The organism is Aliiroseovarius sp. CAU 1755, assembly GCF_054482655.1.
Genome location: NZ_JBTLRH010000002.1, coordinates 569,021 through 795,476 on the forward strand (window position 1 = coordinate 569,021; position 226,456 = coordinate 795,476).

General features: G+C 58.2%; 212 protein-coding genes, 3 tRNA genes, 1 pseudogene and 3 riboswitches (2 of these 219 cut by a window edge). Of the genes and pseudogenes, 96 read left to right on the top strand and 120 right to left on the bottom strand.

The genetic code is table 11. The annotated features are described in order from the left end of the window. From ACXYMP_RS09865 to ACXYMP_RS09910, 10 genes are all read right to left on the bottom strand, one after another. Window positions 1-742, bottom strand: partial view of a carbohydrate kinase family protein gene (locus ACXYMP_RS09865; protein WP_458905986.1) — the 5' portion only. 185 nt of this gene lie to the left of the window's left edge; 742 of the gene's 927 nt are visible here — the first part of the coding sequence; its start codon is at window positions 740-742; its stop codon lies beyond the left edge, outside the window. A gap of 68 nt (window positions 743-810) precedes the next feature. Then, a complete protein-coding gene (locus ACXYMP_RS09870; RefSeq protein ID WP_458905988.1) occupies window positions 811-2,307 on the bottom strand; it encodes a mannitol dehydrogenase family protein in 1,497 nt (498 codons plus the stop codon). Continuing rightward, entirely contained in the window at window positions 2,307-3,080 is a 774-nt protein-coding gene (locus tag ACXYMP_RS09875; RefSeq protein ID WP_458905990.1) for an L-iditol 2-dehydrogenase, read from the bottom strand. Before ACXYMP_RS09875 ends, ACXYMP_RS09870 begins: the two co-directional genes overlap by 1 nt. Further along, window positions 3,077-4,081, bottom strand: coding sequence for an ABC transporter ATP-binding protein (locus ACXYMP_RS09880; protein WP_458905992.1), 1,005 nt, complete (start codon window positions 4,079-4,081; stop codon window positions 3,077-3,079). Before ACXYMP_RS09880 ends, ACXYMP_RS09875 begins: the two co-directional genes overlap by 4 nt. A 9-nt stretch (window positions 4,082-4,090) precedes the next feature. Beyond that, window positions 4,091-4,924, bottom strand: coding sequence for a carbohydrate ABC transporter permease (locus ACXYMP_RS09885; RefSeq protein WP_298565113.1), 834 nt, complete (start codon window positions 4,922-4,924; stop codon window positions 4,091-4,093). 12 nt (window positions 4,925-4,936) lie between these two features. Next, window positions 4,937-5,812 carry a carbohydrate ABC transporter permease gene (locus ACXYMP_RS09890; RefSeq protein ID WP_458905994.1) on the bottom strand — a complete coding sequence of 292 codons (876 nt, stop codon included), beginning with the start codon at window positions 5,810-5,812 and terminating at the stop codon, window positions 4,937-4,939. Window positions 5,813-6,028: 216 nt separating this feature from the next. Beyond that, the gene (locus ACXYMP_RS09895; protein WP_458905996.1) at window positions 6,029-7,315 is read right to left on the bottom strand and encodes an ABC transporter substrate-binding protein; all 1,287 of its coding nucleotides are present in this window, start codon (window positions 7,313-7,315) and stop codon (window positions 6,029-6,031) included. 118 nt (window positions 7,316-7,433) lie between these two features. Beyond that, window positions 7,434-8,465 (bottom strand): LacI family DNA-binding transcriptional regulator, encoded by a 1,032-nt coding sequence (locus ACXYMP_RS09900; RefSeq protein WP_458905998.1) that lies wholly within the window; start codon window positions 8,463-8,465, stop codon window positions 7,434-7,436. Between the two features lie 739 nt (window positions 8,466-9,204). Next, window positions 9,205-9,333 carry a hypothetical protein gene (locus tag ACXYMP_RS09905; RefSeq protein ID WP_458906000.1) on the bottom strand — a complete coding sequence of 43 codons (129 nt, stop codon included), beginning with the start codon at window positions 9,331-9,333 and terminating at the stop codon, window positions 9,205-9,207. Between the two features lie 17 nt (window positions 9,334-9,350). Continuing rightward, the gene (locus ACXYMP_RS09910) at window positions 9,351-9,605 is read right to left on the bottom strand and encodes a type 1 glutamine amidotransferase family protein (RefSeq protein ID WP_458906002.1); all 255 of its coding nucleotides are present in this window, start codon (window positions 9,603-9,605) and stop codon (window positions 9,351-9,353) included. Window positions 9,606-9,818: 213 nt separating this feature from the next. On the opposite strand from ACXYMP_RS09910, the gene ACXYMP_RS09915 reads away from it, so the two are divergent. Genes ACXYMP_RS09915 through ACXYMP_RS09925 form a run of 3 tightly spaced genes read left to right on the top strand, consistent with a single transcriptional unit; the run spans window position 9,819 to window position 13,802 of the window. Continuing rightward, on the top strand, window positions 9,819-10,979 hold the full coding sequence (locus tag ACXYMP_RS09915; RefSeq protein WP_298565100.1) for an acyl-CoA dehydrogenase family protein: 1,161 nt from the start codon (window positions 9,819-9,821) through the stop codon (window positions 10,977-10,979). 25 nt (window positions 10,980-11,004) lie between these two features. Next, window positions 11,005-13,020, top strand: a complete 2,016-nt coding sequence (locus ACXYMP_RS09920; protein WP_458906004.1) for an acetate--CoA ligase family protein — start codon at window positions 11,005-11,007, stop codon at window positions 13,018-13,020. Window positions 13,021-13,022: 2 nt separating this feature from the next. Next, complete coding sequence (locus ACXYMP_RS09925; RefSeq protein WP_298565095.1) at window positions 13,023-13,802, top strand: carnitinyl-CoA dehydratase; 780 nt, start codon at window positions 13,023-13,025, stop codon at window positions 13,800-13,802. Between the two features lie 103 nt (window positions 13,803-13,905). Here the strand turns inward: ACXYMP_RS09925 and ACXYMP_RS09930 are convergent. After that, window positions 13,906-14,130 (bottom strand): annotated as a pseudogene (locus tag ACXYMP_RS09930) (integrase core domain-containing protein); the annotation flags it as partial. Here ACXYMP_RS09930 and ACXYMP_RS09935 point away from each other — a divergent pair. Next, window positions 14,102-14,800 (top strand): RHS repeat-associated core domain-containing protein, encoded by a 699-nt coding sequence (locus tag ACXYMP_RS09935; RefSeq protein ID WP_298565092.1) that lies wholly within the window; start codon window positions 14,102-14,104, stop codon window positions 14,798-14,800. The pseudogene ACXYMP_RS09930 and the gene ACXYMP_RS09935 sit on opposite strands and share 29 nt — an antisense overlap. Window positions 14,801-15,080: 280 nt before the next feature. Here ACXYMP_RS09935 and ACXYMP_RS09940 read toward each other — a convergent pair whose 3' ends face one another. Continuing rightward, complete coding sequence (locus ACXYMP_RS09940) at window positions 15,081-15,209, bottom strand: hypothetical protein (protein ID WP_458906007.1); 129 nt, start codon at window positions 15,207-15,209, stop codon at window positions 15,081-15,083. Between the two features lie 277 nt (window positions 15,210-15,486). Here ACXYMP_RS09940 and ACXYMP_RS09945 point away from each other — a divergent pair, with 277 nt between their 5' ends. After that, on the top strand, window positions 15,487-16,050 hold the full coding sequence (locus ACXYMP_RS09945) for a methyltransferase family protein (protein ID WP_458906009.1): 564 nt from the start codon (window positions 15,487-15,489) through the stop codon (window positions 16,048-16,050). Window positions 16,051-16,254: 204 nt separating this feature from the next. On the opposite strand, the gene ACXYMP_RS09950 is transcribed toward ACXYMP_RS09945, so the two are convergent. Further along, on the bottom strand, window positions 16,255-17,097 hold the full coding sequence (locus ACXYMP_RS09950) for a Rossmann-fold NAD(P)-binding domain-containing protein (protein WP_458906506.1): 843 nt from the start codon (window positions 17,095-17,097) through the stop codon (window positions 16,255-16,257). 104 nt (window positions 17,098-17,201) lie between these two features. Between ACXYMP_RS09950 and ACXYMP_RS09955 the strand changes: the two genes are divergently transcribed. Next, window positions 17,202-18,092: a LysR family transcriptional regulator gene (locus tag ACXYMP_RS09955; protein ID WP_458906011.1), complete on the top strand. Its 891-nt coding sequence runs from the start codon at window positions 17,202-17,204 to the stop codon at window positions 18,090-18,092. A 41-nt stretch (window positions 18,093-18,133) separates the two neighbouring features. On the opposite strand, the gene ACXYMP_RS09960 is transcribed toward ACXYMP_RS09955, so the two are convergent. Beyond that, window positions 18,134-18,385 (bottom strand): DUF6552 family protein, encoded by a 252-nt coding sequence (locus tag ACXYMP_RS09960; protein WP_458906013.1) that lies wholly within the window; start codon window positions 18,383-18,385, stop codon window positions 18,134-18,136. Next, a complete protein-coding gene (locus ACXYMP_RS09965) occupies window positions 18,375-19,079 on the bottom strand; it encodes an SDR family oxidoreductase (protein ID WP_298565073.1) in 705 nt (234 codons plus the stop codon). The genes ACXYMP_RS09960 and ACXYMP_RS09965 overlap by 11 nt, the downstream gene beginning before the upstream one ends. A 99-nt stretch (window positions 19,080-19,178) precedes the next feature. On the opposite strand from ACXYMP_RS09965, the gene ACXYMP_RS09970 reads away from it, so the two are divergent. The 14 genes from ACXYMP_RS09970 (at window position 19,179) to ACXYMP_RS10035 (ending at window position 34,508) form a co-directional block, all read left to right on the top strand. Beyond that, window positions 19,179-20,054: a LysR substrate-binding domain-containing protein gene (locus ACXYMP_RS09970; RefSeq protein WP_458906015.1), complete on the top strand. Its 876-nt coding sequence runs from the start codon at window positions 19,179-19,181 to the stop codon at window positions 20,052-20,054. A 172-nt stretch (window positions 20,055-20,226) separates the two neighbouring features. After that, window positions 20,227-20,517 carry a DUF3489 domain-containing protein gene (locus ACXYMP_RS09975; protein WP_458906017.1) on the top strand — a complete coding sequence of 97 codons (291 nt, stop codon included), beginning with the start codon at window positions 20,227-20,229 and terminating at the stop codon, window positions 20,515-20,517. 75 nt (window positions 20,518-20,592) lie between these two features. Further along, a complete protein-coding gene (locus tag ACXYMP_RS09980; protein ID WP_298566139.1) occupies window positions 20,593-21,006 on the top strand; it encodes a recombinase family protein in 414 nt (137 codons plus the stop codon). A 196-nt stretch (window positions 21,007-21,202) separates the two neighbouring features. Next, window positions 21,203-21,583 (top strand): hypothetical protein, encoded by a 381-nt coding sequence (locus ACXYMP_RS09985; protein WP_458906019.1) that lies wholly within the window; start codon window positions 21,203-21,205, stop codon window positions 21,581-21,583. Window positions 21,584-22,174: 591 nt separating this feature from the next. Continuing rightward, window positions 22,175-23,257 (top strand): DNA (cytosine-5-)-methyltransferase, encoded by a 1,083-nt coding sequence (gene dcm / locus ACXYMP_RS09990; protein WP_458906021.1) that lies wholly within the window; start codon window positions 22,175-22,177, stop codon window positions 23,255-23,257. Between the two features lie 7 nt (window positions 23,258-23,264). Continuing rightward, window positions 23,265-23,699, top strand: coding sequence for a very short patch repair endonuclease (locus ACXYMP_RS09995; protein WP_458906023.1), 435 nt, complete (start codon window positions 23,265-23,267; stop codon window positions 23,697-23,699). Between the two features lie 44 nt (window positions 23,700-23,743). Beyond that, complete coding sequence (locus tag ACXYMP_RS10000) at window positions 23,744-25,372, top strand: ATP-binding protein (RefSeq protein WP_458906025.1); 1,629 nt, start codon at window positions 23,744-23,746, stop codon at window positions 25,370-25,372. Between the two features lie 9 nt (window positions 25,373-25,381). Further along, window positions 25,382-26,206 (top strand): HNH endonuclease, encoded by an 825-nt coding sequence (locus tag ACXYMP_RS10005; protein ID WP_458906027.1) that lies wholly within the window; start codon window positions 25,382-25,384, stop codon window positions 26,204-26,206. Continuing rightward, complete coding sequence (locus tag ACXYMP_RS10010; RefSeq protein WP_458906029.1) at window positions 26,199-28,022, top strand: DEAD/DEAH box helicase; 1,824 nt, start codon at window positions 26,199-26,201, stop codon at window positions 28,020-28,022. Before ACXYMP_RS10005 ends, ACXYMP_RS10010 begins: the two co-directional genes overlap by 8 nt. Continuing rightward, window positions 28,010-28,435 (top strand): EcoRII N-terminal effector-binding domain-containing protein, encoded by a 426-nt coding sequence (locus ACXYMP_RS10015; protein WP_458906031.1) that lies wholly within the window; start codon window positions 28,010-28,012, stop codon window positions 28,433-28,435. The genes ACXYMP_RS10010 and ACXYMP_RS10015 overlap by 13 nt, the downstream gene beginning before the upstream one ends. A 59-nt stretch (window positions 28,436-28,494) precedes the next feature. Continuing rightward, window positions 28,495-30,669 carry a helix-hairpin-helix domain-containing protein gene (locus tag ACXYMP_RS10020; protein ID WP_458906033.1) on the top strand — a complete coding sequence of 725 codons (2,175 nt, stop codon included), beginning with the start codon at window positions 28,495-28,497 and terminating at the stop codon, window positions 30,667-30,669. Between the two features lie 116 nt (window positions 30,670-30,785). After that, window positions 30,786-31,013 carry a helix-turn-helix domain-containing protein gene (locus tag ACXYMP_RS10025; RefSeq protein WP_458906035.1) on the top strand — a complete coding sequence of 76 codons (228 nt, stop codon included), beginning with the start codon at window positions 30,786-30,788 and terminating at the stop codon, window positions 31,011-31,013. A gap of 35 nt (window positions 31,014-31,048) precedes the next feature. After that, a complete protein-coding gene (locus ACXYMP_RS10030) occupies window positions 31,049-33,160 on the top strand; it encodes a site-specific integrase (RefSeq protein WP_458906037.1) in 2,112 nt (703 codons plus the stop codon). Further along, complete coding sequence (locus ACXYMP_RS10035; protein ID WP_458906039.1) at window positions 33,117-34,508, top strand: hypothetical protein; 1,392 nt, start codon at window positions 33,117-33,119, stop codon at window positions 34,506-34,508. Before ACXYMP_RS10030 ends, ACXYMP_RS10035 begins: the two co-directional genes overlap by 44 nt. Before the next feature lie 228 nt (window positions 34,509-34,736). Here ACXYMP_RS10035 and ACXYMP_RS10040 read toward each other — a convergent pair whose 3' ends face one another. Together ACXYMP_RS10040 and ACXYMP_RS10045 are read right to left on the bottom strand one after the other, a co-directional pair. Next, window positions 34,737-35,924: an ATP-binding protein gene (locus ACXYMP_RS10040; protein ID WP_458906041.1), complete on the bottom strand. Its 1,188-nt coding sequence runs from the start codon at window positions 35,922-35,924 to the stop codon at window positions 34,737-34,739. A gap of 35 nt (window positions 35,925-35,959) precedes the next feature. Then, complete coding sequence (locus ACXYMP_RS10045) at window positions 35,960-39,970, bottom strand: NACHT domain-containing protein (protein WP_458906043.1); 4,011 nt, start codon at window positions 39,968-39,970, stop codon at window positions 35,960-35,962. A 534-nt stretch (window positions 39,971-40,504) separates the two neighbouring features. Here ACXYMP_RS10045 and ACXYMP_RS10050 point away from each other — a divergent pair. Then, complete coding sequence (locus ACXYMP_RS10050) at window positions 40,505-40,924, top strand: hypothetical protein (protein WP_458906045.1); 420 nt, start codon at window positions 40,505-40,507, stop codon at window positions 40,922-40,924. A 60-nt stretch (window positions 40,925-40,984) separates the two neighbouring features. Here ACXYMP_RS10050 and ACXYMP_RS10055 read toward each other — a convergent pair whose 3' ends face one another. From ACXYMP_RS10055 to ACXYMP_RS10095, 9 genes are all read right to left on the bottom strand, one after another. Beyond that, window positions 40,985-43,021, bottom strand: coding sequence for a site-specific integrase (locus ACXYMP_RS10055; RefSeq protein WP_458906047.1), 2,037 nt, complete (start codon window positions 43,019-43,021; stop codon window positions 40,985-40,987). A 200-nt stretch (window positions 43,022-43,221) separates the two neighbouring features. Next, window positions 43,222-43,296 (bottom strand) — tRNA-Gln (locus ACXYMP_RS10060). A 118-nt stretch (window positions 43,297-43,414) separates the two neighbouring features. Further along, window positions 43,415-44,857, bottom strand: a complete 1,443-nt coding sequence (locus ACXYMP_RS10065; protein ID WP_458906049.1) for a phosphomannomutase/phosphoglucomutase — start codon at window positions 44,855-44,857, stop codon at window positions 43,415-43,417. A 2-nt stretch (window positions 44,858-44,859) separates the two neighbouring features. Next, a complete protein-coding gene (gene kdsA / locus ACXYMP_RS10070; protein WP_298566137.1) occupies window positions 44,860-45,693 on the bottom strand; it encodes a 3-deoxy-8-phosphooctulonate synthase in 834 nt (277 codons plus the stop codon). Between the two features lies 1 nt (window position 45,694). Continuing rightward, window positions 45,695-47,446: a capsule biosynthesis protein gene (locus tag ACXYMP_RS10075; RefSeq protein WP_458906051.1), complete on the bottom strand. Its 1,752-nt coding sequence runs from the start codon at window positions 47,444-47,446 to the stop codon at window positions 45,695-45,697. Next, entirely contained in the window at window positions 47,424-48,083 is a 660-nt protein-coding gene (locus ACXYMP_RS10080) for an ABC transporter ATP-binding protein (RefSeq protein ID WP_298565055.1), read from the bottom strand. The genes ACXYMP_RS10075 and ACXYMP_RS10080 overlap by 23 nt, the downstream gene beginning before the upstream one ends. Before the next feature lie 209 nt (window positions 48,084-48,292). Next, window positions 48,293-49,591: a Na+/H+ antiporter NhaA gene (locus tag ACXYMP_RS10085; RefSeq protein ID WP_458906054.1), complete on the bottom strand. Its 1,299-nt coding sequence runs from the start codon at window positions 49,589-49,591 to the stop codon at window positions 48,293-48,295. Window positions 49,592-49,742: 151 nt separating this feature from the next. Further along, window positions 49,743-50,792, bottom strand: coding sequence for a permease (locus tag ACXYMP_RS10090; RefSeq protein ID WP_458906056.1), 1,050 nt, complete (start codon window positions 50,790-50,792; stop codon window positions 49,743-49,745). Next, window positions 50,785-51,126 carry an ArsR/SmtB family transcription factor gene (locus ACXYMP_RS10095; RefSeq protein WP_298565046.1) on the bottom strand — a complete coding sequence of 114 codons (342 nt, stop codon included), beginning with the start codon at window positions 51,124-51,126 and terminating at the stop codon, window positions 50,785-50,787. Before ACXYMP_RS10095 ends, ACXYMP_RS10090 begins: the two co-directional genes overlap by 8 nt. Window positions 51,127-51,222: 96 nt before the next feature. Between ACXYMP_RS10095 and ACXYMP_RS10100 the strand changes: the two genes are divergently transcribed. Further along, entirely contained in the window at window positions 51,223-51,855 is a 633-nt protein-coding gene (locus ACXYMP_RS10100) for a uracil-DNA glycosylase family protein (RefSeq protein ID WP_298565043.1), read from the top strand. After that, window positions 51,855-52,643, top strand: a complete 789-nt coding sequence (locus tag ACXYMP_RS10105) for an SseB family protein (protein ID WP_298565040.1) — start codon at window positions 51,855-51,857, stop codon at window positions 52,641-52,643. Before ACXYMP_RS10100 ends, ACXYMP_RS10105 begins: the two co-directional genes overlap by 1 nt. Before the next feature lie 102 nt (window positions 52,644-52,745). Here the strand turns inward: ACXYMP_RS10105 and ACXYMP_RS10110 are convergent, their stop codons facing one another. Then, window positions 52,746-52,994: an accessory factor UbiK family protein gene (locus ACXYMP_RS10110; RefSeq protein ID WP_298565037.1), complete on the bottom strand. Its 249-nt coding sequence runs from the start codon at window positions 52,992-52,994 to the stop codon at window positions 52,746-52,748. A gap of 92 nt (window positions 52,995-53,086) precedes the next feature. Between ACXYMP_RS10110 and lgt the strand changes: the two genes are divergently transcribed. Genes lgt through pgeF form a run of 3 tightly spaced genes read left to right on the top strand, consistent with a single transcriptional unit; the run spans window position 53,087 to window position 55,835 of the window. Next, window positions 53,087-53,995 carry a prolipoprotein diacylglyceryl transferase gene (gene lgt / locus ACXYMP_RS10115; RefSeq protein WP_458906059.1) on the top strand — a complete coding sequence of 303 codons (909 nt, stop codon included), beginning with the start codon at window positions 53,087-53,089 and terminating at the stop codon, window positions 53,993-53,995. After that, entirely contained in the window at window positions 53,992-55,080 is a 1,089-nt protein-coding gene (locus ACXYMP_RS10120; protein WP_458906061.1) for a class I SAM-dependent methyltransferase, read from the top strand. The genes lgt and ACXYMP_RS10120 overlap by 4 nt, the downstream gene beginning before the upstream one ends. Continuing rightward, window positions 55,077-55,835 carry a peptidoglycan editing factor PgeF gene (pgeF, locus tag ACXYMP_RS10125; protein WP_458906063.1) on the top strand — a complete coding sequence of 253 codons (759 nt, stop codon included), beginning with the start codon at window positions 55,077-55,079 and terminating at the stop codon, window positions 55,833-55,835. Before ACXYMP_RS10120 ends, pgeF begins: the two co-directional genes overlap by 4 nt. 475 nt (window positions 55,836-56,310) lie before the next feature. On the opposite strand, the gene ACXYMP_RS10130 is transcribed toward pgeF, so the two are convergent. Then, complete coding sequence (locus ACXYMP_RS10130) at window positions 56,311-56,811, bottom strand: Lrp/AsnC family transcriptional regulator (RefSeq protein ID WP_298565026.1); 501 nt, start codon at window positions 56,809-56,811, stop codon at window positions 56,311-56,313. Between the two features lie 266 nt (window positions 56,812-57,077). On the opposite strand from ACXYMP_RS10130, the gene trxB reads away from it, so the two are divergent. The 3 genes from trxB (at window position 57,078) to ACXYMP_RS10145 (ending at window position 60,656) form a co-directional block, all read left to right on the top strand. Continuing rightward, entirely contained in the window at window positions 57,078-58,019 is a 942-nt protein-coding gene (gene trxB, locus ACXYMP_RS10135) for a thioredoxin-disulfide reductase (RefSeq protein ID WP_298565024.1), read from the top strand. Continuing rightward, a complete protein-coding gene (locus ACXYMP_RS10140; RefSeq protein ID WP_298565021.1) occupies window positions 58,016-58,456 on the top strand; it encodes an RES family NAD+ phosphorylase in 441 nt (146 codons plus the stop codon). The genes trxB and ACXYMP_RS10140 overlap by 4 nt, the downstream gene beginning before the upstream one ends. Before the next feature lie 124 nt (window positions 58,457-58,580). Beyond that, window positions 58,581-60,656 carry a bifunctional sulfate adenylyltransferase/adenylylsulfate kinase gene (locus ACXYMP_RS10145; RefSeq protein WP_298565018.1) on the top strand — a complete coding sequence of 692 codons (2,076 nt, stop codon included), beginning with the start codon at window positions 58,581-58,583 and terminating at the stop codon, window positions 60,654-60,656. Window positions 60,657-60,832: 176 nt separating this feature from the next. On the opposite strand, the gene ACXYMP_RS10150 is transcribed toward ACXYMP_RS10145, so the two are convergent. Next, on the bottom strand, window positions 60,833-61,072 hold the full coding sequence (locus ACXYMP_RS10150) for a DUF1150 family protein (RefSeq protein WP_298565015.1): 240 nt from the start codon (window positions 61,070-61,072) through the stop codon (window positions 60,833-60,835). A gap of 4 nt (window positions 61,073-61,076) precedes the next feature. After that, window positions 61,077-61,490, bottom strand: coding sequence for an Hsp20 family protein (locus tag ACXYMP_RS10155; RefSeq protein WP_298565012.1), 414 nt, complete (start codon window positions 61,488-61,490; stop codon window positions 61,077-61,079). A 163-nt stretch (window positions 61,491-61,653) separates the two neighbouring features. Here ACXYMP_RS10155 and ACXYMP_RS10160 point away from each other — a divergent pair, with 163 nt between their 5' ends. From ACXYMP_RS10160 to ACXYMP_RS10170, 3 genes are all read left to right on the top strand, one after another. Beyond that, window positions 61,654-61,872, top strand: a complete 219-nt coding sequence (locus tag ACXYMP_RS10160) for a YdcH family protein (protein ID WP_298565008.1) — start codon at window positions 61,654-61,656, stop codon at window positions 61,870-61,872. Between the two features lie 63 nt (window positions 61,873-61,935). Then, window positions 61,936-62,424 carry a 5-(carboxyamino)imidazole ribonucleotide mutase gene (gene purE, locus ACXYMP_RS10165; protein WP_298565005.1) on the top strand — a complete coding sequence of 163 codons (489 nt, stop codon included), beginning with the start codon at window positions 61,936-61,938 and terminating at the stop codon, window positions 62,422-62,424. After that, window positions 62,417-63,493, top strand: a complete 1,077-nt coding sequence (locus tag ACXYMP_RS10170; RefSeq protein ID WP_458906068.1) for a 5-(carboxyamino)imidazole ribonucleotide synthase — start codon at window positions 62,417-62,419, stop codon at window positions 63,491-63,493. The genes purE and ACXYMP_RS10170 overlap by 8 nt, the downstream gene beginning before the upstream one ends. Window positions 63,494-63,498: 5 nt before the next feature. Here the strand turns inward: ACXYMP_RS10170 and ACXYMP_RS10175 are convergent, their stop codons facing one another. The 3 genes from ACXYMP_RS10175 to ACXYMP_RS10185 form a co-directional block, all read right to left on the bottom strand. Continuing rightward, window positions 63,499-64,104, bottom strand: coding sequence for a DUF2937 family protein (locus ACXYMP_RS10175; RefSeq protein WP_458906070.1), 606 nt, complete (start codon window positions 64,102-64,104; stop codon window positions 63,499-63,501). 19 nt (window positions 64,105-64,123) lie between these two features. Then, the gene (gene proS, locus ACXYMP_RS10180) at window positions 64,124-65,476 is read right to left on the bottom strand and encodes a proline--tRNA ligase (protein WP_458906072.1); all 1,353 of its coding nucleotides are present in this window, start codon (window positions 65,474-65,476) and stop codon (window positions 64,124-64,126) included. Between the two features lie 257 nt (window positions 65,477-65,733). Further along, a complete protein-coding gene (locus ACXYMP_RS10185; RefSeq protein ID WP_298564999.1) occupies window positions 65,734-65,922 on the bottom strand; it encodes a hypothetical protein in 189 nt (62 codons plus the stop codon). Between the two features lie 174 nt (window positions 65,923-66,096). On the opposite strand from ACXYMP_RS10185, the gene ACXYMP_RS10190 reads away from it, so the two are divergent. The 4 genes from ACXYMP_RS10190 to ACXYMP_RS10205 are packed head-to-tail and all read left to right on the top strand — an operon-like array spanning window position 66,097 to window position 71,724. Beyond that, window positions 66,097-67,182, top strand: a complete 1,086-nt coding sequence (locus tag ACXYMP_RS10190; RefSeq protein WP_298564997.1) for an AI-2E family transporter — start codon at window positions 66,097-66,099, stop codon at window positions 67,180-67,182. Next, on the top strand, window positions 67,182-67,874 hold the full coding sequence (locus ACXYMP_RS10195; protein ID WP_458906074.1) for an HdaA/DnaA family protein: 693 nt from the start codon (window positions 67,182-67,184) through the stop codon (window positions 67,872-67,874). The genes ACXYMP_RS10190 and ACXYMP_RS10195 overlap by 1 nt, the downstream gene beginning before the upstream one ends. Before the next feature lie 41 nt (window positions 67,875-67,915). Then, on the top strand, window positions 67,916-70,114 hold the full coding sequence (locus ACXYMP_RS10200; RefSeq protein WP_458906076.1) for an RNA degradosome polyphosphate kinase: 2,199 nt from the start codon (window positions 67,916-67,918) through the stop codon (window positions 70,112-70,114). A 50-nt stretch (window positions 70,115-70,164) separates the two neighbouring features. Continuing rightward, on the top strand, window positions 70,165-71,724 hold the full coding sequence (locus ACXYMP_RS10205; RefSeq protein ID WP_298564991.1) for a Ppx/GppA family phosphatase: 1,560 nt from the start codon (window positions 70,165-70,167) through the stop codon (window positions 71,722-71,724). An 18-nt stretch (window positions 71,725-71,742) separates the two neighbouring features. Here ACXYMP_RS10205 and ACXYMP_RS10210 read toward each other — a convergent pair whose 3' ends face one another. The 12 genes from ACXYMP_RS10210 to ACXYMP_RS10265 form a co-directional block, all read right to left on the bottom strand. Continuing rightward, the gene (locus tag ACXYMP_RS10210; RefSeq protein ID WP_458906079.1) at window positions 71,743-72,087 is read right to left on the bottom strand and encodes a hypothetical protein; all 345 of its coding nucleotides are present in this window, start codon (window positions 72,085-72,087) and stop codon (window positions 71,743-71,745) included. Between the two features lie 37 nt (window positions 72,088-72,124). Then, window positions 72,125-73,141: an endonuclease/exonuclease/phosphatase family protein gene (locus ACXYMP_RS10215; protein ID WP_298566135.1), complete on the bottom strand. Its 1,017-nt coding sequence runs from the start codon at window positions 73,139-73,141 to the stop codon at window positions 72,125-72,127. Beyond that, window positions 73,141-73,821 (bottom strand): TerB family tellurite resistance protein, encoded by a 681-nt coding sequence (locus ACXYMP_RS10220; protein WP_458906080.1) that lies wholly within the window; start codon window positions 73,819-73,821, stop codon window positions 73,141-73,143. Before ACXYMP_RS10220 ends, ACXYMP_RS10215 begins: the two co-directional genes overlap by 1 nt. A gap of 105 nt (window positions 73,822-73,926) precedes the next feature. Then, complete coding sequence (locus tag ACXYMP_RS10225; protein ID WP_298564982.1) at window positions 73,927-74,400, bottom strand: GNAT family N-acetyltransferase; 474 nt, start codon at window positions 74,398-74,400, stop codon at window positions 73,927-73,929. Continuing rightward, complete coding sequence (locus ACXYMP_RS10230) at window positions 74,397-75,014, bottom strand: VOC family protein (RefSeq protein WP_458906083.1); 618 nt, start codon at window positions 75,012-75,014, stop codon at window positions 74,397-74,399. Before ACXYMP_RS10230 ends, ACXYMP_RS10225 begins: the two co-directional genes overlap by 4 nt. 66 nt (window positions 75,015-75,080) lie before the next feature. After that, entirely contained in the window at window positions 75,081-77,207 is a 2,127-nt protein-coding gene (gene scpA, locus ACXYMP_RS10235) for a methylmalonyl-CoA mutase (protein WP_458906085.1), read from the bottom strand. 83 nt (window positions 77,208-77,290) lie between these two features. Then, complete coding sequence (locus tag ACXYMP_RS10240; protein ID WP_458906087.1) at window positions 77,291-78,853, bottom strand: hypothetical protein; 1,563 nt, start codon at window positions 78,851-78,853, stop codon at window positions 77,291-77,293. A 2-nt stretch (window positions 78,854-78,855) separates the two neighbouring features. Further along, entirely contained in the window at window positions 78,856-80,904 is a 2,049-nt protein-coding gene (locus tag ACXYMP_RS10245) for an acetyl-CoA carboxylase biotin carboxylase subunit (protein ID WP_298564976.1), read from the bottom strand. A gap of 132 nt (window positions 80,905-81,036) precedes the next feature. Then, entirely contained in the window at window positions 81,037-81,243 is a 207-nt protein-coding gene (locus ACXYMP_RS10250) for a hypothetical protein (RefSeq protein ID WP_298564973.1), read from the bottom strand. A gap of 325 nt (window positions 81,244-81,568) precedes the next feature. Next, window positions 81,569-81,916 carry a hypothetical protein gene (locus ACXYMP_RS10255; RefSeq protein ID WP_458906509.1) on the bottom strand — a complete coding sequence of 116 codons (348 nt, stop codon included), beginning with the start codon at window positions 81,914-81,916 and terminating at the stop codon, window positions 81,569-81,571. 14 nt (window positions 81,917-81,930) lie between these two features. Then, on the bottom strand, window positions 81,931-82,371 hold the full coding sequence (locus ACXYMP_RS10260; RefSeq protein WP_298564971.1) for a DUF6497 family protein: 441 nt from the start codon (window positions 82,369-82,371) through the stop codon (window positions 81,931-81,933). 26 nt (window positions 82,372-82,397) lie between these two features. Next, window positions 82,398-83,930 (bottom strand): acyl-CoA carboxylase subunit beta, encoded by a 1,533-nt coding sequence (locus tag ACXYMP_RS10265; RefSeq protein ID WP_298564968.1) that lies wholly within the window; start codon window positions 83,928-83,930, stop codon window positions 82,398-82,400. Window positions 83,931-84,099: 169 nt separating this feature from the next. Here ACXYMP_RS10265 and ACXYMP_RS10270 point away from each other — a divergent pair, with 169 nt between their 5' ends. From ACXYMP_RS10270 to ACXYMP_RS10280, 3 genes are all read left to right on the top strand, one after another. Continuing rightward, a complete protein-coding gene (locus tag ACXYMP_RS10270) occupies window positions 84,100-85,314 on the top strand; it encodes a multidrug effflux MFS transporter (RefSeq protein ID WP_458906090.1) in 1,215 nt (404 codons plus the stop codon). 69 nt (window positions 85,315-85,383) lie between these two features. Continuing rightward, complete coding sequence (locus ACXYMP_RS10275; RefSeq protein ID WP_298564963.1) at window positions 85,384-86,787, top strand: helix-turn-helix domain-containing protein; 1,404 nt, start codon at window positions 85,384-85,386, stop codon at window positions 86,785-86,787. Next, complete coding sequence (locus tag ACXYMP_RS10280; RefSeq protein ID WP_298564960.1) at window positions 86,784-87,599, top strand: alpha/beta hydrolase; 816 nt, start codon at window positions 86,784-86,786, stop codon at window positions 87,597-87,599. The genes ACXYMP_RS10275 and ACXYMP_RS10280 overlap by 4 nt, the downstream gene beginning before the upstream one ends. Before the next feature lie 66 nt (window positions 87,600-87,665). Here the strand turns inward: ACXYMP_RS10280 and ACXYMP_RS10285 are convergent, their stop codons facing one another. From ACXYMP_RS10285 to betI, 4 genes are all read right to left on the bottom strand, one after another. Beyond that, window positions 87,666-87,905: a YdcH family protein gene (locus ACXYMP_RS10285; protein WP_298564957.1), complete on the bottom strand. Its 240-nt coding sequence runs from the start codon at window positions 87,903-87,905 to the stop codon at window positions 87,666-87,668. 86 nt (window positions 87,906-87,991) lie between these two features. After that, the gene (betA, locus tag ACXYMP_RS10290) at window positions 87,992-89,647 is read right to left on the bottom strand and encodes a choline dehydrogenase (RefSeq protein ID WP_458906511.1); all 1,656 of its coding nucleotides are present in this window, start codon (window positions 89,645-89,647) and stop codon (window positions 87,992-87,994) included. Window positions 89,648-89,672: 25 nt separating this feature from the next. Further along, entirely contained in the window at window positions 89,673-91,181 is a 1,509-nt protein-coding gene (gene betC, locus ACXYMP_RS10295) for a choline-sulfatase (protein WP_458906093.1), read from the bottom strand. After that, window positions 91,178-91,759, bottom strand: a complete 582-nt coding sequence (gene betI / locus ACXYMP_RS10300) for a choline-binding transcriptional repressor BetI (protein ID WP_248370077.1) — start codon at window positions 91,757-91,759, stop codon at window positions 91,178-91,180. Before betI ends, betC begins: the two co-directional genes overlap by 4 nt. A gap of 194 nt (window positions 91,760-91,953) precedes the next feature. On the opposite strand from betI, the gene ACXYMP_RS10305 reads away from it, so the two are divergent. The 3 genes from ACXYMP_RS10305 to choV all read left to right on the top strand — a co-directional run bounded on the left by ACXYMP_RS10305 (window position 91,954) and on the right by choV (window position 94,856). After that, on the top strand, window positions 91,954-92,886 hold the full coding sequence (locus tag ACXYMP_RS10305) for a choline ABC transporter substrate-binding protein (protein WP_458906096.1): 933 nt from the start codon (window positions 91,954-91,956) through the stop codon (window positions 92,884-92,886). 79 nt (window positions 92,887-92,965) lie between these two features. Continuing rightward, window positions 92,966-93,796, top strand: coding sequence for a choline ABC transporter permease subunit (gene choW / locus ACXYMP_RS10310; protein ID WP_298564948.1), 831 nt, complete (start codon window positions 92,966-92,968; stop codon window positions 93,794-93,796). A 1-nt stretch (window position 93,797) separates the two neighbouring features. Next, a complete protein-coding gene (choV, locus tag ACXYMP_RS10315) occupies window positions 93,798-94,856 on the top strand; it encodes a choline ABC transporter ATP-binding protein (RefSeq protein ID WP_298564945.1) in 1,059 nt (352 codons plus the stop codon). On the opposite strand, the gene ACXYMP_RS10320 is transcribed toward choV, so the two are convergent. Next, the gene (locus ACXYMP_RS10320; RefSeq protein ID WP_298564942.1) at window positions 94,853-95,332 is read right to left on the bottom strand and encodes a hypothetical protein; all 480 of its coding nucleotides are present in this window, start codon (window positions 95,330-95,332) and stop codon (window positions 94,853-94,855) included. The two genes, choV and ACXYMP_RS10320, sit on opposite strands and share 4 nt — an antisense overlap. A gap of 169 nt (window positions 95,333-95,501) precedes the next feature. Here ACXYMP_RS10320 and ACXYMP_RS10325 point away from each other — a divergent pair, with 169 nt between their 5' ends. Further along, a complete protein-coding gene (locus ACXYMP_RS10325; protein WP_458906099.1) occupies window positions 95,502-96,254 on the top strand; it encodes a hydroxypyruvate isomerase family protein in 753 nt (250 codons plus the stop codon). A 36-nt stretch (window positions 96,255-96,290) separates the two neighbouring features. Here the strand turns inward: ACXYMP_RS10325 and polA are convergent, their stop codons facing one another. From polA to ACXYMP_RS10345, 4 genes are all read right to left on the bottom strand, one after another. Continuing rightward, a complete protein-coding gene (gene polA / locus ACXYMP_RS10330) occupies window positions 96,291-99,089 on the bottom strand; it encodes a DNA polymerase I (protein ID WP_458906101.1) in 2,799 nt (932 codons plus the stop codon). A 103-nt stretch (window positions 99,090-99,192) separates the two neighbouring features. Next, the gene (locus ACXYMP_RS10335) at window positions 99,193-99,399 is read right to left on the bottom strand and encodes a zinc-finger domain-containing protein (RefSeq protein ID WP_458906103.1); all 207 of its coding nucleotides are present in this window, start codon (window positions 99,397-99,399) and stop codon (window positions 99,193-99,195) included. Between the two features lie 69 nt (window positions 99,400-99,468). After that, window positions 99,469-99,855: a histidine triad nucleotide-binding protein gene (locus tag ACXYMP_RS10340; protein WP_298564930.1), complete on the bottom strand. Its 387-nt coding sequence runs from the start codon at window positions 99,853-99,855 to the stop codon at window positions 99,469-99,471. 53 nt (window positions 99,856-99,908) lie between these two features. Further along, window positions 99,909-101,486: a DUF5928 domain-containing protein gene (locus ACXYMP_RS10345; protein WP_458906106.1), complete on the bottom strand. Its 1,578-nt coding sequence runs from the start codon at window positions 101,484-101,486 to the stop codon at window positions 99,909-99,911. A gap of 151 nt (window positions 101,487-101,637) precedes the next feature. Between ACXYMP_RS10345 and ACXYMP_RS10350 the strand changes: the two genes are divergently transcribed. Next, window positions 101,638-102,456, top strand: coding sequence for a sulfotransferase family protein (locus ACXYMP_RS10350; RefSeq protein WP_458906108.1), 819 nt, complete (start codon window positions 101,638-101,640; stop codon window positions 102,454-102,456). Between the two features lie 17 nt (window positions 102,457-102,473). Here the strand turns inward: ACXYMP_RS10350 and ACXYMP_RS10355 are convergent, their stop codons facing one another. Continuing rightward, the gene (locus ACXYMP_RS10355) at window positions 102,474-103,466 is read right to left on the bottom strand and encodes an adenosine kinase (RefSeq protein WP_458906110.1); all 993 of its coding nucleotides are present in this window, start codon (window positions 103,464-103,466) and stop codon (window positions 102,474-102,476) included. Continuing rightward, a complete protein-coding gene (nth, locus tag ACXYMP_RS10360) occupies window positions 103,463-104,107 on the bottom strand; it encodes an endonuclease III (RefSeq protein WP_298564920.1) in 645 nt (214 codons plus the stop codon). Before nth ends, ACXYMP_RS10355 begins: the two co-directional genes overlap by 4 nt. A gap of 133 nt (window positions 104,108-104,240) precedes the next feature. Between nth and ACXYMP_RS10365 the strand changes: the two genes are divergently transcribed. From ACXYMP_RS10365 to ACXYMP_RS10375, 3 genes are all read left to right on the top strand, one after another. Next, a complete protein-coding gene (locus ACXYMP_RS10365) occupies window positions 104,241-105,089 on the top strand; it encodes a methylated-DNA--[protein]-cysteine S-methyltransferase (protein ID WP_458906113.1) in 849 nt (282 codons plus the stop codon). Between the two features lie 92 nt (window positions 105,090-105,181). Then, a complete protein-coding gene (locus ACXYMP_RS10370) occupies window positions 105,182-105,847 on the top strand; it encodes an OmpA family protein (RefSeq protein ID WP_458906115.1) in 666 nt (221 codons plus the stop codon). Window positions 105,848-105,956: 109 nt separating this feature from the next. Further along, window positions 105,957-106,712, top strand: a complete 756-nt coding sequence (locus ACXYMP_RS10375; protein WP_458906117.1) for a FadR/GntR family transcriptional regulator — start codon at window positions 105,957-105,959, stop codon at window positions 106,710-106,712. An 84-nt stretch (window positions 106,713-106,796) separates the two neighbouring features. On the opposite strand, the gene ACXYMP_RS10380 is transcribed toward ACXYMP_RS10375, so the two are convergent. The 5 genes from ACXYMP_RS10380 to ACXYMP_RS10400 form a co-directional block, all read right to left on the bottom strand. Further along, complete coding sequence (locus tag ACXYMP_RS10380; protein WP_298564914.1) at window positions 106,797-107,369, bottom strand: F0F1 ATP synthase subunit B; 573 nt, start codon at window positions 107,367-107,369, stop codon at window positions 106,797-106,799. Continuing rightward, window positions 107,366-107,908: a F0F1 ATP synthase subunit B' gene (locus ACXYMP_RS10385; RefSeq protein WP_298564912.1), complete on the bottom strand. Its 543-nt coding sequence runs from the start codon at window positions 107,906-107,908 to the stop codon at window positions 107,366-107,368. Before ACXYMP_RS10385 ends, ACXYMP_RS10380 begins: the two co-directional genes overlap by 4 nt. Window positions 107,909-107,982: 74 nt before the next feature. Then, complete coding sequence (locus tag ACXYMP_RS10390) at window positions 107,983-108,219, bottom strand: F0F1 ATP synthase subunit C (protein ID WP_055188564.1); 237 nt, start codon at window positions 108,217-108,219, stop codon at window positions 107,983-107,985. A 57-nt stretch (window positions 108,220-108,276) separates the two neighbouring features. Next, window positions 108,277-109,080: a F0F1 ATP synthase subunit A gene (locus ACXYMP_RS10395; protein WP_298566128.1), complete on the bottom strand. Its 804-nt coding sequence runs from the start codon at window positions 109,078-109,080 to the stop codon at window positions 108,277-108,279. Window positions 109,081-109,120: 40 nt separating this feature from the next. Then, window positions 109,121-109,459: an AtpZ/AtpI family protein gene (locus ACXYMP_RS10400; RefSeq protein ID WP_298564910.1), complete on the bottom strand. Its 339-nt coding sequence runs from the start codon at window positions 109,457-109,459 to the stop codon at window positions 109,121-109,123. Window positions 109,460-109,686: 227 nt separating this feature from the next. Between ACXYMP_RS10400 and ACXYMP_RS10405 the strand changes: the two genes are divergently transcribed. After that, a complete protein-coding gene (locus tag ACXYMP_RS10405) occupies window positions 109,687-110,010 on the top strand; it encodes an ArsR/SmtB family transcription factor (RefSeq protein ID WP_298564908.1) in 324 nt (107 codons plus the stop codon). A 6-nt stretch (window positions 110,011-110,016) separates the two neighbouring features. Here ACXYMP_RS10405 and ACXYMP_RS10410 read toward each other — a convergent pair whose 3' ends face one another. After that, window positions 110,017-110,907 (bottom strand): LysR family transcriptional regulator, encoded by an 891-nt coding sequence (locus tag ACXYMP_RS10410; RefSeq protein WP_298564906.1) that lies wholly within the window; start codon window positions 110,905-110,907, stop codon window positions 110,017-110,019. A 104-nt stretch (window positions 110,908-111,011) separates the two neighbouring features. Between ACXYMP_RS10410 and ACXYMP_RS10415 the strand changes: the two genes are divergently transcribed. Both ACXYMP_RS10415 and ACXYMP_RS10420 read left to right on the top strand, forming a co-directional pair. After that, the gene (locus tag ACXYMP_RS10415; protein ID WP_298564904.1) at window positions 111,012-111,578 is read left to right on the top strand and encodes an FMN-dependent NADH-azoreductase; all 567 of its coding nucleotides are present in this window, start codon (window positions 111,012-111,014) and stop codon (window positions 111,576-111,578) included. Window positions 111,579-111,691: 113 nt separating this feature from the next. Then, window positions 111,692-112,204 carry a hypothetical protein gene (locus ACXYMP_RS10420; protein ID WP_298564902.1) on the top strand — a complete coding sequence of 171 codons (513 nt, stop codon included), beginning with the start codon at window positions 111,692-111,694 and terminating at the stop codon, window positions 112,202-112,204. Here the strand turns inward: ACXYMP_RS10420 and ACXYMP_RS10425 are convergent. Then, entirely contained in the window at window positions 112,173-113,429 is a 1,257-nt protein-coding gene (locus ACXYMP_RS10425) for a glycerate kinase type-2 family protein (RefSeq protein WP_458906514.1), read from the bottom strand. The genes ACXYMP_RS10420 and ACXYMP_RS10425 overlap by 32 nt on opposite strands. 120 nt (window positions 113,430-113,549) lie before the next feature. Further along, window positions 113,550-113,636: transfer RNA gene (locus ACXYMP_RS10430), tRNA-Leu, on the bottom strand. Between the two features lie 124 nt (window positions 113,637-113,760). On the opposite strand from ACXYMP_RS10430, the gene lipB reads away from it, so the two are divergent. The 3 genes from lipB to ACXYMP_RS10445 all read left to right on the top strand — a co-directional run bounded on the left by lipB (window position 113,761) and on the right by ACXYMP_RS10445 (window position 116,928). Further along, window positions 113,761-114,441, top strand: coding sequence for a lipoyl(octanoyl) transferase LipB (gene lipB / locus ACXYMP_RS10435; RefSeq protein ID WP_298564898.1), 681 nt, complete (start codon window positions 113,761-113,763; stop codon window positions 114,439-114,441). A 127-nt stretch (window positions 114,442-114,568) separates the two neighbouring features. Further along, a complete protein-coding gene (locus ACXYMP_RS10440) occupies window positions 114,569-115,060 on the top strand; it encodes a c-type cytochrome (protein WP_298564896.1) in 492 nt (163 codons plus the stop codon). A 194-nt stretch (window positions 115,061-115,254) separates the two neighbouring features. Then, a complete protein-coding gene (locus ACXYMP_RS10445; protein ID WP_298564895.1) occupies window positions 115,255-116,928 on the top strand; it encodes a cytochrome c oxidase subunit I in 1,674 nt (557 codons plus the stop codon). Window positions 116,929-117,033: 105 nt separating this feature from the next. Here the strand turns inward: ACXYMP_RS10445 and ACXYMP_RS10450 are convergent, their stop codons facing one another. Beyond that, complete coding sequence (locus ACXYMP_RS10450; protein ID WP_298564892.1) at window positions 117,034-117,390, bottom strand: hypothetical protein; 357 nt, start codon at window positions 117,388-117,390, stop codon at window positions 117,034-117,036. A gap of 177 nt (window positions 117,391-117,567) precedes the next feature. On the opposite strand from ACXYMP_RS10450, the gene ACXYMP_RS10455 reads away from it, so the two are divergent. Then, a complete protein-coding gene (locus ACXYMP_RS10455; RefSeq protein WP_458906124.1) occupies window positions 117,568-118,071 on the top strand; it encodes a DUF2244 domain-containing protein in 504 nt (167 codons plus the stop codon). A gap of 58 nt (window positions 118,072-118,129) precedes the next feature. Here the strand turns inward: ACXYMP_RS10455 and ACXYMP_RS10460 are convergent, their stop codons facing one another. After that, on the bottom strand, window positions 118,130-118,588 hold the full coding sequence (locus tag ACXYMP_RS10460; protein WP_458906126.1) for a GatB/YqeY domain-containing protein: 459 nt from the start codon (window positions 118,586-118,588) through the stop codon (window positions 118,130-118,132). A 194-nt stretch (window positions 118,589-118,782) separates the two neighbouring features. Here ACXYMP_RS10460 and carA point away from each other — a divergent pair, with 194 nt between their 5' ends. Both carA and ACXYMP_RS10470 read left to right on the top strand, forming a co-directional pair. Further along, window positions 118,783-119,949: a glutamine-hydrolyzing carbamoyl-phosphate synthase small subunit gene (gene carA / locus ACXYMP_RS10465; protein ID WP_458906128.1), complete on the top strand. Its 1,167-nt coding sequence runs from the start codon at window positions 118,783-118,785 to the stop codon at window positions 119,947-119,949. 108 nt (window positions 119,950-120,057) lie between these two features. Beyond that, window positions 120,058-122,043, top strand: a complete 1,986-nt coding sequence (locus ACXYMP_RS10470; RefSeq protein ID WP_458906130.1) for a glycosyltransferase family 2 protein — start codon at window positions 120,058-120,060, stop codon at window positions 122,041-122,043. On the opposite strand, the gene ACXYMP_RS10475 is transcribed toward ACXYMP_RS10470, so the two are convergent. Next, window positions 122,015-122,659 (bottom strand): GntR family transcriptional regulator, encoded by a 645-nt coding sequence (locus ACXYMP_RS10475; RefSeq protein ID WP_298564879.1) that lies wholly within the window; start codon window positions 122,657-122,659, stop codon window positions 122,015-122,017. The two genes, ACXYMP_RS10470 and ACXYMP_RS10475, sit on opposite strands and share 29 nt — an antisense overlap. Window positions 122,660-122,812: 153 nt before the next feature. On the opposite strand from ACXYMP_RS10475, the gene ACXYMP_RS10480 reads away from it, so the two are divergent. The 3 genes from ACXYMP_RS10480 (at window position 122,813) to ACXYMP_RS10490 (ending at window position 124,989) form a co-directional block, all read left to right on the top strand. After that, complete coding sequence (locus ACXYMP_RS10480) at window positions 122,813-123,484, top strand: pyrimidine 5'-nucleotidase (RefSeq protein ID WP_458906132.1); 672 nt, start codon at window positions 122,813-122,815, stop codon at window positions 123,482-123,484. A 3-nt stretch (window positions 123,485-123,487) separates the two neighbouring features. After that, a complete protein-coding gene (locus ACXYMP_RS10485) occupies window positions 123,488-124,687 on the top strand; it encodes an FAD-dependent monooxygenase (RefSeq protein WP_458906134.1) in 1,200 nt (399 codons plus the stop codon). A gap of 101 nt (window positions 124,688-124,788) precedes the next feature. Further along, a complete protein-coding gene (locus ACXYMP_RS10490) occupies window positions 124,789-124,989 on the top strand; it encodes a hypothetical protein (protein ID WP_298564872.1) in 201 nt (66 codons plus the stop codon). Window positions 124,990-125,037: 48 nt separating this feature from the next. On the opposite strand, the gene ACXYMP_RS10495 is transcribed toward ACXYMP_RS10490, so the two are convergent. The 3 genes from ACXYMP_RS10495 to ACXYMP_RS10505 all read right to left on the bottom strand — a co-directional run bounded on the left by ACXYMP_RS10495 (window position 125,038) and on the right by ACXYMP_RS10505 (window position 127,140). Then, entirely contained in the window at window positions 125,038-126,165 is a 1,128-nt protein-coding gene (locus ACXYMP_RS10495; RefSeq protein WP_458906137.1) for an aminotransferase class V-fold PLP-dependent enzyme, read from the bottom strand. A gap of 67 nt (window positions 126,166-126,232) precedes the next feature. Next, window positions 126,233-126,688 carry an Lrp/AsnC family transcriptional regulator gene (locus ACXYMP_RS10500; protein ID WP_458906139.1) on the bottom strand — a complete coding sequence of 152 codons (456 nt, stop codon included), beginning with the start codon at window positions 126,686-126,688 and terminating at the stop codon, window positions 126,233-126,235. Beyond that, on the bottom strand, window positions 126,685-127,140 hold the full coding sequence (locus tag ACXYMP_RS10505) for an Lrp/AsnC family transcriptional regulator (protein WP_298564865.1): 456 nt from the start codon (window positions 127,138-127,140) through the stop codon (window positions 126,685-126,687). Before ACXYMP_RS10505 ends, ACXYMP_RS10500 begins: the two co-directional genes overlap by 4 nt. 137 nt (window positions 127,141-127,277) lie before the next feature. On the opposite strand from ACXYMP_RS10505, the gene ilvC reads away from it, so the two are divergent. Together ilvC and ACXYMP_RS10515 are read left to right on the top strand one after the other, a co-directional pair. After that, window positions 127,278-128,300: a ketol-acid reductoisomerase gene (ilvC, locus tag ACXYMP_RS10510; RefSeq protein ID WP_458906141.1), complete on the top strand. Its 1,023-nt coding sequence runs from the start codon at window positions 127,278-127,280 to the stop codon at window positions 128,298-128,300. Window positions 128,301-128,403: 103 nt separating this feature from the next. Then, window positions 128,404-129,318: a DMT family transporter gene (locus ACXYMP_RS10515; protein ID WP_458906143.1), complete on the top strand. Its 915-nt coding sequence runs from the start codon at window positions 128,404-128,406 to the stop codon at window positions 129,316-129,318. On the opposite strand, the gene glmM is transcribed toward ACXYMP_RS10515, so the two are convergent. From glmM to ACXYMP_RS10555, 8 genes are all read right to left on the bottom strand, one after another. Then, window positions 129,315-130,661: a phosphoglucosamine mutase gene (gene glmM / locus ACXYMP_RS10520; RefSeq protein WP_298564857.1), complete on the bottom strand. Its 1,347-nt coding sequence runs from the start codon at window positions 130,659-130,661 to the stop codon at window positions 129,315-129,317. The two genes, ACXYMP_RS10515 and glmM, sit on opposite strands and share 4 nt — an antisense overlap. Before the next feature lie 3 nt (window positions 130,662-130,664). Then, entirely contained in the window at window positions 130,665-131,672 is a 1,008-nt protein-coding gene (folP, locus tag ACXYMP_RS10525) for a dihydropteroate synthase (protein ID WP_458906145.1), read from the bottom strand. Continuing rightward, on the bottom strand, window positions 131,669-132,586 hold the full coding sequence (locus ACXYMP_RS10530) for a dihydroneopterin aldolase (protein WP_458906147.1): 918 nt from the start codon (window positions 132,584-132,586) through the stop codon (window positions 131,669-131,671). Before ACXYMP_RS10530 ends, folP begins: the two co-directional genes overlap by 4 nt. A gap of 93 nt (window positions 132,587-132,679) precedes the next feature. Beyond that, a complete protein-coding gene (locus ACXYMP_RS10535) occupies window positions 132,680-133,324 on the bottom strand; it encodes a cell wall hydrolase (RefSeq protein WP_298564849.1) in 645 nt (214 codons plus the stop codon). Window positions 133,325-133,478: 154 nt separating this feature from the next. Then, window positions 133,479-136,028, bottom strand: a complete 2,550-nt coding sequence (gene ppdK, locus ACXYMP_RS10540) for a pyruvate, phosphate dikinase (protein WP_458906149.1) — start codon at window positions 136,026-136,028, stop codon at window positions 133,479-133,481. 157 nt (window positions 136,029-136,185) lie between these two features. After that, the gene (glyS, locus tag ACXYMP_RS10545; RefSeq protein WP_458906516.1) at window positions 136,186-138,411 is read right to left on the bottom strand and encodes a glycine--tRNA ligase subunit beta; all 2,226 of its coding nucleotides are present in this window, start codon (window positions 138,409-138,411) and stop codon (window positions 136,186-136,188) included. A gap of 5 nt (window positions 138,412-138,416) precedes the next feature. Then, window positions 138,417-138,884, bottom strand: a complete 468-nt coding sequence (locus tag ACXYMP_RS10550; protein ID WP_458906151.1) for a DUF6446 family protein — start codon at window positions 138,882-138,884, stop codon at window positions 138,417-138,419. Further along, a complete protein-coding gene (locus ACXYMP_RS10555; RefSeq protein WP_298564844.1) occupies window positions 138,881-139,819 on the bottom strand; it encodes a glycine--tRNA ligase subunit alpha in 939 nt (312 codons plus the stop codon). The genes ACXYMP_RS10550 and ACXYMP_RS10555 overlap by 4 nt, the downstream gene beginning before the upstream one ends. A 275-nt stretch (window positions 139,820-140,094) precedes the next feature. Here ACXYMP_RS10555 and ACXYMP_RS10560 point away from each other — a divergent pair, with 275 nt between their 5' ends. Further along, entirely contained in the window at window positions 140,095-141,960 is a 1,866-nt protein-coding gene (locus ACXYMP_RS10560; protein ID WP_458906153.1) for a trypsin-like peptidase domain-containing protein, read from the top strand. A gap of 51 nt (window positions 141,961-142,011) precedes the next feature. Here the strand turns inward: ACXYMP_RS10560 and ACXYMP_RS10565 are convergent, their stop codons facing one another. The 3 genes from ACXYMP_RS10565 to metZ all read right to left on the bottom strand — a co-directional run bounded on the left by ACXYMP_RS10565 (window position 142,012) and on the right by metZ (window position 145,963). Beyond that, window positions 142,012-143,460 carry a TrkH family potassium uptake protein gene (locus ACXYMP_RS10565; RefSeq protein ID WP_298566125.1) on the bottom strand — a complete coding sequence of 483 codons (1,449 nt, stop codon included), beginning with the start codon at window positions 143,458-143,460 and terminating at the stop codon, window positions 142,012-142,014. A 121-nt stretch (window positions 143,461-143,581) separates the two neighbouring features. Further along, window positions 143,582-144,685 carry a GTP cyclohydrolase FolE2 gene (gene folE2, locus ACXYMP_RS10570; protein ID WP_458906155.1) on the bottom strand — a complete coding sequence of 368 codons (1,104 nt, stop codon included), beginning with the start codon at window positions 144,683-144,685 and terminating at the stop codon, window positions 143,582-143,584. An 84-nt stretch (window positions 144,686-144,769) separates the two neighbouring features. Beyond that, window positions 144,770-145,963: an O-succinylhomoserine sulfhydrylase gene (metZ, locus tag ACXYMP_RS10575; RefSeq protein WP_458906157.1), complete on the bottom strand. Its 1,194-nt coding sequence runs from the start codon at window positions 145,961-145,963 to the stop codon at window positions 144,770-144,772. A 72-nt stretch (window positions 145,964-146,035) separates the two neighbouring features. Further along, a riboswitch (SAM riboswitch) is annotated at window positions 146,036-146,114 on the bottom strand. Window positions 146,115-146,247: 133 nt separating this feature from the next. Here metZ and ACXYMP_RS10580 point away from each other — a divergent pair. Beyond that, entirely contained in the window at window positions 146,248-146,949 is a 702-nt protein-coding gene (locus tag ACXYMP_RS10580; RefSeq protein ID WP_458906159.1) for a glutathione S-transferase N-terminal domain-containing protein, read from the top strand. Between the two features lie 73 nt (window positions 146,950-147,022). Here ACXYMP_RS10580 and ACXYMP_RS10585 read toward each other — a convergent pair whose 3' ends face one another. From ACXYMP_RS10585 to ACXYMP_RS10605, 5 genes are all read right to left on the bottom strand, one after another. Beyond that, window positions 147,023-147,631: an inner membrane-spanning protein YciB gene (locus ACXYMP_RS10585; protein ID WP_298564832.1), complete on the bottom strand. Its 609-nt coding sequence runs from the start codon at window positions 147,629-147,631 to the stop codon at window positions 147,023-147,025. A 9-nt stretch (window positions 147,632-147,640) separates the two neighbouring features. Next, window positions 147,641-148,543, bottom strand: coding sequence for an EamA family transporter (locus ACXYMP_RS10590; protein ID WP_298564829.1), 903 nt, complete (start codon window positions 148,541-148,543; stop codon window positions 147,641-147,643). Between the two features lie 9 nt (window positions 148,544-148,552). Further along, the gene (ftsY, locus tag ACXYMP_RS10595; protein ID WP_458906162.1) at window positions 148,553-150,097 is read right to left on the bottom strand and encodes a signal recognition particle-docking protein FtsY; all 1,545 of its coding nucleotides are present in this window, start codon (window positions 150,095-150,097) and stop codon (window positions 148,553-148,555) included. Between the two features lie 72 nt (window positions 150,098-150,169). Further along, window positions 150,170-150,805, bottom strand: a complete 636-nt coding sequence (locus ACXYMP_RS10600) for a lysoplasmalogenase (RefSeq protein WP_458906164.1) — start codon at window positions 150,803-150,805, stop codon at window positions 150,170-150,172. A gap of 125 nt (window positions 150,806-150,930) precedes the next feature. Beyond that, window positions 150,931-152,616, bottom strand: coding sequence for an NAD(P)H-dependent oxidoreductase subunit E (locus ACXYMP_RS10605; protein WP_458906166.1), 1,686 nt, complete (start codon window positions 152,614-152,616; stop codon window positions 150,931-150,933). A gap of 153 nt (window positions 152,617-152,769) precedes the next feature. Between ACXYMP_RS10605 and ACXYMP_RS10610 the strand changes: the two genes are divergently transcribed. From ACXYMP_RS10610 to dtd, 8 genes are all read left to right on the top strand, one after another. After that, the gene (locus ACXYMP_RS10610; RefSeq protein ID WP_458906168.1) at window positions 152,770-153,843 is read left to right on the top strand and encodes an alkane 1-monooxygenase; all 1,074 of its coding nucleotides are present in this window, start codon (window positions 152,770-152,772) and stop codon (window positions 153,841-153,843) included. Window positions 153,844-154,109: 266 nt separating this feature from the next. After that, window positions 154,110-154,997, top strand: coding sequence for a 5-bromo-4-chloroindolyl phosphate hydrolysis family protein (locus ACXYMP_RS10615; RefSeq protein WP_298569472.1), 888 nt, complete (start codon window positions 154,110-154,112; stop codon window positions 154,995-154,997). A 17-nt stretch (window positions 154,998-155,014) separates the two neighbouring features. Further along, window positions 155,015-156,208 (top strand): toxic anion resistance protein, encoded by a 1,194-nt coding sequence (locus ACXYMP_RS10620; RefSeq protein ID WP_298569469.1) that lies wholly within the window; start codon window positions 155,015-155,017, stop codon window positions 156,206-156,208. A 24-nt stretch (window positions 156,209-156,232) separates the two neighbouring features. Then, a complete protein-coding gene (locus ACXYMP_RS10625) occupies window positions 156,233-157,186 on the top strand; it encodes a DUF2927 domain-containing protein (protein ID WP_298569428.1) in 954 nt (317 codons plus the stop codon). A gap of 27 nt (window positions 157,187-157,213) precedes the next feature. Then, window positions 157,214-158,332, top strand: a complete 1,119-nt coding sequence (locus ACXYMP_RS10630; RefSeq protein ID WP_298569426.1) for an SPFH domain-containing protein — start codon at window positions 157,214-157,216, stop codon at window positions 158,330-158,332. A gap of 70 nt (window positions 158,333-158,402) precedes the next feature. After that, entirely contained in the window at window positions 158,403-159,521 is a 1,119-nt protein-coding gene (locus ACXYMP_RS10635; protein WP_298569423.1) for a TFIIB-type zinc ribbon-containing protein, read from the top strand. A gap of 9 nt (window positions 159,522-159,530) precedes the next feature. After that, window positions 159,531-160,214 (top strand): nitroreductase, encoded by a 684-nt coding sequence (locus ACXYMP_RS10640; RefSeq protein ID WP_458906172.1) that lies wholly within the window; start codon window positions 159,531-159,533, stop codon window positions 160,212-160,214. Continuing rightward, a complete protein-coding gene (gene dtd / locus ACXYMP_RS10645) occupies window positions 160,211-160,648 on the top strand; it encodes a D-aminoacyl-tRNA deacylase (RefSeq protein ID WP_298569417.1) in 438 nt (145 codons plus the stop codon). The genes ACXYMP_RS10640 and dtd overlap by 4 nt, the downstream gene beginning before the upstream one ends. 15 nt (window positions 160,649-160,663) lie before the next feature. Here dtd and ACXYMP_RS10650 read toward each other — a convergent pair whose 3' ends face one another. The 8 genes from ACXYMP_RS10650 to ACXYMP_RS10685 all read right to left on the bottom strand — a co-directional run bounded on the left by ACXYMP_RS10650 (window position 160,664) and on the right by ACXYMP_RS10685 (window position 171,025). Next, complete coding sequence (locus ACXYMP_RS10650) at window positions 160,664-161,596, bottom strand: 2-hydroxyacid dehydrogenase (protein ID WP_458906175.1); 933 nt, start codon at window positions 161,594-161,596, stop codon at window positions 160,664-160,666. After that, window positions 161,593-162,741 (bottom strand): rod shape-determining protein RodA, encoded by a 1,149-nt coding sequence (rodA, locus tag ACXYMP_RS10655; RefSeq protein WP_458906177.1) that lies wholly within the window; start codon window positions 162,739-162,741, stop codon window positions 161,593-161,595. The genes ACXYMP_RS10650 and rodA overlap by 4 nt, the downstream gene beginning before the upstream one ends. Next, complete coding sequence (mrdA, locus tag ACXYMP_RS10660; protein WP_298569409.1) at window positions 162,738-164,693, bottom strand: penicillin-binding protein 2; 1,956 nt, start codon at window positions 164,691-164,693, stop codon at window positions 162,738-162,740. The genes rodA and mrdA overlap by 4 nt, the downstream gene beginning before the upstream one ends. Then, window positions 164,690-165,229, bottom strand: coding sequence for a rod shape-determining protein MreD (locus ACXYMP_RS10665; RefSeq protein ID WP_458906179.1), 540 nt, complete (start codon window positions 165,227-165,229; stop codon window positions 164,690-164,692). The genes mrdA and ACXYMP_RS10665 overlap by 4 nt, the downstream gene beginning before the upstream one ends. Beyond that, window positions 165,226-166,170, bottom strand: coding sequence for a rod shape-determining protein MreC (mreC, locus tag ACXYMP_RS10670; RefSeq protein WP_458906181.1), 945 nt, complete (start codon window positions 166,168-166,170; stop codon window positions 165,226-165,228). The genes ACXYMP_RS10665 and mreC overlap by 4 nt, the downstream gene beginning before the upstream one ends. Window positions 166,171-166,239: 69 nt before the next feature. Further along, window positions 166,240-167,277, bottom strand: coding sequence for a rod shape-determining protein (locus tag ACXYMP_RS10675; protein ID WP_298569403.1), 1,038 nt, complete (start codon window positions 167,275-167,277; stop codon window positions 166,240-166,242). 391 nt (window positions 167,278-167,668) lie between these two features. After that, window positions 167,669-169,207: a 2-isopropylmalate synthase gene (locus tag ACXYMP_RS10680; protein WP_298569401.1), complete on the bottom strand. Its 1,539-nt coding sequence runs from the start codon at window positions 169,205-169,207 to the stop codon at window positions 167,669-167,671. A 345-nt stretch (window positions 169,208-169,552) separates the two neighbouring features. Beyond that, window positions 169,553-171,025 (bottom strand): MORN repeat-containing protein, encoded by a 1,473-nt coding sequence (locus ACXYMP_RS10685; protein ID WP_458906184.1) that lies wholly within the window; start codon window positions 171,023-171,025, stop codon window positions 169,553-169,555. A gap of 188 nt (window positions 171,026-171,213) precedes the next feature. Between ACXYMP_RS10685 and ACXYMP_RS10690 the strand changes: the two genes are divergently transcribed. Further along, on the top strand, window positions 171,214-172,875 hold the full coding sequence (locus tag ACXYMP_RS10690) for an NAD+ synthase (RefSeq protein ID WP_458906186.1): 1,662 nt from the start codon (window positions 171,214-171,216) through the stop codon (window positions 172,873-172,875). A 19-nt stretch (window positions 172,876-172,894) separates the two neighbouring features. Here the strand turns inward: ACXYMP_RS10690 and ACXYMP_RS10695 are convergent, their stop codons facing one another. Next, entirely contained in the window at window positions 172,895-173,830 is a 936-nt protein-coding gene (locus tag ACXYMP_RS10695; protein ID WP_458906188.1) for an MBL fold metallo-hydrolase, read from the bottom strand. A 115-nt stretch (window positions 173,831-173,945) separates the two neighbouring features. Between ACXYMP_RS10695 and ACXYMP_RS10700 the strand changes: the two genes are divergently transcribed. Beyond that, the gene (locus ACXYMP_RS10700; protein ID WP_458906190.1) at window positions 173,946-174,386 is read left to right on the top strand and encodes a DUF1801 domain-containing protein; all 441 of its coding nucleotides are present in this window, start codon (window positions 173,946-173,948) and stop codon (window positions 174,384-174,386) included. Here ACXYMP_RS10700 and ACXYMP_RS10705 read toward each other — a convergent pair whose 3' ends face one another. Continuing rightward, on the bottom strand, window positions 174,387-174,785 hold the full coding sequence (locus ACXYMP_RS10705) for a metallopeptidase family protein (protein WP_248367381.1): 399 nt from the start codon (window positions 174,783-174,785) through the stop codon (window positions 174,387-174,389). 61 nt (window positions 174,786-174,846) lie between these two features. Between ACXYMP_RS10705 and gltX the strand changes: the two genes are divergently transcribed. After that, window positions 174,847-176,172: a glutamate--tRNA ligase gene (gltX, locus tag ACXYMP_RS10710; protein WP_458906193.1), complete on the top strand. Its 1,326-nt coding sequence runs from the start codon at window positions 174,847-174,849 to the stop codon at window positions 176,170-176,172. A gap of 34 nt (window positions 176,173-176,206) precedes the next feature. Here the strand turns inward: gltX and ACXYMP_RS10715 are convergent, their stop codons facing one another. Further along, window positions 176,207-176,782: a gamma-glutamylcyclotransferase family protein gene (locus ACXYMP_RS10715; RefSeq protein WP_458906195.1), complete on the bottom strand. Its 576-nt coding sequence runs from the start codon at window positions 176,780-176,782 to the stop codon at window positions 176,207-176,209. A gap of 55 nt (window positions 176,783-176,837) precedes the next feature. Beyond that, window positions 176,838-176,926, top strand: a riboswitch (glycine riboswitch). Then, window positions 176,927-177,001, top strand: a riboswitch (glycine riboswitch). 89 nt (window positions 177,002-177,090) lie between these two features. Between ACXYMP_RS10715 and gcvT the strand changes: the two genes are divergently transcribed. From gcvT to gcvP, 3 genes are all read left to right on the top strand, one after another. Continuing rightward, a complete protein-coding gene (gcvT, locus tag ACXYMP_RS10720; RefSeq protein WP_458906518.1) occupies window positions 177,091-178,203 on the top strand; it encodes a glycine cleavage system aminomethyltransferase GcvT in 1,113 nt (370 codons plus the stop codon). Window positions 178,204-178,230: 27 nt separating this feature from the next. Next, a complete protein-coding gene (gene gcvH, locus ACXYMP_RS10725; protein ID WP_298569377.1) occupies window positions 178,231-178,590 on the top strand; it encodes a glycine cleavage system protein GcvH in 360 nt (119 codons plus the stop codon). Between the two features lie 87 nt (window positions 178,591-178,677). Continuing rightward, complete coding sequence (gene gcvP / locus ACXYMP_RS10730; protein ID WP_458906197.1) at window positions 178,678-181,524, top strand: aminomethyl-transferring glycine dehydrogenase; 2,847 nt, start codon at window positions 178,678-178,680, stop codon at window positions 181,522-181,524. 132 nt (window positions 181,525-181,656) lie between these two features. Here gcvP and ACXYMP_RS10735 read toward each other — a convergent pair whose 3' ends face one another. From ACXYMP_RS10735 to ctlX, 3 genes are read right to left on the bottom strand one after another with little or no spacing between them, the layout of a single operon-like run. After that, window positions 181,657-182,706 carry an ornithine cyclodeaminase gene (locus ACXYMP_RS10735; protein ID WP_458906199.1) on the bottom strand — a complete coding sequence of 350 codons (1,050 nt, stop codon included), beginning with the start codon at window positions 182,704-182,706 and terminating at the stop codon, window positions 181,657-181,659. Window positions 182,707-182,724: 18 nt separating this feature from the next. Then, window positions 182,725-183,654 carry an arginase gene (gene rocF / locus ACXYMP_RS10740; RefSeq protein WP_298569370.1) on the bottom strand — a complete coding sequence of 310 codons (930 nt, stop codon included), beginning with the start codon at window positions 183,652-183,654 and terminating at the stop codon, window positions 182,725-182,727. Continuing rightward, window positions 183,651-184,568 (bottom strand): citrulline utilization hydrolase CtlX, encoded by a 918-nt coding sequence (gene ctlX / locus ACXYMP_RS10745; RefSeq protein ID WP_458906202.1) that lies wholly within the window; start codon window positions 184,566-184,568, stop codon window positions 183,651-183,653. Before ctlX ends, rocF begins: the two co-directional genes overlap by 4 nt. Before the next feature lie 167 nt (window positions 184,569-184,735). Here ctlX and ACXYMP_RS10750 point away from each other — a divergent pair, with 167 nt between their 5' ends. From ACXYMP_RS10750 to ACXYMP_RS10760, 3 genes are all read left to right on the top strand, one after another. Further along, window positions 184,736-185,161, top strand: coding sequence for an Lrp/AsnC family transcriptional regulator (locus ACXYMP_RS10750; RefSeq protein ID WP_458906204.1), 426 nt, complete (start codon window positions 184,736-184,738; stop codon window positions 185,159-185,161). A gap of 65 nt (window positions 185,162-185,226) precedes the next feature. Next, window positions 185,227-185,667, top strand: coding sequence for a thioredoxin TrxC (trxC, locus tag ACXYMP_RS10755; protein WP_298569364.1), 441 nt, complete (start codon window positions 185,227-185,229; stop codon window positions 185,665-185,667). Window positions 185,668-185,714: 47 nt separating this feature from the next. Continuing rightward, window positions 185,715-185,790: transfer RNA gene (locus ACXYMP_RS10760), tRNA-Ala, on the top strand. A gap of 31 nt (window positions 185,791-185,821) precedes the next feature. Here ACXYMP_RS10760 and ACXYMP_RS10765 read toward each other — a convergent pair. The 4 genes from ACXYMP_RS10765 to ACXYMP_RS10780 form a co-directional block, all read right to left on the bottom strand. Next, window positions 185,822-186,205, bottom strand: a complete 384-nt coding sequence (locus tag ACXYMP_RS10765; protein WP_458906206.1) for a GFA family protein — start codon at window positions 186,203-186,205, stop codon at window positions 185,822-185,824. Between the two features lie 122 nt (window positions 186,206-186,327). Then, entirely contained in the window at window positions 186,328-188,832 is a 2,505-nt protein-coding gene (locus ACXYMP_RS10770; RefSeq protein ID WP_458906208.1) for a GcvT family protein, read from the bottom strand. Between the two features lie 109 nt (window positions 188,833-188,941). Then, on the bottom strand, window positions 188,942-189,619 hold the full coding sequence (locus tag ACXYMP_RS10775; protein ID WP_458906210.1) for a hypothetical protein: 678 nt from the start codon (window positions 189,617-189,619) through the stop codon (window positions 188,942-188,944). Between the two features lie 6 nt (window positions 189,620-189,625). After that, on the bottom strand, window positions 189,626-190,612 hold the full coding sequence (locus ACXYMP_RS10780) for a 2-hydroxyacid dehydrogenase (protein ID WP_298569354.1): 987 nt from the start codon (window positions 190,610-190,612) through the stop codon (window positions 189,626-189,628). 139 nt (window positions 190,613-190,751) lie between these two features. On the opposite strand from ACXYMP_RS10780, the gene ACXYMP_RS10785 reads away from it, so the two are divergent. From ACXYMP_RS10785 to ACXYMP_RS10795, 3 genes are read left to right on the top strand one after another with little or no spacing between them, the layout of a single operon-like run. Next, complete coding sequence (locus tag ACXYMP_RS10785) at window positions 190,752-191,276, top strand: SH3 domain-containing protein (RefSeq protein WP_458906212.1); 525 nt, start codon at window positions 190,752-190,754, stop codon at window positions 191,274-191,276. Next, a complete protein-coding gene (locus ACXYMP_RS10790; RefSeq protein WP_458906214.1) occupies window positions 191,273-192,268 on the top strand; it encodes a capsular polysaccharide export protein, LipB/KpsS family in 996 nt (331 codons plus the stop codon). Before ACXYMP_RS10785 ends, ACXYMP_RS10790 begins: the two co-directional genes overlap by 4 nt. A gap of 32 nt (window positions 192,269-192,300) precedes the next feature. Beyond that, window positions 192,301-193,218 (top strand): cation diffusion facilitator family transporter, encoded by a 918-nt coding sequence (locus ACXYMP_RS10795; RefSeq protein WP_298569345.1) that lies wholly within the window; start codon window positions 192,301-192,303, stop codon window positions 193,216-193,218. Here the strand turns inward: ACXYMP_RS10795 and ACXYMP_RS10800 are convergent. The 6 genes from ACXYMP_RS10800 to ACXYMP_RS10825 all read right to left on the bottom strand — a co-directional run bounded on the left by ACXYMP_RS10800 (window position 193,215) and on the right by ACXYMP_RS10825 (window position 199,367). Continuing rightward, entirely contained in the window at window positions 193,215-195,239 is a 2,025-nt protein-coding gene (locus ACXYMP_RS10800) for a M3 family metallopeptidase (RefSeq protein ID WP_458906217.1), read from the bottom strand. The genes ACXYMP_RS10795 and ACXYMP_RS10800 overlap by 4 nt on opposite strands. Before the next feature lie 75 nt (window positions 195,240-195,314). Next, complete coding sequence (locus tag ACXYMP_RS10805; RefSeq protein WP_458906219.1) at window positions 195,315-195,797, bottom strand: GNAT family N-acetyltransferase; 483 nt, start codon at window positions 195,795-195,797, stop codon at window positions 195,315-195,317. Beyond that, window positions 195,790-196,821, bottom strand: a complete 1,032-nt coding sequence (locus tag ACXYMP_RS10810; RefSeq protein WP_458906221.1) for a HesA/MoeB/ThiF family protein — start codon at window positions 196,819-196,821, stop codon at window positions 195,790-195,792. The genes ACXYMP_RS10805 and ACXYMP_RS10810 overlap by 8 nt, the downstream gene beginning before the upstream one ends. A 12-nt stretch (window positions 196,822-196,833) precedes the next feature. After that, window positions 196,834-197,301 carry a dUTP diphosphatase gene (gene dut / locus ACXYMP_RS10815; RefSeq protein WP_298569510.1) on the bottom strand — a complete coding sequence of 156 codons (468 nt, stop codon included), beginning with the start codon at window positions 197,299-197,301 and terminating at the stop codon, window positions 196,834-196,836. Beyond that, window positions 197,298-198,503: a bifunctional phosphopantothenoylcysteine decarboxylase/phosphopantothenate--cysteine ligase CoaBC gene (gene coaBC, locus ACXYMP_RS10820; protein ID WP_458906223.1), complete on the bottom strand. Its 1,206-nt coding sequence runs from the start codon at window positions 198,501-198,503 to the stop codon at window positions 197,298-197,300. Before coaBC ends, dut begins: the two co-directional genes overlap by 4 nt. A 75-nt stretch (window positions 198,504-198,578) precedes the next feature. Continuing rightward, window positions 198,579-199,367, bottom strand: a complete 789-nt coding sequence (locus ACXYMP_RS10825; RefSeq protein ID WP_458906225.1) for a ChaN family lipoprotein — start codon at window positions 199,365-199,367, stop codon at window positions 198,579-198,581. Window positions 199,368-199,449: 82 nt separating this feature from the next. Here ACXYMP_RS10825 and cobU point away from each other — a divergent pair, with 82 nt between their 5' ends. The 3 genes from cobU (at window position 199,450) to ACXYMP_RS10840 (ending at window position 202,218) form a co-directional block, all read left to right on the top strand. After that, window positions 199,450-199,992: a bifunctional adenosylcobinamide kinase/adenosylcobinamide-phosphate guanylyltransferase gene (gene cobU / locus ACXYMP_RS10830; RefSeq protein ID WP_298569325.1), complete on the top strand. Its 543-nt coding sequence runs from the start codon at window positions 199,450-199,452 to the stop codon at window positions 199,990-199,992. Further along, window positions 199,989-200,573 (top strand): histidine phosphatase family protein, encoded by a 585-nt coding sequence (locus ACXYMP_RS10835; RefSeq protein ID WP_458906227.1) that lies wholly within the window; start codon window positions 199,989-199,991, stop codon window positions 200,571-200,573. The genes cobU and ACXYMP_RS10835 overlap by 4 nt, the downstream gene beginning before the upstream one ends. Before the next feature lie 124 nt (window positions 200,574-200,697). Continuing rightward, window positions 200,698-202,218, top strand: coding sequence for a YifB family Mg chelatase-like AAA ATPase (locus ACXYMP_RS10840; RefSeq protein ID WP_458906229.1), 1,521 nt, complete (start codon window positions 200,698-200,700; stop codon window positions 202,216-202,218). Here the strand turns inward: ACXYMP_RS10840 and ACXYMP_RS10845 are convergent. The 4 genes from ACXYMP_RS10845 to rsmI are packed head-to-tail and all read right to left on the bottom strand — an operon-like array spanning window position 202,178 to window position 205,327. Then, on the bottom strand, window positions 202,178-203,122 hold the full coding sequence (locus tag ACXYMP_RS10845) for an alpha/beta hydrolase (protein ID WP_458906231.1): 945 nt from the start codon (window positions 203,120-203,122) through the stop codon (window positions 202,178-202,180). The genes ACXYMP_RS10840 and ACXYMP_RS10845 overlap by 41 nt on opposite strands. Next, window positions 203,119-204,060: a glutathione synthase gene (gene gshB, locus ACXYMP_RS10850; protein WP_458906233.1), complete on the bottom strand. Its 942-nt coding sequence runs from the start codon at window positions 204,058-204,060 to the stop codon at window positions 203,119-203,121. Before gshB ends, ACXYMP_RS10845 begins: the two co-directional genes overlap by 4 nt. Before the next feature lie 59 nt (window positions 204,061-204,119). Beyond that, on the bottom strand, window positions 204,120-204,473 hold the full coding sequence (locus tag ACXYMP_RS10855; RefSeq protein WP_298569310.1) for a YraN family protein: 354 nt from the start codon (window positions 204,471-204,473) through the stop codon (window positions 204,120-204,122). Beyond that, complete coding sequence (gene rsmI / locus ACXYMP_RS10860) at window positions 204,470-205,327, bottom strand: 16S rRNA (cytidine(1402)-2'-O)-methyltransferase (protein ID WP_458906236.1); 858 nt, start codon at window positions 205,325-205,327, stop codon at window positions 204,470-204,472. Before rsmI ends, ACXYMP_RS10855 begins: the two co-directional genes overlap by 4 nt. An 81-nt stretch (window positions 205,328-205,408) precedes the next feature. Here rsmI and ACXYMP_RS10865 point away from each other — a divergent pair, with 81 nt between their 5' ends. Genes ACXYMP_RS10865 through murJ form a run of 3 tightly spaced genes read left to right on the top strand, consistent with a single transcriptional unit; the run spans window position 205,409 to window position 210,892 of the window. Next, window positions 205,409-206,581 (top strand): penicillin-binding protein activator, encoded by a 1,173-nt coding sequence (locus tag ACXYMP_RS10865; protein WP_298569303.1) that lies wholly within the window; start codon window positions 205,409-205,411, stop codon window positions 206,579-206,581. Next, entirely contained in the window at window positions 206,481-209,351 is a 2,871-nt protein-coding gene (locus tag ACXYMP_RS10870; RefSeq protein ID WP_298569300.1) for a [protein-PII] uridylyltransferase, read from the top strand. Before ACXYMP_RS10865 ends, ACXYMP_RS10870 begins: the two co-directional genes overlap by 101 nt. Then, window positions 209,351-210,892 carry a murein biosynthesis integral membrane protein MurJ gene (murJ, locus tag ACXYMP_RS10875; RefSeq protein WP_458906239.1) on the top strand — a complete coding sequence of 514 codons (1,542 nt, stop codon included), beginning with the start codon at window positions 209,351-209,353 and terminating at the stop codon, window positions 210,890-210,892. The genes ACXYMP_RS10870 and murJ overlap by 1 nt, the downstream gene beginning before the upstream one ends. A gap of 2 nt (window positions 210,893-210,894) precedes the next feature. Here murJ and ACXYMP_RS10880 read toward each other — a convergent pair whose 3' ends face one another. Beyond that, entirely contained in the window at window positions 210,895-211,581 is a 687-nt protein-coding gene (locus ACXYMP_RS10880) for a rhomboid family intramembrane serine protease (protein WP_298569293.1), read from the bottom strand. Between the two features lie 99 nt (window positions 211,582-211,680). Here ACXYMP_RS10880 and trpS point away from each other — a divergent pair, with 99 nt between their 5' ends. Together trpS and ACXYMP_RS10890 are read left to right on the top strand one after the other, a co-directional pair. Further along, on the top strand, window positions 211,681-212,706 hold the full coding sequence (trpS, locus tag ACXYMP_RS10885) for a tryptophan--tRNA ligase (protein WP_458906241.1): 1,026 nt from the start codon (window positions 211,681-211,683) through the stop codon (window positions 212,704-212,706). Window positions 212,707-212,832: 126 nt separating this feature from the next. Then, a complete protein-coding gene (locus ACXYMP_RS10890; protein ID WP_458906243.1) occupies window positions 212,833-213,474 on the top strand; it encodes a CDGSH iron-sulfur domain-containing protein in 642 nt (213 codons plus the stop codon). Window positions 213,475-213,566: 92 nt separating this feature from the next. On the opposite strand, the gene hisG is transcribed toward ACXYMP_RS10890, so the two are convergent. The 3 genes from hisG to hisS are packed head-to-tail and all read right to left on the bottom strand — an operon-like array spanning window position 213,567 to window position 216,845. Next, on the bottom strand, window positions 213,567-214,265 hold the full coding sequence (gene hisG / locus ACXYMP_RS10895; protein WP_298569283.1) for an ATP phosphoribosyltransferase: 699 nt from the start codon (window positions 214,263-214,265) through the stop codon (window positions 213,567-213,569). Continuing rightward, entirely contained in the window at window positions 214,262-215,365 is a 1,104-nt protein-coding gene (locus tag ACXYMP_RS10900) for an ATP phosphoribosyltransferase regulatory subunit (RefSeq protein ID WP_458906246.1), read from the bottom strand. The genes hisG and ACXYMP_RS10900 overlap by 4 nt, the downstream gene beginning before the upstream one ends. After that, a complete protein-coding gene (gene hisS / locus ACXYMP_RS10905; RefSeq protein WP_458906248.1) occupies window positions 215,358-216,845 on the bottom strand; it encodes a histidine--tRNA ligase in 1,488 nt (495 codons plus the stop codon). The genes ACXYMP_RS10900 and hisS overlap by 8 nt, the downstream gene beginning before the upstream one ends. A 206-nt stretch (window positions 216,846-217,051) precedes the next feature. Between hisS and ACXYMP_RS10910 the strand changes: the two genes are divergently transcribed. Further along, window positions 217,052-217,261 (top strand): SlyX family protein, encoded by a 210-nt coding sequence (locus ACXYMP_RS10910; RefSeq protein WP_458906250.1) that lies wholly within the window; start codon window positions 217,052-217,054, stop codon window positions 217,259-217,261. 6 nt (window positions 217,262-217,267) lie between these two features. Here ACXYMP_RS10910 and dnaE read toward each other — a convergent pair whose 3' ends face one another. Both dnaE and ACXYMP_RS10920 read right to left on the bottom strand, forming a co-directional pair. Then, window positions 217,268-220,789 carry a DNA polymerase III subunit alpha gene (gene dnaE / locus ACXYMP_RS10915; RefSeq protein ID WP_458906252.1) on the bottom strand — a complete coding sequence of 1,174 codons (3,522 nt, stop codon included), beginning with the start codon at window positions 220,787-220,789 and terminating at the stop codon, window positions 217,268-217,270. Window positions 220,790-220,835: 46 nt separating this feature from the next. After that, window positions 220,836-221,198: a VOC family protein gene (locus ACXYMP_RS10920; protein WP_298569268.1), complete on the bottom strand. Its 363-nt coding sequence runs from the start codon at window positions 221,196-221,198 to the stop codon at window positions 220,836-220,838. A 193-nt stretch (window positions 221,199-221,391) separates the two neighbouring features. On the opposite strand from ACXYMP_RS10920, the gene xdhA reads away from it, so the two are divergent. The 4 genes in view from xdhA to ACXYMP_RS10940 are tightly spaced (each overlapping or abutting the next) and all read left to right on the top strand, a layout consistent with a single transcriptional unit that may run on beyond the window. Then, window positions 221,392-222,762: a xanthine dehydrogenase small subunit gene (xdhA, locus tag ACXYMP_RS10925; RefSeq protein ID WP_458906254.1), complete on the top strand. Its 1,371-nt coding sequence runs from the start codon at window positions 221,392-221,394 to the stop codon at window positions 222,760-222,762. Continuing rightward, complete coding sequence (gene xdhB, locus ACXYMP_RS10930; RefSeq protein ID WP_458906256.1) at window positions 222,759-225,035, top strand: xanthine dehydrogenase molybdopterin binding subunit; 2,277 nt, start codon at window positions 222,759-222,761, stop codon at window positions 225,033-225,035. Before xdhA ends, xdhB begins: the two co-directional genes overlap by 4 nt. Continuing rightward, entirely contained in the window at window positions 225,032-226,051 is a 1,020-nt protein-coding gene (gene xdhC, locus ACXYMP_RS10935; RefSeq protein WP_298569259.1) for a xanthine dehydrogenase accessory protein XdhC, read from the top strand. Before xdhB ends, xdhC begins: the two co-directional genes overlap by 4 nt. Further along, on the top strand, window positions 226,008-226,456 hold the 5' portion of the coding sequence (locus ACXYMP_RS10940; RefSeq protein ID WP_458906259.1) for an ABC transporter ATP-binding protein. 1,081 nt of this gene lie beyond the right edge of the window; only the first 449 of its 1,530 coding nucleotides appear in the window; the start codon lies at window positions 226,008-226,010; its stop codon lies off the right edge, out of view. The genes xdhC and ACXYMP_RS10940 overlap by 44 nt, the downstream gene beginning before the upstream one ends.

The window sequence follows — 226,456 nt, forward strand, 5'->3', positions numbered from 1 at the left end:
CGACCGTGTCGACAACATCAACCTTCTGACTGGCAACAAAGATAGATCGCCCATCTGGCAACCATGCTTGCGCCCCAGAACTGCCCCGCGTCAAGATCACGATGGAGGGCCTAAATTCCTGTAGTTGCGCGACTTTCGATTCGAGCGAGTCGGCATTTTGAAAGATCCAGTTCAAGTCTTCATCCGAGACTTTTACAATATCTGCCAAGCCGAACAGCCGCTCAAGGCGGCCCCGAAATACCCGTTCATTCTTGATGAAACTGGGCCGGATGTTGGGGTCGATCATCACAACACAATTACGCTCAAGCGCTACAGCGAGTTGCGCGTAGGTTTCGGCACCCGGATCACAGGCCAGGCTGATCCCGCCGAAATACAGGGCGGAAACATCTCTGATTTTTTCAGGCAGATCATGTGGTGCAATCATCCGACCGGCAGAGTTTTCGTCGAAAAATGAATACGACGCGTGGCCATCGGACAGCTTTACAAACGCAAGGGTAGATGGACGATCCGACCGAATGACATATCGGGTGTCGACATTGCTGGCCCTCAGATCGGACATAAGTTGATGGCCAAACATATCTGTTGATATTCCGCTCAAGAGACCTGTTCGACACCCAAGTCGGCCCAAACCAATGGCCGTATTGAATATCGCACCACCTGATCGTGGCACGTAGCCATCGAAACCCTGAACCGTTTGCTCGGGGATCATGTCGATAAGAGCTTCACCACAACAAAGGATCATAGGATTTCCTCAATGAACATGGGGCGAATTCCAGTAGCACGTTCTGCATTGTGAATATGGGTCATGACTTAGGTTTCGAGATAGGTTGCGATCGCCGCTTCCAACCCCTCGTCCCAAATCAAGCAGAGCCACCGGCCGAAACCATCCGCAAAACGAGGCTCCTCAGCGAGCTCCCCGTAGAATTGGCTCATCTCAAGCCATGCTCTTGGATTTGCGCGAGCTTCCAAAGCCTTCACATTCAAGTCGTCCCAGTTTGGATCATTGGGCTCAATTCTGCTGCCATCTCCACGTGTGCCTTCGCACATACGTGCCCAGGCCGCTTCAACCAGGGTAAGCCCTTCGATCGGAGTGCCTTTCGCCAGACCTTCACGGATAGACGGGATAACAAAGCCCGGATGACGGGAGGACCCGTCGAAGGCCACCCGACGGGTTGTGTCGATGATCTTGGGGTTCGAGAACCGCTTTTGGACCAACCCGACATATTCTTTTGTGGCCATGCCCGAGACTGGATTGACCAGCGGAGCGATTTCTTCATGCGCGACTTTGGCAAAGAACCGGCTGATCAGATCGTGTCTCATGCAATCTGCAATCGTCTTGACCGAGAGCACTTCGCCCGGAACTGCGATCACCTGATGCCCACCGTTCAAAATTCTGATTTTCATCGTTTCGTAACTGTGGACATCGTCCGTAAAGGTCGCGCCGACATTTTCCCAGTTCGGGCGTCCAGCGCAAAAGTCATCCTCCATCACCCATTGCCGGAAGCTTTCATGGGTCACAGGCGCCATATCATCAATGCCTAGTTTATGCGCCAATGCCAGCTCGTTGGGACCGGTTGCCGGTACAATGCTGTCGACCATGGAATTTGGAAATGTGCAGTTTGCGTCTATCCAATTTGCCAGATTTGGGTCGGACAGGCGCGCCAACGACACAACAGTTTGGCGCAGCACATCCCCGTTGCCCTGCAGGTTGTCACAGCAAAGGCACGTAAAGGGGCCGACACCGCTTTCGCGGCGCAAACGAAGTGCTGCGACAATTGCTCCGAACGCGGTTCTTGGAGCATCAGGATTGTGAAAGTCGTGGATAATGTCTGGGTGCGTCGGATCAAACCCTTTGGTGGCTGGGTCGATGAAGTATCCACCTTCGGTCACAGTCATCGCTACGATGCGGATGTCTGGCAGAGCCATTCGTTCGATCAGTGCGCCATTGCCCTCCTCAATGGGAAGGTAATCAATCATTGAGCCGATAACTTCAGCAGTCGCGGACAATGGATCCAGTTCAATCAGCGTTGTCAGACAGTCCTGCACCAGCAGCTTTTCCCGCATGTTGGCGTCATATTGACGAACACCCGCGCCAATGATCGCCCAATCAAACGCTTCGCCTTGTTGCATCAGGCGGTGCAGATACCATGCTTGGTGGGCACGATGGAAATTTCCAACGCCTATGTGAACAATCCCGGGTGTCAGCCGCTCACGGTCATAGAGCGGGCGCAGGACGGCCTCGGGGAGTTGGTTAAGTGTAGCGTTGTTTAGGTTCATAAGATCGGTTTCCTGCGCGAGATCTTCCATCAGCTCATCCAGTTTCCGCCATCGACATTATAGGTCTGTGCAACGATGTAATCGGCGTCTTGTGAGGCGAGAAATATCGCCATCCCAGTTATGTCTTCGGCCTGTGCAATGCGCCCGAAGGGGACGGCTTCGCCAACTTCTTTTTTCTTTTGCCCCAGTGCCTTGCCCTCATACTTGGCAAATAGGGCATCAACGCCGTCCCAGTGTTCGCCGTCCACAACCCCCGGGGCGATCGCATTCACGTTGATCCCATGCGCGATGAGGTTCAGTCCGGCGGACTGGGTCAAACTGATGACAGCAGCCTTTGAGGCGCAATAGGTGGCAACAAGGGGTTCGCCCCGACGCCCTGCCTGACTGGCCATGTTGATGATTTTGCCCTTAATACCTTGCTTGATCATTTGACGTGCAACGGCCTGTAGTGTGAACAGGGTTCCGGCAACATTGACCTCAAAAACCCGCGCATATTCTTCACGCGTGATATCAACGATCGGCGCAGCAGTGAACAATGCAGCGTTGTTGATCAGAATGTCTATCTGACCGAACACCGACACCGTTTTGAGAATGGCGGCGTCGATGCTGTCTTGTCGGGTGACATCCATTTCAACGGCAAATGCAGTGTCACCGATCTCGGCTGCAGCGTCACGCGCCCGTTCAAGGTCGATGTCCGCAATGGCAACCCGCGCGCCCTCGGCCACATAGGCCTTGGCAAAGGCCAACCCGATCCCCCGGGCGGCCCCTGTTATCAGTGCAGATTTGCCTGCCAGACGGCTCATTCGACCCGCAGCCCTTGTGCGTCGAATTTGTGAATCTGGTCCGCTTGCGGGGTCAGGTATATTTCGTCCCCGTGCTTCACCGAGATATCCCCGTTGATACGAACCGTGATTATATCCGCAAGCCCGGTGTCATGAACGTGGATAAACGTGTCTGACCCAAGGTGTTCCGCAACACCCACGGTTCCTTTCCAGGCGCCCTCAGTCATGCTGACGTCAGTATGCTCTGGACGGATACCGATGGTGTGCGCCCCCAGTTTTTCAGCTTCCGGACCGGAAAAGATGTTCATCTTTGGCGAGCCGATGAAGCCTGCCACGAACACATTTTGAGGTTTGTGATACAGATCCAACGGCGAGCCGACCTGCTCGATCACACCGGCCTGAAGAACGACGATCTTGTTGGCCATTGTCATCGCTTCAACCTGATCATGCGTCACGTAGATCATGGTGGTCTGCATGCGTTCATGCATCTCGCTGATTTCAAGGCGCATACCGACCCGCAATGCAGCGTCAAGGTTCGACAGAGGTTCGTCGAACAGAAATGCCGAAGGGTCTCGTACGATAGCGCGTCCAATCGCGACCCGCTGACGCTGACCACCGGAAAGCTGCCCCGGTTTGCGGTCCAGATAGTCGTTCAGGTTCAAAGACGACGCAGCGGCTTCGACACGCTTGTCAATCTCGTCCGGCGCCATTTTTTCCATCCGGAGTGGGAATCCGATGTTCTTGCGCACCGTCATATGCGGATAAAGTGCATAGGACTGGAACACCATGGCCAAACCACGTTTCGAAGGCGGGACCTCGGTCACGACCTCACCGTCGATCTCGATGTTACCGGATGTTAGATCCTCAAGACCCGCAATCATGCGCAGAAGCGTGGATTTCCCGCAGCCGGACGGACCGACAAATACGGCAAATTCTCCGTCTTCAATGGTCAGGTCCAACGGAGGGATGACTTCGACGTCACCGAACTTCTTGGATACTTGATCGAGTACAATACGTCCCATGATCTTTCCTTATTTCACAGCGCCGAAGGTCAAGCCTTGGACAAGTTGTTTCTGGCAGAACCATCCTAGGACAACGATTGGTCCGACGGCTGCGGTTGAGACTGCTGAAAGGCGTCCAAAGAACAGACCTTCTGGCGCGCGGTTGCCTTCAATGAGCTTGGAGAGTGTGGCCGCGTCGATGGTGGTAAGGCGAACCGTCCAGTAGGCTTCGTTCCAGCAAAAGATGAAGACCAGAAGCGCGGTTGACGCGATGCCGCCCCAAGCAAGGGGTACAAGGATCTCTTTGATCTCGCCCCAAGTGTTGACGCCGTCCATCTTGCCCGCTTCGATGATATCCTTCGGGATTTCCTTGAAGTAGGTGAACAGCATCCAGATTGCGATTGGCAGGTTGATCAGACACAGCACAGTGATGACCAGGATATGCGTGTCATAAAGCCCGACGCCTTTGGCAAGAAAGATCATCGGATACAGGACCGCCGCTGCGGGAAGCATCTTGGTCGACAACATCCACATCAGAACGTCTTTGGTCGCACGACTTGGGTTGAACGCCATCGCATAGGCAGCAGGGACGCCAACTACCAACGTAAATGCTGTCGCCGATACGGCCGAGATGACAGAGTTACGGGCGAAGCGCCAATAGTCATAGTTCTCGGTCATGTTGAGATAGTTCTCAAGCGTTGGGGTGAAGAAGAATAGGAACTCAGGCTTCACCGCGTCGGCGTCTGTTTTGAAGCTTGTCAGAACCATCCAGAAGATAGGGAAGAAGAAAAGCAGTCCGACAGCCCAGGCCAAAACGGGCCGTCCATAGGTGCTGAATTTCGAGGATTGTGCAACGATTGCCATGATCTAGCCCTCCTATTCCATCAAAGTCTTGCCAACCATACGCAGCAGAAAGATCGCGACGATGTTGGCGAGGATTACGGCGAAGATGCCGGTGGCACTGGCTGCGCCGATATTGTTGTTGGCGAATTCACCGATCAGATAGGGCAAGTTCTTGTTCCCGTTGCCCCGGCTCACGATTTCAATTTCCGCATACAACGACAGGTGAAAAATCGCTTGGATCATCACCACGATGGCAATCGGGCGGCCCAGATGCGGCAATGTCAGAAACCGGAACTGCGACCAGGTGCTTGCGCCATCCAGAACTGCAGCTTCTTTTTGTTGCTGGTCCTCGGATTGGAGCGAGGTCATGAAGATGAGGACCGCAAAAGGCGTCCATTGCCAGGTCACCATCATGATCACGGCGATGGCCGATGTTTGGGTCGCGCGGAACGAAACCGGTTCGAATTCTGGCCAAAGCGAGAAGAAGCCGCCGAGAACGGGCATCTGTCGCAACCCATCCATGATTTCGTTTATTCCAGCAACTGCGATCCCCTGCAAACCCAGGACAGGATCAAGGATCATGTTGATCCAAAGCACTGCATTAACCGCAGGCATTACGAAGAACGGTGAGATCAGCAATACCCGGACAATCCCTTGTCCCGGGAAGGCCTTGTTGATCAGAACCGCAATCAGCACACCTAGAATGACGGTCAGAAACAGGATGCTGCACACGATGAAGAGGCTGTTTTGGATGGCGAGCAGGAAGTCTTTGGATTTCAGAACAAATTCATAGTTTCCGAACCCACGCCAGTTGCTCAGACTCGGTGACGTCCATTCCGGGCGGCGAAGGCTATTCAGCACATACCGGATGAACGAGAAGTAAAGCGTCATCCCAAGTGGGATAAGCATCCAAACCAAAAGCAGAAGTACCGCTGGAGTTTGAAGAAGCCTAGGAAGCTTTCTGTCAGACATTAGTCTATCCTCCTAGCAAAACGAAGCCATCGCTCTGCTTGTGACGTGTTAGTCGCGAATGTTTGGACTTAAAGTACCGCGGGGTCGTTGTTTCAACAAATGCGGTCAAGTGGTCAGAGGGCCCGGCGAGAGCAGGCCCTCCTTATTTTACGGTTACTCGTAATAACCAGCTTCTCGCATGATCGCATCAGCTGCAGCTTGCGATGCGGCCAGCGCATCCTCTACCGACTTAGCGCCGGACAATGCAGCCGCCATTTCCTGAGCGACAGCCGAACCTACTTCCGGGAATTCCGGGATCGCGGCGAACTGAACACCAACGTAAGGTTTCAGGTCAGTTGCCCCTGGTGCGGCGCTTTCAATCGCGGCCAGTTCGGCAGCTGCAAAACCCGCTGCGGCCTGAAATTCAGGGATCGCATAAGTCGAAGCACGCTGACCGGTCGGAACAGAACCCCAACCGAAGTCCGGGTGGTTGCCAACGGCTTTCACATAGTCTTTCGAGGTTGCCCACTCGATGAAGTCACCGGCAGCTTCAGCGTTCGGGGACCCGGCTGGGATCGCCATTGCCCATGCCCACAGCCAGTTGGCCCCAACAGGGTTGCCAGCGTTCGGCGACTGAGCGTAGGCGACACCGTCGACTTCAAGGAACGAAGCTGCGATCGTCGCGTCGATCCACATGCCACACTTACCTTCGTTATAGAGCGCAAGGATCTCGTTGAACGAATTGCCTTCTGAACCCGGAGGTCCGTAGTTGCCAAGCAGGTCAACGTAGAAGTTGATCGCAGCATTCCATTCGGCGCTGTCCAGAACAGGCTTCATGTCGGCATCGAACCAAGCGCCACCGAACGAGTTAACGACCGTGGTGATGAACGCCATGTTGTCGCCCCAGCCCGGCTTGCCGCGCAGGCAGGCGCCGTAAACGCCATTATCAGGATCGTGGATTGCAGCCGCGGCGGCTTTGATGTTGTCCCAACTGTCGTTGTCGGCAATGGTCACACCGGCTGCGTCGGCAAGGTCCTTGCGGTACATGACCATCGACGATTCACCATAAAACGGCGCGGCATAAAGCGTACCTTCATGCGACAGACCGTTGCGCATTGCGGGCAGGATGTCGTCCACATCGTATTCAGCGCTGAAGCTCAGTGGTTCGATCCAACCAGCTGCACCCCAGATGGGTGCCTCCTGCATGCCGATGTTGATGATGTCATACTGACCACCACCAGTTGCGGTGTCCGACGTGACCTGTTCGCGCAGGACGCCTTCTTCCAGAGAGACCCAATTGAGTTCGACCCCGGTTTCCGCTGTATAGGCCTCGGCGACCTTTTGCATGTTGATCATGTGACCGTTGTTCACGATCGCGATTGTCAGGCTGTCGGCGGTCGCGGCAGCTCCCCCCAAAAGGGCAATTGCGCTAGCTGCGCAAAGTGCATTCTTAAAAGACATCCGGGTTCCTCCCTAGATAGGATGTTGAGCGTAAACGCTACCAACGATTATTACTTCGCGTCAATCATGTTTTTTACTCGCGTAAATTTTACAATCAAAGGTTAATCTTATCAGGGATTTACGCGGAGCCGCGCATGACAAGCTTACCCTCAAATAGAATTTCCTCGCGCTTTTTGGGTCGTTCTCTAGAATCGACCAAGGACAAAACCGTCTCGACACTTTTTGCGGCGATGGCCTCATAATCCTGCGAAACTGTAGTCAAACTTGGACATGTAAAGCGCGAGAATGGGTGATCATCATGTCCTGCAATTCTAAGAAAAGAATCCGCTTCTAAGCCGACCTTCAAACCGTTCTCAAATGCAGCCGACAGCAAACCTATTGCGAGTCGGTCGTTTGAACATAAAATCGTATTTGAGGGCAGCCGCTGGTTTGTCAGGACCCGTGCCCCGTCGCGAAAACCGATTTCTTCAAAGTTCCACCCCTGCCCATTAACCTGAATCAGATGTGGCTCATGCCCCAATCGTTCCATTGCTTCCAAATAGGCTGTGCGTCGTTTGTAAGCGTTTGGGTTGATTGGTGCCTTCATTTCAAAGAATACCGGTGGCTCGCCTGATCGACACAGATAGTCAACAATCAAGCCAATACTTTGATTGTTGTCTGAACCGAAGAACGCCTCGCCAATTCCTTCGAGGTTGGCGTCAAACAACACGGTTGGGACTTCATTTGTGAACTCCGCGACCCGCTCTTCCAGCGATGCCCGACCGAGCGGTGCCAACAACACACCGGCGGGCTTAATGGACCGAAGGCTGTCGAGGTTGGCAAGTTCTTGCTCTGGCCCGCCATGAGAACTGAGCAACAACGGATTATAACCAGCCTCGACGACTAGCCCCTCAATTGTTCGAGCAAACCCGGCGAAAAAGGGATCGGTCAAATTGGGAACCACCAAACCAATGTTCTTAGTCTGACGTCGATTCTGATTGACCGCATAAATGTTCGGCCGATAGTCATATTTCTCTAACGCAGTCTCGATTTTCGCGCGGGTGGACTTCCTAACGCTATCAGGATCATTGAAATACTTCGAAATCGTCGGACGGGAGATTCCGCTAACCGCCGCAAAGTCCTCCATGTTCTTGATTTTTTGATCCGTCATTGGCGAACCCTTCCGTTGCCATCTTGATATTCCTGATTTCCAAGGATGCTCAGAAAACTTATTTCTGTAAAGTTTGAATTTGGCGCGCGTTAATTTATTTCTTACTCGTTCCCCCGATACACGGTGGAGACAGGATGGTCGCAACGTCTCGTCACAGAGTTCACTGGCCGGCTTGGCGACAACAGTTGCGTCGCAGCAAAAACTCTGCCGTAGGCGCAAAGAAAGGCTCCGCAATCAATAGCGTGCCAGAGAAAGTCCGGAAGGTTGCACGTCTCGATGGTCGAAGTAACCGCGGCGAAAGTGAGGTTTGAAATTTGCGCCTCAGACCGACTTTCAATGGCCGCTCTGGTGAAAACCGCCACACAGCCACATTCTCGACACTGTGGGCGTAAAGGTTTTCTGCGTGAGCAATAGCTACACAAGCAAAAGGCGGCTCCCTCCCACATTTGAGAGATGGACCGCTTCAACTAGCAGTGACCACTTTTCTCAATTGCTGACATTCGAAAGAGCAGAGCTGGACCGCAACTGGGCAGGACTTTTCCGACATTCGATTTTCAAACCTTCGCTGCCACAACATCCGTGCGTATGCGCCGCGCGATCGCCGCTGCGACGCCGCGAATATCTCCGAAGCGGTCATTGAAAACTGCGAATGAACCCCGTTCCGAAACCGCACTTTCGCTGCAACCGATGAAACAGATGAGTTTTCTTGCCCTCGCCCGCAGGACTTGAGTGGTGATCTTCAACCGGTCGCTTGTGCTGACGCCTCAAGGTAATGGGCCTCGCTCAAATAGCCGATGTAGTCTGTCCAGCTTTGCGGAATGATACGATCAACCGTGGCAGGCAGTTTCTGGGCCACAGGTTCGGGCATCAAAGCTTCGTGCTTATTCACAACGCCGCCCGCCCGGCAGGAAACGCCTCTTCGAACCGGGAAAGCTCATCCCAGTGGGTTGTTGCGCGATGATCTTCAAGTAACCCGACCCGCGCCAAAAGCCAGCTGCCCGTATCCAGCTTGAGGTAGCCATACGAGGGCATGACAACCAAAACATCGCCGATCTGATCGCGCAGCGCACCATGCGGAGGAATGACAAGCCCGCTGGAACTCTGGACAGGATCGCCTTCCATGAACCAAAAGACCGCCATACATAAAGCTCTTGTCGCGCCAATGTATTGGCTCCGCGAAGCGGCTTGACCAAATTCGCGGGGCAAGGGTTCGAGTCCCCATCAAAGCACAGGATGTTGTAGCGGCGGGTCAATATTTTCCCTAAACTGCATGAAAAACGACCAAATCTGCACACCGCATATCTGCCCTGTGCCGTTTTATTGGTCTATCACCCACCCAAAGGAATACGCGCCATGCAGTTTGGTCTGTCAGAAGAACAGGAGATGATCGCGTCCACTGTTCGCAGCTTCGTCGAAAACGAGATCTACCCCCACGAGGACGCCGTAGAGCGCAGCGGCACCGTCCCCTTGGACCTGGGCGAGGAAATCAAACAGAAGTGTATCGATCTCGGCTTTTATGCCTGCAATTTCCCCGAAGAGGTTGGCGGCGCGGGTCTTAGCCACCTTGATTTCACGCTTGTGGAGCGCGAGTTGGGGCGCGGCTCAATGGCGCTGACCCACTTCTTTGGCCGCCCGCAGAACATCCTGATGGCGTGCAACGATGAACAACGCGAACGCTATCTGCTGCCCGCCGTGCGGGGTGAACGCATGGATGCGCTGGCGATGACCGAACCGGATGCGGGGTCAGACGTGCGTGGTATGAAATGCCAGGCGATACGCGACGGCGGTGATTGGGTCGTAAACGGGTCCAAACATTTCATCTCGGGCGCAGAGCACGCGGATTTCTTTATCGTCTTTATCGCCACCGGTGTGGATGAAACGCCGAAGGGCCCCAAGAAACGGATCACCACATTCCTTGTGGATCGCGGCACGCCTGGTTTTGAGGTGCGCGAGGGCTACAATTCGGTCAGCCATAGGGGCTACAAGAATTACATCCTGACCTTTGACGATTGCCGTTTGCCCGACGCGCAGGTGCTGGGCGAGGTTGATGGCGGTTTCGCGGTGATGAACGAATGGCTTTATGCAACGCGGCTGACGGTTGCTGCGTTTTCGGTCGGGCGGGCGCGGCGCTGTTTTGACTATGCGCTGAACTATGCCGCAGAACGAAAGCAGTTCGGCCAGCAGATTGGCAAGTTTCAGGGCGTCGGTTTCCAGATCGCTGATATGATTACCGAGATTGACGCCGCTGACTGGCTGACCCTTGCTGCGGCGTGGCGTCTGGATCAGAACCTGCCCGCCAACCGCGAGATTGCCTCGGCCAAGCTTTATGCCTCTGAAATGTTGGCGCGGGTCACGGACACGACGCTGCAAATTTTCGGCGGGATGGGCCTGATGGACGATTTCCCGATCGAGCGTTTCTGGCGCGATGCGCGGGTTGAACGCATCTGGGACGGCACGTCCGAAATCCAGCGCCACATCATCAGCCGCGATCTGCTGCGCCCCTTGGGCGCATAAGACCAAAAACCGATCAGGACCGTCGATGACAACAAAGCTCACCAGACTGCTGCGCCCCAAGTCCATCGCCGTCATTGGCGGCGGCGCCTGGTGTCGGCAGGTCATCCTGCAATCCGAGCGCATGGGTTATGAGGGCGACATCTGGCCGGTGCATCCCAAGGCAGGTGACGTCGCGGGCCACACGGCCTTTGGCCGCCTCCAGGACTTGCCCGCTGCGCCCGATGCCGCGTTCATCGGCATCAACCGGCACGCCACCATTGATGCGGTTCAGGCACTGTCGGCAATGGGCGCAGGCGGGGCGGTATGTTTCGCCTCCGGCTTTTCCGAAGCCGTGGCCGAGGATGAAACCGGCACCGACCTACAGGAACTGCTGATCGCGGCGGCAGGCGACATGCCGCTGCTTGGGCCAAATTGCTATGGTTTTATCAACGCGCTGGACGGTGCGCTTTTGTGGCCGGACCAGCATGGCGCAACACCGGTCGACAAGGGCGTGGCGATCCTCACGCAAAGCTCGAACATTTCGATCAATCTGACCATGCAGCAACGGGCCCTGCCAATTGCGTATATGGTGGCCTGCGGGAACATGGCGCAGACCAGTCAGGCGGAAATTGCAACGGCCCTGGTCGACGATCCGCGTGTGACGGCCATCGGGCTGCATATCGAAGGGTTCAAGGACATCCGCCATTGGGAGGCATTGGCCGCAAAAGCTTATGCAAGAGGCGTGCCGTTGGTCGCGCTCAAGGTGGGGGCCTCCGAACAGGCGCAGGCCGCAACCGTGTCACACACCGCGTCGCTTGCCGGCAGCGATGCGGGCGCGCAGGCGCTTTTGAACCGGCTGGGTATTCCGCGTCTTGCAGCCTTGCCCGATTTCCTTGAGACTTTGAAACTGTTGCACTGCTATGGCCCGCTGCCGGGCGGCAACATCGCCTCGATCAGTTGTTCTGGCGGGGAGGCCAGCCTGATCGCAGATATGGCAGTTGGCACGGGACTGACCTTTCCAAACCTGACGACTGGTCAAAAAAACCAATTGCGCGCTGCACTCGGACCGATGGTCGCACTGAACAACCCGCTGGATTATCACACCTATATCTGGCGCGATACCAAGGCGATGACGCAGGCTTGGTCCGGCATGACTGGGGAGAACATCGACCTGACGTTCTCTATCGTGGACTACCCGACCACCGATGCAACGGACTGGGTCTGCACCAAGCAGGCCGCGTTGAACTTGCGCGCCGCCACCGGCGCACGCTTTGCCATCGCATCGACCCTGCCTGAACTCTTGCCGCTTGATATTGCACAGGACTTGATGGCCGGCGGCGTCGTCCCCTTAATGGGTCTGCGCGAAGCCCTCGCTGCCATCCGTGCTGCCGGTCAGATCGCGCGTCCTGCGACAGAGCCGATCTGCCTGCCGGGATCGGCAACCGCCACGCTGATGCTGACCGAAGCGCAGGCCAAGAAAGCCTTGTCCGAACATGGTTTGCATATCCCGAGGCACTGCACCGTTCAAAGCCCCGACGCCGCCCGCGCAGCCGCCCTGAAACTGACCTCCCCCTTTGCCATCAAAGGCGTCGGGCTGGCGCACAAATCAGAACACGCGGCAGTCCGTCTGGGGATCAGCGCCGAAGATGTGGCAGACGTCGCCGCTGCTATCGGCACACAAGAGATCCTGATCGAAGAGATGATCACCGGCGCAGTGGCAGAGCTACTGGTCGGAGTCCTGCGCGACCCGGCTCATGGTTTTGTGCTGACCCTTGGCGCAGGCGGCGTCCTGACCGAAGTGTTGCGAGACACCGTATCCTTGCTGGTGCCCAGCGCGCCCGAAGACATCCGCTCGGCGCTCGGCACCCTGAAAATCGCCCCGCTTCTCGCAGGCCATCGCGGTCAGCCCGCGGCCGATCTGGATGCGATCCTCGGTGCCGTCGTGGCAATACAGACCTATGTGGTGCAGAATGCCGACACGCTTTGCGAGGTCGAAATAAACCCGCTTCTCTGTACGCCCGACAGGGCGGTCGCAGCGGATGCTCTTATCAGAAAGGCCTGAAAATGGACTCGATCAAAACCCGCCGTGATGGCGCAATTCTTGAGGTGACGCTGGACCGGCCCAAGGCCAACGCCATTGATCTGGCCACCAGCCGCATCATGGGAGAGGTTTTCGCCGACTTCCGCGACGACCCGGGCCTGCGCGTCGCCATCGTGACCGGCGCAGGCGAAAAGTTTTTTTGCCCCGGCTGGGATCTCAAAGCCGCAGCCGACGGCGATGCCGTGGACGGTGACTATGGTGTCGGCGGGTTTGGCGGACTGCAGGAACTGCGCGATCTGAACAAACCTGTCATCGCTGCGGTGAACGGCATTGCCTGCGGCGGCGGACTGGAACTGGCCCTGTCAGCCGACATGATCCTTGCCGCAGACCACGCCACCTTCGCCCTCCCCGAAATCCGCTCAGGCACCGTCGCGGATGCAGCCAGCGTCAAGCTGCCCAAACGCATCCCCTACCACATCGCGATGGAGCTTTTGCTGACCGGGCGCTGGTTCGACACCGCAGAGGCAAAGGGCTGGGGGCTTGTGAACGAAATTGTCCCCGCAGATCAGTTGATGAACCGCGCATGGGATCTTGCCCGCCTTCTGGCCTCCGGTCCGCCGCTGGTCCACGCGGCCATCAAGGAAATCGTGCGCGACGCCGAAGATGCAAAGTTTCAGGATGCCATGAACCGTATCACCAAACGCCAACTGCGCAGCGTCGACACGCTTTATTCCAGTGACGATCAGCTGGAAGGCGCACGGGCTTTCGCAGAAAAACGCGACCCGGTCTGGAAGGGTCGGTAAAGCGGTAAGGTGTTCATGGGCGTAGATGAATAGATCGCAATGAGAGGCGGTCCTAGTTTTTCGACCAGTTTTCAGCCTTGTTGAGGTGGATCAGGGTTTCATTTCAGGCTGCCAGTCTCATTGGTTCTGTTTTGCTGGCATAGGCCTCGTCAGGGGTCAAGATTCCGTGGGGCGAATGTGGGCGTTCGACCTTGTAGTGGGCCAGCCACTTTCCGATGCCAGCCTTCGCCTCCGAGCCTGTCTCAAAGGCGTGCAGATAGACGCATTCGTTTTTGAGTGACCGCCAGAGCCGTTCGATCATGCGATTGTCACGCCACGCGGCTGTGCCAATCCATGATGGTCACGAGTTCGACGTGGAAAGCGGCCTCTGCCACTACCGTGCCCGCCACTATGACCCGGACACAGGCCGCTTCCTGCAATCCGACCCGCTGGGCATTGCCGCAGGCGACATGAACCTTTACGCCTACACGTGGAACGATCCAGCCAACTGGTCGGACCCAAGCGGGTTGACCTCAAGCAATGAGAACAGCCGCTTGACCAGTGGTGTTGCTGGCATGACGCGCTATGCGGGCAAGCAAGTGGGCAAAGGCGCAAAATGTGTTGCCCAAAAAATCGGCACCGCTTTAACGAGTATCGCGAAAAACCTTGCTGCTGGGCGCGACATTTCGCGAGGTGCATTCGTAAATCGTCCAGGATGTCGAACAGGCTTCCGTGCTCAAAAATGTAGGTGTGGAAGCGGAGGGTCCCGTTCTTCCTTCACCGCAGGCACCGAAGTTCTGACCCCCAACGGCAAAGTCGCCATCGAAACCCTGCGCGAGGGCGATATGGTTGTCGCCCGCAACGAAGACACGGGCGTTTCGGGCACCTTCCCTGTAACGGCTCTGATGACCCGCGTAGCGCTGGACACCTATTGGGTTGAGCTTGCACGGGCGGATGGAACGACGACGCGGCTTGGCGTCACGTCCGAGCATCCGATGTTCGTGGTCGGCAAAGGCTGACTGCCTGCAGGCGAGGTTGAGGCGGGGGACAAGATCCGGGATGCGGCTTTGGGGGAACTGCTGGTTCTGTCGGTGGAGGCCGATGATAACCCCCAACGCGTCCACAACCTCGAGATTGCCGACGCCCACACCTACTTCGCCGGAGACCTGGAGGCGTGGGGGCATAATAACAATGCTCCACCCCCCCAACCCTTCAAAGGTTACTGTCAACGGCGAATGCTATACGAGCAACTTCCCTAATGACCACGGCCCGGCTCATTTTCATGTCAGTGGTGGAGGATCACTCGAAACGTCCGCTACTGAATTCATCTTCGGGATCGAATTCTACGACACGCCAGGGTCCGAGACCTTCGCCGTCACGGGTGATGACTTCGCCGCCCGCCAGCTCTAGCGCGTATCCGCTTGCCATCCACTCATCGTGGCCCACGAAGTTTATTGGGCAAATCAAATCCATATGACGCAGAATAGTTCACGCGAAAGAGCGCAATGGTATTGCGCCGGAGCTCTTTATTCGGTCCTGAGCAGACCTTGGGCTAAGCGTCCATCTCTGCGACGCAGCTTTCCCAGACTGGTCAATCATCCATCGTGCAGCATTTCCATTGCCAGAATGACGGCAGTGCGGACCAATGGGTCATTCATTCCCATGATCCAGTTGCCAAGGCAAACTGCCTATCTAAGATGCGCTTATGATTGATCTCCTGCTTAGCGCGCTTCCCATTCTGACGTTCACATCAAGCTCCATTCTTTTGGCGCTTGTCACATATCAACTCATCAATCCGAATTTCAGATTTTGGCCGCCTCCTGAAGGCCAACCAAGGAAAAAGACAGTGTTTATGATCCTGTTTCGGATCGTGGTCTACGGATTGATCATTTTCTCGATACTCTATGTTTGGCGCATCGGGTTGCCTGTTTCTGCGCCAGCAAAGGTTCTGGCCATCCTGTTGTTTGCTTGCGGCTTCGCCATTGCATTTGGCGCAACAATAGCACTTGGTTGGGCTAACGCATTTGGGTCGAAAGAAGGACTGCGCACCGACGGGATATTTCGTTACTCACGTAATCCAATTTACATCGCTACTTGGTTCGGCCTTGCGGGGTGGGCTTTGCTCATTCCTGTCCCATTTGCAATCGCAACGTTGATCACTTGGGCACTGATCTATTTGGTTGCCATATTCATAGAGGAACGTTGGCTTGCGCAGGAATACGGGGAACAATTCCGCGAATATTGCCAAGCGGTTCGGCGATTCTTCTGACCAAAAAGCAAACACTGCTTCAACCTTTTCAGTTTCACGGCAACATCTGGTTGCTATCCTTCTGCGAATGGCCGTTGACGATGACTGTGAGAACACCCGTCAGGTGGCGTCCGTTTGTTCATCGCGCAGCATCGCCATCTAACGAACGGCGGCGAAGCTCCGAAAGCCGCATGGTCGGAAACACGCCGCTGCCCACCCAGAGGGCTATGGGAGTGAACTCAGGAGAACGTCGTCAAGAGGCGTGACCTGAAAATCGGGCAGCAACTGTTTCAGCCGCTCGTCTGAAAGGGCGTGATCGGTGTTCCAGAGATATTTCATTTCTCTCAACTCCCGGGCAAGCTCCCATACAGGAGATGTCAGCGTCATCAGCCTCCAAGGAAATGGAACAAATTTCAGGTCGCGTTTCGCAAGGCGCTCAAGCTCAGTTTTGATCTCCAGCGCTGTGAGCGTATGCCCCTCAAACGGAATATCCTCGAATGCTGCTAATTCGTGTCGCATTTCGGCCAATTCGACCGCAGCGCGCGCCCAATCCGGCACAAAGCACATCGCCTGCCTTATTTCCGCCGGTCCGGGCAAAGTGATCCTGTTGGTTCCGATCCTTCGCAGGTACATCTCTGACATAACGCAGCCCCGCCGATCAGGGTCGATTGAACTGCCCGCGCGCAGCACGATGGTTTGTATATCACTGCTGGCATAGGTGCGCTCCATCAGCAGCCGGATTTGACCCTTGCGACTGACAGGTTTGGGTAGGGTCGTTTCTGACCAGATGCCGCCCTGATCTCCGAAGTGATAGACATTTCCGGGCAGGATCACCGTCGCACCACTGACCTTCGCTGCATGGATCACGTCCCGCGTGATCCGAGGCAAGGTATTTTTCCAGTCGTGGTAGTTTTGTGGGTTCAGCGCGTTGACGATCACATCGCAACCCTTTGCAACTTCCGACATGGTGTCTGAGGCGCGTCGATATCGTTTGACGACCCAGCCCGCGTTTTCAAAGGCTGAAGCGCTGTGTCTGCCAAACCGTCCAGAGGCGCCCAGTATCAACACTGTTCCTGTCATTCCATTGCTCCATTCGAATGTTTGGCAACAGATAAGGCGAATGGATATGAATTGGGATTGCGGAAATACTAATATTGGATATTCAATATTGAATGTTACTGAATTCAGATAGATTGGACTGGACCTATATTCGCGCCTTCCTCGCTGTGGCCGAAACTGGATCCTTGACCGCAGCTGCCAAGAAAATCGGGCAGAGCCAGCCGACGCTCGGCCGGCATGTCAAAGCCGCCGAAGCTGCGTTGGGCACCCATTTGTTTGTCCGGGTCGCGAGCGGCCTACAGCTGACCGAGGCTGGCCTTCTGTTGTTGGAACCCGCCCGAGACATGGAACGGGCTTATGCGCGGATGGCAACTCTGGCCGCAGGCCATGACGAGCGCCTGTCCGGCACTGTCCGGATCACCGCCAGCGTGGTCATCTCCCACTATCTGCTCCCGCCAATCATTGCAGAGATACGCAGCAGCGAACCTGACATCGAAATCGAACTGGTCCCCTCCGATACGACCGAGAACCTCGTCTTTCGCGAGGCAGACATCGCAATCCGCATGTTCCGCCCTGAGCAGCTTGACATTGTGACCCGAAAACTCAAGGAACAGCCGCTGGCGCTCTACGCCGCCCATGATCTCCTGCTTCAAAGGGGGCAACCAAAAAATCTCAAGGATCTTGCCGCCTTTCCGTTTGTCGGTTTTGACCGATCAGAAATAATCCTGCGCCAGATGCGCAAACTGGGCTTCCAGATCGACAAACACTATTTCGGTGTTCGCTGTGACCAGCAGGCTGTCTTCTGGGAGTTGGTGCGCGCCGGATGCGGCGTTGGTGCGATGCAAACCTGCATCGCGGACGCAGACCCGAAGGTTCGAAAGCTAAGTTTCCAGCCTGATCTGCCAAGTCTGCCCATGTGGCTCGCTGCGCATGAAACTTTACACAAGTCCCCGCGGGTCAAACGAGTGTGGAAATTGCTGATAGACCATCTTGCGCCGGGTTAACTATGTCGGACGCAAATCTTCTATCAATGTCCTGCAACCACTCAAGCGCTGCTCATCCCGAAAAGCATCGCACCAAGGGCAACGAAGTGGATCAGCATGATCGCCCTGTCATTCCACAGCACACCGACTGCAAACCAGCCCAGAACGCCCACAAGAAACAAATATAGGTTCCAAGGTGTCCAGCCGAAGGCCGTCGCCGTATAGCCCATGATCTGGACAATCGACGCTGCCCACTTCACCGTAAAAGCGGTGCGCCCTGTGGCGGCCACGGCCATTGCGACATCAGACGGCACGGGTCAGCCCACCGTCGATCCGCAGGTTCTGGCCTGTCATGTAAGCACCCTGCTCGGATGCCAGCCAAGAGATCAGCGACGACACCTCGTCCGCTTTGCCATACCGCCCCATGGGAATACGCGCGCGGCGATCCTCGGTTTCAGGCAGGCTGTCGATAAACCCCGGCAGGACATTGTTCGCACGGATATTGTCGGGCGCGTACTTGTCCGCGTATAGCTTGGTGAATGCGGCAAGGCCGGCGCGGAACACGCCCGAGGTCGGGAACAGCGGATCGGGCTCGAAGGCAGCAAAGGTCGAGATGTTGATGATTGCTCCGCCACCCTGCGCCTGCATGACTGGCGTCACCAGTCGCACAGGCCGAACGACGTTCAGCAGATAGACTTCCATGCCCAGGTGCCAATCATCATCCGAGATGTCCAGCACCGGGCCTTTCGGGCCGTGCCCAGCCGAGTTGACCAAAACATCGACCCGACCCCACCGGTCAGTCGCGCCTTCTACCAGTGCGGCAATATCGTCGTTCGAGCGGTTTGACCCGGTGACCCCAAAACCACCCAACTCCTTGCCGAGCGCCTCACCCTTACCGGACGAAGACAAGATCCCGACACGAAAGCCGTCTGCGGCCAGTTTGCGTGCAGCATCAGCGCCCATGCCGCTGCCACCAGCTGTGATAAGTGCGACCTTTTCTACTGACATGCTATTCTCCAACATTGCTTCAACCAATTTTTTATAGGAAACTGATGAATATTACGCATAAGAATTGATGTTGCCTGACAGTAGGAATACTATTGTCAGATGACCCAGATTCCGCCCCTCAACGGATTGCGCGCATTCGAAGTGGCAGGCCGTCATCTGAACTTCCGTGCTGCGGCCGAAGAATTGGGCGTGACGCAAGGCGCCGTCGCGCAGCAAGTGCGGCAACTCGAAGCTCAGCTGGGAATACCCCTGTTCGAACGGCTGTCCAAAGGGTTGGCATTCACATCATCCGGCCGCAGCTACCATGGGCGTGTCGCCACAGCGTTCGAGGAATTGCGTGCGGCCACCGCGACCTTGCGCCCCGAACCGGGTAGGGTTTTGGTAAGTGTCACGCCGACCTTCGCGGCAAAATGGTTGATCCCGAACCTACCAGATTTTTCGGCGACCCATCCACAGATCGACCTGCAGATCCTTGCCACTGAAAAGATCTCGAACTTTCACGGCGACGGGATCGATGTGGCCATCCGACAAGGGAAACCGCCATTCGGCGCGGCGCTGGATGTTGTCCGCCTGTTTCGGCAGGAGATCATCGCAGTTGCAGCCCCTTCACTGGTCGCGCAGCACCGCTTGCCGCTCACCCCGGAAGCCCTGTCACAACTGCCCAAATTGCACGACGCCCACAATCTCTGGCCCGTTTTTCTTAAGAATCTGAAAATCGAGGATCATGGAGGCCACGGACTGCGCCTGAACCAGACCGCTCTCACCATAGACGCCGCGCTTTCAGGCCAGGGCGTAGCCCTTGTCAGCAGTTTTCTCGTAAAGCGTGACATTGCGGCAAATCATCTTGTGCAGGTCATTTCTGAAACGCTTACGGGCGATCAACACTTTTACATGTTGACCATGCGCGGGCCGAAACGCAGTTCATCGTCTCAAGCTGTCGTGGAATGGTTTGCCGCGAAGGCAGAATACCCATAACTGCCTTTGTTGCTCACCTGCAGCGAAGGTCTGCGTCCCGCCCTTTCTCTAACAACCCACTGGACTTCCAGGCATTTGAGAGCGGTGCTTTCGTCACGAAACATCGCCCGGGATCGCCGGGCTTCACTCAATACGGGACGAAGGACTGGCCTTCGCAAATGAGTCGAGGGCGATGATGACGGAAACCGCACAGAAAACCAAAGTCGCGAAAGCAAAAGCCGTAAAGGCGAGGCCAGTGCGACGGGAACAACTGACCAAACTGCTGAACCGCAAGACCAGCGCTTTGATTCCACGAATGGAGAAGGCATTCGGTTGGCAGCCGCATACGGCCCGGGCCACGCTTCTTTGGGGTTCAGTGATGCGACGGATCCGCTGTGCCATCTATACCCGCAAGAGGTCGGAAGACGGGCTGGAGCAGGACTTCAACTCGCTGGATGCACAGCGGGAAGCCTGTAAGGCTTAGATCGCCAGCCAGAAACACGAGGGCTGGGAACTGCTGCCCGAACACTATGACGATGGCGGCATATCGGGCGGACATCTGGAGCGCCCGGCGCTTCAACGACTGATGCAGGCTGTAGACGAGAAACGCGTCGATCAGATTGTGGTCTACAAGATCGACAGGTTGAAGCGTCCTCTGACCGACTTCGCCAAGCTGGTTGACCAGTTGGATGCGGCTGAAACCTCTTTCATATCTGTCACACAAAGCTCTAGCACCGCAACCAGCATGGGGCGCCTGACATTGAACATGCCGCTCAGCTTTGCCCAGTTCGAACGTGAGGTCACGGCGGTACGAATCCGGGACAAGAAACAGGCCTATGAGGGACAACATTCAGCCGTCATCGGCCCGGCAGTGTGGGACAAGGTTCAGGACATGCTGCAGAGCGGGGCAGCGGTTGCTCGCGGTTCCAGACAAAAAAGCGACCAGATCACCTCTGGCGGGCAAGCTCCTTGATGAAACCGGCGATCGTCTGACACCTAGTCACAGCCGCAAGAACGGTAAACGACTTCGCTACTATATCTCCCGCAGGCTGGTCAAAGATCGCAGCCGGAAGCATCCGGATGCGTGGCGGCTGCCCGCACAACAGATAGAGGGCTAGCTGGCTGAACTGGTAGGGCAGCTTCTGACCAGACCCGGCGTAGCGGTGTCAATGACCGAAGGGTTGATTGCCGCCGAACTCGCAGATGTCTCGAAAAGACTTCAGGAAAAGGGCAATGCAACGGAACAAATGAATGTTATGGAATTGACGATCGACGCTCCATTCCAGATGCGCCGGCGAGGCGTGGAATTGAAACTCCATCTCGGCGAGGCACCGGCAGAGATCGACAGAACGCTGGTGCAGAACATCATGGAGGGGCGCAGCTGGCTGGCAATGGTCATCGCAGGAAAAGCCTTCTCTGAGATCGCCGAAACTGAAGGGGTATCGAAGCGCCGCGTTCAGGAGGTGACCAACCTGCATTGCTTGTGCCCGATGTTCTTGACGGCATCGCCGCAGGTGGACAGCCCGATGACCTCACCACGGACTACCTGATCAAGACCCGGTTCTCGGCTGTCTGGACTGAACAGCGCACGCAGTTCGCATCGCTCTAAAACAAAACACCCTGAAATCTGCAAACTCATACCGCCGGAATCGCAAACAGAGATTACGGCGTGTAATCGGCCCGGTTCGTGCTCTTATTTGCGTCTCTGCTGAAATCCCGGTCTGCCAGGCGCCCGAACACACGCGACATTCGCGCGGTAACTGTTCAGCGTCTGAAAACAGGGAAGTTAGTGGCTGGGGTGGTAGGATTTTCTTCTAACATATTGAAATATATATAAACTCAAGGATATTGGGTCAATGGGGGGAATGCGGAAACCAATTTGAACGCTATCTGTGTCTCATCAGTAGAAAAGCATCAATTGTTTGGCTATCACGTTTGTCTTTTGCGTATCGACAGGCGCAAACGTTTTGTTCTGTAGCGATGTTCAGCCGCACCTACCAACCGAAAGATGACAGAGCAAACTGAAGGCTTCCTTCGAAGATTGCGCTGGACTATTGAATCCACAGCATACACATTTTATCCCACTCCTTTCTGATAGAACATTCGAAGAACTACATCGTAATGGATCCAAGGACTGCCAAATGCCCAGTTTGAGTAAAGACAAATCGAGTTTTGACTTCATCGATCTTTTCGCGGGGATCGGCGGACTTCGGATTGGCTTTGAAGCGGTGGGAGGGCGCTGTGTTTTCACCAGTGAATGGAATAAGTATTCTCAGCAGACGTATTCTGAGAACTTTGGAGCGGATCACCCTATTGAAGGCGACATCACAGAAATTGCCGCGTCAGATATTCCCTCACATGACGTCCTGTTGGCCGGTTTTCCGTGCCAACCTTTCAGTATTGCGGGCGTAAGCAAAAAGAACTCTCTCGGCCGAGCTCACGGTTTTCTTGATGAGACACAAGGCACGCTGTTTTTTGATGTCGTCCGAATTATTGAGCACCACAAGCCGCGAGCATTCCTTTTGGAAAATGTGAAGAACCTACTTTCGCATGACAAGGGCAATACGATGCGAGTGATCCTGCACGCTTTGGACGAGTTGGGCTACGAAGTTGACTACAAAGTAATCAACGCGCGCAATTGGGTGCCGCAGAATCGAGAACGTATATTCATAGTAGGTTTTCGGCGCGACCATCCCACCAATTTTACGCTCGACGACGTATGTATTCCTGAGAGTCCAAATCCAACATTGAAGGACATATTGCACCCCGAGAACGGTAGCGAAACTCCTGAGCCACCTTTTACTGAGGGAAAGAATGGCAAGGTTGCAGCCAAGTATACACTCACGCCAAAGCTCTGGGAGTATCTTCAGGCATACGCAAAGAAACACAAAGCAGCTGGAAATGGATTTGGATTTGGCCTGCGGGGGCCAGATGACGTAGCCCGAACTCTTTCAGCTCGGTATTATAAAGATGGATCCGAAATACTTATTGATCAAAACGGAGGTATTCCTCGGAGATTGACACCTCGTGAATGTGCTAGACTAATGGGATTTGATCGCGCCGGATCAAACAAGCCATGGAGAATACCGGTTTCTGACACTCAGGCGTATCGCCAGTTTGGCAACGCAGTTGCTGCTCCTGTTGCAATTGCGATTGCTGAAGCAATGGCGCCGTGGATCAAAAACACCGTCGCAATCACACCCAAACGCAACATAGCCTTATAAACCCAAGATGCCTAAGTCACGTTCGGAAATCATGGCTTCAATACGGGCAAAAGACACGAAACCTGAACTGACTGTTAGGCGTGCCCTGCACAAGCGTGGTTTTCGTTTTAGGCTTCATGGAAAGGATCTTGCCGGGAAACCAGACATAGTTCTTCCGAAGTTCAAGTCAGTGATTTTCGTCAATGGCTGCTTCTGGCACGCGCATTCTGACTGCCCCTACTTTCGCATTCCAAAAACGCAGACAGAATTCTGGCAACGAAAACTTTTGGGAAACGCCGCTCGAGATAAGAGAAATATAGCGACTCTGGCGGAGCAAGGATGGCGTTCCTTGGTGGTGTGGGAGTGTGCTACGCGCCAACTTGACGCAGAAATAATTGCAGAAAAAATCGCCTTTTGGTTGCGCAACGGTGGTCAATCAGGGAGTTTGGAGGCAGTCTCCTAAGGAGAATGCAACGAGCTCCGCATAACAAGTAAAAAAGGATTTTCATGACAATTGAATTGATCAACGAACCGGATGCGCCGCGCCTCATAAATGGCCTTCGCGACACCGGGTATAATTTTAGAACTGCGGCTGCCGATATTATCGACAATTCAATTGCTGCGAGTGCGACAACTGTAAACATCGAATTAGAATTGCGACCAGATGGACGTAAGATTGTTTACTTCGGTGATAATGGCAATGGGATGAGTGCGGACGAGTTGTATGAGGCAATGCGTTACGGCGCTCCTGAACGAGAAAATCCTGAGAGTCTGGGCAAGTTTGGACTTGGCATGAAAACGGCATCCAGCTCCGTATGTCGTTGTTTTACAATTATCTCGAAGAAATCGGGTGAAACCGAGCTAAATAAGCTGGCTTGGGATCTCGATCACGTGGAAAAAACATCACTGTGGCAGATGAACCGGGATCCTATCACCGATGAGGAAACTGAAAGCTTTGAAGATTTGTGTGGTGAGCATGGGACGCTGGTTGTTTGGTCTAAGTGCGATCGAATTCTATTCAAGGACTATGATGAACCCGGCGGAACGAAAGAGCGCCAAGCTGTAAAACGCCTTTCAAACAGCCTCAAAGAACATGTCAGCCTAATATATCATCGTTTCCTTGACTCCAATGATGCTCGCGAACGGGAGGTAACAATCTCAATCGATGGCGACCCGGTATCGTCTTGGAACCCCTTCTTCGCTGAAAGGTCTGAACAGGTTTTAACAGCCGAACAGCAAAGAATGGAGATCGTAACAGAAGATGGCGAAGTTCGAGTTGCTTCGGTTAAGGCATGGATACTCCCTCACCGAAACGACCTTGATGAAGCGGAAAGGGCCAAGGCCAAAATCACCAATCGCGGCCAAGGCTTCTACATCTTCCGTGAAGGGCGACTTATAAGCGAAGGTGGATGGTTGGGTGTCTTTGGGGCCTTCAACACCATTGAACCACACATGTCCCTTCTTAGGATCGAGTTTGATTTCGGCCATGAGTTGGACGAAGCGTTCTCCATTGACGTGAAAAAGTCTCGAATCCTTCTGGATCCTGCGTTGTCTGATTATCTTAAAGAACTACTCGGACCAGCTCGCCGAGAAGCCGAACTTCGATATCGTCGCAAGGAAAAGAAGAAGGCGGCCGCGGCGAAGGTCGACCACACTTCAGCCAACAATAGCGTCGCATCTACGAAGAACACTCGTGCGGGCACTGTTGACGACGCTAATGCGAGTGAACAGACGGCTGTTGTCACCAATAATCGTGGGGCAAGAATAAAAATTAAGTCTGTCGTTCAGAATGACGTTCAGGCGGATTCCGTCTATGTTGAAGCCGTCGACGATATTACAACTGGAGACCTTTGGGAACCCGCGCTTCGCAGCCCGAAGTCGACGGATCATGTTCCTGCGGTTCTTCTGAACAAACACCACGATTTCTACCAAAAAATTTACTTGCGAGCAGCTTCGAGTGGATTTGCCGTCGAGGGAATGGATTTGTTGCTTTGGGCTCTCGCAGTGGCGGAGCAGAACAACACAAACGCCGAACTTGACCCTATGTTCCGTGACATCCGAGAAGAAGTGTCATCCAATCTCCGAAAGCTGTTGAGAGATGTTCCGACGCCGTCGGAGAGGGACTTGGAAGAGTAGGTTTTTTCAATGCTGTCCCAAAACCGTGAGTTGATAGCCGACGAGCTTTGCGAGGGAACAGGCGCTTCTATATCTGTGGCTGCGGTTCAAATTGCGAGAAGGCAAGGACTGGAAGCTTGGTTCCATGAACATGATCGCAAGCACGGGCCTGTCGTCGAAATAGCTCCGCATGGATTAAAATCGCATGTGGTCACTCTAAAGTTCGGCCAGTTTGCGGGAGGATTAGTTCGCCAAATTTCAGCGGCGCCCGAGGAAGACCTAGTTCTTGCAAGGGCATTGGTGCGCTCGATCGCTTCGAGCGCTGATGTCCAGATAGAAGGACAACACCTTGATGATTGGGAAGTTGTAGATGGTAGTTTCAAGATCATTGCTCAGCTGAGACACAAAGGATCTGCTGATGCAGAGCAATCGATTGTCACGACATGTCGCGAAGTCGTAGTGCCGCTTATGGCGGCAATGGCGGAGTTGATCGGTTATGATCTAATTTTTCCGGATGAGGCTGAATTGTCCGCTGAAATGGAAGGTGGAGTTTCACTTCTCACAGTTAAAAGGCGCGAGCGAAACCCGAGAAACCGACTGCTTTGCCTTAGGCTGCACGGCTATAGCTGCAAAGTTTGCGGACTGGAGCCTCACGGGGTCTATGGCGATGCCGGGCGGATTCTCCATGTTCACCATCTCCACCCTTTGGCTGTGCTCGATGAGGAGCGCAGCTATGACCCTGTGAAAGATCTTATTCCGCTTTGTCCGAATTGCCATGCGGCGGTTCACACCCAAAAACCTTGGCCTATTCCACCGGATGAGCTTCAGCGAACCATGGCTTCGATCCATGGTTGACCTTACCAAATCTCCGTTGAACTTCGAAGATGCTCGACAGGAGCTCGCCCGTCAGTTTCGCGTTCGCGAAAAGGTCCTTGAGCCGTGTGTGTTCATTGAAGAAATTGACAAAAGTTGGAAAGCAGTGCTGGGAGGCACAAGGAAGGTAGGCGGTGAAGAGCGGATTTTGCTCGCGCCAACAAATTTGCATTCTTGGGTTGTGGACAACGGAGTCTTGTTTCCTTTGCCCGTTGACGCGCCAAAGCAATTTTTGGATGTTCTTAAAGGATCTCCTCCGGACGATCTTCCTTATAAGCGTGTTGTCCAACTCGCAGAACAAGATGTCCTCGATACTCGATATAAAGAGGCAATTTTGGCATCTGGCGCTGAATCCGCCCTGAATTACCCAAATGAGCTCGAAATCGACGGCTTAAAGGCAGACTTGTATCCTTATCAATCACAAGGTGTTCAATGGTTATGGGATACGTTGAATGCGAGTGGAGGGGCAATTCTCGCTGACGAAATGGGGTTGGGGAAAACCCTTCAAGTTATCGCACTGCTCTTAATAGATCCTCCGCCACACGATAAGCCCGCACTAATTGTGTGCCCAACAAGCCTAATTACGAATTGGGTAAGAGAGCTTGAAAAGTTCGCACCGTCTCTCCTGGTGGACGTTCACCGCGGGCCAGATCGCACTGGTGTATACCACGGGCTTCAAATGGCTAACGTTGTAATTTCCACCTACGACACCATGGTCAATGACATAGCAATTTTTTCGGCGTTCGAATGGTCGTGGGTCATCTGTGACGAGGCCCAAGCACTAAAAAACCCAGATTCAGCAAGAAGAAAGAGCATTGCGCGAATTCCCCGAAGAAAGTCCCTTCCGATGACGGGAACGCCAGTCGAAAACTCGTTACTTGATCTTTGGTCGTTAGTAGATTTTGCGATACCTGGGTTGTTGGGAGAGCGAGGAGGCTTTGAGGCAAGATTTCCGGATAGCACGTCATCAGCCACTCGATTGAACGCAGTTGTCGATCCTATCGTTCTTAAGCGGCGAGTTGAGGAAGTTGCTGACGATCTACCCGAACGCATTGACATCAATGCTCCCATCGACATGTCAGAGAATTTGCGGTCCCATTATTTAAAGGTGCGCCAAGAAACACTGGACAAGTATCCAGTTGCCGGCGCGCTTGTCGCAACTTTGCAATTGCAGTTGGTGTGTTCACACCCTTGGCTCGTATGCAAAAACATGGACGCTGACGACGGTGAAGACGCCATCATAGCCGACTCTCCTGATCTTCCGTTAATGAATGAGAAGATGGACGTTATCATTTCGCTGCTCAGAGAGGCTTTTCTTTCCGGCAAGAAGGTTCTTGTATTTGCCATCTTCAATCGTCTCGGAGACTTGATCCGAGTGGCGGGTTCCGATTTACCCGCGGCATATTGGGGAGCCATAAATGGCAGCACTCCACAGGCAGAGCGACAAAACATTATTGATGACTTCTCTGATCACGATGGACCTGGGTGTCTCGTTCTAAACCCAAAAGCAGCTGGGGCTGGCTTGAATATTACTGCGGCGACGATTGTCATCCACACGTCACCAGTTTGGAATCCGGCGCTTGAAGCACAAGCAAGCGCTAGGGCGCATCGACGCGGACAAGATTTGCCTGTAACTATTTACCGTTTATTTTACGAGGGCACTGTGGAACGTGTGATGCTGGACAGGTCGCTCTGGAAAGCTGAAATGGGGAACGAAATTGCGCCTGTGTCTACTCGGGATAGTGCAGATTTGAAAAGAGCGCTTGAAATTGAACCGGACATGAAATGGCAAAAATAGTTTTCCGCAAAGTGTTGAGTGCGAATGATGTTGGAGAGACCGATACACATCAAGCAGGCATTCTTATTCCAAAGGGGAACAGTGAACTGCTGCAGTTCCTTGGAAGGCTAGACGCGAGTGAACGAAACCCCCGTATGGCTCTGGCTTTTTTAGATGAGTTTGAAGTTCGGCGGGAATTCAACTTTATTTATTACAACAACAAACTCCACGCGCCGAAGGGAACAAGGAACGAATATCGTCTCACAGCAATGACGGGATATTTGCGGAGTGCTGGGGCAAGGTCTGGCGACGAGCTTGAGCTTTCTAAGGAGGACGGCAGCGAACATTTCCATGTTCGGGTTGTCAAAAGAGAACGTGAGACGACGGCTGCTCCCAATCGTATCATACTCCAAGGATGGAGGCGCATCCATTGAGCTCCCAGGCTGAAGAAAGGGTGCCATTTAACAGAGTCGCCCACGGACAAATGACACAAATGGCGATTGAACATCTACAATTGTCGGATGCGGTTACCCATAACCTCCGTTTGGAAGGCATCGAAACAATTTCGGAGCTGCTAATATTCTTACTTGGAAAACGAGACCTGAGTTTAGAACAGACTGAATCTTCTGACGCTTTGGTAAGCTTTCTTGAGGTTTGTGACGGACCGAGAATTGATTGGTTTCGGTATTGGGAGCTCCTGCCGAGAGCGCTCAATCATCTTTTCATAGATTGTGCCGAGCTCTCTTCGCTCAACGAAGCCAACCCCATCTGCAATTTGGATCGCCAATACTTTGGCAACGCTGGTCCAATGTTGAGCAGAGTTGGCATCTCCACACTTGGCGCGCTTGTCGAGGCCATGCGTGAGGGCATTCGAACGCTGCCTACGGGAATGGGAGAAAAAAAGAAAGGCGAGCTGCTTGATCAGATGCTCAAACTGGTTGGCTCTATCCGGGCTGGTGAACCCATTTTAGATGACCTTGCGAGGCGTTTTCCTGTTGAACAAAACGGGCATGAGGGTAATGGCGATCTTTCACTTCAAACTTCTGCAGACTGGAAGAGCAGTTCCGTAGTTCCTCTCACTGAAACAACCCGTGCACTGGAAATCGGTGTCCTACACCTCGGAACGAAAGCAACAAAACTGAGAGAAAAGGGCTATCGCAGCGTAGGATCCCTCGCGGCAGCCTCTGATGCTGAGCTATTGAGGCTCCCTGCATTTGGGAGGTCAACTCTACGAAAGATCAGGGACTCCATAGCTGCATTGGGAGGAGCGCAACTGAGCAACGGTGAAATCGACTTGGAGGCATATTGTGCGGAAATGGACCTCTATTTGCTTCCCGGGAGCCCTATTTCTTCAGACACATGCTCTGCGATAGCTGCTCTTCCGGCGATGCTCACTGAGCTCTCAAGTTTGGCGTTCGATCATGAGGAGCAATTGATATTCGACTATAGAGTATCAATGCCCCCTCGAGAAAGAATGACGCTTGAAGCTCTCGGCGAACGCTTCCCAAATAAGGTAACTCGGGAGAGGGTAAGGCAGCGTGAGGCCAAGCTGCTGAGAGGTCTCGCTGGGGCACTAATTTTCGACGACTACGGGAAGTCGAATTTTCACTTTCGACAGGAAGTTACAGAGCCTTGGAAAGCCGCTGCAATATACTTTTCTGAGGTCGCAGACGACTTGAGCTTGAACGACTTTGTCGTTGGCTTGGAGAATGCGTGGGGTGTTTCAAGAACGGAATTCATAGACCAACTGCCGTTGCTTTCAGCGATCATTACCGGTGAGCTCACTACAGGGGGAGAATATGGGGAAACTATCCTATTTGACACATCCCCACTAAAACGGGGAAAAGGCGATGCTTGGCATCTCCCATTGCGGTCGCTTCAATTATGGAAGGCCGCAGCCCAGCTGGAGGATCTTGGCCTATTCACCATTGAGGATCTTGTAACCGCCCTTGAAACTGGGGCTATTTCAGCCTCAACCTCCAGTGCCACGAAGGTTGGTTTCGAGCAGGTTGAAGCTCTTTGTAGGCTTGTTTCTGACGAAGGGCACATCGACTGGCCAGGTTATGCCGATCACTTTGACTTTGAATTAGTTCCAAGCTCTGCTGCGATCTCTCCTCTTGAATTCCTTGCTTGCCTAAACGAGACAATCGCTCAGATACTCGAGCATCGCGGAATATCGGCCCATGCAGTTCGCATCTGGCAAAGGCGTTGCATAGTCGATGTTAAACAACGTCCTTCGGCAGAAGCTTTGGCCAAAGAACTGAATACCTATGGATCGGGCCTGAAGAGAATTGAAACAACGCTGTTGGTGTTTATTAATGACGTTTTAGTTGAGGGCCATTTGGCGATTGCAAAGTGTCAAGTCCGACCAGAAGTCGTTCAGTTCTGGAAGCAGATCGACGTAGCTTTTACTGACGTTGGCGAAGATATCGGTTCACTTAGAGATAGGCTAACTGAAATCTGGGAGCTGCCAAAAGGCCAAATAGACAAACACTTGCCGGCGATTGTCGCGGTTTTAACGGGTTATCCGTATGGTCGACTGGGGAGACATACTCGGCTTAAGTCATCTCAACATGTGCGGTCGCGACCTGTTGCGCCAGCTATTTCCGAACTTTCTCCAAGGCTTCCCCAGAGAATTTCTCTCAGAGGATTTCGGCGACACCATTGATCGCTTCTCTTTTTCGAACACGTCCTGCATACCCACAGAAAACAAATTCAAACCAGTTTATTTCGTAATCGTTGATACAACCCACTTCCCCCTCACAATTAGTGAAGGAGGAAGAAATGAAACGTCCCAAATATTACTCAGTCAAAGAAATTGCCGAGATTTTCACACGGAGTCCCAGGACCATCCGCGACTGGATTCAAACCGGCTGTCCAACACCAAATGGTTTGGTGAAGCTCCAAGCCGCGAAGCTGGGAAAGACATGGCAGGTCAAAGACGAATGGTTGGTGCTTTTCGAGCATCGAGTCCGACCAGATGATGGACGGCCGGATCTCGATCTCGATTGAGCAGCCAACCTGAACCCAAAAAAGGAGCCTATGCCATGACACTGCAAGAGCAGCTGAGAAGTTACTTGGATGAAAATGAAACCTCGATGCGAGCGCTGTCGCTAAACGCCGGGCTTAGTGCCAAATCGGTGTCTGACATCATGCACCTGCAAGGGATCAAACCCAAACGATCGACCCTGTTGGCTCTGGAGGTGACGACAGGCTTGGATCTTACATCGTTACCCGAGGCCAAGACCCAAACCTATGCGGACCTGATTTCGAAATTACAGGCCACTCCGAGAGAGGAACCTTCCCATACGACGGCAGCACGGATGGCCCGGCGCTTACTTTGGCTCATGCGTCATGCGGGATGGGTTGCCGAGACGCACAAAGTCTGCCGACGTGAAATCGTCACCTTCTTTGAGAGGATCAAGCCCTCAACGGTTGGGCTTAGCAAAAACAGCTTTTCAACCTATAAAAGTGAAATATTGTCGTGCGTCGACAATCACGCCCGCCGCGACCGCAAGCGCAGTATCTCTGATATCGTCGGTCCATGGCGCGACTTACACCAGAAAATTCGAAAAAGTGATTTGCCACTGTATCAGAAGAACGGCTGTGGATCATTTTTCGTGTTCTTGCATGATCGTGAAATTCCGCCTTCCGACATCACCAAGGATGTCTTGCAGCAATATTATGAGCACCGCCTCGAGCATTCAGTCAAAGATGAAGCGAAGTGCCGACGCCACGTCAAAGAAACGGCAACTCTGGTCACGACGCTCGCAAAGCACTCTGACTATTCTGGCTGTGGCTTTGTTGCTTTAGAACATCCGTTCGAAGATGGGCGGGATCGCTTCAATGTGCCAAATGATGCCATCGAAGGCCTAATGCGCGAGTTTGACACCGCAGTCGCCCCTTGGGCATTGGGAAGGGTTTCCAATCGTGGTGAACCGATCGAGGTTTTTCTTGAACACCTCGATTCACAAAACCAGACCTTGACCGGCAAAAAGGCATTACTTCGAAAAGGCCGGGATCAACGGGTGAAAACCAAAAATTCTCGAAATGATGAACTTCTAAGGATGGGTTTTCTGCCGTCTGGCAAGCGGTGGGTCGAAGCCACGCTCGGCACCCGGCGGGGGTATGTTGTGGCCGCGGCCAAGGCTCTGCGAGCAGACAGTGGATACCTAATCGAAACCGTTGAAGAATTGTGTGATCCTGATGTCGTCGCGAACATCGCTGTGTCGCTACACGAGGCGAATGAACATAAATCGTTTCCAAGCGGCTACGTCGCATCTGTTCTAAAAGCTATCCGCAAGATCGCGGTCGGATATTGTCAGTGTGAAGCAGAGCAGGCGCAGGAAATCTCTGATCTAATCAGCGCATATGAGACCGGTCACAAAGGGATTTCCCGCCGAAACCGGTCAAAACTGCAGGCTTTTACGCCGGAACGAATCCAACAATTCGTCTGTGTATCTGATCGTCTGATCGCCGATGTGCAAAGCCAAGCAGAAAGCCTCAAACGGCAGCAACGCAAAAAAACAGGCCGCATACCACGAAATGTGGAGGTGTATGATGCCGAGATGATCCGTGATGTCATGGCTGCGCTTGCTCATGAAATACTGCTGGTGCGCGCGCCACGTAGTGAAAACTTGACTGGCATCCGTCTTGACTGGATCCAATGGGTAGGGTCCGAGGCGCGTATTATTGTTCCGGCAGAAAAGGTGAAAATGCGGGCTGCCAGCGATGCAGACTTCGTGATCCCGTTAAGCTGCGAAACTAGCAAACTGTTGTCTCAGTTTATCGAGCATCTCCGCCCTCGGGTGTTAATTGAGGGGGATAATGAAAATCCATATCTTTTCCCAGGTCAGGGTGGCCGAAATCCGCAACCTGGAATGCCCTATGCCGGGCTCCTCAAGCGGCTATGTCGCAGGGTGACCCAGCTCACCGGCGTTTCAATCAACCCCCACCTTTACAGGCATCTGCTCGGCTGGATTTGGTTGAAGAAGGATCCGGGAAAACTGGACGCGGTGCGAACACTGCTTGGCCACAAACACCTTCAAACCACAATCGATTACTATGCCGAGATCGATGAAAACCTCGCACTCGACAAATGGCAGGAGCACTTCGATGCAATCAAACGATCCTCAAAATGGGCTGCTACAGCAGCTTGACTACCACCTACGTATCGAACGACCAGACACCAACCGCGGCGCAATTCTATCGGCTGTAGCAGAGTTCCTGAAAGGGCGTGGTGGAGCCGAGACCTGCCCGGACGAAGCTGAAGTCGAAAGCCATCTGAATTCTTTAATGGCTGCGCAGGGAGCGACATCTGCTTGCGCTGAATTTTCTTGGTTGCAGCTCGCGGCACCGATGGTTTGGGGAAGGCAGGAGACGGCCTTCTTTGGCCGCGTTCTGCGTCGTGCACGTGTCGCAAAAAAGAAAGGAAGAAAGACAGAGTGGGAGCATGCCCAGACGGCGATTGCGACCCTCCCAAGTGAGTGGCAAAGCCAAATGTCATCGATGCTTGAGCGGTCTCGCGTTGGACGTCACAAGCGGCCGGGAATAAAAATTTGGAGCGCAAGTCATATTCGAAGCGTGTCGTTCGCTTTAACCCGCTGGCACACATTCTGCACCATGTCAGGGAACGACCCGCTTCCTTCTGGTATCGGGTTCCAGCGCTTCGCGACAACCCTCGCTATGGAAAACGTCGTCCCGCGTTCGATCCAATCTTACCTTGAACGGGTGTTGTCTGGTTTCGCAAACGTTCTAAAGCCCGGTTTCAGTTCTTCGGGCTGTGATTTTGTGGTCGAAGAGTATCGTGGCTACGCTGAAAAGATGGGAGCGGTGACAAAAGGCAGCTGTGTTTCCGCCAGCACGCTTTACCATCTTGGTTTCGATCTGATGGATGAAGCCCGGAGATCCCGAGTTCTGAACTTGTCTGCGGCAGCTCTGTTTAGGGATGGCATCATGTTGTCGCTTGGCATCGCTTTGCCGCAACGAGCGCGAGCGCTCGCGGCCTTTGAGAATGAGCGAACGATTGGATTGGATTCACGCCCATACATATGGATCAACCTGCCCGGATCTGTCTTGAAACTTCCACAAGAAAAAAAGCTAACTGAGTGCTTTTCTCGGAGGTTTAGAAACCCCAATCTTTGGGATGCCCTTTCAGAATACTTGACCGTCTACCGGCCTATGTATGATGACGGTGCGGCTTTGTTTCCGTCCAAGGAAGCGCTTGGGGCAAGTATTTCCGAGGCACAGATTGGTCGCCACACTGGCAACATCACTCAAAGGCGACTGGGTGTCAGGATGCCGATACATCGGTTCCGCGATAGCGCGGCAACAGAAGCCGCCGAGGAATTGGAGCATGGCGGGCACGTGGCCTCGTCCATTCTCGGCCATCGTGAGGAACGAACGACGACCCGACACTACAACCACGCCAAAGGCGTTCGCAATGCCTTGGAATTTCGCGAGTTGATCGCATCTATGAGAAGCAGCCAGAAGTCGCTCAACTTGTGAACGCTACAACGCCCACCGCCGCAAGTCGCTGCAAATGCTGCATTTTCCACAGGTGGTTAAGAATGGTAGAACATCACCCGCACGGGATGCTTGTAGACCTTTCTCAACTATTTCCGATCACCGCCGTAACCGCCGCGGCTCGCTTCCCCAGTTGCGTCTTAGGCTTAACTGTTCGGCACAAGGGCCCGCAGCTTTGTTTCGAAACTTCGACAGTCACTTGAATCAAGTTTATTGCAGGCTTCGAATTGCGCTGATCAAAGAAAGTCTCTGAATTCCGTCATCTGGCCTAATGTCGGATTCGCCACCGTGCACTACCATTCGATGAGTTGCCCCAATTGCGTCACAGCCAACTGCAAATCCACTCTTGGCACGTGCCGTTTCATTCCGCTTGATCTCGATGGCACAGGTCGCACCACTGGAATAATTTAGAACAAGATCAATCTCGTTTTGGTTTTTATCACGATAAAATGCAGGCGTTACATGACCGGACGCCGCATTGATAATAGTTTCGATAGCAAAGCTCTCCCAGCTGTGACCTGCCGCATTGCTGTCGAGAAGTTTGTCGATTGAATCGATGCCAAGCATGGCATGCAGTAAACCGCAATCTCTAACATAGTAAACTGGCATGGAGTTGAGGCTTTGATTGCTTCCTGCGGGCCAATTTGGCAAGCGTCGTAGAACTCCCATCCTTTCAAGGAGGTCTAGCGACTTTCTTATGCTCTCTTTTTTGACCGATAGTGTTCTTGCACAATTGGCATAATCAAATTGGTTTCCGTTGTTGTTGGCAACAAACTGAAATACATCCGGAAGGCGGTCGCTTGCATCGATATCCCAACAGCTGAAATCTTGCTTGAGTAAATCACCAAGGTAGGTCGTTCTCCAAGCGAAGCTGTGATCGTCGCTATTTGCGAGTAGGCTATCGGGAAGACCGCCTCGTAACCATAGAACCTCCTTTTGCCATACCGGCAAGTTGGTGGGTCGAGCTTGCGGCTTGGCCTCGCGAGTAGGACTTTGAGTTGTCACCAGTGGCTTACTATCATTCAAATGCTCCAAAATTTGCACTGGCGGTAGTTCAACGTCCGTGATTATTCCTGTGAGTGCGCCACTCAGTTTTTGTTCAGTTTTTGCGCCTCGCCCGACAAAAACGAACCTTGGCGAGGATTGTTTGTATTCAAGGCATGAGCGGACAACGGCATCGATCTTTTCCACTTGATCAGCTTGTATTGCATCGACAAACACTGTCCTCTCACCAAAGGAAGCTTGGATTTCTTGAGGCTCTGAGTGAGAGAAATCCTCACCTGTTACCATAGCTGAGCCATTGTCCATTTCATGAACCAGTGCTCCCAACAGGGATGTTCGCCCAGCTCTGGGGAGAGCCCTAAGGAGCACAACCCTGCTATGAAGCAGCTTGTCCACGACCGTTTTTTGCGTAGCACGAACAATCACAGTGGTTACGGCCTGACCATATCCAAGACGACAATTTCGATACGGCCTTGCTTGGCAACCTCACTGTGTTCAACGAGTTCCAATCGGAGTTCTTCGGCAGTTGTCGGACGTTTGCTGCCTTTTCCCCGTGATTTGAGCTTTTTGTTTTTGGGCACATTGGGGCCGAACCAAAACACAAGGTAGATACCTTTGCGTTCGGCACGCCAATCGTTGCTATAGAGCCTATCGAGTTGTGTGTCCGCCGCGTGCCAAAGGTCCTTGTGCCACTGTCCCTTGATCTCGATCGGCAGCATTAGCTGGTCAATTGTGCATTTAATATCTGCGCGCTTGTCATCAGCAAGATGGCCTTCTGGCTCGCACAGAATTCCATATGGGTAGTCGCCGAACATTTTAAGTAGTGTATCTCGGCAAGCTTCCTCATTTTTAGGAACGGCATTTTCAAAGAAGTCCAGATGCCAGTCAACTGGATGAGAACGAATTTTTTGTTGGGCAACCGTTAGCTCTTCAAGCATGACTGCCTGTAGTTGATCAGCTGAATGCGGCGAGCCATCTGATAGCACAGACACAAGCTCAGCGATCGTTGGGGGCGTATAGTTGTCTTCGACCACCTTCTGCGCTTGTTCGGCAAAAGTCCTCTTCAAATGGTCCGTATAGCCATCACGTGGTGCATCACGTAACGCCAATAGCTCTTTCACAGCGTCGGGAGAAGTTAGGCTGCCAAGGCGGTTGATTAGCGTTCCCAAGTATTCTGCGGCGTCCCAAGGGTTAGCGTCGCCGGACGTCATTCCTCGCGGGTGGGGTTCGTTTTGCCACAGTGGCCGGAATTTCTTGATAATCCATGATAGCTGTGCAGGAGAAAGCGGAGCAGGCGACCCCTCATCGTGGCGTCGGCTGAGACGCGATCGCAAATTCCACAAAAATTTCGGATCTTTGCCACGTGCCTTAGAGAGCTGATTATGCACATTCTCAAAATCGACAAGAAACGCTACCGCATCCCAATCGGAACGACGCTCTTCATCGAGGATTTTACTCTTTCTTCGATCTTCCACATATTTCTTTAGAAACTCGAATTCACCTGCTGCAATGAGGCAGTCTATTAGCTCGACTTCTGCGCGATGCGTTTGTTTTGGGAAACGTTCAAGCCATTCACTTGCCAGAGCAGTGGCCATCTCAGAGTCATCCGCGCCGCGAGCAATCTCGTATAGGCCGTCAACGTGTTCGTTTTGGGCTGCCAGTTGAGGTTCAATTCGCAATCGCCAAAACGCTTCCCAAAGACCTGGCCTGCTCTTGACTGCTTTCTCCACCACTTCGGATACTTGATCGATACTGGCGTGATCCAGGATTTGGGTTAGTCGAATCTCAAGATGCACGGCAAGCAGCCGCTCGTCTGAAAGATCATCAAGAGGTTTTCCATTCCGAATTCTCTCGGCCACCGCTGCGACGAAAATATATGCAGCATTCCAACGTTTACTTTCCGCGTAGGAATCTGCGATTTCTTTCGCTGTTGGCTTCGAACCCTCGTCCGTAAGGAAAGCTTCGAAGCCTTGAAATGCCGCTTCTTGAAGCTCCGGGCCCAACCATTGTTCAATCCTTTGATGGGCAGGCACATCATTGCCCATGTCAGAGAACAAGTTCAGGTAAGCTTGGGCTGGATTTACGACCTCACTGTATTTTCCATTGCGGAGATCATCTATATGCTCGAGAAAGTTGGCCCTGTGTGCAGCCCACCTTTCCTCCTTTTCCTTCTTCCGCTTTCGGTCACGTTTTTCCTGCTTAATTTGCCACTCAGGGATTTGAGGATTAGCGAGCCGATCGAGGAATTCACGACCATCCTTGTCGGTTGCGAAGGGGGCGGCGGCATCGCGGACACATTCTCCACGCAATTTGTCGTGAGGACAAAGGCGGACAAGATCCTTCCAACGATCCCCAGGAGCTTCCAATGAGGGATCAAGACTACCCAGCAGCTCAATTACATCATCTTCATCGGGATAGAGTCCGTTGAGCATGTCGTTTAGACGCCAACCTCGCATCCAGACTGTTTTGGTGCCGGGCTCTTCCAGCAATGCCAAACGCTGAATTTCTCGCCTCTCTGCTGTGTTAGCATTCAGCCAATTTGAAATTGTTTTCTGAGAGTCGTCGCGAAAGCCACGCCGGTCTCCAAGGGATGACAACCAACGCCACAATCGTAGAGGGTCAACGCCCCCGATAGCTAAGTGCCTTTCGGTGAGAGTATAGACGACATTGATAGCGTCTGAGTCCTCATGGCGATCGTTGTGATCAGAAAACAGTGCATTCAAATAGTCGGCCAAGATGTCGAGGACTGGTGCAATACGACCCTCAGGCAGCCGTTTCTCCAGACCCCAGAGGACTCCACCGAGCCGCGTTTTTTCCCTTTGAGGATACGCACAAATGCTTAGTCCACAGAATGCGACAATCAACTCTACAATCTGCGCGTCTGTTGGCCCGACAAAACCCACGCCGGGTAGGAGTTCTATTGCAAGTCGTAGCGAACTCTCATCGGCCAGGTCATGCAGCTTTGAGAAAATCCGAGCCCACTCATCACTTTCTCGCGGCAACTCGGTGAGTGCATTTCCTGCAACCCTCCGTTCATAGTATGAGACGTCAGGATCGAGAACCATCTCTTCAAGCGTTTCTGAAAGCATAGTTGCGACCTGTGATCCGGAGACCGAGTGCAACAACATCGCCCTAAGTGGAAAGGGAGTGGACCGTGAAACGATTAAGTTTTTGATTTCCGGGCACAACGAAGGTTTTGCGATGCCTCGCATAGAGTGCGTTTTCTCGAAGTCAAAATAACGTGGGTCTCGGTCGCCAAGTTCGAACAGAGAATTCAGTAGCGCACGCGCCTGCTCGTCTGACAGCTCTCCGGTCTCGCCATATTCCACGACACCCATTGGGTCGGCGGCAATTACATCCAGTGCGAGGCGAGGATCGCGAGCAAGCCAAGCATGAATGCCTCGAAGGCTTGCCGGAACAAGGCCACGGCTGTGGAAGAGTTTGAGAAGCCGGCGTCGTTTTCTATCCGTGTTCGCTCTTTCAGCCAACCAGCGAGCAGCAAGGAATTCACCGACACTACGATGTGTGTAGCTAAACCGATCGGGGTTCCCTTCAACACTGCTCGACAACAAGCGGCTTGCAAGAACCGCATGCAAGTCTTTCTGTGGCATGAAAACGTTGATTTCGGCTAAGGGAAGGTCATCTTCGTCAACCTCCAAAGCAGGCAATCGGGAGATGGCGGTCTTTCCTGCCAGAATTAGTGAGGCAAATGCGCCCCCTGCAGCATTCAATGCTTGGCTCTCATTTAGCTGGGAGAGAGATGAACTTGTCTTCTTTTGGCTATGCTCAGCCCACAACCTCTGCGCTGATAGTTCAAAAAGTGCGGCTCGCGATGTGGGTAGATCTTCGTTGCCGGCAACAGCTTTGATTAGTTTTAGCGTTTGAGGGTTTCCAAACAGTTCTTCGAGCCCATTCTTCTTAAAATGGGTGATTACACGATTTGCTCGGGACTCTCCTATGTCCCTTGACAGAAGGAAGCGGGCTTCGTTGCTGCCAATCGGCTCCAAAATGAGTTCCAATGGCTCACAGCCGTAGGAATCAGCCAGAGCTTGAATGCTTGTTGCGCTCCTCCAATCAGCAACTCTGCACGCAAGAATGAAGTTTGGCGATCCGGCTCTCTCCAACGATGCAAGAACCGCATCTACTGCATCACCCTCAACTTGAACCGTCAACTCGTCCAGCGCGTCTATGACCAACGTGGTCGCGCCTTCGAGAAGTGTTGCTGGATCTTGCGATCGCACAAGTCGTCTCGCGTGTAGAAATTTGTAGTTCTCCTGGCAGCCAATTTCTTCAAGAAGTGTCGTTTTTCCCATGCCGGCGTCACCCAACACAACAACGGGTTCCGCCTGATCCAATAGATCAGATTGGGAAAACTCGATTACCTTGCCATCATTGTCGAGACCACGGAGGCGTCGCTTAATGTTGTTCTCTATCAATGTCATCCGTGGCCATACTGAAAGGAATTCTCGTAAGTGAAAACCAATTTAAGTGTTCTACTCGGGCGTGCAAGCTTAACCATCTTGCCGGTTGAGTAAATTAATTCCCAGAATCCCTTTGGATTCCACGATAGTGGCCAATGTCGTTTGTGGAAGTGACATAGCGAGTATTATGAAGCCGCCGAGCGTAGCGACTTGGCAGTGCGCGAACCTGGCACTTTTCTTGAAGCCTCCCAGCATTTGGGTGGCAAAGCACTGGAGGTTGGCCATGGAGATCGCGCATTCGGTCGCCACACAGGAGAAGATCTCATTTTCGAACGGGATTTGGAGCAAATGCGGCAGGCGGCAGGCGGCAGAATGCTACACATCAATTTTTCATGAACACCAGGTGTTGCGGGACCGGTTCTGTGCGTTCCTCTTTGTGAGAACGCGCAGAAACCGCTTCAGCGCACCCCGAACAAGGAAGAAAAGATGAAATGATAACCAAACAAAGCAACCCGACCCGCAGCTTGATCACAAACGCCATACAAGGAGTATCCCATGGCTTATCAAGACTGCATCCACCAAACCCGCGAAGAGGAAGCGCTATTTGCCATCAGGGCAGCGCGTAGCTTTGCGGCGCTTTGGAAAAACACCGCCACTTCTATCGGCATCGACACACCGTCTGACATAGCAGAAACGCTCGTGCGGCTTTCTCAGGCAGACCTTTTCCACTTCAAAGACGAAACAGTTTTCAACGAGATCGATCAGATACTCGTGAACCGTCTAAACAAGATCGGAACCTTTGCCGATGGCAAAGGCTATGGCGATTTCGCAATAGCGAATGACACCAGTTCTGATTTTCTCTTCTCCGACAGGTTTAAGAAAGCGCGACAGCTAATCGAAGCATGGAAAGCGTTCAAACACGCCCGCCAACACGTCATCGATCGCCGGCACGCTGCTCGCATCGCGTCTGTATAAACAGTAGCTAAGGGCTCGGCGGGACAACGCACGCCGGGCCTACACTCTCTTCAAGCAGAATTACGCGAGCGCTTGCAAATGCTCGAATGCCGCCCGCTTTAACGCGTTTTTCGGCAGTTTCAGCGGGCGCAAATCGGTCACCTCCCGAAGCTTTGCAGCCAAAGACTTAAGAGCGTCACCGGAAAGCTTTCCGATTTTGGAGCTATCAAACAGGGGCTCCGCCAAACGTGGGTCACGCACTGTAACGGCATCGGCCTCGCTGTCGTCTCCAAGCGTAATCTCGACGTCGAGCGTGGAGGCTTGCGCGAGATCGCACGACAGGATGACAGGAAACCCGTATTGCCGTTTCCGACCGATTTTCAGCTTGAAATCCGCTTTGTCGACAGCTTCTTTCAGATCACCGATGTGATGCGCAGTATAATGGACGTTGATGATCGAACCGTGACGGTGACCAGCGATCGCCTGCCGTTCGCCGTCATCAACCTTTTCTCGATTGAGCATGCTCGAGAATGTTTTCCGGAGCGCATAGAAATCCTCATCGAAGTCGCCAATCCCAATGTGATCGAAGATCCGCCGAAGGTGCTTGCCATATGCGCTGCTCACATCACCGGATTGGGAGCGACCGGCGGCCTCTGGGAACAAAAGAACCCCGTGTTCATCCTTTAACGACTGGAACCAATCGACAAACCCAAGATCAATCAACATTTGGGGGATCGGAACGAGACGCTTTGAGTCTTCTGTTTTGCCAATGTTATCTGCTCCTGATGCGATTGCGAGCAGATAGTGTCCGTCTCGAAACCGGACATCGCTTCGTTTGAGCAAAAGGATTTCTTCGATGCGAGATCCGATTGTCAGAACAATGAGCGGAACCCAATAGTCGGCATCGCGAATAATCAATTTACCCCGCTGCCAGCGGCGATGTTTCGATGCGCAGCCGCTGTAGATTGGAGAGGTCAGCAACATCGAGATCCTTTCCTTCGTCCAGGGCATGCGGATCTTCGGTTTGGTCACACGGACATAGAGTTTGTCATCTGGAGCAAGGGATTTGATGTGAAGCTCCATTTCACGATATGAGATAACATCATGAGTATTGGCACCCAGCTCCTTTGCTGATTTGACCATGCGATTCATCGCATCGCGATATTTCTTGAGCGTGCTGATTGTCACACGCGGAACAAGACGATCAGCCAACTTCGCTCGCTTCTCGGCATCCGAAACGCCTTCGATCGATCGCATTTCTTCCATTACGAGGAGGTCCTTGGCGTCTGCCTTCGAAATTTCTTCTGCCTTGGTTACGGTCTTACCGGCTTGCCCATATCGGTTCCTGCCGTGCTTCCGGCCTTGGGTTCTGGGTAACCGTGAAGCCCACCCGAGAAACTCTTTCTGTTTTTCTTTCGTCAGTGTCGCGATGGGAACGTCGCCAAGGAATTCCTCAAGAAGCCGGTGGACCCCTGCCGTGATCCGTTTCATGTCTTTGGAAGGGTAAAGCTCATCAGTTTTGGCTTTTGCCTGCGCCAACAGGACCGGAACCTGAACGAAAGCGTCAAAATCCTTAACAGCGTGGTCTGTCAAAAGGTCTCGACTGGCTGTGCGCACATCATCGCCTTCATCCATCGCAATTTTCACATCGTTGAGGCGACGTTCTAGCGTATTTGCGCGTTGACCAAGATCATTCGGGAGTGGCTCGGGGAGTTCTACAGAAATCAACGCACTGGCCTTCTGTAGAAGGGTTTGCACGTCACCCCACTGCTTGTTGCGGGCGGCTCGACGTAAGCGCCGGTTTTCCGCTTCGAGGGCCGCAACCCGTTGGTCAATGTCTGCATCAGATAGCGGAGCCGCTTGGCTTTCTTCATCGACCATCTTGCTCAACGCGCTACGCATTGCCTCCATCAACACCGCTTTGGTCGTTTCAGGGCTCAGGATCTTTTTGGTCAATGCGTCCACGAATTCTATCTCCATTTTCTCGTAGACCGAGAGCAGCCTCGCGGCACGCTTCACGGCGTCGAGGGGGAGATGGGTTCGCAGGGAAAGACAGATAAATTGATTTGGAGCGGAATTTGATGGTCCTGTTGGCAGGCGCTTGCGGAAATAGAACATCCGGCCTCTACGCATCAGGTAAGGGCCGGCGTGATGTTTGGAATTTTGTCGGGGTTTTCGGCGGGCTGAATCGCGTCGCTTTTGGGCATAGCGCGCAAGGCCATGTGTTACACCCTGTGTCACAGGTTCAGAATGCTGTGACACACAGGTCGTTTCGGGCTGGGTTAAGCCTTTGTTTTCTTGAGCATCTCTAAGAAAGTTGGCTGGGGTGGTAGGATTCGAACCTACGGTACACTGTACCAAAAACAGTTGCCTTACCACTTGGCTACACCCCAGCAGTGCGCGCTTTCCTAGCCAAAGCCAAACCAAGGCGCAACCCCAAAATGGGGGAATGCGAGTGAATTTCCAGTTGGCCTCGTGACCTTCCACAACGGGGCCTTCGGCCTAATCTGGTTACAAGGTTTGGTCATACGCACCGACCGAAGGTTCTTGTTGCAGCAAGGCGTTGAACCCGTCGAAGATATGGCGCAAATCCTCGGCGCTTTGCATGCTTTCGCAAACGACAACAAGGTTGGGCGTGTTGGACGATGCTCGGATCAAACCCCAAGAGCCATCCTCAAGCTTAACCCGCGCCCCATTCACTGTCAGCATCCCGGCGATCCGTCGTCCAGCGATCTTCTCGCCGGCTTGCTGCATCTGTTCAAGCCGATCCCTCATTCGCGCGACAACCGCGTATTTCTGGTCGTCCGGGCAGGCCGGAGACAAGGTCGCAGAGGTCCAGCACGGTTCCAGTTCGTCTACGAGATCAGATAGCGATTTGAGCGGATGACGGTCCATCAGGCGGCAGATTTCGACCGCGACACGCAAGCCGCAATCATATCCCCGCCCAATCGGCGGGCCAATGAAGTAGTGGCCTGACTTCTCAAACCCAGCCAACGCGCCAGTGTCGTGAAGCCTCCGTTTCATATGGCTGTGTCCGGTCTTCCAGTATTCGACGCATGCGCCGTGCTCGGCCAGCACCGGGTCGGTTGCGAAAAGGCCTGTGGATTTTACATCTGCCAGAAAGTGTGACCCTGGAAGCGCGCGCGCCATGTCACGGGCCAGGATCAGACCCATCTTGTCAGCAAACACCTCGTTTCCCTGCGCATCGACAACACCGCAGCGGTCGCCGTCTCCGTCAAAGCCAAGGGCAAAGTCGGCACCAGATGCGCGGACGGCCTGCGCCATGTCATGCAGCATCTCAAGCGCTTCGGGGTTTGGATTGTAGTTAGGGAAACTGTGGTCCAGTTGGCAGTGCCGTTCGACAACCTCTACGCCAAGGCGACGCAAGAGGTCGGGGGCAAAGGCGCCAGCCGTGCCATTGCCCGTCGCGCAGACGATCTTGAGAGGGCGCGACAGACCCGGCCCGTTTGTCAGGTCGGCCAAATATGCCTCTTTGATACCGTCCACGCGGTCGATCCTGCCACCGCCCTGAACCGTCCAATCGCCGGTTGTCGCTATCTCACGAAGCTCTTCCATGTCCTCCGGCCCATGCGTGCACGGGTGATCAAAACCCATTTTCACGCCCGTCCAGCCATTCGGGTTGTGGCTGGCTGTGACCATGGCGACGGCCGGAATATCGAGATGGGCCTGCGCGAAATACGCCATCGGCGACAGGCTAAGCCCTATGTCGCGCACATGCGCCCCGGCCATCTGCAAGCCTTCGGCCAATGCGTCCTTTACCGACGGGGAATAGCTGCGAAAGTCATGCCCCAAGATGATCTGTGGCCCAATGCGGCGACGCATTAGCTGCGTGCCCAAAGCAAGCCCGACACTGCGCATTCCGGACAGATCGATGTCTTCAGGAAAGCGCCAGCGCGCGTCGTACTCTCGAAACCCGCTGGGGGAAAGTCGCATGGTCATCGCTGTAGCGGCCGGGTTTTTGCCAAGGCATCGAAAGCGGCGAGGTCATCGACCAGTTGCGCCATCTGCTCAAGCGGAATCATATTCGGGCCATCTGATGGGGCATTGTCGGGATCGGGGTGCGTTTCGATGAACACGCCTGCGATCCCCGTCGAAACCGCTGCGCGCGCCAACACCGGGGCGAATTGCCTTTGCCCACCAGAGGTGCTGCCCTGCCCCCCCGGCATCTGCACCGCATGGGTCGCATCCATCACGACAGGGTGCCCAAGCGCCGCCATCTGCGGCAACGCCCGCATATCCGTCACTAGCGTGTTGTAACCAAACGCGCTTCCCCTCTCGGTCAATATCACCTGATCATTGCCGGACCCGGTCACTTTGCCCACGGCATGCGCCATGTCCCAAGGGGCAAGGAACTGGCCTTTCTTGATGTTGACGGCACGCCCCGTTCGCGCTGCCGCAACCAAAAGGTCGGTTTGGCGACACAAGAAGGCCGGGATTTGCAGGATATCTGCGACTTCGGCCACGGCCGCGCAATGTTCGGGCTGATGCACATCCGTCAGAACGGGCGCGCCTATTTGTGCGCGGACCTCGGCCAACATCCTGAGCCCTGCATCAAGACCCGGACCACGGGGCGCATCAAGCGATGTCCGGTTTGCCTTGTCAAACGACGCTTTGAAGACATAGCCCACACCGGCACGCGCGCAGATCGAGGCCATCTTGTCCGCAATCCGCAGGGCATGATCGCTGCCCTCCAGCTGACACGGGCCTGCGATGATGGTCAACGGCAGATCATTGCCAATCTCAACCGATCCGACAACCACCCGCCCCATATCAGGACGAGACCTGTTCACGCAGGATCGACACCGTAATCGACACCATCAGATAGATGCCTGAAAAGATCAGAAACGCCAGCATGGTATTCTCAAAGGCGCGCGGATACGTGGGTTCATCCGGCGCGACAGGCCGTACGCCAAGCTCTAGATACCGGGTCTGCTTGTTGGCCTCGATCCGTGCTGTTTCCAGCTGTTGAAGGGCCTGCTGCATCAAAAGCGTGCGCGTTTCCAAATTGGTCTGGGCAATGCGCAACTGGCCACTGATTGACGCCAATGATCCGTTTTCGCCACCCGCTTCGGTCAACTTGGCCCGCAACTGGCCGATCAATGTTTCCAGCCGTTCGATATCGCCGCGGACCCCGTCAACACGGGCCTTGTTGGGGCGACTGTTGTCCAGAAGTTGCCGCAAGGCCAAGTGCTTTTCCTGAACCTGAACCTCAAAGGCATTGATTTGGCTCATCAGCGACGACGCATCCGATGCTGCGTCAAAAACGCCCATCTTTTCTTGCAGGCGCAAAACCTCTGCCTGCGCGGCGAACATTTCAAGCTCGGCTTCTTCGTAGCTTTCGCGCGAGCCCTTCATCTGGTCTTCGCGCAAGCGTTGCGTCAGATTGTCCACGCGTTCTTCGGCATAGGCGATCAAACGCTCTGAAAACTGCGCACTGGCCGCTGGCGTTGGCGCCACAATTTCCATTTTGACGATGCCCTCGGTCGGATCGAAGCCGATCTTCACGTTCTTTTTGTAAAGTTTATACGCCGCCTCGTTCGAGGCATTGTCTTCAAGCCGCTGAACCGCGTCGATCTCGGGGTCCGAGAACACGGCCTTGTAGCCGACATCCTGATCCAAACGCAGCATCGCATCGCGCGAGGTCAGGTAGCTTTGAACCGTGGTGCTGTCTTGGGACGTCGCCAGACCTGATCCGGCAAACAAGCTGCCAAGACCACCGCCACCCGCGCCATCGGCTTTTTGAATGACGAACTCGGTCTTCGTCGCATACATCGGGGTTGCGACATTGTAATAATAGTAACCCGCGATAATCGTGGGCAGAAAAACGAAAAAGGCCAGCCGGACCACAAGCATCCGCAACTTGCGGCGGCGGCGGCGCGCAATGTCTTTCTGAATTTCCAAGACCGACCGCGCACGATCTGCTTCATCATAGACATGATTGGCCGGTAGCTGCGGCGGCACGACGGTCTGGGGAAGGTGAACAGACTGATCCGCATCTCCGGACCCATCGGCGGCCGGTCCGACCAAATCCAACATGTTGGCCCGCTGGAACGGGTCGATTCCGGCACGCCGCAATTGATAAACGGCGTCAAAATCCGAGGTGGTCGCCAACCCGTGCTTTTGGGCGACCCGACGCGCCATGCGCAACTGGCGACCGGTCAGACCCTCCTTGCGGATTGCTTCGACCGCTTGTTCGGGGGTCAGGTCGTCCTCCGCCAGGGTGCCCGCGCCTTGCGTGCCCTTGAAGCCTTCTTTCGGGAACCCATCTTCGTGTGGCGCTTGGGCGGCAGCCTCCAACGGATTGAGCGGTCGCGCGGCTGGCCCTGCCCCGCCCACCTTGGGGGAAGCGCGTGTGCCAGCAGGATCGCCGGACGCATTAGCGATGCTCGCCTGGTCGGGTCCGGTGCGACCCTCGTCTGCCACCGCATCTGGTTGCATCGCATCACCCGTCGCGGGGCGCTCCGTCGCAGCTTGACCGGTCCGGCCGATGCGATACTTCTTAGCCTTGGGTTTGGTAGTCATAAAGCTGTTTCGCTTCTTCCAAAGTGTCAAACATTTTGAACTGACCGTCGCGCAGAACGGCGGCGGAGTGACAGAATTTTTCCAGAGTCTGCGCCTGGTGGGATACGACGATGACAGTAGCGCCCTTTAGCCGTTCCTGAAGCACATCACCGGCCTTGCGGTTGAATTCGACATCCGTGGTCTGCGGCATGCCTTCGTCGATAAGGTAGATATCGAAGTCCAGCGCCAGCAGCAAAGAAAAGGTAAAACGCGACCGCATGCCGCTGCTATAGGTGGCGACCGGGAAATCATAGTATTCCTCAAGCCCGCAGAGCCAGCGGGTAAATGCCTCGATATAGTCCGGGTCAAGGCCATAAAGCTTGGCGATATACCGCGCGTTTTCTTTCGCGGACAGGCGACCGCTTACACCGCCCATGAACCCCAAAGGGAAAGAAATGCGACAGCTGCGCACAATCTCGCCCTCGTCTGGTTTTTCAAGCCCCGCCATCATGTTGATCAGCGTCGTCTTGCCCGTCCCATTGGGCGCCAGGATGCCCAGCGAATTGCCCAACTCAACGCGAAACGACGCATTGTCCAGAATGACTTTGCGCTGTTTCCCCGTCCAAAAGGACTTGCTGACATTTTTGAACTCGAGCATTCGACGCTCCGGCACTGCTTTCGCCTCTCCGCTCTTATCAGAGCTTCGTTAACGTAGGCCTATAACGTCCCACTTGGGCAGCATTATGTCGGAATTTCACCGAAAATGACAACGTATAACAGTGGCTGACGAACCCTTGCGCGCGATTGGCAGGCAATCAGCGACAGGCGCATGGAACTGACACCAGCGCCTTCGGGGCCACATGGAAATCAGCCGTTTTGCTTTTCAACCTTCAGCAACTTACCCGCAGAAACGGACAGGAACACCGCCGCGAAACTGAACAAGGCACCCATCTTGGCCGCATCGAGAACGGGTCCGGGCACAAAGGCCGCCGAGGCTACGAACAGCGAGACGGTAAAGCCGATGGCGGCGACAAAGCCGATGACCACCAAGTCACGCGTGCGCATCCCAGCAGGCAATCCCAGCCCCATGGGATAGGCCGCAAGCCACCCCATTAAAAAGATACCCAGCGGTTTACCGATGATCAGGCCGGCAAAGACAAGCCACGTCGCCTCAGAGATGGCACTGAACTCCACCCCGGCATTCAGAAGGCCGAAGAAGAACAGCACGACATTGACGGGGATCGCCAGGGTATGCTCCATCTGGTTGAGCGTGTCGGTCAGATATTTCTCGGCCTCGGCAAACAAGCCGAAGGCGCGGTCGGCATGAGGGATCGCGGGAATGATCGGCAACAGGCCCAAGGCCGGGTGAATACCGGCTTGTGCAAATCCGAACCAGCTCAGACAGCCCGCGATCGCATATGGCATCCAGCCAAGTTTCTTGCGCACCCATGTTGAACGAGACCGCAATTGGTCACCGCGATCCAGATATCGCGGTAGCCAGTTGAACAGCAAAAAGGCCGATGCAGCAGCGACGATCGAGAGCAAAAGCCAGACCGGCGCCAATTCGCCCGAAGGGTAGAAAATCGCAATAATGATCAAACCCACCGCGTCATCCGCAATCGCCAACAGCAAAAGAAAGCGCACAGCAGGGTGGCCTGCCCCAAACACTATTCGGCCCACCAGATAGCTGAACGCAATATCGGTCGCTGTCGGAATGGCCCATCCACGCGACACCGCATCAAAGGTGGTCGATCCGAGGAAATAGGCGATACCCAGATAGACCACGATTGGCCCCAGCATGCCACCAGCCGTCGCCACCAACGGCGTTGCCGCCTTTTTGCCACGCAACGATCCGTTTTCAAGGATCACGGCTTCCCATACCTCTTTGCCCGCAATCGCAAAGAACAACGCCATCAGCATGTCGTTGATAAGATAGTGAAACGTCAAAACCCGTTCGAAATCACCGTATTCAAAGTGATGGACGGCGTCGCCCAGCGCGCGTTCCCAATGGCCGACATCCACACCGATCCAGCCGTTGAACAACAAGGGATACTCTACGATTAGGTGGTAGGAGTCCGGGTTGGTATTGGCCCAGACCAAGGCAATCACCGCACCGCTGATCAGAAGGATCGAGTAGGCCGTGATGAAATTCCACACGCGATACATGAAATGTCCCGTCTATTTGCCATTGCTGCAAACGGGTCGCGTCCTTGCCCGTAACGACAAGGACGCGGCCAACTGGTTCTTTGAGTGTTGGAGATACTGCAGCCGGGCGCAAACAACAATGGCTAGGCACGAACTTGCGACAGAGCAGGCCTCAGGCGATAGCGCCCCAACTTAGCCCGGCAACAATCGCTCCGATAACGGCCAATCCAAGATAGGCCGCAAACACGCGGGGTTTGACCAAGGCCCAAACCGCGACCGCTGCAGGAATACAGCTGACCCCGCCCGCGATCACAAAGGACATCGCTGCACCGTTCGACATGCCCTGTTCAAGCAAGGCTGCCACCATCGGCACGGCGGCATAGCCGTTCAGATACGCAGGCGCACCGACAATGGCGGCCAACAAGATCGGTCCGATACCGCTGCCGCCCAGAACCTGAGCGACCATATCAGCCGGGATAAACCGCAGCATCAAGGCTTCGATCATATAGGCCAGTAGCAGCCATTTGCCCAAGAACATAAGGTTCTCGAACGCGGTATCGCGGAATGTCGTGCGACGATCTGCCTGTTGCCAGAACCGCCATTTCACCTCGCCAGCATAAACGTCGGCGGCGGAACCCGCACCACAGCCTGACGATGCGCAGCAGGCCTTGGCCGGCGTATTTTTCAAAGGGTCAGAAAACAGAACTGTTTTTGCCATCGCTTTTACCGTGAACCCGCCGAACAGGCCAATGGACACCGCGGCAATCGTTTTGGCGACGGCAAAGCCTGTGCCCAATGTGCCCGCGGTGATCGCAAACATGGCAGGGTCCATCAGGGGCGAAGACAACCAGAACGCCATCACAGCCGACAAGGGTGCTCCGACGGCCAGCAAGGCTGCAATGAACGGGATCACCTCGCACGAACAGAACGGCGACAATCCACCCGCGAGCGCCGCCAAAACGATCATCCGCACTTCGCGCCCCGCAAAAGCACGCGCCAAAAGGTTCTCAGCGCCAGTTGATTTCAGATATGCCACGGCAAGGATCGCGAACAAAATGAAGGGTGCCGTGTGCATCAGAGCGGTCAGCGCGAACGTGATCATTGGCCAAACCTCGGCCGGTTCAAAGACCGCAAGCACCAGCGGGATCAGCACAATAGCCACCCAGGCTTTGTCGATCTTCCAACCTTTGGCGGGTGTGGGCGAATGTGTCGTGTCAGCCATGATCGTGGCCCTTTCCTTCCGGGCAATCAGCGCAGCATTCTGACAGAAGATAGTCTGACAGTGCGCGCATGACCTCGTATTCGGCAGCCGCGCAAATGATGCTACGGCCTTGCTTTTCCTGCGTCACCAAACCGGCAGCCGCGAGGATTTTCATATGGTGGGTCAAGGTCGATCCCGTGACGCCACAGCGTTCGCCCAGCGCGCCGATGGACAGCCCTTCTGGCCCGGCACGGACCAATGTGCGCAACACTGACAGGCGGTGTTCAGATCCAAGCGCTGCGAACTGCGAGGCCGCGATATCGACATTGATTGATTCAAGAGATTCGTGTTTCATATTTCTAGTAATATCGAAGAGTTCACGCCACACAAGATATATTTCTACATTCACCGAAATATTGCCCGCTCGATGTCTCCCCCCTAAACTCACCCCATGAAGGAGCTGCAACGCGACATCGCGGCCTGCCGTTTATGCGCGGACAGGTTTGCCAAGACCGAAACCGCCCATACGCCGCGCCCCGTGGTCTGGTTCCAGTCTGACGCACGCATACGCATCATAGGGCAGGCGCCGGGGTTGCGCGTGCATCGGTCCGGCAAGCCTTTCGATGACCCGTCAGGAGATCGGTTGCGTGACTGGATGGGCGTGGAACGATCGATCTTTTATGATCAGACCCATATCGCAATCACCCCAATGGCGTTCTGCTTTCCGGGCTACAACGCCGCCGGGTCGGACCTGCCACCCCCAAAGATTTGCGCCACGACATGGGCGGATCGCGTGGATCGCGCCCTTGCGCAGACACCGCTGACCCTGATCATCGGCGGGCACGCACAGGCCCGCCACCTTGACCGCAAGCAAAGCGTCACAGATGCGGTGAAGGCATGGCGCGATCATGCGCCGCGCCTGTTTCCCTTGCCTCATCCGTCTTGGCGCAATACGGGATGGTTGAAGAAAAATCCGTGGTTCGAGACCGACCTGCTGCCCACCTTGCGCGCGCGCATCGCCGAGGAACTGGGCCAAGGACCCGCGCCAAAGAACGAACGGCCACAAACAGACAAAGGCACATGATGACCGACACAACACGCCTTGATGACGCGCATGCCGCCATGCAGGACGACCTGACAAGCGACGCTGCCCGACTTCGGTTCTATGAACGGCTCGCTGACGGTGAATTGTTCCTGCTGCTGACCAAAGAGCCCACGGGCGACGATATCGAACCAGACCTGTTCGACCTTGACGACGCCAAATATGTGCTGGTGTTTGACCGCGAGGATCGGCTGGCGGACTTCGTGGGCAGCCCTGCCCCGTATGCCGCTTTGCCCGGACGGGTAATCGCCGGGATGCTGGCCGGACAAGGGATCGGACTTGGCGTGAACCTTGGGGTCGCGCCGTCGTCGATCCTGATCCCGGCCGAGGCTATGGAATGGCTGTCTGACACGCTGAAGACAGGGCCGGAACAGATCGAAGCGCGCATCGCAGAGCTTCATCCCCCTTCTGTTCCCGAAGCGTTGATCACGGCGCTGGATGCGAAGCTGGCGACGGCGGGCGGGCTGGCAAGCCATGCCTGCCTGGCCTGCGTGACCTATTCAGACGGGCGCAAAGGGCACCTTCTGGGCTTCATTGATCCGGTCGAGGGCGCACAAAACGCCCTGGCAGGCGCCGCAAACGAGGCGCTCACGTTCTCGGGTCTTGATGCAGGGCAAATGGATGTGGGGTTCTTCGAAGGAAACGCGCAGGTGGCCGGCAAGCTGGCCGCGATCGGGCTGCGCTTTGACCTGCCCGCGCCTGAGCAACCTCAACGTCTCGCGCCCGTTGCGCCTGGCTCTGATCCGCAAAAGCCACCGATCTTGCGATAGGGTCTTTGACAGACCAATCCGCAGCCACCACGGCCCTGTCAAGGCGGGCACGTCAGACAACGGCTACACGAGGTCCAACCCCGTGCGCGCCGGGACAGCGGATCAGCTTTTCTTTTTCTTCTCAAGCGCATCCAGTCGAGCTTTCAGCGCCTCATTTTCCTCGCGCGCCTTCTGGGCCATGGCGCGCACGGCGTCAAATTCCTCGCGGGTGACGAAATCGCGGTCCGCCAACCAGCGGTCCATCCAGCTTTTCATCGCGGTTTCAGCTTCGTCCTTGGCGCCCTGAGCCACACCCATGGCGTTGGTCATCAGTTGCGACATATCATCCAAAATCTTGTTGCGCGTCTGCATCGGCATCTCCTCGCTTGCTGGACCCTATATGCGCATTTGAACCCGCAGAGACAAGGTTGACTTGTCCCACCGGACAAGGTCAGGAATGCCCCATGTTTTTGGCGATCCCCTTTCCCGCCATCTCGCCCGAGATCTTCTCGGTCGAGATTGGCAGCTTCACCTTTGCATTGCGCTGGTATGCGCTCGGATATCTTGTCGGCATCGCGGTGGGGTGGTGGGTGATCGCCCGCGCCATTTCCAACGCGGCGTTGTGGCGCGATGAGCCCCCCATGACGCGCGCGCAGTTGGAAGATCTTGCGACCTGGGCGATCATCGGCATCATCGTGGGTGGCCGACTGGGGTATGTGCTGTTCTATGAACCCGCTTATTTCATCGCCAACCCGCTGGATATTCCGAAGGTCTGGATGGGCGGCATGGCCTTTCACGGCGGTTTCTTGGGAATCGTGACCATCACTTGGCTGTTTGCCCGCAAACACCAGATTGCCCTGGCGCAACTGGCTGACCTGCTTGCCATCGCAGCCCCGATCGGTATCGGGCTGGTGCGGCTGACAAATTTCATCAACGCCGAGCTTTGGGGCCGCCCTTCGACGGCACCATGGGCCGTGATCTTCCCCGGTGAGGCCGCGCAGGATTGCCCCCAATGGGATTTCGCACTGGGCGCCTGCGCGCGTCATCCCAGCCAGCTTTACGAGGCCGCTCTGGAAGGTTTACTGCTGGCCGCTATCCTGCTCGTGCTTGCCTTCGGGCGCGGCTGGCTGAAGCGCCCCGGTATGCTGACAGGGCTGTTTTTTCTTGGCTACGGGTTGGCGCGGTTCACGGTCGAGTTCTTCCGGCAGGCGGATGCGCAATTTATCACACCCGACAACCCGTGGGGCCACGTCATCAGGGTCGGTGACTGGGGGCTGACCATGGGCCAGACCTTGACGCTGCCGATGATCGCCGTCGGCTTAGTGACCTTGATCTGGGCCGCGCGGCGCGCGCCGAAGGCCTCCACCGGATGACCCCGCTCGCCCAGATATTGGCCCGCCGGATTGCGGCGACCGGCCCGATGTCCGTGGCCGATTATATGGCCGAATGCCTCATGCATCCTGACCACGGCTATTACGCCACCCGCGACCCGCTGGGCGTGGCCGGCGACTTCACCACCGCCCCCGAGATCAGCCAGATGTTCGGCGAGATGCTGGGCCTGGCGCTGGCGCAAGCCTGGATGGATCAAGGCGCACCAGCATCCTTCACGCTGGCAGAGCTTGGCCCCGGTCGCGGCACGCTGATGGCAGATATCCTGCGCGCAACGACCGCCGTGCCCGGGTTTCATGCGGCGGCAAACCTGCATTTGGTCGAAACATCACCCGTGCTGCGCAGCCTCCAAAGCAAAGCCCTTGCGCCACGCAAGCTGGTGCACCACGACACCGTCGCGACGCTGCCTGATGCGCCCTTGTTCCTTGTGGCGAACGAGTTTTTTGACGCCTTGCCAATCCGACAATACCAGCGCGATGGCGCGGGCTGGCGCGAACGCCAGATTGGATATCAAGACAACAAGCTGACGATGGGGTTGACCGACCCCATGCCCGTCGATGAGCTGACCTTCAGGTTAGAGGACACCCGCGACGGCGACACCGTCGAACTCTGTCCTGCAGCCACCGGCATCATGGCTTTGCTTGCAGAGCGGATCGACACCCATGGCGGCGCGGCATTGATCGTGGATTATGGTGACTGGCGTTCTGTCGGTGACACGTTGCAGGCAATGGCGTCGCATGAATACGTGGATCCTTTGGCCACCCCCGGTGAGGCTGATCTGACAGCACATGTGGATTTCGAGGCCTTGGTCCGGGCGGCCGACCCGCTGGTGCCGCACCTGTTGACCCCGCAAGGCCTTTTTCTGGAGCGTCTGGGTATCACCCCGCGTGCTCAAGCCCTTGCCGATCGCCTCAGCGGCGATACGCTGGCGACTCATATCGCTGCGCACAGGCGCTTGACGCATCCCGATGAAATGGGGACGCTCTTCAAAGTGCTGGGCCTGACTCGCGCCGACGCGCCCGATCTGCCCGGTCTGACCCGCAACCTTTCTCACTCCGGCCTCGCATGACCCTTGAAATCATCACCTCTGACGCCCTTGCCCCGCTGATGCATGGCTTTTTCACCCGCAAAGGTGGCGCATCCTCCGGGGTATATGCCGGGTTGAACTGTGGTTCCGGCAGTCAGGACCAGACTGAACTGGTGGCGATCAACCGCGCGCGCGTTGCCGACGCCATGAAGGTGGAACAAACCCATCTTTGCGGTGTCCATCAGGTGCACTCACCCGATGTTGTGACTGTGGATGGACCGATCGAGGGCGACAAACCAATTGCTGACGCAATTGTCACCGCCACGCCGGGGGTCGCGCTGACCATCCTGACCGCAGATTGCCAACCCGTGCTGTTTGCTGACCTCGAAGCCGGCGTCATTGGCGCGGCACATGCAGGTTGGAAAGGCGCACTTGGTGGCGTCCTGGAAGCAACAATCGACGCGATGGAGGCGCTTGGCGCGCAACGCGCGGCAATCACGGCAATCATCGGCCCAACAATCAGCCAACGCGCCTATGAAGTCGGTCCGGAGTTTCTTGAGGACTTCATGGGCCAGAACCCGGATTACAGTCGCTTCTTTGCGCAAGGCAAGGAAGACCGTGCCATGTTCGACCTTCCCGGCTTTGGACTTCACTGTTTGCGCGCGGCAGGTGTTCGGCACGCGGAGTGGGTGCGTTACTGCACGTATTCCGACCCGGAGCGATTCTATTCCTATCGCCGAAGCTGTCATGGCAACGAACCTGATTATGGCCGCCTCATTTCAGCGATCCGGCTCTGACCCCAAGACCTCGCCACATTCGCGCCGCATTGTGGCGCAGAGGACACCCGCCTCAAGCGCGAAAAGGACTATGAATGACTGGGGAATTCGCCCAAACCACACCCTGAATGTCGGAAACCTGAAGTTTCTTACCAGTGCCAAACCCATGCCCCAATCGCGATCTAGCTTATACCCAGACGAACAAGAATTGGTCTTCAGGACCGCAATCGGACGAGGTTGGCATGTCTATCAAACGCCGCTGGATGAAATGGATCATTGACGCTGAAACAGATGTTTCGGCCCTGCCCCATACCCGCGCAATGCGCCAATCCCGCACCATGCACGTCGCATAATAGTAGAGTTTTATACGGTTCAAGGTAAGTTCCGGGCTTTTCCCTTCCCCCCTTTCCAGCCCTGTAGCCTGCCATGAACCAACGAAAAAGCCGCCTTCGGGCGGCTTTTTTTGTGTCTTGCAAACGGTTTGAAAGGTCGGGTGTTAGGGTGTTTCACCCATTCGGGCTTCCAGCACGTCAAATGGCACGCCCGGTTCGTCTTTTGCACCACGGATAACCAGTGACGTTTTAACAGAGGCTACATTCTCGGCCGCAGTCAATTGTTCGGTCAGGAAGGATTGGAAGGTGGACAGGTCCGGCGCGACGCATTTCAGAATGAAATCCACTTCGCCATTCAGCATGTGACATTCACGAACCAGCGACCAGTTTCGGCACTGCCCCTCAAAGGCGGTCAGGTCGGCCTCGGCTTGGCTGACCAGCCCCACCATGGCAAAGACCTGCACCTCGAAACCAAGCGCGCGCGCGTTGACATCGGCATGATAGCCACGGATCAGGCCTTGCTCTTCCAACGTGCGCACACGTCGCAGGCAGGGCGGGGCGGAAATTCCAACCCGTTTGGCCAATTCCACGTTGGTCATTCGGCCATCTGCCTGAAGCTCGGCAAGAATCATGCGGTCAATCGGGTCAAGTTTGCTTGCGGACATGGATGAACCTTCCAAGGCGTATGATCTGTGACCCCCAATGAGCGAGGAGGCCGATAGCTTTTCAGTGGTTTTCCGATTGGAAATTGCGCAGAGGTTACCCTGAGGCCACCAAATGCGCAACAATATTTCGCGCAGACGCAACATCATTTCAACGTGACCAGACCCCGGACGCCAACACCGCATTGCGAACGTGGCTTGGATGGGCTTTCCACCGGCGTCGGGCGGGCTTATATGCGGTGTGAACCAGTATACTCAAGGAAGTTTCCATGTCCGAGCCACGTCGCACCAAAGTCCTGATCATCGGCTCCGGCCCTGCCGGATACACAGCCGCCGTCTATGCCAGCCGCGCCATGTTGGAGCCCATCCTTGTGCAAGGTATGGAGCCCGGCGGGCAGCTGACCACCACGACCGAGGTCGAAAACTGGCCCGGTGAGACCGAAATCCAAGGCCCCGACCTGATGGTCAAGATGGAGGCCCACGCCAAAGCGGTCGGTACCGAAATCATCGGCGACCTGATCACCGACCTTGACCTGTCCGAACGACCCTTCACCGCGACCGGTGACAGCGGCACGATCTACAAGGCCGACGCAGTCATCTTGGCCACCGGCGCGCGCGCCAAATGGCTTGGGCTGGACAGCGAAGAGAAATTCAAGGGCTTCGGCGTTTCGGCCTGCGCCACCTGCGACGGATTTTTCTATCGCGGGCAGGAAATCGTCGTCATCGGCGGCGGCAACACCGCGGTCGAAGAGGCCCTGTTTCTGACCAACTTTGCATCGAAAGTGACACTGGTCCATCGCCGCGACGAACTGCGCGCCGAGAAGATCTTGATCAACCGGCTGATGAAGAACGAAAAGATCGTGCCGCTGTGGGATCACACACTCGAAGAGGTCATCGGCGACGAAAATCCGCTGGGTGTCACCGGCGTGCGCGTCAAGCACGTGGCCACGGGTGAGATCACCGAAATTCCGGCCAAAGGCGTCTTTATCGCAATCGGACACGCGCCCGCGAACGAACTGGTGAAAGACGCACTGGAAACGCATATGGGCGGCTACGTTGTAACCAAACCGGACTCGACCGCGACGTCGATCCCCGGGGTGTTTGCGGCAGGTGACCTGACCGACCACAAATATCGACAGGCCGTGACTTCGGCGGGTATGGGCTGTATGGCGGCGCTTGAAGCCGAACATTTCCTCGCCGAACAGGAATGATATCTTACACCGGCAGTGTCTATCGCCTGATCTTCACTGATCAGGATGCGACATCGCCGGTGCAATCCCCCGAAGGGCGCTTTCACCATTCTGGCCAAATGGCCATCTATACATCGCTTTCAGCGGAAGGGTGCGGCGTCGCGATCAAGCGCTATCTGACTCCTGATGACGCGCCGCGCCACATCGTGCCGCTTGAGGTCACACTTGAACGTGTTGTGGACATTCGTGGGCAGTCAGCAGCCTCGGCGGTTTGGCAAGACAGTCGGGCTGCGGGTCATCCCGCGCCGACGTGGGCATTTTCGGATCAAGCCCGCGCAGATGGCGCGCAAGCCTTGATGTATTCCTCGCGGTCCCGCCCGGACTTGACTCATCTGACCCTGTTTACAACCGCCCCGGATGCGGTGCGCTTGGCCGGGCAGTCGATCCCGTTTCCCTAGCCACCCCGCCGCGTTGCTCTTGAGCCACGGTCGGCAATTTCACGTGCATTCGCATGTTTCTGCTTTGCGTTTGCCGTAAACCATGCAAAGCGTTCACGCGTGAACACTCTTTGAGTCGCGGGCTATGACGTCGCACCTGACAAAAACCACTTCTGCCGAGGAAGACCAGATCTTCCGACTTCTGCGCCAGCTTGATCTGGCGCCGGATGCGTCGCAGCGCGTGACCGCGGCAGCGATTGGGATTTCGCTGGGGCGACTGAATGCGCTGTTGCGCAACTGCGCCGAACGCGGGCTGATCAAGGTCAGCGAGCGAGCAGGCCCCGACAAGCGTCCGCGCTTTGCTTATACCATCACCTCTCAGGGTGCTGCCGAAAAGGTGCGCCTGAGAGATACGTTTCTTGCCCGAAAATTTGCTGAATACGATGCGCTGCATGCCGAACTGACCGGCACTTCCAGCGGTCTTTCTCCTCTAAAACACAGGACACATCCAATGCAGAACAATCTCTCACCCATCCCCGAGCTTTATGTCTCGTATGAAAGTGCGCAGAAACTGAAAGTCGAAGCCGGTGATCTGATCAGCCACGATCTGACCCCGCGCCAGACCTGCGATCTGGAGCTTTTGATGAATGGCGGCTTCAACCCGCTGAAAGGGTTCCTGACGGAAGACGATTACAATGGCGTCGTCGAGAACATGCGGCTTGCGGATGGCACGCTGTGGCCAATGCCGATCACGCTGGACGTCTCTGAAGATTTCGCCCAGTCGATCGAGTTGGGACAGGACATCGCCCTGCGCGATCAGGAAGGCGTTATTCTGGCGACGATGACCGTCACCGACCGGTGGGAGCCGAACAAATCCCGCGAGGCCGAGAAGGTGTTTGGCTCAGACGACGAAACGCACCCGGCGGTGAACTATCTGCACAACGTCGCTGGCAAGATCTATCTGGGTGGCCCGATTGTCGGCATTCAGCAGCCCATCCACTACGATTTCCGTGGCCGCCGTGACACGCCGAACGAACTGCGCGCCTATTTCCGCAAGCTGGGCTGGCGTCGCATCGTGGCGTTCCAGACCCGCAACCCCCTGCACCGTGCGCATCAGGAACTGACCTTCCGCGCCGCGAAGGAAGCACAGGCCAACCTGCTAATTCATCCCGTCGTTGGCATGACCAAGCCGGGCGACATCGACCACTTCACCCGCGTGCGCTGCTACGAGGCGGTGCTGGATCAATATCCCGGCGCAACCACGACGATGAGCCTTCTAAACCTTGCGATGCGCATGGCTGGCCCCCGCGAGGCGGTCTGGCACGGACTAATCCGTAAGAACCACGGCTGCACCCATTTCATCGTCGGCCGTGACCACGCTGGCCCTGGCAAGAACGCCGCTGGTGACGATTTCTATGGCCCCTATGACGCCCAGGACCTGTTCCGCGAGCATCAGGAAGAGATGGGCATTGAAATGGTCGACTTCAAACACATGGTTTATGTTCAGGACCGTGCCCAATACGAACCTGCGGATGAAATCATGGATAAGGACGACGTGACGATCCTGAACATCTCGGGCACCGAGTTGCGCCGCCGCCTGTCGGAAGGTCTGGAAATCCCGGAATGGTTCAGCTTTCCCACAGTCGTGGAAGAGCTGCGCAAGACCAAACCGCCACGCGCCGAGCAAGGCTTCACCGTGTTCTTCACCGGCTTCTCAGGCTCGGGCAAATCCACCATCGCCAACGCGCTGATGGTCAAGCTGATGGAAATGGGTGGCCGCCCCGTGACGCTGCTGGATGGCGACATTGTGCGTAAGAACCTGTCGAGCGAGCTGGGCTTCTCGAAAGAGCACCGTGACCTGAACATCCGCCGCATCGGCTATGTTGCGTCTGAAATCACCAAGAACGGCGGCATCGCCATCTGTGCGCCGATCGCGCCCTATGCCACCACGCGCCGTGCCGTGCGCGAAGAAATCGAGCAATATGGCGCCTTTGTCGAGGTGCATGTTGCCACGTCGATCGAAGAATGCGAACGGCGTGACCGCAAGGGGCTTTATAAGCTGGCCCGCGAAGGTAAGATCAAGGAATTCACAGGCATTTCAGACCCCTATGACGTGCCGAAGAACCCTGAACTCAGCGTCGAAACCGAAAACGTGGACGTGGACAACTGCGCCCATCAGGTTCTTCTGAAGCTGGAAAACATGGGCCTGATCAGAGGCTAACATGTTCGGATGCTAAACGAATGGGCCGAGGCAATGCCTCGGCCTTTTTCTTGCGGGGCCAGAGCCCTCAAAAACTGTTAGACAGACACCAGACCAGTTATGCGCACATTGGTCCACCAAGGCTGGATCGCAGTGATACCTGACCACGTCTGGGTCAGGCCGCTGCGGGCGCGGTCCTAGTGGATTGACACCGGCGACAGGTCGTTTTCGCGGGCCAACATGTAAGCAAGCTCGCGGTTCATGACCAAGGCAAGCTGCTCTCCATCCTCGCGGTGGACAGCGTAAAGCGAGTCGGCCCCATCCGCCTGGGCGCGCACTTCTGCGCGGATATCTTCAGGAAGATCATCAATCGCCACGCGCTTCACATAGACAATATTGCTGATCTGATCATGGTTGAACGGAAACTTGGTGTTCATCGGTTCACCCCTTCTTGATTTGGATCGTCTGAACCAGACGCTCCGGTTCGGCCCGCGACAAATCTATGTGCAGCAAGCCATTTTCCGTATTTGCGCCAACCACATCGACCCCGTCGGCCAAAACGAAACTTTTCATGAATTGTCGCGCCGCGATGCCGCGGTGAAGGAACACCCGATCATCTTTCACGTCGCTTTGGGCGCCGCGTATGACCAGCTTGGCGTTTTCAACCGTGATCGACAAATCATCGTCGGCAAACCCCGCCACCGCAAGTGTGATGCGGTAGGCACGGTCGCTGACCTGTTCAATATTGAAGGGGGGATAGCCATCCTTGCCAGACTTTGCAGCCTGTTCAACCATACGCTCAAGTTGTTCAAACCCAAGCAGGAAAGGATGCGTTCCCAAGTTCATTTTTGTCATCGACACGTCCTTGAATAAGCGACACGTTTGTTTGGCCCCAGTATGGCAGCCGTGCCAAAAATATGGGGACTTCGCTGTTGGCTTGCAAGGGGTGGCTTTTGCTTGGCCTTGCGCGGATCATGACGCTAGACTGGCCCGGCAACAAAAAGAACGACTCGCAAAAATGAGCAATGCCAAAGAGATGAAGACCGAAGATGTGCTCCGAGTGGAGCTAGAGGTCTTCCGCGCCGAACACCGCGATCTGGACGACGCCATCCACGCGCTTGAAGAAAGCGGGCGAGCGGATCAGTTGCGTCTACGGCGTTTGAAAAAGCAAAAACTGGCGCTGAAAGACAAGATTGCCCGGATCGAGGACAAACTGACCCCCGATATCATTGCCTGATTGCATCACGGCCCCAGCCCCTTATAAAGCGGGCTTCCAAGACGCGAGCGACGCGAGGTCACCATGACAGATGTGAAAGTTGGGATCATCATGGGCAGCCAGTCCGACTGGCCCACCATGAAAGAGGCTGCAACGGTTCTGGACGAACTGGGAATTTCCTACGAAACCAAGATCGTTTCAGCGCACCGCACCCCGGACCGCTTGTGGGATTATGGCAAAACCGCCGCGACGCGCGGACTGCACGTGATCATCGCAGGGGCGGGTGGGGCAGCCCATCTACCCGGTATGATGGCTTCGAAAACCCGTGTCCCGGTGGTTGGCGTTCCGGTCCAGACGCGTGCGTTGTCCGGCGTGGACAGCCTGTATTCCATCGTTCAGATGCCAAAAGGCTATCCCGTCGCGACCATGGCCATCGGTGCTGCGGGCGCGGCCAATGCGGGTCTGATGGCGGCCGGTATCCTTGCCGTGTCAGATCCAGATCTTGCGCTGCGGCTTGACGCTTGGCGCGACGCGCTCTCTGCTTCGATCCCAGAAGAGCCGTCTGATGTCTGAGCCGCTCAAACCCGGCGCCACCATCGGCATACTTGGTGGCGGTCAACTGGGCCGAATGCTGTCTGTCGCGGCCTCTCGGCTGGGATTCAAAACCCACATTTACGAACCCGGTGCACACCCGCCCGCAGGCCAGGTTGCGGATGCGGTGACGACCGCCGGGTATGATGATGTCGCCGCGCTGAAGGCCTTTGCCGCCGTTGTCGATGTCATCACATTCGAGTTCGAGAACATCCCGACCAACGCACTGGATGTGCTGGAGCGGTCCCGCCCGATCCGCCCCGGCCGCGAGGCGCTTCGTGTCAGTCAGGACCGTTTGACGGAAAAGGATTTCCTGTCCGGCCTTGGCTTAACGGTCGCGCCTTATGCCAACGTGGAAAGCGCGGGTGACATGACCGCGGCCATTGCGGCGATTGGCACGCCTTCGATCCTGAAAACCCGGCGCTTTGGCTACGATGGTAAGGGCCAGGCCCGGATCAGTCAGCCAAGTGATGCGGACGCCGCATTTGCAGGCATGCAAGGCGCGCCTTCGGTGCTTGAAGGGTTCGTAACGTTCAGCCACGAGGTCAGCGTCATCGCAGCACGTGGTGTCAGCGGCGATGTCGCCTGCTTCGACCCCGGCGAGAACGTGCACAAGAACGGCATTCTCGACACGACCACGGTCCCTGCCCGCTTGACCGCCGCCCAGCGCATGGATGCTGTGCTTTTGGCGGCAAAGATCCTCAATGCACTCGACTATGTTGGTGTCATGGGAGTTGAACTTTTCGTAACTAAAAGCGGGTTGATCGTGAATGAGATCGCCCCGCGCGTGCACAATTCAGGCCATTGGACCCAACAAGGCTGCGTTGTGGACCAGTTCGAACAACACATTCGTGCGGTGGCCGGTTGGCCGCTGGGGGACGGCACGCGCTATGCGGATGTGGTGATGGAGAACCTGATTGGTGACGACATCGCCCGCATTCCCGACATCGCGAATGAACGCAACGCATCGATCCACCTATATGGCAAGGCTGAGATGAAACCGGGGCGCAAGATGGGGCATGTCAACCGGGTCACCACGACCGGGGGCTAAGGCAGCTAGACCCTGCGGCGAAACGGACGCATGAACGCGCCCAGTATCAGCGACACCAACAGCCAGCCACCGACAAAGCCGATCCCGGCGCACAGCAACCCGTCGGCCGTCACCGGTATGGCGGGCCGGAAGTCGTCCCAAGTCCGTTTGACCAGATCCGTTTCGCGGAAATGCCAGACCTTGGCCAGTCGCGCCAACGGTTCGGTGCCTTTCAACGCTGTATAAGCAGCATCCAAACGGTCAAATCGCTTGAAGTTCACTTGCATCTGGTCGCGCAGATTGTTCTGGAAATCCGACCCGCCCATTTTCTCAAGCGCCTCGTCGCGCGTGTAGCCGGCCGCCTTGGCGGTCAGGTCGAACCCTGCCGTGACCACTTTCAACTCGGTGCGCGCGCCGGCAAGGCGCTGCATGTATTGCTGCGAAAATTCAGGGAATTGACTGAACGCCACCGCCCCTGAAAGCCCGCCGATCATTGCCAATGCTCGGATCATTTGTGCCACCTGCTCGGTTTTTTCATTGCCGACAGAGTTCCAAACAGGGCGGGCCGGGTCAAGGGGCGCAAATTGGCCAACCCGAAATGAAAACGGCGCGCCCGCCAAGGCACGCCGCATCTTTCTGGTTTACGCTGGCTTAGAGCCCACGGACGTGGTGCGGCTTGAAAATCTCGATCACCTTGGCGATGGCGGCGTCGGGCGTCAGTTCTTCGCTTTCGCCGGTGCGGCGGCTGGTCAGTTCGACCACACCGTTTTTCAACCCGCGCGGCCCAACAGTGATGCGCCATGGCAGCCCGATCAGGTCCATCGTCGCAAATTTGCCGCCCGCCCGTTCGTTTCGGTCGTCGTATAGCGGCTCCAGCCCTGCATTGGTGAGCTGCTCGTACAGCGCCTCGCAGGCCGCGTCGGCCTCGTCGTCGCCCTGCTTCAGGTTGACGATCCCACAGTGGAACGGCGTCACGCCTTCGGGCCAGATGATGCCCTTGTCGTCATGGCTGGCTTCAATGATCGCGCCCAACAGGCGGCTGACGCCAATCCCGTGCGAGCCCATATGGACGGGCACTTTTTTCTGGTCCTTGTCGACGACCGTCGCGCCCAGCTTGTCCGAATAGGTGGTGCCAAAATAGAAGATTTGCCCCACTTCGATCCCGCGCGCCACGCGGCGACGGTCTTCGGGCACCTTGTCAAATTCTGCCGCATCATGGGTTTCATCCGTGCGGGCATAGCGCGAGGTGAATTCGTCCATAACCCCCTGACACTGCGCGACGTTATCAAAGTCGATATCGCGGTCGCCAAAGGTCAGGTCGGTGACTTCGCTGTCATAGAACACTTCGCTTTCGCCGGTTTCGGCCAGCACAAGGAATTCGTGGGTATAGTCGCCACCGATCGGGCCGGAGTCCGCGCGCATCGGAATGGCTTGCAGCCCCATCCGTTCGTAGGTGCGCAAATAGCTGACCAGATGACGATTGTAAGCGTGCAGCGCGTCCTCTTTCGTCAGGTCGAAATTATAGCCGTCCTTCATATAGAATTCGCGGCCTCGCATCACGCCAAAGCGCGGGCGGATTTCGTCGCGGAACTTCCACTGGATTTGATACAGTGTCAGCGGCAGGTCTTTGTAAGAATTCACGTGAGCGCGGAAGATATCGGTGACCATCTCTTCCGCGGTGGGCGAAAACAGCATGTCGCGACCGTGACGGTCCTGCATCCGCAGCATTTCCTCGCCATAGCCGTCATACCGACCGCTTTCACGCCACAAATCAGCCGATTGGATGGTCGGCATTTGCATCGGAATATGACCCGCGCGCATCTGTTCCTCGTGCACGATGTTTTCGATCTTGCGCAGCACTTTGAAGCCCAGCGGTAGCCAGGAATAAATGCCGGCGGATTGCTGCTTGATCATCCCCGCACGCAGCATATGGCGGTGCGAGACGATCTGCGCCTCTGACGGGGTTTCTTTCAGCACGGGCAGGAAATAGCGGGACAGGCGCATGTGGACCTCTGATCAATCGCGAAAACGTCCCATGCGGTCTAAGACATCACGACTGCAGGGGCAATCATACTTTGGCGGCAGGCCCAGCTTTCCGGCGTGAAGGCGGCGCACAGGTTCTGGCAGAACGGCGCCGCGTCATCCACGCTGCGCGTAGAACATTCAACGACGCGCGGGGTGGTCGATCTTCTCAAAACTTAAGCCTAGCTTGTCCGAAAAGGCGTCAGACCAACCTGACGCTAGCCGCAATCCAGATGTTATCAGATGGACCCACCAAGGCTGACGGTAATCTTGGTCTCATTGTGCGGCTGAATTTCTCCGTCACGATAGACAACACCAGCCCCAGCCTCGCCGGAGAAAGAGATGCCGGGTTTGCGCGGTTCATAATCATGTCCCGTGCATCCGGCCAAAGCCGCGGTAAGAAGACCGGTTGCGATGACGATCCGCATGGGCATTTCCCTGATTAACCGAGCCTGAAGCCCGCTTGACGCGTCATGATCGCCCGTCATGTCACTGCGCGCAAGTGCGAAACAGCGCCCGAGCGCTGTGGCGCCCATGCTTCGGAGGCCTTGTAATACAGCCAAAGCTGCGCGACATAGAAGGAAGTCAAACAAGGAAACCCCATGTCGCTACCCGTCCAGACTCAAGCAAAATACTGGTCGATTGCCATTGCCGTATTGGCGTTGGCGCTTTGGTATCTGGGCGATGTGATCCTGCCCTTCGTGCTTGGCGGTGCAATCGCCTATTTCCTTGACCCTGTCGCGGATCGCCTTGAAAGCGCAGGGCTTTCACGAACAGCCGCAACCGTCATCATAACGTTCATCGCTGTGATGGTGTTCGTAATCAGCTTCCTTTTGGTTATCCCGACCCTGATTGAACAAAGCCTGGCCCTTGCCAATGCAGCGCCGGATTTGTTCAGCAAACTCTATACCTTCCTGACGGACCGGTTTCCTTCGCTGCTGGACGCGCAGTCAACGCTGCGCCAGTCGCTGGAGGCCTTGGGCCAGAAGATCCAAGATCGCGGCGGCGAACTGGTCGGAACAGTGCTGAGTTCCGCCATGGGCGTGATCAACATCGTCATCCTTTTGGTGGTAACGCCGGTTGTTGCCTTCTACTTGCTGTTGGATTGGGATCGGATGGTCGCCAAAGTCGACAACATGCTGCCCCGCGATCACGCACCGGCCGTGCGCCAGATTGCCAGCGAAATTGACCGCACTCTTGCCAGCTTCATACGTGGGCAAGGCTCTGTTTGCATCGTCTTGGGCACTTATTACGCTGTGGCGCTGATGCTGGTGGGGCTTCAGTTTGGCCTGGTCGTCGGCTTCATCGCTGGCCTGATCACTTTCATTCCCTATGTCGGCGCGCTGGTCGGCGGCACGCTCGCCATCGGGCTGGGTCTATTCCAGTTCTGGGGGGATTGGTGGAGCCTTGGCGCCGTTGCCGCGATCTTCATGCTTGGCCAGTTTCTAGAGGGCAACATTCTTACGCCCAAGCTGGTCGGAAGTTCGGTCGGTCTGCACCCGGTTTGGCTGCTTTTCGCACTGTCCGCTTTTGGGTCTCTTTTCGGCTTCGTCGGAATGCTGATCGCCGTTCCAGTCGCAGCAGCGATCGGCGTAATCGCCCGGTTCTTCATCGCGCGCTATCAGGCCGGTCTGCTGTATCAGGGCCTTAGCGGACGCATCGAGGCTGACCACGGCGACGCGGACTGATGAGCCGACAGCTGACTTTTGACCTGCCCGCCCATCCTGCGCAGGGCTTGGACGACTTCCTTGTCACACCGTCCAATGCAACCGCGATGGCCGCGATCGAGCATTGGCAGAACTGGCCGAACAACAAGCTCGTTCTGGTGGGGGCGTCGGGCACGGGCAAAACCCATCTGGCGCATGTCTGGGCGGCACTGTCCGGGGCCGTGATCCTGAACGCCGATGCTTTGGACAAAACCGACATCTCATCATTGGCCGGGTGCCATGTCGTCGTTGACAATGTGCAGACGATTGCTGGGCGGTCATCCGCAGAGGATGCAATGTTTCACCTGCACAACCTTGTGCTGGCAGAAGGCGGGGCCTTGCTGCTGACCGCCGACGCCGCGCCTTCTCGTTGGGGGCTTGTCTTGCCCGACCTGAAAAGCCGGATGGAAGCCACGATTTTGGCGCAGCTGCAAGATCCAGATGACATGCTTCTTTCGGCGGTGCTGGTAAAGCTGTTTGACGACCGCCAGATCACAGTCCCTGCCAACCTCATCGACTATCTGCTGCCGCGCATAGACCGGTCACTGGCCGCAGCGGCATCGCTTGTCGATCGGCTGGACCGCGCGGCGCTTGCAGAGGCACGCCCCCTGACCCGCCGCTTGGCCGCGCGCCTTTTGGATCACCCAAACAACCCCGATCGGCCAGAGGCATAACGTCACCTTCCCGTCAGAAGCAGACATGATAGAGTGGCCCCATGAACAACTCTGCGACTCCCATGATTCCATTGGCAGATTTCCTTGCCTCGCCTTTCCCTGCGCCCACAGAATTGCCGACAGACGACTTTGCGGGCTCAAAACGGTTTTACAATCGCGAGCTCAGTTGGCTCGGGTTCAACTGGCGTGTGCTGGAAGAGGCCGAAAATCCCCGCGTGCCCTTGCTTGAGCGGCTAAGATTTTTGTCAATTTCGGCCACCAACCTTGACGAGTTTTATACAGTGCGCGTCGCAGGTTTGTGCGAACTTGTGCGCGAAGGTGTCACCACCCCTGCCGCAGACGGCCTTACCCCGGCCGAACAGCTTGTCCTGATCCATGCCGATGCGCGCGCGCTGATGGCGCAGCAACAGGTCGTGTTTGAAACGCTGACTGCTGAAATGGACCAAGAGGGCATCAAGATTGCCCGGCGTGACGACCTAACAGATGCTGACCGTGCCCGTCTGGATCAGGTGTTTCTGTCACAGGTGTTTCCGGTTCTGTCGCCGTTGGCGATTGACCCTGCCCACCCCTTTCCGTTCATTCCAAACACAGGGTTTTCGCTTGCCCTGCAGTTGGAGCGAAAATCCGACAAGCAGAAGCTGAAAGCCTTGCTGCCGATCCCGCAGCAAATCGCGCGTTTTGTGCCGTTGCCCGCGGATGACGGGCAGTTTCGCTTTTTGCCGCTCGAAGATCTATTGCTCGAACATCTTGGGTCACTGTTTCCCGGCTATGTCGAAAAGGGCAGCTGTGCGTTCCGCATTTTGCGCGACAGCGACTTGGAGCTGGAGGACGAGGCCGAAGACCTTGTGCGCGAATTTGAAACCGCCTTGAAACGTCGTCGACGCGGCGAGGTTGTGCGCATGAAGGTTTCTGCCAATGCGCCGTCCGATCTGATGTCGATGATCAAGCGGGAACTGAAAGTCACCGACGAAGAAATCGTCGAAGTTGTCGGAATGATCGGCATGGCTGATCTGGGCGAGCTTGTGCTGAAAGATCGCCCCGACCTTCTTTGGCCCAGCTTCAGCCCGCGGGTGCCAGAACGCGTGCAGGACCACGAAGGCGACATGTTCGCCGCGATCCGGCAGAAAGATATGCTGCTGCACCACCCTTACGAGACCTTCGACACCGTGGTCCGGTTCTTGCAACAAGCGGCCCGTGACCCTGATGTCGTTGCGATCAAGCAGACCCTGTATCGCACCTCGCATGACAGCCCGATTGTATCTGCGTTGTGCGAAGCCGCCGAGGAAGGAAAGTCCGTCACAGCACTTGTCGAGCTGAAAGCCCGTTTTGACGAAGCCGCCAATATCCGGCAGTCCCGCCGATTGGAGCGCGCTGGCGCGCATGTGGTTTATGGCTTCATCAACTACAAAACCCACGCCAAAATCTCGACCGTGGTGCGCCGCGAGGGCGAAGATCTGGTGACCTACACCCACTATGGCACCGGAAATTACCACCCCATCACGGCGCGTATTTATACCGACCTCAGCCTCTTCACCTGTGATCCTGCACTGGGGCGCGACGCCACGCGGGTGTTCAACTATCTTTCCGGCTACGCAGAACCGCAATCGCTTGAAAACCTTGCCATTTCCCCACTGGACCTGAAATCTTCGCTGATCGAACGGATCGACCAAGAGGCGACTTTTGCCGCCGAAGGAAAGCCCGCCGAAATCTGGGCAAAGATGAATTCCCTGGTGGAACCTGACGTCATCGACGCGCTTTACAAAGCCTCGCAGGCGGGTGTGAAGATCAGTCTTGTCGTGCGTGGCATCTGTGGCCTTCGCCCCGGCATCAAAGGCTTGTCCGAAAACATCCGCGTGAAGTCCATTGTTGGCCGGTTTCTGGAACATTCGCGCATCGTCTGCTTCGGCAATGGTCACGGGCTACCGTCCAAAAAGGCACGTGTCTACATGTCCTCGGCCGACTGGATGGGGCGCAACCTTAACCGCCGCGTCGAAACACTTGTCGAAACCAAGAACGCGACGGTGAAGGCACAGATTGTCAGTCAGGTGATGGCTGCCAACCTTGCGGACGTGGCACAAAGCTGGGTCATGCAATCTGATGGGAAATTCGTGCGCGCCGACTTGACCTCGATCGAACGACCCTTCAACTGCCACCGGTTCTTCATGGAAAACCCATCGCTGTCCGGACGAGGATCGGCAGGCGCATCTGACGTGCCGGAACTTGCCCATTCGCAAGATTGAACACCGGGTCGGGCAGCGCTAGTCTAGGGCCACCAAACGAGGGATAATCCATGGATGGACGCGGCGAAACGGGCGACGATTGGGGGCCTTTTGGCCGACCGCTGTTTGAAGACCCCTCGGCCCGCGCGCTCAGTCGTGTTGGTGTGGTTGATGTGGGGTCAAACTCGGTTCGCCTTGTGGTCTTTGACGGCGCTGCCCGCAGTCCGGCCTATTTCTTCAACGAAAAGATCTTGTGCGGATTGGGGACTGGTCTGTCAGATACCGGACACTTGCACCCAGAGGGGCGCAAACGGGCGCTGGCCGCGATCAAACGCTTTCAGCTTTTGGCCGAGGGCATGAACCTGCCGCAACTATCGGCAGTCGCAACCGCCGCTGTTCGCGAAGCCAGCGACGGGGCTGAGTTTTGTTCCGAAGTGCTTCAGCAAACTGGGATAGAGCTTTACGTTATCGACGGCGAAGAAGAGGCTAGGTTCTCGGCGCAGGGTGTTTTGCTGGGCTGGCCTGAAGCCAACGGTCTGATGTGTGATATCGGTGGTTCTTCATTGGAACTTGCCCACATTTCGAAAGGCCAGGTTGGCAAGCGGGTTACGTCTCCGCTTGGGCCATTGAAATTGGTGGACGTGCCGGGCGGCAAAAAGGGGCTTCGGGCCGAGATCGCACGAGTTGTTGATGACTTGGCCGAGCAGATGGGCACTGATCACAAGCGTCTGTTCCTTGTTGGCGGCTCATGGCGGGCCATCGCACGGCTGGACATGGAGCGCCGGGGCTATCCGCTTTCCGTTCTGCATGAATATCGCATGACGCCAAAATCGCTGGCCACCACCCTAAAATGGATTGAAGAGGTTGATCTGGAAGCGGTTCGCCAACGCACGGGCACATCGGCGGCACGCATGGCGCTGGTCCCGATCGCCGCGCAGGTTCTTAAACGTCTGGTGCGCAAATTTCGCCCAAAAGAGATCGCGATCAGCTCCTACGGGATCCGTGAGGGGTTACTCTACGAGCAGATGCCACAACGTCTGCGCAAACGCGACCCGTTGATCGAAGCCTGTTTGTTTGCCGAAAAGAAGGATGCGCGCAATCCGGGATTTGGCAAAGCTCTGTTTGCCTTTCTATCCCCGTTGTTCAAATCCGCACGCTCTGCCGACCTTAGGTTGATCAAGGCCGCCTGCCTTCTGCACGATGTCAGTTGGCGCGCGCATCCCGATTACCGCCACGAGGTCTGCTTTGACAACGCCACCCGCGCCAACCTTGGTGGCCTGACGCATGAGGAACGTATTTTTCTGGGGCTGGCTCTGCTGCACCGTTACAAAAACAACCGCGACGGATCGCGGTTCGAACCGCTCTTTGACATTCTGCCAGAACAAACGCTGGCAAAGGCGGAAGTTCTGGGTAAAGCAATGCGCTTTGGTGCCATGTTCACCGTAAGCGACCCGACCAAATTGGCCACGCTGAAATGGTATCCTAAAAAACGCGAGATCGTTTTGTCGCTGAAACCGGGCGCGAACGATCTGTTCGGAGAAGTCGCCGAAGCCCGGTTCTTGGCGCTCGCCCAAGCTCTGGATGCCGTGCCCGCCGTGAAAAATGGCCGCCAAACACCCAAAGCGCTTTAACGCCCGCCGCGGTCCAGTCTAAAGATCGGTCTCGCTTGGTTCCGTGTCTTCTGGCACAAGCGGCACCCGCCTGCGAATGATGATGTCACCATTGGGCAAGGTTTCAGGCGGATGATAAACGCTCATATCGCCCATGCGATCGACCAGATCAGCCCAGTTCTTCGCCCAGTTTTCCGCCATAGGCTCTACTTCGTTTGCCAAACCTTCAAGCAACAGTTTGAAGCCCCGGTTCAGAAGCTCAGCTCCTTCCGACAACTGGGGGTTTGCGGGCCCGTCGGGCGACGCATCTTCGGCAACAATCGGCTGGGTCAACCCGATCCCGGCGACCAGCGCAACGGCAGAGAGTTTCGCAATCTGTTTCATATATCTGATGTAAGCGTGATCGGCGCGAATAAAAGACCTAAATCTCCAGATCTATCGAAACCGGAAAGTGGTCTGATGCGGTCAACAAGGCCTCACACAGTTCTTGCGACCCGTAGCAGTCCGGGTCATCGAACGGATGCCAAATCCGCCAGCTCGGAGAGGTTGCAGCCAGATCAGGCGACACCATCACATAGTCCAACAAAGCCTGTAGGTATCTTTTTTCCTTGGCAATATAGAACCGGGACGACGCCGGGCGCGCACCCGATCGCTGGGTTAATACCATTCGCGCATGAGGGTCGAACATCTGCGCGTCATCGTTTTCGCCCATGACGATTTCGACGCCGGACCTTCCGAATAACTTTTCGTATTCATCCAACCCCGGACCATCGTTGAAGTCCCCAAGCACGATCAGCGGATCACCCGCAGCCAGATGTTCGTCGACACGTTGGCGGATCCAGACACATTGGGCCATCTGCTTGCGCCGGTTTTCAATCGCGACACGCATCACTTCGGCCCTGCCGCGCGCGCCATGCGGCGCCTTGGACTTTGCGTGCACGCCGATCAACCGCAGCTTCTTGCCAGTCTGCCGGTGGGTCAGATCGACCTCTAGGGGAGGTTTGGAAAACACGATCGGTTCGGGTGCGGCATCGGTGTCCAGATCCATCTGGAAGGTGCTGTCGAAACGCGGCCCAATGCTGCCACCCAGATCACCACGCGGATCGTGACGCGCGGAAAAAACATAGGGATCGTAGAGCAGCGCGATTTCCTGTTGCGTATCGTTGGCGAAACCGATCATGGCTTTGTTCGCCCGCAGACCAAAGACCTTGGCAAAGGTCTCAAGCGCGCGAACGGTATCGCGCCGCCGGTTCTGATCCGGCGCTTCAATCACCATGATTGCATCGGCATCCAACACTTTGAAAACGACACCAACAGCCTTGAACTGAGCGCGACGGGTGACATCTTGGCGGCCGGACCATTCGTTGTCCACCAACGGGCGCCCTTCGTCATCAAAGAGGTTGTTGAACCATTCAACATTATAGGTCGCGATGCGTATCAAGCGCGCTCCTTGTTTATCTCTTCCCACGCGTGATTGACGGCGATCAGGCGCTTCTCGGCCAGCTTAACGGCCTCTTTCGGGACCCCGCGCGCATACATTCGATCTGGGTGGCAATTGCGCACTTCACGGCGCCACGCCGCGCGAATTTCTTTAATTGGCGTATCAGGATTGACCCCCAACACCTGATACGGATCGGGATGTGAATCTGGCACGAACCGCGACCGCAACGTCTTGAACTTGCCCGGTTTCATCCCGAAAATCTCAGAGACCTGCATCAGGAATTCATTTTCCGACGGATGGTATTCGCCATCAGCCACCGCGATGTGAAACAGACCCTCTAGCAGATCGCTCAGCGCGGGATCATCCGGGCCGAACATCGCAGCAACCTTTTGGGCATAAAGCTCGAACCCGGCGACATCGGTGCGGGCAAGGTTGAACAATCTGGCAGCGTTTTTTTCTTCGCTTTGCGGGATTGTGAACACTTCGCGAAAGGCGGACACCTCGTCGCGGGTGACTTGTCCATCAGCCTTCGCCATCTTGGCACCCAGAGCGATCACAGCAATTGCAAAACCCGCCGACCGCTCAGGCGGCGTGCGCAGATGTGTAAACACATCTGCAAGGCTTTCACCCTTCGCAAGCGCGGACAGCGCATCTGATATGCGGGACCAGATCGACATAGCTTCCTGTTACACGCTCCAATTCTTAATAACGAGCGAAAACAAGATCACCGCGCCAATTACATCCGACTGCTATCCAAGCAGTTTTTCAAAGGAAACGCACATTCAAAGCCGCTTCTGCATCAGGATCAGATCGTGCCAGCGCCCAAATTTGCGCCCGGCTTCTGGCACGATCCCGACTTGGGCGAATCCCAACGCCACATGAAACGCAGTGCTATCCGGGTTCGATCCTGAAACGCTTGCGATAAGGGAATGAACACCTTGGGCGCGGCCTTCATCCTCCAGCGCGCGCATCAAAGCACGACCTATACCGCGCCCGCGCGCGTCGGGTGCCAGCATGATCGAATGCTCTTTCGTGTGGGCATAGCCGGCACCTGCCCGAAATGGCCCAAACGCGGCATAGCCCAGCACCACGCCGTCGCTTTCGGCCACCACAAAAGCATCATAATCGTGGATCGCGCCGCGCACCTCATCCAGTGATTTTTCAACGCTGTTGAAAGTGATCAATGTGTCGCGGATGGCGAGGTTCCATAACGCCCGGATGTCACGGGCGTCGGCATCCTTGGCTGGCCGGATCATCGTAGGTTGACCAAACCGTTTGGCGTGTCGATCCACGCGGACAATCCGGGGTCGCCAGCATGCACCGAAAGGCGACTGTCGCTTACCAACGGGGCCATCGCCACGGACAACGCCTCGGCTTCCGGGTGCGTGACCTCAAGGGCGGTCAGACGCACCCCTTGGTCGGGCAGGTTTGGTGCGGGTTGGGCGCCTCTCCAGTGCAGCAACCCCGGCATGCATCCCGAAAAAGGCAGCCGCCCGTCATCTGGAACAGCCATGTCCCACTGATAGATCCCGCGCTCCAGCGTCAGGATATCGCCCATACCTTCGGGCGCACGGTGCATGGCATCGACCAAGTCTTGCACCCGTAGCGCCCAATTGGTCAGCCGTGCGGGACCGGTGAAATAGTCCAGATCAAACCATCGGGGACGGGTGGGTGCGGCTGCATCGGGGTTGATCGCAATGACTTCCAGATACGCCAACGGCCCCAGCGATAACAGCGCATTGTGGGTGCCCATAAGGGGGTGGTCTCCGCCCCTTGTCATGGGCACGCCAAGCAGCTTCTCGATGAACGCGACGCCTTCCGCAAGGGTCGCGGAGGACACCACAAGGTGATCTAGTTCTCCCAGCGCCAAATGTATCTCCTTTTGGTCTGGGGTGAGGCTGGCGGGAAAAGCCGCCAGCCGCAAGTGTCTTGTCAGTTAGTCTCGCGCCGTGCGCACCAGTTTCAGGATATCTTGCGCGGCTTCGGGGATGTTTGTGCCCGGCCCAAAGATCGCCTTCACACCGTTTTTGTAAAGGAAGTCATAGTCCTGCTGCGGAATGACCCCACCGCAAATTACGATGATATCTTCGGCGCCCTGCTCTTTCAGCGCGTTCACCAATTGCGGGGCCAACGTCTTGTGACCGGCAGCTTGCGAGCTGATGCCCACGATATGCACATCGTTGTCGATGGCATCCTGTGCAGCCTCTTCCGGCGTTTGGAACAGCGGGCCAACGTCCACGTCAAAACCGATATCGGCAAAAGCCGTGGCGATCACCTTGGCACCCCGGTCGTGACCGTCTTGGCCCATCTTCACCACCAGCATACGCGGGCGACGGCCTTCGGCGTCGGCGAAGTCTTCGACCGACTTCTGGATCGCGGCAAAGCCTTCGTCGCCTTCGTAAGCGGCGCCATAGACACCGGCCAGCGTTTTCACTTCGGCGCGGTGGCGGCCGAATTCTTTTTCCATAGCCATAGAAATCTCTCCGACAGTTGCGCGCGCGCGCGCGGCTTCAACGGCAGCATCCAACAGGTTGCCGCCTTCCTTCGCGCGACGGGTCAGTTCGGCCAAAGCAGCCTCGCAGGCCGCGCTGTCCCGTGTTGCGCGGATCTTTTCAAGGCGTGCAATCTGGCTTTCGCGCACGGCCACGTTGTCCACGTCCAGAATGTCAATCGGGTCTTCTTTTTCCAATCTGTGCTTGTTCACACCGACGATGGTTTCTTCGCCGCGGTCGATCATAGCCTGACGCTTGGCGGCCGATTCCTCGATCCGCAGCTTGGGCATTCCGCTGGCCACGGCCTTGGTCATGCCGCCCATCTCTTCGACCTCTTCCATCAAGGTCCACGCTTTGGTGATCAGCTCGTCGGTCAGCGCCTCGACGTAATATGACCCCGCCAGCGGATCGACCACGTTCGTCACGCCGGTTTCTTCTTGCAAGATGATCTGCGTGTTGCGCGCGATCCGGGCTGAAAAGTCAGTGGGCAGCGCAATCGCTTCGTCCAGCGCATTGGTGTGCAGCGACTGCGTGCCGCCAAGGGCTGCTGACATGGCTTCGTATGCCGTGCGGATCACGTTGTTATAGGGGTCTTGCTCCTGCAAGCTCACGCCCGAGGTCTGACAGTGCGTGCGCAGCATTTTTGAGCGGTCGGACTTCGCATCAAACTCGGTCATCACACGGTGCCAAAGCGTCCGGGCGGCGCGCAGTTTCGCGGCCTCCATGAAGAAATTCATGCCGATGGCGAAGAAGAAGGACAGCCGGCCCGCGAATTTGTCGACGTCCATGCCAGCCTCGATCGCTGCACGCACATACTCACGACCGTCAGCCAACGTATAGGCCAGCTCCTGCACCAAGTTCGCGCCCGCTTCCTGCATGTGGTAGCCGGAGATCGAGATCGAGTTGAATTTCGGCATCTCGTTCGACGTGTATTCAATGATGTCCGAGATGATCCGCATCGACGGTTCCGGCGGATAAATATACGTATTGCGCACCATGAACTCTTTCAGAATGTCGTTCTGAATGGTGCCCGACAGCAGCGCCTTATCGTGTCCCTGCTCTTCACCTGCCACGATGAAACTGGCGAGGATCGGCACCACAGCCCCGTTCATCGTCATCGAAACCGAGACCGTGTCCAGCGGGATGCCATCGAACAAGATCTTCATATCCTCAACGGAATCAATCGCAACACCGGCCTTGCCCACGTCACCAACCACGCGCGGGTGGTCGCTGTCATAGCCCCGGTGGGTCGCCAGATCGAAGGCGACGGACACGCCCTGCTGACCGGCGGCCAGATTGCGGCGATAGAAAGCGTTTGATTCCTCGGCGGTCGAGAAGCCCGCATATTGCCGGATCGTCCAAGGTCGCCCTGCATACATCGTGGCCTTCACACCACGGGTGAACGGGCCGAAACCGGGCAGCGTGCCCATGTGGTCCAGATCCCGCGTGTCGTCCGCTGTGTAAAGCGGCTTCACGTCGATCCCTTCCAGCGTGTTCCACGTCAGGTCATCAAGCGCACGGCCACGAAGTTCCTTCTCGGCCAGTTCTTTCCACTTGGCTGTATCGCTCATCACATATTCCCTTTCGGTCTGTCGGCCCAATATCTGGAATGGGCATATCCGGGTCTACACCCACCTAGGCGGGCATGGTTGTTTTAGTCGGCAGAGGCATATTCGAACCGCGCGCCTTGAGGGAGCGTCGGCACAAAAGCCTCGAGCTTTTCGGTCAGGTCTGCCTGCGCCTCTGGGCGCGTTGCGTAAAAAGTCACAGGATCAAAGATCAAATCACCCATGGGCTGCGAGATTTCCAAAGACCCAAGGCGCACCCAGTTCGCAGCGACCGCATCGGCAAGCCACGAATCGTATATCATGACAAGGTCAACCTGCGCGCGTTCAACAAGGGCCTGTCCCCAGCCCGGCTTGGGCCTGCTGCGGCGGGTCTGCAACGCCTCGCTTGAGGCAAGCCCCCAAAGATCCAGCACATAGTTCTGGTTGCGCCAAGCCACCAAGCCAAGGTCATTCACCGCCACAGGCGCCTGCACATATTCTTTGGCAAACCGGGACATCTGTTGATGCTGCAATGAAATACCACGGGGGGCGTAGACCCATGATCTTGTTGTATTCGACACATACTGGGCGGCACAGATCGCCATCGCGGCAACAAGACCCACCAGCAGCATTTGCCGCCGAGCACTTTCAAGCCGCCCGGCGGCAACAACAAGCATCGATGCCAGAAACACCAGAATGTAGATTTCGTACCGGTCCATCCAACCAAACTGCCCGAACGCAAGGTGTCCAATCCCTGCAAAGCTGGCTGCGGCCAGAACCAGCACAAGACGCCGGTCGATACCTGCGCGGGCGTTCAACAGATTGACCACCGCCAAGAACAGAAGAAGAAGAAACCCAATTGGCGCCAACCCCCTGAGCTTGAAGGCAATCTTCGCAACGAGGGCTTCGACGGCACCTGCATCGACAGTCGGCCCAGCCCCAAGTTTGGTAAGCACAGAGTTTGGCAAAGCGTCCAACCCCAGTGTCGTCAGAAAAAACATAAAGCCAGCCACTGGCAAAACAGATGCAACGCCAAGCAGAACCCCAAGACGTCGTCGTCCATCAAAGATCACAAACAGCGCTGCTGCGACCGAAATGGCCAGCGCTTCGAAGCGGATGATCGGCCCTAGGATCGTTCCGGCAATCAGCAAAACCGATACTTGATCCCGGTCGCCCAGCAGCTGTATGCCCCGCACCACCGCCAGCGTGGCAAGGATATGCAAGGTATGCTCCATCCCCGTGATCGCCAACTGCGGCAGGTTCAGCGCGATCAATCCGAGCACGGCAACGACAAAACCCGCGCCCGTGCGGCCAAGGGCATCCACAACGATCCGCGCCCACAACACCGCTGACGCCACCAGCGCCAGAGTATTGATCAACAGCGGGATATAGCGCTGGACCTCAAACCCGGAAAACGGTGCCAGCAAAAAGGGATAAAGTGGCGAAGACGCGGCCGAGGCAAATTCGCCCGCGTTCACGCCGTAGCCACCAGCAGCGATGCCATCCGCCATAGCGAGGTGGATATAGACATCGTCCATCGGGTATTCAAACCGCCCTGCGATGACAAAAGCCCAGTATTGAAGTGCAGAAAACACGACCAGCGCCGCGAGGGCGGCCATCAACGGAACCGAATGGCTCCGGTCAGACACGGCGCTGGTCGCTATCGTCATCTTTATTCGAATTCCATAATCACTTCGTCGACCGCGAGGCTATCACCCGCAGACGCATTGATCTTGGTCACGACACCTTTCTTTTCAGCACGTAGAATGTTCTCCATCTTCATGGCTTCGATGGTGCACAGGGATTGTCCCTCTTGCACTTCTTCGCCCACCTCAACGGCAAGCTTCACGATCAGGCCCGGCATCGGGCATAGCAACATCTTCGACGTGTCTGGGGCAATCTTTTCAGGCATCAACCGGGCCAGTTCCGCCTGGCGGATGGTGCGCACATGAACCGCCAGGTCCGCACCCCGGCTCCGCATGCGGAAACCCGAAGTGATCTTGTCCACCTTAAGCACCAAGGGTTCGTCGTTGACCTTGAGGCGGGCAAGGCTGTCACCGGGCGTCCAGTCCGACGCAACGCGCAGCTTTGTGCCGTCTTCGAACTTGACCGTGGACCCCTTTTTGTCCGCCTTGATTTTCAGTGCAAAATCCTCGCCTTGCAGCGAAACCACCCAGCGTTTGCCAACCTTGCGTTCGTGATTGTCCATCCGGCCAGTGATGCGGGTGCGCCGGATTTCTGCAACCCGATACATCGCGGCAGCAGAGGCCGCGATTTTCTTCAACGCGTCTTTCGGCAAGGCCACGCCTTCGAACCCGTCGGGATATTGTTCCTCGATGAATGCGGTGGTCATGTCGCCCTTGATAAAGACCGGGTGATCCATCACCGCAGACAGGAACGGAAGGTTGTGGCCAATGCCTTCAACCTCGAAGCTGTCCAGTGCGACGCGCATCGCTTCGATGGCTTCATCACGGGTCGGGGCCCACGTGCAAAGCTTGGCGATCATCGGGTCATAATACATCGAGATCTCGCCGCCTTCGAATACGCCTGTGTCATTGCGCACAGCGACGGTCTTGCCTTTCGGCGCATCCCCCTGCCACTTGTCGTTCTCAAGCAGCGGCCCGGCGGCCTGTTCAGCAGGTGGTCGATACGCCGTCAACCGACCGATCGAAGGCAAGAAGCCGCGATAGGGGTCTTCCGCATATAGACGGTTTTCAATCGCCCAGCCGTTCAGGGTCACATCTTTCTGGCTGATCGACAATTTCTCGCCGGCCGCCACGCGGATCATTTGTTCGACCAGATCGACGCCGGTGATCAGCTCGGTCACCGGGTGTTCCACCTGCAACCGCGTGTTCATCTCAAGGAAGTAGAAGTTCTTGTCGCCATCGACGATGAACTCCACCGTGCCGGCACTGGCATAATCCACTGCCTGCGCAAGCGCGACGGCCTGCTCGCCCATCGCCTTGCGGGTTGCTTCGTCCAAGAACGGGCTTGGCGCTTCTTCGACAACTTTTTGCTGGCGACGCTGGATCGAGCATTCACGCTCGCCCAGATAAATCCCATTGCCGTGGCTGTCGCACAGAACCTGAATCTCGATGTGGCGCGGTTGGGTGATGAACTTCTCGATAAAGATGCGGTCATCACCGAAGGACGAAGCAGCCTCGTTCTTGGACGACTGGAACCCCTCGCGGGCTTCATCGTCATTCCACGCGATCCGCATCCCCTTACCGCCGCCACCAGCGGAGGCTTTGATCATCACCGGATAGCCGATCTGGTTCGAAATCTTGACCGCCTCTTCGGCGTCTTCAATCAAGCCCATATAGCCCGGCACCGTGGACACATCCGCGTCCTGAGCGATCTTTTTCGAGGTGATCTTGTCCCCCATCGCTTCGATCGCACCGACCGGCGGGCCGATGAACGCAACATTCTGCGCCGCCAATGCCTCGGCAAACTTGGAGTTCTCGGACAGAAAGCCATAACCGGGGTGAACGGCCTCGGCGCCGGTCTCCTTGACCGCCTTCATGACTTTGTCGATGACGATATAGGATTGGTTGGCAGGCGGTGGACCGATGTGAACGGCCTCGTCCGCCATCTTCACATGAAGCGCATGCTTGTCGGCATCCGAATAGATGGCCACCGTCTGAATACCCATCTTTCGGGCGGTCTTGATCACGCGGCAAGCGATTTCGCCCCGGTTTGCAATCAGGATCTTTTTGAACATGTCCTGTCCCTTTCCGTTCATGTGTGGGCGCGGTGGACAGAACCACCACGCGAATAGGCATGGAAAAGCCCACCGGAACGCATCCCGGCGGGCTTGTCACAATGTGTGGCGCCGCGCTGAGCGGCCCCGGTGTCAGTTACAGATTCTAAGCCCAACATCGTCGCAAAGCGCACCCGCGCCCGCGCCGATGACCGCGCCGGTAAGAAGGTTGCCGCTGGTTGCTTTCGCGACCACGGCGCCCGTTGCCGCGCCGACACCGGCGCGTTGCATGTCGTTCCACTGGCACCCGGCCAGCAGTGCAAGGATGATGGCCCCTGCGGAAATTTTGCTGATCTGCATCTTAGACTGCCTCTGGTTGTATTATTGTTCACACCCATTTTGCAGTCGAATGCCGAAAAACCAAAGCGGAATTTTCGCCCTGCGCGGTCTAACGCCCAGTTTTTTTGGGAAAAAGGACCCGGTTCTGATGCTTTCGCATAGAACCGGGCAGAAGAAGGGGAAGGGTAATGGTTTCGACAAACCATAACAGGAAACGGGGATTTGTTTCCTGTGTGGAAACAACATCGCAATGCCTTTCCCGTCATGCAAGAGCGGCCCAATGCCACCCGAGCGATTTGGGCTGGAATCTGCCACTTCATTCCTGCAACGGGCGAATTCATGCCGATTACCCCTCGAATACATCCGGAAATGCTGCGCGCGCACGGCCCACATCGATCCGAAGCAACGCTTCATAGCTCTCTGGATCGAATGGGTCTTCGGCGGCCACCACCTCGCGGCCGAACAACCAGGACAGACGTCCTGCATCCAGATTTCCGCGCTCAAACGGCTGATCGCCGAAATATTCCCACAGGCATTTCATAAACCCCACATCCGCGCGCCGGTCCGCTGGCCTACGATCGGCATAGCGTTCGCGCGCAATCAGGGGCGTCGCGCCGGACTTGTTAGGTCGACGTATGGTGAACTGGAAATCCGTGCTTGGCAGGCGTCCGGGAAAACCCTTGTGCTTGGTCATATATGGCAAGGCCATTAGAACCCCTCCCAAATGCAGCTATCGTCTTCTGGACGGTAGGCTTCAAAGAATTGCGTGGCGTCCGGGTCCGCGATGCCAAATTCCACCGGTCTGTCAGACAACACGACGATGATCTGCGCAGGCATTTCGGCGCCTGTTTCGATCAACTTCGGCAAGATGAAGTCCTGACACAGCGCTGCCATATCCTCTTCGGCCTGCACGAACGCGATGCTGCCTGCATCGCGCGCAATGCCCGGGGCAAGAAACCGATACCTGAAGGCTTCGCCAACACCGCTTTGCACATCATAGATCACGTCCATGAATGTGATATCTTGCCCGGATGGAACGGCAATCGCACTGCCTGACGGCCACGGCGCATCAGCTGCGGCACCATCAGCCGGTGCAGTCTGCGCCACAGCCACGACCACCGCCGCCGCTTTGACCAGCCCTGCTGGCATACGATATGTGCGCCCGCCAAGCATACCTAGAGCGGAATGTTGTCGTGTTTTTTCCACGGGTTCTGCACTTTCTTATTGCGCAAGGACGCAAAGGCGCGGCTGATCCGCAGGCGCGACGACCGTGGCTGGATCACTTCGTCGATAAAGCCCCGCTCTGCTGCGACAAAGGGGTTTGCGAACCGATCTTCATAGTCTTGTGTGTGCTGCGTGATCTTTTCGGCATCGCCCAGATCGGCCCGATGCAGGATTTCAACTGCGCCTTTCGCGCCCATCACGGCGATCTCGGCAGTCGGCCACGCATAGTTGAAATCCCCCCGCAGGTGTTTGGAGGCCATCACATCATAAGCACCGCCATAGGCTTTGCGGGTGATCAACGTCACCTTCGGCACTGTCGCCTCGCCATAGGCAAAGAGCAGCTTGGCACCATGCTTGATAACCCCGCCATATTCCTGGCTGGTCCCCGGCAGAAAGCCCGGCACATCAACAAGCGTCAGGATCGGGATTTCAAAGGCGTCACAGAACCGCACGAAACGGGCCGCCTTGCGCGAACTGTCGATGTCGAGACAACCCGCCAATACCATCGGCTGGTTGGCCACGACACCAACGGTTTGACCTTCAAGCCTGATAAAACCGGTGATGATGTTCTTGGCGTAATCTTCCTGGATCTCGTAAAAGTCGCCTTCATCGGCAAGCTTCGTGATCAGCTCTTTCATGTCATAAGGCGTATTGGCGTTGTCGGGCACCAAGGTGTCCAGACTTTCGTCAATCCGGGCAGGATCGTCGAAGAAGGGGCGCGTTGGGGCCTTGTCACGGTTGTTGAGCGGCAGGAAATCGACAAGGCGGCGAATTTCGGACAGGGCTTCGACATCGTTTTCAAACGCACCATCGGCGACCGAGGATTTGCGGGTGTGGGTCGATGCGCCGCCCAATTCTTCGGCCGTGACGACCTCGTTCGTAACGGTTTTCACCACATCCGGACCCGTCACAAACATGTAGGACGTGTCTTTCACCATGAAAATGAAATCCGTCATGGCCGGCGAATACACGGCCCCCCCTGCGCATGGCCCCATGATCACCGAGATCTGCGGCACCACGCCCGAGGCCATGATGTTGCGCTGGAACACTTCGGCATAGCCCGCAAGCGACGCGACACCTTCCTGAATACGGGCCCCACCGGAATCGTTGATACCGATCACTGGCGCTCCGTTTTGCACGGCCATGTCCATGACCTTGCAGATCTTTTCAGCGTTGGTTTCGGAAAGAGAGCCACCAAACACCGTGAAGTCCTGACTAAACACGTAAACCAGTCGCCCGTTGATCGTGCCCCAGCCCGTGATGACACCATCGCCAGCGGGTTTGTCGGCTTCCATGCCAAATTCCGTGCAGCGGTGGGCCTTGAACATATCAAATTCTTCGAACGAGCCTTCGTCCAACAAAAGCTCGACCCGCTCGCGCGCGGTCAGCTTGCCTTTCTTGTGCTGGCTGTCGATTCGCCGTTGACCGCCCCCAAGGCGAGCTTTTTCACGGCGGTCTTCAAGTTGCTGAAGAATATCTTTCATCTGGCGGCACTCCTTGATTTGCGGGCAAACTAGCCTTGTGTGGCGCAAGCTGAAAGCAAAATAGGGCGAATTTGCAAATTTGTTGCAATGCCAATTTTGCAAAATGAATAGTTGCGAAGCCCTGCGGTCACCAATGGACAGCTTGAAGTCGCAGGACTAGCCATGAGAGATGAGCCCCCTGCCCGCCCCCAGATTTCTTGACGCAACCACGCCTCCGCACGTGTTCACGCTGACATTCGTGGCGGCGGCGGCGACGCTTTCGATGAACGTGTTTCTGCCGTCGCTTCCCGGAATGGCTTTGTATTTCGAGGTCGACTACCGCGTCGTGCAGTTGTCGGTGGCGCTGTATCTTTGCATGAATGCCCTGATGCAAATCGTCGTGAGCCCGATCTCTGATCGGTTTGGCCGCCGTCGGGTCATTCTGGCAGGCTTTGCGATCTATATACTGGCGACACTCGGTTGCATTGCGGCCCCCAGCATCGAGGTCTTTCTAAGCTTTCGCATGCTGCAGGCGGCCGTCGTTGTTGGGGTGGTGCTATCGCGCGCCGCGATCCGCGACATGGTGCCGGGGGATCGCGCGGCCTCGATGATTGGCTATGTCACGATGGGAATGTCCATCATCCCGATGATCGGCCCCTCAATCGGCGGCATCTTGGACCAAAGCTTCGGGTGGAAGGCGAATTTCTGGCTGCAAGCCGGAGCAGGACTGGCGGCGATGCTGCTGACCTGGCGCGATTTGGGTGAAACCGTTACCCCAAGACCCGGCGGCTTTCGCGCCCAGTTTCAGGCCTATCCGTCACTTCTGACCTCGCCACGGTTTTGGGGATATTGCCTGTCTGCCGCTTTAACGTCTGGCGCTTTCTTTGCCTATCTGGGCGGCGCGCCATTTGTGGGCAGCATGATCTATGACATGAGCCCCGCCCGTCTTGGTTTGTTCTTTGGCGCGCCGGCCGCCGGGTATCTTGTCGGCAATTTCATCTCGGGCCGCTTCTCGACCCGCATCGGAATGACCCGAATGGTGCTCTGGGGGGCGATCATCACAGCGACTGGTTTGCTGATGTCGGTTGCACTTTTCCTGCTCGGCTTGGGATCGGAATATGTGTTCTTCGGCTTCATGACATGGGTCGGGATGGGCAACGGCATGACGCTGCCCAATGCCACCGCCGGCATGATGAGCGTGCGCCCGGAACTGGCAGGCAGCGCATCCGGCCTTGGCGGCGCGCTGAACATCGGCGGTGGCGCGGCTTTGTCGGCCTTTGCCGGTTGGCTATTGGTGCCGGGATCAACCGCCTTGCCCCTGCTGCTGCTGATGCTGGCGTCGTCACTTCTGGCGGTCGTTTCGATCCTCTTCGTTATTCTGCGCGAACGACGATTGGGGCTTTGACGCCGCGCATTTGCAAATGATACGCTGCGCCTTAAGGAAGTTTGCAAACCACGCAAGGGAGCGCACGCCATGGCCACTCAGAAGCTCTATGCCGGTGTTAAGCTGCGCGAAATTCGAACCCGCCTTGGCCTGACACAGAAAGCTTTTGCCGAAAAACTGGGCGTGAGCCTGCCCTATCTAAATCAGATGGAGAACAACAACCGCCCGGTGTCCACCGGCGTGGTTCTGGCCTTGGCGCAGGAATTTGGCTTTGATGTTGCCGAACTATCGACCGGCGACGCAGAACGCCTGGTCAGCGACATGCGCGAAGCCTTCGCTGATCCGGTCTTTTCCGATGTTCCTCCGTTGGCCGACCTTAGACTGGCGGCGTCAAACGCGCCGGCATTGGCTCATGCGCTTCTGGAACTGCACCGCGCCTATCGCCTGGGCCACGAACGGCTTGCATCGCTAGATGAAAACATGGGCGCAGGGGACAAACGCACGCAGGCCAGCCCATGGGACGAGGTTCGCGATTTCTTTCACTATTGCGACAATTACATCGATGCTGTGGACCGCGCCGCCGAGCATTTCGTGAACACAGGAAAATCGCGCGGCCTGTCCCCGGCCGGCATGGCCCAATCTGTCCTGTCAGACCGCGGGATCAGCGTTGTGCACGCTGATCAAGACCCGATGCGCAGCTTTGACCCGGACACGCGCACCCTTACCCTGTCCACCCGCCCACCTCGCGCCACGCAGGAATTCCAGCTTCTGATGCAAGTCGCACTGCTGACGCAAGACGCGCTGCTGGAAGCCACCTTGGATTTTGCGCGATTCCAGACCGAAGAAGCCCGCGCCATCGCCAAGTTGGGCCTTGCGAACTATTTTGCAGGTGCGGCGCTGCTGCCCTATGAGCAGTTTCTCGCCGCCGCTCATGAGACCCGCCACGATCTGGAGCGGCTTGCTGATCGGTTCGGCGCGTCGATCGAACAGGTCGCGCATCGCCTCTCCACCTTGCAGCGCCCCGGTGCAAAGGGCATCCCATTTTTCTTCGTGCGCGTCGATCAGGCGGGAACGATCACCAAGCGACATTCGGCAACACGCCTTCAATTTGCCCGTTTTGGCGGGGCCTGCCCTTTATGGAACGTCCACCAAGCCTTTGAAACACCTGGACGTTTCCTGCGCCAATTGGCCCAGACACCGGACGGCATGCGGTATTTTTGTCTGGCGCGAAACGTGTCGAAATCAGGTGGCAGCTTTGACGCCCCCGTGCGCCGCTATGCCATCGGGTTGGGGTGCGAGGTAAAACATGCAGGCGCTTTGGTGTATGCTGATGACCTCGACACCTCGAACGATGCAGCATTTGAGCCCATTGGCGTATCGTGTCGCATCTGCGAACGCCAGTATTGTCACCAACGATCAGTCCCTCCCCTTGAACGCAAGTTGCAAGTCGACCCATATTCACGAGGAACCCTTCCGTACGAGATCAAACGATGAAACGACATCTGCTTTCGATTGCCATGGCCCTGATGACCTTGTGCGTGCTCACGGCGCTGCCCGCGACCGCCCAATCGCTTGAGCAGCGCGTTTTCTATCAGTTCAATCCGAAACGCGAAAACCCCAAACAAGTCAGCGACAAACGGCTGGATGAAGTGATCTACAAGGGTTTGGTGCTCTGGGTCAGCAAGCCCAAGCCCGGAAAACCGACTGTGTTCTACCTTCACGGTTCTGGTGGAAACCTCGCGCTGCGGGCCAAGAAATTCCCTTGGTTTCTGGAACGCGGCTACGGGCTTGTGGCCATGGCCTATCCCGGCTCGTCCGGTAGCGCCGGCACCCCCGAGCGTTACCGCATTCAGAAGCTGGCGACAGAGCTATATCAGGACTTGCCGAAGTTTGTCGGCGACAGCCGGATCATCTTGCTGGGCGAAAGCCTTGGCACCGGGGTTGCGATCGAACTGGCTGCCCATCCGGTTGCAAAACGCAATCCCCCCTTGGGGATAGTGCTGCAAAGTCCCTATACCTCGCTTCTGGATCTTGTGCGCTACAAAAACCCCGCCATGCTGCCGCTGTTCATGGCGCGCACTGACCTGTGGCCGTCAAAACGCGTGATCGGTCGGGTCAAGACGCCGCTGTTCATTATGCATGGCGCAAAGGACACCACCGTTCCGGTGTCGATGGGCCGCGAGCTGTATCGCCGCTCAGCAAGCGCAAACAAGAAGCTGGTCGTTTTTCCCAGTGCCGACCATGGCTCAATCTGGCGTGTCGAGACACGCCGGAAACTTCGGGCTTGGATCGAAAAACTCTACTGAGAGTGCTAAAAAGAACGCCCCGAAACCTGTTCGGGGCGCATTTTTTTGATCGACGTGGCAGCCTTCTCAGGCGGCGGTCAGCATCCGGTAAATCTCGTCTTTGAGTATGGCGCGTTTCTTGCGCATCTCTTCTTCGTTAAACTGATCTGTCGGTTCGACATTCGTTTCTGCGCGATGAACGGCTCGGTTCAACTCGTGATACTCTTCAGCCAACTTGGCGAAATGCGGGTCTGATACCTTCAGTTCAGTCATCTTCGCGGCCAATTCGGGAAATTCTTCATGCAACTCATGAGGGGTGTGGGACATTCGCGATTTCTCCTCTTTTCAATGTTCAGATAGATAGTGCGCGTGATCCCGCATGGGCTGCTTTGACAGGGATCAAACAACGATGCTCAGCGCTGTTTATTTTGCCAGTCCGGATGAATCCACGGCGCATCGTTCGATGCGGCCAAGCGGCGCCCAAGGATGTGATCCGCGGTTTTTTCCCCCACCATGATCGATGGCGCATTGAGGTTGCCATTGGTGATACGTGGAAAGACCGAGCTGTCGGCGACACGCAATCCCTGAACGCCGATCACCCGCATGTCGGAGTCAACCACGGCCATCGGATCATCGGCGCGACCGATGCGACACGTGCCGCAGGGGTGATAGGCGCTTTCGGCGTGTTCGCGAATGAAGCTGTCAATCTCGTCATCGGTTTGCAGCGCATTGCCCGGTTGGATTTCGTGCTTCACATGGTCATTGAACGCGTCTTGCGAAAATATTTCGCGGGTCAGGCGGATGCAGGTGCGGAAGTCTTCCCAGTCCTGATCGGTGGACATGTAATTGAAGAAAATGCGAGGCGCCTCGTTCGGGTCGGCACTTTTCAGGGTGATTTCCCCGCGTGACGACGACCGCATCGGTCCGGTATGGGCTTGGAACCCATGCCCTTCGGCAGCGGCCTTCCCGTCATAGCGCACCGCCATTGGCAGAAAATGATACTGGATATCCGGGTATTCAACACCCGCGCGCGAGCGGATGAAGGCGGCGCTTTCAAACTGGTTCGACGCGCCCAGGCCCGTTTTGGTGAACAGCCATTGCGCGCCCAGAATACCCTTCCAGACAAGGTTCCAATACCGATACAGTGTGATCGGCTTCTTGGCTGCATACTGCATATAGACCTCAAGGTGGTCCTGCAGGTTTTGCCCGACACCGGGGCGATCTGCGATAACCTCAATCCCGTGCTCGGCCAGATGCGACGCGGGGCCGACCCCGGACAGCATCAAGAGCTTCGGTGAGTTGATCGAGCTTGCGGCGATGATCACCTCGGCCTCGGCGCGGATCACCTCGATTTTTCCGGCGCGCTCGACCTCGACCCCGATCGCGCGACCGTCTTTGATCACCACTTTGCGCACAAACGCCCGGATCAGCTCGCAATTGTCGCGCTTGAGCGCCGGGCGAAGATAGGCGTTCGCCGCCGACCAGCGTCGTCCCCGCCAAACCGTCTGCTCCATCGGGCCGAAGCCCTCTTGCTGTTGGCCGTTATAGTCACCGGTGACCGGGTATCCGGCCTGCTTTCCAGCCTCGACAAAGGCATGAAACAAAGGGTTTGCCCGCGGCCCGCGCGTGACGTGGAGCGGCCCTTCTGTGCCGCGCCAGTCGCTGTCGCCACCGTGGCCACCGTCATGCCAATGCTCCATCCGTTTGAAATAGGGCAGCACATCCGCATAGGCCCAGCCATCCGCCCCCATCTCGGCCCAGTGATCGAAATCGCGCGCATGACCGCGCACATAGACCATCCCGTTGATCGAGCTTGATCCGCCAATCACCTTGCCGCGCGGCGTCACCAATGTGCGCCCGCCCAGATGCGGTTCAGGGTCGGTTTTGAACCCCCAGTCATACAAGCACATATTCATGGGATAGCTCAGGGCGGCGGGCATCTGGATGAACGGACCCGCGTCCGAGCCACCATGCTCGATGACCAGCACCCGTTTTCCGGCCTCGGCCAGTCGATATGCCATGGCGCAGCCCGCGCTGCCCGCGCCCACAATGATGTATTCCGCTTGCATGTTCATATGTCCGATCGTCGGCCGCTTATTCCCCGCGCGGGAAACGCTGACCTTCTTCAAGAGTGTCCAAATTCATGTGATTGCGCATGTAGCGTTCAGACGCTTTTTGCAGCGGCTGATAGTCCCAAGGGAAATACGCCCCATTGCGCAACGCCTCGTAAACCACCCAGCGGCGCGCCTGACTTTCGCGCACTTCGGCATCAAAAGCAGCCAAATCCCAGCGGGCTTCTGATTTGGCGCGCAGGCTGGTCAAAGTGCCTTGATGCGCCGGGTCGTCTGCGAGGTTGGTCAATTCGTGCGGATCGTCGTCAATGTTGAAAAGCTGATCGGGATCAAGCGCACAGCGGTTATATTTCCACGGTCCATATCGTAAAGAGACAAGCGGCGCATAAGACCCTTCGGCCGCATATTCCATCGCAACCGGGCTTTCACGTGTGCCTCCCGTCGCCACCGGCAACAGGCTTTCGCCATCCACCCACGGCATCACCTCGTCCAGCGATACCCCTGCCAGATCGGCCAGTGTCGGCGTCACATCCAGCGTCGAGACCGGGGCCTTGACCAATCCGGGCTCAAGACCGGGAGCCGCGATCATCAGGGGAACGCGCGCGGACCCCTCGTAGAAGTTCATTTTGAACCACAGCCCGCGTTCACCCAGCATATCACCGTGATCCGAGACAAAAACGATGATCGCCTCCTGCCGGGTCCGCTCCATCACGTCCAGCATCTCGCCCACCTTGTCATCCAGATACGAGATGTTGGCGAAATAGGCGCGGCGCGAACGGCGGATATCCTCGTCCGTGATATCGAAATTGCGCCAGTCATTGGCGTCGAATATCCGCTGCGCGTGGGGGTCATGGTCGTCGTAATCCATCGCGGGGACGTTGGGCAGAAGGTGCTCGCAATCCTCGTAGAGATCCCAGTATTTGCGGCGTGCCACATAGGGGTCATGCGGATGCGTGAAGCTGACGGTCAGGCACCAAGGGCGGTCGTCGTGACCCCGCGCCAGATCATAAAGCTTGGCGCAGGCGTGATAGGCAACTTCGTCATCATACTCCATCTGGTTGGAAATCTCGGCGATTCCCGACCCCGTGACGGACCCCATGTTGTGATACCACCATTCAATCCGTTCACCGGGTTTGCGATAGTCCGGCGTCCAGCCGAAATCGGCGGGGTAGATATCGGTCGTCAACCGTTCCTCGAACCCATGCATCTGGTCGGGGCCGACAAAGTGCATCTTGCCAGACAGCGCTGTCTGATAGCCCGCACGGCGCAGATGATGGGCATAGGTCGGAATGTCGGACGCAAACTCAGCCGCGTTGTCATAGACCCGCGTGCGCTTGGGCAATTGGCCCGACATGAAGCTGGCCCGGCCGGGCGCACACAAGGGGCTGGCCGTGTAAGTGTTGGCGAACCGCACCGACCGTGCCGCCAGCTTTTTCAGGTTGGGCGCGTGCAGCCAATCGGCAGGCCCGTCTGGAAACAGGGTGCCGTTCAACTGGTCAACCATGATGATCAGGATATTCGGGTTGGTCATTGGTTGGCCTCCAGCAGCACATCAAGGCAGGCCAATACGCGCTCGCAGGCGTGCCCGGCACTTGGGATTTCTTCGCGCAGGGCACGGCGGATATAAAGCCCGTCGATCATCGAGGCGATCGTGTCGGCCACATCATGTGCCGCGTCCCCTACAAGCGGGCGCAGATCGTGGACAAGGTTGGAATGCAGCCGGTGCTGATAGACACGCAACAGCCGCCGCGCGCCGTCATTGCTTTGCGACATCACATAAAAATTCAGCCAGGCCGAAACGACCTCGGGGCGGAAATTCCCGGCTTCAAAATTTGCGCGGATGATCGCCTCGACCCGGTCGCGGGGGGCCGTAGCACCCAGCAGCGCGGCCCGCACCTGCGCGCTATAGACTGACAGAATATGGCGCATCGCCGCCAAGAAAATCTGGTCCTTGCCACCGAAATAGTGGTGGGCCAAGGCACTGGACATGCCAGCCCGTTTGGCGATCTGGGTCACGGTGACATCCAAGCTGCCGGCACGCCCGATCTCGTGGATCGTGGCCTGCACCAACGCTCCGCGCCGGATCGGTTCCATTCCAAGTTTCGGCATGACGTCTCCTGACCAGATGCTGGCGCAGGGTTGCGGTTTTTAATTGACTCGTCAATCAATAAAAAGCAGCGTCTGTAATCAATGAAGCTGGTTTCGCCCCCGCGTGTGCTGCGTTAGGGTTCGTGCGAGCGGTCCGCGTATACCACCGGACCACCGCCAAATAAGAAACCGCACCAATAAACAGGGAGCGACAAATGAACCTCAGAACAACACTATCCGCCATTGCCCTTTCGGCCGCCGCAACGACCGCCTTCGCGGACGGCCATTGCAAAGAGATCGTATTCTCAGACGTTGGCTGGACAGACATCACCGCGACAACCGCCGCGACAACCGTTGTGCTTGACGCACTGGGCTATGAGACCGACATCAAGGTGCTGTCCGTGCCGGTGACCTATACGTCAATGGCCGAAGGCGACATCGACGTGTTCCTGGGCAACTGGATGCCCACAATGGAAGCCGACATCGCGCCCTATCGCGAAGCGGGAACCGTTGACACCGTGCGCATGAACCTTGATGGCGCCAAATATACGCTGGCTGTGAACAAAGCGGCGATGGATATGGGCATCAAGGATTTCGCAGACATCGCCGCCAATAGCGACGCGCTGGAAGGCAAGATTTATGGCATCGAGCCCGGCAATGACGGCAATCGCCTGATCCAGTCGATGATCGACGATAATGCCTTCGATCTGGAAGGGTTCGAAGTCGTCGAAAGCTCGGAACAAGGTATGCTGGCGCAGGTTGCGCGGGCCGACAAGAAAGGCGAGCCGGTTGTCTTCCTTGGCTGGGAGCCGCACCCGATGAACGCCAATTTCGACATGGGTTATCTGACCGGAGGCGACGATTTCTTCGGCCCCAACCTTGGCGGCGCACAGGTCATGACCAACACCCGCAAGGGCTATGTCGAAGACTGCCCCAATGTCGGTAAGCTGCTGAACAACCTCGAGTTCACGCTGGCCATGGAAAACGAGATCATGGCTGCGATCCTGGACGGTGGTGAAGACGCCGCAGATGCCGCCAGCGCTTGGCTGAAAGCCAATCCCGATGCGTTCATGGCGTGGCTTGACGGCGTGACCACCTTGGATGGTGGCGACAGCGTTGCCGCCGTGAAGGGCGCGCTGGGTCTCTGATCCAATCCAACCCAACACCGCGCCGGGGTTTCTCCCCGGCGCGTTTCTTTGACAGATCAATATCTGGGGATGTATGATCATGGAGTGGCTGACGGACACGAAGATCCCGGTGGGCAAAACCGCCAAACGGCTTTTCGACTGGCTTCAGGAAACCGGCGAGCCCTTTTTCGACTGGCTCAGCTGGTTGATGGAGCTGTTGATTGACGCAATCCTTTGGGTGCTTCAAACGCCACATCCCCTGCTGATCACCGCTGTTTTCGTCGCCATCACCTGGATCTTGCAGCGCAACTGGAAAACCTGCGCGCTGGTGTTCTTCGGCTTCCTGTTCATCCTTAACCAAGGGTATTGGGAGGAAACGACCGAAAGCCTGACGCTGGTCCTTTCGGCCTGCGTCGTGTGCATGGCCGTCGGCACCCCCATCGGTATTGCAGCCGCTCATCGTCCAAGGCTCTTTCGCGCCATGCGGCCTGTTCTGGACCTGATGCAGACCCTGCCGACCTTCGTTTACCTGATCCCTGCGATCGTCTTTTTCGGCATTGGCATGGTGCCGGGTTTGATCGCCACTGTGATCTTCGTGTTGCCCGCTCCGATCCGCCTGACCCATCTTGGGGTCAGCTCGACCCCGCCTGACCTGCTTGAGGCTGCACAAGCCTTTGGGGCGACCCCGCGGCAGACCCTTTGGAAGGTCGAACTTCCCTATGCGCTGCCGCAAATCATGGCTGGCCTGAACCAAACTATCATGTTGTCGCTGTCCATGGTGGTGATCGCGGCCCTTGTGGGCGCAGATGGTCTGGGCGTGCCCGTCGTGCGTGCCCTGAACCAAGTGAACACCGCGCTTGGCTTTGAGAGCGGCATCATCATCGTGGTCGTTGCCATCATGCTCGACCGTATCCTGCGGGTGGAGCGCTGAGATGACACAAGCAACGAACCCATCCGAAGCCACAGGCGTGGCGGTCAAATTCGACAACGTCTCGATCGTATTTGGTGACAATCCTCAAGCGGCGCTTCCGATGATGGACGAAGGGAAAACCCGCGCCGAGGTGCAGCAAGACACCGGTCAGGTGCTGGGCGTCCACAATTGTTCGCTGGATGTGCAGCAAGGCGAGATTTTGGTGCTGATGGGCCTGTCCGGCTCGGGCAAATCCACCCTGCTGCGGGCGGTAAACGGGCTGAACCCCGTGGTGCGCGGCGCGGCGCATGTGTCCGATGGCGATACGCTGGTCGATGTCACCAACGCAGACAAAGCCACGCTTCGCCGCATCCGTGCGCGCCACGTGGCCATGGTTTTTCAACAATTCGGCCTGCTGCCGTGGCGCACCGTGCACCAGAATGTGGGGCTGGGGCTGGAGCTTGACGGCGTCTCGCTCGCCGATCGCAAAGACCGCGTTGACGCGCAGCTAGAGCTGGTGGGCTTGTCCGACTGGGCCGACCGTAAAGTCGGCGACTTGTCAGGCGGGATGCAGCAACGCGTCGGGCTTGCACGCGCCTTCGTCACAGAAGCCCCGATCCTTTTGATGGACGAGCCGTTTTCGGCGCTTGATCCATTGATCCGCACGCGCCTGCAAGACGAGTTGATGGAGCTACAGCAAACCCTGCAACGCACCATCATTTTCGTCAGCCATGACTTGGACGAGGCGTTCAAGCTGGGCGACCGGATCGCCATCATGAAAGGCGGGCGGATCGTGCAATGCGGCACACCGCGCGATATCTTCACGGCGCCTGCCGACGATTATGTCGCGGATTTCGTGGCACATATGAACCCACTGGGTGTTCTGACGGCACGCGATGTGATGATCTCAGGCGACAGCACTGCCAGCGTTCAGATCGAAGCGCGTGACCGTGTCGTAAAGGTGATGCGCGCCCTGAAAGGGCAGCCAGAGGTGGCAGTCGTGGACGGCGGCCGCGTGGTGGGCCGGATCACGTCCGATCACGTGATGGAGCGCCTGCTGGACCCGCGCAACACGGACTAGGGCGCCGCGATACAGTAGCTCTGCCCGTTTTTCTTGCCAGCGGCTTTGCGCGGGCAGTCTTGTGTAGCAAGCGCCGACGGCCCCTCGGCCCCTTCACTGCGGATCGCAATGATTTCGTGCGCATAGCTGAATGGTCGCGCCTGAAGCGTCCACCCCGCAAGGCGCGGTGGGGTGCCTTCTGCGTCTGTCTGCAAATGCGGATCATCTGACCGCAGCAGGACAAAGAACTGCCGGCCACCCAGTCTTGTATGAACCTGCGGCACCTTTATCCAAACATCCTGTCCCGAAGGCTTTGCACAAATCTCGGGTCGGATCACGGCGCGCTCAGCCTGACCATCTGCACCAACGGGGTCCCATCGGATAACCCTGTCACAAAAGGTCGCGGCCCCACGCGAGGCCGCAGTGTCCTGCGTCGACTGGCAGCCCGTCAGTGTCGTCAGTGATGCAAGAAGTGCTGGAATGGCGAAAAGGCGCATGTGGACCCTCTGATTGATTGGAAAAACCTACAACAAACCTGTAATTGGTCAAGCAAGCATGTCAGCGCGCCGCCATCCTTGCACTTTTGCGCGCATCGCGCGCCAATCAACAATTGCCAAACCTTCCCGCCGTGCCCATTGTCGCGAAAACAATGAAGCCCGAACCCTGATGCCGAAATTTGCCGCCAATCTGACCCTTCTGTTCAAGGAATTGCCATTTCTGGACCGCTTCGAAGCTGCGGCTACAGCGGGTTTTGCGGCCGTTGAAGTGCTGTTCCCCTATGACGATGCCGCGTCCGAGATCACAAGGCGGCTGACGGCCAACAACCTGAAGATGGTGCTGATCAATACGCCGCCGCCAAACTGGGCAGGTGGGGATCGTGGATTTGGCGCCATTGCCGGTGGACAAGCCAGATTTCAACATGATTTCAGGCGTGCGGTTCGCTTTGCCCAAGCGTTCGACGCCACGCATCTGCACATCATGGCGGGCAAGGCGCAGGGTCAGGTCGCACATCAGACGTTTGTGGAAAACCTGCGATGGGCCGCCAAGCAAGCGCCCGCGCAAAGCCTGACCATCGAGCCCATCAATGCGCAGGATATGCCGGGGTATTATCTGAACGATTTCGATCAGGCCGCCGCCATCATTGCCGAAGTCGGCGCACCGAACCTGGGGCTGCAATTCGACGCCTACCATGCCGAGAAAATCACCGGCGATCTTTGGTCAACCTGGGACACGCACAAAGCCATCACGCGCCACATTCAGGTCGGTGGCCTTCCGGACCGGCGCGAACCCATTCGCGGTGATGTCGACTTCCCTGCCTGGTTTCGCAAAGTTGATGCAGACGGCTACGCCGGCTGGGTCAGCGGTGAATACCACCCCACCGCCCAGACCGAAGCCGGGCTGATTTGGATGAGGGGCTAGGCGCGCTGATTGCGCACAGGTCTCATGCTGCAGGTCTTAATGCGCTTCGGCCCAAGTCATCCCGGTGCCCGCGTCCACAACCAAGGGCACGTCGAGCTTGACCGCGGGTTCAGCCGCGCTTTCCATGACACCGCGGACCGCTTCGATCACCTCATTCACGGCACCCTCCTCCACCTCGAAGATCAATTCGTCATGGACCTGTAACAGCATCTTGGCGGGCAGTTTCGCAATGGCGTCAGGCATGCGCACCATCGCTCGGCGGATGATGTCAGCCGCCGTGCCCTGAATGGGGGCGTTGATCGCTGCGCGCTTGGCAAAGCCGGCTTGCGGACCTTTGGCGCCGATTTCGGGGGTGTGGATACGCCGGCCAAACAGGGTCTCGACACGCTTGTGTTCTTTCGCAAACGCAACAGTTTCATCCATATACTGGCGAATGCCGGGGAACCGTTCAAAGTAGCGGTCGATGAAGCCCTGTGCCTCGGACCGAGGAATGCGCAGATTGCGGGCCAGTCCGAAGCCTGAAATGCCGTAGATCACCCCGAAATTAATCGCCTTGGCCTGTCGGCGGATGTCTGGCGTCATCTCGTCCAGCGGCACGTCAAACATTTCAGAGGCCGTCATGGCGTGAATGTCCTGCCCCTCGCGGAACGCTTGTTTGAGCGCGTCAATCCCGGCGACATGGGCCAGAATACGCAGTTCGATCTGGCTGTAATCGAGGCTGATCAGCTTGGTGCCTTCGGGCGCGACGAAGGCTTCGCGGATGCGGCGGCCTTCTTCCGAGCGCACCGGGATATTTTGCAGGTTCGGGTCCGTCGATGCCAGCCGTCCAGTGTTGGCCCCAGCAATCGAATAGGAGGTATGAACGCGGCCTGTGTCAGGGTGAATGTGATCCTGCAGCGCGTCCGTATAGGTCGATTTCAGCTTTTGTAGCTGGCGATAGTCCAGAACCCGCGCGGCAAAATCGTGTTCCGTGGCAAGGTCTTCCAGCACATCGGCGGGGGTGGACCACTGCCCCGATTTCGTGCGCTTGCCGCCTTCCAACCCCATCTGGTCAAACAGAATTTCACCCACCTGCGCAGGGCTTTGCACGTTGAAATCCCGGCCTGCAATCTGGTGCAGTTCGGCCTCGAACCCGGCCATTTTTTGCGCGAAAGCATTGGACATGCGCGACAGGACTTCGCGGTCCACCTTGATGCCCGTCATCTCCATTTGTGCCAGCACCGGGACCAAGGGGCGTTCAAGCCGCTCGTAGACACGGGTCACTTGTGCGGTGTGCAGGCGCGGCTTCAGGACATGCCACAGGCGCAGCGTTATATCCGCGTCCTCGGCGGCATATTTTACCGCGTCCTCGATCGGAACACGGTCAAAGGTGATCGCGGCCTTGCCAGCCCCAAGCAGCGACTTGATAGGGATCGGGCTATGGTTCAGATAGCGTTCGGACAGCGCGTCCATCCCGTGGCCATGCAGCCCCGCATTCTGCGCATAGGAAATCAGCATCGTGTCATCAATCGGCCCGACCGCTACACCTTGTCGGGCGAAAATCTTGGCATCGAATTTCATGTTCTGACCGATCTTCAGGATCGCAGGATCCTCCAGAACCGGCTTCAGAATGGCCAGCACTTCGTCCAGCCCCATCTGCCCATCGGCCAGATCGGTGCCGCCAAACAGATCATCGGACTGGCTGGTCTTGTGGATCAGCGGGATATAGCATGCATTGCCCGGCTCTACCGCCAGCGAGATGCCGACAAGATCCGCGCGCATTTCGTCAAGCCCGGTTGTTTCGGTATCGACGGCGACATATCCACGCTCGGTAATGCGCCTGACCCAGGCGGCCAAGGCGGTGGCGTCCTTCACCCACTCATAGCGGCTGGGATCGATCGGGGGCATCTCTGGTGCGGTGGTCGCCCCGGCGCCGTCTGCCTCTACGATCTTGATCTCGGGACTGTCCACACCAAGCTTCTTGGCCACCCGATTGGTCAGCGTGCGAAACTCCATCTCGGCCAGAAAGGACAACAGGTCTTCGGCATCGGGGTCTCTTAGTTCCAGATCTTCAAACGGGATGTCCAGATCCATGTCATCATCCAGCTTCACAAGATCGCGGCTGATGCGGATTTGTTCGATGTTGTCGATCAGGGACTGGCGGCGCTTGGGCTGTTTGATCTCGTCGGCGCGCGCCAAAAGCGTGTCCAGGTCTCCGTATTCGTTGATCAAAAGCGCTGCGGTCTTGATCCCGATCCCAGGTGCGCCGGGCACGTTGTCCACGCTGTCACCCGCAAGTGCCTGCACATCCACGACACGGTCCGGCCCGACGCCAAACTTTTCTTCGACCCCTTCCACACCGATGCGCTTGTTCTTCATCGGGTCCAACATCTCGACCCCGCCGCCAACAAGCTGCATCAAGTCCTTGTCCGAAGACAGGATCGTGACCCGCGCCCCGGCGGCGTTGGCGCGTTTTGCAAAGGTGGCGATGATGTCGTCGGCCTCGAACCCTTCTTTCTCGATACAGGCGATGTTGAAGGCGCGCGTCGCGTCGCGGGTCAGCGGGAATTGCGGCACAAGGTCTTCGGGCGCGGGCGGGCGGTTGGCTTTGTAGAGCGGATACATATCGTTGCGAAAGCTTTTGCCCGAATGGTCAAAGATCACCGCCACATGGGTCGGTGCATCCGCCCCTTCATTGTCTTCGACAAACTTGAACAGCATGTTGCAAAATCCGGCAACAGCCCCGATGGGAAGGCCGTCGGATTTGCGCGTCAGGGGTGGCAACGCATGATAAGCGCGGAAGATGAAAGCCGACCCGTCGACCAAGTGCAGATGACATCCCTTACCGAAGCTCATCACTCTCTCCCTTTATTTATCATACGCGCAGGGTCGGCAAAGGCCGCGCAGCGCCTGCCCGCGGCCTTGTCAGGTCCCGTCAGTCTGTCGTCCGTTCAAAGCGTCAAGCCGCCTGAGGGCCCCCGGCCTTTGCGACTGTGTCTGCAAAATCCTTATGGACAAATTTGCAGTCACAATAGGGGCATTCGACCCAGCCATGTTCCAGTGGCATCTGCAAATAGACACGGGGATGGCCAAGGGCGCCTTCGCCCCCGTCACAGGACACTTTGTAGCTGTCCACGATCTTGGTTTCGGGCGGGGACTGGGTCATGTCGGACACCTTCTTCTTTCGTTTCGCGCCATGATACCAGTGACGCGGGCCATCGCAAGCCAGAACCGGTCAATCATCAAAGCGTTTCAACATCCGGCCCAGCATGCGCCCCCCCAGAATATGGGTGTGCAGGTGCGGCACCTCCTGCACGCCGGCCTCGCCTGTATTGGCGATCATCCGGTAGCCTTGCCCGCCTGCACCGGGGTCAACGCCAAGCACGGCGCAAACCTTGCCGATGGCACGCGAATAGCCGACGATTTCAGCGTCAGTCGCCCGAGAGGCAAAGTGGTCATAATTCACATACGGCCCTTTGGGGATGACCAGCACATGCACCGGGGCTTGCGGCTGGATGTCACGAAATGCCAGTGCAAATTCATCTTCATAAACTGTGTCGCTCGGGATCTCTCCCCGCAGGATCTTTGCAAAGATGTTCTGATCGTCATAGGCATAAGTCATCTGATGTCTCCTTCATCGGTCGTATCTTCAACGTCCGGTCTGAGCGTGTCTCGTCAATCCGAAAAGAGGTGGTCCATTGCCGCAATTTCTTGCGCGCGGTCGGGAGAAATCGACAAAAAACGCGACAAGAGAAGCGCATTGGCTTCGGCATCGGCCGTTTCGCTGATCCGATAATACTCATCAAAGCCCGCGTCGCGGATGCAGTCGCTTTCAAAGGCGACATCGGCCCGGATGGTTGGCAGCAAGCGATCAATTGATTCTTTCGAGGTATTTTCTCCGGCAAGACCGACACGTTTGGCATGCCCCAAAAGGTAGTCGTCCGAGAATTCGCTGTCGACTTCAAGCAAACGGGTGGTGGATCGGTCCGAAAAGAAATCCTGTAACAAATCCAGGTTGTTTGGGTCCATGCACACAACCAAACGGTTGGTATCATAGTAATCAAACAGCATCCGCATCAGCGCCCGTCTGTGACGTGTGCGCTTGCCCAGCCGGGTTTGAATGCCGCCAAGGTCCGGCATCGGGCAGCTTTCTTCATCAAACAAATACTCGATCGTCGGAATGTCCGTGACCTGCCCGATTTTGTGCAACAGCCGCTTTCCGACATGCCACTTCTTGGCGACAACAATCAAAAGCTCACGATCCCGGCCCAGACTGCTTTCCGCCTCCCAAAAACGCGGCGCGAAACGTTGTCCGATCCTGCCGCGCCCGGTCAGAAATTTGAACAGGCTGCGCCCTTCGTTCGAGATGTGGAACTCGATCCCTTCATCAGCATAAAGATCGCCCAGCCTGCGCTTCAGCTCTCGCGCTTCTGGGCTGATTTTACGGGCAAACAGAAAGTCCTGACTGAGCAGCAGGTCATAGTGATCATCATAGAAGGTCACCGGCATTCCGTAGTCGGTGAACATCAGAAATGTCAGCGTGCGCGAGCGGATTTCGTGCTCTGGCACCAAATGGCGGATCAAGGTCTGAAAGAAGGTTTCATCCGGAATCCATGTGGTGCGAAAGAACCGCATCACATCTTTCCGCTTGCGGGTGAATTCGACGATCCATTCAACCGAACGTCGCCTGAGGCACCACCACTGGCTGCCGATCATCACCTGAATATCTTGCGGAATCTCGCGGGTCAGCCCCAGCTTTCTTTGCAGATTGAAACTGGTATAGAAACGGCGCTTCTGGGTGCGCTCGTTGAAGAAATGGCGATAGATCAGCCGCTCTTCTTTCATACCGGTCTTGATCCAGTCGCTTTCGAAATAGTCGAAGCTTTCGATGTAATCCGCGTCAGACGCATCCAGTAATGCATGGGTGTATTCGGCGGACTTGATCGCCATGCAATCGCCCGAGACCATATAAAAATGGGTCGCGCGCGGAAACGCCTCCAGCGCGGCTTCGACCGCGTTCAGCGTGGCTTGCACCAGCGACCATTCCCCCCACCCGCATTTGATCCGCTTGCGCGCGAAGGTCACATTGGGATTGTCGGCCAGCGCCGCACGAATGCGCCGATAGTGTTCAGGGTTGGAGCGCGCATCGAAATGAATCGACATGTAATCGCCGGCTGCCGTCAGTCGCGTCGCCTGACTGATAATGGCGTCGGGGTCTTTGTGGCAAAGCAAAATGAAAGCAATTTTAGCCATAGGCGCGCGACGAAACCTCTGAAACACTGGTATTGTCGCATAGATAGCGTGAACACCCATTGAAAAAACAGTGTTTCTTTGCTTTTTTCTTCGTAATCATGCAGTGGGTGCAGGTATTGACGAGTAAGGGCGCCAAGGAGGCAGCAGGTATATGGGATTTCCGGGCACGTGGATGACCGAAAGTGAAAGCGTCGTGTATCGGGTTGTCCCGAAATGCGCCTGCTCGACCATTGGTCAGATTATGTATTACTCTGACCATGGCGAATTCTTCGACGGCGACATCCACGACAGCAAGGATCGGCTGCACAAATGGTCGCAAGACGGCTCGCAAAAACTGATCGAGCAGAATGTTCTTGGCCACAAAAGCTATGCCTTCACCTGTGTCCGCAACCCATACACGCGTATCCTGTCGAGCTTTTTTGACAAGATCTGCGGCATTCAGCGTAACGGAAAGCGGTATCGCGGCAATCTGGTGCCGCTGCTGATCCAGAAATACGGCATCGAGGTCGGAGACCCAGAAAACGGGTTCGAGTTCGATCAGGTCGAAAGCTTCCGCCGCTTTTTGCTGTTCGCACGTGACACCATTCGGTGGCGACGCCCGATGGACCCAGACATCCACTGGTCAGCAATGTCCGGGCATGTCTCGACCTTCATCGTAAACGGTGGACAATACGACAACATCTTCTGGACCGAGAAATTCAACGACGGCATGCAAAAGGTACTTGATGCGATCGAGACGCCACACACTGTGCATCTGGACAAGATTCCGCGCTTCAATGAAAGCGAAGGGCACGGACCCAAACGTCTGCACCCGGTCGAAGATTACTTCGATGACCTGTCAATGCACCTTGTCTATGAAATCTTCAAACGCGATTTCAACCTGTTCAAATATGATTTTGAGAATCCGGGTAACAAGATGCCCATAGGCGAGATCGACTTGGACGAGGTGCACGCCAAGCTCGGTGACTGAGCCCAGCAGCTACTCTCTCAGACCAGGTTTTTGTCCCGCAGCAACGCCAACAGGTTTCTTTCCGCGCGCGGACCAACGTGACGGATCACTTCGCCTGCGATGGTGCACCCCATTTCCCCGCAGGTTCGGACATCAGCACCCGTTGCCATGCCATAGATGAACCCCGCCGCAAAGCCGTCCCCGGCCCCGGTGGCATCCACAGGCACAATGCGTTCGACAGGCACATCGACCCGCTCACCGTCTGCCACGATGGTCACGCCATCGCCCGACCGGGTGCAGGCAACCAAGGGGCAAATCGCAGCCGTTTTGGCCAGCGCTTCTTCCATGTCGGTCGCTTCAAACAGCGACCTGATTTCGTCTTCATTGCCGATCACATAATCAAGTTCGTGTTCGATCAGTGTCAGGAAGTCGTCGCGGTGACGTTCAACGCAGAAAGGGTCGGAAATGGCGATGCCAGCCTTGCCGCCCGCCGCACGGCACGCGCGCGCCATGTCGATAAACGCCTCTTTGCCCTTGTCCTTGTCAAACAAATAGCCCTCAAGAAACACGATCTCGGCATCGGCGGCGACGTCGGGGTCCACATCAGCCGATCCAAGTTCAGCCGAGATCCCCAGATAGGTGTTCATCGACCGTTCGCCATCCGGTGACACGAAGATCATCGAGCGCGAGGTCGGCAGCTCGCCCCCCGGCACAGGTGGGTTCACAAAACGGGTTCCGTCCATCTCCATCGCTTCGGCATAGAAGCGACCCAGCGCATCATCATGCACGCGCCCGACGAAACCGGTCGACAGGCCCAGTTTGCCGATCCCCGCCAGCGTGTTGGCGACAGATCCACCCGCCGCCTGTTTGCGGTCCTTCATCGAGCCATACAACACCTCGGCCCGCTCCCGTTCGACCAGTTGCATGATGCCCTTTTCAATGCCCATCATCTCAAGAAAGCTGTCATCGGCCATGGTCAACACGTCCACCACCGCGTTGCCGATCCCGACAACCTTATACTTTTTCGTCATAAGTTCTTTTCCTCGAAGGGGCACAAGTCCCGAATAATACAATTTGCGCACATTGGCTTGCGCGCCTTGCAGGTATAGCGGCCGTGCAGGATCAGCCAGTGATGTGCATGGTTTTGATAGTCGGCAGGGATGTTGTCTTCGATCGCGCGCTCGACCGCAGTCACATCTTTTCCCACGGCGATCCCGGTGCGGTTTCCGACGCGAAAGATATGCGTGTCGACCGCTTGTGCCGGCACGCCCCACCACATGTTCAAAACCACATTGGCGGTCTTGCGACCGACACCCGGAAGCGCCTGCAGCGCCGCGCGTGAATTGGGCACCTCGCCGCCATACTCCTCGACCAGAATGCGGCTCAGCTTGATGACGTTCTTCGCTTTCTGGCGAAACAGCCCGATGGTTTTGATGTGTTCGGTCAAGCCCTCTTCACCAAGGGCCAGCATTTTTTCAGGCGAATCTGCAATCTTGAACAATGCGCGCGTGGCTTTGTTTACGCCGACATCCGTGGCCTGCGCCGACAAGGCCACCGCCACCACCAGCGTGTAGGCATTCACATGCTCAAGCTCGCCCTTCGGTTCGGGTTCCGCCGCGTGAAAGCGGTCGAAGATCTCACGGATCTTGTGATATCCCAATTGCTTTGCCATGATTTTCTATGCCCTTTTCTGTGTGGCGTCACAAGTCGAGGATCCTGCGCAATTTTGCAGATGCGCACATTCCGGGTCGCTTTGACAACAGGTTCTGCAGCAATCTGATGGCACAAAAGGAAAGTAGACCGCCATGAGTGTTCACCACGACAGCTACCACTACAACGTCATCCGCCGCGCAATGGAGGAGATCGACGCAGCCGGCGGCGACGCCCTGTCGCTTGAGGCGCTGGCCGCACGCATGGATATGTCACCTGCCCATTTCCAACGGGTCTTTTCGCGCTGGGTCGGGGTGTCGCCGAAACGCTATCAACAGTTTCTGGCGCTTGGCCACGCAAAGACACTGCTGCAGGACCGGTTTTCAACCATGGACACGGCCCATTCGGTCGGCTTGTCGGGCCAAGGCCGGCTTCACGATCTGTTCCTGCGGTGGGAAGCGATGAGCCCTGGAACCTATGCGAAAGGCGGCGAAGGGCTGACCATCAATTGGGGGTGGTTCGACAGCCCGTTTGGCCCCGCGCTGGTCATGGGCACGGACAGGGGCATTTGCGGGCTGGGGTTTGCCGCCGAAACCGGCGAGGCGATCGCCATGTCCGATCTGCGGTCACGATGGCCAAATGCAACCTTCCGCGAAGACCCGGCAGCGCTTGCCGCGTGGGTAAACCAGGCTTTCAGCAGGCGTGGCATGACGCCTTTGCACCTGATCGGCGCGCCCTTCCAGATCAAGGTCTGGGAGGCCCTGTTGGCCATTCCGTCTGGTCACGTCACCAGCTACTCCCAAATCGCCCAGAAGGTTGGCTCCCCACGCGCGGTGCGCGCAGTCGGAACCGCCGTCGGCCGCAACCCGGTCAGTTGGCTGATCCCATGCCACAGGGCCTTGCGAAAATCGGGTGCGCTTGGCGGCTATCACTGGGGGCTTGGGGTCAAGCGCGCTCTGCTGGCTTGGGAAAGCGCCGAAATCGAAGAGGCAGAACGAGCCTGACACATCCCATTGCCGCCTCCATTAGGGCTTGTTATTCGATATCAAAGCGCTTTCATGTAAAGAAAGCAAAGAACAAACCTGAGGATAGCAGCATGCACCTGAAACACTCTGTCTTGACGCTTGGCGTCGTGGCGGCGCTGGCGACCACCGCCTGCACGACACCTATGCAAAGCCCGACCAGCAACATGGGGCCGCGCACCCAAAATGGCGCCGCCATTGGCGCGATCGCCGGGGGCCTCTTGGGCGCGACGCGCAAGGGCGATGGCAAACTGGGCAAAGCCGCCGTAGGCGCCGTGATCGGTGGCGTGGTTGGCGGCATGATCGGCCAACAGTTGGACAAACAGGCTGGCGATCTGCGTCAAGCCATCGGCAATGATCAGGTCAGCATCGTCAACACCGGCAACGAATTGATCGTGACAATGCCGCAAGACATCCTGTTTGCCACCGACAGCGCACAGGTCGGGTCCGCTTTGCAAGGCGACCTTGCCGCACTGGCCAACAACCTGTTGCAATACCCGGATTCGGTGGTCGAGGTTGTAGGCCACACCGATAACGTCGGAGACGCGGATTATAACCTGTCGCTGTCGCGCCGCCGTGCGGCTGCGGTCGCGTCGGTTCTGGTATCAAACCGCGTCCCAAGCTCGCGCGTGGTAACCATTGGTTACGGCGAAGATCGCCCGATCGCATCAAATCTGGATGCCGCCGGGCGCATGCAAAACCGCCGGGTCGAGATCATCATCCGCCCCATTCGCAACTGATGCGTATGGTACGAAATTAGGGAAAGAGCCGGGTCCTGCCCGGCTTTTTTCATTGAGGCACCCCGCGGGATGTGGTCATATTATATGACCAATTTGCGCGAGACCCGATATGCCCTTTCAGAAGATTTCCGCAGGCAAGCTTGCACAGTCCGTTGTCGAACAGATCGAGTTGTTGATCCTGCGCGGCATATTGCGACCGGGCGAACGCCTGCCCTCGGAACGTGACCTGTCAGAGCGCATGGGTGTTTCGCGCCCCTCACTTCGCGATGCCATTGCAGAGCTAGAGGCGAAAAAGCTCCTGTCACGACGGGCTGGGGCCGGCATCTATATCAGCGAGAGCCTGGACAGTTCGTTCCCGCCCGCACTGATCAGTCTTTTCTCGCGTCACGACGAAGCCGTGTATGACTATATCGCCTTTCGGCGCGATATGGAGGGGTTGGCGGCCGAACGGGCCGCAAAGTTCGGATCTGACACGGATCTGGCGGTGATTAACGAGCTTTTCCAAAAGATGGAAAAAGCGCCCGAGGGACAAGGCGCTGATTTGGACAGTGACTTTCACATGGCCATCATCGAAGCCAGCCACAATGTCGTAATGGTGCACATGATGCGCGCCCTTTACGACCTGCTGAAGCAAGGCGTGTTCTACAGCCGCAAGGTGGTCATCCAGATCACCAATACGCGGTCGGATTTGCTGGAACAGCACCGTGCCATCAACACAGCTTTGCAAGCCCGAGATCCAATCGCGGCGCGCAATGCCGTCGAATCGCACATGGATTTTGTAACGCAGGCCTATGGCGACCTGCGCCGATCTGCGCGCAACGAGGAAGTGGCGCGGCAGAGGCTGGACTATGAGATATCTCGCTAGCGGGCGTGCACGAAGCTTTCCCTCGCACCAAAGAAAAAACCCGACCAGTGGCCGGGTTCTTCTTAGTCAGTTTTTCAAACCAGCTTAGTGCAGCTTGGCTTCAACCGTCTTGATAGCATCGTCGATCAGCGAATTGCCGTCCGTCGCTGTCATCTGCTTGGCGATCACGTCGCGCGCCGCAGCAACAGCAACCTGAACGGCACTGTCGCGCACTTCTTTCACTGCAGCCGTTTGCGCAGATACGATCTGGTCCTCGGCCGCAGCCAAACGGCGCGCGATCGAGGCTTGCAGGTCTGCCTTGGCAGCAACCGCCGCATTGGCAGCTTCGTCTTTTGCGTGCGCAACGATACGCTCGGCCTGCTGGGCAACTTCCTTTTGCTTACGCTCATAAGTTGCCAAAATGGTCTGCGCTTCTTCACGCAAAGCGCGCGCTTCGTCGAGTTCGGACTTGATACCGACTGCGCGTTTGTCCAACTGCGCACCGAGCATCTTGTGAACGCCCATGTAGCCCAGGAAGGTCACGAACAGCAAAAACGCCAGCGTCACAACCATGTTGGTGTTGGACAGGTCTGTCCAACCTGCGTCACCGGCAGCAAATGCCGGTGCAGCGGCCATCACGGCAAGAGGGGTAAGAACGAGTTTCTTCATTTTCTTCACCCTTTCATCCGCGAAGTCACCGCAGCAGTGACGGACTTGGCGTCAGCCTTGTAACCCATGGACGCAAGGATTTCCTTGGCGGCATCCTTGGCAACGGTCTTTACGCTGTCGATCGCGCCGGCGCGGATTTCAGCAATCGCGGCTTCGCTTTCGGCAGCCTTGGCTGCGATTTCCGCGTCTGCCTTGGCAGCCGCGACATCAACGTCGGCCTGAATTTCAGCACGGGCTTCAGCGACAATCTTGTTCGCTTCGGCACGGGCGTCGGCCAGCGCTTTGTTGTAAGCTTCTTCAGCCTCGACAGCTTTCTGCTTCAGCTCTTCGGCGGCGGTCAGATCATTGGTGATCGTGCCCTGACGTTCGGACAGCACGGCCTCGATACGGGGCAGCGCGACCTTGGTCAGCACGAAATAGATCACGACCAGCGTGACCACGAGCCAGAAAATCTGGTTCCCGAAGGTCGAGAAATCCAGCTGCGGCATGCCTGCGGCTTCTGCGCCGCCATGTGCCGCATCCGCGGTCTGTTGCGTATTACTTGCCATGTCTTATCTCCCGGAACCGGATTACATCGGGCGGCGGATCAAACCCCCGCCCGCGCGTAAGGATGGTTCAGGTCTTAGACAGCAAACATCAGCAGAAGTGCGACCAGGAACGAGAAGATGCCCAGTGCTTCTGCAAATGCGATACCGATGAACAGGGTCGCGGTTTGTGCGGCAGCTGCCGACGGGTTGCGCAGGGCACCGGCCAGGAAGTTACCAGCAACGTGGCCCACACCGATAGCGGCGGCACCCGAACCGATAGCTGCCAGACCTGCACCGATGAATTGACCCATTTGAGCGATATTGCCTTCCATTGTGATTTCTCCTTACGTTGGAATGCTTGAATTAGATGGATGAGCGGGCTGCAACCGTCAGTGTGACGGATGCAGGGCGTCTTTCAGATACACGCAGGTCAGGATCGTAAACACGTAGGCCTGAATGAAGGCCACCAGAACCTCCAGCGCGTAGACGGCCGAGATGGCCAAGATTGGCAGGAAGCTGAACATGCCCAAGGCAGCAGCAAAGCCGGCGAAAACTTTGATCACAGCGTGGCCAGCCATCACGTTACCAGCCAAACGAATGGAGTGGCTGACGGGGCGCACGAAGTACGAGATCAATTCAATGATGGCCAGAACCGGGCGCAGCGCCAGCGGTGCCGCCGAAACCCAGAAGAGACCAAGGAACCCCATGCCGTTCTTCACGAAGCCCAGCACGGTCACGAAGACGAACACGATCAAGGCCAGCACAGCCGTGACGGCGATGTGGCTGGTGGGCGTGAAGCTTGTTGGGATCAGGCCTAGGAAGTTGGCGAACAGAATGAACATGAACAGCGTCATGATGCCGGGGAAATATTTGACGGCGTCTTTGCCGGCCACATCTTCGACCATCTTATAGACAAAGCCGTACGCCATTTCGGCAACCGACTGACCACGTGTCGGCACGATTGCGCGACCGCGAGACCCGACGACCAACAGAAGCACGATACCGATGATGGCCAAAACCATCCAAAGCGTTTGATTGGTCGGCGTGAAGGTGCCAAGCTCGGCGCCGCCAAACAACGGCTTGATCTCGAACTGGTCCATCGGGTGGATTGCCAGACCTGGATGCTCAGGCGCGAAGATCAGGCCCGAAATAAGGACCAGCGCCAGCACGACAAAGAAAGCGATCTTGATGATCGGGCCAGCGCCCTGTTTTTCGCTTTGGTCAGCCACGTCTCTATCCCTCTTCTTCTGCGGCGGTCTGCGCGTCTTGCGCTTCTTCCGCTTTCTTCTGCATCTGGGCCGCGGTCGACAGCATGACTTTCATGCCCGCAGCGAAGCCCAACATTATGAACAGCACCATGAAGATGGGTTTTGTGCCAAACAGCGCGTCCAACCCGTATCCGATGCCGAAGCCGATCAACAGACCGACCGTAAGCTCTATGACCATCTGCCAAGCGAAGGATGCCTGGTTATAGGCCGCATCACTGGTGTCGTCTTCTTTGACCTCTCCCTTCGCCTGTTTCAGGCGCATCTCGAGCTCTCTCAGGCGCTCGGGATCGGGTTTGTTGGACAAGGAAATGCCTCCGGTGACGGTTGCGCCTTTGCTAAGGCCAAGGCGACAGTGAGTCAACGGCGTTTAGCGCCAACAGCGCGACTTGCAACCATCTGTTCTAATTTGATTTTCCACAGCAAGCCGATTCACTCATCGTATCAACAACAGCCTTGGGCTACCTTTCGCACCCAAACCGTTCATTTAACCATTTGGTTGACGATTGGGACGCTCGGACCTAACCCATAGGCATGGATACCCGTCTTGACCTTGCCTTTGCTGCCCTGTCCGACCCGACACGACGTGCCATCCTGACCATGCTTCTGGAAGATGACATGGCCGTCACTGACGTGGCCGAACCGTTCGAGATGTCGCTGGCCGCCATATCGAAGCATCTGACGATCCTGTCGCGGGCCGGGTTGATCAGTCAGGAAAAGCGCGGGCGGGTCAAATGGTGCAAGCTAGAGCCCAACGCCCTGCGCGATGCCTCGGTCTGGATGCAGGGATTTGGCCAGTTTGAACCGGTAAACCTGGATGCGTTCGAACGGTTTCTTGAAGCCGAACTGGAAAGCTAGTGCGAATTAGGGAAGCGAAAAGCCCGGCTCTGTCGCAACCCAGTGCTCTGCAGCACGTTTGAGCTGAGCCAAGATGGCCTGCACCTTGGCCGTTCGGTGCAAATCGACATGTGTGACAAGCCAGAACCGAGAGGACCAGTCGGACCGCGCGGGCAACACTTCGATCAAACCGTCTTCGGCCCCGCGCGCAGAGAAGCCCAACCCCGCCCCCGCGATCAATGCTGCGTGCATGGCTGCATCATCCGAGGCCTGAAACCAAATGTTTTCAGCCGGGATATGTTGCGTCATCCATTGCATCACAGGCGCGCGCGATTTCAACTCCGAAAACCCGATGAAGCGATGGGTGTGCAGCGTGTCCTCGGTCGGCATGCCGTAACGGTCCACATAGCTTTGCGCCGCATAAAGGCCGAAAGACAGGTCCAGAAAGGGCTGGGCGACATTGTCAGGTTCCGTAGGGGCTTGGCCTGCCCGCAAAGCGACATGCGCTTCCCCATATTCAAGCTTGAAAACGCGCGCATCAGTCAACAGGCGCACTGCGATGCCGGGGTGGTCCACCTGAAAGGCAGCCAGCACTGGGGCAAGTCGCGCTGAAAAAGAAGGCAACGCGGTGATCACCAATGCCCCGGTTACATCATCACCCTGCCCGGTCAAACGCCCGGCCAGTTGCGAAAACTGTTCTTCGGTCGTTTGGGCAATTTGGGCAAGATCGGCCCCGGCTTCGGTCAGCGCATAACCGCGCGCGTGGCGCTGGAACAGCTTCACCCCCAAGCGCGCCTCAAGCGCGTCGATGTGGCGGATCACGGTCGCATGATGAATGCCTAAGGCCTCGGCTGCCCCGCTGACCGTGCCAGCGCGCGCAACGTGATAGGCGGTTCGAATTTCATCCCAGTGGTCCATGGCAGCTTTCTGTGCATTTTCAAACAGACACCGTTAGATTACGCAGATTGCGTTTGATTTTGCAATGTCGCATCTGTGGTTCAACGAACACAGGAGCACAAGACATGACACACATCCTTCGCATCGACAGTTCGGCCCGCACAGAAGGGTCGATTTCCCGCAGCCTCGCGGACACCGTTATCGCCCGCCACAAAGACGCAACCGTCACCACGCGTGATCTTGCGGACGGCATTCCGCATCTGGACGCCGCGTGGACCCGCGCCACGTTCACCCCCGCCGACGCGCGCAGCTCGCAAGACACCGCAGCCTTGGCCTTGTCGGACCAGATCGTGGCTGAAGTGCAGGCCGCCGACCTGATTGTTATTTCCGCCGCGACCTACAACTTCTCGATCCCTTCGTCGCTGAAGGCGTGGATCGACCATCTGGCGCGAGCAGGCGTGACCTTCCGCTATCGCGACGACGGCACGCCAGAGGGGCTTTTGACCGGCAAGAGCGTTATTTTCGTCAACGCATCCGGTGGAACGCCGGCAGGCGCGCCGCATGACTTTTCAACGCCCTATCTGAAATTTGTGTTAGGGTTCATGGGCATAACCGACGTCAAAGTGATCGCGGCCGCAGGGGCAGATGGCATCGCATCGGCAGAGCAGCAGATCGAAACATTGGCAGCCTAGGCCCACCACGCGACAAGAGCGCGCGGATGCGTGCGCTCTTTTCCCTTCTACGCTCACCGTGACCACGTTAGGTTGAGGCATACACTCTACCAAACGGACATTCATCTCACCCGATGCGCATCGCGACCAACACCAAAGACCAATTGATACTGGATCATGCGCCATGGCTGATTGGTGCGTTCCTGATCTTGATGGTGGTCGCTTTTCTGGCCATCGGCATCAGGCTTAGCGCGATAGGCCAGTGGATCGCCGCCTTGGCCTTTATTTGCGGGGCAGGATTGCCGGGCCTGACGCTATATCTGGTGGTTGCACGCGTGCAGGTGGTGTTTGATCGCAACTCGGGCGTGGTGGAGCTTCGGCGGCGCAGCTATCAGGGGTTTGAGACGCGCCAACTGCCGCTTGGACAAATCCAGCGCGCCGACTTGGAAACCAGCACCTTCAAGGATCGCGACCAGAAAGTCAGCAGAACCCACCGACCAGTGCTTGTGCTGGCGGATGGAACGACGCAGCCTTTGCTGCTTGCGTATTCGAATGCCAGCGATCAGAGCGAACTGGTTGATGCGGTGAACGATTGGCTAAGCCCACCCCCCGGCGCTAGCGGATCAGGATCGCGCGAAAGTCATTGACGTTGGTCCCGGTCGGGCCGGGAGAAAACAGATCCCCCAGCGCCTCGAACGCCCGCCACGCATCGTTGTTGGACAAGTGAGCCATCGGGTCCCGGCCAAGCGCACGCAACCGCGCGGCTGTCTGCCCGTCAACGAATGCCCCCGCATTCGCTTCGGACCCGTCGATCCCGTCCGTGTCAGCAGCCAAAGCGGCGAAACGGTCAAGCCCATCACAGGTCAATGCCAGAGACAGCAGAAACTCCGTGTTGCGCCCGCCCCGACCTTTGCCGCGCAATGTGACCGTGGTTTCCCCCCCTGAAAGCAGGACGCAAGGAGCCGCGAAGGGGCGGTTACGCACAACGACTTCGCGCGTTATCGCCCCGTGCATGCGGGCAATGTCGCGCGCCTCGCCTTCGATCGCGTCCGACAGGATGGTCGCCGGAATACCCAGCGCGTCGGCCCGCGCCGCTGCGGCCTCAAGGCTCAGCCGAGCTGACGCGATGACATGCACCTCATTGCCGGCAAAGATGGGAGCGTCCGGGCTTGGGGCTGAATGGGCGCGGATATGGGCAAGGATGGGATCCGGCAGGTTGATCCCCCAGGCTTCCGCCAAAGCCAGCGCATCGGTCTGCGATGTGGCATCCGGGACCGTGGGGCCAGAGGCGACCTGTGCGGGGTCATCCCCGGGCACATCGGACACAACAAGGCTGACCACTTTGGCGGGATACGCCGCTGCCGCCAGTCGCCCGCCTTTGATGCCAGACACATGTTTACGGATCGCATTCATAACCGAAATCGGCGCCCCGGAGGCCAGCAGCGTCTGATTGAGCGCCTGTTCGTCTGCCAGCGTCAGCCCGACAGGGGGCGCCGGTAGAAGCGCAGAGCCGCCGCCGCAAATCAGCGCCACAACCAGATCGTCCTCGGTCAGGCCCGACACCGCATTGAACATGGCTTGCGTCGCGGCCAGCCCCGCTTCGTCAGGCACCGGGTGAGATGCTTCGATCACCTTTATGTGCCGGCAGGGTGCACCAAATCCGTATCGCGTGACGACAGCACCTTCCAGCGGACCATCCCACAGCTGCTCAAACGCCGCAGCCATCTGCGCGGCCCCTTTGCCCGCGCCGACCACCACCGTTTTGCCGGCCGCTCTGCGCGGTAAATGAGCGGCAAGCGCGGCCTTGGGATCAGCCGCAACAATCGCCGCTTCAAACAACTGGGTCAGCAATTCGGTGTCGGATTTGTTCATCATGTCCGCGAGCATAGGACGCCCCCGATCAGGCGCAAGCCCCGACAAACGCGGTGCTGCACACAGTCAAGCCATGCGCGATCAGGTCAAAACAAGTTGGGGAAGGCCCGAGCCAGTTTATGGTGCGGTCGGTGGGACTCGAACCCACACGAGTGTTACCTCACAGCGACCTCAACGCTGCGCGTCTACCAATTCCGCCACGACCGCAAGTCTGGGCTAGGTGACGCGCTTCATAGCGAAGGGGTTTGGGGATGTGAAGTCCAAAATCACGCGGTCCAGTCATTTCCGATCGCTTTTTGACAAAGCCGTCATAGGGTGCCAATGAACGCCTATGAAAGCCTTGCCTGATATGCCCCCCGTCACGTGGGAAACCGCTGACACGCTTGTCGAATACGAAACCGCGGTAGCGCGGATGGAGGCCCATGTCGACGCGATGGCGCGTGGCGAGGCGGGCGAAATGGTGTGGCTTCTGGAACACCCCCCGCTTTACACGGCGGGCACGTCCGCCAACCCCAAGGATCTGGTCGCACCCGACCGCTTCCCGGTCCACACCTCGAAACGCGGTGGTCAGTATACCTATCACGGCCCCGGCCAGCGCGTCGCCTATGTGATGTTGGATGTCGGCGCAAGGGGCCGGGATGTGCGCGCCTTCGTGTCCGCGCTGGAGGATTGGGTTATTCGCACCCTTTCGGACTTCAACGTCAAAGGAGAGAAGCGTGATGGACGTGTCGGTGTTTGGGTCGTGCGCGACGACAAACCCCTGACCGCCACAGGACACCCAACCGAGGACAAAATCGCCGCAATCGGTGTGCGCCTCAGAAAATGGGTCAGCTTTCACGGTATTTCGATCAACGTCGAACCGGATCTGGATCACTTTTCAGGAATTGTGCCCTGCGGCATCACAGAATTCGGCGTGACAAGCCTTGTGGACCTAGGACTTCCGGTTACAATGGCCGATGTTGACACCGCGTTAAGACGCAATTTCGATCAAGTTTTCGGGCTATCCACCTGAAGCGAGCGAGAAATTGCGCGGTAAAGGGATGCGACAGGTCGCCCCCTTACAATCCGTGCGGATTTATCGCAGTGTCCGCGCGTCCACGACGCATCTATGCGTTCAAAGCTCTAGCATGAGGAATAACATGAAGACGATTCTCTCTTCCGCCGCCATGATGATTGCCCTGTCGGGAACCGCGTTCGCTGAAGGCGACGCCGCTGCCGGTGAAAAAGACTTCAAAAAATGCAAGGCGTGTCACGCGATTATCTCGCCCGAGGGTGAAGCCCTCTTCAAAGGCGGGAAAACCGGCCCCAACCTTTATGGGATCGTCGGCCGCGCTGCTGCATCCGTCGAAGATTTCAAATACGGCGATTCGATTTTGGCCCTTGGTGAAAGCGGCCTTGTCTGGAACGAAGAGCTTTTGGCCGAATACATCAAGGATCCGAAAGGGTTCTTGAAAGAGCAAACCGGCGATTCAGCTGCCAAGTCGAAGATGACCTTCAAATGGGGCAAGCCTGACGACATCGTGGCCTTCCTTGCCACCTTCTCGGCCGAGATGCCGGCTGATGACGCGGCCGCGGAAGAAGCGCCCGCCGAAGGCGAAGCTGCCGAAAGCGATTCGACCGCAACAAACTGATCTGCCAAACCTTTCAGGTCGCAAATCGAAGCAATTCAGGCGTCCTGCCCCGGAAAAACCGGGGCAGGACGCATTTTTTTGTGCTCCGTAGCGATTGCGACATTGCCCGACCCCACCCAGCATATTAAACACGTTAAAAAGCCGGGTGGCATTCTGAGCCGCCCCGGCCAGTTTAACCCCAAAGGGAGGGATACATGGCGGACGCAGCCATTCACGACCATGACCACCACGACGAGCGCGGGTTCTTTACCCGGTGGTTTATGTCGACCAACCACAAAGACATCGGGATCCTCTACCTGTTTCTGGCCGGTCTGACGGGATTCATTTCCGTCTGTTTCACCGTCTACATGCGGCTTGAGCTGATGGACCCCGGCGTCCAGTACATGTGCCTCGAGGGCGCGCGCTTCATCGCTGATGCGTCGGCAGAATGCACACCCAACGGCCACCTCTGGAACGTGATGATCACCTATCACGGTGTCCTGATGATGTTCTTCGTGGTCATCCCGGCCCTGTTTGGCGGATTTGGTAACTATTTCATGCCGCTGCAAATTGGTGCACCGGACATGTCCTTCCCTCGGATGAACAACCTATCCTTCTGGCTTTACGCCACGGGTGTGGCGCTTGGCGTGGCTTCGTTGCTGGCGCCTGGTGGCAATGACCAGCTTGGGTCGGGCGTTGGTTGGGTTCTGTATCCGCCGCTGTCCACGACCGAAGGCGGCTATTCCATGGACCTTGCGATCTTCGCGGTCCACGTATCGGGTGCCTCTTCGATCCTTGGCGCGATCAACATCATCACCACCTTCCTGAACATGCGTGCCCCCGGCATGACGCTGTTCAAGGTGCCGCTGTTTGCGTGGTCCATCTTTGTGACGGCTTGGCTGATCCTGCTGTCGCTGCCGGTTCTGGCAGGCGCGATCACCATGCTGCTGATCGACCGTAACTTCGGCGGAACGTTCTTTGATCCGTCAGGCGGCGGCGACCCGGTTCTGTATCAGCACATCCTGTGGTTCTTCGGCCACCCGGAAGTGTATATCGTGATCCTGCCCGGCTTCGGCCTGATCAGCCACGTGATCGGCACCTTCGCCCGCAAACCTATCTTCGGCTACCTGCCGATGGTCTGGGCGCTGATCGCCATCGGCTTCATCGGCTTCGTCGTGTGGGCACACCACATGTATACCGTCGGCATGTCGCTGACCCAGCAGTCCTATTTCATGCTGGCGACGATGGTCATTGCGGTCCCAACAGGCGTCAAGATCTTCTCGTGGATCGCGACGCTTTGGGGTGGCTCGATCGAGTTCAAAACGCCGATGCTGTTTGCCTTTGGCTTCCTGTTCCTGTTCACCGTTGGTGGTGTCACTGGCGTTGTGCTGTCGCAGGCTGGTGTGGACCGCGTCTATCACGACACCTACTATGTCGTGGCGCACTTCCACTATGTCATGTCGATCGGCGCGGTGATGTGTATCTTCGCAGGCATCTATTACTGGATCGGCAAGATGTCCGGTCGTCAGTACCCAGAGCTTGCAGGCAAGATCCACTTCTGGACCTTCTTCATCGGCGTGAACCTGACCTTCTTCCCGCAGCACTTCCTGGGCCGCCAAGGCATGCCCCGTCGCTACATCGACTATCCGGAAGCGTTCGCCTACTGGAACAAGATCAGCTCCTACGGTGCGTTCCTGTCCTTCGCGTCATTCGTGTTCTTCATCGGCATCGTGTTCTACACGCTGATGAAAGGCAAACGCGTGACCGAAAACAACTACTGGAACGAATACGCGGATACGCTGGAATGGACCCTGCCCAGTCCGCCGCCAGAGCATACCTTTGAAATCCTGCCCAAGCAGGAAGACTGGGACAAAGGTCATTCGCACTAAGCGGATCAGACCTGACAAACAAAGAAGGCCCGGGCAATCGTCCGGGCCTTTTGCATGAAGGGGTGGTGAGGCAAGCCCCCTGCCTAATGGGTGATCGGTGATAGCCTACTCCGACGGCAGTTCCAGTTGGAACCGCGCCTGGGCCCACCCTTCAACGCTGGTGCGGGCGCGCAGCCAAAGGGTCTGCACCCCATCCGGCACCGCAACCCCGGACAAGCTGCGGGTAAAGGGCTGTTCATCCACATGCGGGTGATGCAGCACGCGGGTGCCTAGAATATCGCCCGCGTCGGTTTCCACCCGCCAGCCATCGGCATAGTCCTCCCACCCGACCTCTGCATGAGACAGCGTTACCGAAACGCTCCATCCTGTGCCTGATTTGGTCGCGGTTGCGCCTTCGATCACCGCCTCATGCGCGAAAGCAGGTGAGGTCGCACAAAGAAGCCCAAGCCAGATGTATCGCATCACGCACTCCACGAATTGAATGGCATCAGTGTGCCGCGTGCGCCCGCGTTTCGCCAATCACGTCTCAGCGAGCCTGCGCGTGTCCAACCTACGCGCCACGCGGCGAAACTTTGCACTTGCCTCGCAACGCCAGTCCGGTTTTTTTAGGTCGTCCCTTTCCCGATGGAAGCGCGCCCGATGCCTTACGAATGGATGCCCACAGATACCCCCGGCGCGCCTAAAGCCGAATTGCACCTGTGGCCCTTCCGATCCCTGCCGCGCCGCGGCTTTGTCTGGATCATGGGAATGGGGTTTGCGATGATGCTTGTTCCACTGCTTGCGTTTGTCGGGTCGGTCACGCTGTGGTGGTTGCTGCCGTTTGCCTTGGGCGCCCTAGGGGCTTTGTGGTTCTTCATTGAGAAAAGCTATAAGGACGGCGAAATTCTGGAGGAACTGGTTATCCGGCAAGACCAGATGACCCTGACCCGGCACGGCCCCCGCGGCGCTTTTCACGAATGGACCGCCAACCCGTATTGGGTGACAGTCGAAATGCACAGATCAAAAGGCCCTGTGCCCAACTACGTCACGCTGAAAGGCAATGGACGAGAGGTGGAGATAGGCGCATTCCTGTCGGAAAAGGAACGCCCAAAGCTGTATCAGGAGCTAACCGAGACGCTGTTGCGGGTGAAATCGCACCAATAGCCACGCGCAGAACACGATTGGTGGCAGGTGGTGGGGAACAAGAACGCCCGCTATCCAATCAACCCAGTTTGTCTTTCACCAAGGGGCCGACTTTTCCGAAATCCATCTGACCGGTGTATTTCGCTTTCAGAATGCCCATCACCTTGCCCATATCACGAATGCTATCTGCACCCACTTCGGCAATGGCTTCGGTGACGGCGGCTTCGGCCTGGGTTTTTGACAGCTGCTTGGGCAGAAACTCTTCGATCACCTCGACTTCGGACAGTTCTTTTTCTGCCAGTTCCAAGCGTCCGCCTTCTTCATAAGCGCGTGCGCTTTCCTGACGTTGCTTCACCATTTTTCCGAGAATGGCCAAAACATCGGCGTCTGTCACCTCGACGTCTTCGCCCGTTCCGCGCATCGCGATGTCTCGATCCTTGATCGCGGCATTGATCAGCCTCAGCGTGGAAAGGCGCGCGGCTTCCTTGTTCTTCATGGCGGTTTTCAGGGCGTCATTTACCCGGCTTCGCATGTCCATCGGTCTGTTCGTTCCCTTAACCTAGATGAACCTAGGAATTTAACGAAAAGGCAGGGGGCATACAACTGCGTAGAAACAAATCTAAGTCATTGAAAAATCAGCATATGTCAAAATAGGTCGTTTTACCACGCCCCCTTGACCCTAGGGGCCGGCACCACTAGTTTCGCGACAATTTGACGATCGGGAGTCGCCTAATGTCCGCTGCCACCGCCTCACACACCGGCAAACCCACCGCCTGCCTTGCATTGGCAGATGGCACCATCTTTTATGGTCAAGGTTTCGGGGCCACAGGAACAACCACCGCCGAGCTGTGTTTCAACACCGCCATGACGGGGTATCAGGAAATCATGACCGACCCGTCCTATGCCGGGCAGGTCGTCACCTTCACCTTCCCGCACATCGGCAATGTTGGCGTAAACGCGGAAGATGACGAAACCAGCGCGCCAGTGGCCGCTGGGATGGTGGTCAAATGGGATCCGACCGAGCCGTCAAACTGGCGGTCAACAGGACATCTGGTGACATGGCTGTCCCAGCAGGGCCGCATTGGCATGGGCGGTGTCGATACCCGCCGCCTGACCCGCGCCATTCGCCATCAGGGCGCACCTCATGTTGCGATTGCGCATGATCCGGAAGGCAATTTCGACATTGAGGCGTTGATCGCCCAAGCGCGGGCCTTTTCCGGACTTGAGGGTCTGGACCTTGCCAAAGACGTAACTTGCGACAAGAGCTATCGCTGGGACGAGATGCGTTGGGCGTGGCCCGACGGCTATCCCAAGCAAACCAGCCCGCGCCACAAGGTTGTGGCACTGGACTATGGCGCAAAACGCAACATTCTGCGCTGCTTGGCTTCGGCCGGTTGCGACGTGACGGTGTTGCCCGCGACCGCCACTGCGCAAGAGGTGCTGTCGCATGCCCCAGACGGCATTTTTCTGTCCAATGGTCCGGGCGACCCTGCGGCGACCGGCCAGTATGCAGTGCCGATGATCAAAGAGATCCTCGACACCACCGACCTACCAATCTTCGGGATTTGCCTAGGCCACCAGATGCTGGCGCTGGCGTTGGGCGCACGCACCATCAAGATGAACCACGGCCACCACGGCGCAAACCACCCGGTGAAGGACAACGAAACCGGCAAGGTCGAAATCACGTCGATGAACCACGGTTTTGCGGTCGATGCAGCCAGCCTTCCGGACGGTGTGATCGAAACGCATGTGTCGCTTTTCGACGGGTCGAACTGTGGTATTCGCATGGACGATCGGGCTGTTTTTTCGGTGCAGTATCACCCGGAAGCCAGCCCCGGCCCGATGGACAGCTACTATCTGTTTGAACGCTTCTCGGACGCAATGGCGGCGCGTGGCTAAATAGCCATAAAATTTGCGTAAAATACTGCTGGCGGCTGTTTGGTTAACCAGCCGTTAACGTATCGTGCCTCATGCTCGGTCGGTCTGACTGATCAAAGAGCCCTTCGTATGTCCGCACCCTACCTGCGACTCCTCCATTCAAGCCCGAAAGGCACTGCGCGCGCGGCCCATGCGCCGCAAGTCGGACAGACCTCTGCGCTTCCAAAGACGGTCGCACAACCCGCGACACGGCGCCCGGGGCGCAAGCCGCTTGGTCAGCTGTTGGTCGAAATGGGCGCGCTTTCCCCCGAACACCTTGCGATGGCCGTGTCCTTGTCCGTGCGCGAAGATGCTCGGTTTGGTGACATCTTGCTGACCAATGGGTGGGTGCGCAAAGCCGACCTTTATGCCGCGCTGGCCTTGCAGTTCAATTGTCAGATTGCGGACTTGCGCACTGAACCGCCAGATGTGCGCCTGATCGACCGGCTGGGGGCGACCTTTTGCATCCGCAATGGGGTGGTCCCGTGGAAACAGGTCGGCGGGGCCACCATCATTATTTGTGCGCGCCCCGACGACTTCTCGCGTCTGGCAAAGGATTTTCCATCCGATTGGGGGCGCTGCTTTCTGGCCGTCGCCTCTGAGGACGACATACAGACCACGCTGGTATCGCTGCGGCACAGATCATTGGCGATGCGCGCCGAAACCCGTGTCAGCGACGCGGAAAGCTGCAGGGGTTGGCGCCGCGGATCAGTCGCGCGTTACGCTGCTGCGCTGCTTCTTAGTTTGATGGCGTTGTTCGTCGTGTCGACATTTGCGGGCTTCGTCGCGCTGACGGTCTGGGCGGTTTTGACCCTGGTGCTCAATTCCACCCTGAAAGCCGTTGCCGCCGTGCACTTCTGGCGCAAGCAAAAGACGGCGCACGTTGATTTCACCTCGGCTCGCGGCGCGCATGGGTTTTTGAAACTTCCCACCGTGTCCATTCTGGTCCCGCTTTACAAAGAGCGAGAGATCGCCGGGCGCTTGGTAAAACGGTTGGAAAAGCTTTCCTATCCGCGCGAGCTTTTGGACATCTGCCTTGTGGTCGAAGAAGACGACGTGTTGACCCAGAACACTCTGGCAAACGCGGACCTGCCGCGCTGGATGCGTCAGATCATCGTGCCACGCGGAGGGGTCAAGACCAAACCGCGCGCGATGAACTTCGCAATGGATTTCTGCCGCGGCTCGATCATCGGCGTCTATGACGCAGAAGACGCCCCAGCCCCGGACCAAATCCATAAGATCGTGCGCCGCTTTTCCGAACGCGGCCCCGACGTGGCCTGCTTGCAGGGCAAGCTCGATTTCTACAACGCGCGCAGCAACTGGTTAAGTCGTTGTTTTACCGTCGAATATGCCACTTGGTGGGGGATCGTTTTGCCGGGTGTCGCACGGGCGGGCTTTGCCATTCCGCTGGGCGGCACAACGTTGTTCTTCCGACGCGACGCGCTCGAGAAGTTGGGACGTTGGGACGCTCACAACGTGACCGAAGATGCAGACCTTGGCATCCGCCTCGCCCGCCATGGCTATCGCACCGAACTGGTCGATACGGTGACAGAAGAAGAAGCCAATTGCCGTGTCTGGCCCTGGATCAAACAGCGGTCACGCTGGATCAAGGGCTATGCCATGACCTATGGCGTGCATATGCGCCAGCCGCGCCAATTGTTGCGGGATCTGGGATGGTGGAAGTTCACCGGCTTTCAGATTCTGTTTCTGGGCAGCCTCTCGCAATTCCTGCTCGCGCCTATCCTGTGGACCTTTTGGGCGTTCCCGCTGGGCCTGCCCCACCCGCTGCGAGGGGTCGTTCCCAACGAATTGCTGATCGTGCTGGGCACGGTATTCATGGCAACTGAATTGCTGACCATCACGGTCGGCATTCAAGCGGTCAGTAACGCAAAACATCGCTGGCTCAGGTTCTGGGTGCCGACGCTCCATTTCTATTACCCACTGGCGTCATTGGCGGCGATGAAGGGATTTGTCGAGATTGTGACCAAGCCGTTTTACTGGGACAAGACCCAGCATGGGGAATTTGACGAAGCGCCGCAGGTGCCGGTCATTCACCCGCCATCGAATCCAGCTTGATCCGCGTCTCAAACGCTTTTGAGATATGCGCCTTGAGCGCGTCGTGGGCAGCGACCTTATCGCGCGCCTCGATCGCGGCAACGATGGCATCATGTTCAGCGATGGCTTTTTCGCTGCGTCCTTCAGCGGCCAGCGACGTCGTGGCAAGCAGCGCCATGGTCCTATGAACCAGATCAAGCTGCTGCACCAGATAGCGATTGTGCGATGCAAGGTGCAATTGCTTGTGAAAGCGGCGGTTTGAACGCGACAAAGCGGCGGGGTCCGACAGGCGGGTGCGGTCCTCTTCCACCATCTCGCGCAGGACCCGGATTTCCTCGGGCGCGGCGTGTTGAGCGGCAAGCGATGCTGCAAGCCCTTCCAGTTCGGCGCGCACGACATAAAGCTCTGCCAGTTGGTTGTGACTGAGCGATGCGACGATCAGACTACGTCCATCGCGCGCCAAAAGAGACTGCGTCTCAAGCCGCTGCAGGGCTTCACGGATAGGGGTGCGCGACACTCCGAAACGGTCAGCCAGTTCGCTTTCTACCAACCTGTCTCCGGGCTTGTAGGTGCCCATGTCTATCGCGTCCAGGATCAGCTCGTAGGCGTCCTTTTGTCCCTGTTTGACCTCTGCCACCGTTCCCTCGTCCTTTGTTGGCTTTTTGATCCGCTATCCTAAGCACGCAAGCGCTTGCAAGGCAAACCGGAAGCCCGTGCCTTGGTGTCGCACAACGGCGGCAGATGCATTTCCACACTTTCTTCCCACCGCCAAGAAGAGTAGCGTCGCGCCATGGTTGCCGATCGCTTTTCCCATGTCAGCGCCTGGGTCTTTGACCTGGACAACACGCTTTACCCGCCACATGCGCGCCTGTTCGATCAGATCGAAATTCGCATGACCAACTGGGTCATGCAGGCGCTTGGCGTTGACCGCCACCAAGCGGATCGCTTGCGCCTGCATTACTGGAAGACCTACGGCACGACACTTGCGGGATTGATGCGTGAACATGGGGTCGACCCCGGCCCCTATCTAACCGATGTTCATGACATCTCGATGGACCATCTGGAGGTTGACGCGGCGCTGGCTGACCACATCCGGTCCTTGCCCGGTCGCAAGATCGTCTACACCAACGGCTCGGCGCCTTATGCTGAACGCGTTTTGGCCGCGCGCGGCCTGTCCGGGCTGTTTGACGCGGTCTATGGCGTCGAACACGCCGATTTCCATCCCAAACCCGATCGGGCGGCTTTCGACAAGGTTTTTGCGCGCGATGGTCTGACACCGCAATTGGCCGCCATGTTCGAAGACGATCCGCGTAATCTGTCGGTGCCACATGCGCTTGGCATGCGCACCGTGCATGTCGCGCCGGACCCTGACCCGGCCGCACATATCCATCACCACACCGCTGACCTGACTGACTTTCTACGCCAGCTTGTTGACGCCGCCTGCCCTGATACGGAAGAATGACCCATGACGGACTACACCGCTGACATTTTCATCTCGGGTGGCGGCATCGCAGGTCAGGTGACCGCGGCCGCCTTCGCCGAGGCCGGGTTCACGGTCGTGATGGCAGACCCATTTGTCCCGGTCACCTGCGCAACAGATGACGCATCCGATCTGCGGTCGACTGCTTTTCTAAGGCCCGCACGGCAGCTTTTTGACCGGATTGGACTGTGGCCGCTTCTGGCCCCTCATGCCAAACCGCTCGACCAGCTTGCGGTGATTGACACGACCGGCTGGCCCCCCGAAATTCGCGACCGCCGCGTGTTCCAGTCCGACGACATGGGCGACGAACCCTTCGGCTGGAACTTGATGAATTGGGTGGTCCGACGCGAGATCTGGAGCTACCTCCAACAGCAAGACCGGATCGAAGCGCTTTACGGTGCGGGCTTTCGCAGCATCGTGCAGCGCACCAGCGAAATTTTCGTGACACTGACCAATGGTGACCGCGTTCGCGCGCGCATGGGGATCGCCGCTGATGGCAAATTCTCGCCGCTGCGCGAGGCTGCAGGGATCACCGTTTCCACCACCCGATATGGTCAGAAGTCTCTGGCCTTCACGGTGACCCATGACCTGCCACACGACAATATCTCGACCGAGATTTACAACGCTGGTGGCCCATTCACCATTGTCCCCCTGCCCGATATCGACGGCATGAACGCTTCGGCCATTGTTTGGATGAACGAAGGGCCGCGCGCGGTTGAACTGATGCAGATGGACATTGCAGCGTTCGAGGACGCGATGTTTACCCGCTCGACCGGGCTGTTGGGGCGCATGCACCTGAAAGGTAATCGGTCGATTTGGCCGATCATCACCCAGACCGCGGATGCGCTAGTCGCGGGTCGTATCGCCGTTGTCGCCGAGGCCGCCCACGCGCTGCCTCCGATCGGCGCGCAGGGGCTGAACACCTCGCTGAACGACGTCATCGCCCTGCTTGAAATCGCAGAACGCTCAGGCCAAGCCCTTGGCGACCCGGCCATGATGCGCGCCTATGAGCAGGCGCGCGCAAGCGACATCTCACGCAGGGCGCGCGTGATTGACCTGTTCAACCGGGTCACCCGGTCCAGCGATGGCGTTATGCAAGCCGTGCGTCTGATCGGTCTGAAAACAGTGCATGACGTATCACCGATGCGGCGCAAGGTGATGCGGGCAGGGTTGGGTCCAAACTGACACGACCCTGCGACATGCTGACGCTATGCCGGGATGTCGCATTCCGCCCAGCCTGCTCTTGACGATAAAGCGCCTTACGCTGCGAATAGGAGAAACGCGACATGGCAAGTGAACAGACCCCCGAAATGAAAGCTGCGGAAGCCCGCGGTGAACGCAACGCCTTCATCATCTTTGGCGTGATCATTGCCGCCCTGTTGGGTGGTTTTCTAACCTTGGGCGTGTTGGGCGTCGGGCTTGTAGCGCTGGCGACCGTCCCGGTGATCTATCTGCTTTTGGTGCTGATGGCCGGCGGCAAAGGCTGACCCAGCCTGTCAAAGACGGCGCGCAGGGTATCCCCGCGCGCCTTCTGATCAAAGCACTTTCGACAGAACGGCATCCAGACGCGCGACACTAGCGTCCACGTCATACAGCTTGTCGAGGCCGAACAGCCCCAGCCGGAAGCTGGAATAATCATCCCCTTCGTCGCACATCAGCGGCACACCGGCGGCGATTTGAACCCCTTCGGCGGCAAAGGGTTTGCCTGCTTTGATATCCGGGTCGGACGTATAGGCCACAACGACCCCTGGTGCCGTGAACCCATCCGCTGCGACGGATTTCACGCCTTTCGACGCCAGCAATTCGCGCACCCGGCGACCCTGTTCCCATTGCGCATCGCGAAGCTTGTCGAAGCCGTATTCGCGGGTCTCCAGCATCGTGTCGCGGAAGGCGCGCAGGGCATCCGTGGGCATCGTCGCGTGGTAGGCATGGCCTCCGCCCTCATACGCCTCCATGATGGATAGCCATTTGCCCAGGTCCACCGCGAACGAGGTCGAAGTCGCCTGTTTCGCCAGATCGCGGGCGGTTTCGTTCATCATCACCAGCCCGGCAGAGGGCTGCGCCGACCACCCCTTTTGCGGGGCCGAGATCAGCACATCGACGCCGGTCGCCTTCATATCGACCCACGCACAGCCGGATGCGATGCAATCCAGCACGAAGATACCGCCTACTGCATGCACGGCGTCCGCGACGGCTTTCAGATAATCATCCGGCAGGATCATACCGCTTGCAGTTTCCACATGCGGGGCGAAGACCACGTCGGGGCGTTCGTCCTTGATACGCGCGACAACCTCGTCAATCGGGGCGGGGGCGAAGGGGGCATCAGGCGCATTGCCGACGCGGCGGGCCTTCATCACAGTTTCGTCGGACGGGATCGCGCCCATCTCGAAAATCTGACTCCATCGGAAGGAAAAGAAGCCGTTGCGGATAACCATCGCACGCTTGCCGGTGGCGAACTGGCGCGCGACGGCTTCCATCGCGTAGGTGCCGCCACCGGGGACGACGGCCACGGCATCGGCGTTGTATACCTCTTTCAAGATGGACGAGATGTCGTTCATCACGCCCTGAAATGCCGCCGACATATGATTCAGCGACCGGTCGGTGAACACCACCGAAAATTCCAGCATTCCATCCGGGTCAATATCAGGCAAAAGGGCTTTCATGGCAGGCTCCGTTCAATGGTTCCACGTTGGACGCAGCGTGGCCCAAATCGGTCCGGTTTGGAAGGTGTCAAATCGGACCCATCCGACGTTCTTCGGACAAAAGCACATTGGCCTCGACATCCCCCACACCGGGCAGAGTCATGATCCGGCGTCTGAGCACCCGTTCGAAATCGGCAATGTCGCGGGCCACGACACGCAGGCGATAATCATACATGCCCAGCACATGTTCGACGGTCTGCACTTCGGGAATGGCGGACACCGCGCGTTCGAAATCCTCAAGACTGACGCGGCCCTTGGTGGCCAGTTTCACGCCCAGAAAAACCGCCACTCCAAAGCCCAAAGCCTCGCGGTCCAGATCCAGCCGTCGCCCGGCAAGGACCCCGTGATCGGTCAACCGCTTGATCCGGCGCCATGTCGCGGGTTGGCTAAGCCCAACATCACGCCCCAACGCACCTGCCGATTGCGTGGCGTCCTCAGACAAAGCCCGCAAAAGGGCGCGATCGATGTCATCAAGGTCGATCATAGCGGCAAAGCCTCGTCTGATTTGATCCGGGCCACGTGCATCAGGGCTTCGATATCGGCGATATGTGGCAAGGCAAGCAACTGGTCGCGATAGATCGCCTGATAATCCGCCATGTCGCGCGCGATCACCGACAGGCGCACATCGACGCGACCCAGAAAGGTCTGGATCTCGATGACTTCGCGGATGTCGCGCGCGGCCTCGATGAACTCGTCAAATGCCCGCGCCTGTGTTTTGTCCAGCGTGATGCGCAGGCTGACCTCAACCGTGTAGCCCAAGGCGCGCCAGTTGATGACGGCGCGTGGGCCGCGCAGGATGTTCTGGTCGCGCAATCGTTCAATCCGACGCGTCAGGCGCGCTGGGGACATACCGGTAAGGCTTGCCAGGTCTGGCACGGCCATCATCGGATCGGCCTGCATCTGTCTAAGAATGCGTCTATCGGTGTCATCAAGCATGATTTTCTCACTATCATCCATCTGCGCGAATTGAAATGATCAATATCGGTGTGAAATTCATGCTATCCGATCTCGTCACCATGGACAGCTCCCCTATGATGCCCGGCAGAACGAAACTCATGCAAGGAGCGCCCGATATGCGCGTCTATTACGATCGCGATTGCGACATCAACCTGATCAAAGACAAAAAAGTAGCCATTCTGGGCTATGGCAGCCAAGGCCACGCGCACGCGCTCAACCTGCGCGACTCCGGCGCCAAGAACCTCGTGGTTGCCCTGCGTGAAGGCTCTGCCTCGGCCAAAAAAGCCGCCGCTGAAGGCCTTGAAGTCATGGGCATCGCCGAAGCAGCCGCTTGGTGCGACCTGATCATGTTCACCATGCCCGACGAACTTCAGGCCGAGACCTATAAGAAATACGTTCACGACAACATCAAGCCGGGTGCGGCAATTGCATTTGCCCACGGCCTGAACGTGCATTTCGGTTTGATCGAGCCGAAAGAAGGCATCGACGTCATCATGATGGCCCCCAAAGGCCCCGGTCATACCGTGCGCGGCGAATACCAAAAAGGCGGCGGCGTGCCCTGCCTTGTGGCTGTGAACACGGACGCCACCGGCAAAGCGCTGGAAATCGGCCTGTCCTATTGCTCGGCCATCGGTGGCGGGCGTTCGGGCATCATCGAAACCAACTTCCGCGAAGAATGCGAAACTGACCTGTTTGGCGAACAAGCCGTTCTGTGCGGCGGTATCGTTGAACTGATCCGTTGCGGTTTCGAGACTCTCGTCGAAGCTGGTTACGCGCCCGAAATGGCGTATTTTGAGTGTCTGCACGAAACCAAGCTGATCGTGGACCTGATCTATGAAGGCGGCATCGCGAACATGGATTACTCGATCTCGAACACCGCAGAATACGGCCAGTATGTCACCGGCCCACGCATTCTGCCGTATGAAGCCACCAAGAAGGCCATGAAAGAAAGCCTTGCCGACATCCAAAGCGGCAAGTTTGTGCGCGACTTCATGTTGGAAAACGCTGTTGGTCAACCGACCATCAAGGCCTCGCGTCGTGCCAATGACGAGCATGAGATCGAGGTTGTCGGCAAGAAGCTGCGCGACATGATGCCTTGGATCTCGGCCGGCAAGATGGTCGACAAAGAAAAGAACTGATCTTTGATCAACAGGCGCGGTGGGTTGCAATCCTATTGCGCATAAGATCAGGTGGGGCGTCGATTTACGGCGCCCCTTCTTTTTTCGCTGCACGAGCGTTGACATGACTGACCAACCAACCCGCCGTGACTGGGGCGGCGTGATATCTCTTGGCCTGATTTGGGGCGCGACCTTCATGGTCGTGTCCATCGCACTTGAGGGTTATGGCCCTCTAACCGTCGCTGCCGCTCGCACGGCATTGGGGGCGGCGGCATTGTTGGTGGCAATGATGGCAACTGGGCGCAGCATTCCGCGGTTTGACCGCGCGCTTTGGTCGTCGGTCATTTGGATCGGCGTTCTGTCCACCGCCTTGCCCTTCACGTTGCTTAGTTGGGGCCAGCAATATGTTCCGTCCGCGTTCGCTGGGCTGTCGATGGCGGCGTTGCCTTTGATGGTGCTGCCGCTGGCGCATTTCTTCTCTGACGAAAAGCTGAATGGGCGCAAGTTCTTAGGGGTTCTGATTGGCTTCACCGGCGCGCTGGTGTTGATCGGGCCGGGGCTTGTAGCGCTTGGTCAGGGCAAAGAGCCACTGGCGCAGCTTGCCTGCCTTGCCGCCTCGTTCAGCTATGCGGTCTCATCCGTGCAAACCCGCCGTTGCCCGCCAATTGATCCTTTGACCCTTGCCGCTCTGACCCTTGCGGTGGGCGCAGTCATCTTGTTGCCTGCCATGCTGGTGGTCGAAGGGATTCCCCGCTGGGAGGGCGCGCGATCCGGCTTTGCCATCATCGCGCTGGGGCTAGTGCCAACCGCCTTGGCGGCGCTGCTGCGTGTGGCGACGATCCGGTCGGCGGGCTCGGTCTTTTTGACGCTGGTGAATTACCAGGTGCCGGTCTGGTCGATGGTCTTCGGCGCATGGGTTCTGAGCGAAGCCCTGCCTTTGCGGTTCTTCTTCGCGCTCGCATTGATCCTGACCGGGCTGGCCATCAGCCAGTGGGTAAGCTTGCGCAAGTTGCTTCCGCGGAAATCTGCACGCGCCTAGCGCGCGGCCGCTTCAACCTCTGCAACAATACCGTCGACGACCTGCGTCAGCAGCACATCATCTTCGCTTTCCGCCATCACGCGGATCAGGGGTTCTGTGCCAGATTTTCGAATCAACAGACGACCCTGCCCATCGAGTTTGCGTTCTGCGTCGGCAATCGCGGCCTTGACGTTGTCATCCTCCAACGGAGCTTGCCCTTCGCCATAGCGTACGTTCTTCAACAGCTGTGGCACGGTGTCGAACACCTTGCACAACTCTGACGCTGGTTTGCCGGTTTCAACCATGCAGGCCAGAAATTGCAAGCCAGCCAACAACCCATCGCCGGTCGTGGCATAATCGGTCATCACGATATGGCCTGATTGCTCTCCTCCCAGATTGAAGCCGCCGCCTCGCATGGCCTCGACCACGTGGCGATCGCCAACCTTGGTGCGCACAAGGTCCAACCCCTTGGCGGCCATGTGTCGTTCCAGTCCGAGGTTTGACATCACCGTGGCAACCAGAGCGCCACCCTTCAGGCGACCTTCATCCGCCCAATGGCTGGCAAACAGCGCCATGATCTGATCCCCGTCGGCCACCTGACCCTTTTCGTCAATGACCATGATCCGATCCGCATCACCGTCAAGGCAGATGCCCAAATCCGCCCCGGTTTCAACCACAGTTCTTGCGGCAAGGGCGGTGTCGGTGGACCCGCACCCTTTGTTGATATTGGTGCCATCAGGGCTGACCCCAACCGGCACGATATCGGCCCCCAGTTCCCACAGTGTTTCTGGCGCAGTGCGATAGGCCGCCCCGTTGGCACAATCGATCACCACTTTGATGCCCGTAAGCCGTCGGTTTTCCGGGAATGTGGTTTTCAGGTATTCGGTATAGCGCATCCGCCCTTCGTCGATCCGTTTCGCGCGCCCGATATTGTGGGCCTGAACGGGTGTCACACCGTCATGGACCAAGCGTTCAATCTCAGCTTCGGCTTCATCTGAAAGCTTGAACCCGTCGGGGCCGAAAAACTTGATGCCATTGTCATGGAACGGGTTGTGAGAGGCCGAGATCATGATCCCCAAATCCGCCCGCATCGAATGCGTCAGTCGCCCCACCGCAGGGGTCGGAACCGGTCCCAGCAACAGCACGTTCATACCTGTCGAGGTCAATCCCGCCGTCAGGGCATTTTCCAGCATATAGCCAGACAGGCGCGTGTCCTTGCCGATCACCACGCGGTGCCCGTTCGATCCATCGCGGCGAAAGTGTCGGCCCGCTGCCGCACCCAGTTTCAGTGCCATCTCGGCTGTCATCGGCCACTTGTTGGCCAAACCGCGCACGCCATCTGTTCCGAAGAGTTTCTTTACCACCGCTCAATCACCTTTTTCCATAATCGCCTGTTGCAAGCGAATTGCCTGCCGGGTCTCGACTGTGTCGTGGACCCTTAGGATGTGTGCGCCCTGCTCGATCCCATGAAGCGCGACGGCCAGCGAGCCGGCCATCCGATCCTTGGCGTCTTCCGCCTGCCCAATTGTGCCGATGAACCGCTTGCGCGAAACGCCCAGCAGGACAGGCAGACCGAGGTCGTGTAACAGCGACAGGTTCCTGAGCAAAGTCACATTGTGTTCCAAAGTCTTACCAAACCCAATGCCCGGGTCTAAGATAATACGTTCCAGGTTGACCCCGCACTGGGTTGCAAACGCAATGCGGTCTTCCAAAAAGGTCAACACATCAAACAACACGTCAGCATAGCGCGGATTGTCCTGCATCGTGTCGGGCTGCCCCTGCGCATGCATCAGGCACACCGGCACATCGCGTTCGGCCACAAGGTCGGCCAGTTCGGGGTCAAAAGTGAAGGCCGCGACGTCGTTAACCATGTCCGCACCTGCATCCAGAGCGGCTTCAGCCACCCGAGCTTTGCGCGTATCGATCGAGATTGGGGTCGTGATCCCCTCTGCCCGGATCGCCTCGATCACCAGGGCTGTGCGGCGGATTTCTTCTTTGATGGGCACCTCTTGCGCGCCCGGGCGGGTGCTTTCTCCGCCGATATCAAGGATATCTGCATCTTGCGCCATCTCGTGGGCCCGCGCGACCGCAGCGGCAAGTGTGGCATTGTCCCCACCATCTGAAAAACTGTCGGGCGTGACGTTCAACACACCCATCACGCGCGGCCGGTCCAGCCCCAATCCGCACACGTCGGCACGGGGCGCGGACAGTCGTTTAATGGTGGCATGCGGGCAGTCGGACAGAGCGACCCGCCGAGGCGCAGTCGAGCGTTCACGCAGCAAAACCTCGTCAAACCAAATCTGACCAGATCCCGCCAACGCACAGCCCGCATAGGGCAGGCCATGACGCGGCAGGGGGTGCGTGCGCGCCGTCACGGTGCATCCACCAACTGGCGCGACATGACCGGAATAGGCGACAAGGCGGGGGCGTCGTGACCAATCACGATCAGCATCTCGGCCTGCATATGGGCTGCAAACCAGACCGCCAGTTCCAAAGGCGCCGCGCTTGCAGGGCCTTCAACGGCGTCCAGCACCAGTTTTGACGGCGCCCAAACGCTGATCTGACCGTTGTTCATACCCCAGTCAAGTTCGGTCCGGGTTTCGACGACAACGCATCGCGCGTCGCGCGCCGCCAGTCGCCACGCCATCTGTTCGGTCGACAGAAGATCTATACGCGCTGCCGGCCCGGAAAGCGGCGTGGTAGCTGTTGGCGGCTCAGCCCCTTCGACGCATAATATGGCGGGGCGCGCGCCCTGTTCGAGCCGGTCCAAAAACCCGCCCAAATCGGGGCTGTTCACCGCCGCCCTGTCCAAAAGCACCACCATGGGGTGCTTCACCTCGTCCGCCTGATCTGTGGCAGTGTCTGCCACGGCACGGTGACGCACGATCTCGACCCCTAATGTGCCGGACCCCCGGTCCAGCTTCTCAATCCGCACAAACACCCGCAGGGGCTGAGGTTCACGTAAAATGCGGTCGGCAATTCGTTCCGCCAGCGTTTCCAGAAGGTTCAACCGTTCGGCAGCCAATTCGGCTTCTATGGCATCGGTGATCGTATCATAGGAAAGGATATCATCGACATCATCTGTCGCGGCTCCATCACTTGGGGCGACCTCGACGACGACGCTGAAACGCACCCGCTGGGTTGTATCCCGCTCGGACTGAAACGCGCCGATTTCGACCTCGACAACGTGATCGCGCACCGAAATGCGGTCAGGCGGATTGGTCGCGTCAACCTCGGCCGCGGCGCGCTGTGCCAGTGGCGCGAAGGCTATGGCGGTTTCGTCGCTCATCGGTGGCCCTCATACAGAATGACAGCACAATGCCCCGCCGCACGCAGGCTTGACCAGCGCAAAGCGACATCACCGAGGCAATGGCGGCTAAGTTTAGCCGGGGAAGCGATAGAAACGGTGAACACCGATATTGGCCGTCTTAGTCAGGCGATTGGCCCAATTCGGCAGAACAGCCGTCGTGTGATAGTGGGTCGCACCGGCGGTCAGCTGCCGTGTCGCGCCGTCGATCATGGCGCGCGCGATCTTTCCGACACGCGCAAAAGCGCGCGGTTCGTGAATGGCCTCTTCGCGCCCGTCACAGGTATAGGTGAACTGGCAGGCGTATTTGCGCCCCGTGCCCTGGTTGATGACACCGCAGACAGAATTCGGGAATCGAGGATGATCGACACGGTTCAGGATGACTTCGGCCACAGCAAACTGCCCTTTGACAGTTTCGCCACGCGCTTCGAAATACAGCGCCTCTGCAAGGCAGCTCCATTCGGGATCGCGTTCAGGCGCCGGTTGCGACGCCAACCATTCCAAAGAATAGTTGATCGCATTGGCTTGGTCTGACGTCGTAGGAAGCTTGGCCATCGAGGCAAGACGCGCGCCCGGCATCGCCCCAAACCCCGCACGGTCTTGAAGTAAAAGCGCTCCGAACGGGTTGGCATTCCCTTCGGCCGAAGCTGGAAGCCCTGCAAGGCCAACGCCCAGCGTGACAAGAGCCGGCGCAAGCAGGCGCAGCAATTCTCGTTTCATCAAAACAACCCCCAGTCCCGAAAACAATCGGTTTACAAGGCGTCGGAATACGAAAAATTTGCCTCTGCGTCCAGACCAGCGGGCTGGGCGATGTGGTTCAAAACGCCGCATCTTGCCAGATTTCGCGCAGCGGAAACTGAAAAACCCTTTTGGATCAATCGTCTTGCGGGCTTTCAGCGCCTTGCGCCTCGATCGCCAGCTGGGCGGCGGCGAGACGCGCAATCGGCACCCTGAAGGGCGAGCAAGAGACATAGTCATACCCTGCATCGCGACAGAATCGGATCGATTCCGGGTTGCCGCCATGTTCGCCACAAATCGAAAGCGTCAGGTTCGGATTTTCGGCGCGCCCACGTGTGGCGCCCATTTCTAACAACTCACCCACGCCATCGGTATCCAGCATGTGAAACGGGTCTTCCTTGTAGACGCCCTGCGCCACGTATTCCCCCATGAAACGGCCCGCGTCATCACGCGACAGGCCATAGGTCATTTGGGTCAGGTCATTGGTGCCAAACGACATGAAAGAGGCATGCTGCGCAATTTCGGCAGCCCTGAGCGCCGCGCGAGGTGTTTCCACCATGACCCCAAGGCGGTAGGTGAAATTGGACCCATGCTCAATACGCACCTCGGCGGCGACGGCGTCAATCCGGGCTTTCACGATCTCGACCTCGCGCTTGGCGGAAACCAGCGGGATCATGATCTCGGGCACGACGGGATCGCCGGATATCGAGGCTTCAATGGTGGCCTCGAAGATTGCGCGGGCCTGCATGTCATAGATTTCGGGCACAGTCACGCCAAGGCGCACCCCGCGCATACCCAGCATCGGATTGAACTCGCGCAGGCCCGACACCCGGCGTTCGACATCGCGCAGCGGCAGATCAAGGGCCTCTGCTAGCTCTCGCAATCCTTCGCGCCCATGCGGCAAAAACTCGTGCAAAGGCGGGTCGAACAAGCGAATGCAAACCGGCAACCCCTGCATGATCTTGAAAAGCTCGGTAAAGTCATCACGCTGCATTGGCAGCAGGCGGTCCAGCGCGGCGCGGCGGTCTTTGGAATGGTCCGCAAAGATCATTTCGCGCATCGCCAAAAGGCGGTCGTCGTCGATGAACATATGCTCGGTCCGGCACAGGCCGATCCCTTCGGCAGCGAACATTCGCGCGTTGCGGGCGTCTGGTGGGCTGTCTGCATTGGCGCGCACACCCATGTCGCGGAACTCATCCGCCCATGCCATAAGCGTTTGAAACCCTTCGCCCAATTCAGGCGGAAGCATTTCGACCTCGCCGACAAGCGCTTCGCCCAAAGTGCCATCGATGCTGATCACGTCGCCGTCTTCGAACACCCGACCTTCGGCTGTTTCAAGTCGTCCCTTCCGTTCATCCACAGTCAGATTCTGCGCGCCGACAACGCATGGCAACCCAAGGCCACGCGCGATCACTGCGGCGTGGCTGGTGATCCCGCCGCGAACGGTCAGAATGCCCTTGGCGGCGTGCATCCCGCGGATATCCTCGGGACTGGTTTCGCGCCGAACGAGGATACAGTTTTCCCCCTGCGCGGCCATCGCCTGAGCCGCCCGTGCGTTGAAGACAATCTTGCCGGTGGCTGCGCCGGGACTGGCTGCAATCCCCTGCGCAAAGCGATCGCGTTTGCCATTGGGGTTGATCTGGCTGTGCAGCAGTTCAGTCAAGGCGCGCGGCGGGATACGCATCACCGCGTCTGCACGCGAAATGAACCCATCCTCTGCCAGCGAAACGGCAATGCGAACATTCGCCCGTTCGCTACGCGCGACCCGCACAGCATCAAGGATAAAAAGCTGTTCGTTGTCGATGGCAAACTCGATCTCCATCTCTTCGCGGAGCCGCGCGCGGCACAGATCGCCATATTGCAACAGCGCCGCAAAGCTTTCCGGCAACACCTCTTCGATCGACCTGCCGCGTGCATCTTTCGTCAGATACATGACATCGCGATCCTCGGCGCTTGCAATGGCGTCACGCCCCTGACTTTTACACAGGTATCGCCCGCGAATTTCGCGCCGTCCGGTTTGCCCATTGACGAATTGGATCACGCCAGAGCCGCAGATCCCCTGCCCCACACCAAGCGCCATCTTCTGCACCACAAGACCCAACCCGGCATCGGCTGGCGCTCCCTTGGCTTCACGCAGCAGACGTGCCGTTGTGCCTTCCCATGCGCGCGCCATCGAGCGCAGAATCTCGGCCAGTTGTTCTTTGGGATCTTGCGGAAAATAGTCGTCGGTTTCTTCTTCATAGAGCTCAAGTGCAGCGCGCAACGCATCCGCAGATGGGGTCGAGAACGTCTCGAACTCATCCGGGTCCAGCCGCCCCACATGCACCGCGTAGGATTGAATAAACCGCAAATACAGCGCGTTGGCCGCCGCTTCGCCATGCGATTTCACCAGCTTGGCGTGCACGGCATCATTCATGCCAATGTTCAGAATGGCCCCCGGCCCGCCCCAATCCGGGTCTTCCGACGATGGGCGCACCGACACCAGCGGATCAGGACCAAACAGCGCCAACATGGCATCAAGGTCGGGCATATCCCCGGCCGAAACACCGTGCACCGCATCGAAGCCAAGCGCGACTGTGCGCGGCACGGGCATATTGAGCCGGATCAGCCGCTGCAGGCATTTCGCCCGCCCCCCGTGGCGCGCGTTTTCGATCACCGCTGTGGGTGTGATTTCCGTGAACGCCATTGCACCTGGTTTCTGCACTGCAGCACCGCCTTTCGTCCCACACAATACCGCGCAAACCGTATCGCACAAGGTTTACATGGCAAACGGTCACACGTTCTGTCTGTGGTCTGTGGCAGCGCAGTCGTCACGACACAAGCGCGCCGGCCGCCCTTGGTTTTCAGCCTTCGATGCGGGAAAGATCCGCGACACCTGCCGACACCGCACGAATGCGGGCCAGAAGGTTCAGGCGATTGCGCCGCACAACCTGATTGTCGGTGTTGATCTGCACGGCCTCGAAAAACGAATCGATGGGCGCGCGCAAGCTGGCCATTGCAGCCATTGCCGCCGCGAAATCTTCGGCCTCCATGGCAGGGGTGATTGCAGCTTGGGCGGCGTCAAGAGCAGCAAACAGCGCCTTTTCCTCATCCGCCTCGGCAAATTTCACATCCGCTCCATAGGAGTATTCGACCCCATCCTTTTCTTCGGCCTGCGCCAGAATATTCGTCGACCGCTTGACCCCTTGCAGCAGGTTCTCGCCGTCTTCGGTGGCCAGAAACGCCGACAGAGCCTCGGCGCGTTTCACCAAAAGCGTCAGGTCGTCATTGCCCGGCATATGCAAACACGCGTCGATGACATCGTGACGGACGCCCTTGTCGCGCAGATAAACTTTCAGCCGATCATGGAAGAAGGCCAACAGATCGTCAGAGGTGTCCGGAAGGCTTTCCTTCACACCCTCAAGATGCTTGGACAAATCACCATCGAAATGGTCCAGAACGGTGCGGATCGCAGCCCCGAACACGCCGTGATCGGCAATCTCTGCGTCCAAATCGTGCAGAAGGGCGGCGCGCACTTCACCGTTTTCGTTCTGCTCGATCTCGTGTCGCAGAAGCTGGGCGTCAAACAAAGCGTCCAGATTTATCCGCAACCTGTTGTCCAAGATCAGGCGGATCACGCCCAGCGCTGCACGACGCAGCGCAAACGGGTCTTTCGACCCCGTTGGCTTTTCGTCGATGGCCCAGAACCCGGCCAATGTATCCAGCTTGTCAGCCAAAGCGACCGCCACGGAAACAGGCGCCGAAGGCACGTCATCGGATGGTCCAAGCGGTGAATAATGTTCCAACGCGGCAGCCGCAACTTCGGCAGGATGCCCCGCGACACCGGCATAGTATTTGCCCATAAGCCCTTGAAGTTCAGGAAATTCATACACCATTTCCGAGCTAAGATCCGCCTTGGCCCAGCGCGCGGCAAGCACCGCCAAATCGACATCCGCCCCCACCGCAGGCGCTACGGCCCGCGCCATAGCCGTGATGCGGACAATGCGATCCCCTTGCGATCCAAGCTTGTTGTGGAATGTCACGTTATCAAGGCTTTCCAGCCACGCAGCACCACCCGCTTCGGCAACGCGCAGGTCATTTTCCCAAAAGAACTTTGCATCCGCCAGCCTTGCATACAAAACCTTCTGGTTTCCGGCCAGAATGGTTGCCCCGTGGTCGGCAGTCTCGCGGTTGGCCACGGTGACGAACTTCTCGATCAACCCGGATTTCGGGTTCCTCACCGAGAAAAACTTCTGATGCTCTTTCATCGAGGTTTGCAGCACCTCAGGCGGCAGGGGGATGAAGTCCTTGGCAATATCGCCCATCAGCACCACCGGCCATTCGACCAGACCGGCAACTTCGGCCAGCAGCGCTTTGTCCTCGACAATCTCCAGCCCTTGGGCGAAGGCAGCGTTCTGCGCTTCGGCCCAGATATGGTCGGCACGTTCCGCGGGTGACAAGATAACCTTGGCGGCTTTCAACTTGGCTTCGTAGTCGGCAAAGCTGGACACAGAGAAACGACCGGGGGCCATGAAGCGGTGACCTTCCGTGCTGTCGCCGGCTTTGATCCCGTCAATCTCAAGCGGCACGACGTTTGCGCCAGCCTCGTCGGACAAGATGCAAAGGATCGAATGCAACGTGCGCACCCAGCGCAGGCTGCCCGCCCCCCATCGCATCGACTTGGGCCATGGGAAGTTGCGGATCGTGGCGTCCAGAACGTCGGCGACGATCTCGGCTGCGGGGCGACCTTTCTTTTCGATCAGCGCGAAATAGACCGGTCCTTTCGGGGTGTCGCGCTCCTCAAGCTGATCGCGGGTCAGGCCTGCGCCGCGCAGGAAGCCCTCGATGGCCTTGTCGGGCGCACCCACTTTCGGCCCCTTGCGTTCTTCGCGCGTGTCGGGCGACGTGGCCAATAGCCCGTCAACTGCCAGCGTCAAACGGCGCGGCGTGGAAAACGCAGCAGCCCCTGCATAGGTCAGCCCGGCGTCAACCAGTCCATCTGTGACAAGCTTTTTCAGGTCTTCAGCCGCGCGCAGCTGCATCCGTGCAGGGATTTCTTCGGAAAAGAGCTCAATAAGCAGGTCGGGCATATCGTTCACTCGCTGTATTTTTCGTTCAGCTGATGCCAGGCAAAGCCCCGGCCATCGGGAAAGATCGCGACCACGCGGTCAACCCCGTGCTGAATGTTTCGTTCACCCAAAAAGGCAATGGCATCGCCGGTTTCCAAGGCAGCGCCGATTTGATCTGCGTCGAAGCAATCGAACCAACCCGGTGCGGTCAAGGGCGTAGCGCCTTCATAGGTTTCGTAGGTTTCCGTCAGCATCGCAAGGCTCATCGTCGTGGTGAAGCACCCGCGGAAGCGAAGCGGAGAGCTGTCGGCATCGATCCCGTCGAAACTGTCATAAAGCACCAATTCCGGCTCGCCGGTCACAAGGTTGGTCATGCGCAATTGCGCGTCTGCCGAAACGTCCTCGTAAAAAGCATAAAGTTGCAACCAATAGATTGCGACGCCCGAAATGATTGCTGTCAGCACAATGAATATCGCCAGTATTTTTCCGGTCACGCTGCATCCCCCGCCCAGCCACCTGCACGGGTTTGGACGAAGGCGTCAGCGCATTGCTTGGCCAGTGCACGGACGCGGCCGATATAGGCCTGTCGCTCGGTCACCGAAATCACGCCGCGCGCATCCAGAAGGTTGAAGATGTGGCTGGCCTTGATGCATTGATCATAGGCCGGGTGCGCCATGACGATACGCTTGCCGGTTTTAGGGTCATGGTGGTCGTGATCAAGGATCGCGCGGCATTCGGCCTCGGCCTCTTCGAAATGGCGCAACAACACCTCGGTATCCGCCACATCGAAATTCCAGCGCGCGTATTCTTCCTCGGTCTGCTTGAAGACATCACCGTAGGTCAGCGGTATGCGGGCGTCGGGGGCGTTGAACGGCATATCCATGACATGATCAATGCCCAGAATATACATCGCCAGACGTTCCAACCCATATGTCAGTTCGCCCGAGACAGGCTTGCAGTCATACCCGCCAACCTGCTGGAAATAGGTGAACTGGCTGACTTCCATCCCATCGCACCAGACCTCCCATCCCAGACCCCATGCGCCCAGCGTGGGGCTTTCCCAGTCATCTTCAACGAACCGGATGTCGTGCAGGTCCATGTCGATGCCAATGGCTTCGAGCGACCCAAGATAAAGCGCTTGCAGGTCAGGTGGGCTGGGTTTGATCAGCACCTGAAACTGGTAATAATGCTGCAGCCGGTTCGGGTTCTCGCCATAGCGCCCATCGGTAGGGCGGCGCGACGGCTGCACATAGGCTGCTGCCCATGGTTGCGCACCTAAGGAGCGAAGGGTTGTCGCCGGGTGAAAGGTTCCTGCGCCGACCTCCATGTCATACGGTTGCAACACCGCACAGCCTTGCGCCGCCCAATAGGCTTGAAGGCGCAGGATGATGTCCTGAAAACTTTGCGGTCGCGTGTCGCTGTTGGCCATGGAGTTGCCCATCTGGTGATTGCCGGAATGTGTGCCCTCAATACGGCCTGCCCCCCAAAGGGTCAACGCGTGAAACAGGCGCAAGCACCGCCCAGCGCCCACGTTGGCCACATGCGCGCAAGTCACGCCGCAAAGTTTCCCATACCAAACACGTGAAGGTGCTGGACCCGGCGCACGAAACTGTCATATTGCGCCCGTTATATTGACCAGATCCGGGCAGAATGTGCTATTTGCCTGACCAGAATTGAAAAACGAACCCGAGGCTTCGAGGATTTATGACCAAACGCCTAGCCGCCACCACCGCCGCAGCCGCCCTTGCCACCGGACTTTCCATCAGTTTGGCAGGCCTGCCTGCAATGGCGCAGCAGGGTTCCTCTGACCGCCTGTCGCCGTCTCAAACTCAAGATCTGCTCTGGATCCAGATCGAAGCCCAACCCACCTTGCGTGAAGCAGAGGACCGCGTGCGCGACTACGCCACCCGGCTTGAGGGCGTGAACGGGTTTCGTGTTGGCGGCAACTGGTATGGCATCGTGCTTGGCCCCTATACCGAACGCGCAGCCACAATCCAGCTTCAATCACTGAAGAACGCGGGCCTGATCCCGCGCGACAGCTTCATTACCTATTCACGCCAACTGCGGCAGCAGTTCTGGCCGGTCGGCGCAAACGCCTTGGCGACGACGCCCCTGACTGCGTCGGAAGCGGTCCAGTTGCCCGCGGCCAGTGAAGACACCGCGCCACAGGGCGATCAGGTGGCATCGGTGGAACAGCCCGTTGATAGCCCAGCCGTTCTTGCCCAACCCGAAGCTCCGGTTGAAGAAACGCGTCGCGAGGCATTGCAGGGCGAACGGTTGCTGGATCGCGAGGCGCGGATGGGCTTGCAGGTCGCGCTACAATGGGGCGGGTATTACACTTCGGCCATTGATGGCGCGTTTGGGGCGGGCACACGCCGGTCCATGGCGGCATGGCAAACCGATCGCGGCTACGATCCGACCGGTGTCCTGACGACCCGTCAACGCGCCGAGCTTTTGGCAAGCTACCAATCCGTGATCTCGTCGCTTGGCATGACCACCTATCTGGACGAAGACGCCGGTCTTTCGGTTGCCGTTCCGGGCGCGATGGTTGCCTTCGATCGTTACGAGGCGCCCTTCGTGCATTTCGCCACCAAGGACGACAGCGGTGTGGGCGTGGTGCTGATCAGCCAATCCGGCGACCAAGACACGCTTTACGGGCTTTACGATATCCTTCAGTCGCTCGAAATCGTGCCGCTGGATGGCCCGCGCGAGCGCAAGAAATCCTCCTTCACCATCGAAGGTGCGGATGACAAGATCACCTCGTATACGCAGGCAGAACTGGTTGATGGCACCGTGAAAGGGTTCACCCTGATCTGGCCGAAAGGGGACGACAAACGTCGCGACCTTGCCCTGCGCGACATGAAGGCCAGCTTTGCGTCGCTGGGACCGGCAGCGTTGGCGGATACGGCCGGGCTGGACACCACAACGCAAAGCCTTGATCTGCTGTCGGGTTTGGAAATCCGTAGCCCCAAAATGTCGCGGTCCGGCTTCTATGTGGATGCGAATGGCACCATCCTGACGACAGCTGAGGCGGTTGAGCAATGTGGCCGGATATCCATCAACGACGACTACGACGCCGAAGTCACCGCTGTCGACACGACCCATGGTTTGGCGCTTTTGACCGCCAAGGACGCGCTGGCCCCGATCGCCTATGCGTCGTTCCAATCGGTCAAGCCGCGGTTGAAATCCGATGTGGCAGTCGCTGGCTATTCCTATGAGGGGCGCCTGACCGCGCCGAGCCTGACCTTTGGCACGCTGGCTGAACTCAGAGGCCTGAATGGCGAACCCGATCTGGCGCGGCTGACCCTTGCTGCCCTTCCAGGCGACGCTGGCGGCCCTGTTCTGGATGTCGGTGGCGCAGTCATGGGCATGCTTCTGCCAGCCCAGTCGACCCAAGGGCGCACCCTGCCCGATGGTGTCAGCTTCGCGCTGGACGCTGCAACGGTGACCGAATTCCTGACCGACAACGGTGTCTCAACCAAGGTCGCGGACAAGATCGCCTCGATGGATCCCGTTGACCTGAGCGCCATGGCCGCAGACATGACCGTTCTGGTCAGCTGCTGGGATTAAGCGGCCGCAAACGAATGGGCGCGGCGCTGGAACGGAAAGGCACCCGCTCTATCAGCCCTGCCAGAACTTCACGGTGAACAGAACATAGACGGCCAGCAGCTCCAGTCGGCCGATCAGCATGGTGATCGCCAAGATCCACTTGGCGGTGTCGCTAAGGCTTCCGAAGTTTCCCGCAGGACCGATGATATCACCCAAACCGGGACCGATATTGGCCACGGCCGCCGCCGCCCCGGAAACCGAGGTGGTAAAATCCAGCCCGGTCATCCCCAAAAGGACGGACACCACGCCAAGGGTGACGATAAAAAACACAAAGAAGCTCATCACCGACGACAGGACATCTTCGTCCACGCGCCGACCGGCATAGCGCGGCGTGAACAGGCCGTGCGGTGAATGGATGGCGCGGATTTGTGCCTTGATGGACGAAAACAGCAACTGATAGCGGAACACCTTGATCGAACAAGCCGTCGATCCAGCACAGCCTCCGATCAGACCGATAAAGAAGAACACGACCACGGGAAATGCGCCCCAAAGCTGATAGTCCACACTGGCATAGCCTGTGCCGCTGATAATCGAGGTCACGTTGAACAAGACTTCGCCGAACCCGCGCCCCACATGGTCACCATTGGCCAGCAACCGATACAGGGTCATCATCAATGTGATCACCAGAATGGTCAGCAGGTAGGCGCGCACCTGCGGGTCGACAAGAATGGGGCGCGCTGTGCCAGTCAACAGTTGGATATATCTGACGAACGGCAGACTTGCCAAAATCATGAAGAAGGCCGCGACATATTCCGGTGCACCGCGGAACGCTCCGAAAGAGGCATCCGTCGATGAGAACCCGCCCGTCGCGATGGTGGTCATGGCGTGATACAGCGCCTCGAACGGCGGCAGTCCAACCGCATAATAGGTCGCGGCACAGACCAGCGTCAGAAACAGGTAAATCTGGCTGATGCGTCCGGCAATCTCGGCGGCACGTGGCAACACCTTTCCCATCGTGTCAAACGCTTCTGACCGGAAGATTTGCATACCCCCGACGCGCAGTTCGGGCAGAAACACCATCGCCACAACAATGATCCCGATCCCGCCATACCATTGCAACAATGCCCGCCAGAACAACAGACCCTTGGGCATGTCATCCAGACCCGACAGAACCGTGGCCCCTGTGGTGGTCAGGCCTGACATTGCCTCGAAAAAGGCGTCCACCAGACTCGCATCAATCTCTGAAAAGAGGAAAGGCAGCGCCGCGAAAACGGGCAGAGCCAACCAAACACCCGTGGTCAGTAAAAAGGTTTGCTGGATCGACAGCCCTTTGCCCACGCCATTGGCCGTGGACAGTGCCATCGACCCCCCGACCAGTGTGGTGATCACCGCGCTTTCCAGAAAAACGGCCCAATCAGGGCTGCCATAAGCCAGATCAATCCCCATCGGGATCAGCATCGTGACCCCTAAGGCGGCAACCAGAAGGCCAATGACATAAACGACAGGTCGCAGATCGAACATGGGCGAAGGGTTGGCCGCCCGCACACGAACTGTCAAGGATCAGATGGCGTTGAAGCCACGCAACCCCTGGGCCTGTGTCCCATTCGCAGAGCGCCCGCGACAGGCGCACATCCCGCGCGGCCTAGCCCACATGAAACAGCGTCGAGAACAGCTTGGGGTCAAGGCTTTCCGCCTCAAACGTTTCGCCTTCGGTCAGGATCGATACGGCATCATGGCTGTGCAGGCTTTCCTGATGGCTGGCCACCACGCGGAAATCTCCGATCCGGTCATCTTGTTGCAAATGCTCGCAGAACAATCGCGCGGCATCCTCGACGAAGATCGGGTTGGCGGCGTTTAGTTCGGCAAAGGCTTGTTCGTCTTCGCGTTTGACCATGACCTGAGTCTCTGTCGGCACCGCCGCGCGGCAAATATCTATCAGGTCTTCGAACCAGAATGTCTGCGGCTGCTTGACCTTCTCAACCGAGATGCGCGCGACCGAGCGCTGCGAATGCGGCGTCGCAAGCTGGCCGCGCATCTGGCGCGCGTGCTCAGACAATTCCAGCGAACAGGGGCAGGTCGAGGAGTAGACATAGTCCAGATGCATGAATTTGCGCCGTTTGCCGCGATGTTCGACCAGTTCCAGCGCGATGTCGTAAAACTGATAGCCAGACAGGCCTGATCGCAGGCTTTGCACCCGCGCGGGGTAGGAAAAGCGCATTTCGATCCGGGCATCGAGGCTTTCAAGATCGGTCTTGTAGTCGTCCAGCGCGGCTTCGATCACGTCAAAGCTGAAGGTCTTTTCGGCATGGGCATAAAAGCTGCGCATGATGCGCGACATGTTGATGCCCTTCTTGCCCGCCTCAAGACTGACCGTCCCGGTGACCGAAGTTTCCAGCGTCACGTCTTCGCCGTCGCGGGTGTGATAACGGATCGGCAGGCGGAAGTTGGAAATCCCCACATGCTGAATATGCCGCTTGGCCCCTTGGATCAGGCTTGCCGGTCCGTTTTGCAGGTCCGGCATCGACGCCTTATAGGCCGCGTCTGGTGCAAAATCTGACGGGTAGTCCCGGTTCAGATCCGGGTAATTCGGAAGCTCCGCACCCGGCAAAAGCCGCGCAATGGCTGGGTCAAGTCTCGCCACCTCGACAGGGTCCGCCTTTGCGGCCCAGTCGCGCAAGACATCAAGCGCATCACGCGCGGCGTCCTCAGTTGGCGTTGCGCCACCCTTGCGCTTCATTTGGTTCATCACGGACCTCCCGATCCTGTCACACCCCACTAACATAGGAGTGTGACAGAGATTCTCCAAACACGATGAGAAAGAAGCGACAGATCAGGCAGCGTTCAAGGCTCGTGTCAGGTCTGCGATCAAATCTTGCGTGTCCTCAAGTCCAATGGACAGGCGCAGAAGACCGGGCGCGATCCCCAATTGGGCCTTCTGATCATCGGGCAAACGCTGGTGCGTCGTCGTCGCCGGATGGGTCACGATAGATTTCGCATCGCCAAGGTTGTTGGAAATCAGCACAATCTCAAGCGCATTCAGGAACCGGAACGCGGCTTCTTTGCCGCCTGAAAGCTCCAACGAAAGGACCGTGCCAGCCCCGCCAATCATCTGGCGTTCAGCAAGCGCTTTGTCCGGGTGGCTGTCCAAAAGCGGATGTATGACGCGGGCGAGTTTCTGGTGGCCTTCCAATGCGCGCGCAATTTCCAGCGCCGAATTGGCTTGCGCCTTCACGCGCAGGTCCATCGTCTCCAACCCTTTCAGCATGACCCACGCATTAAACGGGCTCATCGCGCCGCCGGTGTGCTTCAGATAGGGTTCCAGCGTCTTGCGGATATAGTCTTGCGTGCCCAGAACGACGCCGCCAAGGCACCGCCCCTGCCCGTCCACATGCTTGGTGGTCGAATACACGACCACATCGGCGCCTTGCTCGATGGCTCGGCTGAACACAGGCGTGGCGAACACGTTATCCACAACGACCAACGCCCCAACCGCATGGGCAATCTTTGCGACACCTTCGATGTCGATCACCTCAAGTGTGGGGTTGGACACGCTTTCAAAGAAACAGACAGCAGTGTCCGGGCGCACGGCTGCGCGCCAAGCGTCAAGGTCGGTGCCATCCACCAGCGTTACCTCGACCCCGAACCGGGCGAGGATATCTTCGAGCACATAGAGGCAGGACCCGAACAGCGCGCGCCCGGCAACAACGTGATCACCCGCTTTCAGAAGGGACATCATCGCGCCGTTGACAGCCGCCATGCCCGAAGCAGTCGCAAACGCATCTTCGGCCCCTTCAAGGGCCGCCATACGGTCTTCGAACATTGCGACGGTCGGATTGCCGTAGCGGGCGTAAATGAACTCGTCCCGGCTGCTTTCGATAAAGCGTGCCTCGGCCTGTTCGGCACTTTCATAGACAAAGCCCTGGGTCAGGAAGATCGCTTCGCTGACCTCGTTATACTGACTGCGACGCGTGCCGCCATGCACCGCAGTGGTCCGTTTCGACCAACCCGATTTTGCCTCTGTCATCGCGCGTTCCTTTCGCACAAAAAAACCCCCACCGCATTACGAGCGCCGGGGGTGAATTTGCGGGGCATGTCGCCCGCAAGGTCCCTGACCTCTTTAGCAGAATATTTTACGTGGCCCGCAATCCGGTAAACAAATCGCCACGCAGCAAGCCCTAGCGCCTGATGAAAACTGCGTCAAGTGTGCACGCCCGGCACGCTCGCCGGATCGTGAACAACGGGCGGCGCGCATGCCCTTGCCAATTGGCACTCGCCTGTCATCCTGCAGACCACTGAAGGAGAGACATCATGCCCACCCCGATAGAGCTTTATTATTGGCCCACACCGAACGGTTGGAAAATCTCGATCGCGCTTGAGGAAATGGCGCTGCCTTACGAGGTCAAGCTGGTGAACATCGGCGCGGGCGACCAGTTCGAACCCGACTTCCTGAAGATCGCTCCAAACAACCGGATGCCCGCCATCATCGACCCGGACGGGCCGGATGGCGCGCCGATCTCGATCTTTGAAAGCGGCGCGATCTTGCAGTATCTGGCGCGTAAAACGGGGCTTTTCTGCGGAAAGACGGAACGCGAGCGTGTGGCCGTGGATCAATGGCTCATGTGGCAGATGGGGGGCTTGGGTCCGATGGCCGGTCAGGCGCATCACTTCCTGAAATACGCACCTGCGATGGAGCCGCCCAATGACTTGCCCTATGCCAAGGACCGCTACCGCGCGGAAACCGCTCGGCTTTACGGCGTGATTGATCGCCAGCTTGCCAACAACCGCTATTTGGCGGGCGACACCTATTCCATTGCTGACATGGCATCTTGGGGGTGGGCCTCACTTTGGGAAGGGCAAGAGCAGACGTTGGATGACAAACCCAACCTGGCCCGTTGGCTGGATGAGGTCGGCGCACGTCCGGCAGTGCAACGCGGACGTGCCGTCGCCGCAGATCAGCGCAGCAATCTGCAGTCTGACAAGAAAGCCCAGGACGTTTTGTTCAAGCGGTAGCCAGCTTCGCCGGTCGTCTCTGTCATTCGAGTGGGGGCGCATCGCAGAAAAACGGGCGATCTAGCGGCTCAGATCAGCTGTTTTCGGGGTCTTCTTCGATCCCGAAGCGCTTGAACAATCCGGCCTGAGACATGAAAAACGCGAAGGTCGCCAGTGGCAGACCGAAAGTCTTGAAGTTCACCCAGGCATCGGTGGACAGACTGCGCCAGATCGCCTCGTTCGCGATGGCGAGGGCCAGAAAAAACAGCGCCAACCGCTTGGTCAGGATCATCCAGCCTTGGCGCTCTAATGGCAGGGCGCGGTCCATCACGGCCTCAAGATAGCTTTCGCCGCGCAACAATCCGAACCCCAGCAGCCCGGCAAACAGCAGGTAGATCATCGTCGGCTTCATCTTGAAGAAGCGTTCGTCGTTGAACCAGATCGACAACCCGCCAAACCCGATGACCAGCACAAGCGTCACGATCTGCATCTTCGACAGATGCCCGGTGATCCGCCAGAGCGCGAGCGTGGCCAGAACCAGAACCGGTATGAACATTGCCGTTACCGCCACGAACCCCGAATAGTCGGTGCCTGCGAGGGTGAAGGTGCGATCCTTCAATAAGGTGTAGGCCACAAAAAAAAGGATGATTGGTCCGTATTCCAGCGCAATCCTTAGCATCGGGTAGTCCTGCTTTTCGGTCATGGTGCCTCCTTATCCGCCCATTTCGACTATCACGGCGCCAACTGCGATCAAAGCCATCATCGTCAGGCGACGCGGCCCGACGCGTTCTTTCAGCACAAGCCAGCCGATCAGGGCAGCAAACACGGTCGAGGTTTCGCGCAAAACGGCGGCTTCGCCAACACTATCTAGCCGTGTGGCCAACATGATCGAGCCGAAGCTGAAATAGGCGACGAATGCACCAAGAACGCCACGCCCCAACAGCGGGGCAAGTGCAGGACGCTCTGGCATATTCCACCAGCGCAAGCCCGCGATGATCGGCATGAAAAACCCATCGATGAAGAAAAACCACGCCAGGAATGTAAAGGGGTCGGCGGTCGCGCGGATGCCATAAGCGTCGTAAGTGGTATACGCCGCAACGAAAAGCCCCGTCACAACGGCCATCGCCAAAGCGGGCTTCAGAAGCTCGCGCCCCATCTGCCAGTGGCGCAGGTTATAGGCGGCAAGGGCGAAAATGCCCGCCACCAGCGTCGCAACCCCCACCCACTGTATCGCGGTGAACGTCTCGCCAAACAGAATGCCCGCCCCGATCACCGTGAACAGCGGCCCGGTGCCACGCACCACCGGGTAGACGACCGTATAGGACCCCAGCGCATAGGTGTAGCTTTGCGCGATTTTGTATCCAACATGGATCACAAAAACGACCGCGAAGATGGGCCACATGTGAGGCTCGGGCCATGGGACGACGAACAGGGCGAAGGGCGCGGCGATCACTCCGTAGGACAGATCAATCGCGCCGCGCGACAACCACGGATCGTGGCGTCCCTTCTGAAGCGCGCCAAAAAACGCGTGCAGAAACGCCGCGAACAAGGCCAGCATCAAGGCGACCTGATGGCCAGCCTCGGTGCCTTCCAGCGATATGAGCCAGTCGCTCATGCCCCACGCTTATTCGGTGATGCCGATCAGGGCGCGGGCAAATTCCTCGGGGTCGAAGGGGGCAAGATCGTCGATCTGTTCGCCAACGCCAATGGCGTGGATCGGCAAGGCGAACCTGTCGGCCAACGCCACCAGAACGCCGCCTTTTGCCGTGCCATCAAGCTTGGTCATCACCAGACCGGAGACGTCCGCCAGCTTCTGAAAGGTTTCGACCTGACGAAGGGCATTCTGACCCGTAGTCGCATCCAGCACCAGCAAGGTATTATGCGGTGCCGTCTCGTCTTTCTTCTTGATAACACGCACGATCTTGGCCAGCTCTTCCATCAAGTCAGCGCGGTTTTGCAAACGCCCGGCGGTGTCGATCATCAAAAGATCAGCGCCGTCCGCCTCGGCTTGGGTCATCGCATCGAAGGCGAGCGAGGCTGGGTCCGACCCTTCGGGCGCGGTCAGGACAGGCACGCCCGCGCGATCCCCCCAGACTTGCAACTGCTCGACGGCAGCTGCACGGAAGGTGTCGCCGGCGGCGATAACGACCTTTTTGCCAGCGGCGGTGAACTGGCTGGCCAGCTTGCCGATCGTTGTCGTCTTGCCGGCGCCATTCACGCCGACGATCAACACCACCTGAGGGCGTTTGGGATAGATCGGCATGGGCTGAGCCACGGGCTCCATAATCCGCGCGACTTCAGATGCCAGCACGGATTTGATCTCGGCCACAGACAGTTTTTTGCCGAAATGCCGCTCCGAGATATTGGCGGTTACGCGCATTGCGGTGTCCACGCCCATATCGGACGTGATCATCAGATCTTCGAGGCTTTCAAGCATGTCGTCATCGACGGTCCGGCGGACGACGGTTTTGGCCTCGCGCCGCCCGAACATACGGCCCAGCAGGCCGGGTTTGGCGGCGGTGGTGGGTGCGACGTCAGCGGCGATATCCAGCGGCGCGGGATCGACCAGCTTCGCTGGCTGAGGCTCGGGTTCGGGTTCGGGTTCGGGTTCGGGTTCGGGTTCGGGTTCGGGTTCGGGTTCGGGTTCGGGTTCGGGTTCGGGTTCGGGTTCGGGTTCGGGTTCGGGTTCGGGTGAAATCTCCGCGACCTCTTCCGACGCCTCAAGGGCCTTTTCGGACGTCGCATCATTGGCAGGTTCTACCAAGTTTTCGATTGCGCCCTCGATCTCATCAAGCTGCTCTTCCAACGAGGCGTCAATGCCGTCTTCCGGTTCAACCCAAGGCTCCAAAGCCTCCGCAGCAGCAGCCTGTTCGGGCGTCACCTCTTCCATGTCAGCCAAGAGCGCTTCGTATTCTGCATCGGCGGTCGCCTGATCAAACTCAGGCTCAGGCTCAGGCTCAGGCTCAGGCTCAGGCTCAGGCTCAGGAATTACGTCATCTGGGGCGGTCTCTGTATCAACCACGCCCGGCGCGGCGGTTGCCACGACCTCGTCTTGTGTCGCCTCAACCAGCTCTTCCTCGCCGCCATCCTCAACGATGGCCTCAAGACCTTCTTCAAGCTTGGATGAGGATTTGAACAGACGTTCTTTGAGTTTCGAGAAAAAAGCCATGTGCGCCCTCTTGATCGCTTTCTATCCAACTATGACACATAAGTGTCGGATGGAAGGGGGCAGCGCAGGCGTTCACCCCAGCATGCCACCCCACAGGATCAAAACCTGCCCAGCAACATAGAGCGTCCAGACCGCATACCCGGCCTTCATGCGGTGGTGATGGGTATCTGACATTCGAAACAGATTGATCGCCAAGATTACGTCAGACACGATGAACAACGCCGCGCCGATCACCATCCACCCGAAGGGCAGCGTCAGGGCCGCCAAGCCCATCGCGCCGATGATCACCACATAGATACGCACTGGCCATTGCAGATGCCCGGTATGGGTGGCCAGCCACAGTTCGGTCGAGACCATCAGAGCCACCAGAATGATCGCGGCCACAGGGGCGGACGAAAACGCGTCCCACAGGGGGGCATTTGACACGCTCATGAAATGAAGAATGTAAACCAAGTGCGCCAATGCGAAGGCCGACAGTCCATAAAGGAAGGGTCCATCCCCGTCCCGTGACAGCCCAAAATCGCCCAAGGCCGAAAGAAACAAGGCGGCGACAAGGAATGGCCCCACCCCACCCGCATAGGCCGCGAATGAAAAGGCCAGAACCGGCACCGTCTTGATAATCGAGCGCGACCAGGACACCGAAGCCGAGGTCAAAGGCAGATAAGCGGCCGCGCACATCAGACCAAAGATCATCAACAGGTTGCTCATGCTATCTTCCTAACGCTGCAGCCCTTAACAACAGGTGTTCGTGCGCGTGGCACGGTCCAAGCGATGCGCGGCGCGGCCCTGCGGGTCAAGCGTGACGTTGGAAGAACGCGGGCCGCTCGGTCGGGCTAAACCTCGTCCGGAAAATGTTTCATGGTGAGCAGGATGGGATTGGGTGCCGCCTGCCCCAGCCCGCAGATCGAGGCATCTTGCATCACTGCGCACAGCTCGCCCAGCAGGTCTTGATCCCAACGGTCCGCCTGCATCAGTTTCACGGCCTTCTCGCAGCCAGATCGACACGGGGTGCATTGGCCGCAGCTTTCATCTTCAAAAAACCGCAGCATGTTCAGGGCCGCATCGCGGGCGCTGTCTTTGTCAGACAGGACGACGACCGCCGCCGAGCCAATAAACGTGCCATGCGGCTGCAACGTGTCGAAATCCAGCGGGATGTCATCCATTGACGCGGGCAGCAGCCCCGAAGACGGGCCGCCGGGCTGATAGGCCTTGAAGCTGTGCCCGTCGGCCATGCCTCCACACGCTTCAATGATGTCGATGATCGTCGAGCCAGCGGGCAGAAGGTGCACGCCCGGATTGGCCACGCGACCGGACACGGAATAGCTGCGCAGCCCCGTGCGGCCGTTCTTTTCGACCGAGGTCAGGATTTCTGGGCCTTCGCGCAGGATGCGGGTGACCCAGTGCAGCGTTTCGACGTTATGCACCAGTGTTGGGCGGTCGAAGATGCCCACTTGCGCCACGAAGGGCGGACGGTGGCGCGGCATACCGCGCTTGCCTTCGATGGATTCGATCATCGCGCTTTCTTCGCCGCAGATATAGGCACCTGCCCCGCGCCGCAGGTCGACATAGCCGGGCGTGACAATGCCTGCGGCCTCAAGTGCTGCAATTTCGCGGCGCAGGATCTCCAACACAGCGGGGTATTCGTCGCGCATGTAGATAAAACAGGTCTCGGCCTCGACCGCCCAGGCGGCGATCAACATGCCTTCCAGCATAAGGTGCGGCGTGCGCTCCAGATAGTAGCGGTCTTTGAAGGTGCCCGGCTCGCCCTCGTCGCCATTCACGGCCAGATAACGGGGGCCGTCATTGGCGCGCACAAAGCCCCATTTCTTCCCCGACGGGAACCCAGCCCCACCAAGCCCACGCAGACCGGCGGCCAGCACGTCGTCCTGCACGGCCTTCCAATCGCCACCCGCGCGCAGATCTTCAAGCTTGGCATAGCCTCCAGCGGCGCGATAAACCGCGAGGTCTTCATAGGCGGGCAGTTTGGCGTGTGTTTCCCCGGCGGCAATCGCTGCCTGCACCTTTTCCGGTGTCGCGTGGTCGATGTGATTGTGCCCCAGTTCCAGCACCGGGGCTGTATCGCAGCGGCCCATGCAGGGCGCGCACACGACGCGCACTTCGGCGGCATCGAGCCCATCCTCAAGGGCTTTTTGCAACGTCTCCGCCCCGGCCAACTCGCATGACAGGCTGTCACAGACACGAATGGTCAACGCGGGTGGAGGTGTCTCATCTTCGCGCACCACGTCGAAATGGGCATAGAAGCTGGCAACCTCATAGGCTTCGGCCTGACCGATCTTCAACTCATACGCCAAGGCCCGCAGATATGGGGCGGACAGGTGGCCGTGGGCGTCCTGGATCAGGTGCAGAAATTCGATCAACAGATCGCGCCGGCGCGGACGATCACCCAGCATGGCTTGGACGGCTTCCAGCGCGGCGGGATCGACCTGTCGGCCTTTCGGCTTGCGTCGCCCCTTGCCCTTACCCGATTTCCAGATGCCTTTTTTGTCGCCCAGCGCCATGTCCAACCTCAATGTGATACCGCCCCACACTAGACCCCGCGCTTACCACCGCGCTATCCAAAAACGACATGCGCTTGGCGGATTGCGTATCTTTGCCATTTGCACGATATTTCCCGCATGACGCGGGTAGGTTACGTCACGAGCGGAGGCCCTATGGCGAAAATCATCTCTCACCCTCTTCGGTTCTTTGCGGTAAGTGCCGCAACACCGATGCTGTTGATCGCGCTTGGCGCCATCTTTGGCGGCCCTTTCGCGCTGGCGGCTCTTCTCTATATGACAGCGCTGTCTTACGGCGCCGACGAGCTGATTTTGCGCATCGCTGAACCGCTTGATGAAGACGGGATCACCAAGGACGCAAACCGACTGTCCGCTGCATTGGCCATCGCGCATTTCCCCCTGTTGGCGCTGGTTGTCTTTGCCCTATCTGGCGGAACTGGCTTGGCCTTGGGTGGCCTCATCGCGACATTCCTGGCGGCTGGCTTGTTTTTTGGGCAAGTCTCTAACTCGAACGCGCATGAGTTGATCCACCGAAGCAACAGGGTGCTGCGGGGTTTGGGGAAATGGGTCTATATTTCGCTTTTGTTTGGTCACCACGCCTCGGCGCACCCCAAAGTGCACCACAGGTGGGTGGCAACGCCAGACGACCCCAACACCGCCCAGGAAGGCGAAAGCTTCTATGACTTCGCACCACGCGCTTGGAAGGGCTCGTTTTCAGCGGGCTATGATATGGAAAAACAGGATCTGGAGCGCAAGAGCGGGCGAGCGCTGAACCCCTATGTCACCTATATCGGAGGCGGTATCGCAATGGTGGTGCTGTCGATCTTTATCGGTGGGTTCGGCGGCTTGATCGGCTATCTCCTGCTCTGCGCACACGCCCAGACGCAGCTTTTGCTGTCCGATTACGTCCAACACTACGGCCTGACGCGCGCCATGCGCGACGATGGCAACTATGAACCCGTTGGCGTGAAGCACAGTTGGAACGCACCCCATTGGTTCACAAGCCACATGATGCTGAATGCCCCACGCCACTCCGACCACCACGCCCACCCGATGCGGCCATACCCAGCGCTTCGCTTGCCCACCGCACTCGAAGCGCCAATGCTGCCTCATTCGTTGCCCGCAATGGCCACGATCGCACTGATCCCCAGCCTTTGGCGCAAGGTGATGTCGCGCGCTTTGACCCGCTGGCGGGCGCAGGAGGCGCAGGCATCGACAGTCCAACCGTGAGCCTCGTTCCAATGGCCGGCGGGGAACCTTGCGGCACTTTCCCCTTCACGCGGCACCACAACCGCCTATTGTGCAAGTCACGCGGCAGGCTGCCAACCGTGGGGATAATCAACAAACCCATGGCGATACGCGCCATGCAGCCCTATATTGCTATTGACGTGGCGACCGCGAAAGGAGCCTGAAATGTCTGAGAACGGATTACAGAAAACGGCATTCTTCATGCTTGTCGCCCTGATCCTCTATGTCTCGATCACGGGAGGGGCATGATGTCTCAGCGGTTCGGAGGCGAATTCAGCCCAAACGGCCAGCCTAAGACACAAGGCAAGGCGCCGGTGCGCCGCCCGTTTGACGGCAAACAACCCGCTCGCAGCGCCGGGCGGGTCAATTTTCTGTTCATCGCCCCACTGCCGCTTGCAATCCGTGCCTTCTTTCAGGACCCGGCCGGGCTTGCCATGACGCTGGCCGCTTTCGGATTGCTGATCCTGTCTGCCTGGATGACCCGAGATGGCGTTTTCGCCCACCAAGCCTATGATGCTCGCAAAATCGCGCGTCGCCCTGCCATTCCTCGCAAGATCTTCGGATCGGTATTGATGGGCGCAGGGCTGGGGCTTGCGGGGTTTGTCGGAGGCAGCATGGCAAGCGCCATCATCTTTGCAGTCCTTGGTGCCGGTTTGCATTTTGCCGCTTTCGGCCCGGACCCCCTGCGCAACAAAGGGGTGGATGGCGTGGACACATTCCAGACCGACCGCGTTGCCCGCGCCGTGACCGAAGCAGAAAAGCACTTGTCCGCGATGAAAGAGTCCATCGGGCGCACGCGTGATCGCCACCTTCAAGCGCGGATCGACAGCTTTTCCACCACTGCGCGCGAAATGTTTCGCACGGTCGAAGATGACCCGCGTGACCTGACCGCCGCGCGCAAATATCTGGGCGTCTATCTTCTGGGGGCCCGCGACGCGACAACCAAGTTCGTCGATATCTACCAACGCGAACCCAAAGGCGGTGCGCGGGCTGCCTATGAAACGCTTCTGGACGATCTGGAAGCAAATTTCACAGCCCGCACCCAGCAATTTCTAAGCGATAACCGCACGGACCTTGATGTTGAAATCGAGGTTCTGCGCGAAAGACTGGCACGCGAAGGCGTGCGTATGGAGTAACTTGTGAGGATTTCCCAATGACCGAGACCATTCGCCAAAGGGCCGCAGCTGCCCTGAAAGACATCGAAGAAGTGACAGCCGTCGTGCTGCCTGAACCCAGCACCGCCCTTGTGCCGTTGAAAAAGGCCAACAAGAAGGTCTCTGCTGAAATCGAAAAGCGCATGGCTGAAATTGACATGAGCAACACCCAGTCGATCATCGAGTTTGGCACAGCCGCGCAGTCAGAACTGCAAGTGATCAGCCAAGACATGCTGGCCGGTGTGCGCAACAAGGATGTTGGTCCTGCTGGGGATGGGCTGCGCAACATCGTGACCACGATCCGTGGTTTTTCGATCAGTGAACTGGACATGCGCCGTGAACGCAGTTGGTGGGAAAAACTTCTGGGGCGCGCAGCCCCAGCCGCAAAATTCATGGCCCGCTACGAAGATGTTCAGGGCCAGATCGACAGGGTCACGGACAACCTCCTGACCCACGAACACACGCTTCTCAAGGATATCAAGTCGCTCGACAAGCTCTATGAAAAGACGCTTGAGTTCTATGACGAGCTGGCGCTGTATATCTCGGCCGGTGAAGCCAAGTTGGCCGAGCTGGACGACACCGTGATCCCTGCGAAAGAGGCCGAAGTTGCCGCCGCACCTGAAGATCAGGGTGTGATCAAGGCGCAAGAGCTGCGTGACCTGCGTGCCGCGCGTGATGATCTGGAACGCCGCGTGCATGACCTGAAACTGACCCGCCAGGTGACGATGCAGTCCCTGCCTTCGATCCGGTTGGTTCAGGAAAATGACAAATCACTGGTGACGAAAATCAACTCGACCCTCGTCAACACCGTGCCTCTGTGGGAAACACAGCTTGCACAGGCGGTAACCATTCAGCGGTCTGCAGATGCAGCGGCCGCGGTGAAGGGTGCAACCGACCTGACCAACGAGCTTTTGACGGCCAACGCAAAGAACCTGCGCGACGCCAACAAGATTGTGCGCGAGGAAATGGAGCGCGGCGTCTTCGATATCGAAGCCGTCAAGCAAGCCAACGCCGACCTGATCGCAACCATCGAAGAAAGCCTTGCGATCGCCGACGAAGGCAAAGCGAAACGCGCAGCCGCCGAAGAGGAGTTGATCAAGATGGAGGCAGAGCTGAAGGACACTCTTGCGTCTGCCAAGGCACGCGGTACGGCATCCGGTCATAACATGGCCAGCGCCGTTCCTGGCGCCTAGGCCTGACCAGGCGAAGGGGAAAAGATGCGGCGAAACGCAGTCAAGATGGCAACCGGAGCGCTGGCGGTATCGCTGGCGCTTTCGGCGTGCAACAGCACTGGTCCCGGCATGACCGGCCTGCCGTCGTCGCCGGCACCTAAACCGCGTGCTGTCGCCGCACCTTCCCTGCCCGGACCAAACAGCGACGCACTGGCCGCCTACTATGCCAGCGTTCAGCGCAGCCTGTTGACGCAGGGGCTTTTGCGGACCGATGGCGGGGGCGCGGACGTGCCGTTCAGCGCCGCGATGCTGGCGCGCAATTTCGAACGCATTGCCTTCTTTCAGGAATATGCAGCGTCAGGGGGGCAGCTTGTTGCACGCGAAAACGCCTCGCGTCTGACGCGCTGGCAAAAACCGGTGCAGATCTCGATCAAGTTTGGTCCGACCGTGTCGGATGAAAAGCAAACCAAGGATCGCGCAACACTTTCCAAATACGCGCGCAGGCTGGCGCGGGTGACGGGGCATCCGATCTCGACCGTTGCAGAGGGCGGGAATTTCCGCGTCTATGTCTTGAACGAAGACGAACGTCGCGCGTTCGGACCAGAGCTGCGCCGCGTCGTGCCCGGCATCAGCGCCGCCAGTCAACGCGCCGTTCTGAACATGCCGCGCGACACGTATTGCCTTGTCTTTGCCCGCGATCCGGCCAACTCCGGCCACTTCGAACAAGCCGTCGCTGTTATCCGCGGCGAACACCCCGATCTGATGCGCACGGCCTGTATCCACGAAGAGGTTGCCCAAGGTCTGGGCTTGTCAAATGACAGCCCACAGGCGCGCCCCTCGATCTTTAATGATGACGAGGAATTCGGCCTGCTGACAACGCATGACGAAATGCTTTTACGCATGCTGTATGACGACCGGATGCGTCCCGGCATGTCGGCACAGCAAGCACGCCCGCTGATCACCCAAATTGCCGCCGAACTGACGGGCGGCCCTGTATGACAGACACTCCAAGGAGCGAACGCAAAAATGGGAATTCTTGATTTTCTGACCGGTGAATTCATTGACGTGATTCACTGGGTCGACGACACCCGCGACACCATGGTCTGGCGTTTCGAACGCGAAGATCACGAGATCAAATACGGCGCCAAGCTGACCGTGCGCGAAGGCCAGTCTGCTGTTTTCGTCCACGAAGGCCAGCTGGCCGATGTGTTCACACCCGGTCTTTACATGTTGGAAACCAACAACATGCCGATCCTGACCACGATCAACCACTGGGATCATGGGTTCAAGTCGCCATTCAAATCCGAGATCTATTTCGTCAACACCACCCGGTTCAATGACCTGAAATGGGGCACCAAGAACCCGATCATGCTGCGCGATCCCGAGTTTGGCCCGACGCGCATCCGCGCCTTTGGCACCTATAGCGTGCGCATTTCGGACCCGGCCCGGTTCCTTGTCGAAATCGTCGGCACAGATGGCGAGTTCACGATGGACGAGATCAGCTATCAGATCCGCAACATCATTGTGCAGGCCTTCAGTCGCGTGATTGCAGGCGCTGGCATCCCGGTTCTGGATATGGCCGCGAACACCGCCGATCTGGGCAAGCTGATTGCCACCGAGATATCTGGCATTGTCGCCGAATATGGGCTGACAATCCCTGAATTCTACATCGAAAACATCTCGCTCCCGCCGGCGGTCGAAGCCGCGCTGGACAAGCGCACGTCGATGGGCATCGCAGGCGATCTGGGGGCGTTCACGCAGTATTCCGCCGCCGAGGCCATGACAGCCGCTGCACAAAATCCCAACGGTGGGGGGGGTATGGGGGCCGGCCTTGGTATGGGCATGGGCATGGCGATGGCGGGCCAGATGGCTCAAGCCGGACCATGGGGTGCCGCGCCGCAAGCCGCGGGTGCGTCGCATACGCCACCGCCGCCGCCGGTCGAACATGTCTGGCACATCGCCGCGAACGGCAAAACCGAAGGGCCGTATTCAAAAGCGACGCTTGGGCGCATGGCTGCTTCGGGCGATCTGGCACGCGACAGCCATGTCTGGACCCCGGGTCAGGACGGCTGGAAACGCGCAGGCGACATTGCCGAACTTGCCCAGCTGTTCACTATCCTGCCACCGCCGCCGCCCGGCGCTTGACCCGCAGTGATTGGACAGGGGCAGCCTTGATTGCCCCTGCGCCACTGCCTGACTGCACGAGGCTTCTCTGATGGCTTTCCCGCGTGAAGACACCCAGACCACGCCGCTTGAACAGCACCGGTTTCCCTGTGATCAGTGCGGAGCGGACCTGCGCTTCGATCCTGAACACAACCAACTGACCTGTGATCATTGCGGGTTCCACAAGCCTATTGACGACCGATCAATGGCGCCGCCTGCCATTCGGGAACTCGACTTCAAGCGCGCATTGAACGCTCAACTTCCCGACACCGAGATCGAAGAGACACGGGTTGTCATTTGCCCGAACTGTGCCGCGCAGACCGAATTTGACGACAGTACACACGCTGCAGAATGTCCGTTTTGCGCAACGCCCATCGTCACGGACACCGGGCGGCACCGGCAGATCAAACCCAAGGGTCTTGCCCCGTTCGAGATCGAGGAAACCGATGCGCGCAAAGCCATGACAGATTGGCTGGGGCGGCTTTGGTTCGCCCCGAACGGTTTGCGCAACTATGCCCGCAAGGGGCGCAAGATGACCGGCATATATGTGCCCTACTGGACCTTCGACGCCGACACCAAAACGCAGTATTCCGGCCAACGCGGCACCGTGCATGAACGCGAACGCACCGTCGTGGTCAACGGCGAACGAACGACGCGTCGCACACAGCATGTGCGTTGGCAATCCGTGTCCGGGCAGGTAGCACGGTTCTTTGACGACACGCTTGTGCTGGCCTCGCGGGGCTTGCCGAAATCCTATACCGACGCGCTTGAACCTTGGGATTTGTCCCGGCTGGAACCCTACCGTCCCGAATATCTGGCTGGTTTCCGCGCCGAAGGCTATACGGTCGATCTGGAAGACGGCTTTAGCGAAGCGCGCGACCTGATGAACCGGGTCATTCTGCGCGATGTAAAGTTCGACATTGGCGGGGACCGACAGCGCGTCAGCGCGATGGACACGACCATGACAGATGTGACCTTCAAGCACATTTTGCTGCCGGTTTGGCTTGCGGCCTACAAATACCGCGGAAAAACCTATCGGTTTGTCGTCAACGGGCAGAACGGTCGCGTGCAGGGTGAACGCCCCTTCTCGGCATGGAAAATCGCGTTCGCCGTGATTTTGGGGCTGATCGCGGCGGGTGTGATCGGCTATTTGTCAGCGCAAAGCCAATAAGGGGATCCGATGCAGTTCGATGAGTTCAACGCGCTTTTGAGCGCTCGCCATTCGTGTCGCGCGTTCAAGCCTGATCCGCTGCCAGATGGCGTGATCGAAAAAATCCTGCTGGCCGCGCAAAAGGTGCCCAGCTGGTGCAACGCGCAACCTTGGCAGGTTGATGTGACCCGCGGTGACGAAACCGACCGCCTGCGCCTTGCGCTTCACGACCACGCGACGCGGGCCGCACAGACACCGGATGTTAAGTGGCCCAGCGCCTACACCGGCCCTTACCAAGCCCGGCGCAAGACCTGTGGGTTGCAGCTTTACGACAGCGTCGGCATAGAGCGCGGCGACCGTCGGGCCTCGGCCCGACAAATGCTGGAAAACTTCCAATTCTTCGGCGCGCCTCATATGGCGCTGGTCACTGCCCCGGCTGAACTGGGTGCCTATGCCTATCTTGACTGCGGAGGCTTCTTGACCGGCTTCACACTGGCCGCGACGGCCTTGGGGGTTGCGTCCATTCCGCAAGCCGCGGTCGCGGCTTTCGCGCCGTTCCTGCGCGACTGGTTCAAGCTGCCGGCAGACCGCGTGATCCTGTGCGGGATCTCGTTTGGATTTGCAGATGACACCCACCCCGCCAACGCCTTTCGCACCGACCGCGCCCCGCTTGACGAATGGGTCCGCTGGCACGGATTGAAGGTCTCGCTATGAGGGCGGTGATCCAAAGGGTCAGCAAGGCCTCGGTCAGCGTTGACGAAGATACCATCGGGAAGATCGGTCCCGGCTTGTTGATCCTGGTCTGTGCCATGGACGGAGACAGCGACGGGAATGCCGCCGCGCTGGCTGCCAAGATATCAAAGTTGCGCATCTTCAAGGATGAGGCAGGTAAAATGAACCGCGCGCTGATCGATACAGGCGGAGCCGCGCTTGTGGTCAGCCAGTTCACTTTGGCCGCCGACACGTCGCGTGGCAACCGCCCCGGCTTTTCAACTGCGGCCCATCCGGACGAGGGCGCTCGGCTGTATGAGCATTTCGCCGATCAGTTGCGAGGACATGGGATATCAGTTGCGCAAGGGCGTTTCGGTGCGGATATGGACGTGTCGCTGGTCAATGACGGTCCCGTTACGATCTGGATGGACCTTTAGCCCCAAAGACCCGCGTCAATATCCGGCCTTGCGATCGACCAGATGCAACAGCGGTTCGCCCGCCTCACTCCGGCGAATGTTTTCGACCACGACGCGCGCCGCCGACACTGGCCGCGTGTCTGACGCGATATGCGGGGTCACCGTCACCCTTGGATGCGCCCAATACGGGTGGTCGTCAGGCAACGGTTCAACCCGGAACACGTCCAGCGTGGCGTGCGCGATCTGCCCTTCGTCCAGCGCGGCCAACAGGGCTTGATCATCAATCAGCGGCCCCCGGCCCGGATTGATGATCACGGCCCCGCGCGGAAGCGCCGCCAGACGTTCACCATTCAGCAGATTTTCTGTCGCAGATGTGTCAGGCAGCAGCAGAACAAGGATCTCTGACTGCGCCAGAACGTCTTGCAAACCCGCGTCTGCGTGATGGCAGCAAATCCCCTCGATCTCTTTCGCACGACGGCTCCAGCCCATGACCTGAAAGTTCAGCGCTGCCAGGGCTTGGGCGCAGGCCGTTCCCAGCACGCCCAGCCCAAGAATGCCGACCCTGCGGTCACGCGCCAGAGGTGGCGCCGCACGGCCCCAACTGGGCTTGGTTCGTGTGATGTCGGCATCCATACCAAGGTGATGGCGCAGAACATGCCCCACGACCCATTCGGTCATGCCTTCGGATAAACCGCGATCAACCATCCGCGTATAGGGCTGGGTCAGGGTTTGGTTGGCGATGACCTTTTCCGCCCCCGCCCAAAGCCCCAAGACCGCCTTTGCGCGTGTGAACGGCGAAAAGTCCTGAAGCGGGCCGTTTGGCGCATAAACGATATAGTCCACCTCCGCTGCAGGCAGATCGCAGGACAGCGTTGCCGTGACGCCTGCTTCGGCCAATGAAGCGCGCAGTTCGGCTTGGTAGATCGACCAACGGCTTGGGTTTCCCGCGTAGAGGATATTGATGCTCATCTCTTCTGCCTTGCCCTGTGCACATGGGCGCTTTGAACCAGTCCGAAGCCGACCAAAAGAACCAACATCGCAGAGCCCCCATAGCTGACCATAGGCAGCGGCACGCCCACCACCGGGGCAAGCCCCATGACCATCGACATGTTCACAGCGAAGAAAAGAAAGAACGTGACCGCGACGCCAAGGATCAAAAGCGAACTGAAGCGGTCCTTGTTCTGAAACGCAGCCGCCACACAGAAGGCGATGATCAGCACATACAGCGCCAAAAGGGACGCGCCCCCCAGAAAGCCAAATTCCTCGGCCAAGGTGGTGAAAATGAAGTCCGTGTGTTTCTCGGGAAGGAAGTTCAGCCGCGACTGCGTGCCTTGCATGAACCCGCGCCCCGTCCAGCCGCCCGACCCAAGCGCAATCTTGGACTGGGTGATGTGATAGCCCGCGCCAAGCGGATCAGACGCCGGATCAAGGAACGTATCAATGCGCCGGTATTGGTAATTCTTGAGCAACTGCCAATCTGTGCCACGCGACATGAAGACCGAGGTCACAAGCCCCACACTCGAGGCCACCACCGCGCCGAAATACCAAAGGCTGACGCCAGCCAAGAACATCATTGCCCCACCGCCAGCGATCAGCAGGATCGAGGTGCCAAGATCAGGTTGTTTCAAGACCAGCGCAGTTGGCAGAAGGATCAGGATGATCGGCACCAGAACCCAGAACGGGCGCGACACCTTCTTCACGTCCAACCAGTCGTAATAGGCCGCCAAGATCATCACCAAGGTGATCTTGGTCAGTTCAGAGGGTTGAAGCCGAATAAATCCAAGGTCGATCCACCGCTGCGCACCCATCCCGGTCGAGCCAATGAATTCGACCAGAACCAGCAGCAGGATCGAGATGATATAGCCAAGACCCGCCATATTGCGCCAAAACCAGATCGGCACCATCGCAATGGCGAACATCAGCCCCATCCCCAGCGCAAATCGCTTCATCTGGGCGGCGGCCCAAGGCTCCATGCTGCCGCCAGCAACCGAATAGAGCATCAAGAACCCCACCCCGGCCACAGCCGACAACAGCAGCACTAAAAACCAGTTGATATGGAGCACTTTGCGTAAACCCGAGGGCACGTATTTTACGTTGTATTCCAGAAAGCTCATGCGCGGTTGCTTTCATCCACAAACCGTTCGGCCGGTGGGCGGCTCAGCAGTTCCTCGATCTCGCGCTGGCGCGACCGGATCGTGCCGCGTTGGCTTGAAGGATACGCCTCTAGTGGTGGTTGTCCGCCATAGACCGCTTGCAAAAGGATATCGCGCGCAATGGGGGCAGCTGCGGTCGAGCCACCGCCTCCATGTTCCACCACCACCGACACGGCATAGCGCGACGTTTCGGTCGGTGCATAGCAGACAAACAGCGCGTGATCGCGGCGGTTCCAGGGAAGGTCTTCGTTGCGAAAGACGCCGCGTGCCCGTTCGGCCTTGGTGATATTGCGCACTTGGCTGGTGCCGGTTTTGCCCGCCATGCGCAACCCGTCCGCCACGACCTTCGAGCGGCCGCCGGTGCCACGGCGCGCGTTCACGACCTCGTACATCCCCTGCCGCACAAGCGCCAAATTCTCTGCGTTGATCTCCATCTGACCGTCGTCAAGCACCGGTTGCTCAACACCGTTGATCGCGCGCACCAAACGTGGCGAAATGGCTTTCCCGGTCGAAATGCGCGCCGTCATCACCGCCAGTTGCAGTGGCGAGGCAAGAACGAAGCCTTGTCCAATTCCCGCATTCAGACTGTCGCCGATAACCCATTCTGCCCCGCGTGCTTCCAGTTTCCATGCTTTCGTCGGAACCAGACCCTGCGCGACGGCCGACAGGGGCAAATCATGACGATGTCCAAGCCCCAGACGCCGGGCCATCGCGGCAATCTTTTCGATCCCGACCCGTTGGGCGATTTCGTAGTAATAGATATCGCAGCTTTCGCGCAGACTTTTCACCAGATCGACCTTGCCGTGACCGGCCCGCTTCCAACAGTGGAACCTGCGTGAATGCACCTCGACATGGCCGTTGCATTTGACAATTTCACCGGGTCTGATCACGCCTTCTTCCAGCGCAGCCAGCGCGGTAACCATCTTGAAGGTCGATCCGGGGGGATAGGTGCCTTGCGCTGTCTTGGCCGCCAGCGGGCGATAGGGGTCTTCCAACAGCGATTTGTAATCGGCGCTGGATATGCCACGCACAAACTTGTTCGGGTCGAAAGACGGGGCCGAGCCGATGGCTAGGATATCGCCTGTCTGCGTGTCCAGCACCACTGCGGCAGAGCTTTCACCCGCCATACGCGCCTGAACATAGGCCTGAAGGTCAGCATCGACCGTCAACTGGATGTTGTCGCCCGCCTTGCCTTCCTCGCGCCCCAGTTCGCGCATTTCGCGCCCGACGGCGTTGACCTCAACCTCGCGGGTGCCGGCTGATCCACGCAAATCAAGCTCCAGCTTGGCTTCGACACCGCTTTTGCCAATTTGAAAGCGCGGGATCTGCAACAGGGGGTCTGGGTCCTCCAGCCGGCCAAGGTCATAGTCCGATACCGGGCCAACATAGCCCACCACATGGGCAAAATCCGATGCGCGCGGATAGATGCGCGACAGCCCGACCTCGGGCGTGACGCCGGGCAGCACGGGGGCATTCACAGCGACCTCAGCCACATCGGCCCAATCGACACGATCGGCCACGGTCACCGGAACGAACGAACTGCGCCGGCTCATTTCGTCAAGGGCGCGGCGAATGTCGGCGTCGTCAATCCAAATGATCTTGCGCAGCGTGTTCAGCACCTTTTTCGGGTCGCCTGCGTCCTCGCGCACCATGACAATGCGGTAATTTTGTTCGTTGCCCGCAATCAATTTGCCATTGCGGTCATGGATCAGCCCACGCGCGGGCGGGATCAGCTGAAACTTGATCCGGTTTTCTTCGGCGAGCGTTCGGTATTCCTCGGTTTGGTCAACCTGCATGAACCGCATGCGCCCCACCAAAAGGGCGGCAAACGACACCTGCAAGGCCCCAAGAACCAAGCCCCGCCGGGTAATGACGCGCGCACTTTTCTCTGTATCAGCTGGCGATCGCTTCATGCGGCCCGCCTCGCAATCGGGTCATCCCCCGGCTGCAATTTGACAACGCCCAAGACATAGACCGACACGAATACAATCAGCGGATAAACCATTGCCGTTGACAAAAACTGCATAAGCGCCCGCCCAAATGGCACCTGATCCACGAAGAACACGACCAGCAACAGGCGTTGCGCCACCAACATCGCAAACATGGCGGCCACCACCATACCCCATTCCACCAGAAAAGGCTGCTCGCGCAGGCTGGTTTCACGACGGCGCAGAAACTCGACCCCTGCAACCACCATCAAGGACCAAACCCCCGGAACCCGTTGAAAAAGCATGTCCATGAGAAAGAATAGCACAGCCACCAACAGAACCGGCACGTAATCCGGGCGGCGCAGCACCCAGGCAAAGCAGATCGCCAACAAAAGGTCCGGGCCAGGCAAACGGCCCGGCGTCAGGTCAATCGGCAACAGGCGGGCAAACAAAATCGCCGCGGCAATGCCCACCAGCACAAGCCAAAAGAGCCATCGGATCAATGTCAGGCGATCTGTCATCGATCATCCCCATCCGTCAGCGGCTGGTCCCCGCCTTCGTTGTCCACACCGAACACCTGCTGGGGCATCGGCGGCAAAGCAGGTGTCGAGATGATCAGAGCGCCGTCATCTTCAACCTTTTCGCCCGGATGGCTGCGCAACACGCGCAGGAACTCCAGCCGTTCATAGTCGGCGGCCAGCCGGACCCGCAAACGGCGATCCGTTCCCATCGCGACATGACCAACCAAAAGCCCCGCCGGAAACACGCCCCCATCACCCGATGACACCACGCGGTCACCGGGGCGCACCTTCTCGGGCGCCTCCAGAAACTCGACCGGCGGCGCGGCCGAGTTATCGCCGACCAGCAATGCGGTCTGCCCCGAGGGTTGCACCATGATCGGAATGCGGCTGTTGCTGTCCGTCAGCAAGATGACGCGGCTGGTCTGCTGGCCAACGCCAGAAATGCGCCCGACCAGACCCAGACCATCGGTGGTCGCCCAGCCATCAACGATCCCGTCGCGCGCGCCAATGTTCAAAAGAACCGACTGGCGAAAGGGTGACCCGCTATCGGCCAGAACCACCCCAGTGACAAAAGACAGCTGCGCATCCAGTCGCACATTGTTCAGGTTCAGAAGCTGCGCGTTTTCCTGTTCCAACTGAAGCGCCGCTTCTTTCCACGCTTTCATCTGTTGCAATTCGCGACGCAGTTCCTGGTTCTGTTCATAGATCCGCTGGTAGGACTGAAAACCTTCGACCATTCCAACCAATCGGGTGACCGGGACAAGCGCCCAGTCGAAACTTGGCACCACGCGGTCTACCAGATTGGCGCGAAACCGTTCGACCCGAGGACTGTCGATGCGCCAGACCAGAAACATCAGGAATAGACTCGCCATCAGAAGGCCGACAAGAAGCCTGCGCATCGGGCGGGCGTAGATGTCGCTCTGATTGGTCTTCATTGCCAAAATGGCCTCCGGTTACCCCAGAAGGTTACCCCAGACGAGACCGGCCCCGCAACACGAGGGCGATCCTGTTTAGCTGTCGTAATCGATGACGTGGCGCAGTTGCTTTTCGAACTCCAGCGCTTTTCCGGTGCCCAATGCCACGCAGTTCAGGCTTTCATCCGCGACCGATATCGACAACCCTGTTTGCTCGCGCAGCGCCAGATCCAGCTCGCCAAGCAGCGCACCGCCACCGGTCAGCATCACGCCCCGGTCCACGATGTCAGCCGCCAAATCCGGCGGAGTTGCTTCCAACGCGGTCATGACCGCTTCGCAAATCTGTTGCACGGGTTCTGCCAATGCTTCGGCAACCTGTGCCTGACTGATCTCGGTTTCTTTGGGCACACCGTTCAAAAGGTCGCGCCCACGAATCTGTAGCGACGCGCCACGGCCGTCATCGGGCATACGTGCCGTGCCGATCGAGGTCTTGATCCGCTCGGCAGTGGTTTCGCCCACCAGAATGTTTTGCTGGCGGCGCAGATAATTGATGATCGCATCATCCATCCGGTCGCCGCCCACGCGCACAGATCGCGCATAGACGATGTCACCCAGCGACATCACGGCCACCTCGGTCGTGCCGCCGCCAATGTCGACAACCATGTTGCCGGTGGGGTCGGTGATCGGCATACCGGCACCAATCGCTGCTGCGATCGGCTCTGCCACCAGACCGGCGCGGCGTGCACCAGCGGACAAAACCGACTGGCGGATCGCGCGTTTTTCAACCGGGGTCGCGCCGTGGGGCACACAGACGATGATCTTGGGCTTCGAGAATGTCGTGCGCTTGTGAACCTTGCGGATGAAGTGCTTGATCATCTCTTCCGCGCTGTCGAAATCGGCAATGACGCCTTCGCGCATCGGTCGGATCGCTTCGATCGAGCCGGGGGTCCGGCCAAGCATCAGTTTGGCATCTTCGCCAACGGCCAGCACCTTCTTGACGCCATCCTTCACGTGATACGCAACCACCGAAGGCTCGTTCAGGACGATGCCTTTGCCTTTCACATAGACCAGCGTATTCGCTGTCCCAAGGTCAATTGCCATGTCCGACGAGAACAAGCTCGAAAACCCAACCATGAATGCTTACCCCGATTCGATACCCTTCGCGTCCGCGATTCCCTGTGGGCGCAGACCGCTGGATGTATAAGCGTCGGGGGGCGCAGGTGAAAGCCCTAATCCGAATTCACAGGCGGCATACCGCTTAAAAGCGGGCATTGTTTCCATGTCGAAAATTCTGTCCGGTGCCCTGTCAACCATAGGTCGGCCAACCCCAAAGCTCATCATCATTGATCAATGGATGCGCATGGCGGTGGCGCAATCTACAAGAATTGCACCTGTGGCGATGATCCTCAGACCGAAACCGAACAGCGCAACCACCTGAGCCGCGCACAAGCGTTGCTTGGGTGCAGTTGGACTGGGCGCGTTTCATGCGGGCAAGTAAAGCCCCGCCCGCATGGTCGTCAGTGGATCAAACCCCGGCAGGTTTGGTTTTTTCGCGCCGGACCAACAGGTTGTTCAGCGCGTTCACGTAGGCTTTGGCCGAGGCCACGACCGTGTCTGTATCGGACGATTGCCCCGTGACGATCTTGCCGTTCTCCTCCATCCGCACCGACACGGTGGCCTGTGCGTCTGTGCCTTCGGTCACAGCGTGCACCTGATACAGTTGCAGGCGCGCGTCATGCGGGAACAACATCTGGATCGCATTGAACGTTGCATCAACCGGGCCATCGCCGGTGGCGGTTTTCTGGTGATCGACACCGTCAATCTCCAACGTCAGGTCCGCGGATTGAGGCGCTTCGGTGCCGCAAATCACGCGCAGGAATTTCACCTGAATGCGGTCATTGGCGGCATCCGTTCCGTCTCGCATCAGGGCGATCAGGTCATCGTCGAACACCTCTTTCTTGCGGTCGGCCAGTTCCTTGAACCGCACGAACACGTCTTTCAACTGGTTGTCGCCCACATCAAAGCCCAGTTGGTTCAACCGGTCGCGCAACGCCGCCCGGCCCGAGTGCTTGCCCAGCACCAGGCTGGTTTCGGACAGGCCCACATCTTCGGGGCGCATAATCTCGAACGTCTCGGCATTTTTCAGCATGCCGTCTTGGTGGATGCCGCTTTCATGGGCGAACGCGTTTTTGCCAACGATGGCCTTGTTATACTGCACCGCAAAACCTGACACCTGCGCAACACGACGCGAGATGTTCATGATCTTGGTCGTATCGACACCCGTGTCCCACGGCATAATGTCATGACGGACTTTCAAGGCCATCACGACCTCTTCAAGCGCCGTGTTTCCTGCACGTTCGCCCAGCCCGTTGATGGTGCACTCGATCTGGCGCGCACCGGCTTCGACAGCCGCCAGTGAGTTCGCGGTCGCCATGCCCAGATCGTTATGGCAATGGGTGGCGAACGTGACCTCGTCCGCGCCCGGCACTTTTTCAATCAGCATGCGGATCAGATCGGCACTTTCGCGCGGGGCAGTATAGCCGACCGTATCGGGGATGTTGATCGTCGTGGCGCCCGCTTTGATCGCAATTTCGATCACCCGGCACAGATAGTCATGTTCAGTCCGTGTCGCGTCCATCGCCGACCACTGCACATCGTCCGTCAGATTGCGCGCATGGGTGACGGTTTCATGGATCAGATCCGCCATCGCGTCTTTGGTCAGGTTGGGGATTTCCCGGTGCAGGGGCGACGTGCCGATGAAGGTGTGGATACGTGGCTTGGCGGCATGGCGCACGGCTTCGGCGCAGCGGTCGATATCCTTGAAATTCGCACGGCTCAGCCCGCAAATCACCGATCGTTTCGACCGTTTCGCAATCTCGCTCACCGCTGCGAAATCGCCCTCGGACGCAATCGGGAAACCTGCTTCGATGATGTCGACACCCATGTCGTCCAGCATCTCGGCGATTTCCAGTTTCTCGTCATGGGTCATAGTCGCGCCGGGGCTTTGTTCGCCGTCACGCAGGGTGGTGTCGAATATCAACACATTGTCAGAGGTCTTGGTCATTGTTTTATCTTCTCAATATCAGTGTCTTAGCCAGTTGCCCCAAAGGACAGACCCGGTTCGGGTGCAATGTTCCAATTATGAGGCGGAGAATGTGGCGCGGTTTGCATATCCCCTGAGCGGTCGCGCCGAAACGGCACGCTCAGAGGCGGCTAAGAAGAAGCAGAAGGCTCAGGCCCAGCGCGGGGCGAGCGATGATATGTGTCTGCGTTTCCATGGTCGTGACTATAGGGCGGTTTGGCGTGAGATAAAGCCCCTATTTCCACCCTGACCGCAGAAAACGGGCGGTGGTCGTGCTTTTCTTCACAGGAAAATCAGTTTGTTACGGGGCAGAACGACCCGGTTCCCCTAGTTCGCCGCAGCACCGGCGCTGGCCGCAGCGGCCGCGGCGCCCGCGTCGCTTCCAACTTGCGGTGCTGGCGTCGTGGTGGCAGCACCTTCGATCACGCCATCCTCCCACATGCCATCTTCCTGGCTACCATCCGCGCGTGTCACCATGCCCTTGCCGTGCCGCTTGCCCTTCTCAAAGCCACCTTCATATCGGTCGCCATTAGCATAGACGGCAACGCCTTGCCCGTGGAACAGACCAGACACCCAATCGCCCTGATAGGTGAAGCCATCAGCGGTCTGAAGCTTGCCCTGACCTTCGCGCAGGCCGCCGACAAATTGGCCCTCATAGACCGAGCCATCTGCAAGCTTCGACATACCCTGACCATGCGGTTTGCCCGCCTGCCACGCGCCCACATAAGTTGACCCGTCGCGCGTGATCAGGCTGCCTTGCCCGTCATACAGCGCGTCCTTGAAACTGCCTTCGTAAACGGTGCCGTTTGCAAACCGCGCAACACCATTGCCGTCGATGACCCCGGCCTTCCATTCACCTTCGTAGCTGTTGCCGTCAGGGTATTGGATTGTGCCGGTGCCATCAGACAGACCGTTGCGAAATTGTCCTTGGTAGGTCGAGCCATCGGGATAGGTCACGGCGCCTTGTCCCTGAATGACACCTGCGACCCAGTTGCCTTCATACCGATAGCCATCCGCGCCTTCGAATACACCGGCACCATGGCGTTTGTCGTCTTCGAACGCGCCTTCATAGCGGTCACCGTTGGCATAGGTCACGACCCCTTTGCCCTGCCGTGTGCCGGCTTCGAAATTGCCGGTATAGACATCGCCATTGGCCTGTTTCAGAACGCCTTCGCCCTGCATTTGCCCCTTGGCCCATGTGCCATCGAACACCATGCCATCAGGTTGGGTCAGGATGCCCTGCCCGTCACGTTCGCCGCCACGCATTTCACCGTCATAGACAGACCCATCGGCATAGGTGGATGTGCCGCGCCCCTCTTTGACGCCAGCGACCCAGTCACCCTCATAGATATAGCCAGAGGGGCTCTGAAGCCGTCCTTGGCCGTGATGCAGCGCGTTACGAAATCCGCCTTCGTATTTGATGCCGTTGGCGTAGATCGCAAGCCCCGAGCCGTTGATCTTGCCATCCACCCAATCGCCTTCAAAGGTCGATCCGTCCGCAAAGGTGATCTTGCCAAACCCCTCGGGTTTGCCCTTGGCAAAACTGCCTTCATAGACTGACCCATTGGGGAAACGCGCCACGCCCTGCCCCAGGATCTGACCTTCAAAGAATTCGCCCGTGTATTCATACCCGGTTGGCAGCCGCAATGTTCCCATGCCGTGCTGCACACCACCTTTGAACGTGCCTTCGTAGACCGCGCCATCCTCGTATTGCTTGGTTTCGACCTGCGCCAAGGCTGGACCCGCGCCGGCAAACAAAACTGTTGTGACACCAAAAAAACTTGCGCGAAGGGGATGCATATCCAACCTCTTTCCCAAAAAAACCTACTGTGCGCGACAACACCGCACCAACCCGGTCCAAGCCTATGCGAGCCCCCGTCCCGAAACAACGGTTTTCACGAAGGGGCTCTTTATCCCGCACGCAAACCTGCTACATCTGGGCCAAGGATGACCCCGGCGCTGGTGGCCGGGCGCAAAGGATACGCGCGATGAGTAACAATTTCCGCCTGACGCTGGCGCAGCTTAACCCGACTGTGGGCGCGATTTCCGCCAATGCCGACAAGGCGCGGGACGTTTGGGCGCAGGCCAAGGCAGCCGGCAGCGACATGCTGGCCCTGCCCGAGGCGTTTATCACCGGCTATCAGACCCAAGACCTTGTGATGCGTCCGCAATTTTTCCGCGACGCGATGGCGGTGGTGGAACAACTCGCCGCCGACTGCGCTGATGGTCCCGCCATTGGAATCGGCGGGCCATTTCACGACGGCAAGGATTTGTTCAACGCCTATTTCATCTTGAAAGGCGGCAAGGTCGCGGCGCGTGTTCTGAAGCAACGCCTGCCCAACTTCACCGTCTTTGATGAGGAGCGCCAGTTCACCTCGGCCGACCCGCAAGGTCCGGTTGCGCTGGGCCCGATTCGTATCGGTATCCCGATTTGCGAAGACGCGTGGCATAGCGAGGACGTGTGCGAAACGCTGGCCGAAAGCGGGGCGGAGTTTCTGTTGATCCCCAACGGCTCGCCCTACTACCGGCGCAAGTTCGATGTGCGCGTAAACCACATGGTGGCGCGCGTGGTCGAAACCGGCTTGCCGCTGGTCTATCTGAACATGGTGGGCGGGCAGGATGATCAGGTCTTTGACGGCGGCACCTTTGCCCTGAACCCCGGCGGAGAGCTTGCCTTCCGCATGTCGACCTTCGACGAAGAAATCCGGCACGTCGACCTGAACCGGACAGATGACGGATGGCGCATCACCCCCGGCCCCATTGCTGTGCATGGGGATGAGTGGGAACAGGACTATCGCGCGATGGTCGAAAGCCTGCGTGATTATATGGGCAAGACCGGGTTCAAACAGGTGCTTCTGGGTCTGTCCGGCGGGATCGACAGCGCGATTGTGGCCACCATCGCCGCAGACGCGCTTGGGCCGGAGAATGTGCGCTGCGTGATGCTGCCATCGGAATACACTTCGCAAAGCTCGCTGGATGACGCCAAGGACATCGCCCAGCGCCTTGGCTGCACCTATGATTTCGTGCCGATCAAGGAAGGGCGCGACGCAATCACCAACACGCTGGCGCCACTATTTGAAGGCACCGAACCGGACGTGACCGAGGAAAACATCCAGTCCCGCCTGCGCGGCCTGCTGCTGATGGCGCTGTCCAACAAGACCGGCGCGATGCTGCTGACCACAGGAAACAAATCCGAGGTCGCGGTGGGCTATGCCACGATCTATGGTGATATGTCGGGGGGCTATAACCCGATCAAAGACCTATATAAAACCCGCGTGTTTGAACAATGCCGCTGGCGCAACGCCAACCACCGCGACTGGATGGAAGGCCCCGAGGGCGAGGTGATCCCGGTATCGATTATCGACAAACCCCCCTCGGCTGAACTGCGCCCCGATCAGAAAGACGAAGACAGCCTGCCACCCTATGAGGTGCTGGATGCGATCCTCGAGGGGTTGATCGATGACGAAAAATCCGTGGCCGAACTGGTGGCCGAAGGGTTTGACCGCGCGACCGTCAAGAAGGTCGAGCACCTGATCTTCATCTCGGAATACAAACGCTTCCAATCCGCGCCGGGCACCCGCCTGACCATGCGCAGTTTCTGGTTGGACCGCCGCTATCCGATCGTGAATCGCTGGCGGGACGAAAGCTGATCGCCCTGCCGCGAGCGCCTCAGCCCATCAAAAGCTGATAGCTGTGCGGGACATAGTGGAACCCGCCGTCACGTTCCTCGACATAGCCCAGCGCAGGGAAAGGCATGTGATAGCCGATGAAGGGCATCTTTTCGGCTGCCAGCATTCCCAACAGCGTTTTGCGGGTTGCAGCCGCCGCTGCCTTGTCACGGTCGAATTTCACCTCCCAATCCGGGTAGGCCAGCGACCAGACATAATGGTTGGCGAAATCAGCGGCGATCAACAGGGATTGCCCGTCGCTGTCTAACCGGAACGCCATGTGGCCGGGCGTGTGGCCGAATGCCTCGACCGCTTCAATCCCCGACACCACGCTGTCACCACCGTTGATCATCGTGGTCTGTTCGGCCAGTGGCGCGACCTTGGCGTCGAACCCGTCATTGCCCGCGGCAGCCCAGTGATCAAACTCGACAGCGCCGGTGACATAGCGTGCGTTGGGGAAGGTGACGCCCGCATCACCCGCCAATCCGCCGATGTGGTCCCCGTGCATGTGGGTCAGCACGACGATATCCACCTGATCGGGGGTATAGCCCGCAGCCGCCATAGCCCCAGTGATACCCGCCGCACTCAGGCCGGTGTCAAACAGCACAAGCTCTGACCCCGTGTTGACCAGCGTCGGTGTGAAAAAGAACTGCGCAGCGGTTGTGGGGATGTGTGCGGCGTCGGAGACTGCCGCAAATTCATCTGCGCTGACATTCATGCCGAAAATGCTCTGCGGCTCTTCCACCGTGCGGTTGCCAGCCAGCAGGGTTGTCACCTCGAACCCGCCCAGTTTCACGGTCTGTGCGGCCGTTTTGGCAAGGCCCATTTGCGGTGCCATGGCATTTGCAGAACCGGCCACCAATCCGGCGAAGGGTGTCGCGGCACCCGCCACCAACAGGTGACGACGCGACAGAGTAGGCGTGGCAAAACGTTTCATGTGAGACCTCCCAAAACGATCAATTTCGTTGAAACAACAGCGTGCAGTATACTCGGATTCTATCATTGAGGGATTCACACAATTGTGACGGGTCCAGCGCAAGAGGGGCACGCCGATGGCGACGGGCAACAAGGCAAACAAAACCCAAGCGACGACGCAAGACGTCGCCCGCTTCATCGAAACGGTCGACCCCTTGTCAAAACGCGAAGACGCCCGCGTGCTGGACCAGATTTTTCGCGACGTGACCGGCTTTCACCCTGCCATGTGGGGGCCAACGATCATCGGTTATGGCCGCTATCACTACCGCTATGACAGCGGGCGCGAGGGCGACTTTCTGGCCACCGGATTTTCCCCACGCAAGGCCCGCCATTCGATCTATATCATGCCGGGATATGCGGATTTCGGGGATATTCTGGCCCGACTTGGCAAGCACAAGATGGGCAAATCCTGCCTTTACGTGAACAAGCTGGCCGATATCGACCTGGACGTGCTGGCCGAGCTTATCCGCGCGGGACTGCGCGATCTGGAACAGAAATGGCCGGTCGAGGCGACCTGATCATTCCCACCAGCGATCAATCGCAGCGATATCATCATCCGACCACCCGAAATGATGGGCGAATTCGTGCACGATGATATGCGCCACCAATTCAGCCAGCGAAACATCACCCCGCGACGCCCATTCATCGAGGATTGGCCTGCGGAACAGAAAGACCGTATCTGGCGCGGTTGGCTGATCGGTCACCGATTTTTGCGTCAGCGGAATGCCTTCGTAAACCGCGGTCAGCTCGAATGGGTCGACAATCTCCATCTCCGCCAGCAGCCCGGCGCTCGGCATATTCTCGACACGTATCCCGACTTCCAGCGCCTTTTCAACGAACGCAGGCGGCAAGCGCATTCGGGCGTCATAAGCGAGCGCTTCGATATCAGCGATGGAGGGGGCGTATTTACGGGTCATACCGGATTATATGGACAAAAGCGGGCCAGTATGAAAGAGGGACGAGCCAAGGAGACACACCATGACCACCACCCGTTTTGCCCCCTCGCCCACCGGCTACATCCATGTTGGCAACCTGCGCACCGCGCTGTTCAACTATCTGATCGCTGCCAAATCGGGCGGGCAGTTCATCCTGCGCCTTGATGATACCGATCCTGAACGGTCCAAGCAGGAATACGCGGATGCCATCAAGGAAGATCTGGAATGGTTGGGCCTGACATGGGACCGGGTTGAAAAGCAGTCCGACCGGCTGGACCGCTATGAGGAAGCCGCCCAGAAGTTGCGAGATATGGGCCGGTTTTACGAGTGTTTCGAGACACCTACCGAGCTGGACCTGAAGCGCAAGAAGCAGCTGAACATGGGCAAACCGCCGGTCTATGACCGCTCAGCGCTGGCGCTGTCAGACGACGAGAAGTCCAAGCTGCGCGAAGAACGCGGGCAAGGCCACTGGCGGTTCAAGCTGGATCACGAGCGGATCAACTGGACCGATGGCATTCTGGGCGACATCTCGATTGATGCGGCGTCCGTGTCTGACCCGGTGTTGATCCGGGGCGATGGGCAGTTCCTTTACACGCTGGCTTCGGTCTGTGACGACATCGACTTCGGGATTACGGACGTTGTGCGCGGGTCGGACCACGTGACCAACACCGCGACGCAAATCCAAATAATTGAGGCGTTGGGCGGCAAGGTCCCGACCTTCACCCACCACTCGCTTCTGACCGGCCCGCAAGGCGAGGCGCTGTCCAAGCGTCTAGGCACGCTGGCGATCCGCGACTTGCGCGAACGCGGTGTGCAGCCGATGGCGCTGCTCAGCCTGCTGGCACGGCTGGGATCTTCGCAACCGGTCGAGCTTCGCAGCTCGTTGGAAGAAATCGTTGACGGTTTCGATCTGGAGACCTTTGGCTCTGCCCCCACCAAATTCGACGTCGAAGACCTGTTTCCGCTGACCGCTCGTTACCTGTCGCATCTGCCGGTCGAGGCGGTCGCAGATACGTTGGACGACCTTGGCGTCCCCGCCGACAAGGCCAACGCCTTCTGGACCGTCGCGCGTGAAAACATCACGACGCTGAGCGATCTTGAAGCATGGTGGACCCTGTGTCGCGACGGCGCTGACCCGGTGATCGAAGAAGAAGACCGCGAGTTCGTCGCAACCGCGATGGGGCTTCTGCCCGATGGACCGTACGACGCCGACAGCTGGTCAAAATGGACCGCCGCCGTGAAAGAAGCCACGGGCCGCAAAGGGCGCGGGTTGTTCATGCCGCTGCGTAAGGCCGTCACCGGGATGAGCCACGGGCCGGACATGTCGGCCCTTCTGCCGCTTTTGCAAGTGATCCGCGCGAAGGGCTGACACCGCAGCCGCAGTGTCAATACCGGTTACGGACTTACCGTCTTACCCGCACCGATAGCCGCGACAGGCCTTCGTCTACAATCGCGCGCTCCTCAGTGCTCAGCGTTTGTGCGCGCGGATAGATCGGCGCAGCCCGGTCGTCCAAAATGGGAGCGTGCCAACCTTCTGTCGTCTCGAAGAAGTGGGTCACGCCATCTGTGCCGAACTCGGCCAGATAACCCTGAACCACGACATCAATGTAGCTGAGCAGCACCGGGTTGCGATCGGTGGGCGCGTGGTGGTCCCCGTCGGCAATCGCATAAAGGACGACCTCCAGATCTCCGGCCGCATAGCTGATTTCCGGCCCCAACGGCACACGCGCATAAGCCCGTTCGCGCGCGTCCAGTGCGGACCAATTGCCATCAGGCACAGCTGCGATCAGGCCTTCTATGTAATCGTCACGCGCCGGGACCGCCGTCAAATAGCACACATCGCGCAAGGGCGAACGACGCCACGCCCGCCGCCATCCCGTCACACGCGCCGGCTGGCGCCCATCGTAGTCATGTGTGCGTCGGTTGACCAACGATCCGTAGCCGAAAAAGCAGCGATCCTTCATCCGGACAGATTGCATGTGCATGCATTTGTAGACAAGACTTGTCGAACGCCATCAAGGCGGCTATTTTCGCGCCATCGCATCGGGAGAATCTGGCGGAGGCCAGTGCCGAAGGAGCAACCGCCCCGGTAAACTCTCAGGCTCATGGACCGATGCAATGCGAGAACTCTGGAGAGAGGCACTTACGTGCCCGCCGAAGGGATAACGATCTCAGGCGACGAGGACAGAGGGGGCATCGATGAGCGCGATAGCGCTCGAACGATGCCGGGCGCATGGCTTCCATGGCTTTCCGGCGACAGATGGGAGAGACGACCATGGGTGCGCCCCTGCAAGACTTGAAACGGACCGGACTATATGACCTGCACGTGGACCTTGGCGCCAAGATGGTGCCGTTTGCCGGCTATGAAATGCCCGTGCAATACCCGCTGGGCGTGCTGAAGGAACACCTGCACACACGCAATGCCGCCGGTCTGTTCGATGTCAGCCATATGGGTCAGGTGATCTTGCGCGGCGCGACGCCAGCCCTGTCACTGGAACGGATTGTGCCCCAATCGATCGCAGGTCTTGCCGAAGGGCGCCAGCGCTATGCGTTCTTCACAAATGACGCGGGCGGCATTTTGGATGACCTGATGGTTGCCAACCGCGGCGACCACCTCTTCTTGGTCGTAAACGCCGCCTGCAAGGACGCCGATATCGCCCACATGCGCGCCCATCTAACAGATTGCGAAATAGAGGTGATTGAGGATCGGGCACTTCTGGCCCTTCAAGGCCCTGCTGCCGAAGCCGCTTTGTCCTCGCTTGTGCCATCTGCGGGCGCGATGAAATTCATGGACATCGCCGTTACTGACAGTGACTTTGGAGAGCTTTGGATCTCTCGATCGGGCTATACGGGCGAGGACGGATATGAAATTTCAGTGCCAAATGCCCACGCCCAGGCGTTTGCCCGCGCCCTGCTGGCAATAGATACAGTCGAACCCATCGGTCTTGGCGCACGCGACAGCCTGCGCCTTGAGGCCGGGCTTTGCCTGTATGGCAACGATATCGACACCACAACCACGCCGGTCGAAGCCGCACTTGAATGGGCGCTGCAACAGCCCCGCAAGTCAGGTGGTGATCGCGAAGGCGGCTTTCCCGGTGCAGAGCGCATTCTGGCAGAATTTGAAAATGGTGCGTCCCGCCGGCGCGTTGGCTTGCTGCCAGAAGGTCGCGCACCGATGCGCGCCGGAACTGAACTCTATGCCTCGGAAGAAGCAGAGAGCCCGATCGGGCAAGTCACGTCCGGCGCATTCGGGCCGTCTATCGAACGCCCGATGTCCATGGGCTATGTCGCCATAGACCACGCCGCCACGGGCACGAAAATCTTTGGTGACGTGCGCGGAAAACGCCAACCCGTCACGGTCGCGGACATGCCGTTCCGCCCCGCCACCTATAAACGATGACCCTTACTTTCCAGCAGGAGACACCCAATGAAATACACTGAAGAACACGAATGGCTTCGCGAAGAAGATGGCACCTATCTGGTCGGCATTACCGCACACGCAGCAGAACAGCTTGGGGATGTGGTGTTCGTCGAGCTTCCCGAAGTGGGTGACACCGTGTCGAAGGATGACGAGATCGTCGTGATCGAAAGCGTCAAGGCCGCATCCGACATCCTGAGCCCGCTGGACGGCGAAATCGTGGAAGTAAATAGCGCCATCGAAGACGAACCCGGTAAAGTAAATGATGACCCCGAGGGCGACGCCTGGTTCTTCAAAATCAAGCCTTCGGACACCAGCCCGCTGGACGACTATATGGACGAAGCAGCTTACAAGACATTCATCGGCTAAGCCCTCGTCACCACCGCAAGCCTGCGCTGACCATTGCAATGGGGGGCCTTTGGGTCCCTACGCGCCACAATCGCTCGGAGATACGTCATGCCTTTCACGCCAACGGGTTACAAACCCTATGACTTCGCCAACCGCCGTCATATCGGCCCTTCGCCCGTGGAAATGGATGAAATGTTCAAGACTGTCGGTGTCAGCTCGCTGGACGAGTTGATCGACCAGACAGTGCCCAAAAGCATCCGCCAGGCAGACGCGCTGGATTGGGGCCCTGCCCTGTCCGAACGTGAAGCGCTGCACAAGATGCGTTACACCGCCGACAAGAACGTCGTGATGCGGTCGCTTCTGGGGCAAGGGTATCATGGCACGGTCACCCCCCCTGCAATCCAGCGCAACATTTTGGAAAACCCGGCGTGGTATACGGCCTACACGCCTTATCAGCCCGAGATTTCGCAAGGCCGGCTTGAAGCGCTTTTGAACTATCAGACAATGATCTCGGACTTGACCGGGCTCGAGATTGCCAACGCCTCGCTGTTGGATGAAGCCACCGCCTGCGCCGAAGCAATGACCATGGGCCAGCGCATTGCCAAGTCGAAATCGAACAAGTTCTTTGTCGATCTCAACTGTCACCCGCAAAACATCGCGGTGATGAAAACACGCGCAGCGCCGTTGGATATCGAGATTGTCATCGGTGACCCGGAAACCGATCTGGTCGCCGACGATGTCTTTGGCGCGATCTTCCAATACCCCGGAACCTTTGGCCGCGTCAGTGACTTCACCGACCAGATCGCCGCACTGCATGCCGCCAAGGCCATCGGCGTCGTTTCGGCGGACCCGCTGGCGCTGACCGTGCTGAAAGAGCCAGGCGCAATGGGCGCGGACATCGCCGTCGGCTCGTCACAGCGTTTCGGCGTGCCTTTGGGCTTTGGCGGCCCTCACGCTGCCTATATGGCGACGGCGGAAAAGCACAAGCGCGCGATGCCGGGCCGGCTTGTCGGCGTGTCTGTCGATGCGCGTGGCAACCAGGCTTACCGTCTGTCGCTGCAAACGCGTGAACAGCATATCCGGCGCGAAAAGGCGACCTCGAACGTCTGCACGGCACAGGCGCTTTTGGCTGTTATGGCCAGCTTTTATGCCGTGTTCCACGGCCCCGAGGGTTTGAAAGCGATTGCGCAGGACGTGCACCTCAAGACCGTTCGGCTGGCCAAGGGGTTAGAGCAGGCTGGCTTTACCATCACATCGAAGCACTTCTTTGACACGATCACCGTGCATGTTGGCGCGTTGCAGAACACCGTTCTGAAATCGGCCCGCGAAGAAGGCATCAACCTGCGCCCGGTTGAAACCGAATATGTCGGCATCACGCTGGACGAAGCCACCCGCCCGGCGGTGATCGAAGGCGTCTGGCGTGCCTTCGGCATCACCCGCAGCTATGATGACAGCGACAACGAATATCGCCTGCCCGATGCCAGCCTGCGAACCTCGGATTACCTGACCCATCCCGTGTTTCACATGAACCGCGCCGAAACCGAGATGATGCGCTATATGCGTCGTCTGGCGGACCGCGACCTTGCGCTGGACCGCGCCATGATCCCGTTGGGGTCGTGCACGATGAAGCTGAACGCTGCCGCCGAGATGATGCCGGTCAGTTGGCGCGAGTTTGCCTACATCCACCCAATGGCCCCGCAAGAACAGGTCGGCGGCTATATCGAACTGATCGACGATCTGAAGCAAAAGCTCTGCCTGATCACAGGTTATGACGACATGTCGATGCAGCCCAACTCGGGCGCGCAGGGCGAATATGCGGGGCTCTTGACCATCCAAGCCTATCACCGCGCGCAAGGTCAGGGCGAGCGAAACGTCTGCCTGATCCCGATTTCTGCGCACGGCACCAACCCGGCATCCGCTCATATGGTGGGGCTGGATGTGGTTGTGGTGAAATCAGCGGAGAATGGCGACATTGATCTGGACGATTTCCGCGCCAAGGCCGAAGCCGCGGGCGACAAGCTGGCGGCATGCATGATCACCTACCCATCGACCCACGGCGTGTTCGAAGAAACCGTGCGCGAGGTTTGCCAGATCACCCATGATCACGGCGGACAGGTTTATATCGACGGCGCGAACCTGAACGCGATGGTCGGTCTGTCGAAACTGGGCGAGATTGGGGGGGATGTCAGCCACCTGAACCTGCACAAGACCTTTGCCATCCCACATGGCGGCGGTGGCCCCGGCATGGGGCCGATTGGCGTCAAAGCCCACCTTGCCCCGCACCTGCCCGGCAACGGGCTGATCGGGGAAGAGGGCGCGGTGTCCGCAGCGCCCTTCGGATCGGGCTCGATCCTGCCGATCAGCTGGGCTTACGTGCTGATGATGGGGGGTGACGGGCTAACACAGGCGACCAAGGTCGCGATCCTGAACGGCAACTACATCGCCACCCGCCTGAAAGGCGCGTTCGACGTGCTGTTCACCGGTCACAATGGCCGCGTGGCGCACGAGTGCATCATCGACACACGTCCCTTTGCCGACAGTGCCGGAGTGACTGTTGATGACATCGCAAAACGTTTGATCGACAACGGCTTCCACGCACCCACGATGAGCTGGCCCGTGGCTGGCACGTTGATGATCGAACCGACCGAGTCGGAAACCAAGGCCGAGCTTGACCGTTTCTGCGATGCCATGCTCGCCATCCGCGAAGAAATTCGCGAAATTGAAGAGGGCAAGATCGACCCGGAAAACAACCCGCTGAAACACGCACCACATACATATGTGGACCTCGTGGGCGACTGGGACCGGCCTTATTCACGCGAACAAGGGTGCTTTCCGCCGGGCAGTTTCCGGGTGGACAAATACTGGTCGCCCGTCAACCGCGTGGACAATGCCTATGGTGACAGGCACCTGATCTGCACCTGCCCACCACTGACGGATTATGCAGACGAAAGCTGAGCAGTCAGTCAGACAGCCAAAAGAACGGGCGGTGGAGTAATCCATCGCCCTTTTTGTCTTTCCCGCACGGGCCACCGGCCCGGGCAGCGCCCACCCGGGGTCAGGCGCTGCCCTGATGTGGTGTGATGCAGCTTACCCCTTCGAGCGTTCCAACATCCCAAACAAGTCACGCGGATCATCCGGGTCGGCCAGCATATCAAGCTGGGTGAAGAACGTGGTGCCGACAATCGCTTTCGAGATATAACGCAAGGCCGAGAAATCCTCGATCGCGAACCCCACACTGTCAAACAGCGTAATCTCTTTGTCGCTTCGCCGCCCTGCGGTCTGCCCGGTGATCACCTGCCAAAGCTCGGTGATCTCGTGGTCTTTGTCCAACTGCTGAATCTCACCTTCAACCCAGGTCTGTTCCGGGTATTCCACGAAGATGCTTGACCGCAGAAGGATATCGCGGTGCAGTTCGGTCTTGCCGGGGCAGTCCCCGCCAATCGCATTGATGTGCACCCCTTCGCCGATCATGTTGTCGGTCAGGATCGTCGCACATTGCTTATCGGCGGTGCAGGTGGTGATGATCTGCGCGCCTTCCATGCTTTCCTCGCCCGTCTTGCACGGCACGACGGTCAGCCCCTGCCCCTGCAAATTACGCGCGCATTTCGCGGTGGCGGCGGGGTCGATGTCATACAGCCGCACGGTGTCGATGCCACAGATCGCCTTGAACGCCAGACACTGAAACTCGGATTGCGCGCCGTTTCCAATCATAGCCATCGTGGTCGCGCCCTTCGGCGCCAGATGTTTCGCAGCCATCGCCGACGTCGCCGCTGTGCGCAGCGCCGTCAGCACCGTCATTTCGCTCAGCAGCTTGGGATAGCCGCTGTTCACATCGGCCAGAAGACCAAAGGCAGTGACGGTTTGCAGCCCTTCCTTGGTGTTCTTCGGGTGGCCGTTGACGTATTTGAACCCATACATTTCACCGTCCGAGGTCGGCATAAGCTCGATCACACCCACCTCCGAATGGCTGGCCACGCGCGGGGTTTTGTCAAACAACTCCCAGCGTTTGAAATCAGCTTCGATCTCGGCTGCAAGTTCGATCAGAACCTTTTCGATCCCGATATGATGGACAAGTCCCATCATGTGTTCGACCGACACAAAGGGCACATAAGCAAGTTCAGAGGGCAGAGGCGGCATGGGGCGTCCTTTCGACGATCAGTAACTTTGCGTGCGGCGGTCCAGAACGCGACGGCCAAACAGGCTTGCGGTCAGGTCCACCATCAACCGGGCGGTGCGGCCGCGGTCATCAAGAAACGGGTTCAGCTCGACCAGATCGAGCGATGAGACAAGGCCGCTGTCATACAACATCTCCATGATGTGATGGGCCTCGCGGAAGGTCGCACCACCGGGAACCGTGGTGCCGACGGCAGGGGCGATGGCGGGCTCGATGAAGTCCACGTCCAGGCTGACATGCAATAGCCCGTTGGATTGCGCCACCTGATCCAGAAACGGCAGCAGCAGCTTCGCCAATCCTTGTTCATCAATCGTGCGCATGTCATAGGCATGTGCGCCCGAGGCTTGCAGCAAGTCCCGCTCCATCCCGTCAACGGACCGCAACCCGATCAGGCAAAGGTTATCCGGATCAAGGCGCGCGGGCAGTGGTTTGCCCAGCATGTCGGGAAACCCGTCCAGACCACAGGCAAAAGCGACCGGCATCCCGTGGATGTTGCCACTGGGCGAGGATGCGGGGATATTGAAATCGGAATGCGCATCCAACCACAGCACAAATTGCGGACGCCCCATTTCAGCAGCTGCTGCCACATGCCCGGTTACGGTGCCCAGCGACAAAGCGTGGTCGCCGCCAAGATAGATCGGCAGCACATCCTGTCTCGCCAGATCATAGGCGTGGCGGTGCAAGCTGCGCGCCCAGCCTGCGACCTCGGGCAGGAATTTCAGGTGGTCGTGTTCGGTTTCGATCGCCTCGACCGGATCGCGCTGTGCGTCGCCAAGATCAACGACCTCGTGCCCAAGCGATGACAATTCCTCGGCCAAACCCGCGGTGCGGTAAGCAGCTGGCCCCATGATGCAGCCACGACGGCCTGCGCCTTCTTCCATTGGTGCGCCAAGTAGGTGGATATTCTTCATGCGGCTTCTCCTTGAATTTGCACAACGGGGCGCGGGCTTAGGTGAATACCCGCCAGCGTACACCGAACCGAGCCGCCTGCCATCTCGATCGTCGGGATGTTGAGCGCAAGAAGCGGCACATGCGCTTCGATGCGGGCGCGTTGCCCGGCGTCCAAGGCGGATAGCGCCCGTGACGACATGGCCAGCAACCGCCCGTTTTTGCCCTGCAACTCGATGGCATTGCCTGCGAATTCAGCGATCTGGGCCTGCGTCAGCGTGATGACATCCCGCCCACCGCTGGCCAGACGATCACACACTTCCGCGCGCCGTCCAGCCCCGGCAATGGTGTCCAATCCGATCAATGCAATATCGGTCCCGATGCACATCAGGACATTGGTGTGATAAATCGGTGTCCCCTTGGCGTCATGTGCATCAAACACAACCGGTTCATAGTTGAAATGCGTGCAAAACCGTTCCAGCATGACCTCGCTGGTGCGCTTTGAACGCGCGGCATAGGCCACCCTTTCAACGTGATCCAGCACCATCGCGCCCGTGCCTTCCAAAAACAGGTTATCCTGCTCAAGCCCCGAGTAATCGATGACATCCTGCACGCGATAGCGTTGTTTCAGCAGTTCAAGAACATCTTGGCGGCGTTCTGTCCGGCGGTTCTTTGAATACATCGGGTAGACGGCAACATGACCACCGGGATGCGTCGAAAACCAGTTGTTCGGAAAGACACTGTCCGGCCGGTCGGCTTGCGTGTCTTCAAACAGATGAACCTCGACACCGGCCGCACGCAGAACCTCAACCGCGGTCGAGGCCTCATCATGTGCGCGCTGCGCCAGCGTTGACAGATCAGCATACGAAGCTTGCGTTTGAAACCCGTTATCACGTGCCGTTTCCGCGTTGGGTTGAAAGTTGTGCGGACGGATCATGATCACGGCGCCAGGCGCCTGAAGCGAGGGTTTTTGCATGGCTCAACTCTGATTCAATAAGGCTGACATACAAAATAGCGAAGTAGAATTTCATATTAGAATACTATTTTTGCGCTATAGGTGATCATTTTTTTGCATTTCTGCTAAGTATCATTTATCTTTTCGACATGCATATATTCGACACCCTTGACCACAAGCTCATCGCGCTTCTGCGCGAAGACGGGCGTGCGCCGATCTCGAAGCTGGCCACCATACTGGATGTCTCGCGCGCGACGGTCCAGGCTCGGCTTGATCGGTTGCTGGACAGTGGCGCCGTTCTGGGATTCACCATTCGCGCCCGTGAAGACCACGGACCCGACGGGGTTCAAGCGATCATGATGATCGAGGTTTCAGGCCGCTCGACGACTGCCGTGATCAAGCGCCTGCGTGGTCTGCCAGAGTTGCGCAGTTTGCATTCGACCAACGGTAAATGGGATCTTATCGCGCAGCTTTCCGCAGCCAACCTGTCCGATTTCGACCGTGTATTGCGCGAAGTGCGCATTGTCGACGGGATCACCAACAGCGAGACGAGCATTTTGCTCAGCACCATCTAGTCCCTTGACGGAACGTGCACCCGACATCATATGCGGTGAAGTGAATATTTATCGGAGAACTCATCATGGCCACGAGTGCAAAAATGACCTGTCTGGATTGCAGCACGGTAAACCGTGTGCCCGTGGACAAGCTGACTGCAGGCCCAAAATGCGGAACCTGTGGCGCGAAGCTGAGTGATGGGAAAGTGCGCGAACTTGACCCGTTGACGCTTGATAAGGCGGCAAAAAACGACAACACCCCCTTGCTGGTCGATTTCTGGGCCCCGTGGTGTGGGCCGTGCCGCATGATGGCGCCAGCCTTCGCGCAAGCCGCGCAAGCGATGGCTGGCAAAGCCCGGTTTGCCAAGATCAACACCGAAGATCACCCCAAAGTCTCGACCAAAAACAACATTCGCGGCATTCCTGCGTTGATCCTGTATCAAAACGGGAAAGAGATCGCGCGCCATGCAGGTGCAATCCCTGCAAATGCAATCGAAGCCTTCGTGCGCAAGAACGCAAAGCTTTGATTTGATAAGGCGAACCGAACAAGCACCGGGCCAGATAGATCGTTAAAGGGGCCTTAGCTCAGTCGGTAGAGCGCGTCGTTCGCAACGACGAGGTCAGGGGTTCGACTCCCCTAGGCTCCACCAGTCACATCAGCGCGCCCGGGTTGATCAGCGATCACCGGGGCCTGTCAGGCTCGTCCAGAAACGCCCAGCTGTCCGCGCCGTCGAAATGGCGAACAGGCAACGCATCGACCACCGCCGGCGAGGTCATGCGCATATTCAAAGCAAACCGGTCCTGATCCGCTGCTTTGCCGGGCGCCCAATGGGTAACGCACCCACAGGTCTTGCAGCCGTGGAAGTCAATCATATGATCCCCCCAGCTATAGGTTGTCAGGTTGTCCAACCCGGATAGGATCGCGCCTTCATTCGGCGGGCAATGCGCCCAAAGCGCACCGTAACGCCGACAGATCGAACAATTGCACGACACCACGAATTGTGGCGCACTGATTTCGAATGTGACGGCACCGCAGTGACATGCGCCTTTATGTATCTCGGACATCTCGCCCTCTGACTTGCGTTCATGTCAAAGTTGCAGAAACAAGCCCAAAAAGCGAGGCTGAAGCCCCAAAAACAGCAAACCGGTCCTCTGTAGGAGCCAGTTTGCTGTCTTCAACAAGGTGCTTACCCGTCTTTGCGGATCGTCTCGTTCTTGGGGTCATAGGGGCTGTCGACGGTGATTTCGGCGTCCCAAAGTTTGTTCTGCATCTTGACCTTCAGCTTGGTCCCGGGCTTGGCCAGTTCCGGCGTCACATAGCCCATGCCAATCGACTTCCCGAACGCCACCGAATATCCGCCCGAAGTCAGGCGACCCACCTTGGTGTCGCCATCATACAGCGCCTCGCGGCCCCACGGGTCGGCATCGTCCGGCCCGTCGATCAAGAGCGTGACGCATTTCGAGCGGATGCCCTTGGCAACCATCTCATCCTTGCCGTGGAAGTCTTTCTCAAGGTCGATGAAGCGCGGCAGGTCAGCCTCTTGCGGGGTCGCGTCGCGGCCAAGTTCGGTGCCAAACGCGCGATAGGATTTTTCCTGCCGCAGCCAGTTTTGCGCGCGCGCGCCGACCAGCTTCATGCCGTGCTTTTCACCCGCCGACATCAACAGATCCCACAGATAGTTCTGCATCTCGATCGGGTGGTGCAACTCCCACCCAAGCTCGCCGGTATAGGCGACACGGATCGCATTCACGGGGCACATGCCCAGCTCAATCTTCCGGGCGGTAAGCCATGGGAACCGCTTGTTGGACAGGGCGGTTTTCGGATCGGCGTCCTTGATCACCTCGTTCAGCACGTCGCGCGATTTTGGCCCGGCGATGGCGAACACGCCCCACTGGGTGGTGACGTCCTGAATCTCAATATAGCCGAACTCTTTCATCTTATCTTCGGCGGCTTTGCGCATGAAATCGGCGTCATATTCCGTCCAGGCACCGGCTGAGACGAGGTAATAGCTATCCTCGCCATTGCGCACGATGGTGTATTCGGTGCGCGTGGTGCCAGCGGCGGTCAAGGCATAGGTCAGATTGATGCGGCCAACCTTGGGCAGTTTGTTGCAGGTGAACCAGTCAAGGAACTGCGTCGCGCCGGGGCCTTTGACCACATGCTTGGTGAAGGCCGTGGCGTCGATCAGGCCGACACCTTCGCGGATCGCCTTGGCTTCTTCGACCGCATATTGCCACCAGCCACCACGGCGGAAGCTGCGCGCGTCGTGGTCGAAGTTTTCCGGCGCGTCCAGTGGGCCGTAGTAATTCGGGCGCTCCCATCCGTTCACCCAACCAAATTGTGCGCCCTTTTCCTTTTGCCGGTCATAGGCGGGCGAGGTGCGCAGAGGCCGACAGGCCGGGCGCTCTTCATCCGGGTGGTGCAGGATATAGACGTGATCGTAGCATTCTTCGTTCTTGCGCGCCGCAAATTCGGTCGTCATCCAGTGCGACGAATAGCGTTTGGGGTCCAGCGCGGCCATGTCGATCTCGGCCTCGCCATCGACCATCATCTGAGCGAGGTAATAGCCTGTGCCGCCTGCCGCGGTGATGCCAAAGCTGAACCCTTCCGCCAGCCACATATTGCGCAGACCAGGGGCGGGGCCGACCAGCGGGTTGCCGTCGGGCGTGTAACAAATCGGACCGTTGAAATCGTCCTTCAACCCGCTTTCCTCGCAAGACGGGATGCGGTGGATCATCGCCATGTATTGATCCTCGATCCGTTCCAGATCGAGCGGGAACAGGTCGGCACGGAAGCTGTCCGGCACGCCAAATTCAAAGCAAGCGGGCGCGTTCTTTTCATAGACACCCAGAATCCAGCCGCCACGCTCTTCGCGGACGTAGGATTGCGCGTCGGCGTCGCGAATAACCGGGTGCTCTGCCCCGCCTTCAGCGCGGTATTTCACCAGCGCGGGGTCTTGGTCCATCACGATAAACTGGTGTTCAACCGGGATCGCCGGGATCTTGATGCCCAGTTTCTTGGCGGTCGTCTGGGCGTGGTTGCCCGAGGCCGTCACGACATGTTCGGCGGTGATGACGATCTGCTCGTCCGACGCCACGAGGTTACCGCCCTTTTCAACCATCTTGGTGCAGGTGACGTCCCACGCTTCACCGTTCCAATGGTAGGCATCGGCCTGCCACTTTCGCACAATCTCAACGCCGCGCTGGCGGGCACCCTTGGCCATCGCCTGCGTCACGTCGGCGGGGTTAATATAGCCGTCGGTATTGTGATAGAGCGCGCCTTTCAAATCATCCGTGCGGATCAGAGGCCAGCGGGCCTTGATCTCATCCGGGGTCAGCCATTCATAGGGCACGCCCACCGTCTCGGCGGTGGTGGCATAAAGCATGTATTCGTCCATGCGCTCGTCCGTCTGCGCCATGCGCAGGTTGCCCACCACGGCGAAACCAGCGTTCAGGCCGGTTTCTTCCTCGAGCGTCTTGTAGAATTTGACCGAGTAGTCGTGAATATGGGTCGTCGCGAAGGACATGTTGAACAGGGGCAGAAGGCCTGCCGCGTGCCATGTGGACCCAGACGTCAACTCGTCACGTTCCAGCAACATCACATCGTCCCAACCCGCCTTCGCAAGGTGATAGGCAATCGAGGTGCCGACCGCACCCCCACCGACGACAAGAGCTTTGACTTGGGTTTTCATGGGGCGACTCCCTTGGGCAGAATGCGTTGCAACATACATGCCGCAAGGTCGCGGATCGCGCTAAGCCTGCCCGACCTTTACCTGCGTGAAAACGACATCGGCGCGGGTTTCAACGCCCCAGCGCCTCGTCCAGTCGGGTGACAGGCAGCACGGGACCGATCAATTCGGCAAGATCGGCGCGGCGCGGGTTCGTTGGTTCAAACAGGGTCATGCACATGTAATCCTCGACCATCGCGGCTTGCGCCTCGAACCCATAAGACAGGTAAGCCCCTGCCTCGCGCCCCGGCCAGTAATAGGGATCGCCCTTGCGCAGGCTTTCCGCCCCAGACCGCCCCGGCGTGTATCCGGTGCGGCTACGGTTCTGCCACTGCCAGACATGCACCAGCTCGTGCATCATCAGAAGGGCATGCGGCATGGGCAGGCTTTCGGGCCAGCCTTCGAACATATCGTCACGATACAGATTGCGCTTCAGAAACACTTGGTTCCACAGAACGAAGCCCGCCGGAAACTCAAGCTTGCGGTCGGGTTGAGGCACCCGGTCGCACACACCTTTTGGCAGCTTGCGCGCATCGCGCTTCGGCGCGTCCGTAGGGATCGGGTCGGGCTTCGGCAATGGCAGCACACCAATCCCGGCGCGAACGCGCACCTTGTCGGTGTCGAGGCTGTCGCCAAAGACAATGCGCGACAACTCGACTTCGGTGGTCGACAAGGGGCGCGCGCAGCCCAGAAGGCCCAGCGCAACAAGCAGGGCCGCCATCAGTTTGAAGGGGCAACCCAACCGTAACATGCGACCTTACAGCATTCCCGGCACGACCTGGTCGGGCGGACGGTGGCCATCGGCGAAGGTCTTGACGTTGATCAGCACCTTCTCGCCCATCTCGATCCGCCCTTCAACCGTGGCCGACCCCATATGCGGCAGCGCCACCACGTTGGGCAGGTCGCGCAGACGTGGGTTGATCTCGTTCCCGTGCTCGTAGACATCCAGCCCCGCGCCCGCGATCTCGCCCGCGCGCAGCATACGGGTCAGGGCGTTTTCGTCGATGACTTCGCCGCGTGATGTGTTCACGATCACCGCCTCGGACTTCATCAGCTTCAGACGACGCGCATTCATTAGATGGAAGGTTGACGGCGTGTGCGGGCAGTTGATCGACAAAACGTCCATACGCGCCACCATCTGGTCAAGGCTTTCCCAATAGGTGGCCTCTAGCTGCTCTTCGATCTTGGGATGAACGCGCTTGCGGTTGTGGTAATGCACCTGCATACCGAAGGCGCGCGCGCGCATCGCGACCGCCTGCCCGATGCGGCCCATGCCCAGAATGCCGACGCGCCGTCCTTGAATGCGGCGGCCCAACATGGCCGTCGGTGACCAGCCTTGCCACTCACCCGTGGCCATCAGGCGAATACCTTCTGGAAAGCGGCGCGTTACGGCAAGGATCAGCGCAATGGCCATGTCCGCAGTGTCATCGGCGGTCACGCCCGGCGTGTTCGACACAAGTATTCCACGCTCGCGCGCGGTTCCCACGTCGATATGGTCGACCCCGGCACCGTAGTTGGCAATCAGCCGAAGCCGATCACCGGCCCGCGCCAGCATGTTGGCGTCGATCTGATCGTTGATCGTTGGCACCAGCACATCGCAGCGCGCCATGGCGTCAGCCAGCTCGGATCGGGTCATCGGTGTGTCATCATCCCGAAGCTCGACATCGAATAGTTCCTTCATCCGGGTCTCTACGACCTCGGGCAACCGTCGCGTGACAACAACACTCAGATGTTCAGCGGCCATGCCCGCCCTCCCTTTGGCTTTTCTTTTGCGCGTCTCCCTGACAAAGTGACAAGGAACGAGGCAAGGCACAAGCACCGCAGGGACGCAAACGAAAGAAAATTGCGCGCGCGATGGTGTGACACAGGAAATGAGGGCGGAAATGCGGTTTTCCAGCAGGTTGGCTGTGGTGGCAATGGCCATTATCTCAGCATTTTGCCTTGCGCCGATGGCAACCGCCGAAGGCACAACGTCGCCAGAGCGCGGCCCGGTTACCCATCTGCCGATTCCTCGCTTTGTGTCGCTGAAGACATCCGAAGGCAACGTGCGGCGCGGTCCATCCTTGCGCCACCGCATTGATTGGGTCTTCAAGCACCCCGGTATGCCTTTGGAAATCACTGGCGAATTCGGTCATTGGCGACAGGTGCGTGATCGCGACGGCGTTGGCGGTTGGGTGCATTATTCGCTTCTGTCTGGCGCGCGAACAGCGATTATCGACCGCGACCTGAGCCCGCTATACAGCAGCGCCGACACACAAAGCCAAATCAACGCCTATCTTGAGGCCGGCGTCATTGCACGCATCGAAACCTGTGGGCTGGCTTGGTGCCGCGTGAAAACCGATGGCATCCGAGGCTGGACCACCAAAGAAAACCTTTGGGGTGTGCGCGCAAACGAGGTGATCGAGTGACACCGCGCCTTCGATCCCGGCACCCTGCACGGGGTCGCGATCAACGGCGGGTGGTGGTTCATGCAACCGGGAAATGGCTGCGTTCGATCACCGAAGATAAACAAGACTTCTTCACCAACCTCGCCCCTTATCTTGCGAAACGCGATGTCGCGATCTCTGCCGTTCAGGCTGGTGGACGGCTGGCTCAGAAGCTTTTGCGCGACCCGCAGGCAGTCCACCTGCTTGTCGATCAAGCTCCGGTCTATGGCCCGCGCCTGTTGCACGCCAACCCCGCCCCGATCAGCGGGTTCTGGCATCTGGATGAGCTGGGGCAAGGGTGGAACAGCAGCCTGCGCCTGTCTGAATTCGACCCCGAAACTGTCGATCACGAAAACGCCGTTCGCTTCTTCAATGACGTCTCCAGCCGTGTTCTACGCGAAAACATATCCCAAGCGGGGCAAACCGCCCGGATTTCCACCGGATTGCTGGGGGCTGCGGCCACTGTGTTTTGCCAACCCGAACCGTTAGCTCAGTCTTCGCCAGCCTATCTGACCACGCAAGAGATGATTACCTCCACGGCCAATCACCGGCGCGATGGCTTGGTGTATGTCAAACTTCACCCGCGCCAGACCCGGGTCAGCCGTCAACGGGTCATCGATCTGTGTTGCGATATCGCGAATGTGCGGGTGTCCGAGGCAAGCGTGCATGATCTGATCGCGGCTTCTGCCATGGTCGTCACGCAGAACTCGACCGTTGGGTTCGAGGCGCTGATGCAAAAACGCCCGGTCGTGACCTGCGCCAAGGCAAGCTATTGGCACGCGGCCATGACCGCCCATGACTGCGATGATCTTCGCGAGGCTCTGACCCTTGGTGCAGATGCAATGCGCGGCTTTCCGTACGAGCGGTATTTCTTCTGGACCCTTGCGCGGCACGGGTTCGAACCTGCAAAAGAGGCGTTCGCCAAACGGGTTTGGGCGCGGATCTGTGACAAGGCCATGTGGCCATGCACTTGATCCCGACCCGCCCAATGGGATAGCCGAACGCCATGACACAAGACCGAACAAGACTAAACCTTTCCGCAGGCGTCGCCTCCGCGCTGGTCGCAGTGACCCTCGTTGCCCTGAAGCTGTGGGCCTTGGGCGAGACCCAGGCTTTGTCGGTCGCAGCGTCCCTTGCTGACAGTGCGATGGACCTCATGGTGTCCTTGGGGGCGCTTGCGGCCATTTGGTATGCGGCCCGGCCCGCTGATGACGACCATGCTTTCGGACATTCTGCGGCCGAGGACCTTGCCGCACTGGGTCAAAGCCTGTTCATCATGATGTCAGCGGGTATCATTACATGGGCGGCGCTGGCGCGGCTCTGGTCGGGCGAACCTGCCCCCATTCAGCATCACACGCAGGGGATCGCCGTCATGGTCGTTTCGATCGTGCTGACGCTGGCCTTGGTGATGTGGCAACGCCGTGTCGCAGGGCGCACCGGGTCTGCGGTGGTTAAAGCAGATAGCTTGCACTATCTGGGTGATCTGGTCCCAAATATCGGCGCGATCTTGTCGCTGTGGGCGGCAAACCTGTTTGGAATGGAGCAGATCGACAGCGTGGTCGCAATTGGCGCCGCTTTGCTGCTTGTTGTGGGGGCCGCTCGGATTTTCAAGACCGCATGGGACGGGCTGATGGATCACGCCGCCGACCCTGATCTGGTCGCCGGCATCGAGGCGATCGCGCGCAGCCATCCCGGCGTGCACGGCTTTCATGATCTTAAAACCCGCCGGTCCGGGTCGATCACCTTTGTGAACATGCATATCGAACTGGACGGCAGCCAGTCGCTGGACAACGCCCATGCCATAGGGGCAAGCCTGCGCCGCGCGATCCTGCACACCTATCCGGACACCGATGTGATGATCCACAAAGATCCCGTCGGCGTCACCCCGCACCCCGATGATCCATCGCGCGCTGACGCAATTTAGGCGGGGGCCAGCCCACGCCCTTTCAACAGCGCCTCGACCCCCGGAAGGCGCCCGCGAAACGCGGTATAAAGATCTTCCGCCTCGACCGATCCGCCTTTGGACAGGATGTGCTCTTCAAGCTTACGCGCAAGGGCGGGGTCAAAGGCATCGCCCACCTCTTTGAAGGCTTCGAACGCGTCGGCATCCATGACTTCGGACCACATATAGCTGTAGTAACCCGAGGAATATCCGTCGCCAGCAAAGACATGCGCGAAATGCGGTGTGGCATGGCGCATGCGAATGGCCGCAGGCATGCCGATACGGTTCAGGGTTGCCGCTTGGGCCGCCATCGGATCTGCCGGTGCCGCGCCGTCGTGGAAATCCAGATCCACCAGCGCAGACGAAATGAATTCGACGGTCTGAAAGCCAATGTCGTGGGTGGACGCTGCCAATAGCCGCTGCAACAGCGCTTGGGGCATCGGGTCGCCCGTCTTGGCGTGGGTTGCAAACTTGCCCAGCACTTCTGGCACCTCCAACCAGTGCTCGAAAAGCTGGCTGGGCAGCTCGACGAAGTCGCGTGCGACCGAGGTGCCCGAGATGGACGAATAGGTCACATCAGACAACATTTGGTGCAGGGCGTGACCAAATTCGTGGAACAACGTGCGGGCATCGTCCCAGGACAAAAGCGCGGGACGGCCCTGTTCGGGCTTGGCGAAGTTGCAGACATTCACGACAATCGGGCGAATGTCGCCTTCCAGCTTCTGCTGGCTGCGCATCGCGGAACACCACGCCCCGGACCGTTTCGATCCGCGGGCGAAATAGTCACCGATGAAGACCGCAACATGGTCGCCGTTTCGTGTCACCTCCCACGCCCGCGCGTCGGGGTGATAAAGGGAAACATCCAACGGCGCGAAACTCAGGCCAAACAGCCGGTTCGCCGTGTCGAATGCCGCATCGATCATGCGATCAAGCTGCAGGTAGGGCTTGATCTCTGCCTCGTCCAGATCGTGTTCGGCTTCACGCCGCCGTTCGGCGTAGTAGTGCCAATCCCACGGCTCCAGATCACCATTATGCCCGTCGGCGTGCAGCATTTGGGTCATGGTCTCGGCATCTTTTTCAGCGGCCGCGCGGGCAGGTTCCCAAACCCTCATCAGCAGGTCGCGCACCCGGTCGGGATGGCCTGCCATCTCGGTTTCAAGTTTGAACTCGGCAAAGCTGTCATACCCCAGAAGACGCGCGCGTTCCTCGCGCAGGGCAAGTGTTTCCTTGGCGATGCCGCGGTTGTCCGTGTCGCCGCCATTTGCCCCACGCGCGGTGTAGGCCTGATGCGCTTTTTGCCGAAGATCGCGGCGCGGGGAATGCTGCAAAAAGGGTGTTATGACCGACCGTGCCAAAGTGACGGCTGGCCCGTCAGCCCCTTTCTCTGCACCCGCGGCGCGCACCGCGTTGGCGACGAAATCAGGGAGGCCTTTCAAATCAGCGTCTTTCAGTGCCATGAACCAACTGCGTTCATCTGCCAACAGGTTTTGAGTGAACTGGGTGCCGAGCGTGGCCAGCCGCTGCTGGACGTCCTTCAGACGATCCCGGTCGCCACCTTGCAACTGCGCGCCGGATCTCACAAACCGGCGGCGGGTCAGTTTCAGCACACGCTTCTGTTCGTCCGTCAGGTCCAGAGCGTCGCGCGACTGCCAAAGTGTGTCGATCCGGTCAAACAGCTCTGCATTCATCGACACCTCTGCCGAAAACGCGGCCAGACGCGGCGACAGTTTGCGTTGCAGGTCTTCACGCGCCGGCGTGCTGTCGGCACCGGCCACATTGTAAAAGACCCCAAGAACACGATCCAGCGGCGCGTCCGCGCGCTCCAACGCCTCGATCGTGTTTGCGAAAGTGGGCGTGGTCGGCGACCCCGCAATTGCAGCAATGGCTGCTTTCGTTTCAGACAATGCGCTTTCAAAGGCCGGTTCAAAATGGCTGTCGTCAATTGCCCCGAAAGGCGGCAGTTCAAACGGTGTGTCCCATTGGGCCAGCAGCGGATTGGTCATCGGTGTATCTCCTTTGGGTGGAAGCTAGGGACGGACCGCAAGGATTACCAGAGACAGTTTCCCACCATGCTCGGTTCAGTCCAGATCAAGGTCACGTCGAAATGTCTGGCATTCAAGGTCGCCGATCATTGTGTCACCGGTCAGCTTGAAGCCCGACTTTTCAAGCACTCGCCTTGAGGCCGGGTTATTCAGCGCAACACGCGCTTCAAGCGCCCACAAGCCGCGATCCCGCGCTGCTTTGATCGCCAAACCGACCGCTTGCGTTGCAAAACCCTGTCCACCATGCGTCTGTCCAATGCGGTAGCCCAGTTGCGCCACACTGCCCTGCACAGCCGTCAGATTGACCCGTCCCAAGATCTTGCCGCCACGCTTGAGCAGGAACATCAATTCGCCCGCCGCAACCTGATCGCTCACGATCGCGGTCAGGCTGGTCAGATCCCAATAGGTTTCGGGGCGCGGCCCGACATGGGCTTCGAACCAGTCGCGGTTCTGCACCTCGAACGCAAAAAGTGCTGGCGCATCAGCGGGGCTTAGCGGGCAAAGCTCCAGGTCAGTCACAGCAGTCGCAACCTTGTCGTTTTGTGGTGCGGATCACGCGGGTTTCCGCATACATTGCGTCATAGATCAACATCCGCCCCCGCAACCCTTCGCCCGCGCCGGTGATTTCCTTGATCGCCTCGGTTGCCATCATCGCACCGATGATCCCCGGCAAAGGACCAACCACACCGGCCTCAGAGCAGGACGGCGCCAATCCCGGCGCAGGTGCTTTGGGAAAGATACACTGATAGCAGGGCGCGCCACTGGCGGGGTCGAAGGTGGCAATCTGCCCCTCCCATTGGCTGAGCGCGCCGCCGATCATCGGGATCCCCAGTTTCGTGGCAACCCGGTTGACCAGATAGCGCGTTTCGAAATTGTCCGTGCCTTCCAGAACCAGATCATAGTCCGCCATCAAGTCTTCGGCGATGTCGTCGGTCAGGCGACGATTATATGGGCGCACGGCGATGGCAGGGTTTTGGGCGCGCATCGCCCTTTCGGCAGAGAACACCTTGGGTGTGCCAATGTCTGCGTCGCGGTGAATAACCTGACGTTGCAGGTTCGAGTTGTCGACCACATCATCGTCGATCACGCCAATCGTCCCGACACCTGCAGCCGCCAGATACAGAAGCACCGGCGATCCGAGCCCACCCGCGCCGACAACCAAGACACGGGCATTTTTCAGTGCCACCTGCCCCGGCCCGCCGATTTCACGCAGCACGATATGGCGGGCATAACGGTTCAGTTCAGTGTCGGTAAAGGGGCCGCTATCCATATCAGGAGTCGCCCGTTTGGGCGCACGGGCTTTCAGCCACGCCACCCCGCGTCCGTAAAGCGCGGCCAAACCCAGAACTCCAAATGCCACCGCCCAAGAGGTGGCGTTTCCCCCCAAGGCCTGACGAATCCCGGATCCCTCGGGCAACACCAGATGGCTCAGCACCACAACCGCGCCCAACAGCGCCGTCAGTTGCCAGCGGCGTCCAACGCTCAGCCCGGCGAAACTGCCGCCCACCCAAATTACGCTTGCCCAAATGAGGACCCAAATCATCGCTGTCTCCGATCAGCCGCGCCCAGTCGACCCGAACCCGCCCGCCCCGCGCAGGGTGTCCGACAAGGCGTCGACCAGCTGATATTCCGCTTGCAACACGGGCGCGATCACAGCTTGCGCGATGCGGTCGCCGTGTCCGATCACGAACGGCTCTGCCCCCAGATTGATCAAGATCACGCCAAGCGGCCCGCGATAATCGCTGTCGATCGTGCCGGGCGCATTGGCCAGTGTCACACCGTGTTTCGCAGCAAGACCCGAACGGGGACGGATCTGCATTTCGACCCCTTGCGGAATTTCGACACGCAAACCGGTCGGCACCACGACACGCCCCATTGGCGCAAGCGTCCAGCCCGTATCGCGATCTGCAGCCGGCAAGTTGGCGCGCAGATCAGCGCCTGCCGACCCCTGCGTTTCATAGTCGGGCAGTGGCAGCGCAACATCGGCGCCTTTCTCACGGGTGACCTTGATCACTGGCATCAGCTACGCCTTTCGATCACATCTGCAATTCTTGCGGCCAGCTGTCGGGCCACATCGTCCTTGCTCATACGCGGCCACGCCTCTGCGCCGTCATCCGAAATCAGCGTCACGGCGTTTTCAGCCCCGCCCATGATCCCGGTTTCAGGGCTGACATCATTGGCCACGATCCAGTCGCAGCATTTTCGGCTGCGCTTGGCGGTTGCGTGTGCGATCACGTCATCCGTTTCGGCGGCAAAGCCCACGACAAGGCCGGGGCGACCAGTCTTCATCTGGCTCACGGTCGCGAGTATGTCGGGGTTTTCTGCAAATTCCAGAACCGGCAGACTGCCTGTCTGGTCCTTCTTGATCTTGCTGTCAGAGGCGGAGACCACACGCCAATCTGCCACGGCTGCGGCAAAGATGGCCGCATCGGCGGGAAGGGCCGATTGGACGGCCTCTAGCATTTCCTGCGCGCTTTGAACCTTCACGACATGCACGCCTTCTGGCGGCGGCACGTCGGCGGGGCCAGTGACAAATGTCACCTTGGCGCCCAACGCGGAGACCGCACGCGCCAGCGCCGTGCCCTGTGCGCCCGATGACCGGTTCGCGATATAGCGCACCGGGTCAATTGGTTCATGTGTCGGCCCCGAGGTCACAAGCACATGTTTGCCCTTCAGCGGCCCATCCATAAGTGCTGCCTCGACCGCCGCGACGATCTCCAGCGGCTCTGACATGCGACCCGGCCCGAATTCTCCACAGGCCATCGCGCCTTCGGTTGGGCCAACGAACAACACACCGTCATCCTTCAGTGTCGCCACATTTCGCTGACAGGCCGGGTGCGCCCACATCCGAACGTTCATGGCGGGCGCGACCAAAACATGCTTGTCTGTGGCCATCAAAAGGGTCGAGGCAAGATCATTGGCCAGCCCCGCCGCCATCTTGCCCAGCAGATCAGCCGTAGCAGGCGCCACAACAACCAGATCAGCAGCACGCGACAGCTCGATATGTCCCATCTCGGCCTCGTCCGTCAGGTCGAACAGCTCTGTATAGACCTTGCGTGCCGCCAGTCCCGACGCGGACAACGGTGTTACGAATTCCTGCCCGGCACGTGTGATGACCGGCGTCACCTCGGCCCCGCGTTCGCGCAACTTTCGGATCAGATCAAGCGATTTGAACGCGGCAATGCCGCCACCGATGATCAGAAGAATATGTTTGCCAGCCAGCATAAGCGCCCCCATCTAAGGTTCTTCAAACAGTTACGGGACCGTGGCAGCGGGTTCAATGGGCAGTTGAGCCCGGCCCTATTTTAACGACGCGCACGGATCAGGCCGCTCCACCGAGGGCGCGTCATAAAGCAGGTCAAATCCACCTTCGGGCGCCTGCCCGTCTTCAGCTTGCCCGATGGTCACCACTTTCAGGTCCGGCCGCAGGCGACGCAGATAGGCGGGGACCCCCCAATCTGACCGCGCATGACCATTGCCGGTGATGATCACGACGGGTCCGCCCGTCGCGTCGATCGCACCCAGCGTCACCTTGGCCAGGGTTGCGTCCCGCAGCCGCTGCACTTCGATCATGCCGCCCATCATATCGCGCGGCATCGCTTCGCAATGGGCGGCAAATTGAAGATCCAGCCGCAGGGCCTGTTCATCATCTGGCAGCGGGTGATCCAACCCAAACGCGGCCAAGTCACCATCAAAATGCGCGGCAACCCCGTCGGTATAAGTCGCGCGCGCCACTTCGCGCGGCACGGCTGCACCAAATATGCGCGCATCACTGGCTGTGAAAATCGGGCGATACATCTCATAATCCGGCCACCCGGCATCTTCCCACGCCGCCGCATAGCTTTGCGGGTCGGCCGCTAGGTCTGTGGCTTCGTCCTGTGTCAGCATCTCGACCACCAGCGCGGGCGGGGCAAGGGCCGCAACAATCCGTGCCTGAACGACATGGTGGGCGGGATTGTCATGTGTTTCCCCCACAATGACCACATCCGCGTCCGAGATCAGCGCCATATCCTGTGCACCGGGCACGGTGTCCATTGCCGCCAACGGAACCGGGATAAGAAATAAGGCGACCAGCAAAAGGGATTTCATGAGCAAAAGTTAGGGATGACCATCCCCTTCGACAAGCGCTTTCGTCTTGGCGGACCCTGTGTCGCAGTGCTAGGCACACGCCATGATGCTTTCGCTTCCACCTCTTACACTCGTCCTGGGCGGCGCGGCCTCGGGCAAATCGGACTATGCCGAACGGCTGGTCGCAGCCACGCAACGCCCGTTGGTCTACGTCGCCACCGCACAAGCCCATGACGACGAAATGACGGCGAAAATCGCCCGTCACAAAGCGCGGCGCGGCAAGATCTGGCGCACAATCGAAGCCCCACGCAATGTAACCGCCGCACTTGCCGATGTGCAGCCGAGCGGGGTCGTGTTGTTCGACTGCGCCACCATGTGGTTGTCCAACCAGTTGCTTGCGCAAGCCGACATCGCGCTGGAGGAAAGTGACTTACTTGCAGCGCTGTCCGCATGTCCAGCACCGGTCGTGGTCGTATCAAACGAGGTCGGCGCTGGGATCGTGCCCGAAAACTCACTGGCGCGTCAGTTTCGACAAGCACAGGGCGAACTGAACCAGCGTATCGCAGCGCGCGCCGATCTGGTGCTGACCGTGATGGCGGGATTGCCCTTGGTGCTGAAGGGTGCATTGCCGGACAACGCGCCATGACGGGTGCAATCAGTTGGTGGTGGGTGCGCCACGGGCCAACGCATGCCAAGTCAATGGTTGGCTGGCGGGACTTGCCCGCGGATCTGTCTGACAAGGCAACACTTGCGCGCCTGTCTGGACATTTGCCAGACAATGCGGCGCTTGTATCCTCGGACCTGATACGCGCCACGGCAACCGCAGATGCTATCACGCAGACGCGCAGGCGCCTTTCCGATCGCGCGGACTTGCGCGAATTCGACTTTGGCGATTGGGACGGTCTGCATTGGGATGACGTCGCACAGCGCGACCCGGACCTGTCCCGCGCCTTTTGGGAAACACCAGGCGACCACGCGGCGCCCAGTGGTGAAAGTTGGAACCAGCTGTCCGACAGGGTCAGCAATGCGGTGGACCAGATCAACGCTTCGGGTCATTCCCATGTCATCGCCGTCGCCCATTATGGCGTCATCCTGACCCAAATTGCGCGCGCTGGCCGCATGTCTGCCTATGAAGCGCTGGGACACAAGATTGACAACCTTTCGGTAACACGCCTTGACTGGGACGGCGCGGGCTGGAGCGTCGGATCAATCAACCACCTTCCCTGACCAGCACCGTCCGCCGCAAACCCGGAAGTGGCCGCGCAGCTTCCGCACAAGGCTGTTAACCATTCAGTAACCACACCCAACTAGTCTCAGCGATGTCTTTTCGGGGTCATCAGCAGGGGGCGCAATGATCGCGCGCATCAACACCGTCGCGTTTGAAGGTATTCGCGCCCGCCTTGTCGAAGTGCAATGCGCGCTGTCGCCCGGATTGCCCGGTTTCTCGATCGTCGGGTTGCCTGACAAAGCGGTATCAGAGGCCCGCGAACGAGTCCGCGCTGCGCTGTCAGCGATGTCCGTCGCCCTGCCCGCGCGCAAGATTGTCATCAACCTGTCGCCCGCAGACCTGCCAAAGGTCGGATCCCATTTTGACTTGCCGATCGCAATGGCGCTTTTGGCGGCTGCGGACCTTTTGAACAAAGAAGACATCGCAGATGTCGTGGCCTTGGGTGAACTTGCGCTCGACGGCTCGCTTTTGCCAGTCGCAGGCGCCCTGCCTGCCGCACTTGCCGCGGCCGAACACGAGATGTCCCTTTTCTGCCCAAAGGAATGCGGGGCCGAAGCGGCTTGGATCGGTGCCACCAAGGTCCACGGCGCGTCATCGCTGGCGGCGGTGCTTCAACATTTCTCAGGCCAAGCCCCTTTGCCAGTCGCTGAATCCGGCAATGTCACACAGACGGCAGCCTGCAAGGATTTGCGGGATGTGAAAGGGCAGGAACGCGCCAAACGCGCGCTGGAGATCGCGGCGGCAGGGCGCCATCACCTGTTGATGGTGGGCCCGCCAGGATCGGGGAAATCCATGCTGGCCGCCCGCCTTCCGGGCATCTTGCCTCCCATGACGCCAGCCGAGGCGCTTGAAACCTCGATGATCCAGTCGGTCTCTGGGCTGCTCGAAGGTGGTGGTATTTCTCAGACCCGACCCTATCGCGCGCCTCACCACACGGCCTCCATGGCCGCGATGGTCGGGGGCGGTCGCGGTGCAAAGCCCGGCGAAATTAGTTTGGCGCATAATGGTGTTCTGTTCATGGACGAGTTCCCGGAATTCAGCCGTCAGGTTCTTGAAACCCTTCGCCAACCTTTGGAAACCGGCGATGTCACCGTCGCGCGCGTCAACGCCCATATAAGATACCCCAGCCGCTTTCTGCTGATCGCGGCAGCCAACCCCTGCAAATGCGGCTATCTGACGGACGCGAACCGCGCCTGCAACCGCGCTCCTTTGTGCGCCGAGGATTATATGGGCCGCATTTCAGGTCCCTTGCTTGATCGGTTTGACCTGCGGATCGAGGTGCCTCCGGTCACATTTCAAGATCTTGACCTTCCCGCAAACGGAGAACCCTCTGAAGCTGTCATGCGCCGTGTCACCACGGCGCGTGCGGTGCAAGCGGATCGCTATGCCGACCTGGACGATGTCACCACCAATGCGGATATCGAGGGCGCCATATTAGAGCAGCACGCAAGTCCCGATGCCGACGGGCGCGAGATGCTGGTGAAGGCTTCAGAACGGTTTGGCTTGTCTGCACGCGGATATCATCGCGTGCTGCGGGTGGCGCGCACAATTGCCGACCTGGCCGAAGAACCGCATGTGTCCCGCAAACACATCGCCGAAGCGCTTAGCTTTCGGCTCGTGTCTCATCGTGAAACTGTCGTGTAATGAAATCTGCTGCCTGCCGCAAAGCCTGACGGGCTTCCGGCAACAGCCCATCGAGAATGACCCACACATGCGGCGCATCGGGCCATTCGTCCAGCGTGACCTGTCCGCCTACGGCACGAAGCACCTCAGCCATGCGCAGGCTTTCATCGCGCAAGATCTCGGTTGTTGAGAACTGGAAAAAGGCTGGTGGCGGGGTCGATTTATATCGGTGCAACACGGGCGAGGCCCGCACATTCTGCGCAGACGCACCCGCCAAGTAGTGATCTGTCACCAGATCGCGTCGGTCCGAAGGCAGCAGCGGGTCATTCTTCGCATTCTCATCGAACGACGGCGACGTGAACCGAAGATCGACAATCGGTGAAAAGGCAAATACCGCGCGCGGAAAGGGCAAAACACCATCAATTTCAGCAAGCAGTGAGAAGACCAGACCACCACCCGCGCTATCGCCACCCAGTATAATGTTTTCAGGACGATATCCCTTCTGGATCAAGTGCTTGTAAGCCGCAACGCAATCCTCGACAGCCGCTGGAAAAGGATCCTCAGGCGCTTTGCGGTAATCAGGCGCACAAATTCTGAGCCCGGTCATCCAAGCCAGGCGTGCCAGCAACTTGCGGTGAGTGTCTGGTGAGCCTGCGATGAACCCGCCGCCGTGAAAATACAAGATGATCTTGTTTGCAAGGGCTGGCCGCGTTGCGGGTCGGGTTTCTATCCACAACGCCCTTTGTGCACCGTGCCCGCCGGCAAGTGTCGCTTCGCGATACCACGCGAAGGGTGGCGCGCAAAACAGCCGGTTCGCGGCGCGCTCCAACTCATGTCTCGCTGGCGCTGGGTCTGTTAAGCGTCTGAGCCGCGTCTTCACGAACAGCCGCATGAACAGCTTGGTCAGCGTCAGCCGCAAGCTCATGAAAGCCGTGCCTCGATGGCCTGCCAGATTTTTTCGGCAATATTGACGCCGTCAAAGCGTTCCAGCTCTTGAATGCCGGTCGGTGATGTCACGTTGATTTCGGTCAGATAGTCGCCGATCACGTCAATACCAACAAAAACTTGCCCCTTTTCGCGCAAAAGCGGCCCGATGGCCGCGCATATCTCGCGGTCCCGATCAGTTAGTCCGACCTTCTCGGGGCGCCCGCCCACATGCATGTTAGACCGGGTTTCCCCCGCCGCAGGGACACGATTGATCGCGCCCACAGGTTCGCCATCCACCAAGATGATCCGCTTGTCCCCGTTCGAGACATCAGGAAGGAATTTCTGTGCAATCAGCGGTTCACGATTGATCCCCACAAAAAGCTCGTGCAGCGAGGCAAGGTTGCGGTCATTCTGATCAAGCCGAAAGACTCCAGCCCCGCCATTGCCGTAAAGCGGCTTCAGAATGATATCGCCATGCGCGTCCTTGAACGACTTCAGCGTGTCGAAATCTCGGGCGATCATGGTGGGTGGGGTTAGATCGGGAAACTGCAAGACAAGTAGCTTTTCGGGATAGTTTCGCACCCAGAAAGGATCGTTTACGACAAGTGTACCCGGGTGGATCATATCCAGAAGATGCGTGGTCGTGATATAGCTCATATCAAAAGGAGGATCCTGACGCAGCCAGACCACGTCAAACTCTCCCAAGTCAACATCAGCCCGGTCACCCAACGAAAAATGGTCGCCCTGAACCCGACGCACTGTCAACGGCCACCCGCGCGCAAAGACGTGACCCTCACGAAAGCTAAGATGGTCCGGCGTGTAGTAGAACAGCTCGTGACCGCGCGCCTGTGCTTCTTCGGCAATCCGAAAACTGCTGTCCGCTTCAATATTGATGCGGTCGATCGGGTCCATCTGAATTGCTATTTTCAGCGACATGGCGCACTCCTTCTGGTTTCTCCCTACATGGGACAGAGCGCGCTGCGGTGCAATGGGCTTCAATACGCCAATGCGTTTTCGATAATCTGCATTTCGCCTTTGGCGTTGACCAGAGCGACGTCAAAGCGGAAAGGCGTCAGCTGGCCGTTTGGTTGGGCTTCGAGAAACTCGAAGATCGTCGCCTGAATGCGTTGGACTTGTGCCCGCGTGACGCGTTCAGCCGCGCGCAGGAAGTCCTTCGACTTCTTCACTTCGACAAAGACCAGATCAGCGCCATCGCGTGTGATCAGGTCGATTTCGCCATGCCGCCCGCGCCATCTCTGGCATTCTGTGCGACAGCCGCGCGCTTCATAGTGCATCGTGACGGATTGTTCGGCCGACAGACCCGACAGATAAGAAACGAGCCCGCTCATTTCTTTTTTCCCAATTCAAGCGCCGACTGATAGACCTTGCGCCTTGGCAAACCCAGCGCCTGTGAAACAGCATTCACCGCGTCTTTCATCGACATGTCCGACATCGCTTTGGTCAACATCTCTTCCATTGCGCCTTCATCCTGCACGTCGCTGCCACGGTCTAGAACGAAAACAACCTCTCCCCTGATCGGGTTTTCAGCCAGGTCCTGCGCCAACTCAGCAACGGTTCCGCGCTTGATTTCTTCAAACTTCTTGGTCAACTCTCGACAGATTGCGGCCTGCCTTTGACCGGCATCACAGGAACACAATTCAGCTAACAATTTCTGAACGCGCTTAGGGCTTTCAAAGAAAACAAGCGTTGCGGGGATCGGCAGCAGCTCTGCCAGCCAGCTCGCGCGGGGGCCTTTTGCGGCTGGCGGAAAGCCTGCGAAAAGAAATCTGTCGGTTGGCAGACCCGACAAACTTAGCGCCGCCAAGGTCGCCGAAGCACCCGGCACCGCAGTCACAAGATGGCCGTCGCGTGCCACCTCTCGCGCCAGGGCAAAGCCCGGATCAGCGATCAGGGGGCTTCCCGCCTCGCTGGCATAGGCCACGGATTTGCCCTCCGCGATCAGTTTTTCGATCCCGGCACGTCCAGCCCCGCCGGAATGGTCGTGGTAGGGCAAAATGCGACGGCCCCCAAGCGAGATCCCGTGGATTTCCATCAGCCGCCGGGTTGTTCGAGTGTCTTCCGCAGCGATCACATCCGCCGACGCCAGAATATCCAGCGCTCGAAGGGTGATATCACGCGAATTTCCGATGGGCGTCGCCACAAGATAGAGGCCCGGATCAAGCTGGATGTTCTGGGGTTTCACACTGGACCTGTCAGTTGGGGAGTCTATTATAAGCTCGTCTGCCGGGGTATTTTGACGCCTCGCCCGGGAAAGGATTTGTTTATGTTCGCTGTTTTCGCTCGCACTCGCAAGGCGCTGGGTGCCCTGCTTGCCTTTGTATCACTTTCAGGGCTGGTCGCCTGTACGGTCGCAGGACCGCAAACTGGCCCAAGTATCAATACCAACAAGCCTGTTCCGGTGGCCCTGCTGGTTCCTGGCGGGTCGACATCCGCCAACGATGCGAGCCTTGCAACCTCGCTTGAAAACGCGGCGCGCATGGCCATGGCAGAGCTGTCCGGGGTCAAGGTAGACCTGCGCGTCTACAACACTGGTGGCAACCCGAATCAGGCCGCCGCGATGGCGACGAAAGCGGTGAACGACGGGGCCAAGATCATTCTTGGGCCGGTTTTCGCGCAGAGCGCCAACGCAGCCGGACTGGCGGTCGCGCGACGCAATGTGAATGTGCTGAGCTTTTCGAACAACCCCGATATCGCTGGTGGCAACGTCTTCATCCTGGGCAACACCTTTGGGAACGTCGCTGATCGGTTGGTCCGTTACGCCGCCCGTCAAGGCAAGGGTCGTATCATGATCCTGCATGGAAATGATCAAGCCGAGATCACCGGGCGCAGCGCCATTCAAAGCGCCATCGCCAATTCCAGCGCGACGCTGGCGGGGACGGCCTCTTTCGAGCTGTCGCAAAGCGGGATCGTGAACGCGATGCCGGGCATAAGCGCACAAATCAAAAACTCGGGCGCGCAATCGGTGTTCCTCACCTCGGGCACCTCGGGCGCACTTCCGTTTCTGGCGGGGCTGCTGCCGGAAAACGGCGTAAGTCCGGCAACCAAGCAATTCATCGGCCTGCAACGCTGGGACATTCCATCGAACGCATTGGCCCTGCCGGGCCTGCAAGGTGGTTGGTTCGCTTTGCCTGATCCCGCCTTGGCCAACCGCTTTAACAGCCGCTACCAAGCGCGTTATGGCGCAGCGCCCCATCCGATCGCTGGACTTGCCTATGACGGCATTGCTGCCATCGGCGCCTTGGTCAAATCCGGCAAGGCGGACGCGCTGACCTCGACCGCCCTGACACAAGGGCAAGGCTTTGTCGGCGTGAATGGCATCTTCCGCTTGCGCGGCAATGGCACCAACGAGCGCGGCTTGGCCGTCGCTCAGATCCAGAACAACCAGGTCATCATTATCGACCCTGCACCCAGAAGCTTCGGCGGTGCCGGGTTCTGAACTCCGCCGGGGGACGACGCCCCCGGACTCCGACCTGATCTGCCCAGCGCGCGACATCATTGATGGTGACGCGCTCTGGGCTTCACTTTGCCTTGAATTCGAAGACACAAAGGACGCGGCCGAGATCCGCAACCTGACCGTCAGCAGCCTGCGAACTGCCATGGCAGCGGGCCGCGAGGCTATTGCCGACGCGCTGTGCGAACGCCCCCTTAATGCGTATCCAGCCACGGCGGCCTATGCCTATTTGACGGATGTGCTTGTCACGCTCGTCCACCGGGTTGCGACCCAGCGCCTGCATCCGCTCGCGAACCCAACCACCGCTGAACGGATCGCCGTGTTGGCTGTCGGCGGCTATGGGCGGGGCGAAATGGCGCCGCAATCTGACGTCGACCTTCTGATCCTGACGCCCTACAAAATCACGGCCTGGGCGGAAAGCGTCATCGAAAGCATGCTCTACATGCTGTGGGATTTGCGCCTGAAGGTCGGTCATGCCTCGCGCACAATCGAAGACTGTCTGCGCCTTGGGCGCGAGGATTTCACCATCCGCACCGCCTTGCTGGAACAACGCTTTGTCTGCGGCGACGCCCCGCTTGCCGCAGAGCTGGAAAACCGGCTTTGGTCGGACTTGTTCGAGGGCACTCTGGCCGAATTCATCGAAGCCAAGCTGGCCGAGCGCGATGCCCGTCACGAGAAGCAAGGCGGTCAGCGCTATATCGTCGAGCCGAACGTGAAAGAAGGCAAAGGCGGGCTGCGCGATCTGCAAACTCTGTTCTGGGTTGCAAAGTATCAACACCACGTCACAGAACCAGCAGACCTTGTGTCCAAGGGTGTCTTTTCAGAAGACGAATTTGCCAGCTTCCGCGCTGCCGAGGAATTCCTGTGGGCGGTGCGATGCCAAATGCATCTGGCAACCAATCGCCCGTCAGACCAGCTGACCTTCGACTTGCAAGTCGAAGTTGGCGAACGGTTGGGGTTCAAGGACACCGAGGGGCGGCGTGGGGTCGAACATTTCATGCAGGCCTATTTCCGCCACGCCACGCAGGTGGGCGACTTGACCCGGATCGTGCTGACCGAACTTGAAGCGGCACACCTCAAGCAATTGCCGCGCCTGATGCGCCTATTGAAGCGTCGCAAGAAGCTGCGCCATGGGTTCATCGAAAGGCACGGGCGTCTTGCCGTCACGGACGAGCCGGGCTTTCTGGAAGATAAACTGAACATTCTTCGACTGTTTGAAGAGGGCTTGCGCACCGGATTGTTGATCCACCCCGACGCCATGCGGCTGGTGTCGCGCAACCTTGGCCTGATCGACGAGCAAATGCGCAACGACAAGGAAGCCACGCGGATCTTTCTTGATTTGCTGCTCAAGCACGGCAACCCCGAACGCGCACTTCGCCGGATGAACGAACTGGGCGTTCTGGCCGCGTTCATTCCTGAGTTTGAACCCATCGTGGCGATGATGCAGTTCAACATGTATCACTCGTATACGGTGGACGAACACACCATTCAGGTGATTTCGAACTTTGCACAGCTCGAACGCGGCGAACTTGACGACGAACTGCCGATCAGTGCGGAAATCCTTGGACGCGGCGTTAATAGAAAGACCTTGATGGTGGCAATGCTGTTGCATGACATCGGCAAGGGGCGGCCACAGGACCATTCGGTTCTGGGCGCTCAGATCGCGCGCAAAGTGGCGCCCCGTCTGGGCCTGAACCTGCGCGAATGCGAAACGGTCGAATGGCTGGTGCGCTATCATCTTCTGATGTCGGACATGGCCCAGAAACGCGATATCGCCGACCCCCGAACCGTGCGCGATTTTGCGAAGGCGGTGAAAACCGTGCAGCGGCTGGACCTGCTGACCGTTCTGACCGTGTGCGACATACGCGGTGTCGGCCCAAACACGTGGAACAACTGGAAGGCCACGTTGATCCGCACTCTTTATCGCCAGACGCGGCGCGCGCTGGAAGACGGCATGGAGGCCCTGAACCGTGAAAACCGCGGCGCCGAGGCCAAGCGCACCTTGCGTGACGCACTGGCGCATTGGTCGCCAAAAGAGCTCAAGAAAGAGACCTCACGCCACTATGACAGCTACTGGCAGGGGCTGCATATCACCGCGCATCTCGCCTTTGCCGAACTGCTTTATAACATCGGGGAAGACGAGGTTCGTATCGAGCTTGAGCCCGACGAAGAACGCGACGTGACCCGCGCCTATATCGTGCTGGCCGACCATCCGGGCATCTTTTCGCGACTGGCAGGCGCTCTGTCATTGGTCGGGGCAAATATCGTCGATGCGCGCACCTATACCTCGAAAGATGGTTATGCCACCGCCTGTTTCTGGATGCAGGATGCCGAAGGCAAGCCGTTTGACGCAAACAAACTGCCGCGCTTGACCCAGATGATCCACAAGTCCCTGAAAGGCGAGATCATCACCCAAGACGCCATGGCCAACCGCGACAAGCTGAAGAAACGCGAACGCGCCTTTAGAGTGCCCACAACCATCACCTTCGACAATGACGGGTCCGAGATTTACACGATCATCGAAGTCGATACCCGTGACCGGCCCGGGCTTTTGTTCGACCTGACGCGGACGCTGGCAGATGCCAATGTTTATATTGCCTCGGCGGTGATTGCGACTTATGGCGAACAGGTGGTCGATGCCTTCTATGTCAAGGATATGTTCGGTTTGAAATTCCATTCGGAACACAAACAGCAGCAACTGGAAGGCAAGTTGCGAACGGCCATTGAAAAAGGCGTCATAAGGGCGACGGCATAATGGCATCGGGATTGGCACGGGGTTTCATGACCGTCGGCGGCTGGACAATGGCCAGCCGCATTCTGGGCTTTGTGCGCGACATCATGATCGGTGCATTTCTCGGTTCGTCTGCCGTGGCCGAAGCCTTCCTGATTGCCTTTTCCCTGCCCAATATGTTTCGTCGATTCTTTGCCGAAGGCACCTTGAACGTCGCCTTCGTGCCGATGTTCGCCAAGAAGCACGAAGCCGGCGACGGCGCATTGGAATTTGCCCGAGACGCCTTTTCCGGGCTGGCCTTTGTGTTGGTCATCTTTTCGGTCGTGGCGCAGATCTTCATGCCCGCACTGGTCTATGCCATGGCATCGGGCTTCACTGATGACAGCCGGTTCGATCTGGCAGTCACCTATGGGCGTATTGCGTTTCCCTATATCCTGTTCATTTCGCTGGCCGCCCTCTTATCGGGCGTATTGAACGCCACGAGCAGGTTCATGGCCGCCGCCGCCGCCCCTGTTTTGTTGAACGTGATTTTCATCACCGCAATGTTTGTCGCGGACTTTTCTGGCCACGACATCGGCAACGCCTTGGCGTGGACTGTGCCGATTGCCGGGATCGCACAGGTCGCGCTGGTCTGGTTTGCCGCAGCCCGCGCGGGCTTTCGCCTCATCCCACGGATGCCGCACATGACGCCAGAGCTGAAGCGATTGGCCATCATTGCTGCGCCCGCCGCTCTGGCCGGAGGCGTCACACAGGTGAACCTGTTGGTCGGGCGGCAAGTCGCCAGCTTCTTCGACGGCGCCGTTGCTTGGCTTTACTATGCCGACCGGCTTTATCAACTGCCTTTGGGCGTTGTGGGCATTGCCATTGGGGTCGTGCTTCTGCCCGAGCTTTCCCGAAACCTGCGGTCAGGCGACCATAAGGCCGGAAGAGACGCCTTAAGCCGCGCGGGGGAGCTTTCGCTGGCGCTGACGGTGCCGGCTGCGGTGGCCCTGATTGTCGTTCCAACGCAACTGATCGAGGTTCTGTTTCACCGTGGGGCCTTCACCGCCGATGACACTGCGCGCACCGCGCTGGCCACGGCAGTCTATGGCGCAGGCCTGCCTGCCTTTGTCCTGCAAAAGGTGTTGGCGTCAGTCTATTTCGCGCGCGAAAACACCAAAACCCCTTTCCACTTTGCGCTGATCGGAATGGTCGTGAACGCGGTGTTGGCCATTGGGCTTAGCTATTGGATGGGCTTCATTGCCGCTGCCATCGGGACAACGGTGGCCGGCTGGACGATCACCGGCCTGATCTGGATCGGAGCGGCCCGGATGGGCGAAGACACCCGCTTTGACGCCCGGTTCTGGAAACGCTTTTGGCGCATCGCGGCGGCCAGCTGGGCAATGGGCGCTCTGTTGATCCTTATGGTCATCGCCATGGGCCCCATGTTCGGCATGCCCGGCCTGAAGATCATCGCCTTGACCATACTCGTCGGTGGTGGGATTGCGGCATACGGCCTTCTTGGCCAGCTTCTCGGGGCCTTTCGCCTGTCTGAGATCAAAGCATCCCTGCGCCGTGGCCAATAGCCTTAGCGCCTGCGCAAACGCACCAGAACCCTTGACCACCCGCCCGGGCTGACCACAAAGGACAGCCCGAAGCCAGACACAAAGCCCGCCAATTCAGACACCCATGTCAGCCCCGCACCGAACAACAGGCCAAAGATCAACTGCAATGCCATCAAGAAGGCGATGATCCGGAAGGCAGACAGCTGGTTGCCCCCCGTCATCGCCAGTTCGGCCCACAAAAGAAATGTGTAGGCGCCAATCAGGCCGTAGACGGCTGGATACCCCCCGAACAACACCACTGGCGTGTCCCAGACGACCCAATAGGCCAAGGCCCCGACGATGGATGCGCCAAAGAACACAACCAGAAAGGCGAAAGGTGAAAAGACCTCGCCCACCATCTTGCCCAGCGCCAACAGGAAAACGAGCACGAACAGCAGATGCGTGAAGCTCAGATGCAGGAACGGATAGGTCACAAATCGCGCCAGATCCGACAAGGGATACCGGCCGTTTTCAACCATCCACGAGAAGAGCGGCTCGCGAAAACCCCAGTTTTCAATGGCCGATATTCGCCAGCCAGCGGCTTCAGGTCCACCGGCAAGGCCCATGGTGCCTGCCGCAAACACCAACTCGATGCCAATCAGGAAGACGGCAAGCGCAACAACCACGGGCGGCAAGGGGTTAACGGGGTTTTCTTCACGATAACTGCTCATTCTGGGCGCTCCTTGGCCTCTTCTTTCCGGCCCTTTCTTGACGGGCTATGTCCACATGGGTAAGCGACGTGAGGTAAGAAATCCAGACGGAGTGAAAACATGACCAATCACACGCCACGCGTCTTCTCAGGCGTCAAGCCTTCGGGCGGGCTGCAATTGGGCAACTACCTTGGTGCCATCAAACGATTTGTGGACATGCAAGGACAGGATTACGAGGCGATCTATTGCGTTGTAGACCTTCACGCCATCACCGTCTGGCAAGACCCGAAAGAGCTGAAGGACGCAACTCGCGAAGTGACGGCTGGCTATCTGGCGGCCGGGATTGATCCAGCCCAGTCGGTGCTGTTCAATCAAAGTCAGGTGCCCGCCCATGCAGAGCTGGCATGGCTGTTCAACTGCGTAGCGCGTGTTGGCTGGATGAACCGCATGACGCAGTTCAAGGACAAAGCGGGCAAGAACGCCGAAAAGGTGTCGCTGGGCCTTTATGCCTATCCTGCTCTGATGGCCGCCGACATTCTGCTCTATCACGCGACCCACGTTCCTGTGGGCGAGGACCAGAAGCAGCATGTCGAGCTGACGCGCGACATCGCCGCCAAGTTCAACCACGACTTCGGTGCCGAAGGGTTCTTCCCCCTGCCAGACCCCATCATCGAAGGTCCGGCCACCCGTGTGATGAACCTGCGCGACGGGTCGAAGAAGATGTCCAAGTCGGGCGACAGCGACATGGAGCGCATCAACATGACCGATGACGCCGACACGATCTCCAAAAAATTCAAGAAGGCGCGCACCGACCCGGAACCCTTGCCCGACACGCTTGAGGGCCTGAAGGGGCGGCCAGAAGCGCGCAACCTAGTGGATATCTACGCGGGCCTGTCCGAGACGTCACCCGAGGCCGTAATTGCGGAGTTTGCCGGGGCTGGATGGGGCAAATTCAAACCCGCTTTGGCGGATCTGGCTGTCGAAAAGCTTGGACCCATTTCGCAGGAAATGGCGCGCCTGATGGGCGACAAGGTGGAAATCGACCGTGTGCTGGCGGAAGGGGCCGAAAAGGCGGAAGCCATTGCGCAACCGATCCTTGACCAAGCCTATGACATCACGGGGTTCTTGCGATCCCGCAAACGCTAGGGGCAAAACGGGGCGACATAGGGTCATCGTGACAAGCGACCGGCGCACCATCGCTGGCGCCTGCCCATTTCGTGATTTTGTGCCTGACCGAAGCTGGACTATGCTTGCCAGATCAGGGAGGCCAAAATGAAGCGCAAGGACTATTTCAGCAAGGATATCACCGTCACCTTTGATCTGGGGCGGTGCATCCATTCCCGCAATTGCTTCTTACAATTGCCAGAGGTTTTCGATCCATCCAAGCGGCCTTGGGTCCAAGCTGACAATGCGGCCGCCGATGACATCGCAGCCACTATCCGCGCCTGCCCCTCGGGGGCATTGGCTTTCAAACGGGCGGACGGAAGCGCCGAGAAACCGCCGAAAATCAATCGCTTGGCGATCTGGGAAAACGGGCCGCTTATTGTGGCGGGCGAGATTTCAGTCGAAGGGGCCGACCCTGAAACACGTGTCGCGATGTGCCGCTGTGGGGCGTCGAAGAACAAACCTTACTGCGATGGCAGCCACGTCGAGGCCGGCTTCAAAACCACCGGCGAGCCCACGCCAAAATCGCCACCGACCAACGACGATCAGGGTGGCGGCGCGCTGGTGTCTCGTGTGCCGGATGGCCCCTTGAAAGTGGAAGGCAATCTGGAGATCTGCACTGGCACGGGAAAACAGATCGCCAAGACCTCGAAGGCATTTTTGTGCCGCTGCGGCGCCTCGAAAAACAAGCCGTTTTGTGACGGGAGCCACAAGGAAATCGGGTTTCAGGATAGCGTCAAACCCAACTAGGCCGCTTTTCCCTCCGAAAGAAGGTGCCGGGCCGTCATGCCCACAGGCGGACGGGCGTGCCAATTCTGATAGGATCGGGACTGCGCTGCCAGTCAGCCGTCAATGCCCAGCTTGGTGCACAGCTTCTTCAGCGTCGCACGGTCGCCACCGGTCCAGTCAGCCTTGCGCGACTTGAACAGGGTTGCCTGGCTTTTGTGAACCGGGTTGCCTGACAGGATTTTCAGGTGGTTGGCGCGCAGCGTTTCCCCGGTCGAGGTGATATCCGCTATCGCCTCGGCGGTTTCATTCTTTACGGTGCCTTCTGTTGCACCTTGGCTGTCCACAAGCTGATAATCGGCGACCCCGTGGATGCGCAGGTGGTCGCGGATCAAACGGTGATACTTTGTTGCAATCCGCAAGCGATATCCGTGATTTGCGCGAAACGCTGCGGCCACGGCATCGAGATCGTCCAAGGTGTTCACATCAACCCAGCACCTTGGCACGGCGATCACCAGATCGGCATGTCCAAAGCCCATTGGCGCCAGCTCGGTCACTTTTTCCTGCCAAGCGCCCAATTTTTCGCGCACCAGATCGGACCCCGTCACCCCCAGGTGGATGCGCCCAGCCGCCAGTTCGCGCGGGATCTCTCCCGCAGACAAAAGCACCAACTCGATCCCGTCCAGACCGTTCACCGCGGCGGCGTATTCGCGATCCGATCCGGTGCGCGCAAGCTCGATCCCTGCAGCGCCAAACCAGTCGAACGTCTTTTCCATCAAGCGCCCCTTCGAGGGCACACCCAGTTTCAAGGTCATGGCGTCACCTCTTCGGTGAGGGTCAGGATCAGTTCGGGTCGGATCACCCCACCCACAGCAGGAATATCGCGCCGTTCACCGTTTTTGTTGCCAAGCACGCGTGTCAGCGCATCATAGCGCCCGCCGGTGGCGACCGGCGGCAAGTCTGGCCGGCTCTCGGCATAAAAGCCAAATACGAAACCGTCGTAATACTCCATCGAGGTGCGGCCGTAACTGCCTTCGAAATCCAGTGTCGCAATATCGACCCCACGTTTCGCCAAGGCTTCGGCGCGGGTTTCCAGCCTGTCCACAGCCGACGCAATTGCGGGCATATCAACGGCGATATCGCGCAGATGCTCCAGCACGTGTCCGGTCGTTTCGCGCAGGGCCAGAAGGTCGTCCAGCAACTCGACCTCTTGCGCAGAGATCGGGGCGGCGGCCGCATCCTCACGCAGCGCCTCAACGCGATCAGCAATTTCTGACGTAGATCTAAGCCCGATATGAGGCGCGCTGGTGTCCAGCGGATCGTCCTGCGCCAACAGCGCGTCGCGCCCCTTTGGCAATGCAGCACGCCCGGCAAACCGGTCAAGCAACGCGCGAAACCTGCGTGGACGCCAGATGTGTCGCAACAACGCAGCCTTACGGCGCTCGGTCGTCTTGAGGCCCCGCACAGCCGCCAGAAGCAAACCCATATCGCCCGTGGCTGCCCGCAGGTTCAGCGGCTCCAGAACCTCTTTTATCAGTGCGAAGACTTCGGCATCGGCCTCAAGGGGTGCGGTGCGGTCAAAGACCTCATAGCCGACCTGAAAATGCTCGGACGCCCGGTGCGTGGCTTCTTCCTGCTTGCGGAACACCTCGCCCATATAGGCATAGCGCGCAGGCTCGGCCCCGTCGACCATGTGCATCTGCACCACGGGCACGGTGAAGTCCGGGCGAAGCATGGCCTCGCCATGAACCGGGTCCTGGGTTACGAAAGCGCGCGCGCGGATATCTTCGCCGTAAAGGTCCAGAAGTGTTTCCGCAGGTTGCAGGATATCTGCTTCGACAACACTTGCGCCGTGTGCTTCGAAGAACCCCAACAACCGCGCAGCTTCGGTGCGAACCCGTGCTTTGTCAGTCATCGGATGCCTCGATGATCTCTCGCACTTTGGCGACCATATCGGCGCGGTCGGATTCAAACTGGCTGGGGCGTTCCTTCCATTCTTCAAGTGTGGCACTTTCGGCGATTTTTGCCCCCAGCACCAAATCCTTGATTTGCACTTTTCCGGCGTCGAATTCGTCAGACCCCGCAATTACAGCAACGGGAGAGTTCCGCTTGTCAGCATATTTCAACTGATTGCCGAAATTCTTCGGATTGCCCAGATAGACCTCGGCCCGGATACCGGCCTGCCGCAACTCGCCCACCATCGCCTGATAATCCGCAAGCCGCGCCTTATCCATGACGGTCACAACGACAGGGCCAACAGCCTTGCCACCGATCCGCCCCTTGGCGCGCAGGGCGGCCAACAACCGGTCTACCCCGATCGAGACGCCCGTCGCCGGGACCGCTTGCCCGGTGAAGCGCTTGACCAGATCGTCATAGCGACCCCCCCCCGCAACAGAGCCAAACTGCCGCGGGCGACCTTTTTCGTCGAGAATTTCGAACGTCAGCTCGGCCTCGTAGACGGGGCCGGTATAGTAGCCAAGACCACGCACGACCGAAGGGTCGATGACGATGCGATCGGGGCCGTATCCCTGCGCGGCCAGTAGGTCCGCGATTTCTTCCAACTCGGACACGCCTTCCGCACCGATGGCACTTTCACCGACGGCAGCTCGCAAGTTGGCCAGCGTCTGCTGAGCGGTTTTCGCTTTCGATGTCAGGAAGGCCAGCACAGGTTCCGCCTGTGCATCCGTCAGCCCAACCCCATCGATATACGCGCCCGACGCATCCAGCCGCCCCTTGCCCAACAGCTCGCGCACCCCTGCTTCGCCCACCTTGTCGAACTTGTCGATGGTGCGCAGAACAGCGTCGCGGGTGGGGCCTTCGTCGACGCCCATCACCTCCAGCACGCCGTTCAGAACCTTGCGGTTGTTCACACGCACGACATAGTCGCCACGTGGAATGCCCACAGTTTCCAGCGTATCCGCCAACAGCGCACAAATCTCGGCGTCCGCGGCCATGCTGGCCGTGCCGACGGTATCCGCATCACATTGATAGAACTGGCGAAAACGACCCGGTCCCGGCTTTTCATTGCGCCAAACCGGCCCCATCGCATAGCGGCGGTAAGGCGTGGGCAGATCGTTGCGGTGCTGCGCGTAAACGCGGGCCAGCGGCGCGGTCAGGTCATAGCGCAACGCCATCCAGTCGCCTTCACCCTTCTCATCATATTCTTGCCACGCGAAGACGCCTTCGTTCGGACGATCCACGTCGGGCAGGAATTTACCCAGCGCCTCAACCGTTTCGATCGCTGAGCTTTCCAAAGCATCGAAGCCATAGCGATGATACACCGCCGCAATCTGATCGAGCATCTGTTTGCGCTCATCCAGCTCGGCGCCAAAATAGTCGCGAAAGCCCTTGGGCGTGATCGCCTTGGGGCGGGGCTGTTTCTTCTGCTTGGCCATTGTCGGTCCCGTTCAGATAGGTGTCGCGGGCGGTCTAGCGGATGGGGGCGCAAGGGGCAAGGAAAGCCTGCCCAGAAAGGGCCCGACGCCTGGCCCCACACCAAGCCAAATGGCCGGATCGGGTTTCGCTTCCTCATTGGCGTTATCTGTTGGCTGATCGCCTTTCGGGGCTATGACTTGGATCAACTTCGCGCTATCAGAGCCAAATGACGCAAGACCGCATGACCCAATTGGAAGAAACCGTCGCCCACCTGACCCGTGTGGTCGATGAACTGTCAGACGTAATTGCCCGCCAAGACACGGAACTGTCCAAGATGTCTCATCGCGTGCGGATGCTGGTAGAGCGGGAGGCCGAGCGAGAGATGGCGAATTCCGGCGGCGTGGTCCTTGGTGACGAACGGCCACCGCATTACTAGGGCGCGTCAGACTTCTTCCACATCAATCACGCCGTCCAGTGACTTGAGCGCGCCCTTGATCTGAGGGTTCAGTGGGAAGGGGCGTCCCAAGGTCATCTCGACCTCGCCCGGCAAGGTCGGATCTATCAGGCAAACCGACACTTCACCCGGTCGGATGTTGCGCGCTTTCTCAGCAGCGTCTTTCAACAGGTTGGAAACCTGCACAAGCGCCTCGGGTTCCGTCAGATATAGCTTCAGAGCCATCCCGCCCGCATCTGCGATCACCGCATCCAAGGGTGCGACCGACCTGCCGCGCGGGTCAAACTGCCCTTCTTCAAAACGGCCCTCAAGCTGCATAACGACCTGCAGCGTTTCGTCGAAAACCCTTCGGCAGGCCTCAAAATCATCTGCAAACAGCAAGATACCCGGCACCTGTCCCGTCGGGTCATCAATGTTGAGACGGAAAAATTGGTTGCCCCGCGCGGATTTACGCGCCTGCAAGCCACTGACATTGACGGCGACCTTTCCAACGGCCGCACCGGTGCGTTCTGCCTTGTCGCGCAGTTCCTGAATGGTCATCACGCCCTTGCGTTTGAGCGCCGGCAAGTAGTCGTCAAGAGGATGGCCGGACAGATAGAAGCCAATCGCCTTGTGTTCCTCGGTCAGCCGTTCGTTGGGCAGCCAATCCCCGACCGGGGACAGGCGTGGTTCCGGCAGGTCGTCGCCAGCCTCGCCGAACAGGGACACCTGGTTCGAGGCGCGCTGTTCGTGGATTGCGGCCGAATAGTTGACCAGCGCATCAAGGCTGTCGAAGACGCGGCGGCGGTTTGGGTCAAGTTGATCAAAGGCGCCTGCGCGCGCCAGCATCTCCATCGGACGCTTACCGACACGCTTCAGATCAACGCGACGCGCAAAGTCGTAAAGCGTTGCAAAAGGCTTGTCAGCACCGTCGACTTTGCGACCTTCGACGACAAGGCCCATCGCCTCGACGCCAACATTTTTTAGCGCCCCAAGCCCATAGACGACGCGGCCCTTGTCCACACTGAACATGGCAGACGAACGGTTCACACAGGGTGGCACGATCTCGATATCCAGCCCCCGCCTGATTTCGTTGGCGTAGATGGACAGCTTGTCCGTCAGATGAAGGTCGCAGTTCATCACACCAGCCATGAATTCAACCGGGTGGTTCGCCTTCAACCAAGCGGTCTGATAGCTGACGACGGCATAGGCGGCAGCGTGTGATTTGTTGAAACCGTAATTGGCGAATTTCTCAAGCAGGTCGAAGACTTCCGACGCTTTCTTCGCAGGCACCCCGTTTTCTGCGGCCCCTTTTTCAAATTTCGGACGTTCGGCGTCCATCGCTTCTTTGATCTTCTTACCCATCGCCCGGCGCAGAAGGTCGGCGCCTCCAAGCGAATAGCCCGCCATGACCTGAGCGATCTGCATCACCTGTTCCTGATAGACGATAATGCCCTGCGTTTCGGCCAGAATGTGGTCGATCAAAGGGTGGACGCTTTCGATCTCCCTCAGCCCGTTCTTCACCTCGCAATAGGTGGGGATGTTCTCCATCGGGCCGGGACGATACAGGGCGACCAGCGCCACGATATCTTCGATGCAGGTCGGTTTCATGCGCCGAAGCGCATCCATCATACCGCTTGATTCCACCTGAAACACCGCCACGGTTTTGGCCGCAGCGTAGAGCTTGTAGGTCTTTTCATCCTCCAGCGGAATCGCGTTGATTTCATTCACCGCGCCTTCAGGCGGGTCATAAAGAACCTCTCCATTCGGACCCGTATGGATATCGCGCCCCTGCCCTTGAATCAAATCGACGGCATTCTGAATTACCGTCAGGGTTTTCAAGCCAAGAAAGTCGAACTTCACCAGACCCGCTTGCTCCACCCACTTCATATTGAATTGGGTAGCGGGCATGTCGGATTTTGGGTCTTGATAGAGCGGCACCAGCGCATCAAGCGGTCGATCCCCGATCACCACCCCCGCCGCGTGGGTCGACGCATTGCGCAACAACCCTTCGATCTGTTGGCAATAGGTCAACAGCCGGTCGACGACCTCTTCTGCGCGCGCCTCTTCGCGAAGGCGGGGTTCGTCAGCCAGAGCCTTTTCGATCGAGACGGGTTTCACCCCTTCGACCGGGATCAGTTTCGACAGCCGGTCAACCTGTCCATAGGGCATCTGCAACACGCGCCCCACATCGCGCACGGCGGCCTTCGACAAGAGCGCACCAAAGGTGATGATCTGCCCAACTTTGTCGCGTCCGTATTTCTCTTGGACATAGCGGATCACCTCTTCGCGCCGGTCCATGCAAAAGTCGATGTCGAAATCCGGCATCGACACACGTTCCGGGTTCAGAAAGCGTTCGAACAGCAGTGAATAGCGCAACGGATCAAGGTCGGTGATCGTCAGCGCATACGCCACCAGCGACCCCGCGCCGGAGCCCCGCCCCGGTCCCACCGGAATGTGGTTGTCCTTGGACCATTTGATGAAGTCGGCCACGATCAGGAAATAACCCGGAAACCCCATGCCCTCGATGATATTCAGCTCGAATTCCAACCGTTTCTGGTATTCTTCCACGGACACCGCGTGCGGGATCACCGCCAGACGCGCCTGCAATCCTGCATTGGCCTGCCGGCGCAGTTCCTGAACCTCATCATCTGCAAATTTCGGCAAGATCGGATCGCGCCGATAGGCCATGAAGGCGCAGCGTTGCGCAATTTCAACAGTATTATCAATAGCTTCCGGCAAATCCGCAAACAGCGTGATCATTTCTTCGGGGCTTTTGAAATAATGCTGAGGCGTCAGGCGGCGACGGCCTTCTTGTTGATCGACATAAGCGCCGTCCCGAATGCAGATCAGCGCATCATGTGCCTCGTAAAGCTTTTGTTTCGGGAAATAGACATCGTTGGTGGCGACCAATGGGAGGCCCATCTCATAGGCCATTTCAACAAATCCACGCTCCGTCGCGCGTTCACCATTCGTCGGCTGGCCACCTTCACCGGGGTGGCGTTGCAGCTCCACATACAGCCGGTCACCAAAGCATTGGTGAAGCCGCTTCATCAATGCTTCGGCTTTCGGTCGCTGACGCGCCTGAAGCAGCTGACCCACTGGCCCCTCGGCGCCCCCGGTCAGACAGATCAGCCCCTCCGAATTGCTTTCAAGCTCGTCCAGTTGAACCTGCGGCAGCTCTCCTTTCTTGTCGATATATAGACAGGAATTGAGCTTCATCAGGTGTTCATAGCCCTGCTCGTTCTGAGCCAACAGAACAAGGGCGGCAGGCGCGCGTTGTTTTTCGCCCGGCGCAGGGATTTCGAAGGCCAGATCGACCTGACACCCCATGATCGGCTGGATGCCTTCCCCGGCAGCTGTGACCGAAAACTCAAGTGCGGCGAACATGTTGTTCGTGTCGGTCAAGGCGACTGCCGGCATCCCATGAGCGGCACAGAGCCCCGGTAATTTCTTCACCGGCACCGCGCCTTCCAGCAGCGAATATTCAGAGTGAACGCGAAGGTGAATGAATCGTGGTTGGTTCGTCATGGGGGTAACCTAGACGAGCCCCCCGCCGGGGGGAAGAGACGACGCGCTATGCGGTTGGCTCCAGTATCTCGATCCGGTTGCCAAACGGGTCATGGGTGAAAAAGCGACGGTATCCCGGCAAGGCGTCATCCCATTGAACCTTGAACGCAGCGCGCTCAAGACGCTCCGCAAGCGCAGCGATCTCCGCACATTCAAAGGCAGGATGCGCTTTCTTTGCGGGGCGAAATGGTGTTTCGACCCCAAGATGCAAATGAATTCCGTCACAGCAAAACCAAATTCCACCCCGCGCCGCGAGCTTGGGTGGCTTCGGTTCCACCACAAACCCCAGCGCGTCACGATAGAAAGTCGCCGCAAGTTGCTCTTGCCCGATTGGCATAGCCAGTTGCACGTGATGGATTTTTTTAAGCATGGGTTGGTCCCTGAGATCGTGAAGGCTCGACCAGTATACCATTGCACACGGGAAATAGGCGAAGATTTTCTTGCGTCAAACGTGATTCTCGGGTTTGCTCGGTCGATAGAATAATAAACCCCGCGCGTTTTCTACGCCGCATCGAGGACGCGCAAAACCGGGGCATGACAGGGTAACGCGGCGGGACGATTACATGGATATCGCCTTTCTTCTGAACGGAGAGAGTGTGACTCTGCACGACGTGGATCCGAAACGAACCACGCTGGACTGGCTGCGCGAAACACAGGGACTGACTGGCACCAAAGAAGGCTGCAACGAAGGTGATTGCGGCGCTTGCACCGTCATGGTGACAGACGAAACCGGCGCCAAAGCAGTCAATGCCTGCATCTTGTTTCTTGGGCAGATTAATGGGCGCGCTTTAACAACTGTCGAAGGTCTGGCCACGCAAGACGACCTTCATCCGGTTCAGCAAATGATGGTCGAAGAACACGCCTCGCAATGTGGTTTTTGCACACCGGGCATTGCTGTGTCGCTGGCAACCGCGCAGTTGAATGGCAACAAAAACCATGACGACGTGCTGGCAGGCAATCTTTGCCGCTGCACCGGATATGCGCCAATCATACGCTCTGCCGAACGGGCTGCCAAAGCTCTGGTCCCAGAAGGCTTCGCCCCATTGGCCGGCAACTTGCCCGGCAGTGCTCAGGATCCTGACCCTGCCCGCCCCGCGACAATAGACGCGCTTGCGCAGGCTTTGATGACCACGCCACACGCAACTCTGATCGCAGGCGCAACCGATGTCGGGCTGTGGGCAACCAAGTCGCTGAAAGATTTGGGGCCAGTCGTTTTTATCAATGGCGTCAAAGCCTTGCACGACATCCACATAACCGATGAAAAAATCCGCGTGGGCGCGGGCGTCACCATCGAAGCACTTCGACTTGCGTTGGCGCCGTATCATCCGAATTTTTCGGAAATGTTGCGCCGCTTCGCCTCGCTGCAGGTGCGTAACGTTGCGACGATTGGCGGAAACATCGCCAACGGGTCGCCCATCGGCGACACCCCTCCGGCCCTGATCGCGCTTGATGCCACTCTGCACTTGCGGCGCGGCACTGAAACCCGCGCGATTGATCTTGAGAGCTTCTTCATTGACTACGGCAAGCAGGACAGACGCCCTGGCGAATTCGTCGAAGCGGTATCCTTCAAACGCCAGCCCGATCGTCTGCGTGTCTACAAACTGTCTAAGCGGTTTGATCAGGACATCTCGGCGGTGCTGGGCGCTTTCAACATCTCGGTGTCGAATGGTGAAGTCGCCAACGCCCGCATCGCTTTTGGCGGCATGGCCGGCACCCCGAAACGCGCAACACATGTCGAAAACGCCTTGATTGGCCGACCCTGGACCCTTGACAGCGTGAAGGCCGCTTTGCCCGCCTTTGCACAGGATTTCGATCCAATGTCGGATATGCGCGCCTCGGCCAGCTACCGGTTGCAAGTGGCGCAGAATCTTCTTGTGCGGGCGTGGCATGACGACCAAGGCACCGCGACATCGGTGTTGGAGGTTCAGCCATGAGCGTCGGGAAGCCCCTTCCACACGATGCCGCCCGCCTGCATGTGACCGGCGCGGCGCGGTACGTCGATGACATTCCAACACCAGCAAATTGCCTGCACCTTGCCTTTGGCCTCAGCGACATTGCGCGCGGTGTCATCACCCATGCAGACCTGTCCGGCGTGCGTCAGGCACCGGGCGTGGTGGCTGTATTGACGGCGATTGATCTGCCGCATGCGAATGACGTATCGCCTTCGGTCCACGACGAACCTTTGCTTGCCAAAGGCGAGGTTTTTTACCACGGCCAACCGATTTTTCTGGTCGCCGCAACCTCGCATCTGGCGGCGCGCAAGGCGGCACGGCGGGCCAAGATCACCATCGATCCACGCCCCGCCATCCTGTCCATCGACGATGCCATAGCCGCCGACAGCCGGTTTGAGGGCGGACCAGTGGTCTGGGCACGCGGCAAGGCTGCCGAAGCTATCCATACGGCGCCGCATGTTTTCGACGGATCGGTTGAACTGGGCGGACAAGAGCATTTCTATCTTGAAGGTCAGACCGCTTTGGCCGTGCCGCAGGAAGCTGGCGACATGCTGATCCACAGCTCGACCCAGCACCCGACCGAAATTCAGCACAAAGTTGCGGACGCCTTGGGCGTGCCGATGCACGGCATTCGCGTGGAGACGCGCCGCATGGGGGGCGGTTTTGGCGGCAAGGAAAGCCAAGGCAACGCCTTGGCGGTTGCTTGCGCCGTCGTGGCGCAGAAATCGGGTCGGCCCTGCAAGATGCGGTATGACCGCGACGATGATATGGTCATCACCGGCAAGCGCCATGACTTCCGCATCACCTATCGCGTGGGCGTTGACGACGCCGGGCGCCTGCTTGGGCTTGAGGTCACACAGCTTGCACGCTGTGGCTGGTCGCAAGATCTGTCTTTGCCCGTCGCGGACCGTGCCATGCTGCACGCAGACAACGCCTATCATCTGCCGGCCGTCAGGATCGAAAGCCATCGACTGAAGACCAACACCGCCTCTGCCACTGCTTTCCGTGGCTTTGGCGGACCGCAAGGCGTGTTCGGGATTGAACGTATTTTGGACCACGTTGCCGCCAAACTTGATTTGGACCCGGTCGCCGTTCGGACGGTAAATTTTTACGACAACGGGCAGACAACGCATTACGGGCAAACGATTGAAGGCTTCCATATTCCCGCGATGACGATGGCCTTGCTTGATCGCGCCGACTTCGCCGCGCGTCGTGCCGAGGTTGATCGGTTCAACGCCGAAAACCCTATCCTCAAGAAAGGGCTGGCCTATTCACCGGTGAAGTTTGGGATCAGCTTCACGCTGACCCACCTCAATCAGGCCGGGGCTCTGGTGCATGTCTATCAGGATGGCTCGATCCATATGAACCATGGCGGGACCGAAATGGGTCAAGGCCTGTTCCAGAAGGTAGCCCAGGTTGCGGCAAGCTGTTTTGGAGTGTCGCTGAACGTCGTGAAGATCACTGCGACCGATACCGCGAAAGTGCCGAACACATCGGCGACAGCCGCATCTTCGGGGTCGGATTTGAATGGAATGGCGGTTCAGGCAGCCTGCATAACCATACGCGAGCGTATTGCCGATTACCTCGCAGAAATCTGGCAGGCGCACGCGTCCGAAATAACATTCACCGACGACACGGTGTCGGCCCCGAACGGTCAGAACATGTCGTTTGCCGCCGCAGCCAAGGCCGCCTATGAAGCGCGCATCAGCTTGTCAGCCACCGGGTTCTACAAAACACCGCGCATCACTTGGGACCGGGTGAAGGGGCAAGGGCGACCGTTTCTTTACTTTGCCCATGGCGTCGCGCTGAGCGAAGTGGTGATCGATACGCTGACCGGAGAAAATCGCATCCTGCGCACGGACATCGTGCATGACGCCGGTTCAAGCCTGAACCCCGCACTGGATATCGGGCAGGTCGAAGGCGGCTATGTGCAAGGCGCGGGCTGGCTGACCACCGAGGAGTTGATCTGGGATACCAAGGGCGTGCTTAGAACGCATGCGCCGTCGACCTACAAGATCCCGGCCTGTTCGGATCGCCCGCGCGTCTTCAATGTCTCCCTTTGGGATCAGCCAAACCACGAAGACACCGTGTTCAGATCAAAAGCGGTGGGCGAGCCGCCCTTGATGCTGGGAATATCAGTCTGGCTGGCGTTGGCCGATGCGGTCGCCGCATGCGGCGAGGGGTATCACGACATGAACGCTCCGGCGACGCCCGAAGAAATACTGAAGGCCGTCGGCAGGGTCCGCACCGCATGAGCTTTGACCTCGCCCAGCTTGTTCACGCGATCAAACAGCACCGCAGGGTTGCCCGCGTCGTCGTCGCAGAGACCGCTGGGTCAACACCACGCGAGGTCGGCGCTGCGATGTTGGTCTGGGACACAGGCCAAATTGGCACGATCGGAGGCGGCGAGCTGGAACTGCGCGCCACGAAGGCCGCGCGCATCCAGTTGGTAGCGGACGCTGGATCAACCCTTGCACGCCTGCCGCTGGGGCCAGAGCTTGGTCAGTGCTGCGGCGGGGCGGTGACCCTTCTTACTGAAATCTTCACCGACCGTGACCAGCCAAAGCTTGAACAAGCACAGGTCTTCGCCCGCCCCGCCAATGGGCGATCCGTGTCACACTCCGCGACGCCCCTGCCCTCCATGCCGCTATCCGTCAAGCGCATCTTGGATCGCGCGCGCGCTCAAGGGCAGCGGCCATCTCCGAAACTGCTGCAGGGATGGATGATTGAACCGATATCCCACCCATCTGTGCCGCTTTGGATCTATGGGGCTGGTCATGTCGGTCGGGCGCTGATCAACGTCCTGTCCCCGATCGGTGACCTTGCGATCACTTGGGTCGACACCGGTCCGGACCGATTTCCGGCGGAGGTGCCCGCCTCTGTCACTTGCCTTCCCGCGGCAAATCCAGCTAACGCTGTTCGGTTTGCGCCGGACGACGCCCATCATCTTGTGCTGACCTATAGTCACAGCATGGACCTGGACTTGTGTCACACCATTCTGTCCAGACCCTTTGTCGGTGCTGGCCTTATCGGCTCGGCCACCAAGTGGGCACGGTTTCAGAAACGATTGACCGCGCTGGGCCATGGCACCGCGGACATCCAGAAAATTCAGTGCCCGATCGGTGATCCGGGTCTGGGAAAGACGCCCCAAGCCATCGCGCTAGGGGTAGCTTGCGCCTTGCTTAAAGGTGTATCAATAAACAATAAATCCAACAGGGGTGCTGCACGTGACAGGGGATACGCGCGAAAACGAAGCGCTACTGACACTTGACGGGCTGACCAAAGCCTATCCGGGAGTCATCGCAAACAATAAGGTTTCATTCTCGATTCTTCCGGGTGAAGTGCATGCTTTGCTGGGCGAAAACGGGGCCGGAAAATCCACGTTGGTAAAGATGATCTATGGCCTCGTCAAACCAGACGAAGGACGTATGATCCTGAACAACGCGCCCTTTTCACCAACAAATCCCGCAGCTGCGCGCAGTTCAGGCGTGGCGATGGTGTTTCAGCATTTCAGCTTGTTCGACGCGCTGAGTGTTGCGGAAAATATCGCCCTTGGAATGGACAACCCGCCGCATGCGCGCGCGCTGTCCGCCCGCATCCGCGAGGTAAGCAACGCCTACGGCCTGCCGCTTGATCCTGAGCGCGTGGTGGGCGACCTGTCCGCCGGCGAACGCCA

What these genes read in the sequence shown, in the direction of transcription:
- ACXYMP_RS10285 (WP_298564957.1), bottom strand. Translation starts at nt 87,905, where the DNA reads ATGTCCCACACCCCTCATGAGTTGCATGAAGAATTTCCCGAATTGGCC.
- ACXYMP_RS09985 (WP_458906019.1), top strand. Translation starts at nt 21,203, where the DNA reads ATGACCGAAGGGTTGATTGCCGCCGAACTCGCAGATGTCTCGAAAAGA.
- ACXYMP_RS10675 (WP_298569403.1), bottom strand. Translation starts at nt 167,277, where the DNA reads ATGGTTGGGTTTTCGAGCTTGTTCTCGTCGGACATGGCAATTGACCTT.
- ACXYMP_RS10365 (WP_458906113.1), top strand. Translation starts at nt 104,241, where the DNA reads ATGAGTGTTCACCACGACAGCTACCACTACAACGTCATCCGCCGCGCA.
- ACXYMP_RS10750 (WP_458906204.1), top strand. Translation starts at nt 184,736, where the DNA reads ATGCATATATTCGACACCCTTGACCACAAGCTCATCGCGCTTCTGCGC.
- ACXYMP_RS10780 (WP_298569354.1), bottom strand. Translation starts at nt 190,612, where the DNA reads ATGGCCGCTGAACATCTGAGTGTTGTTGTCACGCGACGGTTGCCCGAG.
- ACXYMP_RS10685 (WP_458906184.1), bottom strand. Translation starts at nt 171,025, where the DNA reads ATGCATCCCCTTCGCGCAAGTTTTTTTGGTGTCACAACAGTTTTGTTT.
- ACXYMP_RS10450 (WP_298564892.1), bottom strand. Translation starts at nt 117,390, where the DNA reads ATGCGATACATCTGGCTTGGGCTTCTTTGTGCGACCTCACCTGCTTTC.
- ACXYMP_RS10090 (WP_458906056.1), bottom strand. Translation starts at nt 50,792, where the DNA reads ATGGCTGACACGACACATTCGCCCACACCCGCCAAAGGTTGGAAGATC.
- ACXYMP_RS10630 (WP_298569426.1), top strand. Translation starts at nt 157,214, where the DNA reads ATGGGAATTCTTGATTTTCTGACCGGTGAATTCATTGACGTGATTCAC.
- ACXYMP_RS10705 (WP_248367381.1), bottom strand. Translation starts at nt 174,785, where the DNA reads ATGACCCGTAAATACGCCCCCTCCATCGCTGATATCGAAGCGCTCGCT.
- ACXYMP_RS09875 (WP_458905990.1), bottom strand. Translation starts at nt 3,080, where the DNA reads ATGAGCCGTCTGGCAGGCAAATCTGCACTGATAACAGGGGCCGCCCGG.
- ACXYMP_RS10265 (WP_298564968.1), bottom strand. Translation starts at nt 83,930, where the DNA reads ATGAAAGATATTCTTCAGCAACTTGAAGACCGCCGTGAAAAAGCTCGC.
- ACXYMP_RS10140 (WP_298565021.1), top strand. Translation starts at nt 58,016, where the DNA reads ATGATATCTTACACCGGCAGTGTCTATCGCCTGATCTTCACTGATCAG.
- ACXYMP_RS10030 (WP_458906037.1), top strand. Translation starts at nt 31,049, where the DNA reads ATGACACTGCAAGAGCAGCTGAGAAGTTACTTGGATGAAAATGAAACC.
- ACXYMP_RS10410 (WP_298564906.1), bottom strand. Translation starts at nt 110,907, where the DNA reads ATGGACCACTGGGATGAAATTCGAACCGCCTATCACGTTGCGCGCGCT.
- ACXYMP_RS09970 (WP_458906015.1), top strand. Translation starts at nt 19,179, where the DNA reads ATGACCCAGATTCCGCCCCTCAACGGATTGCGCGCATTCGAAGTGGCA.
- gltX (WP_458906193.1), top strand. Translation starts at nt 174,847, where the DNA reads ATGACCACCACCCGTTTTGCCCCCTCGCCCACCGGCTACATCCATGTT.
- ACXYMP_RS10185 (WP_298564999.1), bottom strand. Translation starts at nt 65,922, where the DNA reads ATGCGGATCGTCATCGCAACCGGTCTTCTTACCGCGGCTTTGGCCGGA.
- ACXYMP_RS10225 (WP_298564982.1), bottom strand. Translation starts at nt 74,400, where the DNA reads ATGATCCGGCCAGCCAAGGATGCCGACGCCCGTGACATCCGGGCGTTA.
- ACXYMP_RS09925 (WP_298565095.1), top strand. Translation starts at nt 13,023, where the DNA reads ATGGACTCGATCAAAACCCGCCGTGATGGCGCAATTCTTGAGGTGACG.
- ACXYMP_RS10025 (WP_458906035.1), top strand. Translation starts at nt 30,786, where the DNA reads ATGAAACGTCCCAAATATTACTCAGTCAAAGAAATTGCCGAGATTTTC.
- gcvP (WP_458906197.1), top strand. Translation starts at nt 178,678, where the DNA reads ATGCCTTTCACGCCAACGGGTTACAAACCCTATGACTTCGCCAACCGC.
- ftsY (WP_458906162.1), bottom strand. Translation starts at nt 150,097, where the DNA reads ATGGCTTTTTTCTCGAAACTCAAAGAACGTCTGTTCAAATCCTCATCC.
- ACXYMP_RS10480 (WP_458906132.1), top strand. Translation starts at nt 122,813, where the DNA reads ATGGTTGCCGATCGCTTTTCCCATGTCAGCGCCTGGGTCTTTGACCTG.
- betA (WP_458906511.1), bottom strand. Translation starts at nt 89,647, where the DNA reads ATGCAAGCGGAATACATCATTGTGGGCGCGGGCAGCGCGGGCTGCGCC.
- ACXYMP_RS10190 (WP_298564997.1), top strand. Translation starts at nt 66,097, where the DNA reads ATGTCGCTACCCGTCCAGACTCAAGCAAAATACTGGTCGATTGCCATT.
- ACXYMP_RS10305 (WP_458906096.1), top strand. Translation starts at nt 91,954, where the DNA reads ATGAACCTCAGAACAACACTATCCGCCATTGCCCTTTCGGCCGCCGCA.
- ilvC (WP_458906141.1), top strand. Translation starts at nt 127,278, where the DNA reads ATGCGCGTCTATTACGATCGCGATTGCGACATCAACCTGATCAAAGAC.
- choV (WP_298564945.1), top strand. Translation starts at nt 93,798, where the DNA reads ATGACACAAGCAACGAACCCATCCGAAGCCACAGGCGTGGCGGTCAAA.
- ACXYMP_RS10590 (WP_298564829.1), bottom strand. Translation starts at nt 148,543, where the DNA reads ATGAGCGACTGGCTCATATCGCTGGAAGGCACCGAGGCTGGCCATCAG.
- ACXYMP_RS10610 (WP_458906168.1), top strand. Translation starts at nt 152,770, where the DNA reads ATGGCGAAAATCATCTCTCACCCTCTTCGGTTCTTTGCGGTAAGTGCC.
- ACXYMP_RS09920 (WP_458906004.1), top strand. Translation starts at nt 11,005, where the DNA reads ATGACAACAAAGCTCACCAGACTGCTGCGCCCCAAGTCCATCGCCGTC.
- ACXYMP_RS10320 (WP_298564942.1), bottom strand. Translation starts at nt 95,332, where the DNA reads ATGCGCCTTTTCGCCATTCCAGCACTTCTTGCATCACTGACGACACTG.
- xdhC (WP_298569259.1), top strand. Translation starts at nt 225,032, where the DNA reads ATGAGCTTTGACCTCGCCCAGCTTGTTCACGCGATCAAACAGCACCGC.
- ACXYMP_RS10080 (WP_298565055.1), bottom strand. Translation starts at nt 48,083, where the DNA reads ATGCTCGAGTTCAAAAATGTCAGCAAGTCCTTTTGGACGGGGAAACAG.
- ACXYMP_RS10255 (WP_458906509.1), bottom strand. Translation starts at nt 81,916, where the DNA reads ATGACCAAGCACAAGGGTTTTCCCGGACGCCTGCCAAGCACGGATTTC.
- ACXYMP_RS10890 (WP_458906243.1), top strand. Translation starts at nt 212,833, where the DNA reads ATGAAGCGCAAGGACTATTTCAGCAAGGATATCACCGTCACCTTTGAT.
- ACXYMP_RS10445 (WP_298564895.1), top strand. Translation starts at nt 115,255, where the DNA reads ATGGCGGACGCAGCCATTCACGACCATGACCACCACGACGAGCGCGGG.
- ACXYMP_RS10855 (WP_298569310.1), bottom strand. Translation starts at nt 204,473, where the DNA reads ATGAGCGGGCTCGTTTCTTATCTGTCGGGTCTGTCGGCCGAACAATCC.
- ACXYMP_RS10560 (WP_458906153.1), top strand. Translation starts at nt 140,095, where the DNA reads ATGACCAAACGCCTAGCCGCCACCACCGCCGCAGCCGCCCTTGCCACC.
- gcvH (WP_298569377.1), top strand. Translation starts at nt 178,231, where the DNA reads ATGAAATACACTGAAGAACACGAATGGCTTCGCGAAGAAGATGGCACC.
- ACXYMP_RS10580 (WP_458906159.1), top strand. Translation starts at nt 146,248, where the DNA reads ATGCCCACCCCGATAGAGCTTTATTATTGGCCCACACCGAACGGTTGG.
- gshB (WP_458906233.1), bottom strand. Translation starts at nt 204,060, where the DNA reads ATGTCGCTGAAAATAGCAATTCAGATGGACCCGATCGACCGCATCAAT.
- ACXYMP_RS10340 (WP_298564930.1), bottom strand. Translation starts at nt 99,855, where the DNA reads ATGACTTATGCCTATGACGATCAGAACATCTTTGCAAAGATCCTGCGG.
- ACXYMP_RS10005 (WP_458906027.1), top strand. Translation starts at nt 25,382, where the DNA reads ATGCTGTCCCAAAACCGTGAGTTGATAGCCGACGAGCTTTGCGAGGGA.
- ACXYMP_RS10120 (WP_458906061.1), top strand. Translation starts at nt 53,992, where the DNA reads ATGACCCCGCTCGCCCAGATATTGGCCCGCCGGATTGCGGCGACCGGC.
- rodA (WP_458906177.1), bottom strand. Translation starts at nt 162,741, where the DNA reads ATGAGCTTTCTGGAATACAACGTAAAATACGTGCCCTCGGGTTTACGC.
- ACXYMP_RS10825 (WP_458906225.1), bottom strand. Translation starts at nt 199,367, where the DNA reads ATGAAATCCCTTTTGCTGGTCGCCTTATTTCTTATCCCGGTTCCGTTG.
- ACXYMP_RS10155 (WP_298565012.1), bottom strand. Translation starts at nt 61,490, where the DNA reads ATGACAAAAATGAACTTGGGAACGCATCCTTTCCTGCTTGGGTTTGAA.
- ACXYMP_RS10715 (WP_458906195.1), bottom strand. Translation starts at nt 176,782, where the DNA reads ATGCAATCTGTCCGGATGAAGGATCGCTGCTTTTTCGGCTACGGATCG.
- ACXYMP_RS09940 (WP_458906007.1), bottom strand. Translation starts at nt 15,209, where the DNA reads ATGGCAAGCGGATACGCGCTAGAGCTGGCGGGCGGCGAAGTCATCACC.
- xdhB (WP_458906256.1), top strand. Translation starts at nt 222,759, where the DNA reads ATGAGCGTCGGGAAGCCCCTTCCACACGATGCCGCCCGCCTGCATGTG.
- pgeF (WP_458906063.1), top strand. Translation starts at nt 55,077, where the DNA reads ATGACCCTTGAAATCATCACCTCTGACGCCCTTGCCCCGCTGATGCAT.
- trpS (WP_458906241.1), top strand. Translation starts at nt 211,681, where the DNA reads ATGACCAATCACACGCCACGCGTCTTCTCAGGCGTCAAGCCTTCGGGC.
- ACXYMP_RS10100 (WP_298565043.1), top strand. Translation starts at nt 51,223, where the DNA reads ATGAAGGAGCTGCAACGCGACATCGCGGCCTGCCGTTTATGCGCGGAC.
- ACXYMP_RS10000 (WP_458906025.1), top strand. Translation starts at nt 23,744, where the DNA reads ATGACAATTGAATTGATCAACGAACCGGATGCGCCGCGCCTCATAAAT.
- ACXYMP_RS10205 (WP_298564991.1), top strand. Translation starts at nt 70,165, where the DNA reads ATGGATGGACGCGGCGAAACGGGCGACGATTGGGGGCCTTTTGGCCGA.
- ACXYMP_RS10220 (WP_458906080.1), bottom strand. Translation starts at nt 73,821, where the DNA reads ATGTCGATCTGGTCCCGCATATCAGATGCGCTGTCCGCGCTTGCGAAG.
- ACXYMP_RS09955 (WP_458906011.1), top strand. Translation starts at nt 17,202, where the DNA reads ATGTTACTGAATTCAGATAGATTGGACTGGACCTATATTCGCGCCTTC.
- ACXYMP_RS10880 (WP_298569293.1), bottom strand. Translation starts at nt 211,581, where the DNA reads ATGAGCAGTTATCGTGAAGAAAACCCCGTTAACCCCTTGCCGCCCGTG.
- murJ (WP_458906239.1), top strand. Translation starts at nt 209,351, where the DNA reads ATGGCATCGGGATTGGCACGGGGTTTCATGACCGTCGGCGGCTGGACA.
- ACXYMP_RS10650 (WP_458906175.1), bottom strand. Translation starts at nt 161,596, where the DNA reads ATGAGCATCAATATCCTCTACGCGGGAAACCCAAGCCGTTGGTCGATC.
- ACXYMP_RS10095 (WP_298565046.1), bottom strand. Translation starts at nt 51,126, where the DNA reads ATGAAACACGAATCTCTTGAATCAATCAATGTCGATATCGCGGCCTCG.
- trxB (WP_298565024.1), top strand. Translation starts at nt 57,078, where the DNA reads ATGTCCGAGCCACGTCGCACCAAAGTCCTGATCATCGGCTCCGGCCCT.
- ACXYMP_RS10680 (WP_298569401.1), bottom strand. Translation starts at nt 169,207, where the DNA reads ATGACCAAGACCTCTGACAATGTGTTGATATTCGACACCACCCTGCGT.
- ACXYMP_RS10485 (WP_458906134.1), top strand. Translation starts at nt 123,488, where the DNA reads ATGACGGACTACACCGCTGACATTTTCATCTCGGGTGGCGGCATCGCA.
- ACXYMP_RS10640 (WP_458906172.1), top strand. Translation starts at nt 159,531, where the DNA reads ATGCAGTTCGATGAGTTCAACGCGCTTTTGAGCGCTCGCCATTCGTGT.
- ACXYMP_RS10845 (WP_458906231.1), bottom strand. Translation starts at nt 203,122, where the DNA reads ATGAGCTTGCGGCTGACGCTGACCAAGCTGTTCATGCGGCTGTTCGTG.
- ACXYMP_RS10015 (WP_458906031.1), top strand. Translation starts at nt 28,010, where the DNA reads ATGGCAAAAATAGTTTTCCGCAAAGTGTTGAGTGCGAATGATGTTGGA.
- ACXYMP_RS10865 (WP_298569303.1), top strand. Translation starts at nt 205,409, where the DNA reads ATGTTCGCTGTTTTCGCTCGCACTCGCAAGGCGCTGGGTGCCCTGCTT.
- ACXYMP_RS10490 (WP_298564872.1), top strand. Translation starts at nt 124,789, where the DNA reads ATGGCAAGTGAACAGACCCCCGAAATGAAAGCTGCGGAAGCCCGCGGT.
- ACXYMP_RS10280 (WP_298564960.1), top strand. Translation starts at nt 86,784, where the DNA reads ATGAAACGACATCTGCTTTCGATTGCCATGGCCCTGATGACCTTGTGC.
- proS (WP_458906072.1), bottom strand. Translation starts at nt 65,476, where the DNA reads ATGCGCCTGTCCCGCTATTTCCTGCCCGTGCTGAAAGAAACCCCGTCA.
- trxC (WP_298569364.1), top strand. Translation starts at nt 185,227, where the DNA reads ATGGCCACGAGTGCAAAAATGACCTGTCTGGATTGCAGCACGGTAAAC.
- ACXYMP_RS09870 (WP_458905988.1), bottom strand. Translation starts at nt 2,307, where the DNA reads ATGGAAGATCTCGCGCAGGAAACCGATCTTATGAACCTAAACAACGCT.
- ACXYMP_RS10900 (WP_458906246.1), bottom strand. Translation starts at nt 215,365, where the DNA reads ATGACTGACAAAGCACGGGTTCGCACCGAAGCTGCGCGGTTGTTGGGG.
- ACXYMP_RS10375 (WP_458906117.1), top strand. Translation starts at nt 105,957, where the DNA reads ATGCCCTTTCAGAAGATTTCCGCAGGCAAGCTTGCACAGTCCGTTGTC.
- ACXYMP_RS10345 (WP_458906106.1), bottom strand. Translation starts at nt 101,486, where the DNA reads ATGGCTAAAATTGCTTTCATTTTGCTTTGCCACAAAGACCCCGACGCC.
- ACXYMP_RS10050 (WP_458906045.1), top strand. Translation starts at nt 40,505, where the DNA reads ATGGCTTATCAAGACTGCATCCACCAAACCCGCGAAGAGGAAGCGCTA.
- ACXYMP_RS10250 (WP_298564973.1), bottom strand. Translation starts at nt 81,243, where the DNA reads ATGCAGATCAGCAAAATTTCCGCAGGGGCCATCATCCTTGCACTGCTG.
- ACXYMP_RS10035 (WP_458906039.1), top strand. Translation starts at nt 33,117, where the DNA reads ATGCAATCAAACGATCCTCAAAATGGGCTGCTACAGCAGCTTGACTAC.
- kdsA (WP_298566137.1), bottom strand. Translation starts at nt 45,693, where the DNA reads ATGGGGCGGGTGGTTGTCGGATCGGTTGAGATTGGCAATGATCTGCCG.
- hisG (WP_298569283.1), bottom strand. Translation starts at nt 214,265, where the DNA reads ATGACCTTGAAACTGGGTGTGCCCTCGAAGGGGCGCTTGATGGAAAAG.
- ACXYMP_RS09965 (WP_298565073.1), bottom strand. Translation starts at nt 19,079, where the DNA reads ATGTCAGTAGAAAAGGTCGCACTTATCACAGCTGGTGGCAGCGGCATG.
- dtd (WP_298569417.1), top strand. Translation starts at nt 160,211, where the DNA reads ATGAGGGCGGTGATCCAAAGGGTCAGCAAGGCCTCGGTCAGCGTTGAC.
- betC (WP_458906093.1), bottom strand. Translation starts at nt 91,181, where the DNA reads ATGACCAACCCGAATATCCTGATCATCATGGTTGACCAGTTGAACGGC.
- ACXYMP_RS10065 (WP_458906049.1), bottom strand. Translation starts at nt 44,857, where the DNA reads ATGCGACTTTCCCCCAGCGGGTTTCGAGAGTACGACGCGCGCTGGCGC.
- carA (WP_458906128.1), top strand. Translation starts at nt 118,783, where the DNA reads ATGTCCGCTGCCACCGCCTCACACACCGGCAAACCCACCGCCTGCCTT.
- ACXYMP_RS10075 (WP_458906051.1), bottom strand. Translation starts at nt 47,446, where the DNA reads ATGACTACCAAACCCAAGGCTAAGAAGTATCGCATCGGCCGGACCGGT.
- ACXYMP_RS10200 (WP_458906076.1), top strand. Translation starts at nt 67,916, where the DNA reads ATGAACAACTCTGCGACTCCCATGATTCCATTGGCAGATTTCCTTGCC.
- folE2 (WP_458906155.1), bottom strand. Translation starts at nt 144,685, where the DNA reads ATGAACCAAATGAAGCGCAAGGGTGGCGCAACGCCAACTGAGGACGCC.
- ACXYMP_RS10605 (WP_458906166.1), bottom strand. Translation starts at nt 152,616, where the DNA reads ATGGCGCTGGGCGACAAAAAAGGCATCTGGAAATCGGGTAAGGGCAAG.
- ACXYMP_RS10600 (WP_458906164.1), bottom strand. Translation starts at nt 150,805, where the DNA reads ATGAGCAACCTGTTGATGATCTTTGGTCTGATGTGCGCGGCCGCTTAT.
- ACXYMP_RS10195 (WP_458906074.1), top strand. Translation starts at nt 67,182, where the DNA reads ATGAGCCGACAGCTGACTTTTGACCTGCCCGCCCATCCTGCGCAGGGC.
- ACXYMP_RS10275 (WP_298564963.1), top strand. Translation starts at nt 85,384, where the DNA reads ATGGCCACTCAGAAGCTCTATGCCGGTGTTAAGCTGCGCGAAATTCGA.
- ACXYMP_RS10405 (WP_298564908.1), top strand. Translation starts at nt 109,687, where the DNA reads ATGGATACCCGTCTTGACCTTGCCTTTGCTGCCCTGTCCGACCCGACA.
- ACXYMP_RS10470 (WP_458906130.1), top strand. Translation starts at nt 120,058, where the DNA reads ATGTCCGCACCCTACCTGCGACTCCTCCATTCAAGCCCGAAAGGCACT.
- ACXYMP_RS09995 (WP_458906023.1), top strand. Translation starts at nt 23,265, where the DNA reads ATGCCTAAGTCACGTTCGGAAATCATGGCTTCAATACGGGCAAAAGAC.
- ACXYMP_RS10175 (WP_458906070.1), bottom strand. Translation starts at nt 64,104, where the DNA reads ATGCGGCGTGCCTTGGCGGGCGCGCCGTTTTCATTTCGGGTTGGCCAA.
- ACXYMP_RS10625 (WP_298569428.1), top strand. Translation starts at nt 156,233, where the DNA reads ATGCGGCGAAACGCAGTCAAGATGGCAACCGGAGCGCTGGCGGTATCG.
- ACXYMP_RS10110 (WP_298565037.1), bottom strand. Translation starts at nt 52,994, where the DNA reads ATGCAGACGCGCAACAAGATTTTGGATGATATGTCGCAACTGATGACC.
- hisS (WP_458906248.1), bottom strand. Translation starts at nt 216,845, where the DNA reads ATGGCCAAGCAGAAGAAACAGCCCCGCCCCAAGGCGATCACGCCCAAG.
- xdhA (WP_458906254.1), top strand. Translation starts at nt 221,392, where the DNA reads ATGGATATCGCCTTTCTTCTGAACGGAGAGAGTGTGACTCTGCACGAC.
- ACXYMP_RS10385 (WP_298564912.1), bottom strand. Translation starts at nt 107,908, where the DNA reads ATGGCAAGTAATACGCAACAGACCGCGGATGCGGCACATGGCGGCGCA.
- cobU (WP_298569325.1), top strand. Translation starts at nt 199,450, where the DNA reads ATGATGCTTTCGCTTCCACCTCTTACACTCGTCCTGGGCGGCGCGGCC.
- ACXYMP_RS10555 (WP_298564844.1), bottom strand. Translation starts at nt 139,819, where the DNA reads ATGGCCAACAGCGACACGCGACCGCAAAGTTTTCAGGACATCATCCTG.
- ACXYMP_RS10245 (WP_298564976.1), bottom strand. Translation starts at nt 80,904, where the DNA reads ATGTTCAAAAAGATCCTGATTGCAAACCGGGGCGAAATCGCTTGCCGC.
- ACXYMP_RS10735 (WP_458906199.1), bottom strand. Translation starts at nt 182,706, where the DNA reads ATGCCGCCTCTGCCCTCTGAACTTGCTTATGTGCCCTTTGTGTCGGTC.
- ACXYMP_RS10690 (WP_458906186.1), top strand. Translation starts at nt 171,214, where the DNA reads ATGAGTAACAATTTCCGCCTGACGCTGGCGCAGCTTAACCCGACTGTG.
- ACXYMP_RS10145 (WP_298565018.1), top strand. Translation starts at nt 58,581, where the DNA reads ATGACGTCGCACCTGACAAAAACCACTTCTGCCGAGGAAGACCAGATC.
- ACXYMP_RS10665 (WP_458906179.1), bottom strand. Translation starts at nt 165,229, where the DNA reads ATGACAGATCGCCTGACATTGATCCGATGGCTCTTTTGGCTTGTGCTG.
- ACXYMP_RS10105 (WP_298565040.1), top strand. Translation starts at nt 51,855, where the DNA reads ATGACCGACACAACACGCCTTGATGACGCGCATGCCGCCATGCAGGAC.
- ACXYMP_RS09885 (WP_298565113.1), bottom strand. Translation starts at nt 4,924, where the DNA reads ATGGCAATCGTTGCACAATCCTCGAAATTCAGCACCTATGGACGGCCC.
- polA (WP_458906101.1), bottom strand. Translation starts at nt 99,089, where the DNA reads ATGAGCTTCGGTAAGGGATGTCATCTGCACTTGGTCGACGGGTCGGCT.
- metZ (WP_458906157.1), bottom strand. Translation starts at nt 145,963, where the DNA reads ATGACAGAGGCAAAATCGGGTTGGTCGAAACGGACCACTGCGGTGCAT.
- ACXYMP_RS09880 (WP_458905992.1), bottom strand. Translation starts at nt 4,081, where the DNA reads ATGGGACGTATTGTACTCGATCAAGTATCCAAGAAGTTCGGTGACGTC.
- ACXYMP_RS10765 (WP_458906206.1), bottom strand. Translation starts at nt 186,205, where the DNA reads ATGTCCGAGATACATAAAGGCGCATGTCACTGCGGTGCCGTCACATTC.
- choW (WP_298564948.1), top strand. Translation starts at nt 92,966, where the DNA reads ATGGAGTGGCTGACGGACACGAAGATCCCGGTGGGCAAAACCGCCAAA.
- ACXYMP_RS10530 (WP_458906147.1), bottom strand. Translation starts at nt 132,586, where the DNA reads ATGAGCGACGAAACCGCCATAGCCTTCGCGCCACTGGCACAGCGCGCC.
- coaBC (WP_458906223.1), bottom strand. Translation starts at nt 198,503, where the DNA reads ATGCTGGCTGGCAAACATATTCTTCTGATCATCGGTGGCGGCATTGCC.
- betI (WP_248370077.1), bottom strand. Translation starts at nt 91,759, where the DNA reads ATGCCGAAACTTGGAATGGAACCGATCCGGCGCGGAGCGTTGGTGCAG.
- mrdA (WP_298569409.1), bottom strand. Translation starts at nt 164,693, where the DNA reads ATGAAGCGATCGCCAGCTGATACAGAGAAAAGTGCGCGCGTCATTACC.
- ACXYMP_RS10495 (WP_458906137.1), bottom strand. Translation starts at nt 126,165, where the DNA reads ATGAAAGCCCTTTTGCCTGATATTGACCCGGATGGAATGCTGGAATTT.
- ACXYMP_RS10840 (WP_458906229.1), top strand. Translation starts at nt 200,698, where the DNA reads ATGATCGCGCGCATCAACACCGTCGCGTTTGAAGGTATTCGCGCCCGC.
- dcm (WP_458906021.1), top strand. Translation starts at nt 22,175, where the DNA reads ATGCCCAGTTTGAGTAAAGACAAATCGAGTTTTGACTTCATCGATCTT.
- ACXYMP_RS10370 (WP_458906115.1), top strand. Translation starts at nt 105,182, where the DNA reads ATGCACCTGAAACACTCTGTCTTGACGCTTGGCGTCGTGGCGGCGCTG.
- dnaE (WP_458906252.1), bottom strand. Translation starts at nt 220,789, where the DNA reads ATGACGAACCAACCACGATTCATTCACCTTCGCGTTCACTCTGAATAT.
- ACXYMP_RS10270 (WP_458906090.1), top strand. Translation starts at nt 84,100, where the DNA reads ATGAGCCCCCTGCCCGCCCCCAGATTTCTTGACGCAACCACGCCTCCG.
- ACXYMP_RS10055 (WP_458906047.1), bottom strand. Translation starts at nt 43,021, where the DNA reads ATGTTCTATTTCCGCAAGCGCCTGCCAACAGGACCATCAAATTCCGCT.
- purE (WP_298565005.1), top strand. Translation starts at nt 61,936, where the DNA reads ATGACAGATGTGAAAGTTGGGATCATCATGGGCAGCCAGTCCGACTGG.
- ACXYMP_RS10460 (WP_458906126.1), bottom strand. Translation starts at nt 118,588, where the DNA reads ATGGACATGCGAAGCCGGGTAAATGACGCCCTGAAAACCGCCATGAAG.
- ACXYMP_RS10810 (WP_458906221.1), bottom strand. Translation starts at nt 196,821, where the DNA reads ATGATTTGGGTCCTCATTTGGGCAAGCGTAATTTGGGTGGGCGGCAGT.
- ACXYMP_RS10325 (WP_458906099.1), top strand. Translation starts at nt 95,502, where the DNA reads ATGCCGAAATTTGCCGCCAATCTGACCCTTCTGTTCAAGGAATTGCCA.
- ACXYMP_RS09915 (WP_298565100.1), top strand. Translation starts at nt 9,819, where the DNA reads ATGCAGTTTGGTCTGTCAGAAGAACAGGAGATGATCGCGTCCACTGTT.
- ACXYMP_RS10695 (WP_458906188.1), bottom strand. Translation starts at nt 173,830, where the DNA reads ATGAAACGTTTTGCCACGCCTACTCTGTCGCGTCGTCACCTGTTGGTG.
- ACXYMP_RS10010 (WP_458906029.1), top strand. Translation starts at nt 26,199, where the DNA reads ATGGTTGACCTTACCAAATCTCCGTTGAACTTCGAAGATGCTCGACAG.
- ACXYMP_RS10150 (WP_298565015.1), bottom strand. Translation starts at nt 61,072, where the DNA reads ATGAACACCAAGTTTCCGTTCAACCATGATCAGATCAGCAATATTGTC.
- ACXYMP_RS10440 (WP_298564896.1), top strand. Translation starts at nt 114,569, where the DNA reads ATGAAGACGATTCTCTCTTCCGCCGCCATGATGATTGCCCTGTCGGGA.
- ACXYMP_RS10425 (WP_458906514.1), bottom strand. Translation starts at nt 113,429, where the DNA reads ATGAACAAATCCGACACCGAATTGCTGACCCAGTTGTTTGAAGCGGCG.
- ACXYMP_RS10045 (WP_458906043.1), bottom strand. Translation starts at nt 39,970, where the DNA reads ATGACATTGATAGAGAACAACATTAAGCGACGCCTCCGTGGTCTCGAC.
- ACXYMP_RS10835 (WP_458906227.1), top strand. Translation starts at nt 199,989, where the DNA reads ATGACGGGTGCAATCAGTTGGTGGTGGGTGCGCCACGGGCCAACGCAT.
- ACXYMP_RS10565 (WP_298566125.1), bottom strand. Translation starts at nt 143,460, where the DNA reads ATGTTCGATCTGCGACCTGTCGTTTATGTCATTGGCCTTCTGGTTGCC.
- ACXYMP_RS10335 (WP_458906103.1), bottom strand. Translation starts at nt 99,399, where the DNA reads ATGACCCAGTCCCCGCCCGAAACCAAGATCGTGGACAGCTACAAAGTG.
- lipB (WP_298564898.1), top strand. Translation starts at nt 113,761, where the DNA reads ATGAAAGCCTTGCCTGATATGCCCCCCGTCACGTGGGAAACCGCTGAC.
- scpA (WP_458906085.1), bottom strand. Translation starts at nt 77,207, where the DNA reads ATGAGCGATACAGCCAAGTGGAAAGAACTGGCCGAGAAGGAACTTCGT.
- ppdK (WP_458906149.1), bottom strand. Translation starts at nt 136,028, where the DNA reads ATGGCGTTCACGGAAATCACACCCACAGCGGTGATCGAAAACGCGCGC.
- ACXYMP_RS09890 (WP_458905994.1), bottom strand. Translation starts at nt 5,812, where the DNA reads ATGCTTATCCCACTTGGGATGACGCTTTACTTCTCGTTCATCCGGTAT.
- ACXYMP_RS10870 (WP_298569300.1), top strand. Translation starts at nt 206,481, where the DNA reads ATGGCACCAACGAGCGCGGCTTGGCCGTCGCTCAGATCCAGAACAACC.
- ACXYMP_RS10355 (WP_458906110.1), bottom strand. Translation starts at nt 103,466, where the DNA reads ATGACGAAAAAGTATAAGGTTGTCGGGATCGGCAACGCGGTGGTGGAC.
- nth (WP_298564920.1), bottom strand. Translation starts at nt 104,107, where the DNA reads ATGGCAAAGCAATTGGGATATCACAAGATCCGTGAGATCTTCGACCGC.
- ACXYMP_RS10500 (WP_458906139.1), bottom strand. Translation starts at nt 126,688, where the DNA reads ATGATCGACCTTGATGACATCGATCGCGCCCTTTTGCGGGCTTTGTCT.
- ACXYMP_RS10260 (WP_298564971.1), bottom strand. Translation starts at nt 82,371, where the DNA reads ATGCCAGCAGGGCTGGTCAAAGCGGCGGCGGTGGTCGTGGCTGTGGCG.
- ACXYMP_RS10515 (WP_458906143.1), top strand. Translation starts at nt 128,404, where the DNA reads ATGACTGACCAACCAACCCGCCGTGACTGGGGCGGCGTGATATCTCTT.
- ACXYMP_RS10615 (WP_298569472.1), top strand. Translation starts at nt 154,110, where the DNA reads ATGTCTCAGCGGTTCGGAGGCGAATTCAGCCCAAACGGCCAGCCTAAG.
- ACXYMP_RS10800 (WP_458906217.1), bottom strand. Translation starts at nt 195,239, where the DNA reads ATGACCAATCCGCTGCTGGCCCAATGGGACACACCGTTTGAACTGCCG.
- ACXYMP_RS10455 (WP_458906124.1), top strand. Translation starts at nt 117,568, where the DNA reads ATGCCTTACGAATGGATGCCCACAGATACCCCCGGCGCGCCTAAAGCC.
- ACXYMP_RS10130 (WP_298565026.1), bottom strand. Translation starts at nt 56,811, where the DNA reads ATGTCCGCAAGCAAACTTGACCCGATTGACCGCATGATTCTTGCCGAG.
- ACXYMP_RS10910 (WP_458906250.1), top strand. Translation starts at nt 217,052, where the DNA reads ATGACGCAAGACCGCATGACCCAATTGGAAGAAACCGTCGCCCACCTG.
- ACXYMP_RS10505 (WP_298564865.1), bottom strand. Translation starts at nt 127,140, where the DNA reads ATGCTTGATGACACCGATAGACGCATTCTTAGACAGATGCAGGCCGAT.
- ACXYMP_RS10535 (WP_298564849.1), bottom strand. Translation starts at nt 133,324, where the DNA reads ATGAAACGAGAATTGCTGCGCCTGCTTGCGCCGGCTCTTGTCACGCTG.
- ACXYMP_RS10420 (WP_298564902.1), top strand. Translation starts at nt 111,692, where the DNA reads ATGCGCATCGCGACCAACACCAAAGACCAATTGATACTGGATCATGCG.
- ACXYMP_RS09895 (WP_458905996.1), bottom strand. Translation starts at nt 7,315, where the DNA reads ATGTCTTTTAAGAATGCACTTTGCGCAGCTAGCGCAATTGCCCTTTTG.
- ACXYMP_RS10585 (WP_298564832.1), bottom strand. Translation starts at nt 147,631, where the DNA reads ATGACCGAAAAGCAGGACTACCCGATGCTAAGGATTGCGCTGGAATAC.
- rocF (WP_298569370.1), bottom strand. Translation starts at nt 183,654, where the DNA reads ATGAAGAATATCCACCTACTTGGCGCACCAATGGAAGAAGGCGCAGGC.
- ACXYMP_RS10085 (WP_458906054.1), bottom strand. Translation starts at nt 49,591, where the DNA reads ATGTATCGCGTGTGGAATTTCATCACGGCCTACTCGATCCTTCTGATC.
- ACXYMP_RS10210 (WP_458906079.1), bottom strand. Translation starts at nt 72,087, where the DNA reads ATGAAACAGATTGCGAAACTCTCTGCCGTTGCGCTGGTCGCCGGGATC.
- ACXYMP_RS10920 (WP_298569268.1), bottom strand. Translation starts at nt 221,198, where the DNA reads ATGCTTAAAAAAATCCATCACGTGCAACTGGCTATGCCAATCGGGCAA.
- ACXYMP_RS10170 (WP_458906068.1), top strand. Translation starts at nt 62,417, where the DNA reads ATGTCTGAGCCGCTCAAACCCGGCGCCACCATCGGCATACTTGGTGGC.
- ACXYMP_RS10775 (WP_458906210.1), bottom strand. Translation starts at nt 189,619, where the DNA reads ATGTTACGGTTGGGTTGCCCCTTCAAACTGATGGCGGCCCTGCTTGTT.
- ACXYMP_RS10770 (WP_458906208.1), bottom strand. Translation starts at nt 188,832, where the DNA reads ATGAAAACCCAAGTCAAAGCTCTTGTCGTCGGTGGGGGTGCGGTCGGC.
- ACXYMP_RS09975 (WP_458906017.1), top strand. Translation starts at nt 20,227, where the DNA reads ATGATGACGGAAACCGCACAGAAAACCAAAGTCGCGAAAGCAAAAGCC.
- ctlX (WP_458906202.1), bottom strand. Translation starts at nt 184,568, where the DNA reads ATGATCCGTCCGCACAACTTTCAACCCAACGCGGAAACGGCACGTGAT.
- ACXYMP_RS10700 (WP_458906190.1), top strand. Translation starts at nt 173,946, where the DNA reads ATGGCGACGGGCAACAAGGCAAACAAAACCCAAGCGACGACGCAAGAC.
- ACXYMP_RS10795 (WP_298569345.1), top strand. Translation starts at nt 192,301, where the DNA reads ATGACACAAGACCGAACAAGACTAAACCTTTCCGCAGGCGTCGCCTCC.
- ACXYMP_RS09945 (WP_458906009.1), top strand. Translation starts at nt 15,487, where the DNA reads ATGATTGATCTCCTGCTTAGCGCGCTTCCCATTCTGACGTTCACATCA.
- ACXYMP_RS10390 (WP_055188564.1), bottom strand. Translation starts at nt 108,219, where the DNA reads ATGGAAGGCAATATCGCTCAAATGGGTCAATTCATCGGTGCAGGTCTG.
- ACXYMP_RS10415 (WP_298564904.1), top strand. Translation starts at nt 111,012, where the DNA reads ATGACACACATCCTTCGCATCGACAGTTCGGCCCGCACAGAAGGGTCG.
- ACXYMP_RS10240 (WP_458906087.1), bottom strand. Translation starts at nt 78,853, where the DNA reads ATGACGATAGCGACCAGCGCCGTGTCTGACCGGAGCCATTCGGTTCCG.
- ACXYMP_RS10350 (WP_458906108.1), top strand. Translation starts at nt 101,638, where the DNA reads ATGGGATTTCCGGGCACGTGGATGACCGAAAGTGAAAGCGTCGTGTAT.
- lgt (WP_458906059.1), top strand. Translation starts at nt 53,087, where the DNA reads ATGTTTTTGGCGATCCCCTTTCCCGCCATCTCGCCCGAGATCTTCTCG.
- ACXYMP_RS10160 (WP_298565008.1), top strand. Translation starts at nt 61,654, where the DNA reads ATGAGCAATGCCAAAGAGATGAAGACCGAAGATGTGCTCCGAGTGGAG.
- ACXYMP_RS10620 (WP_298569469.1), top strand. Translation starts at nt 155,015, where the DNA reads ATGACCGAGACCATTCGCCAAAGGGCCGCAGCTGCCCTGAAAGACATC.
- ACXYMP_RS09910 (WP_458906002.1), bottom strand. Translation starts at nt 9,605, where the DNA reads ATGGCGGTCTTTTGGTTCATGGAAGGCGATCCTGTCCAGAGTTCCAGC.
- ACXYMP_RS10635 (WP_298569423.1), top strand. Translation starts at nt 158,403, where the DNA reads ATGGCTTTCCCGCGTGAAGACACCCAGACCACGCCGCTTGAACAGCAC.
- ACXYMP_RS10785 (WP_458906212.1), top strand. Translation starts at nt 190,752, where the DNA reads ATGCGGTTTTCCAGCAGGTTGGCTGTGGTGGCAATGGCCATTATCTCA.
- glyS (WP_458906516.1), bottom strand. Translation starts at nt 138,411, where the DNA reads ATGCCCGACCTGCTTATTGAGCTCTTTTCCGAAGAAATCCCTGCACGG.
- ACXYMP_RS09905 (WP_458906000.1), bottom strand. Translation starts at nt 9,333, where the DNA reads ATGCCCGAACCTGTGGCCCAGAAACTGCCTGCCACGGTTGATCGTATC.
- ACXYMP_RS10020 (WP_458906033.1), top strand. Translation starts at nt 28,495, where the DNA reads ATGGCGATTGAACATCTACAATTGTCGGATGCGGTTACCCATAACCTC.
- ACXYMP_RS09935 (WP_298565092.1), top strand. Translation starts at nt 14,102, where the DNA reads ATGCGATTGTCACGCCACGCGGCTGTGCCAATCCATGATGGTCACGAG.
- ACXYMP_RS09900 (WP_458905998.1), bottom strand. Translation starts at nt 8,465, where the DNA reads ATGACGGATCAAAAAATCAAGAACATGGAGGACTTTGCGGCGGTTAGC.